The 230,686-nt window shown below is 54.9% G+C and carries 204 protein-coding genes, 3 tRNA genes and 1 riboswitch (2 of these 208 only partly in view); of the genes, 83 read left to right on the top strand and 124 right to left on the bottom strand.

The window, feature by feature from the left end:
- Nucleotides 1–227: the beginning of a ComF family protein gene (locus tag AC6I6N_RS16310; RefSeq protein WP_094197875.1), read on the bottom strand. Its footprint begins 523 nt before the window's first position; the window shows 227 of its 750 coding nt (coding positions 1–227); its start codon is at nucleotides 225–227; its stop codon lies off the left edge, out of view.
- A gap of 81 nt (nucleotides 228–308) precedes the next feature.
- Between AC6I6N_RS16310 and AC6I6N_RS16305 the strand changes: the two genes are divergently transcribed.
- Both AC6I6N_RS16305 and AC6I6N_RS16300 read left to right on the top strand, forming a co-directional pair.
- Nucleotides 309–1,223 carry a methyltransferase domain-containing protein gene (locus AC6I6N_RS16305; protein ID WP_094197876.1) on the top strand — a complete coding sequence of 305 codons (915 nt, stop codon included), beginning with the start codon at nucleotides 309–311 and terminating at the stop codon, nucleotides 1,221–1,223.
- Nucleotides 1,224–1,327: 104 nt separating this feature from the next.
- A riboswitch (FMN riboswitch) is annotated at nucleotides 1,328–1,470 on the top strand.
- 98 nt (nucleotides 1,471–1,568) lie between these two features.
- Nucleotides 1,569–2,060: a 6,7-dimethyl-8-ribityllumazine synthase gene (locus tag AC6I6N_RS16300; RefSeq protein WP_497943661.1), complete on the top strand. Its 492-nt coding sequence runs from the start codon at nucleotides 1,569–1,571 to the stop codon at nucleotides 2,058–2,060.
- Between the two features lie 112 nt (nucleotides 2,061–2,172).
- Here the strand turns inward: AC6I6N_RS16300 and AC6I6N_RS16295 are convergent, their stop codons facing one another.
- The 4 genes from AC6I6N_RS16295 to rsmB are packed head-to-tail and all read right to left on the bottom strand — an operon-like array spanning nucleotide 2,173 to nucleotide 7,163.
- Nucleotides 2,173–2,868: a response regulator gene (locus AC6I6N_RS16295; RefSeq protein ID WP_094197878.1), complete on the bottom strand. Its 696-nt coding sequence runs from the start codon at nucleotides 2,866–2,868 to the stop codon at nucleotides 2,173–2,175.
- A gap of 21 nt (nucleotides 2,869–2,889) precedes the next feature.
- A complete protein-coding gene (locus AC6I6N_RS16290) occupies nucleotides 2,890–5,226 on the bottom strand; it encodes a sensor histidine kinase (protein ID WP_199827936.1) in 2,337 nt (778 codons plus the stop codon).
- Nucleotides 5,226–5,810, bottom strand: a complete 585-nt coding sequence (locus AC6I6N_RS16285) for a DUF4390 domain-containing protein (protein WP_108728474.1) — start codon at nucleotides 5,808–5,810, stop codon at nucleotides 5,226–5,228. The genes AC6I6N_RS16290 and AC6I6N_RS16285 overlap by 1 nt, the downstream gene beginning before the upstream one ends.
- 48 nt (nucleotides 5,811–5,858) lie before the next feature.
- Nucleotides 5,859–7,163: a 16S rRNA (cytosine(967)-C(5))-methyltransferase RsmB gene (gene rsmB, locus AC6I6N_RS16280; RefSeq protein ID WP_230019463.1), complete on the bottom strand. Its 1,305-nt coding sequence runs from the start codon at nucleotides 7,161–7,163 to the stop codon at nucleotides 5,859–5,861.
- A gap of 204 nt (nucleotides 7,164–7,367) precedes the next feature.
- On the opposite strand from rsmB, the gene rimO reads away from it, so the two are divergent.
- The 5 genes from rimO to AC6I6N_RS16255 all read left to right on the top strand — a co-directional run bounded on the left by rimO (nucleotide 7,368) and on the right by AC6I6N_RS16255 (nucleotide 12,482).
- Nucleotides 7,368–8,687 carry a 30S ribosomal protein S12 methylthiotransferase RimO gene (gene rimO / locus AC6I6N_RS16275; RefSeq protein ID WP_121739718.1) on the top strand — a complete coding sequence of 440 codons (1,320 nt, stop codon included), beginning with the start codon at nucleotides 7,368–7,370 and terminating at the stop codon, nucleotides 8,685–8,687.
- A gap of 159 nt (nucleotides 8,688–8,846) precedes the next feature.
- Nucleotides 8,847–9,371, top strand: a complete 525-nt coding sequence (locus tag AC6I6N_RS16270; RefSeq protein ID WP_121739719.1) for a gamma carbonic anhydrase family protein — start codon at nucleotides 8,847–8,849, stop codon at nucleotides 9,369–9,371.
- Nucleotides 9,372–9,408: 37 nt separating this feature from the next.
- The gene (gene galE / locus AC6I6N_RS16265; RefSeq protein WP_108728472.1) at nucleotides 9,409–10,416 is read left to right on the top strand and encodes a UDP-glucose 4-epimerase GalE; all 1,008 of its coding nucleotides are present in this window, start codon (nucleotides 9,409–9,411) and stop codon (nucleotides 10,414–10,416) included.
- Nucleotides 10,417–10,539: 123 nt separating this feature from the next.
- The gene (locus AC6I6N_RS16260) at nucleotides 10,540–11,301 is read left to right on the top strand and encodes a maleate cis-trans isomerase family protein (RefSeq protein WP_042486802.1); all 762 of its coding nucleotides are present in this window, start codon (nucleotides 10,540–10,542) and stop codon (nucleotides 11,299–11,301) included.
- A 293-nt stretch (nucleotides 11,302–11,594) separates the two neighbouring features.
- The gene (locus AC6I6N_RS16255; RefSeq protein WP_497943660.1) at nucleotides 11,595–12,482 is read left to right on the top strand and encodes a LysR family transcriptional regulator; all 888 of its coding nucleotides are present in this window, start codon (nucleotides 11,595–11,597) and stop codon (nucleotides 12,480–12,482) included.
- A gap of 106 nt (nucleotides 12,483–12,588) precedes the next feature.
- Here the strand turns inward: AC6I6N_RS16255 and hpaI are convergent, their stop codons facing one another.
- The 5 genes from hpaI to AC6I6N_RS16230 all read right to left on the bottom strand — a co-directional run bounded on the left by hpaI (nucleotide 12,589) and on the right by AC6I6N_RS16230 (nucleotide 18,174).
- Nucleotides 12,589–13,395, bottom strand: a complete 807-nt coding sequence (gene hpaI / locus AC6I6N_RS16250; protein WP_125277964.1) for a 4-hydroxy-2-oxoheptanedioate aldolase — start codon at nucleotides 13,393–13,395, stop codon at nucleotides 12,589–12,591.
- A gap of 181 nt (nucleotides 13,396–13,576) precedes the next feature.
- Nucleotides 13,577–14,320, bottom strand: a complete 744-nt coding sequence (locus AC6I6N_RS16245) for an ABC transporter ATP-binding protein (protein ID WP_238988610.1) — start codon at nucleotides 14,318–14,320, stop codon at nucleotides 13,577–13,579.
- A complete protein-coding gene (locus AC6I6N_RS16240) occupies nucleotides 14,296–15,123 on the bottom strand; it encodes an ABC transporter permease (protein WP_203226725.1) in 828 nt (275 codons plus the stop codon). The genes AC6I6N_RS16245 and AC6I6N_RS16240 overlap by 25 nt, the downstream gene beginning before the upstream one ends.
- On the bottom strand, nucleotides 15,123–16,136 hold the full coding sequence (locus AC6I6N_RS16235) for an ABC transporter substrate-binding protein (RefSeq protein WP_108728469.1): 1,014 nt from the start codon (nucleotides 16,134–16,136) through the stop codon (nucleotides 15,123–15,125). Before AC6I6N_RS16235 ends, AC6I6N_RS16240 begins: the two co-directional genes overlap by 1 nt.
- 145 nt (nucleotides 16,137–16,281) lie before the next feature.
- Nucleotides 16,282–18,174 carry an acyltransferase family protein gene (locus tag AC6I6N_RS16230; RefSeq protein WP_249460296.1) on the bottom strand — a complete coding sequence of 631 codons (1,893 nt, stop codon included), beginning with the start codon at nucleotides 18,172–18,174 and terminating at the stop codon, nucleotides 16,282–16,284.
- Nucleotides 18,175–18,743: 569 nt separating this feature from the next.
- Between AC6I6N_RS16230 and AC6I6N_RS16225 the strand changes: the two genes are divergently transcribed.
- Nucleotides 18,744–19,790, top strand: coding sequence for an LPS O-antigen chain length determinant protein WzzB (locus AC6I6N_RS16225; protein WP_249460298.1), 1,047 nt, complete (start codon nucleotides 18,744–18,746; stop codon nucleotides 19,788–19,790).
- A gap of 61 nt (nucleotides 19,791–19,851) precedes the next feature.
- The gene (locus AC6I6N_RS16220) at nucleotides 19,852–21,123 is read left to right on the top strand and encodes a sugar transferase (RefSeq protein WP_249460300.1); all 1,272 of its coding nucleotides are present in this window, start codon (nucleotides 19,852–19,854) and stop codon (nucleotides 21,121–21,123) included.
- Nucleotides 21,124–21,129: 6 nt separating this feature from the next.
- Here the strand turns inward: AC6I6N_RS16220 and AC6I6N_RS16215 are convergent, their stop codons facing one another.
- The 11 genes from AC6I6N_RS16215 to AC6I6N_RS16165 form a co-directional block, all read right to left on the bottom strand.
- On the bottom strand, nucleotides 21,130–21,936 hold the full coding sequence (locus AC6I6N_RS16215) for a glycosyltransferase (RefSeq protein WP_249460302.1): 807 nt from the start codon (nucleotides 21,934–21,936) through the stop codon (nucleotides 21,130–21,132).
- Nucleotides 21,936–23,126, bottom strand: a complete 1,191-nt coding sequence (locus AC6I6N_RS16210; protein WP_376912639.1) for an O-antigen ligase family protein — start codon at nucleotides 23,124–23,126, stop codon at nucleotides 21,936–21,938. Before AC6I6N_RS16210 ends, AC6I6N_RS16215 begins: the two co-directional genes overlap by 1 nt.
- Nucleotides 23,123–24,226, bottom strand: coding sequence for a glycosyltransferase family protein (locus tag AC6I6N_RS16205; RefSeq protein WP_406611566.1), 1,104 nt, complete (start codon nucleotides 24,224–24,226; stop codon nucleotides 23,123–23,125). The genes AC6I6N_RS16210 and AC6I6N_RS16205 overlap by 4 nt, the downstream gene beginning before the upstream one ends.
- A 43-nt stretch (nucleotides 24,227–24,269) precedes the next feature.
- Nucleotides 24,270–25,394, bottom strand: a complete 1,125-nt coding sequence (locus AC6I6N_RS16200) for an N-acetyl sugar amidotransferase (protein ID WP_497943659.1) — start codon at nucleotides 25,392–25,394, stop codon at nucleotides 24,270–24,272.
- Nucleotides 25,391–26,152 carry an AglZ/HisF2 family acetamidino modification protein gene (locus AC6I6N_RS16195; protein WP_249460310.1) on the bottom strand — a complete coding sequence of 254 codons (762 nt, stop codon included), beginning with the start codon at nucleotides 26,150–26,152 and terminating at the stop codon, nucleotides 25,391–25,393. The genes AC6I6N_RS16200 and AC6I6N_RS16195 overlap by 4 nt, the downstream gene beginning before the upstream one ends.
- Nucleotides 26,149–26,766: an imidazole glycerol phosphate synthase subunit HisH gene (gene hisH, locus AC6I6N_RS16190; RefSeq protein ID WP_249460312.1), complete on the bottom strand. Its 618-nt coding sequence runs from the start codon at nucleotides 26,764–26,766 to the stop codon at nucleotides 26,149–26,151. Before hisH (AC6I6N_RS16190) ends, AC6I6N_RS16195 begins: the two co-directional genes overlap by 4 nt.
- Nucleotides 26,763–28,010 carry a lipopolysaccharide biosynthesis protein gene (locus tag AC6I6N_RS16185; RefSeq protein WP_249460316.1) on the bottom strand — a complete coding sequence of 416 codons (1,248 nt, stop codon included), beginning with the start codon at nucleotides 28,008–28,010 and terminating at the stop codon, nucleotides 26,763–26,765. Before AC6I6N_RS16185 ends, hisH (AC6I6N_RS16190) begins: the two co-directional genes overlap by 4 nt.
- A 39-nt stretch (nucleotides 28,011–28,049) precedes the next feature.
- Nucleotides 28,050–29,144: a DegT/DnrJ/EryC1/StrS family aminotransferase gene (locus AC6I6N_RS16180; protein WP_497943658.1), complete on the bottom strand. Its 1,095-nt coding sequence runs from the start codon at nucleotides 29,142–29,144 to the stop codon at nucleotides 28,050–28,052.
- Nucleotides 29,141–29,731 (bottom strand): UDP-2-acetamido-3-amino-2,3-dideoxy-D-glucuronate N-acetyltransferase, encoded by a 591-nt coding sequence (gene wbpD / locus AC6I6N_RS16175; protein WP_249460321.1) that lies wholly within the window; start codon nucleotides 29,729–29,731, stop codon nucleotides 29,141–29,143. The genes AC6I6N_RS16180 and wbpD overlap by 4 nt, the downstream gene beginning before the upstream one ends.
- Nucleotides 29,728–30,675 (bottom strand): Gfo/Idh/MocA family protein, encoded by a 948-nt coding sequence (locus tag AC6I6N_RS16170; RefSeq protein WP_376912633.1) that lies wholly within the window; start codon nucleotides 30,673–30,675, stop codon nucleotides 29,728–29,730. Before AC6I6N_RS16170 ends, wbpD begins: the two co-directional genes overlap by 4 nt.
- Nucleotides 30,676–30,904: 229 nt before the next feature.
- Nucleotides 30,905–31,699: an O-antigen ligase family protein gene (locus AC6I6N_RS16165; protein WP_497943657.1), complete on the bottom strand. Its 795-nt coding sequence runs from the start codon at nucleotides 31,697–31,699 to the stop codon at nucleotides 30,905–30,907.
- Between the two features lie 817 nt (nucleotides 31,700–32,516).
- Between AC6I6N_RS16165 and rfbB the strand changes: the two genes are divergently transcribed.
- From rfbB to rfbD, 4 genes are read left to right on the top strand one after another with little or no spacing between them, the layout of a single operon-like run.
- Nucleotides 32,517–33,623 (top strand): dTDP-glucose 4,6-dehydratase, encoded by a 1,107-nt coding sequence (gene rfbB, locus AC6I6N_RS16160; RefSeq protein WP_346731733.1) that lies wholly within the window; start codon nucleotides 32,517–32,519, stop codon nucleotides 33,621–33,623.
- Nucleotides 33,620–34,486 carry a glucose-1-phosphate thymidylyltransferase RfbA gene (gene rfbA, locus AC6I6N_RS16155; protein ID WP_125277959.1) on the top strand — a complete coding sequence of 289 codons (867 nt, stop codon included), beginning with the start codon at nucleotides 33,620–33,622 and terminating at the stop codon, nucleotides 34,484–34,486. The genes rfbB and rfbA overlap by 4 nt, the downstream gene beginning before the upstream one ends.
- A gap of 1 nt (nucleotide 34,487) precedes the next feature.
- Nucleotides 34,488–35,027 carry a dTDP-4-dehydrorhamnose 3,5-epimerase gene (gene rfbC, locus AC6I6N_RS16150; protein ID WP_094197895.1) on the top strand — a complete coding sequence of 180 codons (540 nt, stop codon included), beginning with the start codon at nucleotides 34,488–34,490 and terminating at the stop codon, nucleotides 35,025–35,027.
- Complete coding sequence (gene rfbD, locus AC6I6N_RS16145) at nucleotides 35,024–36,016, top strand: dTDP-4-dehydrorhamnose reductase (protein WP_497943656.1); 993 nt, start codon at nucleotides 35,024–35,026, stop codon at nucleotides 36,014–36,016. The genes rfbC and rfbD overlap by 4 nt, the downstream gene beginning before the upstream one ends.
- A gap of 284 nt (nucleotides 36,017–36,300) precedes the next feature.
- Here the strand turns inward: rfbD and AC6I6N_RS16140 are convergent, their stop codons facing one another.
- The 10 genes from AC6I6N_RS16140 to AC6I6N_RS16095 form a co-directional block, all read right to left on the bottom strand.
- Nucleotides 36,301–36,723, bottom strand: coding sequence for a F0F1 ATP synthase subunit epsilon (locus AC6I6N_RS16140; protein ID WP_094197897.1), 423 nt, complete (start codon nucleotides 36,721–36,723; stop codon nucleotides 36,301–36,303).
- A gap of 12 nt (nucleotides 36,724–36,735) precedes the next feature.
- On the bottom strand, nucleotides 36,736–38,157 hold the full coding sequence (gene atpD / locus AC6I6N_RS16135) for a F0F1 ATP synthase subunit beta (RefSeq protein WP_094197898.1): 1,422 nt from the start codon (nucleotides 38,155–38,157) through the stop codon (nucleotides 36,736–36,738).
- Nucleotides 38,158–38,201: 44 nt separating this feature from the next.
- Nucleotides 38,202–39,110 (bottom strand): F0F1 ATP synthase subunit gamma, encoded by a 909-nt coding sequence (atpG, locus tag AC6I6N_RS16130; RefSeq protein WP_094197899.1) that lies wholly within the window; start codon nucleotides 39,108–39,110, stop codon nucleotides 38,202–38,204.
- Between the two features lie 94 nt (nucleotides 39,111–39,204).
- Nucleotides 39,205–40,746, bottom strand: coding sequence for a F0F1 ATP synthase subunit alpha (gene atpA, locus AC6I6N_RS16125; protein ID WP_094197900.1), 1,542 nt, complete (start codon nucleotides 40,744–40,746; stop codon nucleotides 39,205–39,207).
- Between the two features lie 35 nt (nucleotides 40,747–40,781).
- Nucleotides 40,782–41,321, bottom strand: a complete 540-nt coding sequence (locus AC6I6N_RS16120; RefSeq protein WP_094197901.1) for a F0F1 ATP synthase subunit delta — start codon at nucleotides 41,319–41,321, stop codon at nucleotides 40,782–40,784.
- A 14-nt stretch (nucleotides 41,322–41,335) separates the two neighbouring features.
- Nucleotides 41,336–41,806, bottom strand: coding sequence for a F0F1 ATP synthase subunit B (locus AC6I6N_RS16115; RefSeq protein ID WP_009464119.1), 471 nt, complete (start codon nucleotides 41,804–41,806; stop codon nucleotides 41,336–41,338).
- 154 nt (nucleotides 41,807–41,960) lie between these two features.
- Nucleotides 41,961–42,203, bottom strand: coding sequence for a F0F1 ATP synthase subunit C (gene atpE / locus AC6I6N_RS16110; RefSeq protein ID WP_003805001.1), 243 nt, complete (start codon nucleotides 42,201–42,203; stop codon nucleotides 41,961–41,963).
- A 104-nt stretch (nucleotides 42,204–42,307) separates the two neighbouring features.
- Nucleotides 42,308–43,189, bottom strand: coding sequence for a F0F1 ATP synthase subunit A (gene atpB / locus AC6I6N_RS16105; RefSeq protein WP_094197903.1), 882 nt, complete (start codon nucleotides 43,187–43,189; stop codon nucleotides 42,308–42,310).
- A 55-nt stretch (nucleotides 43,190–43,244) separates the two neighbouring features.
- Complete coding sequence (locus AC6I6N_RS16100; RefSeq protein ID WP_249460336.1) at nucleotides 43,245–43,730, bottom strand: ATP synthase subunit I; 486 nt, start codon at nucleotides 43,728–43,730, stop codon at nucleotides 43,245–43,247.
- 283 nt (nucleotides 43,731–44,013) lie between these two features.
- Nucleotides 44,014–44,790 (bottom strand): enoyl-CoA hydratase, encoded by a 777-nt coding sequence (locus AC6I6N_RS16095; RefSeq protein ID WP_094197904.1) that lies wholly within the window; start codon nucleotides 44,788–44,790, stop codon nucleotides 44,014–44,016.
- A 34-nt stretch (nucleotides 44,791–44,824) separates the two neighbouring features.
- On the opposite strand from AC6I6N_RS16095, the gene AC6I6N_RS16090 reads away from it, so the two are divergent.
- From AC6I6N_RS16090 to ttcA, 3 genes are read left to right on the top strand one after another with little or no spacing between them, the layout of a single operon-like run.
- Nucleotides 44,825–46,600, top strand: coding sequence for a M61 family metallopeptidase (locus AC6I6N_RS16090; protein WP_497943655.1), 1,776 nt, complete (start codon nucleotides 44,825–44,827; stop codon nucleotides 46,598–46,600).
- A gap of 50 nt (nucleotides 46,601–46,650) precedes the next feature.
- Nucleotides 46,651–47,010 carry a dihydroneopterin aldolase gene (gene folB, locus AC6I6N_RS16085; RefSeq protein WP_123050396.1) on the top strand — a complete coding sequence of 120 codons (360 nt, stop codon included), beginning with the start codon at nucleotides 46,651–46,653 and terminating at the stop codon, nucleotides 47,008–47,010.
- A 56-nt stretch (nucleotides 47,011–47,066) separates the two neighbouring features.
- Nucleotides 47,067–48,122 (top strand): tRNA 2-thiocytidine(32) synthetase TtcA, encoded by a 1,056-nt coding sequence (gene ttcA, locus AC6I6N_RS16080; protein WP_125277956.1) that lies wholly within the window; start codon nucleotides 47,067–47,069, stop codon nucleotides 48,120–48,122.
- 364 nt (nucleotides 48,123–48,486) lie between these two features.
- On the opposite strand, the gene AC6I6N_RS16075 is transcribed toward ttcA, so the two are convergent.
- From AC6I6N_RS16075 to hemA, 5 genes are all read right to left on the bottom strand, one after another.
- On the bottom strand, nucleotides 48,487–49,068 hold the full coding sequence (locus AC6I6N_RS16075) for a UbiX family flavin prenyltransferase (RefSeq protein ID WP_094197908.1): 582 nt from the start codon (nucleotides 49,066–49,068) through the stop codon (nucleotides 48,487–48,489).
- Entirely contained in the window at nucleotides 49,065–49,391 is a 327-nt protein-coding gene (gene grxD / locus AC6I6N_RS16070; protein WP_094197909.1) for a Grx4 family monothiol glutaredoxin, read from the bottom strand. The genes AC6I6N_RS16075 and grxD overlap by 4 nt, the downstream gene beginning before the upstream one ends.
- A gap of 21 nt (nucleotides 49,392–49,412) precedes the next feature.
- A complete protein-coding gene (gene prmC, locus AC6I6N_RS16065) occupies nucleotides 49,413–50,279 on the bottom strand; it encodes a peptide chain release factor N(5)-glutamine methyltransferase (RefSeq protein WP_264672102.1) in 867 nt (288 codons plus the stop codon).
- A gap of 2 nt (nucleotides 50,280–50,281) precedes the next feature.
- Entirely contained in the window at nucleotides 50,282–51,361 is a 1,080-nt protein-coding gene (gene prfA / locus AC6I6N_RS16060; protein ID WP_094197911.1) for a peptide chain release factor 1, read from the bottom strand.
- A 98-nt stretch (nucleotides 51,362–51,459) separates the two neighbouring features.
- Entirely contained in the window at nucleotides 51,460–52,734 is a 1,275-nt protein-coding gene (gene hemA / locus AC6I6N_RS16055) for a glutamyl-tRNA reductase (RefSeq protein WP_094197912.1), read from the bottom strand.
- Between the two features lie 296 nt (nucleotides 52,735–53,030).
- Between hemA and AC6I6N_RS16050 the strand changes: the two genes are divergently transcribed.
- Nucleotides 53,031–53,106, top strand: a tRNA-Phe gene (locus AC6I6N_RS16050).
- A 160-nt stretch (nucleotides 53,107–53,266) separates the two neighbouring features.
- On the opposite strand, the gene AC6I6N_RS16045 is transcribed toward AC6I6N_RS16050, so the two are convergent.
- Both AC6I6N_RS16045 and AC6I6N_RS16040 read right to left on the bottom strand, forming a co-directional pair.
- Nucleotides 53,267–54,715 (bottom strand): sensor domain-containing diguanylate cyclase, encoded by a 1,449-nt coding sequence (locus AC6I6N_RS16045; protein ID WP_406611571.1) that lies wholly within the window; start codon nucleotides 54,713–54,715, stop codon nucleotides 53,267–53,269.
- Nucleotides 54,716–54,981: 266 nt separating this feature from the next.
- The gene (locus tag AC6I6N_RS16040; RefSeq protein ID WP_094198447.1) at nucleotides 54,982–55,725 is read right to left on the bottom strand and encodes a class I SAM-dependent methyltransferase; all 744 of its coding nucleotides are present in this window, start codon (nucleotides 55,723–55,725) and stop codon (nucleotides 54,982–54,984) included.
- Between the two features lie 120 nt (nucleotides 55,726–55,845).
- Between AC6I6N_RS16040 and AC6I6N_RS16035 the strand changes: the two genes are divergently transcribed.
- The 3 genes from AC6I6N_RS16035 (at nucleotide 55,846) to AC6I6N_RS16025 (ending at nucleotide 57,882) form a co-directional block, all read left to right on the top strand.
- On the top strand, nucleotides 55,846–56,610 hold the full coding sequence (locus AC6I6N_RS16035) for a class I SAM-dependent methyltransferase (protein ID WP_108728444.1): 765 nt from the start codon (nucleotides 55,846–55,848) through the stop codon (nucleotides 56,608–56,610).
- A gap of 147 nt (nucleotides 56,611–56,757) precedes the next feature.
- Nucleotides 56,758–57,306: a superoxide dismutase family protein gene (sodC, locus tag AC6I6N_RS16030; RefSeq protein ID WP_108728443.1), complete on the top strand. Its 549-nt coding sequence runs from the start codon at nucleotides 56,758–56,760 to the stop codon at nucleotides 57,304–57,306.
- 36 nt (nucleotides 57,307–57,342) lie between these two features.
- Nucleotides 57,343–57,882 carry a pyridoxamine 5'-phosphate oxidase family protein gene (locus AC6I6N_RS16025; protein ID WP_264672139.1) on the top strand — a complete coding sequence of 180 codons (540 nt, stop codon included), beginning with the start codon at nucleotides 57,343–57,345 and terminating at the stop codon, nucleotides 57,880–57,882.
- Nucleotides 57,883–57,971: 89 nt separating this feature from the next.
- Here AC6I6N_RS16025 and AC6I6N_RS16020 read toward each other — a convergent pair whose 3' ends face one another.
- The 7 genes from AC6I6N_RS16020 to AC6I6N_RS15990 form a co-directional block, all read right to left on the bottom strand.
- Entirely contained in the window at nucleotides 57,972–59,012 is a 1,041-nt protein-coding gene (locus AC6I6N_RS16020) for an AbrB family transcriptional regulator (RefSeq protein WP_497943654.1), read from the bottom strand.
- A 77-nt stretch (nucleotides 59,013–59,089) separates the two neighbouring features.
- Nucleotides 59,090–60,613, bottom strand: coding sequence for a tripartite tricarboxylate transporter permease (locus tag AC6I6N_RS16015; protein ID WP_108728442.1), 1,524 nt, complete (start codon nucleotides 60,611–60,613; stop codon nucleotides 59,090–59,092).
- Nucleotides 60,610–61,053: a tripartite tricarboxylate transporter TctB family protein gene (locus AC6I6N_RS16010; RefSeq protein ID WP_094197922.1), complete on the bottom strand. Its 444-nt coding sequence runs from the start codon at nucleotides 61,051–61,053 to the stop codon at nucleotides 60,610–60,612. Before AC6I6N_RS16010 ends, AC6I6N_RS16015 begins: the two co-directional genes overlap by 4 nt.
- Nucleotides 61,054–61,139: 86 nt before the next feature.
- Nucleotides 61,140–62,132: a Bug family tripartite tricarboxylate transporter substrate binding protein gene (locus AC6I6N_RS16005; protein ID WP_094197923.1), complete on the bottom strand. Its 993-nt coding sequence runs from the start codon at nucleotides 62,130–62,132 to the stop codon at nucleotides 61,140–61,142.
- Nucleotides 62,133–62,256: 124 nt separating this feature from the next.
- On the bottom strand, nucleotides 62,257–63,663 hold the full coding sequence (locus AC6I6N_RS16000; RefSeq protein ID WP_497943653.1) for a sensor histidine kinase: 1,407 nt from the start codon (nucleotides 63,661–63,663) through the stop codon (nucleotides 62,257–62,259).
- 24 nt (nucleotides 63,664–63,687) lie between these two features.
- Nucleotides 63,688–64,371: a response regulator gene (locus AC6I6N_RS15995; RefSeq protein WP_094197925.1), complete on the bottom strand. Its 684-nt coding sequence runs from the start codon at nucleotides 64,369–64,371 to the stop codon at nucleotides 63,688–63,690.
- 66 nt (nucleotides 64,372–64,437) lie between these two features.
- Complete coding sequence (locus AC6I6N_RS15990; protein WP_094197926.1) at nucleotides 64,438–65,370, bottom strand: LysR family transcriptional regulator; 933 nt, start codon at nucleotides 65,368–65,370, stop codon at nucleotides 64,438–64,440.
- A gap of 103 nt (nucleotides 65,371–65,473) precedes the next feature.
- Here AC6I6N_RS15990 and AC6I6N_RS15985 point away from each other — a divergent pair, with 103 nt between their 5' ends.
- Nucleotides 65,474–66,796, top strand: coding sequence for an MFS transporter (locus tag AC6I6N_RS15985; protein ID WP_497943652.1), 1,323 nt, complete (start codon nucleotides 65,474–65,476; stop codon nucleotides 66,794–66,796).
- Nucleotides 66,797–66,816: 20 nt separating this feature from the next.
- Nucleotides 66,817–67,767 (top strand): carbon-nitrogen hydrolase family protein, encoded by a 951-nt coding sequence (locus tag AC6I6N_RS15980; protein ID WP_094197927.1) that lies wholly within the window; start codon nucleotides 66,817–66,819, stop codon nucleotides 67,765–67,767.
- A 142-nt stretch (nucleotides 67,768–67,909) separates the two neighbouring features.
- On the opposite strand, the gene AC6I6N_RS15975 is transcribed toward AC6I6N_RS15980, so the two are convergent.
- The 7 genes from AC6I6N_RS15975 to AC6I6N_RS15945 all read right to left on the bottom strand — a co-directional run bounded on the left by AC6I6N_RS15975 (nucleotide 67,910) and on the right by AC6I6N_RS15945 (nucleotide 74,239).
- Nucleotides 67,910–68,329, bottom strand: a complete 420-nt coding sequence (locus tag AC6I6N_RS15975; protein WP_159063959.1) for a helix-turn-helix domain-containing protein — start codon at nucleotides 68,327–68,329, stop codon at nucleotides 67,910–67,912.
- A gap of 69 nt (nucleotides 68,330–68,398) precedes the next feature.
- Nucleotides 68,399–68,611 (bottom strand): hypothetical protein, encoded by a 213-nt coding sequence (locus tag AC6I6N_RS15970; protein WP_497943651.1) that lies wholly within the window; start codon nucleotides 68,609–68,611, stop codon nucleotides 68,399–68,401.
- A gap of 473 nt (nucleotides 68,612–69,084) precedes the next feature.
- Nucleotides 69,085–71,193: a TonB-dependent receptor family protein gene (locus tag AC6I6N_RS15965; protein WP_497943650.1), complete on the bottom strand. Its 2,109-nt coding sequence runs from the start codon at nucleotides 71,191–71,193 to the stop codon at nucleotides 69,085–69,087.
- A gap of 23 nt (nucleotides 71,194–71,216) precedes the next feature.
- A complete protein-coding gene (locus AC6I6N_RS15960) occupies nucleotides 71,217–71,660 on the bottom strand; it encodes a CopD family copper resistance protein (RefSeq protein ID WP_094197930.1) in 444 nt (147 codons plus the stop codon).
- Entirely contained in the window at nucleotides 71,657–72,358 is a 702-nt protein-coding gene (locus AC6I6N_RS15955; protein ID WP_249460367.1) for an ABC transporter ATP-binding protein, read from the bottom strand. The genes AC6I6N_RS15960 and AC6I6N_RS15955 overlap by 4 nt, the downstream gene beginning before the upstream one ends.
- Nucleotides 72,351–73,130 carry an ABC transporter permease gene (locus AC6I6N_RS15950; protein ID WP_094197932.1) on the bottom strand — a complete coding sequence of 260 codons (780 nt, stop codon included), beginning with the start codon at nucleotides 73,128–73,130 and terminating at the stop codon, nucleotides 72,351–72,353. Before AC6I6N_RS15950 ends, AC6I6N_RS15955 begins: the two co-directional genes overlap by 8 nt.
- On the bottom strand, nucleotides 73,127–74,239 hold the full coding sequence (locus AC6I6N_RS15945) for an ABC transporter substrate-binding protein (protein ID WP_497943649.1): 1,113 nt from the start codon (nucleotides 74,237–74,239) through the stop codon (nucleotides 73,127–73,129). Before AC6I6N_RS15945 ends, AC6I6N_RS15950 begins: the two co-directional genes overlap by 4 nt.
- A gap of 229 nt (nucleotides 74,240–74,468) precedes the next feature.
- On the opposite strand from AC6I6N_RS15945, the gene AC6I6N_RS15940 reads away from it, so the two are divergent.
- The 9 genes from AC6I6N_RS15940 (at nucleotide 74,469) to AC6I6N_RS15900 (ending at nucleotide 85,565) form a co-directional block, all read left to right on the top strand.
- Entirely contained in the window at nucleotides 74,469–75,182 is a 714-nt protein-coding gene (locus AC6I6N_RS15940) for a Crp/Fnr family transcriptional regulator (protein WP_108728434.1), read from the top strand.
- 231 nt (nucleotides 75,183–75,413) lie between these two features.
- The gene (locus AC6I6N_RS15935; protein WP_497943648.1) at nucleotides 75,414–76,088 is read left to right on the top strand and encodes a TehB-like domain-containing protein; all 675 of its coding nucleotides are present in this window, start codon (nucleotides 75,414–75,416) and stop codon (nucleotides 76,086–76,088) included.
- Between the two features lie 234 nt (nucleotides 76,089–76,322).
- Nucleotides 76,323–79,397, top strand: a complete 3,075-nt coding sequence (gene fdnG, locus AC6I6N_RS15930; protein WP_497943647.1) for a formate dehydrogenase-N subunit alpha — start codon at nucleotides 76,323–76,325, stop codon at nucleotides 79,395–79,397.
- A 3-nt stretch (nucleotides 79,398–79,400) separates the two neighbouring features.
- Nucleotides 79,401–80,318 (top strand): formate dehydrogenase subunit beta, encoded by a 918-nt coding sequence (fdxH, locus tag AC6I6N_RS15925; RefSeq protein ID WP_021447214.1) that lies wholly within the window; start codon nucleotides 79,401–79,403, stop codon nucleotides 80,316–80,318.
- Entirely contained in the window at nucleotides 80,311–80,964 is a 654-nt protein-coding gene (locus tag AC6I6N_RS15920; protein ID WP_497943646.1) for a formate dehydrogenase subunit gamma, read from the top strand. The genes fdxH and AC6I6N_RS15920 overlap by 8 nt, the downstream gene beginning before the upstream one ends.
- 77 nt (nucleotides 80,965–81,041) lie before the next feature.
- A complete protein-coding gene (gene fdhE, locus AC6I6N_RS15915; protein WP_108728431.1) occupies nucleotides 81,042–81,968 on the top strand; it encodes a formate dehydrogenase accessory protein FdhE in 927 nt (308 codons plus the stop codon).
- Nucleotides 81,969–82,047: 79 nt separating this feature from the next.
- Nucleotides 82,048–83,466 carry an L-seryl-tRNA(Sec) selenium transferase gene (selA, locus tag AC6I6N_RS15910; RefSeq protein WP_497943667.1) on the top strand — a complete coding sequence of 473 codons (1,419 nt, stop codon included), beginning with the start codon at nucleotides 82,048–82,050 and terminating at the stop codon, nucleotides 83,464–83,466.
- Nucleotides 83,463–85,382: a selenocysteine-specific translation elongation factor gene (gene selB, locus AC6I6N_RS15905; RefSeq protein ID WP_497943645.1), complete on the top strand. Its 1,920-nt coding sequence runs from the start codon at nucleotides 83,463–83,465 to the stop codon at nucleotides 85,380–85,382. The genes selA and selB overlap by 4 nt, the downstream gene beginning before the upstream one ends.
- Nucleotides 85,383–85,469: 87 nt before the next feature.
- Nucleotides 85,470–85,565 (top strand) — tRNA-Sec (locus AC6I6N_RS15900).
- A gap of 48 nt (nucleotides 85,566–85,613) precedes the next feature.
- On the opposite strand, the gene AC6I6N_RS15895 is transcribed toward AC6I6N_RS15900, so the two are convergent.
- From AC6I6N_RS15895 to AC6I6N_RS15880, 4 genes are all read right to left on the bottom strand, one after another.
- Entirely contained in the window at nucleotides 85,614–86,237 is a 624-nt protein-coding gene (locus AC6I6N_RS15895; protein ID WP_094197942.1) for a helix-turn-helix domain-containing protein, read from the bottom strand.
- Between the two features lie 68 nt (nucleotides 86,238–86,305).
- Entirely contained in the window at nucleotides 86,306–87,088 is a 783-nt protein-coding gene (locus AC6I6N_RS15890) for an aldolase (RefSeq protein ID WP_094197943.1), read from the bottom strand.
- A 30-nt stretch (nucleotides 87,089–87,118) separates the two neighbouring features.
- Entirely contained in the window at nucleotides 87,119–87,730 is a 612-nt protein-coding gene (locus AC6I6N_RS15885; RefSeq protein ID WP_497943644.1) for a glutathione S-transferase family protein, read from the bottom strand.
- A 10-nt stretch (nucleotides 87,731–87,740) separates the two neighbouring features.
- Nucleotides 87,741–88,712, bottom strand: a complete 972-nt coding sequence (locus AC6I6N_RS15880) for a Bug family tripartite tricarboxylate transporter substrate binding protein (RefSeq protein ID WP_264672151.1) — start codon at nucleotides 88,710–88,712, stop codon at nucleotides 87,741–87,743.
- A gap of 359 nt (nucleotides 88,713–89,071) precedes the next feature.
- Here AC6I6N_RS15880 and AC6I6N_RS15875 point away from each other — a divergent pair, with 359 nt between their 5' ends.
- Nucleotides 89,072–91,330, top strand: coding sequence for a FepA family TonB-dependent siderophore receptor (locus AC6I6N_RS15875; protein WP_230019363.1), 2,259 nt, complete (start codon nucleotides 89,072–89,074; stop codon nucleotides 91,328–91,330).
- Nucleotides 91,331–91,538: 208 nt separating this feature from the next.
- Entirely contained in the window at nucleotides 91,539–92,627 is a 1,089-nt protein-coding gene (locus AC6I6N_RS15870) for a hypothetical protein (RefSeq protein ID WP_406611584.1), read from the top strand.
- Nucleotides 92,628–92,660: 33 nt separating this feature from the next.
- Here the strand turns inward: AC6I6N_RS15870 and AC6I6N_RS15865 are convergent, their stop codons facing one another.
- Entirely contained in the window at nucleotides 92,661–94,781 is a 2,121-nt protein-coding gene (locus tag AC6I6N_RS15865; protein ID WP_497943643.1) for a TonB-dependent siderophore receptor, read from the bottom strand.
- A 241-nt stretch (nucleotides 94,782–95,022) separates the two neighbouring features.
- Here AC6I6N_RS15865 and selD point away from each other — a divergent pair, with 241 nt between their 5' ends.
- The 10 genes from selD to pgi all read left to right on the top strand — a co-directional run bounded on the left by selD (nucleotide 95,023) and on the right by pgi (nucleotide 107,838).
- Nucleotides 95,023–96,057 (top strand): selenide, water dikinase SelD, encoded by a 1,035-nt coding sequence (gene selD / locus AC6I6N_RS15860; RefSeq protein WP_094197948.1) that lies wholly within the window; start codon nucleotides 95,023–95,025, stop codon nucleotides 96,055–96,057.
- Complete coding sequence (gene mnmH / locus AC6I6N_RS15855; protein WP_497943642.1) at nucleotides 96,057–97,151, top strand: tRNA 2-selenouridine(34) synthase MnmH; 1,095 nt, start codon at nucleotides 96,057–96,059, stop codon at nucleotides 97,149–97,151. Before selD ends, mnmH begins: the two co-directional genes overlap by 1 nt.
- Before the next feature lie 171 nt (nucleotides 97,152–97,322).
- On the top strand, nucleotides 97,323–99,578 hold the full coding sequence (locus AC6I6N_RS15850) for a 4Fe-4S binding protein (protein ID WP_497943641.1): 2,256 nt from the start codon (nucleotides 97,323–97,325) through the stop codon (nucleotides 99,576–99,578).
- A gap of 62 nt (nucleotides 99,579–99,640) precedes the next feature.
- Complete coding sequence (nosZ, locus tag AC6I6N_RS15845) at nucleotides 99,641–101,545, top strand: TAT-dependent nitrous-oxide reductase (RefSeq protein ID WP_094197951.1); 1,905 nt, start codon at nucleotides 99,641–99,643, stop codon at nucleotides 101,543–101,545.
- A 7-nt stretch (nucleotides 101,546–101,552) separates the two neighbouring features.
- Nucleotides 101,553–102,896, top strand: coding sequence for a nitrous oxide reductase family maturation protein NosD (locus AC6I6N_RS15840; protein WP_497943640.1), 1,344 nt, complete (start codon nucleotides 101,553–101,555; stop codon nucleotides 102,894–102,896).
- Entirely contained in the window at nucleotides 102,880–103,791 is a 912-nt protein-coding gene (locus tag AC6I6N_RS15835) for an ABC transporter ATP-binding protein (RefSeq protein ID WP_108728423.1), read from the top strand. The genes AC6I6N_RS15840 and AC6I6N_RS15835 overlap by 17 nt, the downstream gene beginning before the upstream one ends.
- Nucleotides 103,792–103,794: 3 nt before the next feature.
- Nucleotides 103,795–104,625: an ABC transporter permease gene (locus tag AC6I6N_RS15830; protein ID WP_346548901.1), complete on the top strand. Its 831-nt coding sequence runs from the start codon at nucleotides 103,795–103,797 to the stop codon at nucleotides 104,623–104,625.
- On the top strand, nucleotides 104,622–105,137 hold the full coding sequence (locus AC6I6N_RS15825) for a nitrous oxide reductase accessory protein NosL (protein ID WP_230019369.1): 516 nt from the start codon (nucleotides 104,622–104,624) through the stop codon (nucleotides 105,135–105,137). The genes AC6I6N_RS15830 and AC6I6N_RS15825 overlap by 4 nt, the downstream gene beginning before the upstream one ends.
- 32 nt (nucleotides 105,138–105,169) lie before the next feature.
- Nucleotides 105,170–106,177 carry an FAD:protein FMN transferase gene (locus AC6I6N_RS15820; RefSeq protein WP_497943639.1) on the top strand — a complete coding sequence of 336 codons (1,008 nt, stop codon included), beginning with the start codon at nucleotides 105,170–105,172 and terminating at the stop codon, nucleotides 106,175–106,177.
- Between the two features lie 89 nt (nucleotides 106,178–106,266).
- Nucleotides 106,267–107,838, top strand: coding sequence for a glucose-6-phosphate isomerase (gene pgi / locus AC6I6N_RS15815; RefSeq protein WP_108728419.1), 1,572 nt, complete (start codon nucleotides 106,267–106,269; stop codon nucleotides 107,836–107,838).
- A gap of 14 nt (nucleotides 107,839–107,852) precedes the next feature.
- Here the strand turns inward: pgi and AC6I6N_RS15810 are convergent, their stop codons facing one another.
- The 24 genes from AC6I6N_RS15810 to AC6I6N_RS15695 form a co-directional block, all read right to left on the bottom strand.
- On the bottom strand, nucleotides 107,853–109,409 hold the full coding sequence (locus AC6I6N_RS15810) for an LTA synthase family protein (RefSeq protein WP_497943638.1): 1,557 nt from the start codon (nucleotides 109,407–109,409) through the stop codon (nucleotides 107,853–107,855).
- Complete coding sequence (locus AC6I6N_RS15805) at nucleotides 109,399–110,172, bottom strand: SDR family NAD(P)-dependent oxidoreductase (protein WP_497943637.1); 774 nt, start codon at nucleotides 110,170–110,172, stop codon at nucleotides 109,399–109,401. Before AC6I6N_RS15805 ends, AC6I6N_RS15810 begins: the two co-directional genes overlap by 11 nt.
- A complete protein-coding gene (locus tag AC6I6N_RS15800) occupies nucleotides 110,159–111,637 on the bottom strand; it encodes a glycosyltransferase (RefSeq protein ID WP_108728416.1) in 1,479 nt (492 codons plus the stop codon). Before AC6I6N_RS15800 ends, AC6I6N_RS15805 begins: the two co-directional genes overlap by 14 nt.
- Nucleotides 111,638–111,652: 15 nt before the next feature.
- A complete protein-coding gene (locus AC6I6N_RS15795; RefSeq protein WP_108728415.1) occupies nucleotides 111,653–112,738 on the bottom strand; it encodes a CgeB family protein in 1,086 nt (361 codons plus the stop codon).
- A complete protein-coding gene (locus AC6I6N_RS15790; protein WP_497943636.1) occupies nucleotides 112,735–114,051 on the bottom strand; it encodes a glycosyltransferase family 4 protein in 1,317 nt (438 codons plus the stop codon). The genes AC6I6N_RS15795 and AC6I6N_RS15790 overlap by 4 nt, the downstream gene beginning before the upstream one ends.
- 5 nt (nucleotides 114,052–114,056) lie before the next feature.
- Nucleotides 114,057–115,037: a polysaccharide deacetylase family protein gene (locus AC6I6N_RS15785; protein WP_497943635.1), complete on the bottom strand. Its 981-nt coding sequence runs from the start codon at nucleotides 115,035–115,037 to the stop codon at nucleotides 114,057–114,059.
- Nucleotides 115,034–115,864, bottom strand: coding sequence for a polysaccharide deacetylase family protein (locus AC6I6N_RS15780; RefSeq protein WP_497943634.1), 831 nt, complete (start codon nucleotides 115,862–115,864; stop codon nucleotides 115,034–115,036). The genes AC6I6N_RS15785 and AC6I6N_RS15780 overlap by 4 nt, the downstream gene beginning before the upstream one ends.
- A 156-nt stretch (nucleotides 115,865–116,020) precedes the next feature.
- The gene (locus AC6I6N_RS15775) at nucleotides 116,021–118,108 is read right to left on the bottom strand and encodes a heparinase II/III domain-containing protein (protein WP_497943633.1); all 2,088 of its coding nucleotides are present in this window, start codon (nucleotides 118,106–118,108) and stop codon (nucleotides 116,021–116,023) included.
- A 303-nt stretch (nucleotides 118,109–118,411) separates the two neighbouring features.
- Nucleotides 118,412–119,140, bottom strand: coding sequence for a 3-deoxy-manno-octulosonate cytidylyltransferase (gene kdsB / locus AC6I6N_RS15770; protein ID WP_497943632.1), 729 nt, complete (start codon nucleotides 119,138–119,140; stop codon nucleotides 118,412–118,414).
- A 16-nt stretch (nucleotides 119,141–119,156) separates the two neighbouring features.
- Nucleotides 119,157–120,674, bottom strand: coding sequence for an N-acetylneuraminate synthase family protein (locus AC6I6N_RS15765; RefSeq protein WP_497943631.1), 1,518 nt, complete (start codon nucleotides 120,672–120,674; stop codon nucleotides 119,157–119,159).
- Nucleotides 120,616–121,302: an inositol monophosphatase family protein gene (locus AC6I6N_RS15760; protein ID WP_497943630.1), complete on the bottom strand. Its 687-nt coding sequence runs from the start codon at nucleotides 121,300–121,302 to the stop codon at nucleotides 120,616–120,618. The genes AC6I6N_RS15765 and AC6I6N_RS15760 overlap by 59 nt, the downstream gene beginning before the upstream one ends.
- Before the next feature lie 50 nt (nucleotides 121,303–121,352).
- Complete coding sequence (locus AC6I6N_RS15755) at nucleotides 121,353–123,149, bottom strand: hypothetical protein (RefSeq protein WP_497943629.1); 1,797 nt, start codon at nucleotides 123,147–123,149, stop codon at nucleotides 121,353–121,355.
- 150 nt (nucleotides 123,150–123,299) lie between these two features.
- Nucleotides 123,300–124,046, bottom strand: coding sequence for a DUF6270 domain-containing protein (locus tag AC6I6N_RS15750; RefSeq protein ID WP_497943628.1), 747 nt, complete (start codon nucleotides 124,044–124,046; stop codon nucleotides 123,300–123,302).
- A 34-nt stretch (nucleotides 124,047–124,080) separates the two neighbouring features.
- On the bottom strand, nucleotides 124,081–125,694 hold the full coding sequence (locus tag AC6I6N_RS15745; protein WP_497943627.1) for a heparinase II/III family protein: 1,614 nt from the start codon (nucleotides 125,692–125,694) through the stop codon (nucleotides 124,081–124,083).
- A 117-nt stretch (nucleotides 125,695–125,811) separates the two neighbouring features.
- The gene (locus AC6I6N_RS15740; RefSeq protein WP_497943626.1) at nucleotides 125,812–129,180 is read right to left on the bottom strand and encodes a glycosyltransferase; all 3,369 of its coding nucleotides are present in this window, start codon (nucleotides 129,178–129,180) and stop codon (nucleotides 125,812–125,814) included.
- Between the two features lie 26 nt (nucleotides 129,181–129,206).
- Nucleotides 129,207–130,472, bottom strand: a complete 1,266-nt coding sequence (wecC, locus tag AC6I6N_RS15735; protein WP_230019382.1) for a UDP-N-acetyl-D-mannosamine dehydrogenase — start codon at nucleotides 130,470–130,472, stop codon at nucleotides 129,207–129,209.
- A gap of 14 nt (nucleotides 130,473–130,486) precedes the next feature.
- On the bottom strand, nucleotides 130,487–131,608 hold the full coding sequence (wecB, locus tag AC6I6N_RS15730) for a non-hydrolyzing UDP-N-acetylglucosamine 2-epimerase (protein WP_108728408.1): 1,122 nt from the start codon (nucleotides 131,606–131,608) through the stop codon (nucleotides 130,487–130,489).
- Nucleotides 131,609–131,612: 4 nt separating this feature from the next.
- Nucleotides 131,613–134,330, bottom strand: coding sequence for a hypothetical protein (locus AC6I6N_RS15725; RefSeq protein ID WP_497943625.1), 2,718 nt, complete (start codon nucleotides 134,328–134,330; stop codon nucleotides 131,613–131,615).
- A 25-nt stretch (nucleotides 134,331–134,355) separates the two neighbouring features.
- On the bottom strand, nucleotides 134,356–135,546 hold the full coding sequence (locus AC6I6N_RS15720; RefSeq protein ID WP_203226723.1) for a KpsE/RkpR family capsule polysaccharide export protein: 1,191 nt from the start codon (nucleotides 135,544–135,546) through the stop codon (nucleotides 134,356–134,358).
- Nucleotides 135,543–136,205 carry an ABC transporter ATP-binding protein gene (locus AC6I6N_RS15715; RefSeq protein ID WP_108728406.1) on the bottom strand — a complete coding sequence of 221 codons (663 nt, stop codon included), beginning with the start codon at nucleotides 136,203–136,205 and terminating at the stop codon, nucleotides 135,543–135,545. The genes AC6I6N_RS15720 and AC6I6N_RS15715 overlap by 4 nt, the downstream gene beginning before the upstream one ends.
- Nucleotides 136,202–136,990: an ABC transporter permease gene (locus AC6I6N_RS15710; RefSeq protein WP_497943624.1), complete on the bottom strand. Its 789-nt coding sequence runs from the start codon at nucleotides 136,988–136,990 to the stop codon at nucleotides 136,202–136,204. Before AC6I6N_RS15710 ends, AC6I6N_RS15715 begins: the two co-directional genes overlap by 4 nt.
- 42 nt (nucleotides 136,991–137,032) lie before the next feature.
- On the bottom strand, nucleotides 137,033–138,232 hold the full coding sequence (locus tag AC6I6N_RS15705; protein ID WP_230019385.1) for a polysaccharide biosynthesis/export family protein: 1,200 nt from the start codon (nucleotides 138,230–138,232) through the stop codon (nucleotides 137,033–137,035).
- Between the two features lie 2 nt (nucleotides 138,233–138,234).
- On the bottom strand, nucleotides 138,235–139,575 hold the full coding sequence (locus AC6I6N_RS15700) for an aminotransferase class I/II-fold pyridoxal phosphate-dependent enzyme (protein ID WP_346548884.1): 1,341 nt from the start codon (nucleotides 139,573–139,575) through the stop codon (nucleotides 138,235–138,237).
- Nucleotides 139,568–147,142 carry an SDR family NAD(P)-dependent oxidoreductase gene (locus AC6I6N_RS15695; RefSeq protein WP_497943623.1) on the bottom strand — a complete coding sequence of 2,525 codons (7,575 nt, stop codon included), beginning with the start codon at nucleotides 147,140–147,142 and terminating at the stop codon, nucleotides 139,568–139,570. The genes AC6I6N_RS15700 and AC6I6N_RS15695 overlap by 8 nt, the downstream gene beginning before the upstream one ends.
- Nucleotides 147,143–148,142: 1,000 nt before the next feature.
- Between AC6I6N_RS15695 and AC6I6N_RS15690 the strand changes: the two genes are divergently transcribed.
- Nucleotides 148,143–149,633: a nucleobase:cation symporter-2 family protein gene (locus AC6I6N_RS15690; RefSeq protein WP_094197974.1), complete on the top strand. Its 1,491-nt coding sequence runs from the start codon at nucleotides 148,143–148,145 to the stop codon at nucleotides 149,631–149,633.
- A 216-nt stretch (nucleotides 149,634–149,849) separates the two neighbouring features.
- On the opposite strand, the gene AC6I6N_RS15685 is transcribed toward AC6I6N_RS15690, so the two are convergent.
- Complete coding sequence (locus tag AC6I6N_RS15685) at nucleotides 149,850–150,713, bottom strand: DMT family transporter (RefSeq protein ID WP_094197975.1); 864 nt, start codon at nucleotides 150,711–150,713, stop codon at nucleotides 149,850–149,852.
- 126 nt (nucleotides 150,714–150,839) lie between these two features.
- Between AC6I6N_RS15685 and AC6I6N_RS15680 the strand changes: the two genes are divergently transcribed.
- Both AC6I6N_RS15680 and AC6I6N_RS15675 read left to right on the top strand, forming a co-directional pair.
- Entirely contained in the window at nucleotides 150,840–152,231 is a 1,392-nt protein-coding gene (locus tag AC6I6N_RS15680) for an aminotransferase-like domain-containing protein (protein ID WP_108728403.1), read from the top strand.
- Nucleotides 152,232–152,353: 122 nt separating this feature from the next.
- A complete protein-coding gene (locus tag AC6I6N_RS15675; protein ID WP_497943622.1) occupies nucleotides 152,354–153,229 on the top strand; it encodes a DMT family transporter in 876 nt (291 codons plus the stop codon).
- Between the two features lie 68 nt (nucleotides 153,230–153,297).
- Here AC6I6N_RS15675 and AC6I6N_RS15670 read toward each other — a convergent pair whose 3' ends face one another.
- The 3 genes from AC6I6N_RS15670 to AC6I6N_RS15660 form a co-directional block, all read right to left on the bottom strand.
- The gene (locus AC6I6N_RS15670) at nucleotides 153,298–153,750 is read right to left on the bottom strand and encodes a DUF7832 domain-containing protein (RefSeq protein ID WP_497943621.1); all 453 of its coding nucleotides are present in this window, start codon (nucleotides 153,748–153,750) and stop codon (nucleotides 153,298–153,300) included.
- A 179-nt stretch (nucleotides 153,751–153,929) separates the two neighbouring features.
- Nucleotides 153,930–155,123, bottom strand: a complete 1,194-nt coding sequence (locus AC6I6N_RS15665) for an acetyl-CoA C-acyltransferase (RefSeq protein ID WP_094197979.1) — start codon at nucleotides 155,121–155,123, stop codon at nucleotides 153,930–153,932.
- A 19-nt stretch (nucleotides 155,124–155,142) separates the two neighbouring features.
- Nucleotides 155,143–157,575 (bottom strand): 3-hydroxyacyl-CoA dehydrogenase/enoyl-CoA hydratase family protein, encoded by a 2,433-nt coding sequence (locus AC6I6N_RS15660; RefSeq protein ID WP_497943620.1) that lies wholly within the window; start codon nucleotides 157,573–157,575, stop codon nucleotides 155,143–155,145.
- Between the two features lie 645 nt (nucleotides 157,576–158,220).
- Between AC6I6N_RS15660 and AC6I6N_RS15655 the strand changes: the two genes are divergently transcribed.
- The 23 genes from AC6I6N_RS15655 (at nucleotide 158,221) to tatC (ending at nucleotide 174,201) form a co-directional block, all read left to right on the top strand.
- Nucleotides 158,221–158,796, top strand: coding sequence for a chromate transporter (locus AC6I6N_RS15655; protein ID WP_094197981.1), 576 nt, complete (start codon nucleotides 158,221–158,223; stop codon nucleotides 158,794–158,796).
- Nucleotides 158,793–159,323 carry a chromate transporter gene (locus AC6I6N_RS15650; protein WP_094197982.1) on the top strand — a complete coding sequence of 177 codons (531 nt, stop codon included), beginning with the start codon at nucleotides 158,793–158,795 and terminating at the stop codon, nucleotides 159,321–159,323. Before AC6I6N_RS15655 ends, AC6I6N_RS15650 begins: the two co-directional genes overlap by 4 nt.
- A gap of 188 nt (nucleotides 159,324–159,511) precedes the next feature.
- Complete coding sequence (locus AC6I6N_RS15645; RefSeq protein WP_094197983.1) at nucleotides 159,512–160,336, top strand: ABC transporter ATP-binding protein; 825 nt, start codon at nucleotides 159,512–159,514, stop codon at nucleotides 160,334–160,336.
- Nucleotides 160,333–161,118, top strand: a complete 786-nt coding sequence (mlaE, locus tag AC6I6N_RS15640; protein WP_162496915.1) for a lipid asymmetry maintenance ABC transporter permease subunit MlaE — start codon at nucleotides 160,333–160,335, stop codon at nucleotides 161,116–161,118. The genes AC6I6N_RS15645 and mlaE overlap by 4 nt, the downstream gene beginning before the upstream one ends.
- A gap of 21 nt (nucleotides 161,119–161,139) precedes the next feature.
- Nucleotides 161,140–161,616 (top strand): outer membrane lipid asymmetry maintenance protein MlaD, encoded by a 477-nt coding sequence (gene mlaD, locus AC6I6N_RS15635; RefSeq protein WP_094197984.1) that lies wholly within the window; start codon nucleotides 161,140–161,142, stop codon nucleotides 161,614–161,616.
- A gap of 38 nt (nucleotides 161,617–161,654) precedes the next feature.
- Nucleotides 161,655–162,434: an MlaA family lipoprotein gene (locus AC6I6N_RS15630; protein ID WP_108728782.1), complete on the top strand. Its 780-nt coding sequence runs from the start codon at nucleotides 161,655–161,657 to the stop codon at nucleotides 162,432–162,434.
- A gap of 39 nt (nucleotides 162,435–162,473) precedes the next feature.
- Nucleotides 162,474–163,145 (top strand): MlaC/ttg2D family ABC transporter substrate-binding protein, encoded by a 672-nt coding sequence (locus tag AC6I6N_RS15625; RefSeq protein WP_094197985.1) that lies wholly within the window; start codon nucleotides 162,474–162,476, stop codon nucleotides 163,143–163,145.
- A 185-nt stretch (nucleotides 163,146–163,330) separates the two neighbouring features.
- The gene (locus AC6I6N_RS15620; RefSeq protein ID WP_108728398.1) at nucleotides 163,331–164,122 is read left to right on the top strand and encodes an ABC transporter ATP-binding protein; all 792 of its coding nucleotides are present in this window, start codon (nucleotides 163,331–163,333) and stop codon (nucleotides 164,120–164,122) included.
- 95 nt (nucleotides 164,123–164,217) lie between these two features.
- Nucleotides 164,218–164,976: an ABC transporter permease gene (locus AC6I6N_RS15615; protein WP_094198456.1), complete on the top strand. Its 759-nt coding sequence runs from the start codon at nucleotides 164,218–164,220 to the stop codon at nucleotides 164,974–164,976.
- 4 nt (nucleotides 164,977–164,980) lie between these two features.
- Complete coding sequence (locus AC6I6N_RS15610) at nucleotides 164,981–165,229, top strand: BolA family protein (RefSeq protein WP_009455487.1); 249 nt, start codon at nucleotides 164,981–164,983, stop codon at nucleotides 165,227–165,229.
- Nucleotides 165,222–166,481 carry a UDP-N-acetylglucosamine 1-carboxyvinyltransferase gene (gene murA, locus AC6I6N_RS15605; RefSeq protein ID WP_094197987.1) on the top strand — a complete coding sequence of 420 codons (1,260 nt, stop codon included), beginning with the start codon at nucleotides 165,222–165,224 and terminating at the stop codon, nucleotides 166,479–166,481. Before AC6I6N_RS15610 ends, murA begins: the two co-directional genes overlap by 8 nt.
- Nucleotides 166,481–167,155, top strand: a complete 675-nt coding sequence (gene hisG / locus AC6I6N_RS15600; protein WP_094197988.1) for an ATP phosphoribosyltransferase — start codon at nucleotides 166,481–166,483, stop codon at nucleotides 167,153–167,155. Before murA ends, hisG begins: the two co-directional genes overlap by 1 nt.
- Before the next feature lie 129 nt (nucleotides 167,156–167,284).
- On the top strand, nucleotides 167,285–168,589 hold the full coding sequence (hisD, locus tag AC6I6N_RS15595; RefSeq protein WP_094197989.1) for a histidinol dehydrogenase: 1,305 nt from the start codon (nucleotides 167,285–167,287) through the stop codon (nucleotides 168,587–168,589).
- 25 nt (nucleotides 168,590–168,614) lie between these two features.
- The gene (gene hisB, locus AC6I6N_RS15590) at nucleotides 168,615–169,202 is read left to right on the top strand and encodes an imidazoleglycerol-phosphate dehydratase HisB (RefSeq protein WP_094197990.1); all 588 of its coding nucleotides are present in this window, start codon (nucleotides 168,615–168,617) and stop codon (nucleotides 169,200–169,202) included.
- Nucleotides 169,203–169,222: 20 nt separating this feature from the next.
- Nucleotides 169,223–169,870, top strand: a complete 648-nt coding sequence (gene hisH / locus AC6I6N_RS15585; protein WP_094197991.1) for an imidazole glycerol phosphate synthase subunit HisH — start codon at nucleotides 169,223–169,225, stop codon at nucleotides 169,868–169,870.
- A 77-nt stretch (nucleotides 169,871–169,947) separates the two neighbouring features.
- Nucleotides 169,948–170,688 (top strand): 1-(5-phosphoribosyl)-5-[(5-phosphoribosylamino)methylideneamino]imidazole-4-carboxamide isomerase, encoded by a 741-nt coding sequence (gene hisA / locus AC6I6N_RS15580; RefSeq protein ID WP_094197992.1) that lies wholly within the window; start codon nucleotides 169,948–169,950, stop codon nucleotides 170,686–170,688.
- Nucleotides 170,685–171,476 carry an imidazole glycerol phosphate synthase subunit HisF gene (hisF, locus tag AC6I6N_RS15575; protein ID WP_094197993.1) on the top strand — a complete coding sequence of 264 codons (792 nt, stop codon included), beginning with the start codon at nucleotides 170,685–170,687 and terminating at the stop codon, nucleotides 171,474–171,476. The genes hisA and hisF overlap by 4 nt, the downstream gene beginning before the upstream one ends.
- A complete protein-coding gene (gene hisI / locus AC6I6N_RS15570) occupies nucleotides 171,476–171,880 on the top strand; it encodes a phosphoribosyl-AMP cyclohydrolase (protein WP_108728395.1) in 405 nt (134 codons plus the stop codon). Before hisF ends, hisI begins: the two co-directional genes overlap by 1 nt.
- Nucleotides 171,877–172,230 (top strand): phosphoribosyl-ATP diphosphatase, encoded by a 354-nt coding sequence (locus tag AC6I6N_RS15565; RefSeq protein WP_094197995.1) that lies wholly within the window; start codon nucleotides 171,877–171,879, stop codon nucleotides 172,228–172,230. Before hisI ends, AC6I6N_RS15565 begins: the two co-directional genes overlap by 4 nt.
- An 83-nt stretch (nucleotides 172,231–172,313) precedes the next feature.
- Nucleotides 172,314–172,682, top strand: a complete 369-nt coding sequence (locus AC6I6N_RS15560; protein ID WP_094197996.1) for a histidine triad nucleotide-binding protein — start codon at nucleotides 172,314–172,316, stop codon at nucleotides 172,680–172,682.
- 12 nt (nucleotides 172,683–172,694) lie between these two features.
- On the top strand, nucleotides 172,695–172,928 hold the full coding sequence (gene tatA, locus AC6I6N_RS15555) for a Sec-independent protein translocase subunit TatA (protein ID WP_094197997.1): 234 nt from the start codon (nucleotides 172,695–172,697) through the stop codon (nucleotides 172,926–172,928).
- A 17-nt stretch (nucleotides 172,929–172,945) separates the two neighbouring features.
- Nucleotides 172,946–173,437, top strand: a complete 492-nt coding sequence (gene tatB, locus AC6I6N_RS15550; protein ID WP_125277144.1) for a Sec-independent protein translocase protein TatB — start codon at nucleotides 172,946–172,948, stop codon at nucleotides 173,435–173,437.
- The gene (gene tatC / locus AC6I6N_RS15545) at nucleotides 173,434–174,201 is read left to right on the top strand and encodes a twin-arginine translocase subunit TatC (RefSeq protein WP_094197999.1); all 768 of its coding nucleotides are present in this window, start codon (nucleotides 173,434–173,436) and stop codon (nucleotides 174,199–174,201) included. Before tatB ends, tatC begins: the two co-directional genes overlap by 4 nt.
- A 244-nt stretch (nucleotides 174,202–174,445) precedes the next feature.
- On the opposite strand, the gene AC6I6N_RS15540 is transcribed toward tatC, so the two are convergent.
- On the bottom strand, nucleotides 174,446–175,612 hold the full coding sequence (locus AC6I6N_RS15540) for a S1C family serine protease (RefSeq protein WP_497943619.1): 1,167 nt from the start codon (nucleotides 175,610–175,612) through the stop codon (nucleotides 174,446–174,448).
- A 25-nt stretch (nucleotides 175,613–175,637) separates the two neighbouring features.
- On the opposite strand from AC6I6N_RS15540, the gene AC6I6N_RS15535 reads away from it, so the two are divergent.
- The gene (locus AC6I6N_RS15535; RefSeq protein ID WP_094198001.1) at nucleotides 175,638–176,414 is read left to right on the top strand and encodes a Nif3-like dinuclear metal center hexameric protein; all 777 of its coding nucleotides are present in this window, start codon (nucleotides 175,638–175,640) and stop codon (nucleotides 176,412–176,414) included.
- Nucleotides 176,415–176,595: 181 nt separating this feature from the next.
- Here AC6I6N_RS15535 and mscL read toward each other — a convergent pair whose 3' ends face one another.
- Nucleotides 176,596–177,051: a large conductance mechanosensitive channel protein MscL gene (gene mscL / locus AC6I6N_RS15530; RefSeq protein WP_094198457.1), complete on the bottom strand. Its 456-nt coding sequence runs from the start codon at nucleotides 177,049–177,051 to the stop codon at nucleotides 176,596–176,598.
- A 126-nt stretch (nucleotides 177,052–177,177) separates the two neighbouring features.
- Here mscL and petA point away from each other — a divergent pair, with 126 nt between their 5' ends.
- The 5 genes from petA to AC6I6N_RS15505 all read left to right on the top strand — a co-directional run bounded on the left by petA (nucleotide 177,178) and on the right by AC6I6N_RS15505 (nucleotide 181,301).
- Complete coding sequence (petA, locus tag AC6I6N_RS15525; protein WP_094198002.1) at nucleotides 177,178–177,822, top strand: ubiquinol-cytochrome c reductase iron-sulfur subunit; 645 nt, start codon at nucleotides 177,178–177,180, stop codon at nucleotides 177,820–177,822.
- Nucleotides 177,823–177,871: 49 nt separating this feature from the next.
- Nucleotides 177,872–179,260, top strand: coding sequence for a cytochrome b (locus AC6I6N_RS15520; RefSeq protein WP_094198003.1), 1,389 nt, complete (start codon nucleotides 177,872–177,874; stop codon nucleotides 179,258–179,260).
- A 19-nt stretch (nucleotides 179,261–179,279) separates the two neighbouring features.
- Complete coding sequence (locus AC6I6N_RS15515) at nucleotides 179,280–180,134, top strand: cytochrome c1 (protein ID WP_497943618.1); 855 nt, start codon at nucleotides 179,280–179,282, stop codon at nucleotides 180,132–180,134.
- 126 nt (nucleotides 180,135–180,260) lie between these two features.
- Entirely contained in the window at nucleotides 180,261–180,869 is a 609-nt protein-coding gene (locus AC6I6N_RS15510; RefSeq protein ID WP_094198005.1) for a glutathione S-transferase N-terminal domain-containing protein, read from the top strand.
- A 6-nt stretch (nucleotides 180,870–180,875) separates the two neighbouring features.
- Nucleotides 180,876–181,301 carry a ClpXP protease specificity-enhancing factor gene (locus AC6I6N_RS15505; RefSeq protein ID WP_094198006.1) on the top strand — a complete coding sequence of 142 codons (426 nt, stop codon included), beginning with the start codon at nucleotides 180,876–180,878 and terminating at the stop codon, nucleotides 181,299–181,301.
- Nucleotides 181,302–181,466: 165 nt separating this feature from the next.
- On the opposite strand, the gene cysW is transcribed toward AC6I6N_RS15505, so the two are convergent.
- The 3 genes from cysW to cysP are packed head-to-tail and all read right to left on the bottom strand — an operon-like array spanning nucleotide 181,467 to nucleotide 184,204.
- The gene (cysW, locus tag AC6I6N_RS15500) at nucleotides 181,467–182,309 is read right to left on the bottom strand and encodes a sulfate ABC transporter permease subunit CysW (RefSeq protein ID WP_094198007.1); all 843 of its coding nucleotides are present in this window, start codon (nucleotides 182,307–182,309) and stop codon (nucleotides 181,467–181,469) included.
- Complete coding sequence (gene cysT, locus AC6I6N_RS15495) at nucleotides 182,306–183,196, bottom strand: sulfate ABC transporter permease subunit CysT (protein WP_121739843.1); 891 nt, start codon at nucleotides 183,194–183,196, stop codon at nucleotides 182,306–182,308. The genes cysW and cysT overlap by 4 nt, the downstream gene beginning before the upstream one ends.
- Nucleotides 183,197–183,199: 3 nt before the next feature.
- Nucleotides 183,200–184,204, bottom strand: coding sequence for a thiosulfate ABC transporter substrate-binding protein CysP (cysP, locus tag AC6I6N_RS15490; RefSeq protein ID WP_094198009.1), 1,005 nt, complete (start codon nucleotides 184,202–184,204; stop codon nucleotides 183,200–183,202).
- 247 nt (nucleotides 184,205–184,451) lie between these two features.
- On the opposite strand from cysP, the gene AC6I6N_RS15485 reads away from it, so the two are divergent.
- Nucleotides 184,452–184,527 (top strand) — tRNA-Thr (locus AC6I6N_RS15485).
- A gap of 68 nt (nucleotides 184,528–184,595) precedes the next feature.
- On the opposite strand, the gene AC6I6N_RS15480 is transcribed toward AC6I6N_RS15485, so the two are convergent.
- The 13 genes from AC6I6N_RS15480 to AC6I6N_RS15420 all read right to left on the bottom strand — a co-directional run bounded on the left by AC6I6N_RS15480 (nucleotide 184,596) and on the right by AC6I6N_RS15420 (nucleotide 196,687).
- Entirely contained in the window at nucleotides 184,596–184,994 is a 399-nt protein-coding gene (locus tag AC6I6N_RS15480) for a GFA family protein (RefSeq protein WP_108728391.1), read from the bottom strand.
- A gap of 58 nt (nucleotides 184,995–185,052) precedes the next feature.
- Complete coding sequence (locus tag AC6I6N_RS15475) at nucleotides 185,053–186,186, bottom strand: alpha-hydroxy acid oxidase (protein WP_497943617.1); 1,134 nt, start codon at nucleotides 186,184–186,186, stop codon at nucleotides 185,053–185,055.
- Nucleotides 186,187–186,652: 466 nt separating this feature from the next.
- Complete coding sequence (locus AC6I6N_RS15470; protein ID WP_125277158.1) at nucleotides 186,653–187,603, bottom strand: 2-hydroxyacid dehydrogenase; 951 nt, start codon at nucleotides 187,601–187,603, stop codon at nucleotides 186,653–186,655.
- Entirely contained in the window at nucleotides 187,600–187,929 is a 330-nt protein-coding gene (locus AC6I6N_RS15465; protein ID WP_094198015.1) for an NIPSNAP family protein, read from the bottom strand. The genes AC6I6N_RS15470 and AC6I6N_RS15465 overlap by 4 nt, the downstream gene beginning before the upstream one ends.
- Before the next feature lie 15 nt (nucleotides 187,930–187,944).
- Entirely contained in the window at nucleotides 187,945–189,237 is a 1,293-nt protein-coding gene (locus AC6I6N_RS15460; RefSeq protein WP_094198016.1) for a TRAP transporter large permease, read from the bottom strand.
- On the bottom strand, nucleotides 189,230–189,733 hold the full coding sequence (locus AC6I6N_RS15455; protein ID WP_234354354.1) for a TRAP transporter small permease: 504 nt from the start codon (nucleotides 189,731–189,733) through the stop codon (nucleotides 189,230–189,232). The genes AC6I6N_RS15460 and AC6I6N_RS15455 overlap by 8 nt, the downstream gene beginning before the upstream one ends.
- Before the next feature lie 68 nt (nucleotides 189,734–189,801).
- Nucleotides 189,802–190,842: a TRAP transporter substrate-binding protein gene (locus AC6I6N_RS15450; RefSeq protein ID WP_094198018.1), complete on the bottom strand. Its 1,041-nt coding sequence runs from the start codon at nucleotides 190,840–190,842 to the stop codon at nucleotides 189,802–189,804.
- A 51-nt stretch (nucleotides 190,843–190,893) separates the two neighbouring features.
- Nucleotides 190,894–191,841: an NAD-dependent epimerase/dehydratase family protein gene (locus AC6I6N_RS15445; RefSeq protein ID WP_094198019.1), complete on the bottom strand. Its 948-nt coding sequence runs from the start codon at nucleotides 191,839–191,841 to the stop codon at nucleotides 190,894–190,896.
- A gap of 3 nt (nucleotides 191,842–191,844) precedes the next feature.
- Nucleotides 191,845–192,675 carry a hydroxypyruvate isomerase family protein gene (locus AC6I6N_RS15440; protein WP_249460480.1) on the bottom strand — a complete coding sequence of 277 codons (831 nt, stop codon included), beginning with the start codon at nucleotides 192,673–192,675 and terminating at the stop codon, nucleotides 191,845–191,847.
- Between the two features lie 13 nt (nucleotides 192,676–192,688).
- On the bottom strand, nucleotides 192,689–193,585 hold the full coding sequence (locus AC6I6N_RS15435) for an NAD(P)-dependent oxidoreductase (RefSeq protein WP_125277160.1): 897 nt from the start codon (nucleotides 193,583–193,585) through the stop codon (nucleotides 192,689–192,691).
- A gap of 1 nt (nucleotide 193,586) precedes the next feature.
- Nucleotides 193,587–195,299 carry a dihydroxy-acid dehydratase gene (gene ilvD, locus AC6I6N_RS15430; protein WP_094198022.1) on the bottom strand — a complete coding sequence of 571 codons (1,713 nt, stop codon included), beginning with the start codon at nucleotides 195,297–195,299 and terminating at the stop codon, nucleotides 193,587–193,589.
- A 36-nt stretch (nucleotides 195,300–195,335) separates the two neighbouring features.
- On the bottom strand, nucleotides 195,336–196,028 hold the full coding sequence (locus AC6I6N_RS15425) for a GntR family transcriptional regulator (protein ID WP_094198023.1): 693 nt from the start codon (nucleotides 196,026–196,028) through the stop codon (nucleotides 195,336–195,338).
- Between the two features lie 170 nt (nucleotides 196,029–196,198).
- Nucleotides 196,199–196,687: an Lrp/AsnC family transcriptional regulator gene (locus tag AC6I6N_RS15420; RefSeq protein ID WP_094198024.1), complete on the bottom strand. Its 489-nt coding sequence runs from the start codon at nucleotides 196,685–196,687 to the stop codon at nucleotides 196,199–196,201.
- 313 nt (nucleotides 196,688–197,000) lie between these two features.
- Here AC6I6N_RS15420 and kynA point away from each other — a divergent pair, with 313 nt between their 5' ends.
- From kynA to AC6I6N_RS15405, 3 genes are read left to right on the top strand one after another with little or no spacing between them, the layout of a single operon-like run.
- Nucleotides 197,001–197,873, top strand: coding sequence for a tryptophan 2,3-dioxygenase (gene kynA / locus AC6I6N_RS15415; protein WP_094198458.1), 873 nt, complete (start codon nucleotides 197,001–197,003; stop codon nucleotides 197,871–197,873).
- Complete coding sequence (locus tag AC6I6N_RS15410; protein ID WP_094198025.1) at nucleotides 197,873–198,778, top strand: alpha/beta hydrolase; 906 nt, start codon at nucleotides 197,873–197,875, stop codon at nucleotides 198,776–198,778. The genes kynA and AC6I6N_RS15410 overlap by 1 nt, the downstream gene beginning before the upstream one ends.
- Complete coding sequence (locus tag AC6I6N_RS15405) at nucleotides 198,778–199,155, top strand: RidA family protein (protein WP_094198026.1); 378 nt, start codon at nucleotides 198,778–198,780, stop codon at nucleotides 199,153–199,155. The genes AC6I6N_RS15410 and AC6I6N_RS15405 overlap by 1 nt, the downstream gene beginning before the upstream one ends.
- 39 nt (nucleotides 199,156–199,194) lie before the next feature.
- Here the strand turns inward: AC6I6N_RS15405 and AC6I6N_RS15400 are convergent, their stop codons facing one another.
- Nucleotides 199,195–200,160: a LysR family transcriptional regulator gene (locus tag AC6I6N_RS15400; RefSeq protein WP_094198027.1), complete on the bottom strand. Its 966-nt coding sequence runs from the start codon at nucleotides 200,158–200,160 to the stop codon at nucleotides 199,195–199,197.
- Between the two features lie 64 nt (nucleotides 200,161–200,224).
- On the bottom strand, nucleotides 200,225–201,046 hold the full coding sequence (gene panB / locus AC6I6N_RS15395; RefSeq protein WP_094198028.1) for a 3-methyl-2-oxobutanoate hydroxymethyltransferase: 822 nt from the start codon (nucleotides 201,044–201,046) through the stop codon (nucleotides 200,225–200,227).
- 344 nt (nucleotides 201,047–201,390) lie between these two features.
- On the opposite strand from panB, the gene AC6I6N_RS15390 reads away from it, so the two are divergent.
- A complete protein-coding gene (locus AC6I6N_RS15390; protein ID WP_094198029.1) occupies nucleotides 201,391–202,239 on the top strand; it encodes an aldo/keto reductase in 849 nt (282 codons plus the stop codon).
- Nucleotides 202,240–202,241: 2 nt separating this feature from the next.
- Here the strand turns inward: AC6I6N_RS15390 and AC6I6N_RS15385 are convergent, their stop codons facing one another.
- Both AC6I6N_RS15385 and acnA read right to left on the bottom strand, forming a co-directional pair.
- A complete protein-coding gene (locus tag AC6I6N_RS15385; protein WP_346548872.1) occupies nucleotides 202,242–203,657 on the bottom strand; it encodes an MFS transporter in 1,416 nt (471 codons plus the stop codon).
- Nucleotides 203,658–203,781: 124 nt separating this feature from the next.
- Nucleotides 203,782–206,535, bottom strand: coding sequence for an aconitate hydratase AcnA (acnA, locus tag AC6I6N_RS15380; protein WP_094198031.1), 2,754 nt, complete (start codon nucleotides 206,533–206,535; stop codon nucleotides 203,782–203,784).
- 263 nt (nucleotides 206,536–206,798) lie between these two features.
- On the opposite strand from acnA, the gene AC6I6N_RS15375 reads away from it, so the two are divergent.
- Entirely contained in the window at nucleotides 206,799–208,388 is a 1,590-nt protein-coding gene (locus AC6I6N_RS15375) for a sensor domain-containing diguanylate cyclase (protein ID WP_230019399.1), read from the top strand.
- Between the two features lie 22 nt (nucleotides 208,389–208,410).
- On the opposite strand, the gene AC6I6N_RS15370 is transcribed toward AC6I6N_RS15375, so the two are convergent.
- From AC6I6N_RS15370 to AC6I6N_RS15345, 6 genes are all read right to left on the bottom strand, one after another.
- A complete protein-coding gene (locus tag AC6I6N_RS15370) occupies nucleotides 208,411–209,259 on the bottom strand; it encodes a putative RNA methyltransferase (protein ID WP_395028945.1) in 849 nt (282 codons plus the stop codon).
- A gap of 80 nt (nucleotides 209,260–209,339) precedes the next feature.
- Nucleotides 209,340–210,143 (bottom strand): N-formylglutamate deformylase, encoded by an 804-nt coding sequence (gene hutG / locus AC6I6N_RS15365; protein WP_108728380.1) that lies wholly within the window; start codon nucleotides 210,141–210,143, stop codon nucleotides 209,340–209,342.
- A 29-nt stretch (nucleotides 210,144–210,172) separates the two neighbouring features.
- Complete coding sequence (locus AC6I6N_RS15360) at nucleotides 210,173–210,997, bottom strand: carbon-nitrogen hydrolase family protein (protein ID WP_094198035.1); 825 nt, start codon at nucleotides 210,995–210,997, stop codon at nucleotides 210,173–210,175.
- Nucleotides 210,998–211,019: 22 nt separating this feature from the next.
- Nucleotides 211,020–211,865: a serine hydrolase gene (locus tag AC6I6N_RS15355; protein WP_094198036.1), complete on the bottom strand. Its 846-nt coding sequence runs from the start codon at nucleotides 211,863–211,865 to the stop codon at nucleotides 211,020–211,022.
- A gap of 19 nt (nucleotides 211,866–211,884) precedes the next feature.
- Nucleotides 211,885–213,297, bottom strand: coding sequence for a gluconate:proton symporter (locus AC6I6N_RS15350; protein ID WP_094198037.1), 1,413 nt, complete (start codon nucleotides 213,295–213,297; stop codon nucleotides 211,885–211,887).
- A gap of 121 nt (nucleotides 213,298–213,418) precedes the next feature.
- Nucleotides 213,419–214,903, bottom strand: coding sequence for an N-acyl-D-amino-acid deacylase family protein (locus AC6I6N_RS15345; RefSeq protein ID WP_497943616.1), 1,485 nt, complete (start codon nucleotides 214,901–214,903; stop codon nucleotides 213,419–213,421).
- A gap of 106 nt (nucleotides 214,904–215,009) precedes the next feature.
- Between AC6I6N_RS15345 and AC6I6N_RS15340 the strand changes: the two genes are divergently transcribed.
- Nucleotides 215,010–215,954 (top strand): LysR family transcriptional regulator, encoded by a 945-nt coding sequence (locus tag AC6I6N_RS15340; RefSeq protein WP_094198039.1) that lies wholly within the window; start codon nucleotides 215,010–215,012, stop codon nucleotides 215,952–215,954.
- 314 nt (nucleotides 215,955–216,268) lie between these two features.
- On the opposite strand, the gene fabG is transcribed toward AC6I6N_RS15340, so the two are convergent.
- The 3 genes from fabG to AC6I6N_RS15325 form a co-directional block, all read right to left on the bottom strand.
- Complete coding sequence (fabG, locus tag AC6I6N_RS15335; RefSeq protein WP_094198040.1) at nucleotides 216,269–217,009, bottom strand: 3-oxoacyl-ACP reductase FabG; 741 nt, start codon at nucleotides 217,007–217,009, stop codon at nucleotides 216,269–216,271.
- A gap of 199 nt (nucleotides 217,010–217,208) precedes the next feature.
- Nucleotides 217,209–217,835 carry an isochorismate family cysteine hydrolase YcaC gene (ycaC, locus tag AC6I6N_RS15330; protein WP_121739868.1) on the bottom strand — a complete coding sequence of 209 codons (627 nt, stop codon included), beginning with the start codon at nucleotides 217,833–217,835 and terminating at the stop codon, nucleotides 217,209–217,211.
- 153 nt (nucleotides 217,836–217,988) lie between these two features.
- Entirely contained in the window at nucleotides 217,989–218,870 is an 882-nt protein-coding gene (locus AC6I6N_RS15325) for a pirin family protein (RefSeq protein ID WP_094198042.1), read from the bottom strand.
- A gap of 108 nt (nucleotides 218,871–218,978) precedes the next feature.
- On the opposite strand from AC6I6N_RS15325, the gene AC6I6N_RS15320 reads away from it, so the two are divergent.
- Nucleotides 218,979–219,884, top strand: coding sequence for a LysR family transcriptional regulator (locus tag AC6I6N_RS15320; protein WP_497943615.1), 906 nt, complete (start codon nucleotides 218,979–218,981; stop codon nucleotides 219,882–219,884).
- A 142-nt stretch (nucleotides 219,885–220,026) separates the two neighbouring features.
- Here the strand turns inward: AC6I6N_RS15320 and AC6I6N_RS15315 are convergent, their stop codons facing one another.
- The 8 genes from AC6I6N_RS15315 to AC6I6N_RS15280 all read right to left on the bottom strand — a co-directional run.
- The gene (locus AC6I6N_RS15315) at nucleotides 220,027–220,224 is read right to left on the bottom strand and encodes a CsbD family protein (RefSeq protein ID WP_094198044.1); all 198 of its coding nucleotides are present in this window, start codon (nucleotides 220,222–220,224) and stop codon (nucleotides 220,027–220,029) included.
- A gap of 53 nt (nucleotides 220,225–220,277) precedes the next feature.
- Complete coding sequence (locus tag AC6I6N_RS15310) at nucleotides 220,278–220,622, bottom strand: BON domain-containing protein (RefSeq protein ID WP_094198045.1); 345 nt, start codon at nucleotides 220,620–220,622, stop codon at nucleotides 220,278–220,280.
- Nucleotides 220,623–221,223: 601 nt separating this feature from the next.
- Complete coding sequence (locus AC6I6N_RS15305) at nucleotides 221,224–223,041, bottom strand: NAD(P)/FAD-dependent oxidoreductase (RefSeq protein WP_249460497.1); 1,818 nt, start codon at nucleotides 223,039–223,041, stop codon at nucleotides 221,224–221,226.
- Between the two features lie 191 nt (nucleotides 223,042–223,232).
- Nucleotides 223,233–225,152, bottom strand: coding sequence for a sigma-54-dependent Fis family transcriptional regulator (locus AC6I6N_RS15300; RefSeq protein ID WP_094198047.1), 1,920 nt, complete (start codon nucleotides 225,150–225,152; stop codon nucleotides 223,233–223,235).
- Nucleotides 225,153–225,286: 134 nt separating this feature from the next.
- A complete protein-coding gene (locus AC6I6N_RS15295; protein WP_234354355.1) occupies nucleotides 225,287–226,546 on the bottom strand; it encodes a type II toxin-antitoxin system HipA family toxin in 1,260 nt (419 codons plus the stop codon).
- Nucleotides 226,547–226,950: 404 nt separating this feature from the next.
- A complete protein-coding gene (locus AC6I6N_RS15290; protein ID WP_094198048.1) occupies nucleotides 226,951–227,301 on the bottom strand; it encodes a DUF6616 family protein in 351 nt (116 codons plus the stop codon).
- A 199-nt stretch (nucleotides 227,302–227,500) separates the two neighbouring features.
- The gene (locus AC6I6N_RS15285) at nucleotides 227,501–228,742 is read right to left on the bottom strand and encodes a YncE family protein (protein ID WP_230019407.1); all 1,242 of its coding nucleotides are present in this window, start codon (nucleotides 228,740–228,742) and stop codon (nucleotides 227,501–227,503) included.
- Between the two features lie 32 nt (nucleotides 228,743–228,774).
- Nucleotides 228,775–230,686: the 3' portion of a TonB-dependent siderophore receptor gene (locus AC6I6N_RS15280; RefSeq protein WP_497943614.1), read on the bottom strand. It continues 623 nt past the right edge of the window; only the last 1,912 of its 2,535 coding nucleotides appear in the window; its start codon lies beyond the right edge, outside the window — the gene reads right to left on this strand; it ends in the stop codon at nucleotides 228,775–228,777.

The raw sequence follows: 230,686 nt of genomic DNA, 5'->3' as shown, positions 1-230,686 counted from the left end.
AATTGCCCTGCTCCGCAATCCGGACAGGCCAACAAGGCCAAGGGTGGCAACGCCAAGGCGCAACGCGGACAGCGTAAATCCTGGGCTGGTGTTGCCAGCGCATGTCGGCAAAAACGGCACAGCGCGCCGCTTTGTGAACGTAATCCACACAACACACACGGTCGTGCCAGCAGTGGAATCCCTACAAGGCGATGGGGCGACTCGCGCCGAAACAGGGGATGCGCCATAATAGATCATTACCTTTGAGAGTCAGGCTGATCCGATCACAGCACATCCCGCTGAGCCAGGCCAGCAACGTCCGCGCAACTATGTCCCAGTTACCATCTTTACCAATCAACTCCGCCCACGTAGAGCAGCAATTCAATCGCCGCGCTCCTCTGGATCACGCTCAGTTTCTTTATGGTGAAGTCGCGCAACGGATGTTGTCACGGCTGGCCTTGGTACGCTTGCAACCCACTCATATTCTGGATGCTGGCTGTGGCGCCAGCCACGCACTGGAGCCCCTGCGCTCTCGCTACCCGGACATGAGCTATACCGGTCTGGATCGCAGCGCCAAGCTACTAGAGGTCGCCCGGGAGCGTTACCAATCCAAACCCAGCCTGTGGCAAAAACTGCGTAATCAGCCCACACCGGCAGCTAACTGGGTTCAGGCCGATATGGCCCATAGTGGCCTGCCCGCAGAAAGCCAGGAGCTGGTCTGGTCAAATATGGCGTTGCACTGGCATCCGGAACCGCATCGGGTTCTGGCCGAATGGAACCGTCTGCTAAAACCCGAAACGCTGGTCATGTTCTCCTGCCTGGGCCCCGGCTCTTTTGCCGAGCTGCGCAGCGCCATGGAACAAGCCGATTTAGGCACCAAAACGCTGGAATTCGTGGACATGCACGACTTTGGCGACCTGCTTCTGGAAAACGGCTTTGCTGACCCTGTGATGGATCAAGAAGTCGTGACCCTGACCTATCGCAGCGCTGAAAAACTGCTGGATGATTTGCGTCTGTTGGGCGGCAATCCACATCCTCAACGTAAGGCCAGCCTGAGCACGCTGCCCTGGCGTCAACGCCTGCTCAATGCGCTGGAAAAACAGCGCCATATGGATGGCACCTTGCATCTAAGCCTGGAAATTGCCTACGGGCACGCCTGGCGCGCCCGCAGCCGTCGCAGCACCTTGGGCGAGGTCAGCGTGCCAATCTCCACAATCAGCCGCCGCCCCAAACCCCAGGAATAAATTCCGCTACCAGGCATATTCCAGTAGCACCCCATCTATTTCAGACCTTCTCTGACAAAGAAAAGGTTTAGGGGTACACTTTTGCGGTTGGCCAAGCTGGCTAACTATGTTCTCAGGGCGGGGTGCAAGTCCCCACCGGCGGTAATGGCACTAGCCTAGCCCGCGAGCGCCTGACCTGTGGTCAGGGACAGCAGACCCGGTGTGATTCCGGGGCCGACGGTATAGTCCGGATAAAGAGAGAACGGGATATCCTCAACGACCTGTACAGGACTCATCCTGCTATGGGCTTGAGCTATCCTGCTTCCTGCATGCCCTGTTTTTGTTGTCATAAAACAGGAAACCAACATGAACAGCATTACCCCAGCCAATCTTCTGGCTCCCCGTATCGCCTTTATTCAAGCTTGCTGGCACAAGGACATTGTGGATCAGGCCCGCCTGGGTTTTATCGACGAAGTCAAAGCCATGGGCCACGACAGCAACTTGGTCGACTTCTTTGAAGTGGGCGGCGCCTTTGAAATCCCACTGCATGCACAACGTCTGGCCCAATCAGGTCAGTATGCCGCTGTTGTGGCAGCGGGTCTGGTGGTTGATGGCGGTATCTATCGTCACGACTTTGTGGCTACCGCTGTGATCCAAGGCTTGATGCAAGTCCAGCTCAGCACCAACGTGCCTGTGTTTTCAGTCGTGCTGACTCCGCACCATTTCCATGATGGCAAAGAGCACCACGATTACTTCCATCGTCACTTTGTGATCAAGGGCCAGGAAGCAGCCCGTACGTGCCTGGATACCGTGAGCAAGTTGCAGGTGCTGCCTGCGGCATCCGTCGCCGCTGTCTAAACGGCAAGGCGGCCTGAAGAGGCCGCCTCAATCCCTAACCCCTTGGGCTGCTTTACCCGCAGCGCCAAGGCTGGCCAGAAGCTTGCTGGCCATGCATTTGGTAACTACTGTATCAAGACTGGTTACGCTTGCGCGACGAGTCTATCCCCAACTGTTTAAGCTTGCGGTATAAGTGGGTACGCTCCAGCCCGGTACGCTCCGATACCCGCGTCATGCTGTGATTCTCGCGGCGCAGATGATATTCAAAATAAATGCGCTCGAATTCGTCACGCGCTTCGCGCAATGGCAAATCCAAGGAGATGCTGCCTAGCTGGGACTCGTCCTGTTCTACTTCAGGCACGGCCATGGCAGGCGCCATGCCAGGAACCATTGTCGCGGCCTCTGGGCGACGATCCCCACCTTGAACCACCGGGCGGGCCGCGGCAGCCAGCGCTTTGGGAGCCACAGTACGCTCCAGACCCGAAGCTACGGTCTTGAGCAAGCGCTGCATGGTGATGGGTTTTTCCAGGAAGTCCACTGCACCAATGCGGGTTGCTTCCACTGCGGTATCCACCGTGGCGTGGCCGCTCATCATGACCACAGGCATATCCAGCAAGCCTTGAGATGCCCACTCCTTGAGCAGGCTGACACCGTCAGTGTCCGGCATCCAGATATCCAGCAAGACCAGATCGGGACGGCCCCGCAAGCGTGCCTCGCGAGCCTGGGCGGCATTTTCTGCCAATTGCACGGTGTGCCCTTCGTCGTAAAGAATTTCCGACAAAAGTTCCCGAATGCCGATTTCGTCATCAACTACCAGAATTCTGGCCATAAAACGTCACCTACGTGATTTTTACGCATTATCGTTTGCTCGCCGCCCAGAGTCCAGACGAATATGCTGGCCAGCAAGCCGGGTAAAGAGGATGGAAATGCGAGCCCCCCCCTCACGACGATTGGAAACATCGATTCTGCCGCCGTGCTCCTCGATGATTTTCTTAACTATAGCAAGTCCCAGACCCGTGCCGGTGGGCTTGGTGGTTACGTATGGCTCAAAAACGCGCACCAGCATCTGAGGATCAAAACCAGGCCCGTTATCTGACACCACAAAACTGACCGCACCAGAAGAATCGGAACCTTCTACGCCCGCAATCATGGTTTTAACAAATACATGCGCCTGGTCAAGTGATTGATCCTGGGCTGCCGCTTCACGCGCATTGGCCAGCAGATTATGAATAACCTGACGCAGCTGCGTGGGATCTCCTTGCACCATCGGCAAATCAGGATCCAGCTCCACATCAATCGCCACACTATAACCATCGTCCCGGACCATGCCTTCTTCCGGGTCCCAACCATATAAGGTCAGCACTTCGGTAATCAGCTCGTTCAGATTCAGCGCTTGCATCTGGGTAGCGGGTTTACGGGCATACTCACGGAAATCTTCCACCATCTTTTTCAGCGAACTGACCTGGTTGACGATGGTATTGGTATAGCGCAGCAACATGGCAGCATGGACTTCGTCCAACTGCGACTCCAGTTTCATGGCCAGACGTTCGGCAGACAACTGAATCGGTGTTAAGGGGTTCTTGATCTCGTGTGCCAGACGTCGAGCCACCTCGCTCCAGGCCACCAGACGGCTGGCGGAAATCACGTCGGTAATATCGTCAAACACCACCAGATATCCGGTTGGCTGACCATCTACACGCAACAAAGTACCACGAGCCAAAACGGTGACGATAGTATCACGCGCTTCATTACCTTCTTTCATTTCCAATTCAAATTGCTGCTGCCAGTAAGGATGGTCTGAACCCATCGCCTGATGCGTGGAAAAAGCCTCACGAATCACGGAAGCAAAAGTCAGCGCCCCTTCCAGCGTTTCCAGCGGACGACCTTTAATAGAGCGCAAGTCCACCTGCAAAATGCGCTGCGCCCCCTGGTTGAACATGGTGACACGGAACATCTCGTCAAAGGCCAGCACACCACTGGACAAGTTACTGAGCACGGACTCCAGGTACATATTGGAGCGTTCCAGCTGCAGACGATTTTTCTCGACCATGCGGCGCGCCTCAGCCAATTGCCGGGTCATGGCATTGAAAGAGCGGGTCAGTTGGCCAACCTCATCCTTGGCAGGTGGCTCTGGCAACGCCCGGTAGTCCCCTACCCCCACCGCTTGCGTCCCGGCGGCCAACGTCAACAGTGGACGGGTCAGGCGACGCGACAAAGCCAAGGCCGCTGCCACAGCCGTAAACACCGCCAGAATCAAGGCCAGCGTCAGCGTAATACCGTAGAGCTTGCGCAAGCCCTGACGAGACAAGGCCAGCTCCTGATAGTCCCGAAACCCTTGCTGTACCTGATTGGCATTGCGTGCAATCTTGTCCGGTACAGGCTGAATCACCTGCAGCCAGCGCGAGTCAGCCGTACCGCTCAAGGTTGCTGCAAAACGGTTGGGATCGGCTAGCGGCAAAACCGTACGCAAACGCAAACCGGTCGATTCTGCCGGCACTCCGCCCTCATCCAGACCATTGTCACGCACTGGAGCATCATCATCCACCTCGGCTGCAGAGTAACGACCCGAAATACGCAACTGATTCATGACGCTGGACGGCGGCATATCCGGCAGCAAGGTGTCATAACGAGCCGACGAAAAGGCAATCAAACGGCCATTGCCGGAGAACACCATCGCCTCAGTGACACCACTGTTCTCGCGCAAGGAAATCAGCAGGCTGCTGTACTGCGCGCTATCTGCCTTGTTCAGCGCCGACACCATTTCATTGGCACGGCCTTCCAGCTCATTGAGCTGCGAATCCAAGGCGGCACGGCCCAGGCTCAAACCCGACTCCAGCGCCGTATCCACCCGCACGTTGAACCAGGACTCGATCGAGCGCGACATGAACTGCACCGAGAGCAGATAAATCAAGGCACCCGGAATAATGCCGATCAAGGTGAAGTAAAAGGCAAAACGCGCCGTCATGCGGGCACCAAACTGACGTCGACGTATTTGCCTGAACAGACGAATCGTCAATAACAGCACCCAGGAAATCAGGGTGGCGGCCAATACGCCATTGAGCACCAGCAGCAAGTCATACTGCTGCGCGTAGCGCGAAGCATTGCCGGTAGACCAGACAAGAAGTGAAAACAGCGCCAACGCACTGACACCCGCTCCAAACAGAGCGGTGCGCAAGATCCAGCGGATCAAGGTTGGGGCTCGTCGACGGAGACGGAAAAGGAAAAGGTTTTCCATGGGGTAGCCAGTGTCCAGGCAGAACTATTGATGGCATCCACTTGAAACGGACGAGCCAGCAAAGAGGTATCCAGGCGCAGACGCACACGACCTTGGTATTCCTGGTCGCGGTCCAGATCCGCCACATACGCCACGGCCCAGCCGCGGATATGCCGCAGCATGGCCAATGCGTCATTCATGGAGGATTCGGGTAAAGACAGGTCACCAGTGCCCACGCGCCACTGGCGGGTCAGGGCGTTGTACACAACCCGCCAAGTCTGTTGTTCTTTAACAACGTTTTTGTCAAACCAATACCAGCGGGGTTGGGCCAGCTCCACTTCAGCCGTGAAATACAGCGGCACCCCTTTCTCGGCAGCAGTGCGCAATTCCTGGCTTAGCTCAAACTCGATATCAGCATCGATATACAGTTTTTCGTCCCGGATATGAGGCTCGACCTTGACGACCCGCTCTCCCGACGTAGCGACCGGCACCATGGTATTGGCCGAGCTTAGTGCGCAGTTGAAAATCAGCAGAAAAGACAGAAAAACGCGCCACATCGTGATTAACCGCAAAAAGGACAAAGTCAGAGCCCTAATTGTGACAAGTCAAACCGGGCGCGTAAACAAGGCGTAGAAAAAACCGTCGCCATCTGCCAGCGATCGTCCCGCAACACCGGGCAAAATCTGGCCAGGAGAATCCAAAAGCTGCGCCTCGGGGTGACGGGCCAAAAACGCCTCCACCTGCTGCTCCCCTTCTGCCGGGAAAATCGAGCAGGTCGAATACAGGAAATGCCCGCCGGGCCGCAATGTGGACCACAAGGCATCCAGTATAGAGCTTTGCAAACGCGCGGTATCGGCAATATCCGACTCGCGGCGCAACCAGCGAATATCGGGGTGACGACGCACAATACCTGAAGCGGTACAAGGCACATCCGCCAAAATGGCATCAAAGGGCTGACCATCCCACCACTGCGCAGGACGGGCAGCATCACCCCGTTTGAGCTGAACCTTATCGCTTTCCAGGCCTAGACGACGCAGGTTGTGGCCGACACGTTCCAGACGCTCGCCATCCGAGTCCAGAGCCAGCAAGGACACGTCCGCCTGTTCCAGCAAATGAGCGGTCTTGCCACCTGGGGCCGCGCACGCATCCAGCACGCGCATGCCATCTTTGACCGGCAAGAGCAAACCCGCTTGCTGAGCCGACCAATCCTGCACCGACCACCAGCCCAGATCAAAACCAGGAATCGCTTGAACCGGCATGGCCTTGTCCAAGGTAACGGCTCCCGCACCTGGGCTGCTGGACGCAATACCTGCTTCGGTCAGCACCGCCTGCAAACGCTCCACCGAGCAACGACGCTGATTCACGCGTAAGGTCAAAGGACCAGGGCGATTCGCAGCTTGTAGCAACGCTTCCCAGTCACGCGGGTAAGCGCGACGCAATTCCTTGACCCACCAGCCAGGATGATTCCAGCGTGCTTCGGGTCGGCTCTCTACCTGAGACAAGATCATCTTGCGCTCACGCGTAAAGCGACGCAGCACCCCGTTCACCAAACCCTTGGACAAACGCAGTGCGGCCTGACTGTCCGCCGCCCGCACGGCCTGATCCACCACCGTATGCACGGCATAGACCGGCACATCCGGGCGCTCTTCAAAGGCCGTGGCATCCTCTTGAACACGCATGGCCGTATCCAGCAAGGCCAGCGACACCATTAACAAGGCGTCCAGCCAGGTATTGCTGGGTTGCCGAGGCACCAGCGTGATACGAATCTGACGGGCATGACCCAGACGGCGCAAAACATGAAAGCTGATCGATTGCACGGCTCCACGGGCAGAAGCTGGCGTGGCCGCCAGACTTTCAGTCAGGGACTTACCTGCCAGCACGCCTTCAATATTGCGCGCGCTCAGCAGCATGACTTCGGACAGGGGCAAAGAGGGGGAAAGAGGGGTGTCGGACACAGAACAACCGCTAGAAAAGAAAAATATGACTGCGACTGTAGCACTATTTACCGCATAAACCGGGCTCAAACGCACAAGATCCGTACGCATCCGGGCATGGGACGGTAAAATCAAGCCTATTTCCCAATTTCGAGCCCTCAAGCTCCAGAAGGACCCTCTATGAGCGCCCCCAAAGTCGGATTCGTGAGCCTGGGTTGTCCCAAGGCCCTGGTCGATTCCGAACGAATTCTTACCCAGCTGCGTACCGACGGCTATCAGATCACCCCCAGCTACGACAATGCGGATGTGGTGGTGGTCAATACCTGTGGCTTTATCGACAGCGCCAAGGCCGAATCGCTGGAAGCGATCGGCGAGGCACTGGCTGAGAATGGCCGCGTCATTGTCACTGGCTGCATGGGTGTGGACGAAGGCCTGATTCGTGATGTGCACCCTTCCGTGCTGTCCGTCAGCGGCCCCCAGCAATACGAGCAGGTACTACGCGCCGTGCGTGAAGCCGCGCCGCCCTCGCTGGATCACAATCCCTATATTGATCTGGTGCCCCCGCAAGGCATTAAGCTGACCCCGCGTCACTACGCTTACTTGAAGATTTCCGAAGGCTGTAACCACAGCTGCAGCTTCTGTATTATTCCGTCCATGCGCGGCAAGCTCGTCAGCCGTCCTGTCGGTGATGTCCTGGGCGAGGCCGAGCGCCTGGTCAAAGCCGGCGTCAAAGAACTGTTGGTGATCTCGCAGGACACCAGCGCCTACGGCGTGGACATCCGCCAGCGTACCGGCTTCTGGAATGGCCGCCCCGTCAAGAGCAGCATGCTGGACTTGAGCGCGGCCCTGTCCGAACTAGGTGCCTGGGTACGCCTACATTACGTCTACCCGTACCCTCATGTGGACAATATCATTCCGCTGATGGCCGAAGGCAAAGTGCTGCCTTACCTGGATATTCCGTTCCAGCACGCCAGCCCTTCCGTGTTGCGCGCCATGAAGCGCCCTGCTTTTGAAGACCGCACCCTGTCGCGCATCAAGCAATGGCGTCAAGACTGCCCGGATCTGACCATCCGCTCCACCTTCATCGTGGGTTTCCCCGGCGAGACCGAGGAAGACTTCCAATACCTGCTGGACTGGATGACCGAAGCCCAACTGGATCGCGTCGGCTGTTTCCAGTACTCCCCCGTGGAAGGCGCTACCGCCAACAAACTCGATGGCATCGTCCCTGATGAAGTCAAACAAGAGCGTTGGGAGCGTTTCATGGAGCATCAACAAGCCATCTCCACCGCTCGTCTGGCCGCCAAAGTGGGACGCGAAATGGACGTGCTGATTGATGAGATCGACGAAGACGGCGATGCCGTTGGCCGCTCCAGCGCCGACGCCCCCGAAATTGACGGCAACGTCTTCATCACCAGCGAACAAAAACTGGAACCCGGCCAAATGGTGCGCGTGCGCATTACGGATTCCAGTGAATATGACTTGTTTGGTGAACAGATCTAAGCACTGGCTAGTCCGGATGGCCTGATCAAGCCAGTGAGGTCACAATGACCACACTGGCTTTTATACGCAAGCCCCTCATTAACTTCCCTGCCCACTTGCTTTCTGCCCATCCGCCTCATCCAGGCATAGGCAGCCCAGCACATTACCCAAGGATCTTTCATGCCTATCTACCAATTAGATCAACACGCCCCACAAATCGACAACAGCAGCTTTGTTGCCGCAGAGGCCACCCTGATTGGCAAGGTTGTATTGAAAGAACACACTAGCGTCTGGCCCGGCGCCGTTATCCGTGGTGATAACGAAACCATTACCGTGGGTGTAGGTTCGAACGTGCAAGAAGGTGCCGTACTGCACACCGACCCGGGCTACCCTCTGGATATTGGCGAGCACGTTACCATCGGCCACCAGGCCATGCTGCACGGCTGTACCATCGGTGAAGGCTCGTTGATCGGCATTCAGGCCGTGGTGCTGAATGGCGCCGTCATCGGTCGCGATAGCCTGGTCGGTGCTGGGGCACTGGTCACTGAAGGCAAAGTCTTCCCCGAGCGCAGCCTGATCATCGGATCACCCGCCAAAGCCGTGCGTACCCTGAGCGACGAAGACATTACCAAGCTGCGCCAAAACGCCAGTGTCTACGCCAAACGCGGTGGCCACTACAAAACGGCCTTGAAACGCATTGATTAACTCCTTCTTTTCAACTTGCTTTTAACTGGAAAGACCAATGGTCAAAACCATTCTTGTCACTGGCGGTACCGGCTTTATCGGCTCTCACACCTGTGTGGAGTTGATTGCACACGGTTATCAGGTTCTGATCCTGGACAACTTGAGCAATAGCCAAAAAAGTGTCTTGGATGCCATCGAGAAAATCACGGGTACTCAAGCCGGTTTCATCGAAGGCGATATTCGGGATCGAACCTTGCTGGACACGATTTTTCAGCAACACAAGATTGCAGCAGTTATCCATTTTGCAGGTTTGAAAGCAGTAGGCGAGTCAGTCGCCCAACCGCTCAAGTACTACGATAACAACATCACCGGCACGCTGACTCTATTGCAAGCCATGCAGCAAGCCCATGTGCGCAACCTCGTGTTTTCGTCCTCTGCCACGGTCTACGGTGACCCTCAGCAGTTGCCTATTCCAGAAACACATCCGCTATCTGCCACCAATACGTATGGCCACACCAAGCTAGTACTGGAACAAGCAATGGGTAATCTCTATCAAAGCGAAGCGGGCTGGCGGATTGGCTTGCTACGTTACTTCAATCCGGTAGGTGCCCACGAGTCCGGACTGATTGGTGAAGCCCCCCAAGGCATTCCCAATAATCTGATGCCCTACATCGCTCAGGTTGCGACTGGGCAACGTGAACAAGTACAAGTGTTCGGCCACGACTACGACACAGCTGACGGCACGGGTGTACGGGACTACATCCATGTCACTGACCTGGCCAAAGGCCATGTTGCCGCCCTGGAATACCTAGAAGCCAAGGACAGCGAACTGCTGACTGTCAACTTGGGTACAGGCCAAGGCTATTCAGTACTTGAGATGATCGCCGCCTTCGCCCGCAGCTGTGGACGCTCTATCCCCTATTCGCTCGTCCCCCGACGTCCTGGCGACATTGCTGCATGCTGGGCCGATACCCAAAAAGCCCGCGAAACCCTGGGTTGGGAAGCAAAAAAAGGAATCCAGGAAATGTGCGACGATGCTTGGCGCTGGCAATCCGGCCAGTCCTGATCTCTGCCACTCCTGCCATCGCCGTTGGCGATGGCACGTTGACAGATGATTGATTTGCAAGGAAGAAAACGGGTCCTAGAATGAAGGCGTCAATCTAAAAACCACCTTCAGAGACAGATTCTTATGAAAACCTACCGCATCGGCCAGATCGTTCCCAGCTCCAACACCACCATGGAAACCGAGATTCCTGCCATGTTGCAGGCTCGTTACGCTGAGTTTCCTGAAGAGCGCTTCACCTTCCACTCCTCGCGCATGCGCATGATGCACGTGAACCCCGAAGAGTTGAAAGCCATGGATATCGCCAGCGACCGCTGCGCGGTTGAACTGAGCGACGCCCGCATGAGCGTGATGGCCTACGCTTGCCTGGTTGCCATCATGGCCCAAGGCGACGGCTACCACCGCGTCTCACAAGCCCGTCTGCAAAACACCGTTAAAGAAAACGGCGTGGAAATTCCTGTGCTGAGCTCGGCCGGTGCCCTGGTCGATACGCTGAAAGAATTCGGCTACAAGAAAGTCTCCATCATCACCCCTTACATGAAACCGCTGACCAAGCGCGTGGCCGACTACATCGAAGCTGAAGGCATCGAAGTTCAGGACTCCATTAGCCTGGAAGTGTCGGACAACCTGGAAGTGGGTCTGTTGAACCCGGAAAACCTGCTGGAGCACGTCAAGCGCCTGAACCACGACGGCGTGGACGCAGTCATTCTGTCCGCTTGCGTACAGATGCCTTCCCTGCCTGCTATCCAGCGCGCCCAAGACCAGATCGGCAAACCCGTTCTGTCTGCTGCTGTTTGCACCGTGTACCAAATGCTCAAGACCCTGGGTCTGGAAACCCGCGTTCCTAACGCTGGCCACATCCTGTCGGGTGCCAAGCCACAAGCCTAATCAAACCGGCTTAGCAGTACACAGCCCTGCCAACCTTGCGTTGGCAGGGCTTTTTTATGCTTAGACGTCATCAAAGCGTGCGGTAAAAAATGCAGTTATGTCGAATCATAAACAAATACCAAACCACAAATGGCTGTTCGTTCTCGATGCAGGCTGATAACACCCTTTGCCACGACATCCATATGGGCATAGATGTAGACGCGAAGTAGCCATATAGCCTAGGGCGATGATTCTCTACGCTGTCACAGTGACCTCATGTGCAGACAAGCAAAAAAAAACGATATGATGCCTGCATGAGACTGGACCTGCTGACCCTCAAACTGTTTGTCCGAATACTGGAAGAAGGCACGATCAGCCAAGCGGCAGAGCGTGAGCATATTGCTGCTGCCGCAGTCAGCCGCCGGATTGCGGATCTGGAACAATCTCTGAATACAACACTGCTGCTACGCACCAACAAAGGCGTCAGCCCGACCGCAGCAGGCCTGGAACTGCTGTACCGTTCACGTGCCTTGCTCAATAGCGCGCAAGAGATCGAAACACGTCTGCAAGCCTATTCACAGGGTCAACAAGGCCTGGTGCATATCCTGGCCAACACATCGGCTATCTCTCAGTTTCTGGCCGAGCCGCTAGGTGAGTTTGGCCGCCTGCACCCTGCTATCCCCCTGCAACTGGAAGAACAAACCAGCCTGGACATTATCCGGGCCCTTGCTGAAGGCAAAGCCGACCTGGGCGTGTTTACCCGTCTGCCCTACGCAGCCGACATAGAAGCCTACCCGTTTCGCAGTGACAAACTGGTGGTGCTGGTGCCTATCCAACACCCCTTGGCTCAGCATGAGAAAATCCGCTTCGAGCAAACGCTGGAGCATGAGCAAATCACGCTGCTGACCGGCACGCAGTTGCATTACCAGATCACCAAAATCGCCATGGAGGCCAACCGCTCCGTACGCATTCGCACCGAAGTGTCGGGCTACGACGCCATGTGTCTGTTGATTAATGCAGGCATGGGTATCGGCATCTTGCCGCGCAAGAGCGCCAGCATTTATCAGATCCCTAATACGCGCGTGATTGAACTGGACGAAGCATGGAGCCAGCGAGAAATTCTGATCGGTGTGCGCCGCCGCAGTGACCTGCAACCCAGCGCCGAAACCTTACTGAGTTTTCTACTGGAAAGCGCTGCTTAACGACAAACCTCGCTGCGACAGCCACAATCAACTACAAGGCAGGCATGCCAAGCGGTTCCCAAGCCAAAGACGTTTGGCATTTGGTTCTTGGCATGCCAGTTGCTACTCAATACGCCGCACCCGGCTGGGCCACAGGCACCGCTACCTCATCCTTGAACTGAGCCAGCAAAGCCGTTGCCGCCTGTCGCAACAACACCGCATCCACGCCTACGGCCACAAACAAGGCCCCCAAGGACAGATAGTGATGCGCTGCCTCGACATTCGCCTGCAAGATTCCGGGGGCCTTACCCGCCTTGCTGATACGCACAATCGCATCCTCGATCGCTGACAAGACTTCTGGATGTCCTGGTTCAGTCAAATACCCCATGCTGGCCGCCAAATCTGCCGGGCCAATAAACACACCGTCCACGCCCTCCACCGCCAGGATTTCGTCCAGGTTATCCAGCGCCTCACGCGTTTCCACCTGGCAAATAACGCACATTTCCTGGTTAGCTCGCGCTACATAGTCCGTGGTCGCCCCCCAGCGAGCAGCTCGCGCCAAGGCCGCCCCCACTCCTCGAATACCATGAGGCGGATAACGTGTCGCAGCAACAGCCGCTTTGGCCTGTTCAGCGTTTTGCACCATGGGAATCAACAGATTCTGAGCCCCCATATCCAGCAGCAGCTTGATCTGCACGGGGTCATTCCAACTAGGGCGAACAATCGGCGCGATGGGATGAGCCGAGACCGCCTGCAACTGCGCCAGTAAAGTCTGCACTGTATTGGGAACGTGCTCGCCATCTAACAAGATCCAGTCATAGCCCAGACCCGCACAAAGGTCTGCCACATAAGGGCTGGCCAAACCATGCCACAAACCGATCTGGGACCTGCCCTGTCGCAAAGCCTGCTTGAATGCGTTTACCGGGTGCTTCATGTCCTCTCCTTGTCATGTGCTTAGGCGTCAAACAAGCAGTGTAAAGCGCACAAAGCAGAAGTGAACATGAGTGCTGACTATTTTGAGCAAGGGCATCATCATGCATCGCCCTCAGACACGAACAGGCAAAAGAAACGGCCCACTGCATGGGCCGTATGTCTTATTGCATTGGCTAACGAGATTACAAGGCCTGACCGACCTCTTTCACCAGTTCCCCAAATCGAGGTGTCGTCCGATCTCGCGGACGCGGCAGGTCTACCTCTATCCGGGCGCTGACACCGGCCGGGCTGCCACCCAGAACGATAATGGTATCGGCCAAAAAGACAGCCTCATCAATATCGTGCGTCACGAACAGAACCGCTGCCGAACTGCGCTGCCACACCTGAACCAGTTCGTCCTGCAAGGCTTGACGGGTCAGGGCATCGACCGCAGAAAAAGGCTCGTCCATCAAGAGCAAATCCGGCTGCACCGCCAAGGCACGGGCGATACCGACTCGCTGCACCTGACCACCCGAGAGCTGATGCGGCCAACGGTCTTTCAAATGCACCAAACCTACCTGATTCAAAGCTGCGTCAACGCGCTGATCGCGCTCTTCACGCGACAGGCCCAAACCTTCCAGACCATACGCCACATTCGAGGCAATACGCCGCCAAGGCAAGAGACGGCTGTCCTGAAAGACAAAAGCATTGGCTCGGCGACCGGGGCTATCGTGCAGATTGGAGCGCAAATGCCCAAAGCTGGGCCGACTCAAACCAGCAGCCGCGCGTAACAAAGTGCTTTTGCCGACACCGGAGCCACCCACAATCGCCACAAAGTGTCCTGCCTGAACGTCCAGATTCACATCGCGGATTACAGGAGCAGACGCACCGGGATACTGAAAACCAAACCCCTGGAACTGAATCAAGGCTGCCACTGAAGTACCCATTTGTTGAAAGCCAGAAAAAGCATGTCGCACACGGTGTAGACCACCGAGATAATCAGCATGTAGACCACAACCGCATCGTAAGCCCCCACCCCTGCAGCGGCATTCATTTCCTGACCCATGCCAGGCACACCCAGCAATTCAGCCGCAATCAGCGTCATCCATGCCTGGCCAATACCGGCACGCACACCGCTTAACAAGCCGGGGCTGATCGCTGGCAAAACCACCGTCCAGGCACGAGCAAAATAGGAGTTATGCCCAAAAGCTGCAGCCAGCTCGTAATAGCGAGGATCGACCGAGCGCACCGCACTGTAAGTGGCAAAGTAATTCAGCCAGAACACACCGATTGCAATCACAAAGGCTGCGCCAGTATGGCTGACCTTGAACCAGGCAATGGCAAACACCACCCACGCCAAGGGCGGAATAGGACGCAGCAAACGAACCAAATAAGCTTGCAGCAAATCAAAGCGATGAATAGTTGCCGCCGCCAGCCCGAACGCAATGCCCAAGAAAGTGCCTACGCCCAAGCCCCAGAAATAGTGCACCAGACTGGACTGAGCAGCAGGCCAGAGACGACCGGATTCAATCTCCTGGAACAAGGCCGAGGGCAGACTCAAGGGATCAGGTAAGGTGCCGCGCGGAGCCCAGCCATAGACATAAGCCAGGCGCCACACCACGATGAACAAGGCCAAACCGGCGACCCCGTAGACAACCCGCTCCAGACCACGACGCCACAAAGCATCACCCCAGGCAAGCGCAGGTGCTGGTGTCGCGGCGGGCAAACTGGCTTGTTTTGCAACGCTCATTACGGTGCTGCCTTCTCATAAAAGCGAACGTCAAACAGGCTTTGAACATCATCCAGCTTGGTCGCCAGTGTGCCTAAAGAAACCTGGAAATCCTGCAGTTGAACCGTGCCGTCAATAATCTTGTGAGGGTCTGGCTGGAATTGATCGCGCGAACGCTCGATAGCGGCCTGCACAATGTCTTTAGGCAAGCGGCCACCGCCTACATACTTCTGAACATAAGGCGTTGCCTTGGCAGGTTCGTCGCGCAGCATGGCTGTGGCACGCAGGTGAGCATTCACCAAGTGCTGAACCAGATCAGGATGAGACTTGATCAAACCCTCACGCACCAACAGCACCGAGCCAGGCTCATTGGGAAACAACTGACTGCCGTGGGCCACGATTTTGGCATCAGGCTGACGCTGTAGAATCTGGCTGACCGTAGGCTCCAGGATGGCTGCGGCATCAACAGCATGATTGCTGAGCGCCTGCTGAATCTGGGCCTCACCTTGGTAAATAACCTCGACCACATCCGGGTCGACTTTCAGCATATTGCGCAGCCAATATTGCAACGCAGCCTCTGGCACCGCCCCTTTGGGATAACTGGCAACCTTGGGCTTGTGTCCCTTCTCCTGAGTGAACTTGGCTACCGCCGCTGCAAAATCCGGCTTGTCGGCATCCAGGTAAGCAGCCAAATCGCCAATAGCCACCACACTGACCTGCTCCACGATATTGGAGGCGACCACTTTGACGTCGGCCTCTTTAGCCCTGGCCACCAAAGCGGGGCCAATCCCCACATAGGCTACGTCCAACTGACCAGCGATCAGAGCTTGAGTCAGCGCAGGACCGCTTTGAAACTGGACCAGCTTGGGCTCCGGTTGTCCCTGCGGCAATAAGTCGCCAGACCCTAAGCCCACGAACAGTTGAGCCGCAGGCATGATAGGCAAATAGCCAATCTCCAGCGCTTGCTCGGCAGCCTGTGCGGAGAAGGAGACGGAAAGAGCAAGAAGGCTGGGGGCTAAATAACGGAAAAACATAAAGATCTCGTGAAACAGGCGAAAACTGAAGCTTAAACCTGTTGGGGAGACGCATCTTTATTTGCTAATAACCAAAAGGCATTAAAATTAGTTTCTTTACGCCCTCTACTCCGATGTCTACCTGACAGATCTAGCAGTCGATCGCTCACTCTTGTCTGGAAGCAAACAAACGGTGCCCCTCCTGAGTAAACAGTTGCCCCAGCGCGGCAGAGCCATAAACATTCAAATGGTTATTATCGAAATAAGCCATGCGCCCAGCGTACCGGCCCTGCTCGGCAAACGGACGAGCCACCGCCCCCACGTCAACCCAGTACACATTGGGAATACGATCAACGATCTGCTTGATAACCGCATTGGCGACCTGTGCCTTTTCTCCTGGCGCACGGTCAATATGTATTCCCAAACGGCTAAAAAGCTCTTGGCGAATGGGGGAAACCGCAAGCTCGGGGACATCCGACAACACATAAACCGGTGTGGTCGCCGCCATGCTTCGCAAAGTATGTTCGAGTTTTGACAGGTAATCGGGGTCGGCTGCCTCAGGCTCTTTGCCCAACTGATAAGACCAGAAAGAAGTAAAAACGACTGCCTCATAGTGCCGATAGGCTGTCGCGACATATTCCTTAAGATTCGTGCAAGGTTCACGCGAAGATTCGGGCAAAACATTCTCATTAAAACCAAAAACTGGAGAACAGGAGCTGCCTGTTACCACGTACGCCTGCCAACCTTCATTACGCCCGACCTCGTCCACAAACGAGTTCAAGGCCGCCGCATGAGAATCACCCGTCACCAATATACGCGGGGTTTGCTTCGGATCGCCACGCAAACAGCGCTTGTCAAACGTGCCATGACAAACATCAGTGCCATAACTCAGCAATGCAGAGTCAAGACCCAAAGAAGGCTTGATCGCCTTCAAGCCTAGCCCCAAGCCGGCCAAAGCAAAGGCGGGGAGTAAAAACAAAGCCAGAAAAGCCATCATAAACCCGATATTCAAGCGTTTGCAGCGCTGCTCCACCAGTCTGTAAGTCACATAAGCCAGAATAAACATACAAGGCACTGCCACAAGCAACCAGCTGACAGGCAAGACATAGGTGCCATAGACATAGCGCAAATACGCCAAAACAGGCCAATGCCATAGATACAAGGAGTAGGAGATCAAGCCTACCGCGACCAAATAGGGCCTCTGAAAGACCCGCATAAGCCAGCCGTCGGCCGCCTGTTCCGAGCGTCCGCCATAAATGAAGAGTCCAGCTCCAATACAAGGAATAAGGGCATTGAGCCCGGGAAAAACAGACTGCTTGTCTAAGATCAACAGCCCCCCCACGATCAGCACGATCCCCACTAGCTGGAACAAATGGCAACCCCGCCGGGGACTGTACACGGGCAGAAAAGCAAATAAAGCGCCTATCAGCAACTCACTGAAACGCAAACGCAGTAAAAAATAAACAGAGTCACCGGCATGGGTAGACAGCAAATAATACTGACTATAAATAAACCCCAGCGCCACAGCACACGCCACAAAGACAGTCAAGGAAAGATCCAGCGCTTTCTTGCCAAATCTGGAAAAAAATCTGAAAGCCAGAAAAAAAACAAGAGGCCAGATAAAATAAAACTGTTCCTCTACAGACAAGGACCAAATATGCAACAAAGGTTTTTCATCGGAAGCAATATCAAAATACCCTCCATCTTTGGAAAAAAATTGGTTAGCCAAAAAAGCGGAAGAGTAAAGAATAGAATAAAAAAGCCGATCAAAATCCTCAGGCAGAAAAAGAAAAAAAGCCGCTAACAATGAAAAAAACAAAACAATATAAAGGGGTGGCAATATTCTTCTAATTCTTCTCTTATAAAAACTCAAGAAAGAAAATCGCCCCTCCGTTACTTCACTTTTTATGATTTGACTTATTAAGAAACCTGAAATCACAAAAAAAACGTCTACTCCGATAAACCCCCCGGGCAACCAATCAGAGTTCAGGTGAAAAGTCAGGACTGATAGCACAGCCAGGGCGCGTAGCCCATCTATGTCACTTCTATATTTCATCATCTTATTCTTGCGACCAAGACCGCATCAGTCCTGTATAAAATCCATCAGACCACTGTTATATTGAGTGCACTAGGATAGATTTGCCAAAGCACTCTTTTGCTTTAAACCAGCCTCAGCACCCTGTCCAGAACACCCCACATCGGTCAATCACACTGTCACTTCAATACAACAGATGCAGTGACAAAAACCACCCAGACACGCTCTTACAACCCGCAACAAACACTATCATTGCAGTTCGTCTTTACTTGCTAAGTTTCTCTGATAAGTTAGCGCCAAACGTCCGTCTTCCGCAGATGGGACATCATTATTGCTCAAGCACTCCCGCACTGAGTCATTCACTTAGTTTGTCATGTCACTCTGCCCTGACGGTTTCGGCCAATTTGTAACACATTGGGTTTTCTAATTGATATGCCTGAGCAACGATCAGGTACTACCGTTTTATAAGGCCCCAACTTCACAAAAAAGCTCGATAAAAAATTTCGAAAACAAACGTTTTAAACCCATTGAGATTAGAATTGAAGTTTAAGTTCTTCAGTTCAGCAGAACGTTGACTACAATCCGGAGAGTGCGTGAACACTGTTAGCCAAAACCCTGAAGCCAATACAAGAAACATTAGCCTGAGCGATATAATAAAGCTGTTTTGGAAATCAAAAAAATTAATTCTAACCATCACCTTGCTCTGCACCTGTCTTTCAATTGGCTATTTAGTAGTAGTACAACCGACCTATCAAGCCACCACAAGGATTTTACCCCCTCAGGCAAGCGATTTAGCCGAGTATGTGGAGAGCCTATATACCATCGATAATGGAATTTCTGAAAAAAATATTCCGCGTGAACTGGACTCAACGCATGTTTACGAGATCTTCTACACTAATCTCAAATCAGTTTCAATAAAGAATCAATTTTTATCGCAATACTACCTGCCTCATTTTTCCCCGAAAGATGAGCTCGAAGCCGAGCAGGTTGCAAAGCGTTTGGAAAAATCATTAAGTATTACAGGCTCTGCAACAGAAGGCAGCAGTCTGAATGTATCCATTAAAGCGAAAGATCCAAAACTGGCTGCCCAGTGGGCCAATGACTATACAAACCTTGCCGTTCAAGCCACCCATACCGAACTACTCAAAAACCTGCAAAGTGAGATAATCGCAAAAAAACAAAGCACCGAAAACCGGATAACAACGCTGCGCAAACTGGAAAAGGACCTTCAGGATCTGAAAATAGGCCGCCTCCAGGACGCCTTGGCCGTGGCCAAAGCCATGGAGCTTGAAGCTCCTATGCTAGGCACGACCGTTATCACGCTGGACAACAGTCCCAGTAATGAAAGCAGTTTTATGCGTGGTACACGGTCGCTACAAGCCGAGATCGACGTGCTGAGCAAACGCAAGGACCAGGACGTTTACATTGCCGGCTTGCCCAAGCTGCTAACACAGCAGGCCGTGCTGCAAACACTCAATAGCACTCCCGATTTCACGGTAGCCCGGATCGATATGCTTGCGCAGCCGCCTTATGAACCGGTCAAGCCAATCAAACCATTGGTCTTGCTGATAGGGATTATTTTCGGTCTATTTCTGGGGATGTTTGTTGTACTGATTATCAGTGCAATCAGAAATGATTGAAAGCTGCTGTTTGCCATCGCGCTTACATGTAGCCTTTCACCACCATATACGACCGCAGGATATGAATACCTTACCTAACCGCCGCTTTCAGAAAAAACACGAGCAAATCCTGCTCTCCTCGCCCTTCCTGCTGTTTGTAGGCTGGCTGGTTTCCGTTGTTTTGCCTACCGCCCTGCATTGGGGCTGGAAAGGCTTGCTGACTCCCGATCTGGGCCAAAAAACGGCCCTGATCGTGGCCTCCATCGCTTTTGTCATTTGCCACTTTGTTGTACGCAAAATCAACACTTCCTATCCCGGCGGGCAATCGAGCATGTTCATTGCACCGCAGGTCATCACCATTTACGTGCTGGTCGCGCTAGTCTCCTTGCTCTTAACGCTGAACCTGTCCCGCTTTATCTTGCTCACTAGCGGTGCCTGTGCCTTGCTCTGGTTTTACCTAGAACATTTCAGCACACAAAAATATCGTCGGCTAAAGCTAGCCGTTATCAAAGGGGGAATGAGCGATCATCTATTTGAGTTAGACAATGTTGACGCCCGAGAACTGACGACGCTGGATTTACAAAATGTCCGTTACGATGCGGTCGTGGCGGACTTTAACGACCTGAGCAAAGATGATGAACGCTTTCTAACACAATGTGCGCTCAGGCGCATTCCTGTCTATGACGCCAGCTTGGTCTATGAGTCGCTTTCAGGGCGTGTACGAATCAACCGTATGTCCGAAAACAACCTAGGAGCCTTGTTACCCACTAAAGTCTACGAGACCACCAAGTTGCTGATGGACCTGGGGATCGTTCTGCTGTCTTTGCCTATCGTGTTACCCATCGGTCTGCTCACCGCCCTGCTGATCAAGCTGGAAAGTCCTGGGCCAGTCATTTATACCCAGCAACGCATTGGGCTGGGAAATAAAGAATTTACTATTTATAAATTCCGAAGCATGCGCTTTGATCGCGAGCAACCCGAGCAGTTCGCCGGTGAAGACGACCCTCGCATTACCCGTGTAGGCAAAATCATTCGCAAACTACGTATTGATGAACTTCCGCAGTTTCTAAATATCATCAAAGGCGAAATGAGCTTGATAGGTCCCCGTCCCGAACAACCCAACTTTGTCAGGGCGTTTGACGAGCAGATACCGTTTTACAACTATCGCCATGTAGTCAAGCCTGGGATCACAGGGTGGGCACAAGTGCGACAAGGTTATACAGACGATGCGGACGCCACCCGCATCAAGATCGAACATGACTTCTATTACATCAAGAATTGCTCAACCTATCTGGATCTGCATATTGTCTTTCTGACCATCAAAACCATGCTCACCGGTTTTGGCGCCCGCTAGGCAAGCTTAGCGCAGCAATTTCAGATAAATGCGCTCCCGCACGAAGGGCGGCAACAAACGGGCTGGGGTACGTTGTAAACAATTAAGCAAAAAACGCCCCAGACCAATAAAGCCTAAAGAATAAAACGTATACTGCGCGGCAATTTCCTGCCGCGCGTAGCGCCATCCGCCCCGACGGCGATACATGGACAGATCGGTACGGGCACGCACCAACGGTTGCTGAATATTCATCCCCTTTGCTCCCGAGAGCAAAAGACGCACCCACAAAGCGTAATCCTCGTAAAAATATTCATTCCCATAACTGCCGCAACGCAACACCGCATCTTTCCGGTACATCACCGTCATGTGGTTGAACGGGTTTCGTCGCTGCCCATACTTCATGATTTCCTCATGACTTTCGGGAGCTGCCCGATAACTGCGAATACGCTGCGGATCCTCGGCAAACTCAGCAATCGATGAGCCGATAATATCGAGTTGCGGATCGCGTTCCAACTGCTCGAGTTGACGTGCAAATCGCTCCGGCTCATTAATGTCATCTGTATCGAAACGGGCTACCCAGGGATGAGTGCAATGCTGCAAACCTATATTTAACGCTTTGCCCAAACCCACGTTCTTTTCCAGCGGTACAAGCACTATCGGCAAACTCGTGCGATAGCGCTCCACCAGTTCGCTCAGCTCTGGACGTACAGGGCCATCCAGAACCAGCACCACCTCATCGGGCTGGCGGGTGGAGCTCACAACACTGTCCATCGCCTGCTCGAAATTGGAGGCCTTTTCACCGTTGTACAAGGAAAGAAGCAAAGAAAACTGCATTAGGAAGCCTTAGAGTGAGTAGCAGGCAAAGGCAAGGAAGCCAATGCCGCCAAAGCAAACCAGATATAGGGATACAGATAGCTGCGGGCAGCCACAATGCCGAACAAGCAGAAAAACAAGACCGCCAGCACGGTTTGAACATGATGCTGCCGTATGGCGCTAAACACCCCACTCATGAGCCCAGCCACGATAATGCCAATCAGCCCCAGCGCAGGGCCAACTCCGTAAGCACTCAGGAACGAGAGATAATTATGCGCATAGTTTCCCGTCACCCCCGTGGCCACGACATCATACATATAGCGTCCCAAGACCCAATTACTGCTTAAAAAGTCCAGCTCCTGTCGCATCAGCTCCAGGCGGCCAGACAAGGACGAGTCGTTCTCAAAAAGAAAGAGCCTGACCATGCGGTGATCCGGTCCGAGCCAGTCAACGAGCCAGGGTCCCAAGGCGACCAGTAACAGCGCCGACAACAAAAACACAAAGATGGCAGCCACTTTGTTCCTGACAAACATCACAGCCACACAGGCCAGCACAAACGCCAGAAAAGAAAAGCGGGAATTCAGAAAAAACAGCACCCAGAAGCTGATGACGAACAAAACAATTAAATGGCTACGCTGCCTGACAGAGACTACTGTCAGCAAGGCCACAATCGCATAGCAGTCGGACAAGGTCAGATAAATACTGGCTTCAACAATATTTTTGTGAAAATCCTGCCCGATATACACATAGCTAAAGATATAAACCACACTAGAAAATATCCAGCTGAACTTCACCGCAGCAGCGACTCCCGGAGACTGTTCGGCATACCATTTCCCCAACAGCACCAATAGCAAAGGCGCTACCCCGGTATTGGAAAAGTACCTAGACAGAGTCCACACATCGACATGCTGCAGCAAGCTGGAAAACTGCACAGCCTGAATCAGCAACACCCACATCAACAAGATTGAGACCGCGGCAAACAGCGGTTTTCCCCTGACATCACGCGCATGGAACGCAACCTTGCTGACCAGAAGGGACAGCAACAAGCCCACGCACAGCAAATAAAGAACACTGACATTGATCCTAGGGAAACCAAACATCGTTTCCAAAAACTTCCACACGGGGCCAAACGCAAAGAAAGCAAAGAAGGAGACCTGCGCCACCAGACGGTAAAGCACATCAATTTCAGTGCGTAATGGTTCCGAATTCATGAATGCCTTGCCTTTTCCTGTTCGGTCAGCGCCCCGGTCAAGCCCTCCAGCAAACTAGTCTTGGCAATATAAGCCTGGGCCACCTGGCTGACTTGCGCCCGGTCTGCCAAACGCACGGCGTGTGCGTAGTCCAATAGTGCAGCCACGTCCACAGGCCCCTGGCAATAAAAGGGAAAAGCCCGTTCAAAGACATCCTGATGCCCCGAATACACCGGCAAACCGAGCATAAGATACTCCCGCACCTTCAAGGTACAGGCTTGCAACATACCTTTCCGATCCAAAGCGAAAGAGCTCAGCCCGACCCAACAGCGCTGCGCCAGAGCAGAAATCTCATCCGCACTCAAGGTTCCATGCAACACAATGCGTGGATCTTTCTGGCAACGTACCAGATCCGCCTCAAACACAACGCCCACAATGTGCAAACAAAAATCGGCCTGACTGCGCCCCAGCGCGTCCAACACAAGATCCAAGCCGTGCCAGTCATAAAAATGGCTGGCCACAAACAAGAACTCGGGCCGATCCTGACGGTGATCCGCCATAATCTGGCCGGTGTACATCACCCCGTTAGGATAGGTATAGGTATATTTCCCCGCTTGCCCGGCACGCTCAGACTCGTAGGCACTGAGCTCAGGCGTCACACCTATTACCCCCGCAGCGCGGCGAATTGACCACCGCCCCAACACCGATTCAGCATAGGAGCGTAATTTGCCCAGCACCCCGCCCCCGGCCAGCTCATCCAGCTCTTTAGTGTGATGTACCAGATAAACAGGCTTGGGACAGGTTCGGATAAACAGATACTGAAAGGGGTCATGCACACTATGGCGCAAGACAAACACATCAATATCGTCCTGCGCGCGCAGCCAACGGAGATAACTGAGACGAAATGCCACCCAGGCCCAGGCGAGCCGCCACTTGCTGTGACCATCGACCTGCACTCCCGAATCCACTCGGATCAAGTCGGGAATTCTGGCATCAGGCGCAGAAAATGCACGCGTGCGCCAGGACAAGCCCAATTGGTCTGCGGCCTGTTGCTCCCAGGTCATCTGAGCAACAATGCCATTGACCGGACGCAATAGCATCGCAGAGTGTAAAAACCGCATATTCCAACCTTTATCTCAAGCCTTGCGCCCACACACTACTAGATCAGGAACGACCAAGCACACGTTTATACAGCTTGGCCATCCATTTCCAACGCGCCAGGTCACTGGGGTAATAGTCATGAGCCACCGCAGGAGCTTTGATATAAGCGTCCAGCTGAGCGGGAGTCCAGCCCATTTTCTTCAGAAAATACTGCTTGTCCTCATCGAGTTCCCTCTGGCTGTGGTAGGGGATTTTTGCCAGATCGGCCAAGGCTTCATCCCGGCTCATTTGCCCTGTTACGATCAAGGTACTCATGTGCACGCGACGTTTATCAACCCCAAATTTCTCGGGCAGGATATAGCCCTGATAAAAGCGAGTGAAAATCGACTCGTAATGCTTGTAAGGATACGGCTTATAGGAATAACGCTCATGCAATTGCTGCATGGCAGAGAACTTGTTGAACTCCATTAAGTCCAGAATCGAAACCCAGCGTATTTTCTGTATGACGGCATAGCGTATGTACTCGCCAATGCCAAACAAGGGAAAGGTCTCGATTTTCACATCACTAAAACGTTTGGCGATGCTGCGAAGATTTTTCTTGTCGAACTTGAACCAGTTCCAGCTCTCGGGAATCTGCATCCCCTCCGTGGCCTCATTGGTCCCGGCCAGCAAATGCTTCAAGCCATATTTGGCCGCCTGCTGGTAATTCACTGCCGTCATCGCGTTATCGTATAAAAGCTCGATATCGACAACATTGGCGTCAAAAAATGCCTGCATCAGCTTGCGGTATTCATGCCAGTCAATCACATGGGTATACAGATCCACGCCCAGACCATTGATCAGATTCTCAATATTGTTCTGCGCAAGCTCGGAATTCCAGCCGTTATCCATATGCACAGCCAGGGGACGCAAGCCCAGCTCAACAGCCTTGACCAGTACCCAGGAGCTGTCTACCCCACCTGAAACCCCGACAATGCAGTCATAAGGCTTACCTTTGCCCTGTGCCTTGACCTCGGTCACCAAGGCCTGCAAGCGACGTTCTTTTTCTTCCGGTGCCAGCCCCAAGGTGTTCTTGGTGCCTGCCTCCAGGTCCGTGCAGTAGTTGCAGACGCCGTCACTGTTGAAAACAATGTCGCGTGCGCTGGTGTCCATCACACAGCGCGAACACACCTGGTAATGTTGATTCATTCAATATCATCCAAAGAGTCAAACTCGGCCCGTTTCGGGTAATTGATCAATACCGCACGGTGTGGGCCTTTGAATACAAACATGGCGCCGGCCGCAACGGCTGAAGCGCCGGCCTTCAACGCCAGGTTGAAATCGTCCATCGAACGAGCTCCGCCCAAGGCCACTACGGGCACCGGCAAGCGGCTGGCGACCGAATGGATCAAATCCAGATCGTAGCCGTCCATCATGCCGTCATGGTCTACTGCACTCAAGAGGACTTCCCCTACTCCTGCATCAACCCGTTCAGCCAAATAATCGTAAATAGGGCGGTTCAGCAATTTACCCGACTGCGAACTATACAGCTTGGGCTGCTTGAGCCAATTTTTTTTAATATCAACACCCAACACCACACTTTGCTGGCCGTACACCCGGGCAATATCCTGTATCAAGCGGGTATCATTCAGCACAGCCGACTGCAAACTGACCTTCTCAATGCCCAGATCAAAAATCCGCTCGACCTGCTGCATATTCTGGATACCGCCTCCGTACGTCAAAGGCATAAAGCACTCTTCGGCAAACAAACGCACTACATCTAGATCGGGGGTTGTACCTGCGCTGGAGGCGCCGATATCCAAAACGACCAGTTCATCGACCTCCTTCTCGTTGAAGATACGAATCGCATTGGTCGGGTCGCCCACGTATTTAGAGTCCTGATAGCGGCGAGTTTTGACCAATCCTCCATTTTTCAAAGAGAGAACGGGGATAACGCGAGGCTTCATACGGTCTCAGCCATAAAGTTCTTCATCAATCCAAAACCAAACTGGTGGCTTTTCTCAGGGTGGAACTGCACTCCCATTACATTCTCACGTTGAAAGGCAGCTACAAAGGTGCCGCCATAGTCGGCCGTAGCCAAAACATCCTGAGCGCAAGCGGTCTCGACCTTGTAGGCATGAACAAAATAAAAGCGATGCCGGCGCTCACCTTCTTGTAACAAGGGGTTCGGCTTGGCGATATCCACTTCCGACCACCCCATGTGAGGAATCTTCAAGGGACGTTCGGGCGTGCTTTGAAAGCGCCGTACATGAGCGTCAATCCAGCCAAGGCCGGGCAAAGTGCCCTCCTCGCTGGCACGGCACATCAGCTGCATGCCCAGGCATATGCCCAATACTGGTTTTTTATCCTGCAGGGCATATTGTTCCAGAACAGGCAAAAGCCCCCGATCATGCAATTGCTGCATACCGTGGTCAAAGGCCCCCACGCCCGGAATAATCAAACGCTCAACAGCCATGACCTCCTGCGGGGCAGAAACCTTGCAGGCCTCTCCTCCCAGCTTTTGAATCATTCGGATGACCGAGTTAATGTTGCCACAACCATAGTCCAGGATGCCGATCATAAATTTGCTCGCTGTTTGTGCGATTCACCACAACTATATCGATACGAGATGGCCAGATACACCATATACAACAAGGCGTAAGACACCGAGTAAATGAGGATCGCCGCAGATTCCGTACCTACGTAACTCAATACACCGTAGGTCATGGCCAGCAGACATATCTGCCATATCAGATCGACTTGTTGTTTGTTAAAAATATATATTACGTAACTTAGCGGGCTGGCGATGAAACGCAAGGTAAACATAGGGATCAGCAACACGCTCATCAAGCCCGCGGGACGCCACTCTTCACCAAAGGCAATGGCAAAAACGGGTTCCGACAAGAAATAGGCTCCTATTGCAAAAATGACGGATCCGGCGCCTAAAACCCAAAACGTGCGCACGTACTCATGGCGACACTCGCCTCGCTCACGAAACGCCATGGATGCCTGGCGTTTGAACACATCCAAAACGGCTTTGCCAAGAAAGGACAAAGGCAGCCCCAAAACGCGTATGACCAGCGCCAAGTACCCAGCACTCTCTGCCCCAAAACGATGGGCAACAATCATAATAGGCAACTGAATTGCCAGAGCATTGATAAAATCAGCGGGTAAGGAATATGCCAGAAACTTCCGATGACGTCTGGCATACGCCAGCATCAAAGGCCGCCAGCGTCGCATCCAGCGCATGGACACTGGCAATAACCACATGCAATACGCTTGCGCCAACAGCAAACCTAGCGCATACGACATCGCCAGTGCAGTAGCAGTAGGCCAAAAGACACCGGCTACAATCTGCAAAACCACCACAAAAATCGACTGAGCCACCCGCATCATATTCAACTGACGAAAGCGCCCTTCTGCTGCAGCCCAGGATTGCCAAGCCTGGTTCAATGCGAACAAGGTGGCACAAGGCACCAACACAAGCAACAGCATCAAGGTGTCAAAGTAGTTGTAGCCGGTCAACACATGCAGCGAGCCCAACACAAGCAGCACAGCAATAGCTGTCAGCAGTGTCGTAACCAGAACGGCAAAAGCAGCGACGTTACGAAAACGCCCGTCCCGCTCCAAGGCCAATGACACTTCCAGACGCCCCGTCACGGCTGTCGATAAAATAATGACAATACCCAACCAAGCAGAGAACAGACCAAACTGGCCTGGGCCGAACTGACGGGCAATCAGCAACGCACCCAGCACAGGAATTACCTGAGCGATCGCCGATCCTGTAAAGACGGAGAGTACAGTTTTCCAGTAACTATTTTGCATAAAAATGGCTGCGAAATTAAGCCGCAGCCTTAAACGAGATTAAAGCGGTACGCATGCCTGTAGCGCTTGGACGATATGATCCATATCGTCGTCTTTCAGGTAGGGCCCCATGGGCAGACTCAGGACCTCAGTCGCGATCAGGTCACCCACCGGCAACACCGCATCCAGATCCTGCACAGCGGGCTGTCGGTTCAAGGGAATGGGATAATGCACAGCAGTGGGAACACCCGCTTTAAGCAAGCTTTCCTGCACCTGATCACGCTGTTGAACCCGAATCGTGTACTGAGCATACACGTGCCGGTTATGAGGTTCCGCAAACGGCGTACTCTGAATGCCAATTGCCTGCAAGCTGGTCTGATAACGTTGGGCCACGCGCTGCCGCATTTCCAACTCTTCGGACAAGATCGCCAGTTTGGGCAGCAAAATAGCCGCCTGCAAGGTATCAAGACGACTATTGATACCGATACGGATATGATGATAGCGTCGATCCTGTCCATGACGGGCAATCTGGCGCATCACCTTTGCTAGACCTTCATCATTGGTAAAAATCGCTCCACCGTCCCCGTATCCCCCCAAGGGTTTGCTAGGAAAAAAACTGGTACAAGCGACCGTCGTCAGGTTACAGGAATAACGCCCTTTGTAGGTTGCACCGAAACTCTGGGCCGCATCCTCAATGACGGCTAGGCCATGCTTGGAAGCAATCGCATTGATGGTGTCAAAGTCTGCGCACTGACCATACATGGACACCGGAATAATCGCTTTCGTACGAGGCGTGATCGCCGCTTCCAGCAAGACGGGGTCCAGATTGTAGGTCAACGGCTCCACATCCACATAAATTGGTTTGGCACCCAACACAGCCACCGTCTCGGCAGTAGCCACATAGGTAAAGCCGGGAGTGATCACCTCATCACCTGGCCCTACACCCAAAGCCATCAACGCAATTTGCAAGGCATCAGTGCCATTGGCACAGCTGATGCAATACCTGGCTTGCACATAATCAGCCAACTTTTCTTCCAACTCTGCCACTTCAGGGCCAAGAATATAGCGACCATGCTGTAAAACCTGTGCAATACCCGCATCAATCTCCGACTTGATACGCGTTTGCTGAGCATGTAGATCCGTAAATTCAATCATTGCTGATGGACTTCCCGTTTAATCAAACGATCATTGTGCAACTCATAGATAGCTCCTGAATGCGGGCAGACGCACTGTCCCGTCCCTTTCAAAGGCAAATCCAGTTGCTCTCCAAATTCACTCATCCAGCCTTTGTGACGAGCAGGTACACCCACCATCAGAGCGTAGTCCGGCACATCCCTATTGATCACAGCCCCGGCCCCCACAAAAGCAAATTTGCCTACGGTTACACCACAGACAATCGTGCAGTTCGCGCCCAATGTCGCCCCAATACGCACCAGTGTGTCGCGATACTGATCCTTGCGCTCAATTAAGGATCGTGGGTTGTAGACGTTGGTAAAGACCATGCTGGGGCCACAGAATACGCCCTCTTCCAAAGTGACATTGTCGTAGACGGAGACATTGTTTTGAATCTTGCAGTTGTCCCCTATCTGCACCTTGTTGCCCACAAAGACATTCTGGCCTAGCGATACCCCCGCCCCGATCCTGGCCCCTGCACAGACATGCACAAAATGCCAGACGCGTGAACCCGGCCCTATCTGTGCGCCTTCATCAACAATGGCTGACTCGTGTTTGTAATAGCTCATTTTTTCAAGAAGGGGTGGTAATCACCCTGCAAAGGCAAGATGTCAGCAGTGCGGATAAACTGCACAGTCGAGATTGCCGTGCGGTTTTCTTCCAAGCCAAAGCCACGGCCAGCCAGAATTTCTTCGTAACTACGTGTGTGCAGATCGGTAAAGCCACCCGAAAACTCGATTTCCTCGCCATCTACCGTAATGGAACGGAATGTGCGCATGCCTTTTTCCTGGGCCGATTCAGGCACGTCTTCTACATCAATAGACAGGAACCACCGCACACGTGCGTTTTCATATTCCAGAAAACCCGCCGCTTTGCTGTCCGTACGAGTATGCACCACGTTACGCTGCAAATCACCAAAAATAAAATGCAGCATATCAAAAAAATGTACCCCAATATTGGTGGCAATACCGCCCGATTTTTTAACATCACCTTTCCACGACTGGTGATACCAGTTGCCACGAGAGGTAATATAGGTTAAATCAACATCGTATTTATCTTTTTTATCTTTATTATTTAAAACTTTTTCCCGCAGTTCGATAATTGCGGGATGAACACGCAATTGTAAAATCGTATTTACTTTACGCCCCGTATCGCGCTCAATATCCAATAGGCCATCAATATTCCAGGAATTGAGCACCAGTGGTTTTTCACAAATTGCATCCGCACCAGAGCGCAGAGCAAACCTCATATGAGAGTCATGCAGATAATTGGGCGAACAGATAGACATATAATCGACCGCCTCACCCGTTTTCGCACGGCTGAGCTTGTCGATATAACGGTCAAAGCGTTCGAATTCTGTAAAAAAATGAGCATCGGGAAAGTGGCTATCGATAATGCCTACCGAATCATTCGGATCCATAGCAGCAACCAGCAAATTACCGGTCGCCTTGATCGCCTGCATATGACGAGGTGCGATGTATCCACTTGCACCAATGAGAGCAAATTTCTTCATTTTTCCTAGTGTTTCTTAAAAAATTTAAAAGCTGATGTTTTGACTTTAGCTAACAATATGGAACGTCATACTCTACCGAAAAATTCTTGAGTTTTTAAAAATTGCGCTTAAAAACACCATCAAAAAATAGAACCTTTTAATTACCATCAGTTCCAAAAGGCAATATTTGATATAAAAATCTGCTTATAAAGAGCCGTTTACCCTCAGATAAAATCTTACCTAAAAACGTTCAAGCATTTCCAACATGCAAAGCAGCACGACGACGCTGATGAGTCAAACTTATCAGAACCGCCAAAGACATCAAAAAGAACAATAAGGTGTTATTGCGAATCAACATTATTTGCGTTTGCCCGTAAATAATGTAGCCGCCTATCAAGCATAAACCGCCTAAGGCATAACTGCGTAATACAGAATCAGCGTGACGAATAAAAGACAGAAAATACCATGCCGCGCTGAACATCAGAAGCAGCAGAAACAACAAGGCAACGCCCCCATACAACATCCAGACTTCAAGAAAAGTATTGTGGGTATTGGCCAAGCCCGCAGGCACTGATCCGATCAATCCTGCTTCATTCTTTTCTTTCAACATCTGGCGGAATTGAACCTCTCCAATACCCATTACGGGGCTATCTTCAATGGCGTCCCATGCGGCTTCCCAAATCGCAAACCGGGCTCCCAAAGAACTGTAGCTACTGGCCCCGTTGGCTTGGTACTCAGACAAGTCCGTATAAACCTGTTCCATACGGGTTTTGACAAGGGGCGATTGAAACACCAGAGCACCGGCAACCGTGCCGAGCACGGCCACAGCGATTGCACAGGCCATCACATTGCTGCGGCGCAAATAAGCCAGCAAAAACAGAATGATGAACAAAGGAATGGCCACCCAACCGCCACGCGTACCCGAGTAGTAAGAACCCAGCAAGCCACAGAGCATCCCGATGGCCAGGAGCACAAACCACAGGCGCCGATGAGCGTGAGGATTACCGATCACCCAACACAAGGCCACGCCCAACAGTATCGCCATACTCAACGACAGATTCCCAAACTGAATTGCCCCAGTAAACCCAAAAGCCTTGAACTCACCGACTTGCCACATTTTCCAAAAAGCCACTACCAATCCACTGATGGCCCCCAACAACAAGCCAGCCCATAAAGCCCCCGGCTTAGGCGGAAAATGACACAAACATAAAATCAACAAGGCTCCAAAAGCAAATTTGACAGGAACCTCAAAGCTGCGAGCATAACTGCCATGCCAGACTGTCACCCCTATACTGATGCCTGCAAAAAGCAGCATGCACACCACTATGAGCTTTTCCTGCCTCTCCAGAGAAATCGCTGACAGAGCCGGGATTTTCCACAGCGAAAAAAGGACCAGTGCTCCCATCACGTACGAGTACATGTCCTTGGTGGACAACAGGCTTGCATAGAATAAGAGCACAAGCCCAGATGTCAAACGATTGCCTGGACCAGTCAAAAGAGAAGGGAGAGTCATATGCGACGAGACGAAAAAGGCCTAAAACGACGGTAAACGATACTCGTACTGACTGGGACTAGAACAGCTTCGGGGTCTCAAGGACTGCGACAGGGTCTGTCTAACCAAGCAAATAAAAGCGGCGTAACAAATTATAATCGCCGCAACACCCAGTGAGCCGTTCAAAGATAGCAACTAAACGTGTAACTTGCATGCCTAGCATCGACTTGTACACGTCCGATCAATAGCCCCTGACCGAAAACTCAAAAAATGCAGACTGACGCTCCAGACCGGAATGTCTGCTATCTTGCGAACTGGGTTAAAGCAAACACTTGGCCGCCTCCCCGCCCCCCCGAGGGTTTACCATATCATGACCGTTGCGCAGCTCACCTCCTACGCGCTCACTAAAACTATGCGTATTCTTGTGACAGGCGGAGCCGGCTTTATTGGCTCCGCGCTTATCCGGCACGTGCTCCAAACCAGCGACCACCATATCCTGAATGTCGATGTCTTAAGCTATGCCGGAAATTTGGGGTCACTGGCTCAGGTGCAAGGACACCCAAACTACACGTTCAGTCAAACCAATATTTGCGACGCTACACAGATAGCCATGCATTTACAGCAATTTCGACCGGACATCATCATACATCTAGCCGCAGAGTCACATGTTGACCGCTCCATCGATGGCCCTGCCCAGTTTATTCAAACCAATATCGTTGGTACATACACATTGCTTGAACAAAGCCGCCAGTACTGGGAAGGACTGAGTTCACAAAACAAGCAAAATTTTCGCTTTCATCATGTCTCTACTGATGAAGTCTATGGCGATCTAGGCAGAACCGATGCACTCTTTACCGAAATGACCGCCTACAATCCCAGCTCCCCCTATTCGGCCAGCAAAGCCAGCTCAGACCATCTAGTGCGAGCCTGGCATCGCAGCTATGGTCTGCCTGTTGTTCTTAGTAACTGCTCGAACAACTACGGCCCCTATCAATTTCCGGAAAAACTGATCCCACACATGCTGCTTAGCGCACTGAAGGGACAACCCCTACCCGTTTACGGGGCAGGCGATCAAGTCAGAGACTGGCTTTATGTTGATGATCACGTCCGGGCTCTTATTGCCGTCGCAACCCGAGGAAGAATAGGTGAAACCTACAATATTGGCGGCAAGCAGGAGAAGAAAAACCTGGATGTTGTCCAAGCCATCTGTTCTATTCTTGAGGAGTTACACCTCGGCAAACCAGCCGGACTGGCTCGTTACTCTGACCTGATTACCTTTGTAGAAGATCGTCCCGGTCACGATCAACGCTATGCGATCGATGCCAGTAAAATCACGACGGAGCTTGGCTGGCAGGCTCAAGAAAGTTTTGAGACAGGCCTGCGCAAGACTGTACTTTGGTACCTTGAAAACACCTCTTGGTGGGAACGCATCTTGAACGGCGCCTACCGTCTGGATCGTCTGGGAAAACAAGCTTGAAAGGAATTGTATTGGCAGGTGGCTCGGGCACGCGCCTGCACCCTATCACTATGGGTGTGTCCAAGCATCTACTTCCGATCTACGACAAACCTATGATCTACTATCCCTTATCCGTGCTGATGCTGGCGGATATCAGGGAGATTCTGATCATCTGTACCCCAGATGATTTACCAAACTTCCGAAACTTGCTGGGTGACGGCTCACGCTTTGGTATTGAACTCTCCTATGCGGAGCAAGCCTCACCAGACGGCCTGGCCCAGGCCTTTGTAATTGGCGCCAATTTTATCGGCTCAGATTCTGTGTGCCTGATCCTAGGGGACAATATTTTCTACGGCTATGGTTTTAGCCAGATGCTGCGTTCGGCTCGTACTCGCCCTCATGGCGCCACAATTTTTGGCTATCCCGTCAATAATCCCGAAAGCTTTGGCGTAGTCGAAATGGATGCTGCGGGCAAAGCAATCTCCATTGAAGAAAAGCCAGCCAAACCAAAATCGAACCTTGCAGTGACAGGTCTATATTTTTACGATAATCGCGTTGTGGATATCGCCCGCCAAGTCACCCCATCTACTCGTGGTGAACTGGAAATTACCGACATCAATAATGCCTACCTGCACCTGGATGATCTGCATGTTTCCATCCTGGGGCGAGGCTTTGCCTGGCTGGACTCCGGCACTCACGAGAGCCTGATGGAAGCGGGCTCTTTTATTCGCACCATTGAACATCGTCAAGGTTTGAAAGTCGCCTGTCTGGAAGAAATCGCATTCAATCAAGGTTGGCTATCCCGACAAGCCCTGACAACACAGGCCCTGGCCTTGGAGAAAACGGGCTACGGCCAATACTTGGCCCGCTTGCTACAACAGTAATATGCGCACGCACACTACCCATTTACCCGGCGTTCTGATTATTGAGCCTCGCGTATTCAACGATGAACGGGGCTTTTTTAAAGAAAGCTTTAATGCGGCACGCTATCAAGCGGTAGCCGGGATAGAAAGTGCCTTTGTCCAAGACAATCAGTCCTACTCCAAAGGCTCCGTGTTGCGAGGCCTGCACTTCCAGAGGACCAAGCCTCAAGGCAAGCTGATCAGCGTCACGAGGGGAGCCATCTTTGATGTTGTCGTAGACATAAACCCTGGCTCCAGCACCTTCGGGCAGTATGTGGGGCTGGAGCTTAGCCAGGATAATCATAAACAGCTCTGGGTTGCCCCCGGATACGCACACGGTTTTTGTGTACTAAGCGACAAAGCCGACATCAACTATAAATGCACAGACTACTATCAGCCAGACGACGAGGGTGGACTCGCGTGGGATTGCCCACGTTTGGCCATCAACTGGCCAATTCAGAACCCTGTGCTCTCGGCCAAAGATAGGTCACACCCCGGACTTGAGCAGTTCCTGCTGCCATGATACGCATCTTGATAGCCGGAGGGTATGGGCAAATAGGCCATGCATTTGCTGGCTACCAAACACGGCCCTGGCCCTCTGCATGTGGCAAGCACATAACTGACCTTGATCATACGCCTTCCCTGCCCCCGCTGGCCGTATCAACATCAGCGCTGAAACTTATTCCGCTAAGTCATCAGGAGCTGGACATTACTCAAGCTGGCTCCATTGCTTTGGCATTGAAACAGCATCGTCCTGATGTCGTCATCAACACAGCTGCCTACACCGCTGTCGACAAGGCAGAGTCCGAACCAGAGACAGCACATCTGATCAACGGTATAGCTCCCGGCCTTCTGGCCGCTGCCTGCGCCGAACGCGGCATAGCACTTATTCATGTCTCCACTGACTATGTGTTTGACGGCCTGGCAAGCCAGCCCTATGCCGAAGATGCTCCTACCTGCCCTGCCAGCGTCTATGGACAAAGTAAGTTGGCGGGCGAGCAAGCAGTCCTGACCGCCCTGCCCTCGTCCATCATTTTGCGCACCAGTTGGGTATTCAGCCAGTTTGGAAACAACTTTCTGAAGACCATGCTACGCCTGGGGCGGGAACGCACTGAACTGAGCATTGTTGATGACCAGATTGGTGGCCCTAGCTACGCGCCACATATTGCTCAAGTGTTACTTCAACTGGCAGAACGGCTGTGTGAGTCCAAACAGGGCACCGGCAAGCAGCAGTCCCCATCAGGCATCTACCATTTCGCAGGCCAACCCTCTGTAAGCTGGCATGGCTTTGCTCAAGAAATCTTTGACCAGGCAGTCAAACTTGATCTGCTGGCACAAGCACCAACGTTGACCGCTATCTCTACTAACCAGTACCCAACACCTGCCAAGCGGCCGGCACAATCTAGTTTGCAACAAGGCAGGCTGGATGCTTTGCTAGGGGCACAAGCTATCGAAAGAGACTGGCGGCGCGGCATCAAGCAAAGCCTGCTTGCCCTGAAACAGATGCGGTGAATCATGCCGCATGACTGCAACAGGCCAAACTGATGGTGTGCTTATTCTGTGCTGCGATAGCTGGGTCCAATAAATCAGGCACACCAACTGCCACTTGGTATCCCCGCCCATATCTCTGACATAGTCGCCGCTGAGGCGGGCGGGCGCAGTTGCAGTTGCAGTTGCAGTTGCAGTTGCAGTTGCAGTCAGAAAAAGTAGATATTCAACCCCACCCTTCTGTCTACACCAAACACAAAAAAACCACCCCTAAGGGTGGCTTTTTTGCGGATGCTACCGACTTGAGATCAGTGCTTGCGCACGTCACGCAGGCGTCGTGCTGCGGCAGCTTGAGCGGCCAGCATGGCCAGCTCGGCTTCCACAACAGCGATGTCGGCCTTGTCCTTGGTGTTGCGCAGGGCCTCTTCCGCATGTTTGCGGGCTTCCAGGGCCTTTGCTTCATCCAAGTCGTGTGCGCGAATCGCGGTATCCGACAATACAGTGACTTTCCCAGGCTGAACCTCGAGTATGCCGCCAGCGACAAAGATATGCTCTTCGCTGCCATCGTCCATAACGATCTTCAGCGTGCCGGGACGAATCCGCGAGATCAGTGGAGTGTGTCCGGGCAAAATACCCAGCTCTCCAGCCTCGCCGGGCAGCGCCACGAACTTTGCCTCACCGGAAAAGATCGATTCTTCGGCACTGACCACGTCAACATGAAGCTTAGCCATGAGTAATCCTTATTACTGAATAGTCTTGGCTTTTTCGAAAGCCTCGTCGATGGAACCGACCATGTAGAATGCCTGTTCTGGCAGAGCATCACACTCGCCGTCGACGATCATCTTGAAGCCGCGCAGGGTTTCAGCCAGTGGAACGTACTTACCAGGCGAGCCGGTAAACACTTCTGCCACGTGGAAAGGCTGAGACAGGAAGCGCTGGATCTTACGAGCGCGGGCAACAGCCTGCTTGTCTTCTGGAGACAGCTCGTCCATACCCAGAATGGCGATAATATCGCGCAGTTCCTTGTAGCGCTGCAGCGTTTGCTGAACACCGCGAGCCACTGCGTAGTGCTCTTCACCCACAACTTGTGGGTCCAGCTGACGGCTGGTGGAGTCCAGAGGATCCACAGCGGGGTAAATACCCAGAGCAGCAATGTCACGAGACAACACAACGGTGGAGTCCAAGTGCAAGAAGGTCGTAGCAGGCGATGGGTCAGTCAAGTCATCGGCTGGAACGTAAACGGCCTGGATGGACGTAATCGAACCGGTCTTGGTGGAGGTAATACGCTCTTGCAGCTTACCCATTTCCTCGGCCAGCGTAGGCTGGTAACCCACTGCGGAAGGCATACGACCCAGCAGAGCGGACACTTCGGTACCGGCCAGCGTGTAGCGGTAGATGTTGTCCACAAAGAACAGGATGTCACGGCCTTCGTCACGGAACTTCTCGGCCATGGACAGACCGGACAGTGCCACGCGCAGACGGTTGCCTGGAGGTTCGTTCATCTGACCGAACACCATGGCCACTTTGGACTCGCTCAGGTTGTCCATCTGGATAACGCCGGCATCAGCCATTTCGTGGTAGAAGTCGTTACCTTCACGGGTACGCTCACCCACACCAGCAAACACGGACAAACCGCTGTGTGCCTTGGCGATGTTGTTGATCAGCTCCAGCATGTTCACGGTCTTGCCCACACCGGCACCACCGAACAAACCAACCTTACCACCCTTGGCGAACGGGCAAACCAGGTCAATCACTTTAATACCGGTTTCCAGCAGTTCCACCGAAGGCGACAGTTCGTCGAACTTGGGGGCTGCCTGGTGAATGGCGCGACGCTCGTCAGACTGGATAGGACCAGCTTCGTCGATCGGGCGACCCAGAACGTCCATGATGCGACCCAGGGTGCCAACACCCACAGGTACGGAGATAGGAGCGCCCGAACCGGCCACTTCCATACCGCGACGCAGGCCGTCGCTGGAGCCCATGGCGATGGTGCGAACTACACCGTCACCCAATTGTTGCTGTACTTCAAAAGTCAGGCCTTTTTCTGCGAAAGCCGAACTTTCGTCAACGAGAGTCAATGCTTCGTAGACTTTAGGGATGCTGTCGCGGGGGAACTGAATATCCACCACGGCGCCGATGCACTGAACGATGGTACCGTTGCTCATGTTGAGTCCTTGCAATATAACTTTGATGGTGTGCCTTGCCGTGATTACACAGCGGCGGCACCCCCCACGATTTCAGAGATTTCTTTCGTAATCGCTGCCTGGCGAGTCTTGTTATAGACCAGCTGAAGATCACCGATAACGGTCTTGGCATTGTCCGACGCGGCTTTCATGGCCACCATACGGGCAGACTGCTCAGAGGCCATGTTCTCGGCAACGGCCTGATACACCAGACCCTCTACGTAACGCATCAGCAAATCGTCAATAACCGACTTGGCATCGGGTTCGTAGATGTAATCCCAACCGTACTCGGAAGCGTTAACACTTTCTTGAGCGTCTACCTGATCGCCAGCCTGGAAAGGATCTTTCAGACCGGAAGGCAAAGGCAACAAACGAATAAATGTTGGGTCCTGCTTCATCGTATTGACAAAGCGGCTGGTAGCCAGATAAACAGCATCAATACGGCCTTCCACGAAGTCATCGATCTGCACTTTAATAGCGCCAATCAGACGTTCCAGGTTAGGCGCATCGCCCAAGCCTACTTCCTGAGAAACCAGATTGGCACCAACACGCGCCAATGTTCCAGCAGCTTTACCACCCAGAGCCGTTGTCTGAACGCTAATACCTTTGTCCTCAAACTCGCGAACACGCGCAAGTACCAGACGCAGAATATTGGTGTTCAGGCCGCCACACAGACCTTTGTCCGTGCTGACAACCACGATACCTACCGATTTGACTTCGGCGGGCTCAACCATGTAGGGGTGAGTGTAGTCGGGGTGCGCCTGCATCAGATGCGAAGCAATCTCGCGCACCTTGTCTGCATAGGGACGGCCAGCACGCATCCGCTCTTGCGCCTTGCGCATCTTGGATGCTGCCACCATCTCCATGGCTTTGGTGATCTTGGACGTGTTTTGCACGCTCTTGATCTTAGTACGAATTTCCTTGATTCCGGCCATCACACTTTCCTGTAAGGGCATTATCGGGAGCCCAACTAGGCTGTCGACTCCCGCTAATCATGACGCCGGGGTTTCCGGCGCCTGCCAACAATGATTAGAAAGCGCCGTGCTTTTTGAAGTCCTGGATGGCTGCAACCAACTCAGCCTCGTCTTCTTTACCCAGTTCCTTCTTGCTTTCGATACGCTCAACCAGAGCAGCGAACTTGCTGCGCAGGTGATCTTTCAGGCCTTTTTCGAAAGGCAGAACCTGAGCGACTTCCAGATCGTCGAAGTAACCGTTGTTCACAGCGTACAGGCTCACGGCCAGTTCCCACACAGCCAAAGGCTGGTACTGAGGCTGCTTGAGCAGTTCGACCACGCGCTTACCACGCTCCAACTGACGACGGGTTGCGTCATCCAGGTCGGAAGCAAACTGAGCAAACGCGGCCAATTCACGGTACTGAGCCAAGTCGGTACGAATACCGCCGGACAGCTTCTTGATGACCTTGGTCTGAGCAGCGCCACCCACACGGGACACCGAAATACCGGCGTTAATAGCAGGACGAACACCCGCGTTGAACAGGTCGGATTCCAGGAAGATCTGACCGTCAGTAATCGAAATCACGTTGGTTGGAACGAAAGCGGAAACGTCACCGGCTTGCGTTTCAATGATAGGCAGTGCGGTCAATGAACCGGTCTTGCCCTTCACTTCACCGTTAGTGAATTTTTCTACGTACTCGGCGTTCACACGAGCAGCGCGCTCGAGCAGACGGGAGTGCAGGTAGAACACGTCGCCAGGGTAGGCTTCACGGCCTGGTGGGCGACGCAGCAACAGGGATACTTGACGGTAGGCCCAAGCTTGCTTGGTCAAGTCGTCATAAATGATCAGGGCGTCTTCGCCACGATCACGGAAGTATTCACCCATGGTGCAACCGGAGTAAGGAGCCAGGTATTGCATGGCGGCGGACTCGGAAGCCGAGGCGGCCACAACAATTGTGTACTCCAGAGCACCGTGCTCTTCGAGCTTGCGCACCACGTTGTTGATCGTGGAGGCTTTTTGGCCAACGGCAACGTAGATACATTTAACGCCATTGCCCTTTTGAGCAATGATGGTGTCCACAGCCACGGCAGTTTTACCGGTCTGACGGTCACCAATGATCAGTTCGCGCTGACCACGGCCAATTGGCACCATGGAGTCCACGGCTTTCGTGCCGGTCTGCATGGGCTGGGAGACGGACTCACGGGCAATAACGCCAGGAGCCACTTTCTCGATGACGTCTGTCATCTTGGCGTTGATCGGGCCCTTGCCGTCGATAGGCATACCCAAAGTATCAACCACACGACCCAGCAGTTCGGGGCCAACGGGTACTTCCAGAATGCGGCCAGTTGTTTTAACTGCGTCGCCTTCGGAAACACCGGTGTATTCACCCAGAATCACGGCGCCGACAGAGTCGCGCTCGAGGTTAAGGGCCAGACCGAACGTGTTGTTCGGAAATTCGAGCATTTCGCCCTGCATCACATCGGACAAACCGTGGATGCGCGTAATACCGTCGGTCACGGATACGACCGTACCTTGTGTACGAACGTCAGTCGACGCGCCCAGGCCTTCGATGCGGCTCTTGAGCAGTTCGCTGATCTCGGACGGATTAAGTTGCATGTTCAGACTCCTGAAATCCTGTTTACTGACTCGCGCTATGCGGTCAGCGTATCGCGCATGCTGGCCAGCCGGGCCTGCACGGAAGTGTCGAGCACCTGGTCACCAACAATCACCCGAATACCGCCGATAAGGTCAGTGTCGACGGTCACAGTCGGTTTTAGCTTCAGGCCAAACTTTTTCTCCAGCCCAGCGGTCAGCTCAGCAACCTGAGCCTCAGCCATCGGGAAAGCACTGATGATCTGTGCCTGCGCCGTGCCTTCGAGTTGGTGTTTCAATAGATCAAACTGTTCTGCAATTTGTGGCAGCAGCAAGATGCGCTGGTTATCCACCAACAATTGAAGAAAGTTGCGAGCCTTTTCGGTGACCTGTGACTTAACCAGGCCCGTAAAGAGTTCGAGTCGCTGCCCGTTATTCAGGCGCGGATCGTTCAGTGCCTCGCGCACATCGTGGAGACCGGCCACCTGAGCCATTTCGGACAACAGGGCCGACCACGATTCGAGGCCCTGGCTGTCGTCGCGTACGGCGGCGAACAGGGCTTCGGCGTAAGGTCTGGCAATAGTCGATAGTTCAGCCATGGCCTGCCTTGATGTTAAAGTTCTGCCTTGAGCTGCTCGAGCAGCTGGGCGTGCGCATTCGCGTCAACTTCGCGTCGCAAGATTTGCTCGGCACCCTTGACAGCCAAGGCAGCCACTTCGCTACGCAAACCTTCACGTACGCGTTGCACTTCTTGGTTAGCGTCTTGCTGGGCCTGCGCAATAATGCGGGCTTTCTCGGCTTCGGCTTCACGACGAGCTTGCTCTAAAAGAGCAGTCGCTTGTTTTTCAGCGTCGACAATGCGTTGATGGTTCTCGGATTTAGCCGAAGCATCCATCAGGCTGATACGCGCTTGGGCCTGTGCCAGATCGGCCTTGCCTTTATCGGCAGCAGCCAAACCATCAGCGATTTTCTGACGACGATCATCGATTGCTTTCGTCAGTGGCGGCCATACGAATTTCATCGTAAACCAGGCCAAAACGAAAAACACGATCATCTGAAAAAAGAGAGTCGCGTTTAAATTCACGGTCGTATCCCTTCAATACCACGTGTGTAGGAAGCGGTATGCGTCCTGACACATGTATGTTCAAGTCGACAAGCGGTGCATGATCAAACCGAGCAACACACCGCTAACGACGACTGCCTGTCCATCTGCCAAAAGCGGCAACGGACTCGCCTTTTTACCCAACAAATGGGTTGGCGAATGCAAACAACATGGCGATACCGACACCGATCAGGAAAGCAGCATCGATCAGACCGGCCAACAAGAACATCTTGGTTTGCAGAGCGTTCATCAGTTCTGGCTGACGAGCGGATGCTTCCAGATATTTACCACCCATCAGGGCGATACCAATGCAAGCGCCAAAAGCGCCCAGACCGATGATGATACCGCAAGCAAGAGCAACGAAAGCTACGTTGGTCATGACAACTCCTTGGTTAAAAATCAGGTGTAATTCAAAAAAATCAAAGCGTTAGCAAGCTAAGCCTGCTCCCCCCAACCAGACACCATTGTCCAGTCGGAATCGGATTAATGGCCTTCGTGTGCTTGTCCGATATAGACAAGGGTGAGCATCATGAAGATGAACGCCTGGAGCAACACAATCAGAATGTGGAAGATTGCCCACACAGAACCGGCCAGAATGTGACCGAGACCCAGTCCCAGGCTGGCGCCATTAAACCCTGTCCATGCGCCACCCAGCAGAGCGATCAACATGAAAACCAATTCACCGGCAAACATATTGCCGAACAACCGCATGCCCAAAGACACAGACTTGGCCGCGTACTCGATGCAGTTCAGCAAGAAGTTGAAAGGTGCGAGCAATACAGCCATCAGGCCAGTCGCGGTGAACGGTGCAGTAAACAGCTCTTTGACGAAACCGCCTGGGTGCTTGATCTTGATGCCGTAGTAGAACATCAGCAGCAGCACGCCCATGGACATGCCCATTGGCACGTTCAAGTCAGCGGTTGGCAAAATACGGTGGTAGTACAGAGGGTCGCCATGTTCGGAGGCCAGACCGGTCTGGATGAAAATCCAACCCAGGCCATCAACCGGCAGCAAGTCCAGCACGTTCATCATGAGGATCCACAGGAACACGGTCAGCGCCAGAGGCGAGACAAACTTCCGGGACTCGGCATTGGGAACAATGGATTTGGCCTGATCTTCAACCCAATCGACCAGCATTTCTACGAAAGACTGCAAGCGGCCTGGTACACCGGCTGTTGCGGCCGAAGCGGCACGCCACAGAAAGAAAACCACAACCAGACCCATCAGCAGGGACCAGAACATGGAGTCGTAGTTAATGACACCGAAGTTGGCCAGAACATCCTGTTTTTCACCCACGTTATTCAAGTGAACTAAGTGATGCTGGATGTACCCTGACTGAGGCGAAATATCACTAGCAGCAGCCATCTGTATTTACCCTGTGATGTATATGTTATGGGACAAGCCCGTGAAACAAAATTCGTTATGGCAGCTTGCGAAAAAACAGCAGCAGCACATATCCCTTCAAGACACATAGCAAGCCAAAGAGCAAGGCAGGCCAAACCAACCAGCCTGTGTTTGCCATGGCAGCCACTGCCAGTGTCAATACCGCAAAGCCAAGCTTGAATGCTTCCCCCCAAAAGAAGGAAAGGGCGCCGGCGTTGCCACCACCCATCAAACCTAGCAAAAGACGCAATGCAAACAATGCGTTAGGCACAAAATAAGCAGCCGCACCGATAAGTGCCGAGGCTGCTGCATATGCGCCGGAAATCCATGCCGACAGGCCAATGGCCAACAGGCCCATAAAAGCCTGGGCAAACAGTGTGCGCACAATTCCTTGCCCTGCCCGGCGAGCCATGCGGCTACGTTGCTCGGGCGTCAATACGACGGGTTCGGGAAATGGTGCTTTGTCCCCTGCTGCCTGCACCGTGGCTGTGGTGCCTGTTTGCTGATAAAACGGCTGATTCATAATAGGAAACTATCAGATAACGTTGTGTGGGTGGATGTACTGCAAAGGCCTTGGCCAATCCATCCGCGCAATATTATCGGCCCCTTTTAAAAAGCCGGTGTCGTCAAACCCATAAAGTATAGCGTCTTTTTTTTGTTGTAAGCAAATTCAGCCTTGCTTGTTTGATACTTAATGCAAGGCTGATATACGCAATCCCAATGGCATCAAGGGGTACGCTTATTTTGTAACATTGCAGCGCAGCAATTTTACAACACACCCCCTGATTTATCAGCGATTGGGAAACTTAGCGATGCTTGAACTCAGGCTTGCGCTTCTCGACAAAAGCACGCATCCCTTCTTTCTGATCGTCAGTGGCAAACAAGCCGTGGAAGTTGCGGCGTTCAAACAGCAAGCCCTCTTCCAAAGACGATTCAAAAGCGCGGTTCACGCACTCTTTGGCCATCAAGACCGACGGCAGCGACATGCTGGAAATAACCGTTGCGGCATCAAGCGCTTCTTCCAACAATTTGTCGGCAGGCACCACGCGCGAGACCAGACCGGAACGCTCAGCCTCTTCGGCATTCATCATGCGTGCAGTCAGAATCAAATCCATGGCTTTGGCCTTGCCCACGGCCCGAGGCAGACGTTGCGTACCACCGAAACCGGGAATCACGCCCAGTTTGATTTCTGGTTGACCAAAACGGGCAGAGTCAGCCGCAATGATGAAGTCGCACAACATGGCCAATTCGCAGCCACCACCCAAAGCATAGCCAGCAACGGCAGCGATGATGGGTTTGCGGAAACGGCGCAGTTCTTCCCACTGGCCACCTAGATAGTCCTGGGAGCTGACATCGTGGTAGTTCCAGTCTTTCATGGCACCAATATCGGCACCGGCCGCAAACGCTTTTTCGTTACCGGTCAGCACGATACAACCGATTTCGTTGTCGGCATCGTATTTCTTTAACAGGGCATACAACTCGGCGATCAGCTCGTTATTGAGCGCATTCAAAGCCTTGGGCCGATTTAATGTCAATAAAGCAACACGACCATGCACCTCTGCTTTGACTAAGGGTTCGTTCATGCTGACTCCCAGAAAAATTAAATAGAATAGGGGAATGGAACCTACACCCGTACTTTACCGTGCCGAGCCGACAGATCTCGCCGGCCACCGCCTGACTGTCCAGATACAGATCACTTCTCCCCAAACCAATGGCCAGGTATTAAGCCTTCCGGCCTGGATTCCTGGCAGCTACCTGATCCGCGACTTCTCGCGTCAGATCGAAAGCATAGCCGCCTTCTGTGGCGAAAAACCGGTTTCCATCCACAAGCTGGATAATCACCGTTGGCAGTGCGAGCCCTGCAAGGGTCCCTTGAACGTGCAGTATCAGGTCTACGCCTGGGACCTGTCCGTGCGCGGCGCGCATATTGATCAGACCCATGCTTTCTTTAATGGCACCAGCGCCCTGCTGGCCGTTGAAGGCCAGACCGAACAGCCATGTCTACTGGAGCTGGTGCCCAACCAGGACATGGAAGATTGGCAGGTTTACACCAGCTTGCCCGAGGCCACTGGCATGCCCGGCGCGGCCGAACGTTATGGTTTTGGCCTGTATCGCGCCCGCAATTACGACGAGCTGATCGACCATCCCATTGAAATGGGCACCCCACAGGTCATCAGCTTCTTTGCGCACGGCGCCGAACACGAGCTGGTTTTTACCGGCGTCATTCCCAATCTGGATTTGCCTCGTATCGCCCGCGATGTAGAGAAAATCTGCGCCGCACAAATCGCTTTTTTTGAACCCGAAACCCGCCGCGCCCCCTTTCTGGACAGCAGCTCGCGCTACGTGTTCATGACCATGGTGACCGATGACGGTTACGGCGGTCTGGAGCATCGCGCCTCAACCGCCCTGATGGCTTCGCGCCGCGACCTCCCTACCCAAGGTCAGGACAAATCGGTGAAAAGCGCAGGCTACCAAACCTTTTTGGGTTTGGTCAGCCATGAATACTTCCACACCTGGAACGTCAAGCGCATCAAGCCTGCCGCATTTGCGCCCTATGACTTGAGCCGCGAAAACCACACCCGATTGCTGTGGGTGTTTGAGGGCTTCACCTCTTACTACGACGATTTGATGCTGCTGCGTTCGGGCGTGCTGAACGAACCTGACTACCTGAAGCTGCTGGCCAAAAACATCAACGCCGTCGAGCGTGGCCCTGGCCGCCTCAAACAGTCCGCCGCGCAAAGCTCTTTTGATGCATGGACACGCTATTACAAGCAGGACGAGAACTCCCCCAACGCACTGGTCAGCTATTACAGCAAGGGCGCCCTGATTGCACTGGGCCTGGACCTGTGCATCCGCAGCCATACCCGGCAAGCCAAGGGCCTGGATGATGTCATACTGCTGATGTGGGAACGCTATGGCCGCGACTTCTATCTAGGCAAGCCACAAGGCATTCCTGAGGACGCCATGCCTGCCCTGATTCTGGAAGCCACCGGCTACGACGCCACAGACTTCATTGCCCGCTATGTTGAAGGTTGCGAGGACCTGCCCTTGAAACCCTGGCTGGCCGAACACGGCCTGAAGCTGGAATGGCAAGCCTCCTCCAAGCTGCCCAGCCTGAACGCCCGCTTGCGCCAAAGCGCGGGCCAATGCCAGTTGGCCACTGTGTTTACCGATGGTGCAGCGCATCAAGCCGGCCTGTCTGCGGGTGACACCCTGGTCGCCATTGACGGTTTACGCGTCAGCGACACCGCCAGCCTGGAACGCCTTCTGGCCGCGTACGAGCCCGGCCAGACCGTTCAGGTCCACGCTTTCCGCCGCGATGAACTACACTGCTTCACGCTGCAACTGGCACGCCCTGCATTGGACGAATGCGTCCTGAGCCGCCAGTCCTGATTGACTTCACAGGCCCGCCCCACCCGGCGGGCCTGCTCCTTTTTTTTGCCATGACGACACGCCGCATATTTATCAACAATCTGGTGGTGCAAGCCTCTATCGGCATGCTGGACCACGAGCTGGTTCAACGCCAGCCCCTGCATATTGACGCCGAATTCGACACCACCATTACGCAAGACGTAGAGGACAGCGATATTGGCACCGTGCTGGACTACCGCCAGTTGCGCGAGGCGCTGATTGAAGTCAGCACCACCGAACACACCAATCTGCTGGAAACGCTGGTGGAACGCCTGGCTGATCGCATCCAGAATGACTTCCCGACCGTGGAACGCGTTAAAATTCGGGCCAGCAAACCCGAGGCCTTTGCCGATTGTGATGCCGTTGGCATCGAGATCGAACGCCACCGCTAAAGCCCCCGCCCCGCTTCCAGCCGGGGCCTCGATGATACTTCTCTCCGCTTTTCCTTATGTCCCAAGACACCAGCCCCTTACCTTCTTCCGAAACCGATACGCCCGTCTTTGCCAGCAAGGCCGAACGCAAGCAGCGTGTTAACGACAACAAGCTGAGCAAACGCATCATGCGTGAAGTAGGCCGCGCGATCGGGGACTTCAACATGATCGAAGAAGGCGACAAGATCATGGTCTGCCTGTCCGGCGGCAAGGATTCCTACGGCCTGCTGGACGTGCTGATGACATTGCAAAAGCGCGCTCCCATCAAGTTCGACATCGTGGCCGTGAACCTGGACCAGAAGCAGCCCGGTTTTCCTGACCACATCCTGCCCGAGTATCTGGAAAAGCTGGGTGTGCCCTATCACATCGAAACCCAGGACACGTACTCGGTGGTCACTCGCGTCATTGCCGAAGGCAAGACCATGTGTTCGCTGTGCTCGCGCCTGCGCCGTGGGATTTTGTACCGTGTCGCCAAGGAGCTAGGCGCCACCAAGATCGCCCTGGGCCATCACCGGGACGACATTCTGGCTACCTTCTTTCTGAATCTGTTTTACGGTGGCCGTATGAAAGGTATGCCGCCCAAACTGATGTCGGATAACGGCGAACATATTGTGATCCGCCCTCTGGCTTATGTGCCCGAGAAAGACCTGATCGCCTACGCCAAGCTGAAAGAATTCCCCATCATCCCCTGTAACTTGTGCGGCTCACAAGAAAACCTGAAACGTCAGGAAATCAACCGCATGATTGCAGACTGGGACAAGAAATTCCCGCACCGCTCCTGGAACGTCTTTGGCGCCCTGACCCGCGTGGTGCCATCGCACCTGATGGATCCCAAGCTGCATAACTTTGCAGATCTGAAGGTGACAGGACAGGCCGACCCCGAAGGAGACAAGGGCTTTGACCAGGATTACTTCGACGATCACCTGCCTGAGAGCCTTTTGGTCACAGGCTTTGAAGAAGAAGCCGATGATGCCGCACCTACTGTGCGCCAGGATGCCTTCACTCCCGCCCAGCCAGCCGCTTCTGGCGAGCAGCAGATTGTATTCATGAGCAAAAGGCGCTCCGGCCAATAAAGCGAGTGGTCGACGCTCCAACGCCGACAGTCCTCTGGGCCATGGAACGGATGGTCTGTGCCCAGAAAAAAACACCACTCCAAGCTGTAGAGCGGATCATCTTTTTCGCTCGTGGCACCAAAAGCCCTCCAAACCTTAACGCCTGCAGATCAGAGATCGCCGCTGCTTGGACTGCTTGGACTGCTTGGACTGCTTGGACTGCTTGGACTGCTTGGACTGCAACTTAGCGTAGCGCTTACCGCCAGCAAACACACCAACGACGGACAACAAAAAGCCCCGATATAAACCTTCAAAACCTGGATTTAACGCCAGATGCCAATGGTTTATATCGGGGCTTTTATACCCACTGAACGGCTATCCAGCCTTAGTTCGGCGTTTGCGAACCATCCCAGCGTTCACCGGGCACCTGAATATCAAACAGTTCCAGCACCCGCATCACCGTGTGATCGACAATATCGTCGATACTTTTGGGACGCAGATAAAACGCGGGCATAGGCGGGAAAATAATCCCGCCCATTTCCGTGACGGCGGTCATATTGCGTAGATGCGCCAAATTGAATGGCGTTTCACGCACCATCATCACCAAACGGCGACGCTCTTTCAAAGTAACGTCTGCTGCCCGGGTAATCAGGTTATCGGACAAGCCATGAGCCACAGCGGCCAGAGTGCGCATCGAACAGGGCACAATCACCATGCCAGCAGTCGGAAAACTGCCACTGGCCAGGGTTGCTCCCACATCGCGAAAGCTATGCACCTGATCGGCCAGAGCCTGGATCCCATGCCTGTCGATATCCAGCTCATACTTGATGTTCAACACCCCGGAGGGCGAGATCACCAAATGGGTTTCCACATCCGGACAGGACTGCAGCACCTGCAGCAAACGCACGGTGTAGACTGCCCCGGTGGCCCCGGTCATGCCAATGACCAGGCGTCGCTTGGTGCTCACTCCAGAGCCCCAGCCTCACGCAACATGGTTTCCAATTCGCCGTTTTCGTACATTTCAGACACGATGTCCGAACCGCCGACGAATTCGCCCTTGATATACAGTTGAGGAATGGTGGGCCAGCTGGAGAAATCCTTGATGCCCTGACGCACTTCGGCGTCGTCCAGCACGTTGACCACAACCACTTGGCTCAGACCAACAGCGCGCAGGATCTGCACGGTACGGGCGGAGAAACCGCACTGAGGAGCTTGAGCTGTGCCCTTCATAAACAGCACAACAGGGTTTTCCGTGACGGTTTCGCGGATGAAATCTTGAACTTCACTCATGATGTTCTCTTAAGAAAAGAATTAACACTGTCCACCTGTGACCCGCCGGATTCCTGCCAGATCTTCATAACTGACGATCTGTTTGAACCCTGCCTGCCGCAGCATATTTTGCACATGGTCGGCCTGATCCCAGCCGTGCTCCATGAGAAGACTAGCACCGGGGCGTAGATACGGCCCGGCTCCCTGAACTATTGTACGCAAATCCGTCAAGCCGTCAGAGCCATCTGTCAGTGCCTGACGCGGCTCGAACCGCACATCGCCCTGCGCCAGATGTTCGTCATCCACTGCAATATATGGAGGGTTGGACACGATCAGGTCAAAAGGTTCCTGGCCTGTCACGGCATCGTACCAACTCCCCAGGCAAAACTCGACTTTCCCACACAAACGCTGAGCATTTAGGCCGGCCTGCGCCAAGACCAGCGTACTGATGTCACTGGCGACCACCTGGGCATCGGGGCGTGCCAACGCCAAAGAAACAGCAATGGCACCGCTGCCACAACCCATATCCAGAATGCGGGGGGCTTTGATGTGCTGCACGCGCTCCAAGGCACGCTCGACCAGGGTTTCCGTATCGGGGCGCGGAATCAGCACCGAAGGCGATACCAGAAACTCATGGCCCATGAATTCGCGGACACCGACGATATAAGCCATAGGCTCACCCGCTACCCGCCGGGCTTCCAGGGCTTGATAGCGTTGAATCTTGTCCAGTGGCAACTCGTCCGTGTCGTGCGCAATCAGCCAGGAACGGCCAACACCCAGCACCTGCATCCACAGCATGTCACGCTCCAGACGCGGCAAGGGGCTGAGCCGCTGCAAAGCTCGCAGAGTACGAGGGGAATCGGCAGGCGTGACCGTTTGAGGCACGGCCTGCTCACCGGATAGGCTCATGCTCACGCCTGCGCCAGATCAGCCAGCAAACCGGCCTGATGTTCGGACAGCAAAGCCTTGATCAGCTCGTCCAGATCGCCGTCCATGATGTAGCCCAACTTGTACAAGGTCAGGTTGATACGGTGATCCGTCATGCGGCCTTGCGGGAAGTTGTAGGTGCGAATGCGCTCGGAGCGGTCACCCGTGCCGACCAGGCTCTTGCGCTCGGCAGCTTCCTTGTCGGATTGCTCACGCTGCTGCTTGTCTTTCAGACGCGCAGCCAGCACCTGCAAGGCTTTCTCACGGTTGCGGTGCTGAGAGCGATCATCCTGACACTCCACTACCAGCCCGGTAGGCAAGTGAGTCAGACGAACGGCAGAGTCCGTCTTGTTCACGTGCTGACCACCGGCACCACTGGCGCGGAAGGTGTCCACACGCAAATCAGCGGGGTTGATGGTGATCTCAGCCAAGCCTTCAGCCTCAGGCAACACGGCCACCGTACATGTAGAGGTGTGAATGCGGCCCTGGGCTTCAGTTTCCGGCACACGCTGCACACGGTGCGCGCCAGACTCGAATTTCAGGCGACCATAGACATCCTGGCCTTCAATACGCACGATGACTTCTTTGTAGCCACCCACCTCCGACTCGCTGGCAGACATGATTTCCGCACGCCAGCCACAGTTTTCGGCGTAACGCATGTACATGCGCAGCAAGTCCCCGGCAAACAGGGCACTTTCATCACCACCGGCACCGGCACGGATCTCAATAAATACGTTGCGGGTATCGTCCGGATCACGGGGCAACAAGAGGATTTGCAGCTCGTCTTCCAATTGAGCAATACGCTCTTTGCCCAGCTTGTATTCTTCCTCGCCCATTTCCTTCAATTCAGGGTCGGACATCATGTCCTGAGCAGCCTGCAAATCGCCCTCGGCCGCTTCATAGCTCTTGAAAGCCGTAACGACAGGGTCCAGCTCGGCACGCTCACGCGACAGTTTGCGAAACTCATCCATATTGCCGGCAATTTCTGGCTCGGCAAGCATGGCATCAACCTCATGCAGACGGCGAGACAATTGCTCAAGCCGACCGCGCATAGAGTCTTTCATAGGGAACAGCCTAAAGGGAAAATCAGAAGGTCTGGGCGCAGTTCAAAGCAAACGGGCTGCACCGCAGAAAAGTCGGTGAACAGACAGCAGCCCAGACGCTAACGTCGACGGGTAGTCGAGGGCAACAGGCGAGGCAACAGATCCAGCAACTGTGCGCGCTCCGCACCTTCGCTGCGCGTCAATTCGGCCATGGGGCCATGCATATACTTTTGAGTCAGGCCATGCGCCAGCATTTCAATGACCTCTGCCGGATCATCACCGCGAGCCAGCATACGACGCGCACGCTCCAACTCGTGTTGGCGTACTTTCTCGACCGACTGCTGCACATTCAAAATAGCGGGCACAATCGCCCGGGTGCCAAGCCAGTGCATATAGTGCTGCACCTGGGTGTCGATAATGGCTTCAGCCTGGACCACCGCAGCCTGACGGGCATCCGCACCGCGCTGTACAAAGCGGCCCAAATCATCGACGGTATACAAGTAAACGTCATCCAGACGGCCTACTTCAGTTTCAATATCGCGTGGCACGGCCAGATCGACCATGACCACAGGGCGGTGACGACGCGAACGCACAGCCCGCTCCACCATGCCCAGACCCAAAATGGGCAAAGTGCTGGCCGTACAGGACACCACCACATCAAAATCTGCCAGACGCTCGGGTACATCCGCCAGCTTCATGGTGCTGGCCATAAAGCGAGACGCCAGGTTTTCAGCACGTTCCTGAGTACGGTTGGCGACCACGATGCTACAGGGGTTCACCGCCGCAAAGTGCGTGGCGCACAGCTCGATCATTTCGCCGGCACCAATAAACAGCACCTTGGCCTGGCCAAGATCACCAAACACGCGCTCGGCCAAACGAACTGCTGCTGCCGCCATGGACACCGAATGCGCACCAATCGCGGTTTGCGTACGTACTTCCTTGGCCACCGAGAAGGTACGCTGGAATAATTGATGCAGCAACGTACCCAGCGAGCCGGCCTCGTTGGCGGCTCGCACGGCATCTTTCATTTGACCCAGAATCTGGGGCTCGCCCAACACCATGGAATCCAGACCGCTGGCAACGCGAAACGCATGGCGCACGGCTTCATTCTGGTTGTAGCGATACAAATGAGGGGTCAGCTCGGCAGAGCGCAGGCTGTTGAAGTCCGCCATCCACTCGGGCAGACGTTCGGCCACATGGGGCTCGGCCGCACAGTAGATCTCGGTGCGATTACAGGTAGACAGGATGGCTGCTTCACGTACACCTGTGCCAAAAGTGGCACGCAAGGTATCAAGCGCAGGCTTTAACACATCGATCGGAAACGAAACGCGCTCGCGCACGGCAACCGGCGCGGACACATGATTCAGACCGAAGGTTAGAACATCTACAGACATGAGCAGTACAGGCTATAGCCTTGAAAAGACCAAGACAGGCAGTTTTTGCAAACGCAAAACGCATGAAATTGGAGTGATTTTACGCCGCAAGCCGCAGTTTTGCCAAAAATGTTACTTGAATTGCCTTTTTGTGATTACAATTGCACTCCTTTATGCAGCCCTCTTTTCGCTGAAAAGGGCCTCCCCCTAGGGGTACGGCAAATTTGAAGTCGAAAAGATGCATAAATTTTTTGTTGTACTATGTGCACAAATAAAAAAACGTGGTATAGTTTTATTTTTACCGAGCAGTACACGTTGGCCTGGTAGCTCAGTCGGTAGAGCAGAGGATTGAAAATCCTTGTGTCGGTGGTTCGATTCCGCCCCAGGCCACCAAGAATTCAAACAAAAAGCCCAGTCAAACGACTGGGCTTTTTGTTTTTCCGGGGCCCGCCCTGAGGGCTCTACCTCTTAAACAAGAGGTGGGCACTCACCAGACACAGTGGATCACACCGTCAGTAATGCCCTTAGACCTGGTGAGGTGCCAAGCAGCCCTTCACTCGACCTGATGAACGCGGTTGCGGCCATCCGCCTTGGCCCGATACAAGGCCGCATCAGCTAGAGCCAGGGCTTCATAAAGATCATTGCCATGTTCTGGGTAACAGGCCACCCCCAAAGACACGGTCACACTCCCAACTGTCTCAAATACCGTCTGCGCTACCGCACGGCGTAAACGCTCTGCAAATTGGCCCGCCGCCTCAAGACCTGTCTCTGGCAACACAACCACAAACTCTTCGCCTCCCAGGCGAGCCACGACGTCTTCCCGACGCGCTTGGGTCATAATCAACTCTGCAATCGCTTTAAGCACCTCGTCCCCAAGCGCATGGCCAAACCGATCATTGACCGCTTTGAAATGATCAACATCAATCATCACCACCGCTACGGACTGCTCGGCATCTGTCATTTCTTCCAAAGCGGCATCCAGACCGCGCCGATTCATCGTCCCAGTCAAGGGATCTGTTGCCCCCTGCTGGTACAGTTTGCGAATTCGACTGCCTATCGCAGAAAAGCTTTGCATCAAGCCCTGTCGAATCAGGGCAGCCTCAACATACCAACCCTTAACAAAGCGAATGCGTCGAAAATCAGCGTGATTATCCAGATTGGCAGCCGCAGTAGCCAACTGGCGCAATGGGCTGGCAATAAGCCCGGACAAATACCAAATTGCCAGCAGACTCAATGCAAATACTGGCAAAGAAAGCAAGAGCGTGCGCAACAACAGCTCACTCGTATTCGCGAACACACGCTCTGTAGGACGCTGTGCAATGACGAGCCAACCAGCGGCCGGAATCGCTGCCACACTGACCAGCTCCTGATCCGGATTGATCTCATCAGGCTCGGGCAAGGACTGTCTGCCGGTGATCTGTGGCTGTTCGGTCACTGTCGCCACGTCCTGGGCCGTAGTTCCTATCTGACTTTGCTCCGGATGATAAATAATCGTCTGCGAGCCATCAACGATGCGAAAGTAAGTTCCTTCCTCATAGCTCAATTTATCAAGCGACTCTTGCAATGCACTGCGGCTTTGCAAGTACATACCCCCACCAATAAACCCCGCGTAGGCTCCATCAGGTGCGAAAACCGGAGTAGCAACCATCGTCATCCACCGCCCTTCCCCTCCCTGAAATGCGCTTGCAACCATTGGCTCTGGCACGGCCTTGCCCTGGAACAGTTCCGGCCACAAGGGCAATGCCACATTCCGAAATACAGCGCCTGGGCTGGCGGCCAGCACTGAGCCTGACACATCAACCAAGACAAGCGCATCGAACGCCTTGGTAACCTCCATCACTTGCTTGAACTCTTCCCGTATAACGGCTACATCGAGTTGTCCTGCCGTGATATCCAAAGCAGCGCTTTTCAGTACCGCAGCCGATGAGCGAAGAAAATCATCACTGGCGTGCGCCAGCCTTTCCGCATAAGCCTGATTGACTCGTACACTTTGCTCGAGCAATAGCCCCTGCTGCACCCGATAAGCGGCATGCAAACTGCTAAACAAAACCAAAAAAACGAAAGACAGGCACAACCACAAGATCAGACTTCGCAAATTAACCGACCTGCGTAGTGTGAACATTCGTCTAAAGCGCGGGATTTTTATCATTGAGAACAGCGGCAGGGCGATGGTGGATATCCATACTATTTTACGTAAGACCATCTGAAACATGCAGATTCCGACGTCAATCCGCATTCACAAGTAACCCAGAACGCTTTACTCAGTGCCTAGCCCCGCTGATACTGCAAGCAGCGCCCCTTGTAAGGCAACTCCTTGCCCTCGGGCGTGAAGATAGGCCGGTCACGCAAACACACTTGCCGTACCAGCTCAAAGCCGTAGTGCTCCATTTCCTGGGTGAACTTATTGCGATGCCCCCGGTCCGGATCCACCAGCCAGACTTCGGCCTGCTCTTTTGCACGTTGATTGACCAGCTCTGCCAATTGAACGGGTGTATTGCCTTCATAAAGCAGGTCGCTACCCACGATCAGATCGTAACGCTGCTTGGCAGGTATCAGGCCCAAGGAAGCCAGCAAATCGGGGCAGGACTGCTCACCCCACTGCGCATGAACATACGGCAAATCGGACAAACCGTTCAACGCCTGATTCAACTTCAAGAAATGAGGCACCATAGGATGACAATCGCTGGCGTGAATGTTTGCGCCACGTTTATGCATCATCAAACTGGTCAGACCCAAACCGCAGCCCAACTCCAGAATGCTTTCACCCTCCCGAACCGGACGGTTTTTCAGTTTGCGCGCCAGTTGAATGCTGGATGGCCATAGCAAACCGAACAAGGGCCAGACAGCCGAGCCTATCCCCAAAGATTGTGCATGTCCCAACGGGTCGGCGTATTGCATGTGATCGGCCAAGGAACGAATACGTAACGATTCTCTGGACGAGATTCGTATATGCTGGATACGGGTTGTTAACTTGGCGGGCGTGGATGAGGTCGAGCCATATGAGTTTGACATAGACTCATAATCGTCCATATTCACGCAAAAAGCGAATTTTTAATTATTTTGTCGTCGTTTAAACTATAGATAGCCGAATTTAAACGAATTTCCGCTTAACGCCGCTGATAAGGACCACTATTGTTCAAAGACCTGATTAACGACCTCAACGACCATTCCATCGTGGAACCTGACATCTTTCTGGACGTCCCCTTCGTCCCCAGCGATGACCAAGTCATCGACACCCTGCTGCAACTGGCTCAGACCGGGCACAAGGACATCTTGTATGACCTGGGCTGTGGCGATGGGCGTATTGTCATTGCCGCCGCCAAAAAATACCGCTGCACCAGCATCGGCATAGAACTGGACCCGCTGCGCGTTGCCGACGCCATGGAGCATGCTGGCCATGCAGGTGTGGAGTATCTGGTGGACTTTGTGGAAGAGGATCTGTTTACCGCAGACTTCAGCCAGGCCACCATCGTGACCTTGTACTTGATGGACACTATCAACGCCATCCTGCGCCCGCGCTTATTGCAAGAGCTGCGGCCCGGTGCGCGCATTGTGTCGCACGCCTTTGATATGGGTGACTGGGAAGCCGATGAGATCCTGCATGTGGGCGGCATCAAAATCTACAAATGGATTGTGCCGGCACAGGTTGCGGGTGAATGGGAGTGGGAAGGTCTGGACGGGACGGACTACCGCTTGCAGCTCAAGCAGCGTTATCAAAATGTCAGCGGGAAAATCTGGATGAATGGCAAGCCCGCGCTGCTGACCGATCTTTATCTGTCCGGCGATTGTCTGGAACTAAGCGCACAGGCCGATGCGGCCTCCCCCGTCATCAGCTCCAACCTGTACTTTGACCATCAGGAACTGCTGTCCGTAGAAGAGGTACAAGAAGAAGCCTGATCCCGCAGACCCCCTGCCGATGGCTCGTCCACTGCCTGCGCAGGCACTCACAGATTACTGACAAAGAGAAACGTCTCTTAACGGCATATCGCGCTGACAATGCTAGGCTGTTCTAACCCTTGTTTATCAAGCAAAGGAATCAGCCTTATGCGTTTTTCTTCCCTCAAAGCGCGATGCGCAATGGCCTTGGCCACCGTCAGCGCCACCCTTGCCTTGTCGGCCCCGTCACTGGCGGACGTCATTATTCCCATGAACCTGGCTACCGAAAGCGGTGCTGGCGAGCAAATCGGCCAAGTCAGCGTTCGGCAGACTGAACACGGCCTGGTTTTCACACCAGATCTGAAGAATCTCAAACCCGGTGTACATGGTTTCCATATACATGAGAACGCCAGCTGCGCGCCCAGCGAGAAAGACGGCAAGGTAACGCCTGCCGGGGCAGCCGGTGGCCATCTGGACCCTAACAAGACCGGCAAGCACGGTTTCCCATGGGGCAATGGACACCTGGGTGATTTGCCCGCCCTGTATGTTCAGGCCGACGGCAGTGCCAGCACTCCCGTTCTGGCTCCGCGCCTGAAGTCCCTGGATCAGATCAAGGGCCGAGCCCTGATGATCCACGAAGGCGGTGACAACCACTCCGATCACCCTGCACCACTGGGCGGCGGTGCCGGACGTTTTGCTTGCGGAGTGATCAAGTAAGCGCCTTCATCCCTTTAACTTTTTCAAGGAGAGACCATGAACGAAACGATTGAATCTTCCTTTGAACAACTGCAAGAGATGATCAAGGACATTCGCTTTGCGATGTTCGTTACCCATTCGGAGGGCGGCCAGCTTCATGCCTGGCCCATGACCACGCAACAGGCCAAGATGGGTTCAAGACAGGAGGACGTTGAGCACGACAAGCTCTGGTTCTTCATGGCCAGATCCAGCCAGGTGGTTCACAACCTGGTGGTCAACCCTCATGTCAACGTCAGCTACGCCGACCCCAAAACTGACACCTATGTGTCGGTTTCGGGCATGGCCAGCGTTGTGGACTCCATGAATCAAAAGGAGCGCTTCTGGAACACGCTGGTCGAGGCCTGGTTTGAAGAAGGCATTACCGATCCGGATGTTGCTTTGGTCTGCGTACAGATAGACAGTGCCGAGTACTGGAGCGTGCGTGAAGGCAAGCTGGCCCAGGCAGGCAAGATGCTCAAAGCAACCCTGATGGGTGAACAACTGACAGAAATGGGGGAGCACGGCAAAATCAGCCCTGCCACCCAACCAGATCGTTGAATGTAGCCTGCTTGTTCACTGAAACCTGACGCCCGGCCTTGCGCCGGGCTTTTGCTGGCAGTCTGGGGGATGCAGGCGTTCCCCCTCGGTCAACGTCCTTCCAGAAGCCGGGCAATGCGCGTGTACAAAGGCCCGGTCAGCACCAGCACACATACCATGCGAGCAACTTGGAAAGAGGTCACCATAGGCGCGCCCAACTGCAGGACTTTGGCGGTGATGGCCATCTCTGCAATGCCGCCAGGGCTGACACCCAGCACCAAAGTCGGGTAGGCAATATCAGACAGCCGATACAGGCCGTAGGCAAAGCCAAATGCCAAGGCCAGGTTGATTATATTGCTGACGGCGGCAACGCCCAGATAACGGGGTGCCCGACGGAAAAAATCCGGGCCGAACTTATCACCCAAAGCCCAGCCAATGCACAACTGCCCCAGGTTGGAAATTTCTACCGGCAAGCCCGACAAAACAATGTCCTTGTACGTCAGGATGGCCACCACCAGCAACGGCCCTAACACCCAGGGATTGGGCAGGCGCAACACTTGAAAGATAAACCCTGCGGCACTGCTCAAGAGCACCAAAAGAGCCAGACCGGGCAAGTTCAGAAAGTCGGGTCTGACCACCACCCCGGCCTGCTCACCCGAAAAACCCAAGGCCTCGAATGCAAAAGGAATAATCACCACCACCATCAACACCCGCAGGCCATGTGCAGAGGCAACCAGATCCGAGCGTGCGCCGTAACGCTCCGCCAGCCCTGTCATCTCGCTGGCCCCCCCTACCGCGCTGGCAAACCAGGCCGTACGCAGGTCCGTACCGGCAAAGCGAGTCAACATGAAGGCACCCATACAGCACAAGATCAGCGCAAACACCATGCCCATCACAATGAACACGGCATTGCTGCCAATCAGGTGAACCATGGCGGGGGTGAAATAAAGCCCTAGAGAGGCCCCAATAACCCACTGCCCTGCGTTACGCGCCAGCGGCATGCAGGCGGCCGGACTACCGGCCATTTTTGTGGCCGCCGTCAGGATCAAGGCACCCAACATCCAGGGCAAGGGCATACTCAGCCAAGCAGCCACCCAGGCCCCTATCAAGGCCACGCCAAAACCTAGGGCAATTCGAAACCAGTTAGCCATAACAAACACGACAAGACCAGGCCGCAGCCTGGCTCTCCCTCCCAATATCCCCCACCCAACCGGTGGGGGCCACCTCATTATATTTTGTCGTGTCCTTGCTTGCGGGCCGTAATACGACGCAACACGATCGGACCTACGCTAACTAAAACAGCAGCGATCCACAAGCCAATGGAAATGTTGCTCTCGAACAGAATACCGATTTCGCCATTCGTAATAGAGAGCGCACGACGCAAATTCTGCTCCATCATATTGCCCAGAACCACGCCCAGCACCATGGGCGCCATAGGCACATTCATCTTACGCAGGAAATAGCCCAGGACACCGATACCGACGACCAACAGCAGATCAAACGTCGTGCCGTTGATGGCATAAACACCGATATAGCTAATCGCCAAAATACCCGGCACCAACAAGCGCGGAGGAATCGCCAGCATGGAAGCAAATACCCGCACCATAGGCACGTTCATCAGAAACAGCATGACGTTGGCGACCATCAAGGAGGCAATCAAGCCCCAGACAATCTGTGGCTGCGACTCAAACAGCGCTGGCCCCGGCGTGATGTTGTAAAGCGTCAAAGCCCCCATCATGACCGCTGTCGTGCCCGAGCCGGGCACACCCAGCGTCAACATGGGAATAAAGGAGCCGGTTGCCGCACTGTTATTGGCCGCTTCGGGCGCAGCCAGGCCTCGCAAATCGCCCTGCCCAAACATGGCATTGGGGTCCTTGCCTTCGATGTATTTTTTCTCGTTAGCATAGGTTACTGCTGAAGCCACACTGGCCCCGGCACCGGGCAAGATACCGATAAAAAAGCCCATCACGCCCCCGCGTATGGTGCTCCACCACGTCATGCGCAACTCTCGCCAATTAAAGAGCTTGCGTTTGCTTTTAGGCACCTCAATCGACACGCCACCCAGCAGGTTCTCCAGCATCTGCAGCATCTCGGCCACAGCAAACAAACCGATCACAACAACGACAAAATCAATACCGTCTGCCAGGTTCGGAATGTCAAAACTGTATCGGTACACCCCCGAGTTCGCATCCACCCCAATCGTAGAGATGAACAGGCCCACCATGGCTGCCAGGATACCTTTGACAGGCTCATCCCCCAACAAGCTGGTCAAGGCGCAAAAGGCAAAGACCATCAGTACAAAATACTCGGCAGGACCGAATGCAACCGCCCAACCCGCCAGCATGGGGGCCAGCAGCACAATCCCGCAAATGGCAATCGTGGAACCGATAAAAGACGCAAAAGCGGACAAGGACAAGGCCACACTGGCCATGCCTTTACGTGCCAGCGGATAACCATCCAATGTCGTCATGACCGCGGCTGCTTCGCCCGGCACATTGATCAAGATGGATGTAATACGTCCACCATATTCAGCACCCACGTACACGGCCGCCAATAGAATCAAGGCAGACTCGGGCGGCAATTTCATTGCAAACGCAATAGGCACCAGCATGGCGACGCCGTTGATAGGCCCCAGCCCCGGCAAAACGCCCACAATGGTGCCAATAAAAGCACCAATAGCGGCCACCAGCAGATTCTGGGCAGAGAACGCAACACCAAAACCGACACTTAAATAGTCAAGAATAGAGCTCATAGCCACTCTCCCAGGATGCCGTACGGCAGAACCACATCCAGGCCCAGGTCAAACAACAGAAACAAGCCCACGCCCATCGCCAGCCCGCCAATAAGGGCCTGCTTCCAGGAGCCGCCAAACAAACGCCCAACCAGTGTCGCCATAATCGTGGTGGCGACAATAAAGCCCAACCATTGAAAGAGCCAGGCATAGGCCGCCAGATACGCCACCATCATCAAAATGCGGCCGTTGGCACCCGGTGGATTGGCAGCCACTTGCCCACCGCCCTTGATCATCAAGCGCAAGCCACACAGGGCGATAATCAGCGCCAGCAGCAAGGGGAAGGCTTTGGGCCCGACGGGCTCATAGGAAAAAGGGGGTTCTAGGTCGTAGCCAAAGGCGGTGATCAAGGCGGCAAGCACCAACGCACCCACGCCTAACACGCGATCATTTAGCGTCATGATGGAATCTCCGGATTCACCCGCCATGGACGGCGGGGCAAAAGGCGGTGTTCCCGATCCAAAAAACTGGGGAACACCGTACAGATTTACTTCTTGATCAGGCCGAAAGAATCAGCCAACTCGCGATACTGAACCACGCGTTGTTTGACATAGGCGTCCAGTTCGGAACCGGTCATGTTGAACGGGAACAAACCTTGCTGTGTTTGCAAGCGGGTAAATTCAGGCGTTTTCATCAGACGATCAAAGGCTTGAACCCACCACTGATACTGCTCGTCAGAGACTTTGGGACCAACGTAAAAACCGCGAATAATCGGCCATTCAATATCAAAGCCTTGCTCTTTGGCAGTAGGAACATCAGCCAAGGCACCGTCCAGTCGCTTGTCATTGAACACGGCCAATACGCGGATGGGAGCCCCCCCTTCCAACATCGTGTGTGCCTCGGCAGCGTCACCCATATAGGCCTGAACGTGACCACCTCGCAACGCTGTGATGGCTTCGCCACCGCCTTCAAACGCTACAAAACGCATTTTGCGAAAATCCACATCGGCGGCACGCGCTGTCAAGGCGGCTTTCATCCAATCCTGGCCGCCAACAGACCCGCCCGCCCCCAACACGATTTTGCTCGGGTCAGCCTTGAAGGCCTCCATCAAGGACTTCAGATCCTGATAGGGTGAGTCATTACGTACGATAGCAACACCGTAATCACTACCTATCGATGCCAGCCAGCGCACATCTTCTACCGAATACTTGCCAAACTTGCCCTGCGCCAGATTAAGCAAGGAGCCGCCGGAGAAGGCAGCAATCGCATTGCCGTCGCCTGGGCGCTGAGCCACGATGTGGTTATACGCGACCGCTCCCACACCACCGGGCATGTAAACGGTGCGCATGGCATTTTCCAGCAACTTGGTTTCCAGAAAACCGTTGACGGCCACGCGGCAGGTCAAATCAAAGCCGCCACCGGGTTGGGCCGGAGCAATACACTCAGGTTTGGACGGTTGCTGGGCATGTACACCGCTCAAACTGCTCAGGCCCAAAATGCTGCTCGCAAGCAGCACCCGTAGTTTCGTGTGAATAGTCATTGGATCGCCTCCTGGATGATCGTCGTCGTTGTAATGGTTGCGACCTTACCGGAGCGAAGCTTTCGCCTAGCTTTCAATTACCCTGAAAACCGCCAATCTCAAGGGTATACCCTAGATTAAAAGATCAATGCTTGAGCATCTCAAACTCCAAACGCACGATCAAGCCGCGCTGCTGTGGCCCAGCCTGCAAGCTCATGCGAGCACCATGAATTTGAGCGATGGCCTGCACAATCGCCAAACCCAGCCCCGAACCCTGCAAAGCCTTGCCCGCCTCTCCCCGCCGAAAGCGATGGCCCGCCTTGGCCATATCGTCTGCACTCATGCCCGGGCCGTCATCCTCCACTTGCAGATAACACATTCCGCCCTCTTGCCTGACAGACACGGTAATGCGAGCACCCCGTGGGCAGTACTTGATGGCATTGCTGACGATATTGCTCAAGGCCTGCTGCAACAGCCAAGCCTCTCCCGCCACTCGCACCGGCTTTGAAGGGACATCCAGCCCCAGATCCTGACGACGCGATCGAGCCAGGCTCCACAGCTCGTCAACCACCAACCCTGCCTGCTGACACAGATCCACTGTTCCCAGGGCAGCACGGCTGCGCAACTGATCAGCCGCATCGCGCACCCGCGACAGGGCCACCATTTGATGCGTCATCTGGGCCGTATTATTCAAACGCGACTGAATCGCCTCCAGCACCTCTTTCATTTCTTCTGTCTTGGCCAGGGTCAGGGCAAAATCCACCTGAGTCAGCAAAACGGCCAAAGGCGTTTTCAACTGGTGAGAAGCATCATCCAGAAATTGCTGCTGCTCGCGTGACTTACGCGCATAGCGATCCATATGCAAATTAATGGTCTGCACCAAGGGACGCACTTCTCGGGGTAGGCTGGCCTCGCTGATGGGCTCCAGATTATCGGGAGAGCGATACCGTACCTCTGCGCTCAGCTTGCGCAAAGGGCGCAACGCCAGCAAGGTCCCCACCAAAATCAGCACAGTAAAAAGGCTGAGAACCGCCACATCCTGAATCAGATTCTGAATAATGACTTTACGGATGAACTCGTCACGCTCGCTCAAATTCTCGCCCGCCTGGATCAAGACACGACTGTCCTGATACGTCTGCAGCCGCCCATCCGACTCCAGCGCCACCGCCGCAATACGTAAAGGCTCTCCCAAATAGTGCGCGTCATAAAAAACAGGCTGATTGCTCACCAGCCTGCCCGGCGGCAAAGGCATGCCGGTAAACCCTATTTCCGACAAACCATCTTCGGTGGCCACCCGGAAATACACCTGACTGCTGATGGTGTATTCCATGAACTCCATCATGTAGTAGGACTGCTCCATGGCCAGCCCACCACTAATCGTCATCAAATTGGCCGACATGGATTTCAACGCCCCCGCCAAGGCCCGATCAAACGCCGCATTGACCTGATCTTTCAGTGTCATGCTGGAAATGAACAGGGACACTGCCGAAGTCAGCAAGGCCGCCGGAATCAGCATGACCAACAAAGTGCGACGCAGACTACTCAAGGCCATAGAGGCTCCTGCAAAGACATGAACTTACGGTTCATCTTCGCTGACCGGCTCCAGGCAATAGCCTATGCCGCGCAAGGTAATGATGTGGACATCCGAGGCCTGCAGCTTTTTGCGCAAACGATGCACCAGCACCTCGATAGCCTCGATATTGATTTCATCTTCATCTTTCTCGTTGAGCCGGTCCAAAATAAACTGCTTGTTCACGGGCTCACCACTACGCTGCACCAGAATGCGCAATACCTCGGCCTCACGCGGTGACACGGACAAGAGCGCACCGTCCAGCGTAAAACGCTGTGTGGACAAGTCATAGACCAGGCTGGCACACGCCATACGGGGCTTGTCCTTGCCACGGCTACGACGAATCAAGGCGTTGACGCGGGCCACCAGCTCTTCAATACGAAACGGCTTGGGCAGAAAATCGTCGGCACCACACTCCAGCGCTTCTACCCGCTCCTGCAAAGAATCACGCGCCGTGAGAATCAACACAGGAGTGCGGTTATCCTCCGAGCGCAAGCGGGCCAGCAAGGCGCGCCCATCCATGCCCGGCAAACCCAAGTCCAGAACCAGCGCATCAAATTCCTCGACCTGCAGACGGTGATAGGCCACCATCCCGTCGTTGGACCACTCAACCGAAAACCCTTTCTTTTGCAAGCTGCGGGTCAGCCACAGGGCCAAGTCAGGCTCGTCTTCAATCAATAAAATTCGCATGGCGGATAGTAAAAAAGAAAACAGAACAGAAGCAATAGTACGCCGCTGGACCTTATTGACCGCGCTTTACGCGCTAATGGGTTCGGTCAGCTCCAGTACAAAACGACGTAACCAGCGACTTTGCTCATCGTGCTCTTTGTTGATATCCCAAATCATGGACACCACAAACGACGGGACACGCAACGGGACGGGAGAGACAGCCAGGCGGCTATTGCACTCGGCAAAAGAGCGGGCGGCGTAATCAGGCATGGTCAGCACCAAAGGGCTGCCAATAATCGCGTTGATCGCGCCGGAAAAATGAGTGAACGAGGCCTTGACCTTACGCTGCAGACGCTCGGCATCAAATAGCTCATCCACAAAACCCCGCAAGCCATCAAAAGACACACGTCCATGATGGGCATGCAGATACTCCTGCTTGCTAATAGGCGTCGAAAACTGGATGGACTCCTTATCGTATATGCAGATATATGAGGCAGGAAACAGCACTTGAGACTTGTGCATGGTGCTCAGGAATTTGGGGCTGGAACAGATCGCCAGATCCGCCCCATGCTCTTGCATGCTTTGCGGCCATAAATAGCTGTTGGTTTGATAGAAAGAAAAGCCGATCGTCCAGCCCTGCTCGTCAGCCATGCGAATCATGCGTTTGGCCAGCATATTTTCCAGATCGTCAGACAAGGCAATACGAAAAACCCGACTGGAGCGTCGTGGATCAAACTCTTGATCGGAGGTGACCAGCGCCGAAATGCTTTTCAAGGCTTCGGATATCTGCGGGGCAATCTCCAAGGCACGATGCGTAGGCGTCATTCCGTGCGAGCCACGCGTGAACAACTCGTCGTTAAAGACCACCCGCAACTTGCGCAAGGACGCACTGACCGCACCCTGGGTCAGAAACAAGGCATTGGCGGCTTTGGTGACGCTGCGCTCGTTCATCAAGCACTGAAACACCAGCAGCAGGTTCAAATCCACGCGCCTGATATTAGCAATATTAATTGAAGCCATTTTTCTAATTAGTTTGAATAATTATTTGGCTTGATTAGACTAAAAATCACCCACAACCACAATAAGGGTCAGGTATTTATCTGCCCCGCTCGAGGAGACCTCTATGGGCACTGCTACCATCGCCCCTTCACATGCCAATTCGGCCCCCCCAGGCCAGCCGGCCCTAAGTCGAAAACAAGTGCTTGCCGTGGGTATCGGCAACTTTATGGAATGGTTTGATTTCGCAATTTACGGCTACTTTGCAGCCGTTATCGGCAGCATTTACTTTCCCTCTGACGCCACGGGCGTTTCCCTCTTATCGTCCTTGGCCGTGTTCGCGGTGGGCTTTGTCTCGCGTCCCTTTGGCGCCCTGATTCTGGGGCCCATTGGCGACCGTTTTGGCCGCAAGACCGTGCTGATGATTACCGTTTTTGGCATGGGCGTCTTTACCACCTTGATTGGTCTGCTGCCCGGCTATGCCACCATCGGCATTGCCGCTCCCATCCTGTTGATCATTCTGCGCTTTCTACAAGGGATGATGGTGGGCGGTGAGTGGTCGGCCGCCGGTATTTTCCTGGTGGAAAGCGCCCCCTCCAATCGTCGCGCCAGCGCCGCCAGCGTGGTGACCTTCACGGCCGGTATCGCCTTTCTGGTGGGGACTGCCACGGCCGCCGCCATCAACGCCAACCTGAGCCAAGAACAGGTCTACAACTGGGGCTGGCGTGTACCTTTCGTGTTGTCCATTGTGATGACCTTCATTGCGGTGTTTATTCGTCGCAAACTGAACGACACCCCCATCTACCACGAGCTGCAGGAAAAGAAAGCCAACAACACCCTGGAGCGCGTCTCGCCCAAGGACAAGTTCAACGCCTTTGTACTGTCCTTTGCTTTCTCCGCGCTGTTTCTGGTGTCGCTGTACTACTTCATCACCTACGCCAATAACCACCTGGTTTCCGTTCTGGGCATGGGCAAGACAAACGCTCTGTGGCTATGTAGCGCCGCGTTGGTGGTGTATTGCATTTTGCACCCGCTGGTTGGCCGTTTCTCGGACCACTACGGTCGTCGCAAACTGGCCTTGTTCGCCGCCGCTGGCCTGACCATCATGGCCTACCCGATTTTTCTCATGATGAATACCGGCAAACCGGCTCTGATCCTGTTGAGCCTGACTATCCTGGCTTTTCTAGTCGCCATTTCCGCCGTCATGAACGTGGTGCTTCTGGTAGAGGTATTTCCGGCCTCGATCCGCTCCACCGGCGCTGCCCTGGGTCACAACGTCTCGTCGGCACTGCTGGCCGGCCCAGGCCCCTTCATTGCCGCTGCCCTGATCCAGTACACCGGTAACCCGAACGTACCGGCCTGGTACCTGGCTGCCGTATCCCTGGTGTGCTTCCTGATCCTGTATACCCGCCTGCCCGAAACCAAAAACGTGGACTTGTCCGCAGGCTGACTTTTAAAGGAGAGCTAGTTATGAGCAAAGTTGCTGTTATACAAGCGGCGTCCATCCCGTTTGACTCTGTCAGCAGTGTCGAAAAAGCCGCTGCCATCTTGCAGCGCGTGGCTGCCAACGGCGCCACCCTGGCTGTCTTTCCTGAAGCCTTTCTGGGGGGATACCCCAAAGGCATCAGCTTTGGCAGCGTCATCGGCAACCGTCGTCCCGAGGGCCGGGCCCTCTACCAGATGTATGTAGAAGGCGCCGTCACCCTGGGCGGCCCTGAGCTGGAAGCACTGGCCGATGCCGTCACTCAAACCGGTGTGTACACCGTGATGGGTGTGATCGAAAAAATGGGCCGTACCCTGTACTGCACCGCGCTGACACTGGCTCCCGGCCAAGGCGTGGTGGGTATCCACCGCAAACTGATGCCGACAGGCCAGGAGCGTCTGGTCTGGGGCTTTGGCGATGGCTCCACCCTGGGTACCGTCGATACTCCCATGGGTCGCATCGGCAAGGTGATCTGCTGGGAAAACTACATGCCGGCCCTGCGTCAGACCATGTACGCCCAAGGCACCGAGCTGTACTGCACTCCCACGGCAGACGACCGTCCCACCTGGGCCTCATCCATGATTCACATCGCCGTTGAAGGCCGTGTATTTGTGCTGTCCGCCTGCCAGGCTATCCGCCTGAACAACTACCCCGAATCCTTCCAGAAAGAGTTTGCTCTACCCGGCGAATTTGCGCCAGACAGCTACGTCATGCACGGCGGCAGCATGATCGTCAGCCCCACCGGCGAAGTGCTGGCCGGCCCGGTGTTTGACGAAGAAACCGAACTGTACGCCGAGCTGGATATGGACCTACTCAAACAGGCCAATCTGGACTTTGACGTCTACGGCCACTACTCGCGCCCTGACATCTTCTCCCTGCATGTCGACACCCGCGCCAAACAGGTTGTGAAACTGCAAACCGAAGACTCGGGCGAATAAAACCACTGCATCTCGCCCCTCAAAAAAACCGGCCCCATCGCGCTTTTGACGTGATGGGGCCAGACCTGCTTCAGAGCCAAGTACAGCCTGCTCTCTGTGCCTGCTCTTTCCTGTGACAGCTTTCTTCTTTATCCCGTTGGCTCTAGCTCAAGGCCAACGGGTCCAGCACGGGCTGATACGTAGACACCTGCAACTGCGTCTCGTCCAGACCCATTCCCTGCGCCAGAAGAGCCAACATAGCCTGGCTCAACGGAACAAGACCTTTCTCGATCACGTTATATTCCGCCACACTGATCCCCAGCCGGCCGGCCAGGCGTTCGCGCTTGATCTCCAGATACTCGCGCCAGGCTCGAATCAAAGTCCAGCGATGCGTGCGCATATCCTTGAGCACCGCATACGGAATCCCTTTATCCGAACGCACAAAACGCGGTGCGGCCACCAGCTTGCGCACACACTCGTCTTTCATGGCATCGCGTGTCAACAGATGGGCATACAACACAGCCTGCTCGGGCAATGTGCGAGGATCGGTATCTTCAGTGGTCAATAAATACGTGTTCATCATGGCTGACAAATCTAGGGATGTAAGGTGACGGTGAACCATGAACTTACCGACCCGCTCCAGCCCAGTCTGTCAGATAATTCTGAAAGTGCCCCCTGCCCGCCCTCCCGACTGATCCTGATCAAAAAAATACGCCCACACAAACCATAAAAAATGCCCCTGAACACGTTCAGAGGCACTCGTCCAAAACACAGCACGGCGCATATCAACAACAACAACAACAACAACAACAACAACAACAACAACAACAACAACCAAACCACACGACACCACGTCTAGATACATGAAGGCCTAGGGCCACCCAAGCACAGCGCCATAAAGCCGTGAAGTCGTGAAGCCGTGAAGTCGTGAAGTCGTGAAGTCGTGAAGTCGTGAAGTCGTGAAGTCTCCAAAGCATCGCGCAATGAAAGCCCAAATCAAAAGCCCAGAGTCAGCCCTCCTAAGGCATGAATTCCCTGAGAGCCCCTCTGGCCTGCGCCGGGGCCTTGGGGCGATTCAGAGCGCTTGCCGCAGGCGGGAGATCAGGCAGGGGTACAAGCACCCAGTTGTTTGAACCCGACGCTTGTACTTGGTCCGGGGGACCAAGTACCGGGTGAGTTCTGGGTGCGCCCTGCCTGATCTCTGGCCAAGGGGACCGGTGCGCAGCACCGGCAAATGCTCAAGCCCCCAGGCCCCGGCGCAGGCCAGAGGGGCGTCTTCACTGAGACAATTCCTACCTAATCGTTAAGCAATCCCCAAAAACCAAAACATCAAAACGATCAGAAGTTATATTTCACCCCACCAAAGAAACTCCTGCCATTACCCGCCAGATAAGTGGGCATCGCCTCCGAAGCCGAGCGACGAATCACATAACTGCTCGCGTAAGTCTTATCAAAAATGTTATCCGCCATCAGATAAGCACTCCAATGCTTGTCATGCTGATAAGCGACCTTGAAGCCCCAAATGGCATACGCATTTTGATGCGTGCCTTGCACATTCTGATGATTGGTCGGCGTATCCGAAGCCAGCCAACGCAGGTTCGGCCCAAAGCGCCAGCCACCACGGCGATACATCAGCTCTGCCCCCAGCAAATGCTTGGGCACCCCGGCAATGCGATTGCCCTCATACTCGCCCCCACGGAAGCGGAAATCGCTGTAGGTGTAGGACAGACGATAGTCCCAACGCCCCGCAGCCGGCGCAGGCAAGGAACCGCTCAAACCCGCTTCCACCCCCTGGTGCCGTGTGCGATCGCCATAGTTGAACGTCACTGACGACGCCCCCGTCGCATCACTGACAGCCATCAGCTCATCTTTCACATTGCTGCGATACACAGCCAATGACCAGTCCACCGCCGACTCGCCACTACCCAAACGCCCGGCTCCGCCCAACTCAAAAGTCGTGGCCTTTTGCACATTCAATTCCGTCAGCCCCGTCACTGCCGAACGCACATTCATGGGCTGGGGCACTTGCGCACTGATGATCTCCCAATACGTAGGCGCCTCATGACTGCGGCTGACATTGGCAAACACCCGCAAATCCTCGGACGGCTGCCACACCACACCCAGTTTCGGGCTGGCATACGACCATTTCTGATCCAAGGTCTCGCCACCCAAACGATTGCGCGCGTCACGAATCGCCTGGCTGTACTTCACATCCCCCACCACCGTCCACTGGGGTGCCACATTCCAGCTCAAGCCCAAGAGCGCATTGCGGTTTTCAGCACGCAGGCGATAGTCCCCAAAAAACAAGGCGCGGCTGCCATTGGCGGGATTGACCGCGTACAGCTCACGATCCATATCACTGCGCGCCCAGTCCAGCGCAAAGCGATAATCCAGGCTGCCTTCACGGCCCGCTACCTGCCATTGCGCCCCATAGGTATGCCCTTTGGTGGGCGAGGACACCTGCGGATTCGTAAAAGTATCGTCCACGGTCTGCCAGTACAGGCCCACGGTCTGGTTGAACTCCTCCGTTCCCCAATAGCTGCGGTTAGCCAAGCGGAACTGCGTGGCTTTGCGATTCGGGTCACGCTTATAGACATTCGCCGCCCTGTCCTGCGGCGTGTCGTAATCACCCATCACACTGCGCGGATCGCTGTAGAGACGTTCACGCGGGACCACATTGGGAATATCAAACTTCAAATCCACATAAGACAGGTAGGTACGGTTCTCGAACTGCCCGCGCTTGAAGCCAATATTGCCCTGCACATTCGTACGCTCGGAGTCCGAGTGATGGCGATAGCCATCCGCCTTGTCATGGCTGACAGCCAAGCGCCCATCGAATTCGTCCGTCTGAAAACCCTTGGCCGCATACAAACCCAGACGCCCAAAGCTGCCGCCTTCCACGCTGATGGTGTCGCCTTGCGTGCCGCTCATGGAACGGAAATCCAGCTCACCACCCAAGGTGGTCGCACTGGCCGACAAGGCATTTGCACCTCGGCGCACACTGATCAGGGAACTGTTACGCGGTTCCAGAAAACCAATCACAAACGAGCCATCCGCCTCGTTCAAAGGCAGGCCATCTTGCAACAACAAAACACCTCGATTGACCGGATTACTTTGAATGCCCGAACCCCGGATATTGAGCCGTGGCTGATCAATGCCACCAAAAAAATCCTGCACCACCAGACCGGGCTGATAGTCCAGAGCATCGCGCAAAGTCACCAGACGCAGCTCTTCCTGCGGCTGGATCAAATTAGTACCACCGGGCACGGCATCCAGACGGGCTTTCTCTTGTCGCAGATCAGCCTGCAGCACGCTTTGCCCAACAGGCGCCTTGATGACAATGGGAGACAAGGTGGAGGTAGACGGCTCGGCCCAGGCGGCGCCCGACCACAGCCCTCCCAGCGCCAGGCTGACCGTCAGCCGACGCAATACAGGAACGTGTGACATCGTATTCTCGATAGAAAGTGAAATTACCAGTGCAGATAAAACATGGTCTTGGCCAGGATCACGATCCCGACCATGTGACAGAACACGCTTAGGTGAATGCGCTTGAAATGGATGGACTTCATGCGTCCGGTGCGTCGCAAGGTCATCGCGGTCAGAAAGTGAGCAAAAACGCTCAACGCCAACAGAATCTTGATGGTCAGGAACAGACCCAAAGTGTTATCAAAAGGATGGGCCAGCGCCGCGCGGTGATGCCAGGCCAAACCTATCCCGGCGCTGTACAGAACCAACAGAACCCAGGGCATGATGCGGCGGGCACGGTCACCAATCGCAATCTCCAATGTACGCATGGCCTCTCGTGGCACGTGCTTGCGTATGCCTTCCAGCATCAGGACTTCAAAGAACACCGTGCCAATAAAAAACAGGGCGGCAAACAGATGGAACAGCAAAATCACGGGATAGGCAGTCATGGCGTTAAAGCCTCCTGAGACAAGAGTTGGGCATACAAAGAATCGGCCAGATGCTCACGGGCAGCGGCATCGCCAGGGCTGGCAGGCTCAAACAGTTGGCCCTGCCCTTTTTGCAGTAGCAGGCAAGAGTCGGCCACCCGCATCAGTTCGCGAGGTTGATGGCTGACATACAGCAGTGCCGCTCCAGTTTCTTCCAGACAACGCAGGCAGACTTGGGCCAGACTATGGCGCAAGGCCGGGTCCAGGGCACTGAAAGGTTCGTCCAGCAGCAGAAGGTCCGGCTGCAAGGCAAAGGCGCGGGCCAGTGCCACCCGCTGCGCCATGCCACCAGACAACTCCCCCGGCCAGCACTGGGCAACACTGGCCAGCTCTACCTGAGCCAACCAATACATGGCACGCTCTTTGGCTTGAGCAGCCGACAGGCCCTGTGCCCTCAGCGGAATCTGCACGTTATCCAGCACGCTGCGCCAAGGCAGTAAACGAGGCTGCTGAAACACCAGCACGGGGTGACGAAACGGGTTCCAGATCTGGCCGCTATCGGGTTTGATCAGCCCTGCCACCAAACGCAGCAAGGTACTTTTGCCTTCACCACTAGGCCCCAGAACGCCCAGGCGCTGCCCGGCTTTCAAAGTGAAACTTAAATCCTGCAAAACCGGCTTTTGTCCAAACAGGACCTGGACATGGCGTAGCTCAAGCATGGCTGTCCTCCCGCCACTGTCCCAAACGACGCTGCAAGGGTTGCAGCAGAACAAATTCAATCGCGGCCACCAAGCCCAGAATCAACACCACCCAGGCATATAGCTCGGCACTGTCAAAGGTGCTGCGCGCATTGGCCAAGGCATAGCCTGCACCACTTTCTGCGCCCAGCACTTCGGCCATCACCACCAGACGCACACCGCCGCAGCAGGCAATCAACAAGGCAGCCGTCAAGGGAGCCGTTAAAGAAGGCAGATACAGGTGACGCAGACGACGCCACCAGCCAAAGCGATAAACGTGGCTCATCTCGATCAAGTCGCGGTCCACCTGCAACATGCCTTTGACCGTGTTGACGTACATGCCCGGCACCATCATCAGCACCGTCATGAAAATCACCATGCCCGAGCCCAGACCAAACCACAGCATGGCCAGCACAACGACCACCACAGGCGGGATCGCCATCAGCAGCCAGCGCAAAGGCTCCAGCAGGCCACGCAGGCGCGGGCTATGTGCCGCCAGAATCCCCAGCGTAAAACCGATGGAGCAACCCACACTGACGCCGACTGCCACGCGCAAGAGGCTGGCTCCAGCGTCATTCAGAAAGTGGCCGGACATCATCAAACGCGGAATCGCGCGGGCGGTTTCTATAGGCGAGGCCATCAACAAAGGCCCCAGAAACAGGGCGCTGATCTGCCAGCACAGCAAGATCAGCAACACACCCACAACACCCCAGACGCGTGAGCTACGGGCCGTCAAATGAGGCTTAACCTTCATGGCCCATAAAACCCGGCAGCAGGCAGACCACCCCCCAAGGCTTGGGGGTGCTGATCCGCCAGCAATTGATACAGCGCTTCCAGTTGAGGGCGGATTTCACTGGCTGGACGACTATCCAGACGGGTCTTTTCAATCGCAGTTTGAATTGCCGGAACAGGGAACTGAGGCAAATAGCCATGAACCATTTGGGCGCACGCTTGCCGTTGCTGACTGCACCAACGGGCCGACTCGGCATACGCCCGCTCCACAGCCTGATTCAGCTCGGTGTCCTGAGCCACGGTGACGTTAGCCATGACACCGGCTTGGGGCAGTGCCTGTTGCGAAGGGAAAACCTCCGCCCAGGCTTGCTCCAGGCTTTGGCCGCGATGCAGATCTACCTTCTTCTGCTCTGCCTGCCACAAGAGCAAAGAAGCGGTAGGCTCCACCAGCAAGGCCTGATCCCCCTGCCCGGTCAGCATCAAAGCAATGGCATCCTGAGCATCGCGGGTACGGCGCAAGCGCACGGCATCCTTGCCCGGCTCGGCTTGCTTGGCCAGCAAGGTATCCAGCAGAACAGCAGGCAGATCACGCTGGAATGGCACCAGCAGTTCTTTACCAGCCAGATCGCTAAAGTCCTTGACCGCCGGATCTCGGCTGACCAGCCACAAAATCCCCCAGACCGAGATATTCAATTGCTTGACGGCTTGCCCCTTGTTGAACATCAAGGCGGACAAATTGCTGGGTGCGGCGCTGTAATCCACTTCTTTTTTGGCCAGCAAAACACGCAACTGATCCGGGTTTTGCCACAGACGAAATTCCAGCTTGTCCGTGTATTGGCTCAAGGCCTGGGTTTGCGCCATATGCATCAAGGGATAGGACACCACCGCAGCGGGGCCAGCCAGAGTCAGGGACTCGTAGCGGGGCGCGGCCTGGGCACCTGCGACACACAAGGCCAAGAGCAAACCAGCCCAAACACGCCCCGAGATGCGGCGGATGACTATGCCACGGCCATCTCTTTTGGAAATACCCAGCACCGTAGCGCTAAACCGCGCCAAAACCCGCTCCTTAACTGCATCAAAAACGTGAAGCTGTGCCCCGGTTTTTAAATCAGGTTCATCCAGACGGGGCATAGCAGCATGCTTACCCGATACGCCAGCATCGATTGCCCTGGGAACAGCCTGGTTTAAAGTGAGCCCACGCGCGTGGCAGGCTATCGCCTGCTGCCCTCTGTCTGAACGGGCATTTTTTGCCTGAGGAGCAGCCCAGCGGCAAAACCCTTGATAGCTATATGGCATGAAGATTCGTATAATGAGAACTATTATCAAATGGAAATTCTCCCATCTTCATCTCAGCGCCCAAATGACAAAAGTCAACATGCCCGGCCTGTGCCCCGCTTTGTTTGAATTACTGGCCCGCCACCGCCTCCTTCAAGGTTTGCCCATCGAGGCCATCGAGCATTTGTGCCGTGACGCCTTAGCTCAACACGCCTATCCGGGACAGATCCTGTTCGATGAAGGAGACGAGGCCCGCTATTGCTTGCTGGTCGATAGCGGCCAGGTAGAAATCCTGCGCTATAGCCAAAATGGCGACGAACGTGTTTTTCACGTGTTCGATCCCGGTCAACTGGTGGCGGAAGCGGCCATGTTCATGCCCCACGGCCGCTACCCCATGTGCGCACGAGCAAGGGGGCCCGTGCATGTTTACAAGCTCTCACGCAGCAGTTTGCAAGAAGCCTGCCGTCGCTGGCCCGACCTGGCCATGAACATGATGGCCGGCCTGAGCAGTGCCTTATATGCACAGGTCAATAAAGTGGACTGGATTTCCGCCAGCTCAGCGGCCGAGCGCCTAGCCAACTACTTGCTGAATCTGCAAGCCCGCCAAGGGGAAAATATCCAGCTTCCCTTGAACCAGCGGCAACTGGCCTCCCATTTGGGCATACGGGCAGAAACCTTGAGCCGTTTGTTTACCGACTGGCAGGCGCGCGGCTATGTCAGTGGCAAACGCAGCGACTGGCAAGTACGCGACCAGGCGCATCTACGACGTTTAGCCAGCCCTGCACAACGCTCCTTTTAAGTAGCCTCAGGCCTATCAACGCAACATCGTCCAACTGAATCCATCAGCCCCTGACGCAGGGCCACAGGCCCCCTCTTTTTTAGTCGCTGCCTTAAAAACGGAGCAAGTGTTCATCGCTGCCTCAAACCAGAAGCAAATTCGCGCCGCCGCCATACCGTCATGACTTTTGTCATTGGAGGACCTTTCAAGCAGACCGAGAATGCCGGCTTTTAGCCCCTTTGCTTGATATCCATGACACACGCGCTGCCGCAGGCCGATTACACCGAAGCCGACATCCGCCAATTGGTGACCCAGTTCTACGCCCAGGTACGGCAAGATGCACAGCTAGGCCCGATTTTTGAACACACGGTGAAAAATTGGGACGAGCACCTGGATATGCTGTGCGATTTCTGGTCAGCCATTTTGCTGGGCACACGCCGCTTCAAGGGCGCCCCCATTGCGCGCCATGCGGCCCTGCCCGCCTTATCCTGGCCCTTGTTTGAGCGCTGGCTGGCAATTTTCCACCAAACCACAGCAACGCTGGGCAAACCCGCCCTGCAAGAAAAGGCAGACGCCATGGCAGACCGCATTGCCGCTAAACTTTGGCAAACCTATCAGGCGCAAAGCAATCAAACGCGCCTGCCCGACACCCTGCCCGAAGGGCTGGAACGCTACAGCCAATCCCCCGTTTTCACGCCAGACAATTTGCCCGAGGCCCTACGCCGCGCTCACAACACCAAAGTCGGCACCTGGGGGCTATTGCGGGTCCAAACCGGCGTGCTGCGTTTTGCGCTGGACCAGGAGCCCTTTACCGAAGTGGTCCTGACCGCCGGGCAATGCGTGGCGATTGAGCCCCAGGTCCTGCATCACGTGGAGTTCGAGCTGCCCGGCAGCTTCCAGATCGAGTTCTTCAAACAAGCCCGCTGAATTGAAAAAATCCCTTACAAATAGTAGGTGAATACCCGCATCACCGACTACACTTGCGGCTCTGGCGTGAAAACCTCAATAGAATCAAGATTATTCTCGGTCAATTAGACACGCCCATCAGGCCGGACCCTTACGTTCAACGCTTATACTGTTCAACTATAAACCAGGGGCACCGCTCACAAGGCGCCCCCTTCAGATTTCAAACACGAAAACACAATCCTATTGGAGAGCCGCATGGTGAACATGAATCGGCGTCAGTTCTTCAAAGTGACGGGGGCCTCGCTGGCCAGTTCCAGCATGGTTTTGCTGGGCGCTGCGCCCACCCCCGCCATGGCGGAAGTCAGGCAGTACAAACTGACCCGCATGACAGAGACGCGAAATACCTGTCCTTACTGTTCTGTAGCCTGTGGGGTGCTGCTGTACTCCCGTGGTGACGGTGCCATGAATGCCGAGCCCAGTGTGGTTCACATCGAAGGCGACGCGGATCACCCGGTCAACCGCGGCACACTCTGTCCCAAGGGCGCAGGCTTGGTGGATTTCATCAAGAGCCCTAACCGACTCAAATACCCCGAATACCGCGCCGCTGGCTCGGGCAAATGGGAACGCATCTCCTGGGAAGACGCTTTCACGCGTATTGCCAAGCTGATGAAAGAAGACCGCGACGCCAACTTCCAGACCACGGCTGAAGACGGCACCGTCGTCAACCGTTGGCTGACTACGGGCATGCTAGCGGCGTCGGCAAGCAGTAACGAAGTGGGCTATATCACCCATAAAGTCATCCGCAGCATGGGTGTACTGGCGTTCGATAACCAAGCACGTGTCTGACACGGCCCGACGGTGGCAGGTCTTGCCCCGACGTTTGGCCGTGGAGCGATGACGAACCATTGGGTCGACATCAAAAACGCGGATATTGTGCTGATTATGGGCGGCAACGCAGCCGAGGCGCACCCCTGTGGGTTCAAATGGGTGACCGAGGCCAAAGCACACAACAATGCAAAACTGATCGTTGTGGATCCACGCTTTACGCGTTCGGCATCCGTGGCGGACTATTACGCACCGATACGTACCGGTAGTGACATCACCTTTCTGGGTGGCGTCATCAAATACCTGCTGGATAACGACAAGATCCAGCACGAATACGTGCGCAACTACACCGATATGCCCTTTATCGTGCGCGAAGACTTTGACTTCGAGCAGGGGCTGTATTCGGGCTACAACGAAGAAAAACGCAGCTACGACCGATCCTCCTGGGACTACGAGCTGGGCGAGGACGGCTATGTCAAAACCGACCCGACCTTGCAACACCCACGCTCGGTGTACCAACTGCTGCGCAAGCACTACGAGCGCTACACGCCCGAGATGGTGGAACGCGTCTGTGGCACGCCCAAGGACAAATTCCTGAAAGTCTGTGAAATGCTGGCCTCGACCGCTGAACCGGGTCGCGCGGGCACCATTTTGTATGCACTGGGCTGGACGCAACACACGATTGGCTCGCAGATCATCCGTACCGGCGCTATGGTGCAGTTGCTGCTGGGCAATATTGGTATTGCCGGCGGTGGCATGAACGCGCTGCGCGGACACTCCAATATTCAGGGTCTGACTGACCTGGGTTTGATGTCCAACCTGCTGCCCGGCTATCTGACCTTGCCCAACCAGGCCGAGCAAGAGTTTGACGGCTACATTGGCGCACGTGCCCTTCAACCGCTACGCCCTAACCAGCTGAGCTACTGGCGCAACTACAAGAAGTTCCACGTCAGCCTGATGAAGGCCTGGTTCGGTGATGCCGCCCAGGCCGAGAACAACTGGGCCTATCACTACCTGCCCAAGCTGGACAAGCTCTACGACATGCTGCAAGTGTTCGAGCTGATGGACGAAGGCAAGATGACGGGCTACATCTGTCAGGGCTTTAACCCCCTGGCGGCAGCACCGTACAAGGCCAAGCTGCTGCGTGGTTTCTCCAAGCTCAAGTACATGGTCATCATGGACCCGCTGGTCACGGAAACGTCAGAGTTCTGGAAGAACTATGGCGAACACAATGATGTCGATTCCGCTTCCATCCAGACCGAAGTGTTCCGTCTGCCCACCACCTGTTTCGCCGAGGAAGAAGGCGCACTGGTGAACTCGGGCCGCTGGTTGCAATGGCACTGGAAGGCCGCCAACCCTCCGGGCGAGGCCAAGAGCGACATTGAGATCATGAGTACGCTGTTCACGCATATTCGTTCGCTGTATCAGAAAGAAGGCGGCGCCTTCCCTGACCCGATCCTGAACCTGTCCTGGCCGTACTCCAACCCGGATGATCCAACCGCCGCTGAACTGGCCAAGGAGTACTCGGGACGAGCACTGGTTGACCTGGTCGACCCCAAAGATCCGACCAAGATCATACGTAAAGCAGGCGAACAGCTCGATGGCTTTGCCCAATTGCGCGACGACGGCACCACGCTCAGTGGTTGCTGGATCTATGCCGGCGCCTGGACACAGCAAGGCAATATGATGGCTCGCCGAGACAATAGCGATCCAACCGGCATCGGCCAGACGCTGAACTGGGCCTGGGCCTGGCCAGCGAACCGTCGCGTGCTCTACAACCGTGCCTCCTGTGACCTGAACGGCAAACCCTTTGACCCACGCCGCAACCTGGTTCACTGGGACGGCAAGCGCTGGGGGGGTGCAGATGTCCCTGACTACAAGGCCGATGAAAACCCGGCCGATGGCATGGGACCGTTCATCATGAACCCCGAAGGGGTAGCCCGCTTCTTTGCCCGAAAAGGCATGGCAGAAGGCCCCTTCCCCGAGCACTACGAGCCCTTTGAAAGCCCGCTCAGCTACAACCCGCTCAGTCCTGACGAGCCCCGTGCCATTACCAACCCGGCCGCACGTATCTTCAAGGACGACCTGGCCGCCATGGGTACGGTAGACAAGTTCCCTTATGTGGGCACAACCTACCGCCTGACCGAGCACTTCCACTACTGGACCAAACACGTGGAGCTGAACGCCATCGTGCAGCCTGAACAGTTTGTGGAAATTGGCGAGGAACTGGCCAAGGAAGTGGGCATCGTGCACGGTGACCGCGTCAAGGTGTCCTCCAACCGGGGCTATATCAAAGCCGTGGCGGTGGTGACCAAGCGCATCAAGGCCCTGAACGTGGATGGCAAAGTTGTCCACCAAGTGGGGATCCCGCTGCACTGGGGTTTTGTGGGTCTGGCCCGACCCGGTTTCCTGATCAATGCGCTGACACCGCCCGTCGGGGACGGCAACTCGCAAACGCCGGAAACCAAGGCCTTTCTGGTTCAACTTGAAAAGGTTAAGGAGTAAGCCATGGCCTTGCAATCACTCGATATCAAACGGCGCTCCGCAACCACCACCCCATCGCCCAGCGTGCGCGAGCCCGTGGGCGGGGAGGTGGCCAAGCTGATCGACACCAGTAAGTGCATTGGCTGTAAGGCCTGTCAGGTCGCCTGCATGGAATGGAACGATACGCGCGACGAAATCGGCCACAACGTCGGGGTGTATGACAACCCGGCCGACCTGACCGACAAGTCCTGGACCATCATGCGCTTTGCGGAGTATGAAAACCCCGCTGGCGATCTGGAATGGCTGATTCGCAAAGACGGCTGTATGCACTGCGAGGATCCGGGCTGTCTGAAGGCCTGTCCCTCGCCGGGCGCCATCGTGCAGTACACCAACGGCATTGTGGATTTCCACGAGGAAAACTGCATTGGCTGCGGCTACTGCGTGACCGGTTGTCCTTTCGATGTGCCCCGCATTTCGGAAAAGGACAAGAAAGCCTACAAGTGCACCTTGTGTTCAGACCGTGTCGCGGTCGGACAGGAACCGGCCTGTGCCAAGACCTGTCCGACCGGCGCGATTGTGTTCGGTACGAAAGAAGACATGCAGCACCACGCTGCGGAACGTATTGAAGACCTGAAATCGCGTGGCTTTGAAAACGCCGGTCTGTACGACCCGGCTGGAGTGGGTGGCACCCACGTCATGTATGTGCTGCACCACGCCGACAAGCCCGAGCTGTACAGCGATCTGCCCAAGGACCCGCAAATCAGCCCGATGGTCTCGCTCTGGAAGGGGGTAGCCAAACCGCTGGGGGTTGCGGCTATGGCACTGACCGCCCTGATTGGTTTCTTCCACTACATCCGAACCGGTCCTAACGAGACTGACGAGGAAGACGAGCGCCGCGCCGATGAGGACGCCCGCAAGATCCAGGAGGCTCACCATGACTGATCACAACCGCAAGGGCATGATTCAGCGCTACACCACCAGTCAGCGCATTAATCACTGGATCATTGCCATGAGCTTTGTGCTGCTGGCCTTGTCCGGGCTGGCGCTGTTTCATCCGTCAATGTACTGGCTGACCAATCTGTTTGGTGGCGGCCCGTGGACACGCATTCTTCACCCGTTTATTGGCGTGGCGATGTTTGTGTGCTTTTTCCTGTTTGCAGCGCGCATGGTACGGCACAATATGTTCTCCAAGGGTGACGCGGCCTGGCTGCGTCACTTCAAGGACGTACTGAACGCCAAGGACGAGCGCATCCCCGAAGTAGGCCGTTACAACGCCGGGCAAAAGATCCTGTTTTTTGCCCTGGTGATCTTCATGATCGGCCTGCTGGCAACCGGTGTGGTGATGTGGCGCGAATACTTTTCCGCCTTCTTCCCCATCTGGGCTATCCGCCTGGCCTCCGTGCTGCATGCGGTCTGCGCCCTGCTGATGATTTGCGCGATTATCGTGCACATCTACGCCGGTATCTGGGTAAAGGGTTCGGTCAAAGCCATGACCCGTGGCACGGTCACCCGTGCCTGGGCCTGGAAACACCACCGCGCCTGGTTCCGTGAAGAAATGGAAAAAGGTCCCAGCCGTCCTGCCGAATAAGCGGGGCTCTGTTTTATCAGCAACCCGGCTGCCATGCACCATTTCGGGCATGGCAGCCTTGTTTTCAGGAGTCTGTCTTGCAACGCATCCTTCCGCGCGGCGAAATCGAAAGTCTGGACCACACTTCCATCCCCCGACTGCGCCTGCCTGTGCGAGCCAGCGTCTTTGCAGACCGGGCAGCGCGTCTGCGTCAATTGTCTGCTGACAATCCCGTCGGTGCCTACCTGCTCTTGCTGGCGCATCTGGTGGACGGGCAGCACAAGCAGCTCACTGCGCTTGCCCCTGCCGAACTGCCTGCTGATGTGCTGGAAACGGCACAACGCCACGGCATGCCGCCCTTGCTGGCCTCGGGCTGGAAGCGCGATCCGCAGTGGCTCAGTATTCTGAGCAGCCTGCTCAATCACATGATCCAGACCTCGGATGTGCCTGCTGCTGCCCAAGAAGTTTGCCAGGGTCTGCTTGAAAAGGCCCAGTCCGACCCGCAAAAGCTGGAAGATCTGGCTGACGCGATTCTGGCCGAGCAATTGACTGAACAAGACGGTGCCGCCGCACCTTTTGTCATGGCCGCCTTGCAGGTCTACTGGACGCATCTGGCCTGCTCGCTGACCGAAGGCCAACTGTCGGTGACCAGCCCCTTTGGCGTATGTCCGTCCTGCGGCAGCCTGCCCGTATCCAGCGTGGTACGTGTGGGTGGTCGTGAAGATGGTTGCCGCTATATGTGCTGCCCACGCTGCAGCGTGGAATGGCATCTGGTACGTGTGACCTGCTCGCACTGCGAAAGCACGAAAAGCGTGGCTTACCACGCCATTGAAGATGGCCCGGAAGGCATCAAGGCCGAGTCCTGCGACAACTGCCATACCTACCGCAAAATCTTCTACCAGGAAAAGCAGTTGGGCATAGACCCGGTGGCGGACGACCTGGCCAGTCTGGCTCTGGACGTTTTGATGGGCGAAGAAGGCTATTCCCGCGCCAGCGGCAATCCGCTTCTTTGGCAGCAGTCTTAAGCTAAGATTCCCCTACGCCTTGTACGCAAGGCGTAGCTGACGGACCCTGCCCATAGACTCAAATGCCTGCCTTTGAATGATGAGCCCTACTCCTGAACTCTCCCCCGCCCATATCCCTTCCCTGGATCGCTTACTGCGCTCGCCAGAGTTCGAGCCTTTACTAAGCCAGTTCGGTCACACACGCCTCAGTCAAAGCACTCGCGCCCATTTGCAAGTACTGCGGGATGCGTTGTTCAAGGGAGCACTACGTCCTCAGGACCTGGAGCCCGCCCAGCTCGCCCAAGCACTGCAGGCCAAGCTACAAGAAGAATCCCGACTGCAGCTGCGCCCGGTTTTCAATCTGACCGGCACCGTGCTGCACACCAATCTTGGGCGTGCGATGCTACCGGATGAAGCCATCCAGGCTGTCGTCCAGGCCATGCGTTCACCCGCCAATCTGGAATTTGACCTGCAAACCGGTGGCCGAGGCGACCGGGATGACCTGATCAACCCCTTGCTTTGCGAACTGACCGGTGCTGAAGCCGCCACGGTGGTCAACAATAACGCCGCCGCCGTGCTGCTGATGCTCAGCACCCTGAGCCCCCGGCGCGAAACCGTGGTGTCGCGCGGCGAACTGGTAGAAATTGGCGGTGCCTTCCGTATCCCTGACATCATGAAGCGCGCCGGTGCCCGCCTGCATGAAGTGGGCACCACCAACCGTACCCACGCAGCCGACTACGAAAACGCCATCAACGAGCGCAGCGCCATGTTGATGAAGGTGCATTGCAGCAACTACGCCGTCAAAGGTTTCACCAAAAGCGTTTCTGTCCAGGAAGTGGCACAGATCGCCAGGAAACACGGCCTGCCCACCAGCGTGGATCTGGGCAGCGGCACCTTGGTGGATCTCAGCCAATGGGGTCTGCCGCCCGAACCCACCGTGCGTGAAACCATCGAAGCCGGGGCCGATATCGTGACCTTCAGCGGCGACAAGTTGCTGGGTGGCCCCCAGGCCGGTCTGATCGTAGGCCGCGCAGACCTGATCGCCAAGATCAAGAAAAACCCGCTCAAACGCGCTTTGCGTGTAGGCAAAATCACACTGGCCGCGCTGGAACCGGTACTGGCCTTGTACCGTTCGCCCGAGCGCCTACCCGAACACCTGACCACCCTTCGTTTGCTGACCCGGCCATCGGCGCAGATGCGCGCCCAGGCGCTGCGTCTGGCACCTGTTCTGCAGCAATGGGTAGGAACACAATTTGCTGTCGAACCCACTGCCATGTTGAGCCAGATTGGCAGCGGTGCTCTGCCCGAGGATGTGCTGCCCAGCTTTGGATTGCGCTTCGCCTACAAAGGCACGGGCCGTGCTGGCCGCCATCTGACAGAGCTGGAAAAACGCCTACGCACTTTGCCCCAGCCCGTCATCGGGCACATTGCGCAAGATGCCTTTTGGCTGGACCTGCGCTGTTTGGAAGAACAATTTGAAGCTGACTTCAGCGCACAACTGATCTGCGAGCAAGCATGATTGTTGGTACTGCAGGACATATTGATCACGGCAAAACCACCTTGATCCGCGCCTTGACGGGTGTGGATACCGACCGTCTGGAAGAGGAAAAAAAGCGCGGTATCTCCATCCAGTTGGGCTATGCCTATACGCCTTTACCCGACGGGCAGATTCTGGGATTTATTGATGTTCCCGGCCACGAGCGTCTGGTACACACCATGGTCGCAGGTGCAACCGGCATTGATTTTGGCCTGCTGATCGTGGCCGTAGATGATGGCGTCATGCCGCAAACCCGCGAGCATTTGGCGGTGCTGCAACTACTGGGTTTAGACGCCGGAGCCATCGTGCTGAGCAAGGCGGATCGCGCCGATGCCGCTCGGATTGAAACCGTCAAAGCCCAGCTGCAAACACTTGTCCAAGGAAGTTTTCTGGACAATGCGCCCGTCTTCGTTGTCGATGCCCTGTCCGAGGACAAACCCGGTCTGGAAGCGTTACGTCAGCATCTGCACACACAGGCCATGCAATCCACCACACAGGATGGCCAAGGCTATTTCCGTCTGGCCATTGACCGTGTTTTCACCCTGCAAGGCCACGGCACGGTCGTGACCGGCACGGTGCACGATGGCGTACTGGATCTGGATGGCCCGGCGATGGACTTGCGCCTGATGCCACGCGGCACGCCGGTACGTGTGCGCAGTATTCATGCCCAGAACCAGGCTTCGCGCCAGGCCCGCGCCGGCCAGCGTTGTGCCCTGAACCTGGGTGGAATTGATGTACAGGATATCGAGCGTGGTGACTGGCTGGCCGACGCTCGCTGCTTCATCCCCTCCACACGTATCGATGTGGAGCTGAGCCTGCTGGATAAAGATATTCCCGCCCTACGCACCTGGTCGCCCTGGCATGTCCACATGGGGGCCGCTCACCTGACGGCCCATGCCGTGCCTTTGGATGGCGAATCCTTGCAGCCCGGCCAGACCGGCAAAGTCCAACTGGTCTTTGACCGTCCCATCTGCACCGTAACGGGCGAGCGCTTTATCGTGCGTAATGCCCAGGCCAGCGAAACAGTCGGCGGCGGGATTGTGCTGGACCCGAATGCTCCGGACCGCAAACGACGCTCTACGACACGTCTTGCCTGGCTGGACGCCTTGGCACAATGGACGCGCGGCGGACCATTGGAGGGCCTGCTGGCCCACGCGCCTTACGGTCTGGACGAAGCAACACTGCTGCGTCTGTCAGGAGGATCTCAACACGGCTTGAGCGCCCCTGCCAATGCCCGCTGGCGCACCGGATCTCGCCCACAAAGTCAGCCTATCTTGCTAAGTGATGCGCGCCTGGAAACGCTGTGTCAGCACATAGAAAGCGTGATGCTGCAGTATCACGAGCGCAACCCCGACGAACCGGGCCTGTCCATCAGCCGCTTGCGACGCATGGCCGCCCCCACCATGCCCGACGCCATCTGGCAACTGCTGACCGAGCACCTGCTGGCGGAACAGCGCTTGGCCCGCCAAGGGGCCTGGCTACATACGCCGGGACACCGCGTCACCCTGAGTCCAGAAGATGAAACCCTGGCTGCCGCCCTGCTGCCCTTGATCGAGGCAGGCCGCTTCGATCCTCCGTGGACACGCGATCTGGCCAAAGCAACCGAGTACCCGGAAGGCCAGACTCGCAACGTGCTGCGCCGACTGGTGCGCCAAGGCGAACTATTTCAGATCGTGCACGACCTGTTCTACCACCGTCGCCAAATCGCAGTCTTGGCCCATATCGTCAAGGAGCTGCATAGCGGCCAAGGCGTCAGCGCCGCGCAGTTCCGGGACGCAACGGGGTTAGGCCGCAAACGGGCCATTCAGATTCTGGAATTTTTTGATCGCGTCGGCTATACACGACGTGTACGTGATCGCCACGTCTTACGCGGCGAAGCCTGGGCGGCAGCGGATTGAAACAAGGGTGCGTTGCGAGTGCTAAAACAGGCAGCGCACTGATCGTTGAAGCGTAATCGGCCCTAACGTATGATAGGGCCTCTTGAAGGAAAGCATCCGTGCCCGGTGGCACGGCCGGGCTTCAAACCCGGTTGGGGGCGTCAGACGTTCCCAGGTAGGTTCGACTCCTGCTGCTTTCCGCCAATTTCTGCAGCGGCCTCCAGCACACTGGCACGCCCCGCAGGCCCTGAACTACGGTAACGTCTGTGTGGGCTCAGCCTGCGTCTCAGGCGTTGAACGACGCCCTGCTGTTGGCCCCGAGTCAGAGCACGTCACCGCCAGTACCTGCGCTTGTTGATCCCCCAAGCTAAGCACACTGTGGGGAAGCTCCGAGTCAAAGTAAACGGAATCGCCCGTCTCCAAGGTCATGCTGTGCTCTGCAATGGTCACTTGCACTTGCCCTTGAATCACAAACAAAAACTCTTCTCCCCCATGCGGGAAGGTTGGCGCAGGCTGCTGGTGATCATGCGGAGGGTAAATGACAAAGGGATCCATCAAACGAAAGCGTCGCCGCCCGGCCATGCTCTCGTAACGGTAAACGCTATGGCCGGCTACGCTGGGCAAGGGCATACGATCGTGCCGCCGCACGACACACACACTTTCGTCTTGATCCAGATCCGCCTCTCCGATCAACTGCGACACCCCCATGCCATACGCCTGAGCCAACTTGACCACAGTCGAGATGGACGGCGCACTGACGGCCCGCTCCAGCTTGGACAAATAACTTTTAGTCAGACCAGTACGCTGAGCCAATTGCTCCAGCGACAAGCCATGTTGGCGACGCAGAGCGCGCAAGCGAAAGGGAAGATGGGTCATGTGGGCTAAAAAGAGGTGTGGCGCCCGAGGCCAGCCTCAGGGCGCGTAGAAAAAAGCAGCCTCTTATTCTACTCAAAAACATCCGTATGGCGTTTCAGCGCTTTACGGGCATAGTATTCAAAGCCGATCTCGGAGCGACGCGGCCTCAAAATCCAGTCATGAGCCTCCCGACCCAATTCCGGCGCAATAGGCTGAATCTTTCCGGCGGACATCGCCAACAGTTGCATGCGCGCAGTACGCTCAAATTGCAAAGCCAGAACACAAGCCTCTTCTACTGAGGCCGCTGCCACCAACATGCCATGGTGTGACAACAAAATGGCGCGTTTATCGCCTAAGGCCTCAGCAATGATCTGCCCTTCTTCATTGCCCACGGGCACACCAGGCCAATCTTTCAGGAATGCACAGTCCTCATACAAGGGGCAGTTGTCCATATGAGAGACCTCTAGCGGCACCTCCAGCATGGACAGGGCGGCCACATGCAGGGGGTGCGTATGAATGATGCAGTTCACATCGGGTCGAGCACGATACACCCAGGAGTGAAAGCGGTTTGCCGGATTAGGCATGCCGTACCCTTTCAACACGGTCAGGTCCTCGTCCACCAACAAAACATTCGTCGAGGTGATCTCATCAAACCCCAGGCCCAACTGCTGGGTAAAGTACGTACCCTCCTGTTCCCCGCGTGCGGTGATCTGGCCAGCCAGCCCGGAGTCATGGCCACCATCAAAAAGAATACGGCAAGTCAGCGCGAGCTTTTCGGGGACACTGCGTTCAGGGATTTCAAAAATTGCCTGCATCTGACTTTGTGCCTGTTCAATCAGCACAGATTTAGACAAGCTCATGGTGTCACTCATAACCACTCCTTTTGTAAATGACAATCCTGCTCACAACAACGGGACATAGCCCGCCAGGGCCTGCATACGTTCAAGCCAACGTCGGACCGATGGATAGCAGCGCAGCTCATAACCACCTTGCTGTGCCATACAGGTATAGGGAAACAAGGCAACATCCGCGATGCTGGGCCTGTCTCCAACAAAATGGCGATGTCGCTGCAAATGCGCCTCCATATGAGCCAGAGCCTTGTTGCCCTGTTCACGCCACGCCAACACCGCAGGAGCATCCACCGCCATCGTGCCGCGCAATGTCACCCACAGTCTTGGCTGGGCAAGGTTGACCATATGCTGCGTCTGCTCAAAAGACAGCCACTGCAAAACCTGTGCCTGGGCCAGTGCATCGGCGGGCAAGAACGCCGTGCCCTGTGCCAAATACCACAAGATGGCGGCCGACTCCGCCAGCCAGGGCCCCTCCCGAGTCCGCAATACCGGCACCTGTCCCCAAGGGTTGATACGCCGAAACGCCTCGGTATCCAGATCCCCCTCCACGATGGACAGGCTGCGCCGCTGTAGCGCTATACCCAAATAGCCGCACAGCAGTCGTACCTTCCAGCCATTGCCGGTATAGATCGTGTCGATAAGCTCCAGTGCCGGTTGGTTCATCGTCTGCTCCTTACTCCAGACTGATGTCTGCGGTCTGCACAATACGCTGCCACTTGCTGCGCTCGGCCGCGATAAAGTGTTGGTACTCGTCCTGGGTTCCGGTGTAGACCTGACTGCCTTGCTGCTCCAGATGAGCTTTGAACTGCGGGTCAGCCAGTGTCTTTTGCAATGCCGTCTCCAACACTGCAACGATCTGCGGTGGCGTACCGGGTGGAGCCAGCAACACGTTCCAGGAACTGATGCGCAGCTCAGGTGCACCCAACTCCGCGCTGGAAGGGACATCAGGAGCAGCCGGGGAACGCTGGCTATCAGCCAAGACCAGGGCGTGGAGCTTGCCCGCCTTCACTTGCGGCATGATCACTGGAATGGCATCCATCACCATGTCAGCATGGCGGCCCACCACCGCGCTGACCGCTTCCCCCCCACTCTTGAAGGGAATATGCCGCACATCAAGCTTCTCCGTTAGCTTGAACAGTTCAATCCCTAAATGTGGAGAACTCCCGACTCCTGCTGACCCAAAGTTCAGCAGACCCGGCTCCTGCCGGGCATGGCTGACCAGTTGGGCGTAGGTCTCTGTACCCAGATCCGAACGAACTGCCAGCACATACGGAGACCCCGTCACCATACCGATAGGCACAAAAGCGTGTGGGTCGTAGTTGATCTTGGAGGCCAGCAAGGGATTGACCACCTGTGTGCCTACGGTCCCCATGAACACGGTGTACCCGTCCGCCTTGGCATTTTGCGCGGCCTGAGCGGCGATCATGCCGCCAGCACCGGCCCTATTTTCAACAATCACGGTCTGATCCAACTCCTTACCCAACTGCTGGGCAAGAAGGCGTGCCACCAGGTCTGTAATGCCTCCTGCGCCAAAGGGCACGATCAAACGCAACGGCTGGGCGGGAAACGTCGTTGCCTGCGCCGACCCCGCAATCATCATCAAGGCCGCCCACCCGGCCATCGCTAAACCAAAAATCTTTTTCATGAAGTGTCTCCTGAACTTTTTAAGTTTGAATTGTTCAGGACACATTCTCATCAAAAATGACCCGCCGTGTCAAATAAAGAAATTAATGTCCTTCAAGACTTCTATCAGGACCAAGAAAAGAGGCGGCATGGGTATTTTCAGGACTCATACCGCTTTCCTAGGCATGACACCTTTCTGAAAAAAAACAGAATTTTTCCTATAGAACAACGATTGTCCAGAACACCATCGAAGGCTCGTCCGTGCAGCCCGTGTTTCTGACACCACAAATTCGTCAGCTTTCTCGACAAGCAACACATTTTTAAACAAAATTCTGATTGCGAACAATTCTCATTATATTTATCGTTATCAGGGAAGAGATTATGAATGTATTGACGCTCCCGGCTCGCCGCCCGATCTTTGCATTAGGCCTGCTCGCCACGGCCTTGGCAGCCAGTTTCAATGCGCAGGCACAAACCTCCAACGTGCGTGGTGGGGTCACCTCACTAGAAGAAATCCGTGTCTTGCCATCGGCAGAAGAAGCCGTCAAACAGGCTCCTGGCGTGTCCACTATCACCGCCGACGATATTGAAAAACGTCCTCCCGCCAACGATCTGTCCGAACTGATCCGCACCATGCCCGGTGTGAACCTGACCGGGAACAGCCCATCGGGCTCCTACGGCAATAGCCGCCAGATCGACTTACGCGGCATGGGTCCGGAAAACACCTTGATCCTGATTGACGGCAAGCCCGTGAGCTCTCGGGACTCCATTCGCATGGGGCGTAACGGGGAACGTAATACCCGTGGCGACAGTAACTGGGTCCCTGTCAACGCCATCGAACGCATTGAAGTGTTGCGTGGGCCGGCAGCCGCGCGCTACGGCTCCGGTGCCGCCGGTGGTGTGGTGAACATCATCACAAAAGCGCCTACCGACACCTTTTCCGGCTCGGTAACCGCCTATGGCTTAATCCCCGAGGACAGCGATTACGGCTCCACACGTCGCACCGGCTTTAACCTGTCTGGCCCCATCGCCGACAAACTGTCTTTCCGCGTCTACGGCAATATCGCCAAAACCGATGCAGACAAACCTGCCTTGAACGCTAAATCCTCCGGCATTAATGTCAGCGAAACAAACGTGCCTCCAGCAGGCCGCGAAGGTGTGCGTAACAAAGACATCAACGGCCTGGTCCGCCTGGATATCAACCGCGACCATCGCCTGGAACTGGAAGGCTCATTTAGTCGCCAAGGCAATATTTTTGCTGGCGAGCGTCTGTTCACCAACGGCAATGCCACCATCGCTTCATTGGCCGATGACGGGGCCGAAACCAACATCATGTATCGCCGCGCTGGATCGTTGAGCCACTATGGGGACTATGGCCAAGGCCGTCGTTCGCGGCTTACCTTTGCCTATGAAGGCACCACCAACTCCCGCTTGAATGAAGGGCTGGCCGGAGGTGGCGAAGGCAGTATCTCCAACCCTGGCGCAGGTTCCGTATCAGAGTTGCGTTCGTTGAACCTGTCCGGCGAATACAACACGCCCTTACAGATCGCCAACAAGCACGTGCTGATGACCGTGGGCTTTGAACACCGTGACCAACGCCTGGATGATGACTACGCCACCCGCTCTGGCCAGACCATCAACAAGAACGCTGACTCCAAAAGCAAGGCTCGCACCACTGCCGCCTATGTGGAAGGCAATATCGAGCTGACTGAAGCACTGACCGTCACCCCCGGTGTCCGCTTTGATCACCACAGCAAGTTTGGCGACAACTGGAGCCCCAGTCTGAACGCCTCCTACTTCCTGACCGACCATCTGACCCTGAAAGGCGGTATTGCCCGCGCTTTCAAAGCACCTAACCTGTACCAGTCCAACCCCAACTACCTGTACCAGACGCGCGGTAACGGTTGCCCGTACGACCCCGTAACAGGCCAACGCGTGAGCGGCCCTTGCTACATCTTCGGTAACGACGATCTGTCACCCGAGCGCAGCATCAACAAGGAAATTGGTCTGGCCTACGACAAGGCCGGCTGGGCAGCAGGGCTGACGTACTTTCAGAACGACTACAGCAACAAAATTGTGGCCGATATGGGCGACCAGACTATTCCGGATGCGGTGAACATCGGCGGCTCGCTGGTGCGTCCCTTCCAGTGGGTGAACTCCGGCAAGGCCGTGATCCGTGGCCTGGAAGGCAATCTGACCATCCCGATCCTGGGCGAGAACGGCGAGACACTGAGCCTGAGCAATAACCTGACTTACATGATCACCAACAAGTCCAAGGAAACGAATCAGCCTTTGACTGTCATTCCACGCTACACCCTGAACAGCACGCTGGATTGGCGCGTGAACGACAAGCTGTCCATGCTGGCAACCGCCACCCTGTATGGCAAGCAAAAGCCACGCTCACAGAACCTGTCCAATAACTCGACCGTAACAGGCGATGGTCTGCGTGAACGTGGTTCGTATGCCATCTTCGGCCTGAGCGGTGCTTATCAAGTGACCAAGTCCACCCATATCCGCCTGGGCGTCAACAACCTGTTCGACAAGCGCTTGTACCGTGAAGACTCCGGTAGCGGCCAAGGAGCCAACACCTATAACGAGCCTGGCCGTCAATACTACGCAACCTTGACGGCCAGCTTCTAAGGCGTCTGGCTGTACCCCGGACGCTTTCGGGGGTCCGGATGACTTCTTGTTGTATCAGCCCCTGCCCTTCCCAACGGGAGCAGCGGGGGCTGCTTCTTGCCCCGCGTTAACCCAAGTCAGCTCTCCCCGGCCCGGCCCCAACAACGCTAGACTAAAGCCTTGTTGGCCATCCGTCCGGCTACAGAACCATCACATTCGGGAGCTGATCTTGTCATACATTGAACCGGATCTGGCGATCTACGCCGGGCCTCGTGCCTATCGTCACATTCAAAACCAGGGTTTGCATGCCAAAGATATCAGCACACTAATTGGCAGCGCGGGCGGGCCCAAGGCGTTGGCCTTGACCGGGCTGGATCAGTATCTGTTTGGGGACTGGCTCAACACACATGACGAACCGCTATGGTTGTTTGGCAGCTCAGTGGCCTCCTGGCGTTTTGCCTGCGCGGCTCAACACGATCCGTACAAAGCTTTTGCGGACTTTGCCCAGCTCTATATACACAGTCCCTTTTTACCCAACTCCACGGTCGCGGACATTACCCGGTCTACCCAGACTATGCTGAAAACGTTCCTCGGGGACGCCGACTCACAAGCAGCAATCCTGAACCACCCGCGCTATCGCTTCGCCATTACCGTGGCACGCAGCAAAGGCTGGGCAGGCTCCCGCAATCAAAAACAGCTTGGCGCAGCCCTGCTCGGCTGCATGGTCGGCAACTATGTGCACCCGGCCATCCCACGCCTGTTCTTTGAGCGGGTCATCGTACATGACACCCGCAGCCCCTTGCCCATCCACGGCAAGCATCACGATCAGGCTCGCTACGCGGCACTGGATCAGCACAATCTGTTCCAAACCTTGGCCGCCAGCACCGCCATTCCAATGGTCATCGATGGTGTTGATGCCGCTCATAACTGGCCCGCCGGGCTCTACCGGGATGGGGGGCTGGTGGACTACAACTTTTGTGCACTGGATCTGGACAGCCCTGGCCTGACCTTGTTTCCCCATTTCACGCAAAAAATCAGTGCCAGTTGGTTCGACAAATACCTGCCACGCTGGCAGAAGGCCCGTCGTCCCCACAGCCTGGATAATCTGATTTTGTTATGCCCTACGCCCCACTTTTATCAGCGTCTGCAAGACCACAAAATCCCCGATCGTTCCGACTACAAGCGTCTGTCTGATGCAGATCGACGTCTGGCCTGGCAACACGCCGTTGAACAAAGCCAGCGCCTGGGCGAGCAGTTTGCACAGTGGGTCGCTGCGGACCAGCTTGCCCAGGTGGTGCGTCCCCTGCCCTTCCCATAACTGGCGCTTGCCAAGCCAAAAGGACAAGTCAGCTCAAAACTGATAGCGCAAGGACGCCATCACATTACGCGGGGCGCCGTAGGTATGACTGCTGTACGCCAGGCGATAGGTTTTGTCGAAAATATTATTGAAATTGACGGTCAGATCCGCCCGAGGCGTAATGGCATATCGCGCCATCAGATCCACCACCGCATAGGCTTTCTGTGTGTTGGTTTCACGGGCTACGCCGGTCAGTTGATTATCAAAGATCTTGCTTTGCCATTGCACAGAGCCTCCTACCGTCAACTTATGCCACGCACCGGGCAAGCGATAAGTCGTAAACAACTTGACCTGATCAGCCGGGATATCCGTCTTGATCTTCTCGCCATCAGCACCACGGAAGCGGTAATGGGTGTAGCCGGCGCCCATTTGCCAGCCAGGGGCAAGCTCGCCATTGATCTCGAACTCAATCCCCTCAGAACGCGTATTGCTGGCAGCGGTGTACGCCTGGGCACCGCTAGGCGTCAGTTCTTTGCCATCGACTATAGCCAGATTGTCCTTGCGAGTCTGAAACACCGCCAACGATGCGGACGCCGCCTCCCCAGGGAACAAATACTTAACCCCTACCTCGTAGTTAGTACCTTGTTCAGGATCCAGATAATTACCGTCTCTGTCCTGGCTGGACTGAGGATTGAAGATTTTCGTATAGCTGGCATAGCTGGCCCACTGCTCATTCCAGTCGTAGACCAGACCGGCATACGGAGTAAACACACCATTCTCTTTGCGTAATCTCGCATTGGAGTGGTCCTTCCAGTTGGTGACTCGTCCACCCGCAATCAAGGCCAATTTGTCCGTCAAGCGCAGGCGCGTTGCGGCATAAGCCCCCCACTGTCGCGCACGCTGATTATCCGGTCCGGTAATTTTCAAGTCCGGGCGCGGCACGTTACGGTCAAAGTCTTTGATCTGCGCAATAGGGATACGCTGACGCGCATAAGCCGTGTCATGCCGGGAAAGCTCGTAGTAATTGGCGCCCAGCATAACGTCATGCCCTTGTCCCCACGCCTGAAACCGCCCTGTAATGGTTATGTCGGCCGTATCTTGAGTCGGTGTTTTTTCGTTGAAACCCGCCGTCATGGAACCGCGTCCCTGCGGGGTCGGTGCCGGAGCAGCCACACCATACAACTGCTCGTTATTCAGCCAAGAACGCCCCATCGCCATTTGAATGGACCAGTCGTCGTTGAATTCGTGTTCAAGTTGAGCAAACGCCATCGTTCGGCGCTGTTTGCTGTACGCCCATGCTGCCGTCGCAGAATCGCTGCGATCCCACTGCACCAGATTTCCGGCCGTATCCGAGACACTGAATGCGTGCATGCTGGATCCATCGTAACGATTATCCATGTGCTCAATGCCTAATCTGGCTACCGTTCGCGCCCCCAGATCCGCTTCGATCACACCATAGAAAACATCCCGTTTACCCTTGTAGCCTTCCTTCCAGGAACGAGACTGATCATAGGCTGCAACCAGGCGCCCCCGCACAGAACCACTCTCGTTGAGCGGACCTGAAAGATCCGCCATGCCCCGATACCGGTCCCAGGTCCCCACCCCTGCTGAAACCTGTCCTTGAAACTCGGCTGTTGGCCGTTTGCGCTGCATCATGATGGATGCCGACGGCTCTCCGGCCCCACTGAGCAGGCCGGTCGCACCACGCACAATGACGACATTGTCATAAATGGCAGTGTCCATGACACTGACCCCGCCATAACCTTGCAAGGCGGCAGCCGTCGTAGGCACCCCATCAATCACGTAATTCGTGATGTTGAAGCCACGCGCCTGAAACGAGGTGTAGCCTGCGCCGTCATCACCATATTGCTGGCGACTGACACCGGGACTTTGCTCCATGACCTGCCCCAAGGTATCCAAACCTTGGTCTTCGATACGTTGTCGCGTAATAACCGTTGCAGACTGAGGCAGCTCCTGTAGTGTCATTGGCAGCTTCAGAATCTGAGGAACGGCCTGCTGCTGATAGCTGCCTGTCCCCTCTGACTTCTCATTTTGAGCCCGCACTTTGATGGATGACAGGGTGGATACCTCTTGAGGCGTTTCCTGAGCCTGCGCCGCGCTCATCAAAAGCCCCAAAACCATAGAGTACCCGCCAGCCCAAACCACTACTTTCATGACTTCCCCTATTAATTAAATACGAATTATTCTCATTATTGTAATGCGAACAAATTATTTTTAAACACGGACATTCGTAAAAAAACAGGAAGGTACTCAGACACGAAGCCACCTCGTTCTCAAGACACAACCACTCTCAGGAGACAAACCCGTCGGTCGGTCCATGACGTCCAGACCTCGCTTAAGTGCATTTATCGATTTACCATGGCAAGTTCCGATCACAACCTCCCCCCCGAGCACTATGGATACTCCTATTCGTCTGACCCAATACAGTCATGGAGCCGGTTGCGGCTGCAAGATCTCTCCCAAGGTACTGGACATTATCCTGGCCGGCAGTGGTGCCCAAAACGTAGACCCGAATCTGTGGGTAGGCAATACCTCGCGTGATGACGCAGCTGTCTACGGTTTGAATGAGGAAACGGGCGTTGTCTCGACCACCGACTTTTTCATGCCCATCGTGGACGATCCCTATGACTTTGGCCGCATTGCCGCGACCAACGCCATCAGCGACATTTACGCTATGGGCGGCAAGCCCATTATGGCGATTGCCATTCTGGGCTGGCCCATCAATGTGCTGTCTCCCGAAGTTGCCCGTGAAGTGGTGCGTGGCGGTCGTGCTGCTTGCGATGCCGCTGGCATCACCCTGGCCGGTGGCCACTCCATTGACGCACCCGAGCCTATTTTTGGTCTGGCTGTAACCGGCGTGGTCAATAAAGGCCAGTTAAAGCGTAACGACACGGCCACCGAAGGGTGCCAGCTCTATTTGACCAAGCCGTTGGGCATTGGCGTGCTGACCACCGCCGAGAAAAAGGCCAAACTGCGTCCCGAAGATCAAAACCTGGCGCGCGACTGGATGTGTACGCTGAACAAACCTGGCAGCCGCTTTGCACAACTGTCTGGCGTCAAAGCCATGACGGATGTAACCGGCTTTGGTCTGCTGGGCCACCTGATCGAAATGGCAGACGGCAGTGGCCTGACGGCCCGCTTGAACCTGGACCGTGTGCCACTGCTGCCCGGCATCGAATACTACCTGGAGCAAGGCTGCGTCCCCGGCGGCACACAACGTAACTTTGACAGCTACGGCCACCGCATCGCCCCCATTAGCCAGGAACAAATCAATATCCTGTGCGACCCGCAAACCAGCGGCGGTTTGCTGGTCGCGGTAGAACCTTCTGCCACCGCCGAATTTATAGCCACGGCTGCCGAGCTAGGCCTGCAACTGCAAGCCATCGGGGAGTTCATCCCTGCCAAAACCCACGCCGTCGAAATCGCTTGATGCGCCCTGATACCCACCACTACCGCGAGCTGTTCCTGAATAATGCGCCTTTGATGGACGCTCGCGCTCCCATCGAGTTCAGTAAAGGGGCCTTTCCTGGCGCATTGAACCTGCCACTAATGAACGATGAAGAACGTCATCAAGTAGGAATCTGCTACAAGCAACATGGTCAGGAAGCGGCTATTGCACTGGGCAACAAGCTGGTCAGCGGCCAGATCAAGGAAGAACGCCTGCAAGCCTGGGCGCAGTTCACGCAAGCCCATCCCGACGGCTACTTGTATTGTTTTCGGGGTGGTCTACGCAGCCAGATCACACAAACTTGGCTACGCGAAGAAGCAGGCATTCGATACCCCCGTGTCGTAGGTGGCTACAAGGCCATGCGCGGCTTTTTGCTGAACAATCTGGAGCAGACTGTCAGCAGCGCCCGCTTTCAGATTCTGGGGGGCATGACAGGCACCGGCAAAACCGATGTGTTGCAGCAGCTTGATCACAGCCTGGACTTGGAAGGCTACGCCCACCATCGCGGCTCCAGCTTTGGTAAACATGCCACTGCTCAACCCAGTCAGATCAACTTTGAACACCGCCTGTCCATTGCCATGCTCAAGAAAACAGCGCAAGGGCATCAAGGCTTTGTGCTGGAAGATGAAAGCCAGACCATAGGTCGCTGCAGCCTGCCGCTGAACCTGTACCGAGGGATGCAGCAGTGGCCCCTTATCTGGCTGGAAGACAGTCTGGAAAACCGCATTACCCGCATTGTGCGCGACTACGTCCAGAATCTGCACGCGGAATTCACACAGCAGTCCAACCCGCAAACCGGCTTTGCCCTGTTTGCCGAGCAACTGCGACAAAGCCTGTCCCGCATCACCAAGCGATTGGGTCATCAACGCTACCAGCAGTTGGCAGCCATCATGGATGCCGCCTTACAAGAACAGGAACGCAGTGGTGCGCTGGACGGCCACCGGGAGTGGATTGGAGACTTGCTGACGCAATACTACGACCCCATGTACAGCTACCAACGTGAACAAAAAGCCGATCGGGTCATTTTTCAAGGTGATGCCGACGCAGTCCTGAATTATTTGCGTCGCCACGGCTAAATCACACCTTAGGCCCAGCCCACCAGGCTTGCCATCATTTATCGCAGATCAGCGACAGACTGACACTGGCCCGCACCCACTCTTGTCAGAATCTGTCCTTGCTCTGACACAAAGAGCAAACAAAGGGTAACCCCTACCATCTCGCAAGAATCTTGTTGCAGGTGGTAAGAAATGACGTCCCTCAATCGCTTGGCCCGGCATGTCCAGTTGCGTACTATCTGGCTCCTGCTTTTCCTGCTGGCAGCCTGTCTAAGCAGCACTTCCGCACATTCCAGTTCGCGCATTGCCCACTTCCTCCCGGACATTGCCCTCAACGAGATCTTCCCCACTGCCACCCACACCAGCGAGCCCGCAGGCACGCTGCCTGTTGCCAAGGTGTTCAAGGATCAAGAACAGCTAGGGTATGTGTATGTAACGACCGATATCGTCAACACGCGCGGTTACTCCAGCTTCCCCATCGACACTCTGGTCGCCATGAGCATGGATGGCAGCATCGTCGCCGCCAAGCTGCTGGAACACCATGAACCCATTGTGTTGATCGGTATCCCGGAATCCCGGGTCGAAGCCTTTATTCAAGGCTATATCGGCCAGAACTACATCAAGAACCGTCCCAAGCCCGGCGCACCACCACCCGTCGATATCATCAGCGGTGCCACGGTGACCTTGATGGTGGTGGGCGACAGCATCATGCGCTCCTCCCAATTGGTGGCCCGGCAAGAGGGCATAGGCCAGCCTGCCGCCCCCGCCACAGCACCCGTGGCAATCAAACGCAGCATCGATACCAGCAATCACACGATTTCCAGCTGGGACGAGCTGCTCCAAAGCGGAGCCATCAAACGTCTGCACGTCAGCGTGGCCGACATCAATCAGGCCTTTATTGATAATGGCCGTACAGAAGCTGCCGCCCATCCGCAGGAAGGCGATCCGCAAGACACCTTTATTGATCTGTACGCCGCCTTGGTCAGCGTGCCTAGTATTGGACAAAGCCTGTTAGGCGAGGCCGACTACAACTATCTGCAGCAAGAGCTAAAACCCGGCCAGCAAGCGATGCTGGTGTTGGGCAATGGGCTGTATTCCTTCAAGGGATCGGGCTATGTGCGCGGCGGGATTTTTGATCGCATCGAAATCATCCAGGATCTGGACAGCTTTCACTTCACTGACCTGGACCACCAACGCCTGCCCGGCGTAAAAGCAGCCAACGCGCCGGATTTCAAAGAAGCCGCCCTGTTCAAGATCCCGGCTACCGCCACCTTTGATCCCGTCCTGCCCTGGCGACTGCAACTGCTGGTACAACGCGTCCTGAGCGTCAAAGACAAAGCCTTTGTCACGCTGAGCCTGAACTACCAGCTTCCTGATGCCTATTTGACGGCGCCCCCTCCCGCTGCAGTTGCCCCGGAAGCCGCAGAGCACGATGAGCTGGAAACCGCCAACCAGCCTTTGTACAAGCAAATCTGGGCCGGCAAGAAAGTACAGATTGCCGTGCTACTACTGTCCTTGCTGACCCTGGGTGGCGTCTTTTTCTTCCAGGACACGCTGACCAAACACGAAGTGTTCTACCAGCGCTTTCGCATCGGTTTTCTGCTGTTCTCCCTGGTATGGATTGGCTGGTACGCCTCGGCCCAGCTATCGGTAGTGAACGTACTGACGTTCTCCCACGCCCTGCGCACCGATTTCCGCTGGGAATACTTCCTGATGGATCCACTGGTCTTCATCCTATGGATTGCCACCGCCATCTCTCTGATTTTCTGGAATCGGGGCGCTTTCTGTGGCTGGCTCTGTCCCTTTGGGGCGCTACAAGAACTGGCCAACAAGCTGGCCCGCTTCCTGCGTATTCCCCAGATCAAGGTAGCTTACAGCGCCCATAAACGCTTGGTTTCCATCAAGTACGTGATTTTCATTGTGCTGTTTGGCGTTGCCCTGTACGACATGGCCGTGGCCGAAAAGATGGCCGAAGTCGAACCCTTCAAGACCGCCATCATCCTGAAATTCATCCGCGACTGGCCCTTCACGATCTTTGCCGTACTGCTGCTGATTGCCAGCCTGTTTATCGAGCGTTTTTACTGCCGCTATCTCTGTGCCCTGGGCGCTGCCCTGGCCATCCCCGCCCGCCTGCGCATTTTTGACTGGCTGCGTCGCTACCCCATGTGTGGCAATCCCTGCCAGCGTTGCGCGACCGACTGCCCCGTACAAGCCATCGAACCCGAAGGCCCGATCAATCCCAATGAGTGCATCCAATGTCTGAACTGCCAGATGCTGTATCACCACGAGAAAAAATGCCCGCACCTGATTCAAAAGATCGCCAAACGCAAGCGAGATAAACCGGCTCCCGTCGCCGTTGCCAGCTCGCTGCAAGACGATGCTGCTGCCCGCCCTACCGTGCGTCCACGCAGCGTAGACAGTACTGATTCCACCCCCGCCACGCCGTGAGACGTCTGGGCGCGTCCCAGCGCCAAGTCGGTCACGTCATCACACACAAGGAAAATCACACCATGTCCGAGAACAAGCAGGATAAACAAGGTTTGAGCCGCCGCGCCTTTCTGGGCACCGCCGCCTTATCCGGCGCTGCTGTGGTCAGCGCCACCCACATTGGCAACGCCTTGGCCGATACCAAAAAAGCGCCGAACGGGCAAAATGCTCACATCGAGCCAGGCGAGCTGGACCAGTACTACGCCTTTAACTCCGGCGGCCAGTCTGGCGAGATCCGCATCATGGGGCTGCCCTCCATGCGCGAGCTGATGCGCATCCCAATCTTCAATATTTGTAGCGCCACCGGCTGGGGGATTACCAACGAAAGCCGCCAGATCATGCGCGCCAACCTGACGCCTGAAACCCTGGCGTTTGCCGATACCTTGGGCGGCATTCTGCCTAACGGCGATGCTCACCATCCCCATATGTCCTTTACCGACGGGACCTACGACGGGCGCTTCATCTTCATCAATGACAAGGCCAATAACCGCGTGGCTCGCGTGCGCTGCGATGTCATGAAGTGCGACAAAATTATTGAAATTCCCAATGCCGACGGTGTACACGGCCTGCGTCCCCAACGCTACCCCCGCACCGGCTATGTATTCTGCAATGGCGAGCACATCGTCCCTCTGCCCAATAACGGCACGATCTTTGGCAACCCCAAGGAAAACTACTTTTCTGTCTTTACCGCCATTGATGGCGACACCATGGAAATCGCCTGGCAGGTGATCGTAGACGGCAACCTGGACAACTGCGACGCCGACTATCAAGGCAAGTACGCCTTCTCCACCTGCTACAACTCCGAAAAGGGAGTGGATGTCGGCGAGATGAGTGCCAACGAGCAAGACTGGGCCGTGGTGTTCAACCTCAAGGCCATTGAAGACGGCGTCAAGAAAGGCGATTTCAAGGAGATCCAGGGCGTCAAAGTGCTGGATGGCCGCAAAGGCTCACGCTACACCCGCTATATCCCCGTGCCCAACTCCCCGCACGGTTGCAATGCCAGCCCCGACGGCATCCATGTAGTCTTTAACGGCAAACTCTCGCCCACTGTCACCATGATTGATGTGCGCCGCCTGGACGACCTGTTTGCCGACAAGATCAAGGCACGCGACTGCGTCGTGGCAGAACCTCAACTGGGCCTGGGCCCGTTGCACACCGCCTATGATGGCCGTGGCAATGCCTACACCACCTTATTCATCGACAGCCAGATCGTAAAGTGGAACATTGCCAAGGCGATTGAAGCCTACCAGGGCAAGGACGTCGATCCCATCATCCAGAAGCTGGACGTTCATTATCAGCCAGGACACAACCACACCACCATGGGCGAGACCAAAGAGGCCGATGGCAAGTGGCTGGTGTCACTGAACAAGTTCTCCAAAGACCGCTTCCTGAACGTAGGTCCACTCAAACCAGAAAACGATCAACTGATCGATATTTCGGGCGACGAGATGAAGCTGGTTCACGACGGCCCAAGCTTTGCCGAACCGCACGACATGCTGCTGGTTGCCGCCGAGAAGGTACGACCCAAGCGCGTCTGGACCCGCGACGACCCCTGGTGGGACGGAGCGCGGAAAATGGCCGAGAAAGATGGTGTCACCCTGGAAGGTGCTTCCAAAGTCATCCGTGATGGCAACAAGGTACGGGTCTACATGACCGCCGTAGCGCCCGTGTTCTCCGTGCCCAGCTTCGAGGTCAATCAGGGCGATGAAGTCACTGTTGTCGTCACCAATATGGAAATGATCGAGGACTTGACCCACGGCTTCACCTTGTCCGGCTACGGCGTAGCCATGGAAATTGGACCACAGCAAACTAGCTCGGTCACCTTCACGGCCTCCCGCCCCGGTGTGCATTGGTACTACTGCCAGTGGTTCTGCCACGCCTTGCACATGGAAATGTCCGGTCAGATGAATGTGAAACCCAAAGCCTGACGGTGACATGACGTCTTTTCACCTGCTCCCCACCCGTGCACGGTGCCTGCGCCCAGCCTCTGGGCGCAAGCTGGCCTTCAAGCGGTTGACGGTCCTGGCCCTGGCGGCCAGTGCCCTGGCTGCCGCTCAAGCGGCCACCATTGAAGTGCCTGCCGATACCGCGCTGCAAACCGCCATCGATGCTGCCCAGCCCGGCGACATCCTGGTGCTGGCCCCCGGCACGTATCAGGGCAATATCATCGTGAACAAACCTTTAACGCTTCAAGGCCCCAGCAACCGGCAAGCCGTGTTGATGGGCGAACGTGAAGGCCGCACGGTGTGGGTGCAGGCGGAAGATGTGCAGATACGTCAGATTACCGTGCGTAATTCCGGCTTGAGCCTGCCCGACATGGATGCGGGCATCTTCCTGGATAAACCCGCCCATAACGCCCTGATCGAACACAACGACATTCTCGACAATCTGGTGGGGGTTTACGTTTGGGGGCCCCATAACGCACTGGTGCAACACAACACCATCGTGGGCAATAAAGAGCTGCGTTTGAACGAGCGCGGCAATGGCGTGACGGTCTGGAACTCCCCCGGTTCACGCATTTTGCACAACGATATCTCCTGGGGTCGCGACGGGATTTTTTCCAATGCCAGCCGCGACAATGTCTTTAGCCATAACCGCTTTACCCAACTGCGCTATGCGGTGCACTACATGTACACCAATAACAGCGAAGTCAGCAGCAATGTCTCCATCGGCAATGACATTGCTTATGCCCTGATGTTTTCGCAGTTTCTGGCGGTACGTGAAAACATCAGCATCAATAGCACGCATCAGGGCTTGATGCTCAACGCCGCCCAGCAATCGACCATTACCGACAATATCGTGGACGGGGCCGAGAAAGGCGTTTTTCTCTACAACGCCAACTTCAACAAAATCTCCGGCAACCTGGTTCAGAACACCCAGATCGGGGTGCATTACACCGCCGGTTCCGAAGGCAATGAAATCACGGAAAACGCCTTCATCCAGAATCAGAACCAGGTGAAGTATGTCGGCACCCGCTACCTGGAATGGTCCAGCAAGGACCGGGGTAATTACTGGAGCGATCACAGCGCCTTTGACCTGAACGGTGACGGCATCGGTGACACCGCTTATCGCCCCAATGGCCTTGTTGAACAACTGGTCTGGCGAGCTCCTTCGGCCCGCGTGCTTTTGAACAGCCCTGCCGTCTCTATTGTGCGCTGGGCGCAAACCCAATTTCCCGCCATTTTGCCCGGCGGCATCATCGATAGCGCACCACTGATGCGTGCACCCGACAATCCCGTCTGGGAGCGTTACAAGGCCAATCATGACTCCATCCAATAACGGTCCCGCTCCGGTCGCGCTGGCCAATGTCAGCAAGCTGTACGGCCAGCAGCGCGCCGCCAACGCGGTGAACTTCGAGCTTTATCCCGGCCAATGCACCGTGCTGGCTGGCCACAATGGTGCGGGCAAAAGTACCGTCATCAAGTTGATTCTGGGCCTGATCCGCGCCGATGAAGGCAAGGTCACTTTGCTGAACCACGACGCCAGCTCGTCCCAAGCTGCCCGGCTGCGAACCCATATCGGCTACTTGCCCGAAACCGTCGCCCTGCACCCTGCCTTGACCGGCACCGAAACCCTGGCGTTTTACGCCCGCCTGAAAGGGCTACCTACCCGTGACAACCAGGCTTTACTGGCCCGTGTCGGCATTGCCCAGGCTGCTCACAAGCGCGTGGGCACCTATTCCAAAGGCATGCGCCAACGACTGGCACTGGCCCAGACCTTGCTGGGCAAACCCCGTGTGCTCTTACTGGACGAACCTACAACAGGCCTGGACCCAGCCTCCCGCCTGCTGTTCTACGAAATCGTGCAAGAACTGCGCGATGCCGGTGCCACCATCCTGCTCAGCACTCACGCCCTAGCCGAAATGGAGCGTCTGGCAGACCGCATCATCGTGATGCAGCAGGGGAGCAAGATTGCCGATGGCACCTTGTCCGAACTGCGCCAACACGCGGGCTTGCCGGTACGTATTCGCCTGACTGTGGAACAAATCCCCGATCCTGTTCCGCAACACTGGGATGTCATCGGTTCCCAGCGCCTGGAGCGTCACTGCACCGAAGCCGAAAAAATCCAGATCCTGCGCCAGGCCCATGCCATTGCAGGATTGACCGACCTGGAGCTGGAGTCCCCCGGTCTGGACGAGCTGTATGCGCACTTTTTAAAGCGCGAGGATTACTAAGCCATGAACCCTGTCCTGATCATCATCCAAAAGGAAGTGCGCGACGGACTGCGCAATCGTTGGGTGCTAGCGGTCACCCTCTTGTTGGCGGCACTGGCTTTGTCTCTGGGCTTTCTGGGCAGTGCCCCCACGGGCAGCGTCAAGGTAGACCCGCTTACGGTTACCGTGGTCAGCCTGTCCAGCCTGTCCATTTTCCTGATCCCGCTGATTGCCATGCTGCTGTCCTACGACGCCATTGTGGGCGAAATCGAACGCGGCACCATGTCCTTGTTGCTGAGCTACCCCGTCCATCGCTGGCAGGTTCTGGTCGGTAAATTTCTGGGCCATGTCCTGATCCTGAGCCTGTCTACCGTCGTGGGCTACGGTCTGGCAGGGGTCACGTTGCAGGTGGCGCATGGCGGCCTGGACTTCAGCGTCTGGACGCCCTTTCTAGCCATGATGGGCGCCAGCATTCTGCTTGGTGCCAGCTTCTTGTCCTTGGGGTATTTCATCAGCACCTTGGTCAGAGAGCGTGCCACTGCGGCCGGGCTGGCCATCGGTATCTGGCTGTTTTTTGTGGTGATTTATGACATGGCGCTACTGGGTATTCTGGTCGCTGACCAAGGTGCCATGATCACCGCCTCCTGGCTGAACATCATCCTGCTGTTCAACCCTACGGACGTGTACCGCTTGCTGAATCTGACCGGCTACGAAAATGTTGCCATGTTTGCCGGCATGGCCGGTTTAAGCGAACAGGCTCGCCTACCTGCCAGCGTCTTGATGAGCGTTCTGCTGCTGTGGATCGCCCTGCCTTTTGGTCTGGCCAGCCTGGCCTTCAACAAAAAAGCATTATGAAAAAACTGCACACCCTACTCTTGCTGTGTCTGGGCCTGATACTGGCTGCCTGCGGTCAGCCCGAACCCATACAAGCCCCACCGCCACCCGTCGTCCAGATTCCCCAAACCGCCGTGGGCCACTACTGCGGCATGTACTTGTTCGAGCATCAAGGCCCCAAAGGGCAGATTCTTCTGCGCGAACGCGAAGCACCACTCTGGTTCACCACCATACGCGAGGTTTTCGCCTACACCTTATTGCCCGAAGAATCCAAAGCGATTGCCGCCACCTATGTCCAGGACATGGCCCAGCGCGATCAGGACGGCCTGTTTCCCGAACAAGCCTGGATACCGGCACAAGAGGCCTGGTATCTGATCTACAGCCGCTATACCGGCGGCATGGGCACTATCGATGCCCTGCCCTTTAGCCAGGAGCAGGCCGCCAAGGACTTCCAACAACAACATGGCGGCCAACTGGTTCGCTTTGCCGACATGCCGGAGAACTACATCTTTGGTGCGGTCGCACTGCCCTGAAACGCTTATCTTCCTGATCCCAGGTACTTGCCATGACTTCTACTCCTGTTTCCCGTCGTCGTTTTATCGGCATTGTGGCCGCGACCAGCGCCCTGACTGGTGTGCCATGGGCCGCCAAAGCGATGCAAGCGGCCACTACCCCGCTCAGTTCCTGGCAAGGTGTGGCTTTGGGTGCGGACGCACAACTTCATATCCATCACCCCGACCCCGCGTTTGCACAGTTGCTGATAGACCAGGCCCTATCCGAAGTACAACGTCTGGAGCGAATCTTCAGCCTGTATCAAAAGGACAGCGCCTTGCGCCGCTTGAACCGCGACGGCTATCTGAAGCACGCTCCCGGTGATCTGACACGACTGCTGCTGGAGTCAAAGCGCATTAGTGAACTCACGGATGGGGCCTTTGACCCGACCGTGCAGGTGCTTTGGGATCTGTATAGCCAAGCGGCTCAACGCAGCGACACGGCTTCCATTCCCGACGCTGCCCAGATCAAGCAAACGCTGCAGCAGGTTGACCACCAAGCCATTCACATTCAAGACGACACTATTGAACTACAACGTCCTGGCATGGCCTTGACGCTGAACGGGATTGCCCAAGGCTACATTACCGATCGCATCACCGAGCAGTTGAAGCAGGCAGGCCTGGAACACGCCCTGGTTGATATGGGCGAGATACGTGGCCTGGGTATGGCTCCGGGTAATCGTCCCTGGCGTGTCGGCCTGGCAGGCGATCAAACAGAGCCTGTCAGCTTGTTGCGACTGGATGTGCACAATCAGGCGGTCAGCACCTCGTCTGGATCAGGCACGGCACTTAGCCGCGATGGCACTGTTACTCATCTGCTCAACCCTGCCAATGGTCAGGCCCGACCTTTGTATCGCAGTGTCTCTGTCGTAGCGGGAAATGCCACCATTGCCGACGCCTTGTCCACGGCGTTCTCATGGATGTCGCCACAAGAGATTACGCGGGTTCTGGCAAGCGACCCCAGTTTACGGGCATGGGTACTGCCCTACGATGGGAATCAACTGGTCGCCCTGCACTCGTAAACACCAAGACAAACCCGCTTACCGGCAGACGCTCAAGCCCGATAAAGCCTCGTACAATGGCGGTTTCGTCTACTGCAGGCTAAATCTCCATGTCCGTGAACTCTCCAAACCTTCCCTGTGCTGCCCCTTTACCCGGTCTGCCAGAATGGGCCGGTTTTTGCGAGGCAGCACGCCGGTCCGACCATTACGCGCTGGACCTGCATTGCCTGAAGGCCGCGGGCCTGCAAGTGGACTTGAGTGGACAGCGGCATTCACCAGAATTACAGACGGCAGGAGCCGCCCTTTTGGCGGCTCGCCACTTCGACACGGCACGTCAACAACTGCTTAACGGCGGCATCGTCAACAGTACAGAACAACGTGCCGCCTGGCACAGCGCCCTGCGTGCGCCCGCCCCCACGGCGGAAGTCGCCAAGGAACGCGAGCGCATGAACGAATTCGTGCGCGTAGCGGATTCCGAGCGCCGCTGGCGCAACATCATTCATATTGGTATTGGTGGCAGCGACTGGGGCGTGCGCCTGTCCCTGGCAGCCTTTGGCTATCGCCACAGCTGGCGCAATGTACGCTTTCTGGCCAACATCGACGGCCATGCGCTGGAGCATGCCTTGTCCGGCATGGACCCTCACGACACCTTGATCGTGATCGCCTCCAAATCCTTCACCACAACCGAAACCCTCAAAAACGGCCAGCGCGCCCTGGAATGGCTGCAAGCCGCTGGCGTTGCCAACCCCTACGAGCAAATCGTTGCCGTCACCGCCCGCCCTGACACTGCCTCCAACTGGGGCGTGCCACAAAAACAAATCTTCCAGTTCTGGGATTGGGTCGGTGGCCGCTTTTCCCTATGGTCTGCCGTCAGCCTGACCACTGCCCTGGCCGTCAGCAGTGATGTCGTCGCTGGCATGCTGTCCGGCGCTGCCGCGATGGACCAACACTTTCAGGAAACCCCCATCGCCACCAACGTGCCCGTACAAATGGCACTGGCCGGCGTGGTCAATCGAAGTGTGCTGGGCTATGGCTCATTGAATATCTCGCCCTACGATTTCCGCCTGGGCAATTTGGTCCCCTATATACAGCAACTGGATATGGAGTCCCTGGGCAAGTCCGTCACCACCAGTGGCGAACCCGTTGGCTTAGCCACCGGCGCCGCCGTCTGGGGGCTGGCTGGAACAGACGCACAACACACCTTCTACCAATGGCTGCACCAAGGCAGCGATGGCGCTCCAGTGGACTTTATTGTGTGCCAGCAGGCGGATCACAATCAGGCCGAGCACCATAATCTGCTGCTGGCGAACTGCCTGGCCCAACGCGAAGCCCTGATGCGCGGCAAGACCTACGAGCAAGCCCTGGCCGAATGCGAAAAGCAAGGTCTGGGCGAACAGGCATCCAAACTGGCCCACCACCGCGTGCACTCGGGCGGACGCCCCAACACGCTGATCGTATTGCCCCGCCTGAATCCCTTCTCGCTAGGCGCCCTGCTGGCCTTGTATGAGCACAAGATTTTTGTGCAGGCCTTGATCTGGGGGATCAACCCCTTCGATCAATGGGGGGTGGAGTACGGGAAAGTATTGGCGAACGGGATTTTGCAGGAACTGTCGGGAGAGAAAGAAACCTCTGCTGAGCATGATGCGTCTACTCGGCATTGGATAGACGTTTTCAAAGCTTGAATCCAGGCCGGCGCTTACAACGCTTGCCTAAACATCACCCCACTTGAGCACATCCACTCCCGTGCCAGATCATGAATCGCCGCATCCCGATGCGGCGTTTTTGTCTGACCTCCGGTGGAGTTCCAGATAAAGTAATCCACATCCCCACACGGCGTCCCCAAGGCCGCGTAGACCGAGGGCATGATGGGCACATGATCGCCATACCAGCACAGGCTGGCTGGCCTATCTGAAGAGCTCAAGGCCCCGCGCAGACGGGTCAGCATGGCATCAGCATTACGGATATGACGCAAGTAAATCGTCAGATCCTCGCAGCCTGGCGGGGGGGCTTGCTGATACAAGGCCTCGATATCCCCCGCTGCAACTTTTTCCAAGTGCAAAGGCCCGTGGTTCTCCATCGTAATCACGTGAATGAATACCGGCCCTGTGGCCTGCTCCAGCACACTGGCAACTTTCTCCGCCACTGCCAGATCGCCGATATAAGGGCCTGTACGCTCTACATCGGCAAAGGCCTTGATGTCCAGAAACTCGTCAAAGCCAAATAGTGGAAACACGCGATGGCGTTGGTAAAAGCTGGCGGGATAAGGGTGAATGCAGATCGTACGGTAACCCTGCTGCTTCAACCAGGAAGCCAAAGTCGCCACGGACCATCCCGCGCATACTGCGCGATAAGGATTAAAGCGGTGCACACCCAACGCACGGTTTTCTATACCGCTTAAGAAGGAAAACTCCGAGCGCACCGTGTTGGCTCCCCAGGCGGGAACCTGCAGATATCCGCTGGCAACTGCTTCGGATTTGAAGCGATCAAACTCTGCCAGAATCTCTGGCCGAATCCTGTCAGAAATTCGCCGGGCATCAAAGAAAGACTCGCTTTGCACGGAAACCAGATGAGGCAGATCGGCCAAGGAATCCGCAGCGCTCAAAACAGACGAGGTCTTCGGAGCTGCATTTTCAAAAGGGGAAGACAAACTTGGACGTTCTCGGCCTTGCTGCCAATAACGCCAGAAGCTGGCTAACAGCCCCAGGGCTTGCACGTCCTGCTCCGGTGCAATCTGCACCATCAAACGCGCCCTATTGCCCCACAGCAACAAACCCAGGCTAAGCGCAGCAAGCAACGCCAAGGCGCCCCATTGCCCGGTCCAGGCCGCCCGCAAGGCGGGCACGGCTTCCAGCCATAAACCAATCGTCAGGGCAGCAATAAAACCCGCTGCCGCCAAAAAGAATTTGCCCCATCCCAGAAAAGGAATATAAAGCCGAGGGTGACGGATCGCATCCGTAAAATATTCGTAATCCTGAAACACAAAGGCTTCACGCAACGCCTTGAACTTGGCATTGCTGACCACAACCAGCAGCAGGAAAAACGCGCACAGCAAGGCCGTGGCAAAGATAGGCCGCCCCAGCACAAAAACCAGCACGACATACGCCAGGCCATACAGCCCCATATGCAAAGCCCAGGCCGCTGCAGGACGACGCCAGCGGGCTGCCGTTTGCAAAAAACGCTCCAGCCCCACTGTCAGAGCCAGCCCCGACAACGCAGCCAGGATTGCAGTCCAGAATCCCGGCTCAAGCGTCATAACCGATCTTGCTCAGAATAAAGACGGACACCCGGGCGGGCAGCACGGCCAGAAACCAGCAACCAAGATTCAATGGAAACGGAAAGCTGATGCGCGCTTTATTGGCTTTCAGGTCACGGGCAATACGCTTGGCTGCTCGTTGCGGGGTCCACAAGAACGGTTTAGGGCCCGGCATGGCATCGCACATGGGCGAGCTGACGTAGCCTGGCATCACCACATTGACCTTGATTCCCTCCGGTGCCAACCAGCCACGCAGGCCTTCGCCATAGGCTTTGACAGCCGCCTTGCTGGCGCTATAGGACGGTGTCGTTGGCAAACCAAAATAGGCCGCCAAGGAACTCATCAAGGCGATCTGTCCGCGCCCTCTCGCCCGCATGGCAGGCAGCACCGATTGCACCACTCGCAGCGAAGCCTTCACATTGATATCCAGCAGCAGCTCGGTATCTTCCCAGGCCTCCGGCTCGCCATTGGGGCCAACATGAATATTCATGCCCGCATTCACGATGACAAGATCAAACGCAGCACATTGCGACAAGCAGGCATGCAAGGCATCCAGATCACGCAAATCCAACTGATACGTCTTTACCTGCGCGCCCGCTAGCCGGCAGCGCTCGGCCAAAGGCTCCAGAATCGCAGCATTGCGACCATGCAAAGTCAGCTCTGTACCGGGCTTGGCATAGTGAAGCGCCAGCTCGCCACCAATAGCACTGGTAGCTCCGGTAATCAGAATTCGCTCCTGCCCTGCGGGTTCAGCTACGCCCACGCGCTCTCCTTTCTTGAAAGGACCAGTACAAAACCATGCCAAAACCGACACACACCGTCGCATTCAAGGGAACCAACAAGTAGTTGCCCATACGTATGGCCACATACAGAGCCAATGCGGAATACAGGAAGGTGAACACTTCACCAATCAGCAAATACAGATTGATGCGGGGCTGTCTTGCTGCCTTCTCGCCCTCGCCTTTGGGCGTGCGGTTAAATTCCCCGTAGACCTTGAAGGCGGCTCGGACGCCACCGACAAAATAATACCAAGCCATGGGCGGGAACATGGCGACATACAAGTAGGTATGCCACAGAGTGCCCAAGACACCCGGCCTGTCATCGAAACGCGCGCCCTTGCGAGCCCCAAAGGCATTATTCAAGGCCCAGACAGCGACCAGCAAGAAGAACAGCGGTGCGCCCCACAGCAAGACCACATGGTCGAAATCCAGCAAATAATTCAGCGGCAGGCTTAACAAAATCAAGGCGTAAATAGACGCCAGCATGACCGATGAAAACATCATGGAGAAGGCATGCATGCGCTTCATCAAGGGCATATCCTGCTGCCACATCTGGCCCAGGTGCTTGAAGGCGCTGTGTATCAGCCCTCGCCCCCAACGCTCCCGCTGCACACGGAAGGCGCTGATGTTCTCGGGCAAGGTGGACATGGACACCACATCGCGCAGATAGGCGTACTTCCAATCCCCAAACTGGGCCCGATAACCCAGGTCCACGTCCTCGGTAATGGTGGAGGCATTCCAGCCGCCCAGTGCCTCCACGCAAGCGCGCCGCCAGACACAGGAGCTGCCACTTAAAGAGGCCATATCCCCGTCTTCACTCAGGCCTACCGTCACATATTGCTGGTGGCCCATTTCCATGGCCTGAAAGCGGGTCAGAAAAGAATGGTCGCGGTTTTCATAACCAATACCTGTCTGCAAAAAACCCAGCTTCGCGTCCTTGAAAGGCGGAATGGTTCTTTGCAAAAAATCAGCGGGCGGCAAAAAATCCGCATCGAAGATCGCAAAAAACTCGCCCTGGGAATGCTGAATGCCATGCACCAGATTCCCGGCCTTATAGCCCGTACGATCAGCACGCTGAATGCGGCGAATCGGCACACCCTGACTGGCCAGTTGATTCACCTTGTTTTGGGCCAACAGCGCCGTCTTATCTGTTGAGTCGTCCAGCACCAGAATTTCCAGCGCAGATACCGGGTAATCCAGACGACAAGCCGCATCGATCAGACGCTCGACAACGGCAGCCTCGTTATAAATCGGTAGTAGAACACTGACCTTGGGATACCAGTCTTGCTGCACGGACGCAGACGTTTGCACCAGCTCACTTAGCTTGCGTCGTTCCACCCGGCGCGAGATCAACAGTACCCGTAGCTCCAAGACTACGTACAGGGCAAAGGCCCCGACAACCAACAAGAACAGCGCCTGAATCAGGTACGCAAAAATGCTCACAATCATGGAAACAAGCGCACCCTAGAAGCCGACCACATCAGCCAACTCCTGGAGGCGATGCTCCCAAGTGTGGAACTGGCGTACATAAGCCGCCCCCGCCGCCGCACGCTCGCAGTCCTGTGCAGAGGGGCCTTGGCGCAGACGAGAAAACAATTCACTGGCCTGCTCACGGGAATGCACCACGTGGCAGAAATCACGAAAATAACGATCCACCGCCCGACCGGGGTTAGTCACTGCAATACCTCCGCTGGCCAGAATTTCCAGCAAGCGGCGTGAGCACATGGTGTCGGAGTCCGTGACCGAATTCACGTTCAGACACATTACATGCTCTTTGTAGATACGCCCGGTCTCACGGTGCGGCACCTGGCTATGCACCTGTAAATGCGTCGAGCGAGGAAAACGGAACTCAAGATGCCGAGACAGCCTGTCGTGATTTCTGTCATAGGCATTCAGATGCATTTGAGCATCCTCACAGGCCCCGAAAATCATGTCCAGAAAACGGCGACGTTCACTCAGGATACGGCGGTAATAACTGCCCGTAAAACACCCTTCCTTGCGCGTAAACCCAAAGCCCGTGAAATGATGAAACGCAGGCTGATACGGCATGCTCAAGGTGTTCACGGGCACATCAGGATTCAGGCGGGCGCGATAGCGCGGCAAGCAATCGCTATCGGTGGTGAACACATAATCAAAAGCCTTGGCTACATCAATGAAGTGTTCAAAATACGCCCCGTCGTCCTTGTTCCAGAACACCGTGGGCACGCCCTGATCTTTAGCAAACTGCACCAGCTTGTAAATCGTGCGAGGCGTACGCAAACGAATCAGTCGCGACTGCTTGGCCAGCTCGTAACGCCACGCGCCACCCAAGCCATGAAACACGGACTCCACAAAGAGCAGATCCGGCTTCCAGGAGGAGATGACCTCCTCATAATTGCGCGGGTTCAGAATACGGATAGAGCATTCGGCTGACAGGCAATCTGCCGTGAAGTAGTCCGAGACCAAGGCCACTTTCAGTCGCCCAAACTGCCCTGTAGGCTTGCCGTCTTCGCTGACGGTGGGGTGCGTATAAATACGAGCACCCAAAGCCCGGATTGCGCGGCCAATCATGAGTGAGTCCCGGCCGGCAAAGCATGCACCACAAAGTCCGCCCAACTACGACGCTGCGAGGCTTCTTCACGTGCCAAAGCACCGTCCTGCGCCAAGACCTCCGGCCCCGCCTGAAACGCCTCATCCAGCACACGGGCCAAGTCCTGCACATCACCTGCTTTAAAAAAGCGTACCGAACGGCACGACCCAACCTCATCCTTGAACACCGGCAAATCCGGCACCAGAACAGGTTTGCCCATCGCCATCGCCTCGACCAACTTGATGGGCGGCACAATGCGACACACTTCAAAAGGACGACGAGGAATACATACCAATGCAGCCTTGGCCTGCAAAGCACGGGCCTCTTCAGGCGAGACCCGACCAGCAAACAGCACGTGCTGTTCCATACCCAGACTTTGTACCTGGGCCTGCAACTGCGCGCGCGCCTCCCCATCTCCAATAATGGTCAGGGTTACATCCTTGCCACGGCCCACCAGGTCCGCCACAGCGTCGATCAAAACATCCAGCCCCTCATAAACAATCAGGGAACCAGCGTAGACAATGGTATTGGGCTGCACATCCTGGGCCGCACCAGGAATAAAACGCGAAGGGTCCACGCAATTGGGCATCAACCCCATACGTGCGGGATCCACGTTCCAGTGCTCGCAAGCGTATTGGCCCAACTGCTCGGAAATCACAAACAAACGGTCTGCTTGGCTGGCAACCAGACCTTCCAGCTCCAGCCCCTGCTTGAAACCTTGAGAGTCCCGGAACTCCGGCATACGGGAGGCCCGGCTCAACTCCCATAAGCCACGCATTTCATATTGAAACGGAATGCCCAACTGACGCGCAGCAATCAAGGCCGGCAAGGCATTGACGTGGTTGGAAGCAGCATGGATGACGGCGACGCGCTGCTTGATGGCTTCCTGGGCGATGGAGGCGGCAGCTTCGATGGCGAACTGCATCACGGGGCGCTTGTTGGAAGGATTGCGAGCATGCGCATATCGCACCCCATCCACCAGGGTTTCATCTTGCTCGGCATCCACCAATCTGTCTTTACGATCCCATGGATAACCTGGGCGTGTCAGCACACAGATATCCCCACCTGCCGCCTGCATGGCGCGGATAATCTCGTGGGTACGGGTGGTGTAGCCGCTGATGTGATACGGCAAGGCACTAGCCGGCACATACAGCACACGTCCTGGCACAGGCTCATAAGGTGTCTCACGGCGCTGACCGCGCCGGGTTTGCCGACGCACCGTAAACAAGGTCAAACGCCGGCTCAGAGCCATCCAAGGCTCACGCAACAGCCCACGCCATAACTTAAAGAGCATTTCCCTCAAGCCTTTTTCTGAATTTTATTATCCGGTTCTGCTTGAAGCTCTGCCAGCGACAAGTCCACCGTATCAGGCACAACAATTTTTCCGCGAGCCTTCAAGTCCAGAAACTCTGCCGTCGTAATCACGTCATAATCTTTAGTCAGACGGGCCAGCAGCTTGCGATAGCCTTCCATGCGGCTATCATCACGATATTCTCCCAAGCCGTTCTCGTCCCAGAACAGCAAGGACCAGGAGTGCAGCAGAAAGACAGCAAAGGAAGGGTTGCCGCTAAGGGTATTCAACAGCAACTGCCCCCACCAGGGACGGAAGCGGAAATAGCTGGACTCTGGGTAAGTAAGGCGAGCCCACCACTCCGGCTTGCCTACCTTACCTAGAATCCGTTTCTCGGTCATAGGCACCTCAATCACGCCATTGGACCAAGTAAAAGGCTTGTTCGTGGGTTTGCTATAAATGCACTGATTGTTATGCACGGCGCATACAGAATTGTTGAAGGACAAAGGAATACCCACTGCCTTCAGAGCACGAATCGTATCCGCATTCCAGCGGAATGAACCCGCACGATGCGCCAGAACCGGCTTGCCTGTTACCTCGGACATCAAACCCGCAAAGTACTTGAACACGAACTCGGCACGAGCCTGCTCGGTGTACTGGTTCATGTACTGTGGACGGTTCGACAAACCATGCTCTTTCCAGAAGCTGTCGGGCAAGTACTCCGGGTGCGTGTGCAGTTGCACATCCTGGCCTTGTTCATCCAGCCAGCGCACAACCTCTTTCAGCTCATCCAGACGCGAGTAAGCCCCGCACAAGTCCGTAAAGAACACATGCTTGACGCCGAACTCGTCACCGATCTTGCACATCTCGGCCACCCCGGCCGTACCTCTTGGAAATCGCCCCCAGATCAGACGATTAACGTGATCGTCAGAGGCGCGCTTGGGCAGTGCCTCTGTATCGACCGTAATCATTGCGTAGCGATCCCTCATACCTGTGTTTCTACCTGCTCTAAGTTAACTGTTCGCGAAAGACGGATTTTACCCCGCGCCTGCAGATCCAAAAAATCTGCTGTGGTGATCACGTCGTAGTCCTTAACAACTCGTTGCAAGAACAGGCGGTAGCCCTCCAGCAGACGGTCGTTGGTGTACTGGAAATGGCCATTTTCATCCAAATCCAGCAAAGACCAAGAATGCATCAACACCACCGAGACTTTGGGTAAAGACCACAGAGGATCCTTCCAGAAAGTCGTAGGCCGTGAACCATATTGAAAATAAGAAGACTCCGGGTAGGTCAGACTGGACCAGCGGTCCGGTTTGGCATCCAACACACCAGGGCTAAAGCGCTCTGTTACCGGGACTTCAATCGTGCCGTTGGACCAGGCGTAAGGCAAGCAATCAGGCTGGCCTGTTGGACAGCGCTTCAACAAGGCGGCCCGCATGGACTGGTTGAACGACAAGGGAATACCGACTGCCTGCAAAGCATGGATTGTGAGGGCATTCCAGCGGAAAGAACCGGCGCGATGGGCAAGGATGGGTTTGCCAGTGACGTCAGAGATCAGCTTGCCGAAGTGTCGGAAGACGAATTCGGCGCGGGCTTGGTCTTTGAATTGGTTCATCAAACCGGGACTGGGAGGCAAACGGTGTTTGGCCCAGAAAGACTTGGGCAAGGTTTCAGGATGGGCATGCAGTTGCACATCCTGACCTTGTTGATCCAGCCAGCGAACCGCTTCCAACATCTCAGATTGCTGTGTAAGCGTGGCGCATAAGTCCACAAAGAACACATGCTTGGCGCCGAACTCATCGCCAATAGCGCTCATCTCGCGGATGCCGGCAGTTCCCGTAGGGTGTTCGCCCCAGACCAAGCGTTGGACGTGCTTGTCCGACGCCCTGCGCTGAAGTGCTTCGGTGTCAACTGTCAGTAAAGCGAAACGATTTCTTGTACCCAAATCAACCACCCTGATTGAATGGCCTCATCAGAGCACCTGTACAGCTTTCATAAGTTTTCGTGTGTGATCCGATTTACTCCGTACAAACCCATGTACTTTCAACGTATTTATATCAACGCTATCAGGCACTTGCAGCTCTACCTGAGCACTAGGGCTGTACCACTGGACCTGGAGTTTCGACTCCCCGGACATGAGATAAAACGCGAATTCCACATCTCCCGGAAAACGATTTTTATTCACATGACATACTGCAGTCACGATTCTACCCTTGCGCACTGCAGTCACTTGTAACGAAGGTGCTTCAGTTGGCAAAAGAGATAACGTCTCAGCCACTCCACCCAGCCTGTCTCCCAAAGGGATAGGATGCCCGTCAACTACAAACACATTTTTCTGCAAGTCACACACAGGCAGTGCTTCGGTACGTGAGAACACCCACCAGACCGCCACGCGCTCCGTTGCAAACACAGACGACACAAGAGTCTTCTGTCCTCGTGAACCCGGTAAGCGCTGAATACTGGCCGCTGTCGTTATTAGTTGGGGGGACGTGATATGAAGCACATCGCCCATTTCACCGTCCACCAATGAAACACCTGTTTTATTCAAGGCCCAATACAACTCGGAATGCCCATGCCAATGCCAAGTCAACTGAGCAGGCGCAACCGTGTCGACTACATCGCAAATCACGACATGGCTCCCTGTAGGTAGCATCCAAACAGTTCGCTCCAGCTCCCTCACACCACTCTGCGGCTCATAACAAGCAGTCAGATCCAGCGTCAGCTTCATCGTCCTGCCCTCATCAACCGTAACATCAGGCTCTGACAGAATCACTGCCCGCTTAAAAACCTGGCCTTGGCCATTAATCACAGGGGTGTTATGAGCTGTAGGCCCAACGGTAAAATCGCGTTCCCTTGTTTGGGCATACTGTTGATAACCAGGATCATCAATCCACCAACGCTTACGCATCCCCAACACGACACTGCCACTATCCGTCTGAATATGGCCCATGGGTGAAACACTTGTAGCTATGACTGCAGCAAATTGATCGTCTGCAGGTCCTGAACGCATCACGGCAGCATGAGGAGTCCGCACCCACTCACCGCTACCCGCGCTCTCCCTTGTCTCCGCCCCATTCCCCATTTTGCGCCAAACGCGTAATGCGTCAGCACGTAAGCGCGATACATCCAGCTGGGCCAATACACTGTTCAGTCCTCCAACCAAGTCTTGTAGCTTAGACAACGCGGACCAAACAAATGGCATTTCAATAGGCTCTACATCCCCCAGGGGAGCTGTGCCCATCACATCACCCGGAACACCTAAATCAATAACTTGTTTACACCAAGCTCCGAAACACCTATGCCCAACGATACGTTCCTGAACTGACGATGGTTGCTCAAGCACCCAGTCCGCCACAAAGTCCAGGACATAGCCGTCGTAGGACACGCCCTCTGTCACTCCGCAAGCCCTCAACTCCAGAATAGCCATCACAATCAGATTCACTCTGATATCCAGCCGATCAGCAGACGCATGACCCGCCGCCCTGGCAGCCAGAGCCAGCATGCAGGTACCTATTACAGAAATATTATGCAAGCGCTGCAATGCAGACTCGTCCTGCAAAAGTTGTTGCACTGAGTCGAACTGAGCAAAACTAATATCTGAAAACCGCTGTACGTCATTAACGATGCGGTTCAAAGTCTGCCGCAGTAACTCCCGCAAAGGAGTGGTCACCCAACGCCACTGCGTCAACGCAGTCCAAAGAATACGCATGACATGCGAGCAAGGCAGGTCAATACGCGCTCCACAACGGAAAACTCGCCATTGCATTAAGGCGAGCAACTCACGCTCCACTTCGCTTCGGGCTTGAGGGTCATCCGTGGCCTCGACGTGCTCACCCAATGCGAGCAAGCGATCCTCCAAACTCCACAACAGCCAGATACTCCAAGGATATACAGCTGTAAATCCACGCACTGGGACACCGCTATCCATCAATCCAGTAACAGGCAATTGCACTGCCACCTTGCTACGAATACGGTAATACTCAATAGGCAAAAACTTATGGCTTAGTAGGCACCTTGCACGTATAGCGAGTTCTGTTGTTGCTCGGACCTTATAATTCATAGACGTATACCAAAAAAACCGATCAGCTATGACTGTCTGTAATTAATGAGCAAGAGCAATCGCCACACTCAAAAAAGGGGCAATTTACACTTAAATCAGTCAAGCATAGTTGTGCCCCCAGATTAATTAGTATCTTACTAAATAGCGCTCCATCCTAAATCCCGGAACAGAGGACCAGAACATCGTCTGGAACTCGAACCCCATAAGCAAGTCCGCATTTATAAAATTCACGTAGATTTTATAAAAAAGGCACAAACCCTCATAGACACAAGAAAAAAACAATAGTGAAAAATATTATGAAAATCATTCACCTTGACTTAATCTTAAAACAACCCGCTCAAGATCTTTAGGAGTATCAACAGATAATGATTCTGATTTTTTAACCCGTACCATTCTTATTTTCACACCTGCCTCGATAAATCTAAGCTCGTTTATATCTTCAATTTTCTCATTAACACCTTTCTCCGTCTCCGAGAAAAACTTTAAAGCATTTTTATTGTAAGACAGCACACCTACATGTTTATAATACCTATATTCTAAAGATGACTTGGGATATGGTATTGGACTACGAGAGAAAAACAAAGCATCATCAAACTTATCAACAACAACTTTGATATTAGAAGAGTCCAATAACTCAACCGGATCGCTAATTTCACACATCAAATTTGAAACAAAAACATTCTTATCAATAACCTCGGGAACAACTGAGTCTATATAATCTGGAGAAATTAATGGCTCATCTCCATTAATACATACATAAACATCAGCATTGATTTTCTGAGAGACCTCATACAACCTTTCGGTACTAGTGCCATGACTACTATTCGTCATAACGCAAGAAATATCATACTCTCTGCACACTTTTTCAATGCGCTCATCATCGGTGGCCACATATACTTCAGCTAATTTTTTTGCTTTTTTTGCTTGGGAATATACCCACCAAATCATTGGCTTTCCAGAAATCATTGCCAAAGGCTTTCCTGGAAATCTGCTCGAATTATAGCGAGCCGGTATTAATCCTATGGATATCATACTATTTTCCTAGTAATTATTTTTTATATTTATGGTGCTCACTTTCATTAACCTTCTTAGCCCCTGACCCCATTATCACTTCAGCCTCACGAATATTATCCACATATTCTTTAAAATCCGTAGTAGTAAGGTCTACTGCGACTGCATCAAAATGCGCCCACTCAGTATTTCCGAGCTTAACGTGTTTTTCTACCATTTTTGCTCCAGCAGCGACTGCCAATACTGAAGCCTTCCAACCAAAATCGTGGCTAGAGTAACCTGGAATAATTCTCGGGTTGTTTTTAGCAAGCTCAGCATAATGCCCAACGACAGCCACATTGCAATCTTCAATCGGTGTTGGGTAAGCAGAATTACATTGCAGAAGAAAGAGCTCTTTAGAATTCTTAAAGTTATTTAAAATGAATTCCTCATATTTCTTATCGGTCATCCCCGTGGATAAAACCAATGAACCCTTATAATTTTTACCAACAAATTCCAAATAATCTTTATGCTCAGAAATAGTAGATGGAAGCTTAACCATAGAAGCACCAACATCCATCATAAAATGGAACGACGGTTTATCCAAAACAGATGCAAACCAATTTAATCCTATTTCTTTACATAGTTTATCAACAAACGCAAAATCATCTTGCGACAATTCAAGTTGATATCGATAATCAGAAAACTTATCTCCATATGGAGAAACGTAAGGTGAATTCAGTTGATCTTTTGTATAAAAAGTATCAACATCTCTTTTTTGCAATTTAATAAAGTCTGCGCCTGCAGCCTTACTAGCCCTAATCATCCTTTCGAGACGAAGCCTATCACCAAAGTGATTTGTTGTTAACTCCGCAACTACTGAGACATTATAAGATATTCCTGTAGAAATCTTTCTTTCTATGCTGCTATTTAACTCAATCGGGGATAATGCACTAAATGTTTTATATCCCACATGATGAACATCTATATTCGCATTTCGCAAAAAATAAAGCGCATTTATATAATAAAATTCCTGGACAGAAATTTTGAATGATTTCTCCTCAGAGCGATGAGGAGAATAATCTTTCTCAATAAACTTGCTATACCCTGCGGATGGATCAAAATCAAAACCCACCATATATACATTTTGCTTCTTCCCTTTTATATCAGCCACCAGCATAGCAACTTTCAAAGCAGTCAAAAATAGCAGTTCCTCGATTGCTATATCAGAGCTCAAAAAGCGCTGCATCAACAGTTCAGAAGAAGCTTGAGTCAGGGGTATATAAGGCAAATATGCGACAGCTCTATCAGGGGGAGAAAACTCCTGACGAGATGTAATATAAAGCCTAGACCTATAACCTCCTAAACTTAGCCCTTTTTCGACCCATTCCTCATAAAATATAGAAATATCGGCAGGCGCAATTCTTTCTGAATCGTTTACTGCAATAACTAACGAACCCGCGTAAATTTCTGGCCTTACTTGATCAGCAGAAGCCCCTTTTCCAAGTATAAAAATATTATCGGTTGCGTATGTCGACGCGATATTTTCTATTTGGCTGCAAAAATCTTCCATCATAGAGCTCATCATTAACATATACCTCACAATTTTGTTCTAACGCAATCATTAAACCAGGCAACAAATCCCAGGCGTAAGCGCCTTTTGGATTAACAAATCTGGCGAATACACCAGTAGCAACATTATATAAATTATAAACAGCGCATCCCGTTATTCTAGATTCACTAGATTTTTGTATTTCTTTTAATATATCCTCATGAAACGATGATGACAGCCCTACAATTCTAGACTTCTTTTTCTCAATTTTCTGTCCGGTACAAAGCTTCTCATTTAACTCCGGCAAAAAGAGGAGACTACCCTGATGCTTTCCATCCTTCCACAGTCCAAGAGAAACTCCCCATTCTTTCAATCCAGAACAAAAATTCTCTGTGCCATCGATAGGATCCAACAATGCAATAGTGGCATTTGGATCGACATCTTCTAATGAATATGTTTCCTCCCCAATAAAAACCAGGTTCGGAATACTATCTTTCAAATAACCAGAAATCTCTTTCTCTATTAAGCAATCTGCTTCAGTAACGGGGCTATCATCCGCTTTATAGCTTATTTGATATCTTTTTTTATTTATCTCTGGCATTAATTTGAAAACCAAATCAATGACATCCTGAAAAATAACATCCACATTCATAATAGAAAATCACCTTTCAAACATGACGCTCAGTCTTACAAACAGAAAGCTCATTCAACAGTAAACCAGGCACTTGACGAACTTTTTCGAGTCACCCAGAAAACATTATAAAACACCAACTCTTCATTCATAGGGAGCCGCAAAAGCAAACGAAAATGGCTTACACCGTCTTGAAAAACTATATCTTTTGAATTCCCAGATTTAACACGATCAGTCGAGAATCTCTCACCATCCTTATATCCAATCACATATAAAATAGCACCTTCTTTTGATACCGATTCAAACCTAAATCGATACCGCTCTCCAATCTCCACCAAATGTGATTTTTCCGTTCGCTTCGCAGCAGATGCGTATTTTTCATTTAAACAAACGTACACATGACTATCTACATTTGTTTTTAGGATACAAGAACCATCTTTATTATCAAAAAAATCAAATCCTTTACCAGAAAAAATAGACCCATCAACTCTAATTGACTTTTGTAGATTTTCTATTTTTTTACTGAAAATAATAAGATCATTCGGTTCAATATGAAATCCTTGTCGCGTCCAGTTTTCTTCCTTACCTGACTCTTGAACATACTTACCTGGAAGCATAAATGTTCTCGGATGGCTTTGAAGGGAATAATCAGCAGAATTTGCACCATATCCAACACCTGGTTTTCTAGCAAATCTAGCAACGTACATAGAGTCCGTTAGAAAATTGGTTATAAAAAAATCTGTCTTTATTGCCAGTGAAATTTTTTCCTTTGCATTAAACCCAACGGTATTAATTATTTTAATATCGGGAAACAATAACTTTATTTTTTCTGCAAACTCATAATCTATCAACCCAAAATTCTTTATATAGGATTCTCTATCAACTTCTTCCCAGCTAGTTATTCCATCTAAAATCACACACAGCGGTCCCTTTTCTTCTTTATAGGATTTTATTATCTTCTTTACCCCCTCCTCCATCTCAACCCAAGATCTTTTTTCTACGCAAATACTTAGCCAAATAACATAACAGTCCTCTGGTAACTCCTTGCTTAACAATCCATATTTTTCACATGACTGCTCAGCGATCCATTCTTCATACTCTCGATCAAGCCTTGGGTCCAAAAACACAGCAAAAGGAGAAAAAAAAGAAAAACCGGAAAGAAGTGAATTTAAATTTAAATCATTTTTATCGCGAAAAATATTCTCTTTCGAGTTATTTATTATAAAGAAGCTTCCTTCCTTAAGAAACACAGTCTCATTTTCTAGGCAGTCATCTAGCTTTATTGTTGAATAATAAGCCCTCACTAAGTCAACAAAAAAATGATGAGGCCTATTATAAGAAAGTAGAAAGGTAATTTTTTTCTTTGAGAAGCTTATTTTTTCAATATTCTTACAAACAACATTAAAAAACTCTATCGCCAAAGACTTCAAAACCCTTTTATAAGGATTAGAATCTATTTGGGAAAACCATACAATCTTAGCCTCACAAGGGAACCAAATCCCCAGCGTAGTAGAGTGTCTTTGAATCAGCCAAAAACTTTTATTGTTATTTTCAAAAAAATTGAATACAAAATTATCAGACGCCAAAGACAACATCACTCTATAAGTGTTATCACCCACAGGCAAAATCAAATTTTTAAATAAAAATAAAAGCTTTTCTTTGTCGCCAAGAGCTTCAACAACCAACTCAATAAAATCTCTAGAAATATATTTAAAATTCGCAGGATCAATAGCCCTAGCATCCACAAAATTGGAGCTTAAACACCAGGACACCAACTCGTCTTCATTGCAAAGAGTTTTTTTTATTTTTTCCAGCGGGCTATCTTCTTCAATTCCTAAACAACTGTATATCTCTTTTTGATACATCATCACCGCACCTTATATTCTCTTATTTGAAAAACACAGCGCTTTATCAACAATAAATATTTAGCTATAGACACTGCAAGCCACTTCATCAAAGTCATATAGCAATCACAAAAAATATCTCTATTTACCAAATAGACAGGCTACAGTCCTTTATCACATGCAGGTATCACTAAATTTTGAAATAGAAGAGAGAGCATTTATATAATAATCATCCACATAATGGAATGGTGCGGGTCCCCATTTATGAGTCAAATTACCTACCAAATACTTAGAATCAGCATACATTACCTGAGAGGACTCAAGATCCACAGCCGCCCTTGAATAAAGTTTATCCAAATACAAATTAGCAGCAGCCGTCTGTTCCGGAGTAGCCCCCCAATCTGGCTGAGTTCCGTCTGAGGCCACTTCTGCCCATCTAACGCCATTAAGCAAAACACTTTTCCTTTTGCCCAGGCTATCCAATAACTCAATAAATCTCATCCATCCATACACCCACAGCTCATAATGCTCATCGCTGCCCGTCTGAATACCACGTGCACGAGCCTCTTTACGATCAAAGCCCGATTTGCGCAACTCATTTGATAGAGTACATACCCCCCCATTTGAAAACTTTCCTAAATTAAATCGCTCGTCTATAAAGTCTACTAAAAGGATATCGAATTTTGTATCACGTACAATATCCGGCCATTTTTTATTTAAATCAGCATTAACAAGACGGGATTGAAATTTAGAAGGATTATTCCCAGACCATTTATCTTGAACTTTCACGGTTCCGAATGCACTCGCAAAAGAAGAACGGCCATAGTATCCAGCTAATTGATATTTCTCATTTTCCATCACCCGAAAAATATCCCTACTGACACAACTACCTAAAATTAAGACCCGTATACATTGATCCATATCTCTTCACCCTTAGAAACTCATAACCAAGAATCTATTTGAACTGAAAATTAAACTGCATTACATCACCTTGAAATGGCCCAAAAACTAGTGATTGAGAATCCTCGATCTTATTCATGCTCACACTCGTCACGCTGGGGAATTTTTGCTTGAAGCCTTGATAAGAAGTAACAGGGATCCCAGTGCTTAGCAGAGAAATGACCATTTTTTTTCGTTTTCCAAGAATGTGCACCTCTCTATTCTGTATTTCCAAAAGCTTGTCCTTCGGAAAGTGAAAAATCCAATACCGTGGCATACCCGCATACCCCGTAAACCTATCTCGAATAGAAAAGGAATCCTGGTCTCTGACCATAAGCTCCCGCTCTACTGAACCCGATTGATACATTGCCGTCTTAGCTTTCACGGCGTAAGGATAGCCAGGTACATCAATTTTTTTCATGGATGCAAACTCGGGGCCAAAGTTGGTCCGATCAATCTTTGCTCCAGAAATAAAAGGAACGTTATGCGCCCGAGCAGAGCGCATATAAACCCGTATGGGGTCAAGCCTGTTATGGCTGTATAGTCCGGAGTCGATCAACCAATCCTCGCCATAAGCATGGACGAGAACATTCAAATCATCATCCTGCCGATGATAAGGGCTCAAAAACCCGCTTTTCATCACAATATGAGTATGGCCAGGCCAAGCTCTCCAAGAAGACCGATAGGCAGCGTAGCCAGACTCTTCATACACAGCGAAATTACCCATCGGTTCGACGCCTTCTCTCCCTCCCGTCGACACCCACTCCACCAACGGAGCGCTGGGCATATCTGCCAATTCAGGATGAACGCTTGGTCGATAGCCAGCGCTATCGCCCATATACGCCAAGAAACGATCCGGTCTAGTAATCCAGATCAAAAACCTAAGGGCTTTGTCAAAATGTTTATCGAAGTCTGCGCTAACTTGGCCAGATGCATGCAATAACCGTCGTGCTCGAAGCATATTGCCAATCATGCCAAAGTGGTAAGACGGGCTATTTTCAACATGAACGCCCTCATCCGTGAAAGCGAAATGAATTTCGTCAGCGAGACGAGCTAACCCTAATTTGCTCCAAGAGTTTGCTGATTCGGCTTTAGGAAAAGCCATGGCTGCAAGGATGAGAGAAAGCGCTTGATCAAAGCCATGATTTGTATGTTTCGAGTAAAAATCATCTCGCATCAATACATCTGCATGTTGTGTCGCAAGCTCGATGTAGTCAGACTGAGGAAACTGTAGCGCCATCCTCGACAAGCGATCAAGACGTAATGCTGTGGCATGATCATGCCAAGGGAAGTCGTCGTAGACGGAAAACTCAGAAAACTGTTCTTCCCACGACTTCACCAAGCCTAATAAGGCATCATATTTACCAGTACAAAGCAAAGGATCCAGAAATAAAAATGAATGGAGAGTCCATCTCCATGTTCTATTTTCCTGAGGCCCGCAGCTCCAAACATCCGAGCCAATAGAAATATCCCCAAAGGTTTTATTTTCTATTATCCCATCCTCGATAAACCTCTGAGCCAGATAATCATCTCGATCTGTTTTTTCAGGAAAAAATTTATTTAGCATATCATCCAACAAAAAACACAAAAATAGCGAAACAAGCCATTTTTTAAACGAAAGCAAACTCAATCAGTTTATCGAAAATTCGCTTTAACCTAAAATCATAAAATTAGATCAATAAAATAAATAATTCTATTTCACTTTACGAACCTAGAACTTTATTGAAAAAATAGAAATAGAAAAAAATCAATGTTTACCAATAGGAGAAAATAAGGAAATTTCTTGTTTAGCAATTAAATCGGCTGCACACTGCCTCCTGACTCGTTTTGCTGCTTCGATTGATTTCTCACAAAACTCATCCGGATACTGATATAAGCGAATTATTGCGTCGGCTAATCCAATTGCACTGTCTGGTTTAACCAAAAACCCACTACGCTCATCAACAAACTCCGGAATTGCAGTTATTGCAGTTGTCACGGGCACCAAACCAGATGACATCGCCTCATCCCTCGATACTCCTTGAGAGTCCATACGAGTGGGAGTCAGAAAGACTCCATATTCTTTATGTATTTGAGCAATTTCATGATGCGTAATAAATTTACGCTCAATACTTACATTAGAAAACTGACGAAGCGGCTCAACTGTCTCTTCAAACAACACCCCATCCCCAATAAGCTTAAACTCAAGCTCATCAAAAAAAGGCTGCTTAGACAACTCAAAAATAGCTTGAACACTGAGATCATTTGCATATTTTTTTGATGCATAAGGCCGAATAGATAGAATCTTCTTTCGTTGCTCTACATTCTTTTCTTTATAATCAAATAACTCAGCATCAATTGGATTATGAACAATACTGTACTTCTCTTTTGGAAGCCTTACCTTCAAATCCTCAAATACCTCTTCAGCGAAATAAGAAGACACAAAAACCACGTGAAGATTATCAGGTGGGTTACTGAACAACCTCTTCCAAAAACCAACCCTATTATCACTAAGCTTCTTCTGACGAGTTATTTCAGAATCATCCATTAACTCAAACTCAAACTCTCGCCGCCACCAAGCCTGAATTTCTGACCCATGCGCCCACACAGTAACTTGAATTTTATCTACGTACTTCTCTAAAACCTTCCACATGTTCTGATCCATGATATGGACTAAAACATGCTTCACCTGTCCGGTAGCAAGTGTTGCCTCCAACAAACGCGCATCACCTGTTGCAACATCAACATTCGCGAACTCTCTGTATTCCGCCGGCCCGTTGTGAATCTTATACATATCCACCAACTGCCCTGCCTCTTTATAAGCACGGATACGGCTATGCACAAATCCATAACGATATAGATCGTCATATGCTGGGTACTGTTTAGCAAGCACTAAATAAGGTGATTTCGTAATAACTGCGGCAGGTCTTTCCGCTGTACTACCTAGCACCAACTTTTCTATTGTTATTTCACCAGGCCCCTCAATGCGAAGACCAAAGCGAACCTTTGTACAATGCGCAGGTATCGCAAGTGCATGTTTATCCCCTGCCGGATTCATTTGGTAGGAGATTTTTTTTCCCCGTTTGTCCTGAAACTCAAAGACGGTTTTTATATTTATTAATTGCTCACAATGTAGATGAAACTGGCTATTAAGCACCAAATTCAGATCCTGACGAACTCGTGCATTTCTAGAGTACAGATAAAGGTGCTGACCGGGTTCAAGTGTAGACACTAACCGTATCTGTCCATCAACAATAGAAAGCGTCACACCCTCCTTAGACGGGATCCACTCCAGTAGCTCTTGCGCGCCCAGCTGTGGCAGGCTACTGCTATCGTCTGCATCCTCCTGCGAAAATGCTGGCAACCCCTCCGCAACAGCTGCCAGATGATTGCAGAAAGACACACCTTGATCTAGTAGCATTAGATCCATGGCTACTGCCCTGCTTTGATCAGACAGGGCTGACCCATGAGCGATGTAATTGAACTCGTCAATCGCCAGCATTCCAGGAACCTGGATATTGGCCTGCCCTGGATTCAGCCAGGAACGTGCCACTTGGTGATGTTTCCACGCTGAACCTCGCACCAGTGCAGCACGTAAAGGCAATATGTCTACTTCTCGGTACTGATGCGAATCCCCTAGCAGAACGGGGACACCATCACGGGCACAATAATGAGCTGATTTCCCGAAAGCCGAGGCTGTAGTATAGGTACTTGCCAAGGCTAAATCCGTCAGATAGTGCTCTCCATAATAGTCATCAGCATGCATTTCACCTATCAAATCATCTTTCGACAATGACATAGTGGCTTGGAAGGCATCCTCGAGAACGGAGTAACAAGTAACACCCTCAACATTCGCCACACCCTCTGGTGTAACGAGGTACAACTGCTTGTTCTTATAATTTTGGCGCTGAAAAGAATCCAGAATCCGCTGCTGTTCCGACCCATTTTTTACTTCAGCAAGTAGAACAACTAAAGGCTGATGAACAGCAAATTTCTTTCCCGTCAGTTTAGCTTGGATATAGGCTAAACGCTGAGCATAAGTATGCTCAGTCATCACCTTGCGTAAACCTAGAAGACGCAGCTTACGATAATGCAGCTCATCACTAATGATTGGCCGCATACGTTCAGCAATTTGCTCTTGATTATCTGAAGATACAACGAGATCCCCAAAAAGCAGGCGAGTGCCACGGGAGAAATTTGAAACAACAACAGTATTGGAAGCCAACAACTCAAATACCCGTCGAGCAAACATCGTCTGCGACTGCTTAATGGTATTCATGTTAATACCGTATCGATAGCCCTTATATGCTCGATCAATTTCCGAAAACGGCAATTTGCCCAGAATCATCGGCTTATATTCATCGGGGAATGTGTAATGCGGATGTGGATTATCAGCGTTACGATCATAAATATCGACAGGCCGCAGGTCCTTAACAGCACCGATCAATGCGGCAAAATCACGCTGACGCTCTGGGTAGCGAAGGTAGTAGGAGCCGGCAAAGTTAAAAGCATCTTTACGATCAAAGATTTCAAGAGGATTATGCGTTTTCGGTTGGGCAGCAAAAGGTAGGAAATAGACACGATCGTGGCCTACTCTTGCCTTATATTTAGGCACACAATCGATGTCTGTTGTAAACACATAATCCACTTGCTTGGCCAAAGGGATAAATGTGCCAAAGTGCACAGGATCCTCTTTATTCCAAAACAAGGTAGGCACGCCATTACGCTTGCACCAATCAATACAAGCATTAATTTCCGGGCCATTTGTACTGATCTTCAGTTTCCAGAGCTGTTCAAATCCCTGCCAGGCTGACTCAATAAAAAGTATATGGGGTTTGAACTTTTCTAGCTGCTCAATACAGTGCTCGGGGTGCAACTGCAACAGCTCACACTCCGGGTCATAGGAGTGAAAAGTAAACTCATCCATCACCCCCGCCACACGCAGCTGCTTGACGGGTAAGCTAGCCAGCTCACCATAGCCTGCGGACGCACCTAAACGAGACTGGCATAAAGCCAGGTTCGCAGCAAAGAACTGATGCCCCAACTGCTCACCCAGCTCTTTGTACAGGGCCATCGCCTGTGCAAACTCTCCATCGCGAAATGCCCGCGCAGCACTACTTACTTTTGATTGCAACATATCAGCCTTTTCTGCCTTCCTAACGCTTATTCCGCAAACAAACCTACAACATCAATACACTGAGCATGCTTGCGGATTTCAGCAACTTGCTCAATGAATGGACGGTGTTTGACAAGAACGCAGACGACGTCAGCATCAGCCAGCGCGCTACCCAGAGCGGACAGCTCAATTCCAGTGCCTTGTAGCTTGGCGGGCAATTCTTTGATGTTGGGTTCTACGGCGTGTACTTTGCATCCCAGGCTGGCAATCTTCTTGGCAACACCAACAGCAGGGCTTTCGCGCAAGTCATCAATATCGGGTTTAAAGGCCAAGCCCAGGCATGCCACTTTAATGTCTGCCATGCGTGCGTCAGGACGCAGCGACAGCACTCCGGCAATAGCGGCTTTGACTTTCTCCACAACCCACTCAGGTTTGTAGTCGTTGATCTCGCGAGCCAAGCGAACAATGCGGGCCTCTTCAGGTGTTTTGTCCACGATGAACCAAGGGTCCACAGCGATGCAATGACCACCCACCCCGGCACCAGGCTGCAAAATATTAACGCGTGGGTGACGGTTAGCCAGGCTGATCAGTTCCCACACATTAATATTCAAGCGATCACAAATCAGGGACAGCTCGTTGGCAAATGCGATATTGACATCGCGGAAGCTGTTCTCGGTCAGTTTGCACATTTCAGCGGTACGGGCATTGGTTGGCACCAAAGCACCTTCCACAAAGATCCGGTACAGCTCGGTAGCCATCTCGGTGGCTTTTTGTGTCATGCCACCAATGACGCGGTCATTACTCACCAATTCATGAACAACACGACCTGGCAAAACACGCTCTGGGCAGTAGGCAACCTGAATGTCAGCTTCCTCGCCTGCTTGCTGAGGGAAACTCAAATCAGGACGGGCCTCGGCCAGCCACTGGGCCAACTGCTCAGTCGTACCCACCGGGGAAGTGGACTCCAGAATGACCAGATTGCCTTTGGCCAACACGGGCGCAATGGCTTTGGCTGCATCGGCGATATAGCTCAGGTCAGGTTTGTTGCCTTCCAGGAACGGAGTGGGGACAGCAATCAAAAACGCGTCAGCGGGTTCTGGCGTCAGCGTAGCGCGCAAATAGCCACCGTGCACAGCAGCCTGCACCAGCATATCCAGTTCAGGTTCAACAATATGAATCCGGCCCTGATTAATCGTATCGACCGCGTAAGCATTCACATCAACGCCAATGACCTTCTTGCGGCGGGAGGCAAATAATGTGGCAGTAGGCAGGCCAATATAGCCCAGGCCGATCATGGAGAGAGTTTCAAACATGCTGGTTTTCCGAATCAAGAGATCAAGGTTTTTAGAATTTCGCTAATACGGGTGGCGGCCTTGCCGTCCCCATAGGGGTTGTGCGCCCGCGCCATACGCTCATATTCCGCAGCGTCATCCAGCAACTGCGTGGCAGCGCTAACAATGGCGTGTGTTTCTGTTCCCACCAAACGCACCGTTCCTGCATCCACGGCTTCCGGGCGCTCGGTTGTGTCTCGCATCACCAATACCGGTTTGCCCAAAGAAGGCGCTTCTTCTTGAATGCCCCCGGAGTCAGTGACCAAAAGATCACAACGATCCATTAGGTAAACAAAGGGCAAATAATCCAATGGTTCGATCAAATGAACGTCGGAAACGTCGGATAAGATACGACGTACTGGTTCCTGAACATTTGGATTCAAGTGCACGGGATACACCACCTGCACATCGCCACGAGAGGCAATCTGGCGCAAAGCCAGGCAGATGTTTTCAAAACCAGAGCCAAAGTTCTCGCGACGATGCCCCGTCACCAGAACCAAGCGTTTAGCTGGATTGATAAAAGAGAACTGAGCCTCAAAACGGCTACGCAGTTCCGAGTCCTGACGTACGCGCGCTGCTACATCCAACAGCGCATCAATGACGGTATTGCCTGTAATATGCACCGTCTTGGGATCGACACCCTCATGCAATAAATGAGACTGCGATTGCTCGGTTGGAGCAAAGTGCACATCAGCCAATACGCCCGCTTGGCGACGGTTCATTTCCTCTGGCCAAGGCGAGTACTTATTATGAGTACGCAGGCCAGCCTCTACGTGACCGACCTTGATCTTGGCGTAATAAGCTGACAACGCTGCAGCCATCGTAGTGGTCGTATCACCATGCACCAAAATCATGTCTGGTTGCCATTGCTTGTACACATCACGCATACCCAACAACACATTACTGGTGATGTCATACAGGTCCTGACCTGGCTTCATCAGGTTCAAGTCAAAATCAGGTTTGATAGAAAAAATATCCAGAACCTGATCCAGCATCTGGCGGTGCTGACCCGTGACGCAAACACGTGCTTCAAATGCAGAGTCGGCAGCCAAAGCCTTAACCACCGGAGCCATTTTGATGGCCTCCGGTCGTGTGCCAAATACAGTCAAAATCTTCATAAATTTACGTTGAGCCTTTAGGATAAACAGTTAATAAACAGGCGTCTTTCTCAAACTTGTATGCAGTGGATGTGCCCGCAAGCCCTTGAGCTTCTATATCTGCCAACCAACGTTGAGCGACTTGCTTTTCATCTTCGCGGATATAGTCATCCATCAAAAAATCAATATGGGCATTGGGGAAATGCTCCATTAACAAAGGACCTGCGGGGTATCGAGCTTGAGGGCCCGTAGCAGCCGGAGGTCCGTCCACAATCACTAAAATACGCTTTCGAGCAACTTGGCTTTGCTTGGCAAGTTTGGCCAAGGTACTTTGGCAGCTGTAATACGAATAGACTTGGCCATCAGCCGACTGCCAATCCTTGAGTGGTGCCAGTGTCAACTGCGCTGCCTGCTCCAACCCTGCTTGTTGGAGGTGCGCTAAGGTTTGCTCGTAATACGAATCCAAATGCTCGAAGGACACGAACTGGGTCTGTCGGGTATCACCACGTTCCGCCATCAACACCAATGTCTTAGCCACAATAACGGTGGACATGCCTGACCCAAACTCAATCACAAGGTCGTAGGGCTTAAGCACCAATTGCCGCATCAAACATAATGCAAAGTCAGCAGAGATTGGCCAACTGTGGGCCTCACTGTTAAATGCAGGTAGCACTCCAGTGGCAAAATACTCTTGCATCCCAACAAAGGACTGGAGCTGACGTACCGCATTAGCACTATTATTCTTAACCGCTGTTTCAATATGGCGACGAACACGGAGCAGCTCTTCAGATTGTTTTTTAAATAATTCCTCTTGTATTCCTGGAACTGCCGCGTCACGAGCGGCCAAGGACTGCACTTGGGCACTCAAGCGCTCTAGCAGATCTGTTTCACGCGCAGTCTGCGCCGACAATGATTGCTGTAACTCCAGTTGGCGTGCCTCCAGTGCGGCTTTACTCTTTTCCAAGCTCAGTTGCTCTTTAGCTTGCTGCAACAACTCCCCCTGACGCTGTGCGGCTAAAGCTATGTACTCATCACGAACTTGAAAGGCTTGACTCAATTGAGCCTGCAAAGACTTATGGTCTGTTCGCTCCACATTGATTTGCTGCCTTGCCTCATCTCGTTCCTGCGTTATTGCCTGAACTTGAGATTGCAACGCATGCACTTCATCCAAGCGCTGAGCAGCAAGCACAACCAATCCATCACGGGCCTCCCTTAACTCCTGCACTTGCACAAGCAAAGAGTCCTTTTCTTCCTGAGCATCCCGCAGTTGCACCCGAAATTCCTCACACTCTGCGACTGATTCCTCTAACTGCACCAGCAGGGACTCAACCTCCTCCAAACGTTGCTCTGCAATTACAAGTGACTCATCATGAGCGATACGCAAAACTTGAAGCTGCGACAAGGCTTCCTCTTTCTCGCGGTGGTGCATCTGCAGCTCATCCTTAAGCTGCTCACATTGCTGGGCCATATCCGCCAAGCCACCTTGCACAGTGACACATTGTTCAAACCATTGCCCTGCTTGTGCCTCTTTGTCCTCCAGAGCTTGCCTGATCCGTTTCAGATCAGCTTGCAAACCCACGCACTCACGTTGCGTCTGTAACTTCAACTGTTCTTCTTGCTCCAGCTCACGCTTCAAATCCGCTACTTGTTTGAGTGCAGCCTGCGTATTGTCCTGCTCCTGACGTATGAACTGTCGCTGTTGATCTTCTTGCTGGCTTCGCTCTTGAAGGGTTTTCTGATGATCCTGCTGTAATCGCTGGATCTGTGCTCGCAATGCTTCAACTACTACAAGTTGCTCTTGTTTTTCTTGATTCAGACGCTGCACCTCATCGCGCACGCTAGACAGCTGTATTTCTTGCTGTTTAAGAGTACTGACCATTGCGTTGCGTGATTCAGCCAGCTCCGCCCACTGACGCTGCACCGCCACATGCTGCGCCTCAACATCAGATACAGAGCGGACTTGATCTAAACGAAACTCTTTCGCCTGCTTCAACAAACGATCGCGTTGACGCGCCTCAGAGTCAGTAAAAGACACATCCTCGGGTAAGAGCGCCAAGAGTGCTTCTGCCTCAAGCAAATCACCAGACTCATGCAATCGAAACGCCAACCATTTTTGACGGAACCCACGTGGCTCCAACGCAAAGGCCCGGCGCGCCATCGCCGCAACCAAGGTTGGTTCAGCCGTCATATAAGTCCGGGCTACAGCTGTCCACGCACTGGCTTGCACACTTTTTGAAACTGAAGCCTGACTCAGCAAGGATTCGACTTGAGAGTCCCCCCCTTGCTGATACGCCTGAATAACTTTGTCGAAAGATTTCCCACCCAGCGCAGCAGGAGGCTGGGTGCGACGATTTTGACGCCAAGCCTGACGCAAACGCCCCGGCACCGAGATCAACGAGCCTGTAGACTGCACACCCTCAATCAAAATGTCGCCAAGCTGTTTAGCTAAAGCATATTGAGTCTTTAAGTCATGTAGCTGGGTTTGCACCCTAAGCAGGCACTCCAAGCGAACACTTTCCGCCTGAATCTCGATAAGCCGCACGTCCACAGGTGCCACATTAATAACTGTCGGCTTCAAATCACGCCCAGCTGCTTGGGGGTGGTCATACAAACGCCCTAACTCCTCCTGCACGACTTGCAGTTGATCAAACAACAGCCGGTTCTCCTCTTCCAAACATTGTGCATGCGTGGATACCGGTTTCTCATGACCTAATTCAGAAGGCACAACAGGTGAAATAGACATTTAAATGGGCTTCCTATCTTTCTTATTAATCCACATGGTCCAAGACAATGCTCTTGAGCAGCTTCAAAATCCCGGCCAGGATCAGCGCCAACAGCAAAGTCACCAAGGTGTTGTACAGACGACGCGGCTCCATCGGATACTCGGGCAAGGTGGCGGACTGCAGCACAGACACTTTCTCCAACATGCGAGTGGCATCAATCCTGCCTTTCTCCAAAGCAGTTAAAGAGGATTTGTAGAGCTCTTGTGTGAACTTCACATTCATATCCAAGCGATAAAACTCTTCTACATAGGCATTCAACGTGCCGCCGGACGGCGTCGCCAACTTCAGCTTTTCTTGCTTAATTTGCTCGTCCACTGCTTTCAAAGACTGTTTAAGCATCAGAATATTGGGATGGTCACGATCCAATGACTTGGGCAAAGAGGCCAATTGGGTCTGCAACTGAGCCCGCTGCCCTTCCAAGGCAGCCACAATCGCATTAATACTTTCTGCTGTGGCTTGAGGGGACAATAAACCAGCTTCATTCTGGTAGTTCAGCAAGTCCTGGCTCGCTTGTTGAAAACGCTCCTGAGCCTGGTCAACCTGAGTAACCAAGAAATCGACCTGAACCTGGGCCATTTCATGGCCCAAGACGTTCATATAACGCTCGCCTTCCTTAACCAGCAGCTCCGTAATCGCCTGAGCCATCTCGGGGCTATAAGCTTGGACCTTGATGCGCAACACGCCAGAGAAATCATCAAACTCCACTTCGACACGACGCAGGTAATGACGGTGAAACCACTCTAGCGACGCATCCTGGAACCACATCCGCGACACCAGATCATGATCCGAGGAGCTGTAATGCGTACGTAAATCCAAAGACTGATCGAGCTTTTTAAGCATGTCCACGGACAACAAGTAATCACGCAACAACAACTGGTTCGCGCGATCAACAGTAGCCACACCCGATACCAACATCCCTAAGTCAAAAGAGGGGGCTCCTACCGAGTCTGTCTTTCGGATAATGACGTTAGCCTCGGACACATAGCGGTTCGAGGCAAAGATCAACCAGTACGCCGACGTCAAAACAGCCAGGATCAGAATCACACGTACGGCATAATCAAATAAGCGCAATGAAAACCACGAACGCAGGCGAGCTCCAAAGGTAGGTTTCTTTGAAACGGCTTGATTAGAAGCGGTGCTAGCCGCCTGCGTAGTGACTTGAGGTGTATCTGTCATTTTGGAAGCGAATCCTTGTAGGCATTGAGCGCATCGTCAATCTGGTCAAACCAGTGCGCTCGTCCTTGATGCAGCCAGACACCCGCCTGGCAAAATTGTTTTAAGGTTTTATTGTCGTGAGCCACCATGATCAAGCCCGCGCGATTGGTCATGGTTTTAAAGGCGTCCGCGGCTTTTTTACGGAATGCCGCATCACCCGCTGCCGTCACCTCGTCCGAGATGTACACATCGAAATTAAAGGCAAACGACAACGCAAACTGAAGGCGGGAGCGCATTCCAGAGGAGTAGGTATAGACCGGCTCCTCAAAAGCTCGACCCAGTTCAGAAAAATCTTTAATAAAAGCCAGCCGATCTGCCAGATCTTCTTGATGACCATGTACTCTGCACACAAACTTGGCGTTTTGGCGGCCGGTCAAGGTGCCCTCCAACCCCCCGTTACCCATGGGCCACGACACCCTGCACATACGCTGCACCGTTCCCTTATTGGGGTGATCCACCCCACCGATCAAGCGCAACAACGTAGATTTCCCAGCACCGTTAGAGCCAATCAAACCCACATTTACCTTGGGTGGGATTGTCAGGTTGACCCCTTCCAACACCCAACGGCCCACACCATGGGCGGTCTTGTAGCGCTTATAAACATCCTTGACGACGATCATTTCATCACCAACTGCTGTGTAAAGCGTCTATACAAAACCAGGCCCAGAAACAAGCTGACCACCCCCCATAGGTACAGGTATCCCATGCTGACGCCAGGCACCATGTGGTAGTAATTCGCAAACCCTTTACGCACCAACTCCAGTCCATGCACCAAAGGATTGAACAAGAGCAGATCCCGATAAGGCTGGGGAACAGCAGAAATCGGCATGATGACCCCAGAGATCAAGTACAACGGCATCATCATGAGTTTCAATATGTGCTCTGTCTCACGAACCAAGGCCATCAAGACAGAGGCCACCAAGCCATAGCCCACACCAAAAAGCCATAACCCAAACATCGCCATCAAAACCTGCAAGGGGTCATCAGGCCGTACGTCATGCCCAAGCAAGGCTGCTCCCGCTAAGATAATGGCGGACACCAAGGTCATCAAAAATGCTTCCAAAACACCTCGTGCGACATACGTGTCAAAGGGATGAACCTGCCTGTAAGCAAACAACGGCTTATTACTATCGGCAGCGTGCATCACCTGCATCGCCGTACGACGAAACATAAAAAACGCCAACATCCCCACCACAATCCAGACGGTCACATCAATACCACCAACCGTACGCAAGCGAATCACCGTAAAGATGAATGTGACGAAACTGATATGCAGCACCGGCTCCATCAACAACCAGAACCAGGCAGCCCGCATATCAAACAGACGGTCCAAGGATTCGCGCAAAAGCAGCGCCCGCCAGACCGACCAGGTGACGGCCATGGGGCTGCGCACCTGATTACTCATCTCGACCTCTACTAAAAATTTTGCGTTCAACCATGAGGCTCATCACTTCATCATGTTGTTCAAGGTCGTACTAGGCACGGCCACCGACACCACAAGACGCAGGAACTTCTGGAATTCAGCCGCTGGCGAATTGGAGACATAAATCACGTCCTTGTCCTGAACCGGGAAGTTCTGGGTGACAAAGAAAGAAGCCGGGTCACGCAGGTCGATCTCGTACACCACGGGTACGAGGCCCTGCTTGTCCAGCAGGGTCGACTCTGGCGCACCGTCCACCAGCGCAGCATCTTCAAAGCGAAAGACAAACACACCGCGAGCATCAGCACGTGAGGTATCCAGGCCGCCGGAACGGGCCAGGGCCTGCACCAGGGAGATACCTTGGGCTTCAAACGGAATCTCTTCGTTCTTGCCTGTGGCGCCCAAAATAGAGAAGCTTTGGTTCTGATACAGCGCCGTGATCACATCGCCCGGCTTTAACATGATGTTCTGGCTCGGATTACGGATGATCGTATCCAAGGCCATCGTCGATGTGTTCTGCTCGCGCGAGAGCTGAATGGCGATACTGTTTACCGCTTGTTTAACGCCACCTCCGGCGGCCAAGGCATCCAGCAGGCGCTCGCCTTTCGGTGTCAAGGGCATCAAGGTGCTTTGATTGACTTCGCCCACCACCGTTACGTTGGAAGAGTTGTTCTGGGTGACACGCACCAGTACTTGGGGGTTATTGGCCTTGCCTTGCAAACGCTTGGCAATGCTTTCTTCAATCTGTTGGGTGTTGTGGCCCTGAACAGCAATACGGCCTGCAAAAGGCATGCTGATCATGCCATCTGAGGTCACCATTTGTGACGGGAAGGCAACGGCATTCGTCGTCGCTGCCGTCGCCTTGGGATCCAAGGAAATACTGCCAAACAGCATGGCAGGCGGCGCTTCCCATACCGACACTTCCAGCACATCGCCGGGGCCAATCAGGTAGTTGTTCGAGCCCGTGCTAGGGAACTGGGCAGCAAAGTCACCCATGCGCTTCTTAGCGGCCAGTTTCTTGGTCAGGGAGTCAGTCACATTGACCAGAGTGATGCCTTCGATACGGCCATCACGTCGTTCCTGCACTTGCTGGCGGCTGGGGCCATCGGCTGGCATCCAGTCGGGCATCGTGGCACATCCGGCCAGTACGGCGACCAGGGTACTGGCCAGTACGGGCCGTCCTATTGCGGCGATCTTGCTAACTGCTGTATGTAGTAATTGAGACATGCTTATTTCTTCATGAGCGTATGAACGGTTTCACACGCCAGGTCTATGTCATCCTGGCTATGCGTGGAAGACAGGAAAAAGCGCAAACGTGCTGCTTTTTCTTCTACCGCAGGATGGATAATGGGTTGCACATTCAGACCGGCATCAAACAACTGGCCGGACAATTTGACTGCTTTCAGAGAGCTGCCGGTAATCGCAGGAATAACGGCGTAGCCTTGGGCAAAACCGGTATTGATCCCCAGCGAGCGCATCGAATTCAGAAACTGACTGCCACGCTCTTGCAGGTTTTGCACACGCTCGGGCTCCCGACGCATGATCTGCAAGGCTTTGAGCGAAGCGGCCGCCAACACGGGAGAGATTCCCACGCTGTACACAAAACCGGAGGCGGCGTATTTAAGCAGTTCCACCAGCGCACGATCACCAGCGATGTAGCCGCCGCAACTTGCCAGGGTCTTGCTCAAGGTGCCCATCCAGATATCGACATCTCGACCCACCACACCAAAATGCTCGTGCGAGCCACGGCCCGTTTTGCCAAGCACACCCAGAGCGTGAGCTTCATCGACCATCAAAAACGCTTTATAGCGCCGTTTTATGTCAATAAATGCGGGCAGATTCGGGATGTCTCCATCCATGCTGTACAAGCCTTCAATCACAATCAGCACACGCTCGAACTGGCCACGAATATCGGCCAGAATGCGCTCCAGGGCGGCACTATCGTTGTGAGGAAATGAACGGCGGGCGGCACCCGATAACTGGATGCCTTGCAAAATACTGTTGTGGATCAGGCTATCGTGAATCACCAGATCCTTGGGGCCAAACAAGTAACCAATGGTGCTGACGTTGGTGGCGTGTCCACTGACGAAAACCACGCAATCATCCACCTCATAGTTCTGGGCCAGTTCCTCTTCCAGCTCGCGCTGAACACGGCGCTCGCCCGCAACCAAACGGCTGGCCGAGGCCGATGTGCCGTACTGGTCCATCGCGGCTTTAGCGGCTGCATTGACTTCAGGGTGTGCTGACAGACCCAGATAGTTGTAATTGGCAAAGTTCAGATAGTCGCGCCCGTTGATCCGGGTATGCGCAGCCGCTACACCGTCGTGGCTGCGGAAAAAAGGGTTGCGCACGCCCATACGATCGGCCATGGCCTTGGGCACCAGCATTTTCTCGTAACCAGGGTGGCGGTCAAAGCGGGTGAAGGCATCCGGAATATGGCTGGCCGCGCCCTGACGGCTGGCAGACTGATCGGCCATGCGACCATCGCCGGTCGCTTGCCCAGTTTTACGTCCCAAAATGCGCTGAATCAGTTGTGCTTTACTACCCGGCGCCAGATCGTTCTTACTCATGAATCAGTGATGTCCCTGTTTCTGCCAATCGCTGTACATCCTTGGCCAGTCCTTGCAAGTCCGTATCGGACATCTCATCCCCGTGCTGACGTACGACATCGGCGACCAGATGCCCTGCATCGTGCTCTGCCGAGTCCTCGCCACCAGCCGTCAACTTATCGACAATGCGGGCGGCGACGTTCCAGACGGTGGGGGAATCGTTCAGCACCATGGCGGGCAACTGCACGCCAAAGCGTTGCTCCAAGCCCAAGGCCAACTCCACGGCCATCAAGGAGTCCATGCCCAGATCATGCAAGGAACGTTGAGTTTCGATACGGTCTACTTCAGTACGCAAAATGTTGGCGACTTCCTGCGCCACCCACTCGGCCACCAAAGCGTGAATTTGCTCGGGCGTTTTACCAGCGATCAGGGCGTGAATATCCTGGCCGTCGCTACCGGAGTCCTGATCTTTGCGAGCACGGTTCAAGATGGCAAAGCGTTCGCTTTGGGCCGAGGCCAGCAAACGGGCCAGGGCATTCCAATCGAAGTTAGCCACAATGGACACTTCACCGTTAACAGCCAGCACGCGATCCAGTTGATCCAATGCCTGATCGGATTGCAGAGACGCTTTGCCCAGGCGTTTGCCCAAGCTGTCCTTCACGGTTTCATTGCGGGTCAGGTAACCTGCGTCGCCAATCGGCCCCCAAGCAATGCAAGAAGCCGCCAGACCCAGGTTCTGACGCAGGCGCGTCAGCCCTTCCAGGCCCGCGTTGGCGGCCACATAGTTCGCCTGTCCGGGGTTACCAATAGAAGTCGTCACCGAGGAATACAGCACGAAGTGGGACAAACTCACATCCTGAGTGGCCAGGTGCAGATTCCATGCCCCCACCAACTTGGTTTGCAGCACCTTATCCAGACTGTCCTGATCCATATTCGCGATCAGGCGATCATCAAATACAGCGGCAGCATGCAGCACACCCGTTAACGGACTATCACTTGCCTGAATCTGGGCGACGACGGCTTGTACCGCTGCACAATCCGTGACATCACACGCTACGATTTGCACACGACAGCCTTGTGTCTGGAACTGTTCTAGCAGCGCTTGTGCACCCGGGGTATCGGCACCACGGCGTCCCGCCAAAACCAAAGAGCGCACGCCACGCTTGACCAGCCATTGGGCTGAAGCCAAACCGAAGCCAGACAAACCGCCCGTTACCAACCACGTGCCCTGTGTGGACAAGTCGATAGGGGCCGCTATTTGTTTTGCGGGTAGGCCAGGCTGAGCATCCTTCAAGGACACCACCAGCTTGCCGATGTGACGAGCCTGTTGCATGGCGCGGAATGCATCGACCACATGCTCGGCACCGAAACTACGGTAAGGCAGTGGGAACAGCGCGCCGTCATGAAACAGCTCCATGACTTCTTTGAACAAACGTCCTGCCAGGGCTGGACGTCCTGTCAGCAACTGGTCGGCATCAATACCGAAGTAACTGATATTGCTCTTGAAGGGACGCAGACCAATCGGTGTGTTCTCGAAAAAGTCACGCTTGCCCAGTTCCAGGAAACGGCCAAATGGGCTCAAGACATCCAGGCTGCGGCGCATGGCTTCACCTGCCAGGGAGTTCAGCACCACATCCACGCCCTCACCGCCAGTGGCATCCATCACATCCTGAGCAAAGCTCAGGCTGCGCGAATCGAACACATGGTCAGCGCCCAGCAAGGAGGCGAACACTCGCTTCTCGTCCGTGCCAGCGGTGGCATAAATCTCTGCGCCCAAATGGCGGGCGAGCTGGATTGCAGCAATTCCCACGCCGCCTGCAGCACCATGGATCAGCACTTTCTCGCCGGGCTGGATATGGGCCAGGTGCGTCAGCGCGTAGTACACGGTGAAGAACACGGTGGGAACGGTGGCGGCGGCTTCAAAATCCCAACCTTTAGGCATGGGAGCGATAGCATCCGCACGTGTCACCACATGGCTGGCAAAGCAGGAGGAACCAAAACCCATCACCGGCTGGCCGACCGACAGGTTAGTGACATCGGCCCCAAGGCGTGTGACCACACCCGAGAACTCCAGGCCCAGGCTCGCACCGGCGAACCCGTTTTCTACGGCTTCGTCCGGCAACAAGCCCATCAAGTACATCACGTCACGGAAGTTCAGGCCCGCTGCCATGGTGCGGACTTCGACCTGATCCGCAGCCAGAGTGGGCGCTTGAACAGCTTGCCATTCCAGATTGCGCAATTGCCCAGGCACCTGGAAGTCCAGCTTGAAGCGGGCATCCTGGCCTAATTGAGCACTTACAAGCTGAGTGGCCTCTTGCAACACCAAGGTATGGCGTGCGTCTTGAGACAAGACAATTTCTGTCGCACCATCTGGCCACAGCAGCTCGCACTCCAGGCGCTGAGCGATGCTGCCGGCATTCAGATCGCCGGCCAGATCGATCAGAGTGCAGGACAAGGTAGGCAGCTCGTTCATGACGACGCGGCCAAAGCCCCACAAGGCCGACTGGGCAGGATTCACCGCCCAATCCAATTCTTCTGCCATCGCAGGCAGTGCTCCGCCGTGCGTCACCAGGAACAAACGGCTTGCAGCAGCACGGGCGGACAAGCTTTGAGTCAGATTCAGCAGTTGCGTACTGGTCTGGCTGACAGCAGCAACGGTATCAGCCCAACCCAGCATCGGCACCACATTCAGCGTGTGCTCATCAGCCAAAGCGTCGGCACTGGGTGGCCAGGCTTGGGCGCAAACCGTCTGTCCGACTGCCTCCAAACGAGCTTGCAAAGAATGGGCATGCGTTTGGGAAGCCTCGTCAAACAACAGTAGCCACTGGGCTGTAGCGACGATCTCCGGATTCTGACCTGTCTGCTTTGTCGCGGCGCTGGCCAAAAGCAAATAAGCACCTTCGCTCAACGCCTGAGCGGCAGGCTCTGGTGCTGTTTGTACCTGCTCAAAACCCGCTTGCTCCAAAGCCCTGTGCCAGCCTTCAGGCGACAGCAAGGAAGAGGATTGCGACTCAGCGGCTGTATGCCACCAGCTTGGGTCCAGACCGGACAGAAAATCCGCATGCCAATCAGGGTGACACTCGGCCAGCAGCAAAACACCACCTGTAGCCAGCCACTGCTTGCTACGCAGCAAAGCAGGTGGAACATGCACGGTACGGTGCAGGCTGTGACGCAAAATCACGACATCAAACTGTGTGTCGTTGGACTGATCCAACTGCCACTCTTGCAAATCAAAACCGACAACTTGCACATTGGCTAGCGCATGATGTTGCGTCGCCTGACGTGCCTGCAAATCGACATCCGGCAAGGCCAACACATACTCAAACTGATCTTCAGACAAACAAGCCGCCAGCGTCTTGGGCAAATCGCTAGGGCCAACAGCGACTTCCAGCACACGCAGCCGCTGGGAAACCGGCAAGTTCGCAGCCAGCTCTCGCAACTGGGCTTCCAGTGCCTGACGCACACCCAGATACATGGGGTCATCGTCATACAGCACTTCAACCACCGGGGAACGGCGCAAGGAAGCCAGCAGTTTTTCGCCTGAAAGATCACCACGTAACAAGGCGGGCAGTTGGCGGCCCACCGAACCAATCTGGGTCAACTGCGGCAGGCTGCTCGGGGAGTCCTGCAAAATCGTGCGCCACAAGTCCTGGGCAGAAGGCATATCCGCCTGCTCCACCACTCGATAGCTTTCCCCATCTTGCAGCAGCGCTTCACTGCGCAACAGCTCACTCATCCAGCGGCCATACGGACTATTCAATACCTCGGCACTGAGCTCGGCTGGTTTAACGTCCTGGAAGGCTTCATAAATAAAGGACAGACTCAAGGCATCCAGCAAAGGCAAAGTCTGCTGGAACCAGGTTTCGCGTTCTTGCTGCTGATCGACCAGTGCAGCCCAACCGCTTTGGACCAGTTGTTCAGGCGAGAGCGTAACGGCGACTCGTTCATCATGAGGATGAGGACGCAGATACGGGGTAATTTGCCAGTTGGAGACCGCGTGTCGGTCCTGACGCAAGAAATGTGCCGCGCGGAAACGACAAGCCTGGGCGCTGGCCAGCAAGCGGCCATCAGCACCATACAGCTCAAAGTCCGCCAGTACCGAACGGGCACTGCTGCGACGCAGATGCGCACGGAAATGCGTCACTTGCCCTTCGGTGGACAAGGTAAAGCGGCCTACTTTCACAGGCAATAAGGCAACGCCTTGGCCTGCTTCAATATCTTGTGCGAAGAAATCCACCAGAGACTGGTAGCACACGTCCATCAAGGCCGGGTGCAGCAGATAACCGTCTTGCTCCAGGCTGACGGGCATTTCCAGTTCCGCATGCAGGTACGTATCTTGCACCTGTGAGACCTTCAAACCCTGGAAGGCTGGACCGTAGTCCAAGCCCAAGGAATGCGCCAGACGATAGTGGCGATCACGATCAATCTGCCGTTCCGCCAAGCTTAGGGGCGAAAGCTCTGGCTTGGGCATGCGCTCATCCGAAGCCAGAATGCGGCCACTAGCGTGTACCACCCACTCGTCCTGGCTCAGGCGTTGGCGGCTCTTGATATAGAAACTGCCATCGCGCGGGCTCAGCACAAAGCGCAGGCTGCGGGCATGCTCACCGTCAAAGACCAGCGGAGCCAGGATATCCAGCTCGTCCACCTGGATCAGTGCTTCGCCCAACCACTCACGGGCTGCGGCCAAGGCCATCTCCAAATAAGCAGCGCCGGGGTACACCATGGCCCCACCCACTTTGTGATCAGCCAGCCAAGACAAAATCACCGGGTCTAGTACGTTTTCCCAACTGATATCGCTATCGGGCAGGCGCCAACCCAGCAAATCATGTACTCGTCGGCGCTCAATGGAGCGCATCCCTTCTGTGCTGGTCTTGTACCAATGACGCTCGCGCTGCCACGGATACACAGGCAGATCCACCGGATTGCCAGCCACGGGGAAACGGGCCTTCAGCTGAGACGGCAGCAGAGCCAGGGTATGCAGGGCCGTATCGACCAGACGCTGTGGGCCATCGTCATGCTTGCGCAAGCTGGACAGCACAACACCCTGAACATCGGCCTGAGTCAGGGTTTCACGGATGTAGCGCTGCAAAATGGCGTGCGGGCCAATTTCCAGAAAAACACGGCAGCCCTGCTTGGCCAGACAAGCAATGGCCTGCTCAAACTGCACGGGCTCGCGAATATTGCGCCACCAGTACTCCACATCCAGCTCGTATGGGGGCAACTCTTGACCGGTAACGGTCGAAACAAAACGCGCCTGTGGTTCCTGCTGGCCGGGCTGCAAGTCGCCCAGGCTCTTTTCCAGATGCGGCAACAAACCATCCATATAGGGGCTGTGAAAGGCGTAATCCAGATCCAGCAAGCGGAAGAAAACACTTTGGTCTTCCAGGGCAGACTGAATGCGTTGCAAGCCTTCCAGGCTACCGGACAAGGTGATATTGGAAGGGCTGTTCACACCCGCCACATTCACGCCCAAGTCCGCACCCTGGCTTTCCAGCAAGGTGTTTACCGCTTCCAGCGATAGACCAATAACGGCCATCCGGCCTTGACCACGAGTCAGGCCTTGGGCCTGGCTACGGGCACAAATCACACGTATGGCTTGTTCCAGATCCAGAGCACCAGCGGCCCAGGCTGCAGCAATTTCGCCTACGCTATGTCCCGTGACGGCATCAGGCTGAACGCCATCTTCGCGCAGCATGCGTGTCACAATAACCTGCAGGGCAAACAACAGGGGCTGGGCAACGGTCGTGTCGTCCATACGGGAGGCAGCAGGCTCGGCCTGCAATTGCTCCAGTAACGAGAAACCCGCCAAGGGCTGCATCAAGGTGTCCAGCTCGGACAGCAGTGCGGCAAAACGAGGGGACTCGCGCAACAAGGTCACGCCCATCCCCAACCACTGCGCTCCGTTACCCGCATACACGAAGGCCAGTTGAGCTTCTTTATCCAGGGCATCTACCGTTTGCAGACCCTGCGGGTCTTGCCCTTGCGCGTAAGCACGCAATTGCGCCACGCCTTCTTCAACCGTTTCGGGATGAATGATCAAAGCACGAGCCAAAGTCTGCCGACCGTGCGCTACCGCGTAGCTGACATCGTAAAACGCTTGTGCCGTCTTGCCATCGAGCAAATCCGCATAATTACCTGCCTGTTCGCGCAGAGCGGCTTCTGTTTTGGCCGACAAGACTAAAGGCGGCAAAACCGAGTTCGGCGCAACAGTCGATTGACCAGCGGGTGCGACAGGGGCCTGTAGCAAAACGTGTGCGTTGGCACCACCAAAGCCAAAAGAATTAAGGCCCGCCACCAAAGGCTTGCCGTCGGTACGATGCAATTGACGGCCTTGCGGTAACAATTCCAGATTCAAGCCGTCAAAATCAATCGCGGAATTGGGGGTGTTCAAATGCAAAGCAGGTGGCAGGGCTTGATGCTGCAAAGCCAGCACCGTTTTGACCAAACCGGCCATGCCGGAGGCTGACTCCATATGCCCCAAATTCGCTTTGACTGAACTAATAGGCAAACGCTGTTGGCGCGTTTTTCCATACACCGCACTGATTGCGGTAGTTTCAATAGGGTCGCCTACTGCCGTACCGGTACCGTGGGCCTCGACAAAGTCCACATCACCCGCAGTCAGGCCGCTGCGCTCTAAAACGGAGCGCATCAACTCAATTTGTCCCTGGCAGCTAGGGATGGTGATGCCGGTCTTGCGAGCACCATCGGCATTCACGCCCGTAGCCAAAATGACAGCCTGTACCTGATCACCATCGGCTAGTGCTTGCTCCAAAGGCTTGAGCATCAGTACCGCACCGCCCTCGGAACGGACATAGCCATTGCCGGCCTCATCAAACGCCTTGCAGCGTCCGTCTGCCGACAACATCGACGCTTTGGTAAAGCCGACAAAGGGATAGGGGTGCAGCAACAGATTGACGCCACCGACCAAAGCGGTCGAGGCCTCGCCATTACGCAGGCTTGAGCATGCTTGATGCAAAGCCACCAAGGAAGACGAGCAGGCGGTATCCACCGCTATGGACGGTCCGTGCAAGTCGTAGATATAAGACAGACGGTTGGCCGCAATACTCATGGTATTGCCGGTCATCATATGGGCAGTCAGGCTGGCCAAATCATCCAGGCCGCGCATGCCGTAATCCAAACCGGAGATACCGACATAAACCGCACAGTCACTACCAGCCATGGCGGACGGCACAACGCCCGCGTTTTCCATGGCTTCCCAGGACAGCTCCAGCAACAGACGCTGTTGCGGGTCTAGCCAGGCGGCTTCGCGTGGGGAGATACCAAAAAAATCCGCATCAAACTGGTCGATACGCGACAGAACGCCAGCCGAAAACGTGATGCTGCGACCCGGCTCGGACCTTTTGTCGTGTTGCAATTCGGCAGTCGCCCAGCGATCAGCGGGAATTTCCGTGACCAGATCGCGCTTTTCAATTAAAGCATTCCAAAACTGGTCGGGCTGCGATAAATCGCCCGGGAAGCGAAACGCCATACCAATAATAGCGATTGCCCCAGACGCAGTATTGCTTTTATTAATATCCGTACGGGATGCTTTTAACTCCTTAGCACCCTTGCCTGTATTTTGAGACACGCACCCTACCCTTTCGATCTTTACTGACTTGCCCTGTCATCGCGGAGCACGGAATAGTCATGTTTGATAAAACGCTATTTCGGACAACGACTCCTGACATAGCCGTGTCGCAGACAGCACACCAGTAAACAATGGCGAAAATTACACCTAGTTACTATGACTTACAAACTCCAATTACATGTAAATTACACAAACTCAATGCAATCAGATAATATTTATTTTCGATTTTTATTTAAGCAATGACGCAAAAATAAAAGATCCAAATTAAATACCCACTATTAATATTGTTCTATTTATTGTTTACAACAAAAAATGTGTGTTTGAAAAATGACAAAACCTTGGTCATATTCACCAAGGAAGTCCAATCAAGCCACTAGGCAAAACATCAACGCTGCTTTCATTTCGCTGCCACCTTGAGAAAAATGAAACTATTAACGTGATATTAAGCAAAGTCTTTTTCTCACCAAAAAACTTTTCCTACTGGTGCTAACCTGCTGCACTGCAAAAAGATTAGCAGCTCGGAATGTTACCATTACGCAGTTGTTCTAATCCATAAAGAATTGAAATGAGACACAGGCGCACTGTAACAATCCGCTGCTGCGCGAATGCCTTTAAACAAGCTTCTTCAAGACTATCAGGCCACTTACAGGTCAGTCATAATTGACAATCACGTGCGTTACAACAAGAGAAAAAAACCAGGTAATCGCATCTAAACTCTCATTTTTGATACAAACAAGACAGACGCACGACCAGCGCAAAACCGTTACTGGTGCCGGTATACGATGCCCCCCTTCTGGCCTACGCCCCCAGTACTACCAAAGCAGCGTTTTCCCTTAGCCGCATCAAAAACACCCGAATCAGGGCAGTTTTTTTGGGGGTTATCCCTCATCTATAGCTAGGCACACCTAGGCTCTATACGAATTGCCTTATGGCCTGGCTGTCGCACGCCGTTACATTGAAGTGGCTTGATCTAATAATTAATCCACTCTGGAGACATTTCATGGGTACGAACGCGACCACCGCACCCGTCGACGAACGATTACCAAACGGCCGACTGGCGGCGCTGGGCTTGCAGCACGTTTTGGTAATGTACGCCGGTGCTGTCGCGGTTCCACTAATTGTGGGCCGGGCATTGAACCTGACGTCTGAAGAAGTATCTATCTTGATTGCCGCTGACCTGTTTGTCTGCGGCATCGTGTCCATCATTCAATCGATGGGCTTCACGCAGTACTTTGGCATCAAACTGCCCGTCATGATGGGCGTAACCTTTGCCGCTGTGGGCCCCATGGTGTCCATGGCACAGGCCAACCCAGGTCAGGAAGGGGCCCAATTGCTTTTTGGCACCGTGATTGGGGCGGGGATCATCACCATGATCATCGCCCCTGCCGTTAGCCGCATGCTGCGCTTTTTCCCGCCTGTGGTGACCGGCACCATTATTGCCATGATCGGCATTACGCTGATGCGCGTAGGGATCAACTGGATTTTCGGTAACCCTGTCGGCCCTACCGCCCCCACGGTCATTAACCCCGACCACCTGGCCTGGATTCAACACGCACAATCGGCTGCGGCCATGCCCGGCTCTGCCTTGCCCCCACCCCCAGAAGGTCTGGCCTTGAAAGCAACGGTACCCAACCCGCGCTATGCCAACCTGACCGGTCTGGGCATTGCCGCCATCGTGCTGACCTCGATTCTGCTGATCGCTAAATTTGCAAAAGGCTTTCTGGCTAACGTGGCCGTATTGCTGGGTATTGTCATTGGCGCGGTTGTGGCGTCGGCCATGGGCATCATGACTTACGAAAAAGTGGCCAACGCTGCCTGGGTGGATCTGGTCTTGCCATTCCACTTCGGGATGCCTCGATTCAACCTCCTTCACATTGCCACCATGACGCTGGTCATGATTGTGGTGCTGATCGAATCGACCGGCATGTTCCTGGCGTTGAGCGATATGACAGGCAAGAAAGTAGATCAGAAAGATCTGGCACGCGGCCTACGTACCGACGGTCTGGGCACCTTGCTGGGCGGTATTTTCAATACCTTCCCCTACTCCAGCTTCTCGCAAAACGTGGGTCTGGTTGCCGTTACTGGCGTACGCAGCCGCTTTGTCTGCGTGGCCGGTGGCGTGATTCTGATTATTCTGGGCCTGCTGCCCAAGATGGCGGCCCTGGTTGAGTCCCTGCCTACCGTGGTTCTGGGCGGCGCCGGGATTGTGATGTTCGGTATGGTGACGGCCACTGGTATCCGCATTCTGTCCGGCGTGGACTACAAGACCAACCGCAATAACTCCATGATTGTGGCCATCTCCATTGGCGTGGGCATGATTCCTCTGGTGGCCCCCAACTACATGCAGTGGATGCCTCACGCCATTCACCCGCTGATCGAGTCGGGCATCTTGCTGACCTCGATTGCTGCCGTTCTGCTGAACTTGTTCTTTAATGGTGCTAAAGAAGATACGCATGCAGCGGTAGAAGCCGCCAAGCACGCTGAAGCCTGAAACGCTTGCCAAGCTTGTCGTGAAACCGGCCTGTCGAATCCATGACAGGCCGGTTTTTTATCGTCCGATACACCAAGCGAAAACGCCCCCTTCAGGAACTGCCAACTGAAAACGGCGTACAAGTTACTTGTCGCTGGGCTGTCCAAAGAGAAAGATCGCCTCCTTGCTGGGCATCAAACCAAAGGCGCAGCGCGTGGCTGCTCCCCTTTTCTGACATCACGAAGCAAAACGCCGTGCGCCAGCCACACACAAGGCAGCGCCTAAAGTGACCCAGATCATGCTGGCATTGACGGACTCGCCCAATAAAGCGGCAGCCAGTCCCAAGCCCATAAAAGGTTGCAGCAACTGTAATTGCCCCACCGCAGCGATCCCGCCGTGTGCCAACCCTCGATACCAGAACACAAAACCCAGGAACATGCTGAATACTGATACATAGCCGAAACCTAACCAGGCGGCAGTGTTCACATGACTGAAGCTCTGGGGCCAGAACCACAGCATCATGACGAACATGAAAGGCAAGGAAAGCACCAAGGCCCAGCAAATCACTTGCCAGCCGCCCAGACGACGTGACAGGCGTCCGCCTTCGGCATAACCCAGGCCACACACCACCACGGCGGCCAACATGTACAGATCCCCTTGCCAGGCCGCATCCAGACCTTCTCGCGCGGCATAGGCCATCACGAGCAAGCAGCCTAAAACAGAGCACACCCAGAACACGGGTTTATGCCGTTCACCAGCCAAGACCACCCCAAAGAGCGCTGTGCACAAAGGCAACAAGGCGACGTACACAATGGAATGCGCTGAAGTGATGTACTGCAGGGCCAGCGCCGTCAGCAAAGGGAATCCCAGCACAACACCAAAACCAACCACGGCCAGGGGTAAGAGGTCCGATCGTTGTGGCCGTGCCACGCGCCCAATCACTAACCAGGCAGCCGCCAGCAAAGCGGCGACCACCGCTCGCGCTCCGGTCAGGAAAAAAGGATCCATACCCAGCACAGCAACACGCGTCGCCGGTAAAGAACCGGCAAAGATTGCGACGCCCATAAAGCCGTTTAGCCAACTGACTGCCTTGCTATCCATCATTCGCTCCGACAAAGATGCTTGTCAGTACAACACAGCTATGCCAGCATACCTAGGCACAGTCCAGTACAGTTTTAAAAAACTGTACTGCCCACCAGACCCATACACCGTGCCCAAGCCCGCCCCATGTCTGCCGTTACCCGTATAGACCACATCATGCAATCCGTGCGTGAACACATCGCGGCACGGACATATCCGCCCGGCACCCGCCTGCCTTCGATACGTGCCCAAGCCCAGGCAGCGGGGGTTTCCGTGTCCACCATTGTGGAAGCCTATGACAGGTTGGCGGCTGAAGGCCTGATCCAAGCTCGTGCAGGGTCCGGCTTTTACGTGACGGCTCCGTTGGCCCCGCTGAACTTGGCCGCCCTGGATCCGGCTTTGGAGCGGGATATTGACCCGTTATGGATCTCGCGCCAATCCTTGGAAGCAAATGCAGATGTCTTAATGCCGGGCTGTGGCTGGTTACCCTCGGACTGGATGTACGACCAGGGAGTGCGTCGGGGCCTGCGCAAGGCAGCGCGTAGCCACAGCTCAGACTTAACGGACTACGGTTCGCCACTCGGTCTGGAGGCGTTGCGACAACGACTGGCCCGCCGTCTGGTGCTGTCCGAAATTGATGCGGCGCCTCATCAAATCATGCTGACCGACTCGGGCACACAGGCCATTGATCTGCTCTGTCGCTTTTTCCTGGAGCCTGGCGATACCGTCCTGGTCGATGACCCGTGCTACTTCAATTTCCACGCCTTATTGCGAGCGCACCGAGCCAAGGTCGTCGGTGTGCCCTACACGCATCAAGGCCCCGACCTGGCGGCTTTTGAGGCGGCATTGCAAGAGCACAAACCCCGCCTCTACATCACCAACTCCGGCATACACAACCCAACCGGCGCACGCCTGTCGGCCATGACGGCGCATAGCGTACTGGCCATGGCACAACGTGCTGACCTCTATATTATTGAAGACGATATTTTCGGAGATCTGGAAACCCGCCCCGCAACCCGGCTAGCTGCACTGGATGGCCTGTCCCGCGTGGTGCAAATAGGCAGTTTCTCCAAAACACTATCGGCCTCGCTGCGTTGCGGATACATTGCTGCCCAGACTGCCTGGATCGAAAGCTTGGTGGATTTGCGCACCGCAACCAGCTTTAGCAGCAACCGCCTATCCGCTCAGATTTTGAATAGCGCACTTAGCGACAGCGGCTATCGCAAGCATCTGGAGCGCGTTCGATACCGGCTCTCCAAAGCAATGGATCACAGCCTGACCCAGCTGGAGCGGCTCGGCCTGACACCCTGGCTGCACCCCCGCGAGGGCATGTTTCTATGGTCACGGCTGCCCGCTGGACATGACGCCTTGAGTCTGGCCCGTGCGTGCCTGCCGCAGGGAGTGGTACTGGCTCCAGGCCCTGTGTTTAGCCAAGCTCCTGATGCCAAGCAGTTCCTGCGTTTCAACGCCGCACAATGCACGGACAAACGCGTCTTTAGCGTACTGAAACGCGCACTGGACAAAGAGCTGTCTGCCTAAAGCGCCCAGAGGTTTCAGGCCTCCTGCCGCCACACCCATATCAGTGTCCCGGTCGCGGCCAGGGGATTACAATCTGCCCTGTTATGCGGCCCATGTGGACCGCCACCACTGCCCCCATTCCCATGTCCCCAAAAGACTTACGCGATTTATTCCTGCTGGCCGCCATCTGGGGCGGCTCGTTTTTATTTACGCTGCAAGCTGTCCCCGACTTTGGTCCCTTCCCGCTGACCGCCGTGCGTGTCGGTTTCAGCGCCTTGGCCTTAATGAGCTACATCACCGTCACCGGACGTTTACCCTCCTTTCTGGCGAACTGGCAACCCATCTTTGCACTGGGTATTCTGAATGCCGCCGTACCCTTTTCCTTATATGCCTTTGCCGCCTTGCGGCTGGAATCGGGGCTGCTGGCCGTCTTGAACGCCATGGCTCCCTTGTTTGGTGCGCTTGTCGCCCGAGTCTGGCTGAAAGAGCGCCTGACACCCAGCCGCATTTTGGGGCTTTGTCTGGGTTTTCTGGGCATTCTGATTCTGGTGTACGACAAACTTAGCTTCAATAAAGGCGCCGAGGGCTGGGCCGTACTGGCTTCTTTGCTGGCTACCGTGTTCTACGGTATTGCCGCCAACTTTACCGCCCGCTACCTGCGTGGTGTACAGCCACAGGCCGTCGCCGCAGGCAGCATGGTCAGCGCAACATTGGTGCTGTTGCCAGCGGCTATTTACTGGTGGCCCGCACAGTTTCCGGGTCTGCATGCCTGGGGCGCTGCGCTGTCCTTATCCTTGCTGTGTACAGCGGTCGCCTACCTGATTTTTTACCGCCTGCTGTCCAATGTCGGCCCCTCCAAAACCATTACGGTGACCTTTCTGGTGCCGCCGTTTGGGGTGCTGTGGGGTGCCTTGCTCTTGGACGAAGCGCTGACCGCGCAGATGCTGATCGGCATGAGCACCGTACTATTTGGCACCTTGCTGGCCACAGGACTGATCGGCAAACGCAAGGCAGCGTAGGTCAGCTACGCCGCCTTGCGCGCCCAGCTCTACACGTGGGCCGCAATGATGGAAACAGATAAGCAAGACTAGCCGTCCAGCCCCTGCTCCTGCCGCCAATGCCGGTAACGTTGCTCCAGCACCAGGCGCAAGGTTTCATAGCTGTTCCAATCGTCGGGCACGTGATAAATCGATGGCAAGGCCGCGTCGTCCAGCGTATCCACGTAATCGTCCAGAAACAGCTCGTCGTAATAAAAATCACTGAAAGCCTTACCCAGCTCGGACAAGTACTCGCTGACCAGCACATCATCGCAACACTCTTGCAGCAGTTGCGAGCCTTTGAGCATGTGATCACGGCACTGGCGAACCTCATTAGGGTAGCGATCTACGAAAGCACTCGCCAACAGGTCTTTTTCCACCAACCAGGCCAAATACATACCTATGTGTGTACGGCCGCCTTGCGGACCCAGATCGGCGGGATAATCTCCCCCAACATGCCAGTCTACGGCGTCATATTTAACGGGATCAGTGTGCGTTTTCAATGTCGAACCTCCGTAGGGATGCGTATGTCCTGAATCAGTATATCGATCACACAGCGGGTTTTAAGAAAACAATCTTAATAGTATCAATCCATTAGACACTCACACAGGGGACAGCCCAATAAAAAGCCGCCCGAAGGCGGCTTTGTCCAGCAACGATAGAAACAGCAGCAGATCGGAAATTATGTTCGCTCGAAAATCCCGGCGGCTCCCATGCCAGTACCGATACACATGGTGAGCATGCCGTATTTCAACTGACGACGCTGCAAGGCATGAACCACGGTCGCGGCACGCATGGCACCCGTTGCACCCAGAGGGTGGCCCATGGCAATAGCACCGCCCAGCGGATTAACGCGCTCGGGGTCCAGGCCCAGATCACGGATCACCGCCAGAGATTGAGCAGCAAAGGCTTCGTTCAGCTCGATCCAGTCCATCTGGTCTTGCTTCAGGCCAGCCAAGGCCAGCGCATGAGGCACAGCTTCTTTAGGGCCGATACCCATAATCTGCGGCGGCACACCACGGACCGAGAAGGTCACGAAACGGGCCAGCGGCGTCAGGTTGTGCTCACGCAAGGCACGCTCGGAAACAACCAACAAGGCGCCTGCCCCATCTGAGGTCTGCGAGCTGTTGCCCGCCGTGACCGAGCCACGCGCAGCAAACACGGGACGCAGTTTGCCCAGCACTTCCAGGCTGGTATCAGGACGTGGACCTTCGTCACGATCAACCACTTGGGTCTTGACGGAGATTTCCTGAGTGCTCAGGTTCGGCTGACGACGTGTGACCGTCACAGGCAGAACTTCGCCCGTGAACTCGCCGGACTCCCACGCCTTGACGGCTTTCTGGTGCGACGCCAAGGCAAATGCGTCCTGATCCTCACGGGACACTTTCCACTGACGCGCCACTTCTTCGGCAGTCAGACCCATGCCGTAGGCAATACCGTAGTTCTCATCCGAGGTAAAAATCTCGGGGCTGAACGAGGTGTTTACACCCATCACCGGCACCTGGCTCATGGACTCCACACCCGACGCCACGATGATGTCCGCCTGGCCCGTACGGATACGGTCGGCAGCAATCGCAATGGCGCTCAAGCCCGAGGCGCAGAATCGGTTGACGGTCATCCCGGCCACGGTGTGCGGCAGGCCTGCCAGCAGGGCAGAAATACGCGCAACGTTAAAGCCTTGCGGGCCTTCAGGCAGAGCGCAACCGGCTACCACCTCTTCAATGGCCGCAGGGTCCAGTTTGGGAACATCGGCCAGCATGCCGCGAATGGCCTCAGCCAGCAACTCGTCAGGGCGGTAGGACGAAAACACACCACGAGGCGCTTTTCCGATGGGCGTCCGCTTGGCAGCGACGATATAAGCTTGTTGTACAGTCATGTCTACTCCTTGATCCGCTCTAGTTACGCACTGGCTTGCCAGTGCTCAACATCCCAGTGATACGTTCCTGGGTCTTGGGGGAATTGAGCAGCTCCAGGAAAGCCTGCCGCTCTTGCGCCATCATCCAGGCTTCATCCACCAGCGAGCCGGGATCCACATCGCCCCCGCAGATCACGGTTACGACTTTCTCGGCAATATGGAAGTCATATTCCGAGATAAAACCACCTTCTTTCATGTTCACCAACTGTGCTTTCAGCGTGGCGATGCCATCGCGACCGGCAACCGGGAAGCGACGTGGCAATGGCGCACGCCAACCAGCGCTGGCCAGAGCCTGTGCCTGACGTACGGCCACGTAAACCAGTTCCTGGCGGTTCATGACGATGGTGTCAGACTCTTTCAGGAAACCAAGCTGACGGGCGTCCAGAGCGGAGCGCGACACCTGGGCGCTGGCGATAGCCAGAGCAAAACGCTTCAGATAGGCCAGCAGCGGGGCATCGGGTGCACCCATGGCTTGCAGTTCAGCAGAGCGACGAGCCGAGTAAGCCAGACCACCTGCGCCTGGAACCAGACCCACACCCACTTCAACCAGACCAATGTAGGACTCGAAGTGAGCGACGCGGTGCGCGCAATGCACAGCCAGTTCGCAACCGCCACCCAGTGCCAGACCGGCCACAGCAGCCACCACCGGCACTTGGGCGTAACGGATACGCAAAACCATGTCCTGCATGGCACGTTCCACAGGCTCAACGCCGGCCACACCTTCTTTCTCGAACACGGGCAAAATGGCTTTCAGGTCCGCGCCTGCGGAGAATGGATCACCCTCCTGGGCCACCACCAGCGCCTGATACGAAGCTTCGGCCAATTCAATGGCCTTGAACATGCCATTGACCACACCGGGGCTTAGCGTGTGCATCTTGGTCTTGAAGGACACGATCAGCACATCTTGTGGGTGCGGCGCGGGCAGTGTCCAGCAACGCACCGACTCATCTTCAAAAACGGTGGTGGTTTCCAGAGATTCGACCTCGCCAACCAGCAAAGGTGTGCCAATGTGACGCTGGTAAACAGGCAGATGGCTACGGCCTTCAAAACGGCTTTGCGAAGGATTCCAGGAGCCAGCGGCGGTGTGTACACCTTGCGCTTCCCACACAGGACCACGAGTCGCCCAGTCTGGCAGCGCCTGGCTGCTCAGCGTCTTGCCCTCTTGAATGTCCTGGTTGATCCACTCCGTCACCTGACGCCATCCGGCAGCCTGCCAGATCTCGAACGGGCCTTGCTTGTGGCCAAAGCCCCATTTCAAGGCCAGATCCAGCTGACGTGCGTTGTCGGCAATGTCTTGCAGATGAATGGCGCTGTAGTGGAAGGTATCACGCAGCACCGCCCACACGAATTGAGCCTGAGGCTTGTCGGACTCGCGCAGCTGACGCAGGCGCTCAGCCGGGTCACGTACGGCCAAAATGGCGGCCACATCGGGATCAATTTTCTGGTCAGCGGCCACGTAATCACGCTGCTGGGCATCGAAACGCTGAATCTCGCGACCCTTCTTGCGGAAGAAACCGGCGCCGGTCTTTTGACCCAAGGCGCCCGCATCAATCAGGCCCTGCACTTCTGGCGGCAGGCCAAAGTGTGCTTTGAAGCTGTCATCGGGCAGTTGATCCTGCATGGTGCGGATCACGTGTGCCAGCGTATCCAGACCAACCACGTCGGCGGTACGGTAAGTACCCGATTTGGCGCGGCCCAGGCGCGTGCCCGTCAATTCATCAACCTGCTCGTAGGTCAGGGAGAAACGGCGAGCCTGCTCGAACACGGACAGAATGCCAAAAACACCGATGCGGTTACCGATAAAGTTGGGGGTATCTTTGGCGCGAACCACGCCCTTGCCCAACTGCGATACCAGGAAAGTTTCCAGAACATCCAGCAGCTCGGGCTGGGTGTATTTCGTGGGGATCAGCTCCACCAGGCTCATGTAGCGCGGTGGGTTGAAAAAGTGCACGCCGCAAAAACGTGGGCGCAGCGCTTCAGGCAGAACGTCCGCCAAGGACGTGATGGACAAACCGGACGTGTTGCTGGCAATGATGGCACTAGGGTTCAGTGCTGGCCCGATTTTGCGATACAAATCCTGCTTCCAGTCCAGACGCTCGGCAATGGCTTCGATCACTAGATCGCAATCGGCCAGACGATCCAGATTGTCTTCGTAGTTGGCGGGTTCGATCAGGTCGGCCAAGTCTGGCGTACCTAAAGGAGCGGGATTCATTTTGCGCAGATTGGCAATGGCACGAATGGCAATGCCATTTTTTGGACCCTCGCGGGCGGGCAGATCAAACAGAACTACTGGTATGCCTGCATTGACGCAATGAGCGGCAATTTGCGCGCCCATGACGCCGGCACCGCACACGGCGACCCGACGCAAGGTACGGGCACTGCCCGTCACTGCACTGGCTGAACTAGATGTCATAGGTTTGTCTCCAGGAAACTGAAACCCCACGCAGCATAAGGCCCCAAAAGGACGCTCTACGATGCGAGGCAATCGAATAATCGTACACGCACAACCGGCTTTAAGACCATAAAGTCTTTTTTATTTTCAATCAAAGATGAGCATAGATCAAATCCGTCTTCATAAAACGGTCCATGTTCTGATCCTGGCCGGCCTGTCCATTCACTTAGACTTCTTTGCATAAAATTCAAACGGTCGTTTCAATGTCTTTTATTTCAATAGATTGAACCCATAAAAAGCCTATTTCCCCCTTCATTACCAGCAATTGCTTCATACCCTACCAAGCTGGCACCACACATGGTTTCAAGTTGTTTATTTAATTCTTTTCTTATTTATTTCAATTCATTTTTATTTAATTTTTTGATTTACTTTAATTAATTTTTTTCTTTAAATATTTCAAACAAATAAGGAACACTTGGGGATGGCAAGAGCTTGGAGCCATCCCTGCCCAGCAGCCATGCTCTTACTGATAAAGGCACCGCAGCACCTTTGGCAAGGAGGATCAGCCCCCTACCCGAGCCCACAAGAGGGCAAAAACGGCTTAATTTGTATGCCAGAATGCTCAAACTTCCACTTTTGACGAGCCCTATCCGCCTTCATTGCCCTATGACCCGGTCTCAAGAAGCTCCCCCTTTATCCTTAAGCGCTCTGTTTCTGATCTTTGCCCGAATTGGCCTGACCAGCTTTGGCGGGGGCTTGAGTGGCTGGCTAATGCGCGAGTTTGTCGTCCAGCGACGCCTGATGAGCCAGGCAGACTTTCTGAGCGGTCTGGCCCTATCCCAGGCACTACCCGGCATCAATGTGGTGAATCTCTCTATTTGGATTGGTTACCGTCTACTGGCCGGACCTGGAGCTTTGCTTGCCACGCTGGGCATGGTACTTCCCCCGCTGCTCCTGGCCATTTTCATGCTGATTGGTCTAGAACAACTGACAGGCTCTACCCTGGTGCCTCAGGCCATGGCCGGGATTGCCGCAGCCGCCATCGGTCTGTCGCTTGAAATGGGCGTACGCTCGGCGCGCAGCGCAGCTACCGGAATTGTGCCAATTGCGATCATGTTGGCGGTTTTTCTCGGCATTTTCGTCATGGAATGGAGCCTGATCCCCGTTATTCTGATCTGTGCGCCGCTGTCCGTCTGGTACGCCTGGCTACAGCTTGGGGATTCATCGGCAGCACAATCATGATCACGGTCCTGTTCCAGCTCATGCGCGTGTTCGCGCCTCTGTCTTTTCTGACTATAGGCGGCGGGCAGAGCATCATCCCGGAAATTCACCGGCAATCGGTAGAAATCCATGGCTGGCTCAACAATCAGGAGTTTCTGGACCTGTTCGCCCTGTCGCGCCTGACACCCGGCCCGAAATCCTTGCTTGTGACTCTGGTGGGTTGGAAGGCAGCAGGCTGGGCCGGTGCCCTGGCCGCATCCGTAGCCATTTTTCTACCATCGGCCTTACTGATCTACTACTTGGCGACCATCTGGAAACGCCATGAAGGCACGCGCATCATCCGCGCTATTGAAATCGGGCTACTACCCATTGCCGCAGGCATGATCCTGGCCGCCAGCGGCACAATCCTAAAAGCGGCTCAAGGCGGATTGTGGGCCTGGGGCACAGCTCTGGCCTGTACGGCCATTCTGCTGCTAAGTCGCATCAACCCTTTATGGTTACTGGCAGGTGGCGGATTGCTATTTGCCTTGATGCAACCCGCCACCTAAGATAAATTCGCCCCGTAAACATGAGGACTTCATCGCTAGCCCCGACTTTAAGTAAGTGGCTGTATCAAGCGCCACAAAATAGGTCATAAAAGCGTCACGATCCTGTGTTCAGAAAGCGCAAGACATTGAGCCGCCAGAGCTGCAAGCAGTACAATGGCAGGTCCTTTTACCTCCCTTTTGCCCGCGACATGGCTGTAAATACTGACCAAGCCGTACTAAATCTGGATTCTGCCTCGCTGGGTTATGGTGCTTTTACCGTACTGGCGGACGTGTCCATGACCGTCCAGAAAGGCCAGGTCGTTGCCATGATGGGGGGATCGGGTTCCGGAAAAACAACACTTCTGCGTGCTGCTACTGGGCAAATTCGCGCCCAAAAAGGCACGGTCACGGTTTTTGGCCAGGACCTGGCCAAGCTGGACGGCGAGGCCCTGCGCCAGACGCGTCAACGCATGGGTGTACTGTTTCAGCAGGGTGCCCTGTTTACCGACCTGAACGTATTTGAAAACGTGGCTTTCCCTTTGCGGGAGCTAACAAACGATTCTGAACCCGCCATTGAAGATCGTGTGCTGGACAAGCTGGACGCCGTTGGCCTGCGTGCCGCCGCCCATTTGGGCATCAATGAAATCTCTGGCGGTATGGCCCGCCGGGTTGCCTTGGCTCGCGCCATTGTGCTGGAGCCCGAGCTGATTCTGTACGACGAACCCTTTGCCGGCCTGGATCCTATTTCTATGGGCATTACCGCACAACTGATTCGAGACCTGACGGATCGCCTGAACTGCGCTTCGGTACTGATTACGCACGATGTGGCCGAATCTTTTGCCATTGCTGATCAAGTCTATATGGTTGGCCAGGGACGTTTGCTAACCCAAGGCACGCCCACCGAGCTGCGCGCCTCCAAAGATCCCTACGTGCAACAGTTCCTGCGTGGCGAACCCGATGGCCCCATCGCCTTTAACTATCCCGTCACCCCGGCTTTTGAAGCCTGGCTCCAAAATCGGACGACGCGCTCATGAACTTCATTACCGCCCCGATTAGCGCGCTAGGCACTGCGATACGCAACAGCATTTACGGGCTGGGCGCATTCAGCCGCCTTTTTGCTGCCTTGCTAGCACGTTCATCGCTGCTGTGGCGCCGCCCCCGTCTGGTTTCCCAGCAAATTCACTTTATCGGCAACTATTCGCTGCTGATCATTGCCGTTTCCGGCCTGTTCGTCGGTTTTGTGCTGGGCTTGCAAGGCTATTACACACTGAATCGTTATGGTTCCGAAGAGGCGCTGGGTCTGCTGGTCGCCCTGTCTTTGGTACGAGAACTGGGCCCCGTTGTGACCGCTTTGCTGTTCGCTGGTCGGGCCGGTACGTCGCTCACTGCCGAGATCGGTTTGATGAAAGCCGGTGAACAGATTGCTGCCATGGAAGTCATGGCAGTCGACCCCTTGCGACGCCTGCTGGTGCCGCGTTTTTGGGGTGGCATTATTGCCATGCCTATTCTGGCCGCCGTCTTTTCCATGGTCGGTATTTTGGGCGGCTATATCGTCGGCGTACAAATGATCGGCATTGATGCCGGCGCCTTTTGGTCACAGATGCAAAATGGCGTCGATGTGATTGATGACGTACTCAACGGTGTGATCAAGAGCCTGGTATTTGGCCTGATCGTGACCTTGATTGCGCTGTATATGGGCTGGCATGCCAAGGCCACGCCCGAAGGCGTTTCTCGCGCGACCACACGCACCGTTGTCAGCGGCGCTTTGGCGGTATTGGGCACGGACTTCCTGCTCACCGCCCTTATGTTCAGTTAACTATTTAGGAATTGCTCAGCTATGAATCGCGAGAAAACCGATTTCTGGGTTGGCCTGTTTGTTTTGCTGGGGCTGGTCGCACTGGCATTCCTGGCTCTGCGGGCGGGTAACCTCAGTTCTTTTTCCTTTGCCAAAACCTACCAAGTCTCTGCCAAGTTCGATAATCTAGGTGGCCTGAAACCACGTGCGCCCATCAAGGCCAGCGGTGTGGTCGTTGGTCGAGTCAGCTCCATTGGTTTTGACAATCAGGACTTCAAAGCCGTGGTCACACTGGATATGGACGAACACTACAAGTTCCCCGTAGACACGTCGGCCTCCATTCTGACCTCGGGCCTGTTGGGTGAACAATACATAGGTCTGACTGCCGGCGGCGACGACAAGAATTTGCAAAGCGGTAGCACCATTACCTATACCCAAAGCGCGGTTGTGCTGGAGGAACTGATCAGCAAGTTCCTTTACAACACGGCCTCCAATGACGGCGGCTCCAAATCGGAGTAGTAAACCGCTGACTCATGCTCATTACAGACGACACAACCATGAATACAACAACTCGCCGCTCTTACTCCCTGCCTCGTGGAGTCCGTTTGAGCCTGGTCGGTGCCAGTGCTGCCCTTGTGGCCGGTTGCGCCAATGTGCCCAACCCCAACCCCCAGGACCCATGGGAGAGCATGAACCGTGGCATCTACGCTTTTAACGAAACCGTGGACGGCGCGCTGATCAAACCCATTGCAGAAGGCTATACCGCCCTGACACCGCAGCCCGCACGCACCTGCATTAGTAACATTTTCAACAACCTGGGCGATGCCTGGTCGGCCGTCAACAGCTTCCTGCAAGGCGAGCATGTTGACTTCTTCAACACCCTGGGCCGTGTCCTGTTCAACTCCACCATGGGCCTGGGTGGTTGTATCGACGTTGCCACCATGAACGGCTCTGAGCGCATCCCCAACGACTTTGGCGTAACGCTGGGCGTATGGGGCATCAAGCCTGGACCTTACGTGGTTCTGCCCTTCTTTGGCCCAAGCACGGTTCGTGACGGTTTGGCACGCGGCACCAGCTTCCTGGAAGGCTTTTCCTCCACGGGCCCGATCATGGCGATCAAGGATGTACCGGTACGCAACAGCATCATGGGTCTGTGGGCGCTGGATGCCCGCGCCGGCGTGCTGGATACAGAAAAACTTGTTAACGACATCGCCCTTGACCGCTACAGCTTCATACGCGACGCTTACCTGCAACGACGCCATGCGATGGTTCAAGACCGTCGCACCGGTGGCGACTCTAGCCAGGACCTGCCTGACTACTCGGACGCAGACGAATAAAAACGCCCTGCCCGCAGAACATTATTCCGGAGTTTTTTTATGATTTCCCGTCCCGCCTTGGGCGGGACTGCTTTGCAGTCCTCTCCCTCTCGCCTGATTTCCTGGGTTCTGACCACCTGTGCCGCGCTGGCCCTGTGTTTGTATGCTGTCGCCGCGCACGCCCAAGCCGCCGACCCTAAAGGCGAGCCCAACAAGTTTGTTGAAACGGTTGGCAATCAGGCATTGCAAGTTGTCAAGGCAAGCGAGGCCATCCGCAAGGGTGATCGTGCTGCCATCACGGCCGCTGTGAACGAAAACATCATGCCGTACGTGAACCTGGAAAAGACCACTCGCCTGTCCGCTGGCCGCTACTGGCGCCAAGCCAGCGCAGATCAACGCCAAAGACTGGTCGAGGCTTTCAAGGGCACCTTGGTTCGCACCTACAGCGGCGCCTTGTCCCGTGTGGATGACAAGACCCAGCTGACCATTCTGCCTTTCCGTGGTGATGCCAATGCGGACGACGTGGTTGTGCGCTCCTCGCTGACCCAGTCCAACGGTGGCCCGGTTGGCGTAGATTACCGCCTGGAGAAAACACCTGAAGGCTGGAGAATCTACGACTTGAACGTGGAAGGTATCTGGCTGATCCAAAACTACCGCAACCAATTTGCCCAGCAAATTGAACAAAGTGGCATTGATGGCCTGATTCAGGCGCTGAACAAGCAAAACAGCTAAGACAGGCCGTGGCAAGCTCGGGCGCTTTGGTCGAGCTTTCTTAAGCAGACCAGAGTCGTACTCTATAATAAAGAGCCTGATCACCCCCAAACAGGTCTACGCCCATGCGTAGGCCTGTTTAGTTAACAAAGACGCTACCGCGACGACTTGTACCGCCACACTCGCGTCAGGCCAACCAAATTGCCATGTCCGCCTTCAAACTCGATAACGTCAGCAAACGCTTCGCCCCCCAAAGCCGGGGACTCAAAAGCCTGTTTTCCCCTCCCCGCTCCGATGCCGGTTTTCTGGCCGTCGATCAGGTCAGCCTGACTATCGAACATGGTGAGTTTTTTGGCTTGCTCGGCCCCAACGGCGCCGGCAAAACAACCCTGATTTCCATGTTGGCGGGCCTGACCCGTCCCACCAGCGGCCAGGTCAGTGTCTGTGGTTACGATGTGCGCACCCAGTACCAAAAAGCCCGCCAATCGCTGGGCGTGGTGCCACAGGAAATTGTTTATGATCCCTTTTTCACTGTTCGTGAAACCTTGCGTCTGCAATCGGGCTATTTTGGCCTGAAACACAATGATGACTGGATCGACGAGATCCTGGCCAATCTGGCCTTGAGCGACAAGGCCGACACCAATATGCGTGCCTTGTCCGGTGGCATGAAGCGCCGCGTGCTGGTTGCCCAGGCACTGGTCCATCGCCCCCCTGTCATTATTCTGGATGAACCCACTGCCGGTGTGGACGTGGACCTGCGCCGCACGCTGTGGGAATTCATCATTCGTCTGAATCAACAAGGCCACACCATCTTGCTGACCACCCACTATCTGGAAGAAGCCCAGGCCCTCTGTGGCCGACTGGCCATGCTCAAGAGTGGCAAGATTGTCGCCCTGGATACCACACAAGCCATTATGGAACGCGCGGGTGGCCACGATCTGGAGGATGCATTTGTGCGCATCATGCACAACGAAGGAAAAATGGGAGTCGCACTGTGAACCAGAACCCCTCTCCCAAACACTGGGGTGTGCCACAAAACACGGACGCACCCGCAAGCAAGATCGGCACCCTGAGCCTGCCCCCTCAGCCCAAGATGGGCTCGGGCTTCCCGACACTGCTGCGCAAAGAGCTGATGCGTTTCTGGAAAGTGGGCTTTCAGACCATTGCCGCTCCGGTGCTGACAGCGCTGATGTATTTGCTGATTTTCGCCCACGTACTGGAAGGTCGCGTCACGGTGTACGACTCCGTGCCCTACACCGCCTTCCTGATTCCGGGCCTGATGATGATGAGCATGTTGCAAAACGCCTTTGCAAACCCCTCGTCATCATTGATTCAAAGCCGCATCACAGGCAATCTGGTCTTTATCCTGTTGCCGCCACTGTCGCACCGCGAAATTTTCGCTGCTTATCTGCTGGCGTCCATCGCCCGTGGCATCTGTGTGGGCCTCTGTGTCTGGTTGGTGTCCCTGTTCTTTGTCTCCTTGCCCCTGGCCAAGCCTTTGTGGGTATTGGTCTTTGCCGTCCTGTCTTGCGGCATCATGGGCACCTTAGGCTTGATCGCCGGCCTGTGGTCTGAAAAATTCGACCAGTTGGCCGCGTTCCAGAACTTTCTGATCATGCCCGCCACCTTTTTGTCAGGTGTGTTCTATTCAATTCATAGCCTGCCGCCGTTTTGGCAGACTGTTTCACACTGGAATCCGTTGCTCTATACCATTGACGGATTCCGCTACGGTTTTTTTGCCGCCTCGGATATTTCTCCCTGGTTCAGCCTGACCGTTGTCGCCAGCGTCTTTGTTGCGCTGTGTCTGATTTCGCTACGCCTGCTTGCCTCAGGCTATAAATTACGGAATTGATCTCATGTTGCCGACTCCCGAACAAGTTCACCAATACATTGCCGACAACCTGCCCTGTGAACACTTGCAAGTGCAAGGCGATGGTTCGCACTTTGAGGCCCTGATCGTCAGCACCGCCTTTGAAGGCAAACGCCTGATTGCGCGTCACCAACTGGTCTACAAGGCCCTGGGTGACCGGATGAAAGCTGAAATCCACGCCCTGTCCATGCGCACGCTGACCCCCGACGAATACAAGGCCAATCCGAATGGATAAATTACGCATCACAGGCGGACAACGCCTCAATGGCGAGATCACCGTCTCTGGCGCCAAAAACGCTGCTCTGCCTATTCTGTGCGCCAGTTTGCTGACTGCCGATACGGTGTACCTGGACAATGTCCCGCGTCTGCGCGATATCGACACCACCCTGAAGCTCTTGGGCCAGTTGGGTGTCACCCAGGAGCGCAATGGCACGCTGGAGCTCAATGCAGGCAACATCACCAATCTGGAAGCGCCCTACGAGCTGGTGAAAACCATGCGCGCCTCCATTCTGGTGCTGGGCCCCCTGCTGGCCCGCTTTGGCCAGGCCCGCGTCAGCCTGCCCGGTGGTTGCGCCATTGGCCAACGCCCGGTAGATCAGCACATCAAGGGTCTGGCTGCCATGGGTGCAGAAATCCATGTCGAGCACGGCTTTGTGAATGCCCGCGCCAAACGCTTGCGTGGTGCAGTGGTGCGCACGGACATGGTGACAGTCACCGGCACCGAAAACCTGATGATGGCCGCTGTCCTGGCAGAAGGCCAAACCATTCTGGAGAACGCGGCCCGCGAACCAGAAATTATTGATCTGGCCGAGCTGCTGATCAAGATGGGCGCCAAGATCCAGGGCCACGGCACCGACCGCATCGTCATTGACGGTGTCGAACGCCTGCACGGTGCCAAGCACACCATCTGCCCCGACCGTATTGAAGCCGGCACCTTCCTGTGTGCTGTTGCCGCTACCGGTGGCGAACTGACCTTGCGCAATACCGATGCTGACGCCATGGGCGCCACGCTGGACAAGCTGCGCGAAGCCGGTCTGCACATTGAAACCGGTCCGGACTGGATCAAGGCCAGCATGAATGGTCGCCCTAAGGCCGTTAGCTTTCGCACCAGCGAATATCCCGGTTTCCCTACCGACATGCAAGCTCAACTGATGGCCTTGAACACCATTGCCGACGGCACCGCCTCGGTTGTGGAAACCATCTTTGAAAATCGCTACATGCACGTGCAGGAATTGAACCGTCTGGGTGCACAGATTGATATCGAAGGCCATATGGCCGTGGTTACCGGCGCCCCCTACCTGACGGGCGCTACCGTCATGGCAACCGACCTGCGTGCTTCGGCCAGTTTGGTCATTGCGGGTCTGGCTGCTCGGGGTGACACCACCGTCGAACGCATCTACCATCTGGACCGTGGCTACGACCGTATGGAAGCCAAGCTTCAAGCCGTAGGCGCCAACATCGAGCGAATCAGCAGCAAGGAAACCTAATGAGCCCCGCCGGTTTAAATCAACCTCTGACGCTGGCCTTGTCCAAAGGCCGGATTTTTGACGAAACCCTGCCTTTGCTGGAAGAGGCGGGCATCAAAGTGCTGGAAAGCCCGGAAACGTCGCGCAAACTGATCCTGCCCACCAATAATCCGGACCTGCGTCTGATTATTGTGCGTGCCACGGACGTGCCGACCTACGTGCAATACGGTGCCGCCCATATCGGGATTGCCGGCAAGGACGTGTTGTACGAGCACATGGAACAGCACCCCGGCGGTCTATACCAGCCCGTGGATCTGAACATTGCCCGTTGCCGTCTGTGCGTAGCCGTGGCGGAGGGCTTTGACTACCATTCGGCTGTCAAACAAGGTTCGCGCTTGCGTATCGCAACCAAATACACGCGCGCGGCTCGCGAACACTTCGCCAGCAAAGGCGTGTACGTGGACCTGATCAAGCTATATGGCTCCATGGAGCTGGCCCCGCTGGTCGGTCTGGCTGACGCCATTGTGGATCTGGTCTCCAGCGGCGGCACCCTGCGTGCCAACAAGCTAGTGGAAGTGGAAGACATCACCCCCATCTCCTCGCGTTTGATCGTCAATCAAGCTGCCATGAAAAACCGTGGTACCCAGCTACAACCCCTGATCGACGCTTTCTCTCGCGCCTCGGTGGACGAGTAAAATCTCCCCTGCTTCTTGCAGGGGACAAACAGCCGAACAATCCTGCTTGCGCAAAAGACGCAGACCGCCTTTTGCGCAAGCGAAATGTTATACACTGGCCCTTGATCCTTAGCTTTTTCCTATAGCGACATGTCACTGATCCATCGCCTGAACTCTCAATCCGCCCAGTTCGATGCCGAACTGCGCACGCTACTGGCTTACGAAGCGTCTGAAGACGCGTCTATCGAGCACGCTTGTGCCGAGATTCTGCATCGTATCCAGCATGAGGGAGACACGGCCTTGTTGGATTACACCCAGCGCTTTGACCGACTGGCCGTTGAACAGGCTTCGGCACTGGAAATTTCTAAAGAAGAGCTGTTTGCAGCCCTGGACAGCCTGCCCGCCGATCAGCGCAAGGCACTGGAGCAGGCCGCCGAGCGCGTGCGCCGTTATCACGAACATCAACGTGCCCAAACCTGGACCTACACAGAAGCCGACGGCACCGTGCTGGGCCAGCAAGTCACCCCCTTGGACCGTGTGGGACTGTATGTTCCCGGTGGCAAGGCCGCTTACCCCTCCTCGGTTCTGATGAACGCCATTCCCGCCAAAGTGGCGGGTGTTCCTGAACTGATCATGGTCACGCCTACACCCGATGGCGTGCGCAACCCTATCGTGCTGGCCGCCGCCGCCATAGGTGGTGTCGATCGCGTGTTCACCATTGGTGGCGCACAAGCCGTGGGCGCCTTGGCTTACGGCACGGATACCATTCCTGCGGTGGACAAGATTGTCGGCCCCGGCAACGCCTATGTAGCCGCTGCCAAACGCCGCGTCTTTGGTGTGGTGGGTATCGACATGATTGCCGGCCCCTCCGAAATCCTGATCATCAGCGACGGCAGTGCTCCGGCCGACTGGGTGGCCATGGACCTGTTCTCCCAGGCCGAACACGACGAGCTGGCCCAGGCCATCTTGCTGTGCCCCGATGCCGACTTTCTGGATCAGGTTGAAGCCGCTATCGAACGCTTGTTACCCACCATGCCACGCGAGGACATCATCCGTCGCAGCCTGTCTGGCCGGGGAGCCCTGATCCACGTCCGCGATCTGGACGAGGCCTGTCAGATCAGCAACCATATCGCGCCGGAACACCTGGAAGTCTCTACCCGGAACGCCCAGGACTTGTTGGGCAAAATCCGCCATGCTGGCGCCATTTTCCTAGGCCCCTACAGCTCCGAATCGCTGGGCGATTACTGTGCCGGGCCTAACCATGTCCTGCCGACGGCACGCACTGCGCGTTTCTCGTCACCGTTGGGCGTCTACGATTTCCAGAAACGCAGCAGCATTATTCAGGTTTCAGAATCAGGCGCCCAGACACTGGGACCCATAGCCGCTACGCTGGCACAAGGCGAGGGCCTGTACGCCCACGCTGCCAGCGCGCAATTCCGATTGAACCAATCCTGATACCGGCCTTGCCGCCGGCTCTGATATGCGTACCGCCGAGATTACCCGCAATACCAATGAAACCCGCATCCGCGTGGCCGTTAACCTGGACGGCACCGGCCGTCACTCGCTCAACAGCGGTGTGCCTTTTCTGGACCACATGCTGGACCAGATTGCCCGCCACGGTCTGATCGACTTGGATGTGCACTGTGAGGGCGATACCCACATCGACGACCACCATACCGTCGAAGATATCGGCATTGCGCTGGGCCAGGCATTTGCCAAGGCTGTCGGTAGCAAAGCCGGTCTGCGCCGCTATGGCCACTCCTACGTGCCGCTGGACGAAGCCCTGTCGCGCGTCGTCGTGGACTTCTCCGGTCGCCCTGGTCTGTTTTATTTTGTGCCCTTTACCCGCGCACGAATCGGTCAGTTCGATGTAGACTTGGCACGCGAGTTTTTCCAGGGTTTTGTCAACCACGCCCTGGTTTCTATGCACATCGATAACCTGCGCGGCGAAAACGCACATCATCAGTGCGAAACCGTGTTTAAAGCCTTTGGTCGAGCATTGCGTATGGCTCTGGAGCTGGACCCACGTAGCGAAGGCGTGGTGCCTTCGACCAAAGGGGTTCTGTAAACGTCCTTTGGACACACATCGTGACCACTATCGCTATTGTCGATTACGGTTCGGGCAACATCTTCTCGGTTGCCCGGGCACTGCATGCCGCTGCACCTGATGCGCGCATTGTTCTTGCTCAAACTCCTCAAGCCATTCTGGATGCGGACCGGGTTGTATTACCCGGCCAGGGAGCCATGCCCGATTGCATGGCCCACCTGGACCAATCCGGTTTGCGCGATGCCTTGCTGACTGCAGCCCGCAGCAAACCTTTATTAGGTATCTGCGTAGGCGAACAAATGCTGTTCGACTCCAGTCAGGAAGGCAATGTCCCCTGTTTAGGTCTGATTCCCGGCCAAGTGCGCCGTTTTGAGGGCCCAAACTACAAAAGCAGCGACCACGCCTCCGGCACCGGGCTGAAAGTGCCCCATATTGGCTGGAACCGCGTACACCAGACTCAAGACCACCCCTTATGGGCTGGCATTGAAGATGGCGCGTTCTTTTACTTTGTGCATAGCTACTTTGTCGATCCGCTGCATATAGATCAAACTTGTGGTTCGACGCACTATGGCCAACGCTTTACCTCGGCGATCGCAAACGCTAATATTTTTGCGTTGCAATGCCATCCTGAGAAAAGTGCGGACAACGGCCTGCAACTGTTCCGGAATTTCGCCAACTGGAAGCCATGATTTTTCAATAAAGCTTCCTGGCGTCTTTTCGACTTTTTCCGACCCAGTATTTCTTACGTTTTTTACGGCTAAAGACCATGCTTTTGATTCCCGCCATCGACCTTAAAGACGGGCGTTGTGTGCGCCTTCGCCAGGGTGACCTGGACGACGCCACTATTTTCTCGGATGATCCGGCCAAAATAGCAACACAGTGGCTCGAGCAAGGGGCCCGGCGCCTGCATCTGGTGGACTTGAACGGCGCTTTTGCCGGCAAGCCCAAGAACAGCGAAGCCATCAAATCCATTATTGCGGCCATTGACGGTGAGATTCCCGTACAGATCGGGGGCGGTATCCGCGATCTGGACACCATCGAACGCTACTTGGACGCCGGAATGAGCTATGTCATTGTTGGCACAGCCGCCGTCAAAAGCCCAGGTTTCCTGCAGGACGCTTGCAGCGCTTTTCCTGGCAGCATCATTGTTGGCCTGGACGCCCGTGACGGCAAAATCGCCACCGATGGCTGGAGCAAGCTGACACGCCACGACGTACTGGACCTGGCCAAGAAATTTGAAGACTACGGCTGCGAATCCATTATCTATACGGATATTGGCCGCGACGGCATGTTGACAGGCGTCAATATCGAAGCCACCGTCAAACTGTCTCAGCACGTCAAGATTCCTGTGATCGCCTCGGGCGGCGTCACCAACCTGAAAGACATCGAAGACCTGTGTGCTGTCGAGCACGAAGGGATTGAAGGTGTCATTTTGGGGCGCAGCATTTATGAAGGCACCCTGGATTTTGCCGAGGCACAAACGTTTGCTGACGAGTACCCGGCATGAGCCAGGTTGCTGCCAACGAATTAGCCTGCCGCATTATCCCCTGTCTGGATGTCACCGCCGGTCGCGTGGTCAAAGGGATCAACTTTGTGGATCTGGTCGATGCCGGAGACCCGGTAGAGATCGCCCGCAAATACAACGACCAGGGTGCCGATGAGCTGACCTTCCTGGACATTACCGCCACCTCGGACAACCGGGATCTGATCTTGCCGATCATCGAACAGGTGGCCAGCCAGATTTTCATTCCGCTGACAGTCGGTGGCGGTGTCCGTGAAGTCACGGACATCCAGCGCCTGCTCAATGCCGGTGCGGACAAGGTGTCCATTAACAGCGCCGCCATCAGCAACCCTGATCTGGTGCGTGCTGCCAGCGATCACCACGGCACGCAGTGCATGGTTGTCGCCATTGATGCTCGCCGTGTCAGTGCCGAAAACGAAGCTCCCCGCTGGGAAGTCTTTACTCACGGCGGCCGTCGTGGAACGGGTCTGGATGTCGTGGAATGGGCAGCCCGCATGGCCGACTATGGCGCAGGCGAGCTGCTGCTGACCAGCATGGACCGCGACGGCACCAAATCCGGCTTTGATCTGGAACTGACCCGTGCCGTATCCGATGCGGTCTCCGTGCCCGTTATCGCCTCTGGCGGCGTGGGTGGCCTGCAAGACCTGGCTGACGGCGTGATCAAAGGTGGTGCTAGTGCCGTGCTGGCCGCCAGCATCTTCCACTATGGTCAACACACTATTGCCGAAGCCAAGGATTTCATGGCTGCGCAAGGTATTCAGGTGCGACGCTAATGGCAGACTTACCGGCTTGGCTGGCTGAAATCCGCTTTGATGAACAAGGTCTGATCCCTGCGATTGCACAGGACCAGGCCACGGGCAAAATCCTGATGGTCGCCTGGATGAACCAGGAGTCCCTGCAAGAAACCGTCAGTACTGGCCGTGCCGTGTACTGGTCGCGTTCCCGCCAGCGCCTGTGGCGCAAAGGCGAGGAATCCGGCCATGTGCAGCATGTCAGCGACTTGCGCCTGGACTGCGACGGCGATGTTATTTTGCTCAGCGTGGAACAGCTTGGTCAGATTGCCTGTCATACGGGACGTGAAAGCTGCTTTTATCGCCAGTTGCAAGGCCAGAGCGATCAAGCACAATGGGTGGTGGTTGATCCCGTCCTGAAAGACCCGGAGCATATTTACCGATGAACGAACAACCTACTGTCGAGACTATTCTCGATCATCTTGGCCGCACTCTGAAGTCCCGTTTGCCGGCACAAGGCGGGGACCCTTCCTCGTCCTATGCCGCCAAGCTTCTGGCCAAAGGGCCGGATGCGTTCTTGAAGAAGATCGGCGAGGAGGCAACCGAGCTGGTCATGGCGGCTAAGGATCAGGAACGCGAACGCATTGTCTGCGAAACCGCAGACCTGTGGTTTCATAGCCTGGTGGCCCTGACCTATTATGGTCTGGAGCCTCGTGATGTCCTGACAGAGCTGCTGCGCCGTGAAGGCACATCGGGATTGGAAGAAAAAGCTTCGCGACCTAAGGATCAAGCGTAATCCTGTCATCTAGTCGCGCTACACTGTCCTAATACCTAGATTTTCAGCATTCGCCCAGCGAGTGCTTCGCTACCGAGGTTGCTATGAGCGAGAACTGTCTTTTCTGTAAAATTGCTGCCGGTCAGATCCCGTCCAAAAAGGTATACGAGGACGAGGATTTTCTGGCATTTCACGATATCAACCCAGCGGCTCCTATTCATATTCTGGTCATTCCCAAAAAACACGTCGTCTCCATGCAGGACGTATCGGACCAGGATAGCGAATGGTTGGGTAAAATGATGGCTTTGGCTCCTTCCCTGGCCGCAAAGGCTGGTTGTCGCCCCGGCCCAGAAGGCGGTTTCCGCATTGTCATCAACAACGGTTTGGATGGCGGGCAGGAAATCAACCATTTACACATGCACATCTTGGGCGGTGAGCGCCCATGGCAACAACGCGCAGCCATGGCTGCTTAAGGGAGATACATTATGGGTAGCTTTAGCATTTGGCACTGGTTGATCGTTCTGGTCATCGTCGCCCTGGTTTTCGGCACCAAAAAACTGCGTAACATCGGCTCGGATCTGGGCGGTGCAGTCAAAGGTTTTAAAGAAGGCATGAAAGAAGTTGGCGACGACGAGAAAAATCCCGAGTCTGTCAGCCAGCGTACGGCAGATCCCCAAACAATCGATGTGCAGGCAAAGGAAAAGTCCGATCGCACCTGACTTTTACGTGAGTCTCCATGTTTGATATCAGCTTTACTGAGCTACTCCTGATTGGTGTAGTTGCTTTGATCGTTATCGGTCCGGAGCGCCTTCCCAAAGTGGCTCGCACAGCCGGGCATCTGCTTGGCCGCGCTCAGCGTTACGTCACCGAGGTCAAATCCGATATCCAACGTGAAATCAATCTGGATGAGGTCAATAAGCTCAAAGACCAGATGGAAGACGCTGCGCGTTCGGTACGCAGCTCGGTCCAGGACACAGGCAAAAGCCTGAGCCAGCCTCTGACCGAAGCGCGCGACACGCTACAAAATGCGTCGGAGTCCGCACGTAAGGCCTTTTCAGATACCGCTGACAGCGCGACTACAACGCCCGACGCCGCTTTAACAGAACCGGCTGCCAGCCAGCCAAGCACGGATGCAGCCGCCCCACCAGCGCCTAGCGCGCCTGCCAGTGACGACGCTCCCCGTCCTACGGATGCTCCCGCCCACCCCGCTAAAGGACCTACGGCATGAGCACCGACGCGCCTCAAGAAGACACCTTTATCTCTCACCTGGTAGAGCTGCGCACACGCCTGTTACGCGCCGTTATTGCCGTGGTGGGAATTTTTATCGTGTTGTTTACCTATCCGGGTGCCTCGGCCATTTACGATGTGTTGGCACAGCCCATGATGAGCTCGCTGCCCGAGGGCACACGCATGATCGCCACGGGGGTAATTACCCCTTTCATGGTGCCGGTCAAAGTCACCCTGATGGCAGCCTTCGTGTTGGCCTTGCCGATTGTGCTTTATCAGGCATGGGCCTTTATTGCGCCTGGCTTGTATAACCACGAGAAGAAACTGGCGTTGCCCCTGATCATGACCAGCACCTTGCTGTTCATCGCTGGCATGGCATTTTGTTATTTCGTGGTGTTCCGCACCGTTTTCCATTTCATCGCCACGTTTGCCCCACAATCGATTACGCCAGCTCCGGACATCGAAGCCTACCTGGGTTTTGTCATGACCATGTTCCTGGCATTTGGCATTACATTTGAAGTGCCGATCGCAGTGATCTTGCTGGTAAAAACAGGCGTTGTGACGGTAGCCAAGCTGCGTGAAATCCGTGGCTATGTCATTGTGGGTGCCTTTGTCATCGCTGCTATTGTTACTCCACCGGACGTGGTCAGCCAGCTTCTGTTAGCAACGCCGCTATGCCTGCTCTATGAGTTAGGGATTCTGGCCGCCAGCCTGATCAAAAAACGAGAAACGGAAAGCAGCGAAGGCCGTGAGCTGGACCTGTAAAACGATCAAAGCAACATCGGTCTGTACACGCTAGGTTTTTGTCAGTGCAGGCCCAAAAATGGCTCTCTTGCCCTGCTCCAAAAAGAGCAGTCCTAGAGAGCCATTCTTTTATAGACGCGTTGCAAAGCCCTTGTGCCGCTACGATCTGTAAAACAGCCAAGAACCGGTACAGCCCTCAAGGCCATGGCCCTTCAACCCTTCTTCGAGGGGCCCCCCACCAGGACAGGCAGGGAAGCTACTGACCTTACTTGCGCACCTGAGGCCGCATACCAACCTTGACAGGAACATCCAGCTCCTTGCCATCGCGCAGCACACGTAACGTCACGGTCTGCCCCGGTTGCACGGGGCCAATCTGGTTGAGCAGATCAATTGAATCGGTCACTGGCTGACCATTCAACCCCAACACGATATCCCCAACCAGCAAATGGGCCTCGGCAGCCGGGCCATGACGCTGCACGCTGGCAATAATCACACCCGCATCACTTTTCAGCTTGAAGCTCTTGACCAAGTCTGGCGTGATGTCCTGCGGCTCCAGCCCCAGCCAACCCCGCGTCACTTCTCCATTACGAATGATCTCGTCCATAATGGCCAGCGCTGTCGAAGCAGGAATGGCAAAGCCGATTCCCAGCGACCCACCGGTTTCAGAATAAATAGCGGTATTGATCCCCACCAGTCGGCCCGTCACATCCACCAAGGCACCACCAGAATTGCCCGGATTGATTGCCGCATCTGTCTGGATAAAGTTCTCGTAAATATTGATACCCAGGCGATTGCGCCCCAGCCCCGACACAATACCCATTGTGGTGGTTTGCCCCACTCCGAAAGGGTTGCCGATAGCCAGTACGACATCTCCCACCTGCAACTGATCCTGGGACTGTGTCCGGATCACCACCAGTTTGGGCAGATCGATCTTGAGCACAGCCAGATCGCTTTCCGGGTCCGAACCAATCAAGCGAGCCTTGGCCTGACGCCCATCCGACAAGGCCACCTCAATGGAGTCGGCCGCCTCGATCACATGGTAATTGGTCAGGATATAGCCTTGTTCGTGTACGATCACGCCCGAGCCCAGGTTGATTGTGGAGCGACGCCCCATCAGATCAGGCAGTTCACGGAACAGACGTTGCAAATCGGGGTCTTCCAGCAAGGGAGAATTGCCTTCCAAATGCTTGCTGGTGTACACATTAACGACAGCCGGCGCGGCCTGGGTGACCGCCGAGGCATAAGACAAGGGGCTCTCCTGGGCGACAGGGGCCAGTAAAGAAGGAACCGGTGCCGGCATGACCACCGCATCAGTTGTGCGCACGGGTAACTGGGGTGCTCCCAACCACTGAGGCCTGAATGTCACCACAATAAAAAAACCCGCTAAGCAGATCGTCACCGCTTGAGCAAATACTAGCCACAATCGACGCATAGCACTCTTTCAGATAAGGATTTCCATGACTCAGGTTTCAACGGCAGAACTGGCCAACTGGCTCAATAGCACCTTGGATATCACCCGTTTCAAGGACTACTGTCCCAATGGGCTCCAGGTCGAAGGCAAGCCCTATATTGGCAAACTTGTCACCGGCGTAACGGCCTCGCTGGCGCTGATTGATGCCGCTATTGCCCGCCAGGCGGACGCAATTTTGGTACACCACGGCTGGTTCTGGAAAAACGAGAACCCATGTATTGTTGGCACCCGAAAAACTCGTATCGAACGCGTCCTGTCGCATCAGCTTAACCTCTTGGGCTATCACCTGCCCCTGGATGCGCATCCCGAGTTTGGCAACAACGCTCAACTGGCTCGGCAATTAGGCATTGAGGTGCTCCGTGATGCAAACGGCTTGGCACAAACCTGTGGCCCGGACGGACTGGTCTGGCTGGGTGAACTGCCTGCCCCCGTTTCACTGGAAACATTCGGCCTGACAGTTTGCAATAACTTACACCGCAAACCACTAATTGTTGGTGATTTACAACGAAAAGTCCGCCGAATCGCCTGGTGCACGGGAGGCGCACAGGGTTTTATTGATAGTGCCGTTGCCGCCCAAGCCGATCTTTATATCAGCGGTGAGGCCTCAGAACAGACCTTTCACAGCGCACAGGAAAACAATATTGCCTTCATGGCTGCCGGTCACCATGCCACCGAACGCTACGGTGCCAAAGCTCTGGGTGAGGAAATTGCGCGTCAATTTGGTATTGAGGTGGAGTTCATCGACATGGACAACCCGATCTGATTTCACCAAAAACCAGCACATATGACCTTGAACAAGCTTTAAAGCCCCGCATGGCTAGACAAGCCCAGGCCAGGAAAGGCTAAAATCAGGCATCCGGCGCGGGCAAACTTGGCCCTGCCGGTGGGTTTACATAAACAAAAGGTGCCGAAAGGCACCTTAAAGCTTTGATACGTTTGGGCTTTTATTTTTTCAGCGAATCCCTGATCTCACGCAGCAACAGCACGTCTTCAGGGGTTGGCGCGGGAACGACTTCCGCTGCTTCTTCCTTGGCCACCGTGGCGCGCATACGGTTAATCATCTTGACCATGCAAAACACCACGAAGGCCAGCAAGATGAAGTTGATCAAAATGGTCAGGAAGCTACCCCACGAAAGAACAACAGCCCCTGCCGACCTCAAAGCTTCCAGGGTTTCTGGGCCGGTAAAGCCCTCTGGTCTACGCAAGACTGTGAACTGATTGGTAAAATTCACCTCGCCGCCAAGGATGAAACTGATGACGGGCATGATGATGTCTTTTACCAGCGAGTCGATAATCTTGCCGAAAGCAGCGCCAATAATGACACCGACCGCAAGGTCCATCATGTTGCCTTTAACGGCGAACTCCCGGAATTCGTTCAGGAAACCTCGAGCCTTGTTCATATGTTCACCTTTGATCAAGTTATGCTGCGCTGGGTAACGCGTATAATGTGCGGTTGAATAATATACCCAGGCCCAAATCCGTAAATTGTGGTATTGCCCGAGTCGGGCAGGAATAAGGATACTAGAATGAGTCAGAACACGACACAGCCCGATGCCAGAGGCGCGGTTGATTTCAATCTTCCGCCCGATCCTTCGCGCCGCACCTGGGTCGCCACCGCCTGTGCATTAGGTGGTGTTGCTGGTGTGGCAACAGCTGTTCCCTTTGTCAGCTCCTTTGCTCCTTCGGAGAAAGCAAAAGCGGCCGGCGCTCCCGTAGAGGTTGATATTTCCAATATCGCCCCCGGTCAGATGCGCACCGTTGAATGGCGCGGGAAACCGGTCTGGATTCTGCACCGCACCCAAGAGCAACTGGACGCCCTGCCCAAGCTCGATAGCCAACTGGCCGACCCTGACTCGGACCGTCCCGGCTACACCCCCGCGTACGCCAAGAACGAATACCGTTCGCGTCGCCCTGAAATCTTTATCTGTATCGGTATTTGCACCCACCTGGGTTGCTCCCCTACCCCGCATCTGGCCGCTGGCGCTGGCGCCGGTCTGCCCGGTGGTTGGGAAGGCGGCTTTCTGTGCCCCTGCCACGGCTCCACGTTTGACCTGGCCGGCCGGGTCTACAGCAACAAGCCTGCTCCGGACAATCTGGAAATCCCGCCCTACGAGTTCTCGGCCGACGGCACGATGGTTACCATCGGCGTAGACGAAAACAACAAGGCCTAAGGCGGCTGTAACCCAATACGTACTATTTAAAAGATAAAGGAGCCGTTTCATGGCTGGCGAGAAAACCGTCGAAACGACAGGACTCTTGGGATGGATTGACAGGCGCTTCCCCCTGACATCCATGTACAAAGAGCACATGTCAGAATATTACGCGCCGAAGAACTTCAACTTCTGGTACTTCTTTGGTTCCCTGGCACTGCTGGTGCTGGTCATCCAGATTGTGACTGGTATTTTTCTGGTCATGAACTACAAGCCTGATGCCAAACTGGCCTTTGAGTCGGTTGAGTACATCATGCGCGAAGTGCCCGGTGGCTGGATCATCCGCTACATGCACTCCACAGGCGCTTCCATGTTCTTCGTGGTGGTGTACCTGCACATGCTGCGCGGCTTGTTCTACGGTTCTTACCGCAAGCCTCGTGAACTGGTGTGGATCTTTGGCGTTGCCATTTTCCTCTGTCTGATGGCTGAAGCCTTCATGGGCTACCTGCTGCCATGGGGCCAGATGTCCTACTGGGGCGCCCAGGTGATTGTTAACCTGTTCTCGGCCATTCCTTTCATTGGTCCTGACCTGGCTATTTTCATCCGTGGTGACTACGTGGTGTCCGACGCCACCCTGAACCGCTTCTTTGCGCTGCACGTCATTGCTGTGCCTCTGGTCCTGCTTGGCCTGGTTGTGGCTCACCTGATCGCGCTGCACGAAGTCGGTTCCAACAACCCTGACGGTATCGAAATCAAGAACGGCCCCAAAGACGCGCAAGGTCGTCCTTTGGATGGCATTCCCTTCCACCCCTACTACTCGGTACACGACATCCTGGGTGTGGCTGGCTTCCTGATTGTATTTGCCGCGATTGTCTTCTTTGCTCCTGAAATGGGCGGCTACTTTCTGGAGTTCAACAACTTCAGCCCAGCCGATGCGCTAAAGACTCCTCCACACATTGCGCCTGTCTGGTACTTCACGCCTTTCTACTCCATGCTGCGTGCCACAACCGCTGACTTTACCTGGGTTCTGGCCGGTGCTTCCGTGCTGGGCGCGCTGGTGCTGTTCGTCAAAGGCAAGCTGCCCGGTATCTGGCGTCTGGCTGTTCCAGCCATCCTGATCGCTGTTGCTGTGTTGCTGCGTGTTATCGACGCCAAGTTCTGGGGCGTGGTGGCCATGGGTGGTACGGTCGTGATCCTGTTCTTCCTGCCTTGGCTGGACAAATCGCCTGTGAAGTCGATTCGTTACCGTCCTACCTGGCACAAAGTGCTGTACGCGATTTTCATCATCAACTTCCTGATCTTGGGTTACCTGGGCACGCAGGCCCCGAACGACTTGTTCAACCTGCTGAGCCAGATCGGTACGGTGATCTACCTGGCATTCTTCCTGTTGATGCCAGTATGGAGCCGCATGGGTACATTCAAACCCGAACCTGATCGCGTGACTTTCCGCCCTCACTAGGCCCCCAACACGAAACGGAATGACCATGATTAAAAAACTGCTTGGCGCTCTGGCCTTGTCCCTTACCTGCACGGTGGCTGTGGCCGCCGAAGGTGGCTATGCCCTGGAGCGCGCGCCCGACCGCATGAATGACATGGCGGCTTTGCAAAATGGCGCAAAACTGTTTGTGAACTACTGTCTGAACTGTCATAGCGCCAACTCCATGCGCTACAACAAGCTGAAAGATATCGGCCTGACCGAAGAAGACATCAAGAAAAACTTGCTGTTCTCCTCGGACAAGGTGGGTGATCTGATGAAGATCGCCATGACCCCGGAAATGGGCAAGAAATGGTTTGGTGCTGCTCCTCCTGACCTGTCCGTGATTGCACGTGCCAAGTCCACCAACCTGGGCCCTAGCGGCGCAGACTACATCTACACCTACCTGCGCACTTTCTACCGTGACGCATCCCGTCCTACAGGCTGGGATAACCTGGTTTTCCCAAGCGTGGGTATGCCTCACGCCATGTGGGAGCGCCAAGGTGGTGTGACTTTGCACCGTACGACCGTGGCTGAAACCGCCAAAGACGATGGCAGCAAAGAGTGGGTCAAGACAGTCGCCAGCTACGATCCCGCCGGCTTCTCGTCCGTCAAAACAGAAGTATTGGACAATTACACTGGCCATGCCTCCGACTCGGTCAAGCTCGAGCCTGTCAATGCCAAGATGGCTGCCAAGTACGACAGCGATGTCGCCGACCTGGCCAACTTCATGGACTGGATGGCAGAACCTGTGCAACTGGAGCGCAAGAAAATTGGTGTGGGCGTAATCCTGTTCCTGCTCTTGTTCTTTGCCGTTGCATGGCGCCTGAACAGCGTTTTCTGGAAAGACATCAAGTAAAACGCTATGCTAGACGGGCAGGCCTAACTAGCCTGCCCGGCTTTTTATTGTTAAAACCCTCTGCAGGGTTTTAAGTTCTGAGCCGTGAGGCTCTTGTTTTTATTTCTACGACTGGAATCTCCTACCATGATGGTGCTCTACTCTGGAACAACTTGCCCATTCTCACAGCGCTGCCGTTTTGTGTTGTTTGAAAAAGGCATGGATTTCGAGATCCGCGACATCGACTTGTACAACAAGCCTGAAGATATCGCCGTCATGAACCCCTACGGACAGGTGCCCATCCTGGTAGAACGTGACCTGATCTTGTACGAATCGAACATCATCAATGAATACATTGATGAGCGTTTCCCGCATCCTCAGCTGATGCCTGCGGACCCTACCATGCGCGCCCGTACTCGCCTGTTCCTGTACAACTTCGAGAAGGAACTGTTTGTACACGTGGCTGCCCTGGAAGACCGCCGCAACACGGATGCCAAGGCACAAGAACTGGCCCGTCAGCAAATCCGCAACCACTTGTCGCAGTTGGCTCCGATCCTGCTCAAGAACAAATACATGCTGGGTGAAGAATTCTCCATGCTGGACGTGGCGATCGCTCCCCTGCTCTGGCGCCTAGACCACTACGGTATCGAACTGCCCAAGAGCGCTGCTCCTGTGCAAAAGTACGCCGAGCGCGTGTTCTCGCGTCCTGCTTACATTGAAGCGCTGACGCCTTCCGAAAAAGTCATGCGTCGCTAATTCATTATGCAAGAGACCTCTACCAAACCCTACCTGTTGCGCGCTCTACACGAATGGTGTTCCGATCACGGATACACACCACACATTGTGGTCACAGTAGACGCCAACACTGTTGTTCCACGCGGCCATATTCAGGATGGTCAAATCACCCTGAATATTGGGCATCTGGCCACCAATGGTCTGATCCTAGGTAACGATTACATTGAATTCCAGGCCCGCTTCGGCGGTGTCACGGAAGACATTTTCGTGCCCGTAGCGGCCGTATCGGCCATCTACGCACGCGAAACAGGCGCTGGCATGGGTTTTGAGGTCGTCGAATCCGAGCCTTACGCGGAAGGCGAAGCACCAGAGGCAGCCCCTGAAGCGACACCGGAAGCGCCCGTTGCCAAAAAAGACGCTGACAAGGTCTCGCACCTGAAAATCGTCAAATAAGGCGCGTTCGACGCAGACAAAAAAGGCTCCGTAAGGAGCCTTTTTTACCTCTTGAATAACCAGTTCTACTACAGATATCAAATAGTAGAACCGGTCACCCAAGCACTTGCATTGTCACTGAGCGAAGGCACTGCACCACTATCTAACACACGCTAAGTTCTACCCCTACTGCACCGCCTCAGCCTGATTGCGACGACGCCCAGCCGCCACACGCCACTCCAACAAGCTCTTGAGCATCACGGACACGATGGCGAATAGAGCCAGTAGCGCAGCCGCTGTAAAGGCCGCAGCCGCCTTGTTATCGTTGTTCAACTGATCCACCAGCAGGGACAAGGTCAAGGTCTGATTCATGATGGTGCCAGACACCACGGACACCGCGCCGAACTCGCCAATCGCACGAGCATTGGTCAGCACCACGCCATACAGCAAGGCCCATTTAATATCCGGCAGCGTGACGTGCCAGAAGATCTGCCAACCATTGGCACCCAGACTTAACGCCGCCGCCTGCGCGTCCGAACCTTGAGCCTGCATGATAGGAATCAGGATACGGGCCACATAAGGCGTGGTCACAAAGATCGTGACCATCAGGATTCCCGGCCAGGCGAACATCAACTGGATATCACGTGCGCTTAACCACTGTCCCAGAGACGACTCCACACCGTAGACCACCAGATAACACAGGCCAGCTACCACCGGAGAAACCGCGTAAGGCAAATCCACCAAGGTACTGAGCAAACGGCGGCCACGAAACTCGTAATGCGTCAGACACCAGGCCAGCAGAATGCCAAAGACCATGTTCAGGGGCACCGTCAGCACCGCCACAAACAGGGTAAGCCCAATGGCGTGCAGCATGTAGTCCTCTTGCAGATTGCTCCATAAAGCTGGCAAACCATCGCCCAAGGCTTTGGAGAAGATCAGTATCAGGGGGACCACCAGCAGACCCAGCACCAAGGCAATGCCCAAGGCCAGAATCAGGCGATCAGCCGTGCTTTTAGGTGTTTTTCTCATGACGCCCTCCGCTGCCAGCCCAACAAGCGATTCTGCACTAGTTGCAAGGTGAACAGCAGCAGCAAGGAGGCGATCAAGATCACCGAGGCAATCGCCGCCGCCGCCGGATAGTTGAATTCTTGTAGGCGCACAAAAATCATCAGGGACGATACTTCGGTTTTGTAGGGAATGTTGCCAGCAATCATGATGACTGCGCCGAACTCACCCAAACTGCGGATAAAAGCCTGGGAGGCTCCCGTGACCAGCGCAGGAATCAGCGGAGGAAACACCACTTTGCTGAACGTCTGCCAGCCACTGGCACCCAGTGTGTGGGCAACCTCTTCGTACTCGGCCCCCAGCTCTTCAATCACGGGCTGCACAATACGCACCACAAAGGGCAAACTGGTGAAGGTCATAGCCAGAACAATGCCGGGGTATTGATAGGCGATCTTCCAGCCTTCCGGCAGAAACTGACCAAACCAGCCGCCGGGCACAAACAGCGTCGCCAAGGTCAAACCCGCTACCGAAGTCGGTAAGGCAAACGGCAGGTCTACCAAAGCATCGATCAGGCGACGCCCCGGAAACTCAAAGCGCGTGATGATCCAGGCAATAATGAACCCCACCACGCTAGCAGTCAGGGTGGAATAAAGGGCAGCGCTGATCGTAACCTGATAGCTGCTGACGACGCGCTTATCCGTGACCGCACGCCAATAATCGGCCAGACTCATGTCACTGACGTACATGAACAAGGCCGACAAAGGCAGCAGCACAATAATGGACAGGTACAGGACGCTAAAGCCAAAGCTCAGCCCAAAACCCGGCATGACGGGGCGACGCAGAAAAAAGAGTGGCTTTAGCGCAGTCTTCGCCCCGGAATCCTGCGCCCCGCCCACAAGAGTACGACTCATGAATTACTTGGCCAGCAACTGGTCCAACACGCCATTCGCGGCAAAGTGGCGGCTTTGAATATCAGTCCAGGAACCCAGGAGGTCGGTGGGGTTGATCAACTTGACCGGTGCGTATTTGGACTCAAACTCCTTGGCAACAGCAGGATCCGTCACACGGTAGTTGAAACCAGCCAACAGACGCTGAATCTCCGGGGTGTACTGGAACTTCAGGTATTCGGTCGCCTCCTTGCGGGTGCCCTTCTGGTCAACCACACGATCCACCACGGCTACGGGGAACTCAGCCAATACGCTGACGGGGGGCACCACCACTTCCAACTCACTGCCCTTGAATTCATCGCTGGCGGCAATATTAAGCACTTCGGATTCAAAAGTCAGCAACACATCACCCTGACCATTCTGGGCAAAAGCCACAGTCGCGCCACGGCCACCAGTGGGGAAGCTCTCGACATTAGCCAGCACCTTACCGACAAACTCTTTGATCTTGGCTTCATCGCCGCCAAAGGCTTCATTGGCATACAGCCAGGACGCCAAATAGGTGTAGCGAGCATTGCCCGAGGTCTTGGGGTTCGGGAACACCAGTTTCACATCGTCACGCACCAGATCATCCCAGGACTTGATGTTCTTGGGATTGCCCTTGCGCACCAGGAAAGCGATAGTGCTGTAGTAAGGCGAGCTGTTGTTCGGGAATTTAGTGGCCCAGTCCTTGGCCACCGCGCCGCGCTCGGCCAGGAACTCAATATCGGTGACCTGGTTGAAGGTCACGGTATCGACTTTCTTGCCCTGAATAATGTCCTGGGCCTGACGGGAAGTTCCGGCAAAAGACTGATCAATCTTGATGTCTTCGCCCGTAGTGGCTTTCCAGTGCTCAACAAACTTGGGGTTGATTGCCGCAAAGGTCTCACGGGCCACATCAAACGAGGCATTCAGCAAAGAAACCTGGGCGCTGACGTTACCACCCAGCAAAGACGTCAACAACAAGGCAGAGCCAACAACAGACTTCAATTTCATGGTGTTCCCCAACGTTCCCGGACGCGGCCTTCGGAGCCCGTCACTAATGTTCAATTGCGCGCTTTCTATATAAGCACAGCTTGGATAGATCAGATTATGGGTAGGGAGAAAGGCATTTAAAACGACATTTTCATCATGCGCTTATAACCAGAACCTACTTACTGGCTGAGCCTGTGAGTCTTGGACCACATCAATATTTTTCTGGTGATTGCTTCTTATCAAAAATTCCGGCTATAATCGTCAATTCGCCGGCTTAGCTCAGTTGGTAGAGCAGCGCACTTGTAATGCGAAGGTCGAGGGTTCAACTCCTTTAGCCGGCACCACGAATAAAACAAAACGCCAAGCTTTCAAAAGCTTGGCGTTTTGTTTTTCTGCTGTCCGAGTCTTGCTGCTAGCCAGGTGGGAACCCCTCGTACTGAATAAGCCCATCAGCAATCTCATGCCACGCGGCTTTTGAGCCCACGAAAACGTGACAAGTGGGACGCAGACCAGGGTCATCGTCCAACACCCCTAACGCCAAGCCCAGCTCTTCTGGTTTTTGATCGAATTTAGTCAAAATATTTGACCCGCACCTGGAGCAAAAACCCCGGTGCTCTCCTGGCGATGACTCATAAAACCGCAGCAGTTCCTGACCGCGACGCCAATGAAATTCCTTGGTCTTGACCTTGCCCCGCGCCCTGAATGCAGAACCATGCGACTTGCGACACATGCTGCAATGGCAATAGAGCAGGTTCGTAATAGCGCCGGTAATCTCAAAGACCACGCCTTGGCAAAGACAGCTTCCTTTCACACGCCATACCTCCAAAGAGTAAGTTTCCCGCCGCAGATTTCAGCGGGCGTCGGACACCTTACTCGATAGAGGATACAAGACATTGGGTCAAATCTGCCGGGCATGAAGCCCCCAATAAAATCATCGTCCGTTCCAGCTCCTGAGCGACCAGGCCCAACACGTCAGAGACGCCCTGCTCGCCGCCTTGAGCCAAACCGTAGGCGACGGCACGTCCCAGGAATGCGCCCGTCGCTCCACAAGCGATGGCCTTGGCGACATCTGCACCACGCCGAAAGCCGCTATCGATAAACACCGGCATCTGCGTTTTGACGATATCCATGATTTGCGGGAGAACGCTGATTGTTGAAGGCGCACAATCCAGTTGTCGGCCACCGTGATTGGACACAATCAGTCCATCTACACCGTAATGCAAGGCCTGACGTGCATCTTCAGGATGGAGCACACCTTTGATCAGCAACGGGCCGTCCCACTTGGAACGCAGCCAGGAGACATCATCCCAAATCAAGCGGCGGTCCATGCTTCGCGCCAGCAGTGCTGCCTGTGCCTGAGCAGAAGTGGCTCCTTGCGTGGGCATCAGGTTGACAAACTGGGGTTGGCCGGCCAAAGCCTGACGCCACAGCCAGCGGGGCTGCAAAGCCATATCCAGCAATAAGCGGGGGCCTGGACGAAACGGCAATTTGAAGCCGTGGCGTATGTCCTTTTCTCTATAACCACCTACAGGCACATCGACGGTCAAAACCAAGGCTTCGAACCCGGCTTGGCGGGCGCGATCCAGAATGGAATTGGCCATGCCCCTGTCTTGCATCACATACAACTGCATCCAGCATGGGCCTTCGCAGACCTCACGCACCTGCTCCAAAGGGCTATTGGAGGCAGTGGACAAAATGTACGGCAAGCCCGCCTTGCCTGCGGCACGCGCTGCGTGCAGATCCCCACGTGGACGCACGACATCGATCAAGCCAACGGGAGCGACACCAAAAGGCGCAGCCCATCGGCGTCCAAAGACCTCTATTTCTGTTGATACCGCCGACGTATCACGCAAACTGCGTGGCGACAAAGTCAGCGTCTGCAAATCTGCCTGATTACGAGCCAGACAGAGTTCGTCTTCTGCCCCACCAGCAACATAGTCATAGACAAAGCGTGGCAGGCTGCTTTGGGCCGCTACCTGAAAATCCTGAATATTGAGCCGCATGATGCAAGCTGCCTCCCACCTGATGCCGGGCGTACAAGGCCCGATTCAATTTAATTGTTTAAGCATCAAGTATATAGTTGAAAGCACCGCTCCATGCAAAGAAAACACGTCTGTTTCTGCTCAGCCAAAGGAGAACGTGTTGGCAAGAACAGGCGACCAAGCTGACGACGGGCAGACGGAGGATCGTATAAGGGGCGACCAAGCAGATACGCCGGCACCTTGGCTAGCTAACTCCTGCTCGTCACGGACTTCCCACTAATACGACCCATCTCCAGATTCGGTATTTGGTCATTAGTCGAAAGCAGAGCGATTACTCCAACCCTGTAAATAGGGCAACTTCGTGACCTGGTGCTTAACAGGTACTCAAAACTTTGCAAACCAAGCAATACTGGCTAACACTGGCTCAGAAAGAAGCAGCAGTTCAAGCCAGAAGCTTGAAACCGCTGCGTTATTCCTGAGGCAGTCTTTACAATCTAACCGGCGTCACAAGACTGCCTTGCGTAAGGTAACTCTCAACATTCTTTAACACCAGCTCGCACATGGCGGCACGGGTTTCACGGGTTGCGCTCCCTACATGAGGCAGCACGACTACCCGCTCGTTACTTAACAACTCGGCAGGCACATCGGGTTCGTTCTCGAACACATCCAATCCGGCGCCGCCTAATTGGCCATTATCAAGAGCCGCCACCAAGGCTTTTTCATCCACCACAGAGCCGCGAGCGACATTGACCAGGTAGCCGTTGGGCCCCAAGGCTCTCAAGACCTCGGCAGACACCAGATGGTAAGTTTGCGGGCTGCCGGGGCAAGCCACGATGAGGAAATCGCACCATTGCGCCAAAGCCAGCAATGAAGGCTCGTGCTGCCAAGGCAATTCGGGTTTGGCGCTACGTGTGTGATAGCGGATCTCCATATCAAAGCCGATAGCGCGACGCGCAATAACCTGCCCGACTCGTCCCATACCCAGCATGCCCAGGCGCTTGCCACTGACCCGAGTGCTGGGCATGGTCGGGCCGACACGAGGCCAGTCACCACGCCGGACATGTCGGTCGGAAGCCGAAATGCCACGCACCACATCGATCAACAAACCAATCGCCAAGTCGGCCACGCAGTCGTTAAGAACGTCTGGAGTATTGCTCAGCATCACCCCACGCGCACGGACTGCATCCAGGTCGATGGCATCGTAGCCCACGCCCAGGCTACAAATAGCCTTCAAATTAGGCAGTGCCTCAATCAGCCCCTTGTCTGCGCCCTGCGTTCCTGTGGTGACCAGCACCGTAAACTCGCCGCCACGCTCACGCAAGAACAGCGCTTGATCGGGCGCATCACTCAGGGTTTCAACCGGACACAAGGCAGGCAGTTTGCCCGCCAGAGGAGGCGGCAAGGGGCAGGCTTGAAGAATCTTCGGGTTCATGGTCATGCTTCGCTTGTAAAGACGTCGAAATCAACTTGTTTAAGCAGGGCATTGCTCTGGCGTATGACATGACCGGCAGCACAGGCCTTGCGACGATAAGCCAACCAGCGCGGGTCAGCCTCCAGTGCGTTACGACGGGCTTCCCGGTCAGCCATATCCTTGTATGCCCACAGATGCACCACCTGATTCAGTTCACCTACTTCCGTGGTGTAGTAGCCGTGACAAGCGCCCAGATGTTCGATTTGTACGGCACGCCCTTGCGTTGCATACAGGGACAGGAAGTCGCGCAGCAGGCCGGTAGGGATGGTATAGGTTCTTTGGTCGATAATCATGTTGCGAATCCGTTTTTATCCAAGGTATTTGGGCAAGAGCAGCGAAATAACTGGAAAAGCCAAGAGCACCGCCAGGCGGAAAATATCCGCTACCACAAAAGGCAAGACTCCCCGATACAGCGTGCCCATCTTCACGTCGGGCAACAGGCTTTTCAGCACCATGACGTTCATGCCCACGGGCGGGGTGATGAAACTGATTTCCGTAACCACCACTACAATGATGCCGAACCAGACCAGGTCAAAGCCCAGGTGCTGCACCAGCGGGTAGAAAATAGGCACGGTCAGCAAGACCATGGACATGCTCTCCAACACACTGCCCAGCACGATATAAATTGCGCAAATCAGCAAAATCACCACGATCGGGCTCATCTCGAACTGCTGCACCCAGTCCTGCAAGTCGCTGGGCATGGAGGTGAAATTGATAAAGCTGGAAAACAGCAAGGCGCCGATCAGCACCAAGAACAACATGCCCGTCGTACGCGCCGACTCAACCAGCACATTGGACAGTGTCTGCCAGGTCAAACGGCCACGCAGCAGCGCGAACAGAAAGGCACCGCAAGCACCAATCCCAGCCGCTTCAGTAGAGCTAAATACCCCGCCATAAATGCCGCCCATCACGATAATGAACAACACCAGCACCCCCCAGACATCGCGCAGCGCACTCAAACGCTCTTTCCAACTCATGCGTTCACCGGGAGGCCCGGCATTAGGGTCGCGCCAGATCGTCCATCTGACCGCCAAGAGGTAGAGACCCACAGCCAACAGGCCGGGCAGAACACCGGCGGCAAACATCTTGCCTATGCTTTGTTCGGTCAAGATGGCGTAGACCACCATCACAATTGAGGGTGGAATCAAAATGCCCAGCGTGCCACCCGCAGCGATCGAACCAGAAGCCAAGGCACGGCTGTAACCGAGCCTACGCATTTGCGGGTAGGCCACTTTGGACATGGTGGCCGCCGTCGCCAGACTGGAGCCACACACCGCGCCAAAACCACCACAGGCCACTACCGTAGACATGGCCAGCCCACCCTTTCTATGCCCCAAAAACGCATAGGCGGCAGCGTAAAGCTCTTTGGACAATTTGGCTTGAGTAATGAAGTTACCCATCAAGATGAACAGCGGCAGCACCGACAGCAAATATTGAAAACCGCTTTCACGCACCACTGCGCCGGTCATGGCGTAGGCCGAAGGCCAGTTGCGCATGATGCCAACACCGATAAAACCCACCAGGGCCATGGAAAACGCTACGGGCACCCGCAGGAAGATCAAAAGGAGCATGGCGGCAAAGCCAATCAGCGCTTCAGTCATTCTGTGCCTCTTGTTCCAGATGGGCCGTCTTTGCGTTCCTGCTCCGGCCAAGCTGCCCCAACTCCACCAGTGTGTTGACGAACAGCATGATGCTCATGAAGTAAACAACCGGAGCCAATGGCAGCCCCAGCAAGGTGGTCTGATCAGCGTACTCGGCCGCCGACTCGGCTTGTGTCCAGCTGACCATAGCCAGCAAGGCACTGATCCCCGCTGCCAGCAAGTGGCTGGAGATATGAACGACTCGCGCGCCCCTGTCCCCACCGGGAACGGGCACCAGGTCGACCACAATGTGTTCACGCGCCATGGTGGCAAAGACAATACCGCAGAAGATCACCCCCACCATGAGTATTTCCGTCAGTTCTACCGCACCCATCACCGACACGTTGAAAATGTAGCGTCCTAGTACATCGGCCAAAGTCAGCAAGGCCAGCGAGACCATGCATAACTCAGTCAGACGCCGAAGACCCGCTCTTAATAAAGAGAGAATGGAGTTCATGCTTTGTAGCTCCGGGACTGCTGGCGCACGCGGCGTCCAGCAGGTTCAAGACAGTCTGAATACGCTGATCACTGGCCGCTTTCCCGCGCTTTCAGATCGGCACGAAACTCGGCCAGCACGGCAGGCCCGTCTATGCCCTTGGCCTTTGCAGCAGCAAGCCAGGTTTGCTCGAACGAAGCTGTGCGCTCTTTGACGGCGGCAATCAGCTCTTTACTGGCAGGGTGAAACTGCACATGACTTGCCTGCAGGGTTTTCAGGGCGGCCACATCCGCATCACCCCAGGCCTTGCCCCCCATGCGCGCGATATGCTCACCCGAAAGCCCCATCACGATCTCGCGGTCTTTTTCAGACAAGCGATCAAAGGCACCCGGATTCATGATGATGCCGTGCAAATCGGCATAAAGACCGCCGGGAAAAACCGTCGCATGTTTGACGACGCTGTCCAGACGAAACGAAACAACCGATTCAGGCGGGAAAAGAACCCCATCCACCACGCCGGTGCTAAGCAGTTCGTACGATTCGGAAGCAGGCTTTACCACCGCATTCACATTCAGCGCCTTGGACAGATCGGCCTGCATGCCACCGCCAATACGCAGCTTCAGGCCATCGAAGTCGGCAATGTTTTGTACCTGTTTTTCTGTGGTGTAAACACTGCCCGGGCCGTGACCATAAATGCCCAGCAACTTGATACCGCGATGCTCTTTGGCATCTTGCAGATACTTGCTATAGATATCCCACGCTGCCAGCGAGGTGGACTCGGCGCTATTGCCCGAAAACGGCAGCATGGCAAATTTCATCAAATCGAAATTGCCGGGGTAATAGGAGTAGGAAATAAAGGCCAGATCAACCAGACCATTGCGTACCGCATCCAGATGCCCAACCGGGTTAGTGGCCGCCTTGGTCAGGAAGTTGATCTTGACGCGCCCTTCGGTGGCCTGCTCCACCTCTTTGGCCCAGGGCTTCATGAAATTAGCGACCAGAACATGTGTCTGCGGAATCCAGGCCGAAAAAGTCAGCTCCACCGGTTTGTCCGCTTTTGCGGGACCTGCCGCCACACCCAGGCTCGTTAAGGCAATACCCAACAGGCGAGAAATCCATCGGTTCTTCATGGGGAATCCTTTTTAGTGGTAGATCGTTATAGGTATAGTTAGCCAGGCCCTTCAGGAAACAAGAGCCTGTTCAATCAAGGTTTTGACGTCGCCGTCATGCTGCATACCCAACTGCGTGGCGATTGCCGTTGTCAACGGTGGCCACTGGGCAAACTGCCGATCAAACTGGGGGTTGGACTGAAAACGCAAACCCGCATCGGCCCCCCGGCCATAGCGGGATTTCGCAGCCTGTACCAGGTCTGCAACTTGAAGACGCTGGGCGGGCAGATTCCATACTCGCCCCTCCGGCAAGCGAACCGTTTCGATGCTCGCCGTTGTCAAAAGATGTTGTACGCAGATCGGCAAGGAAAGCAGCCATATCCACCCCTGCGGGCCGATGGGACACTCGTAAGTGCTACCAGCGGCAAGAGCATGAATCAAGGAACTGGCAAATGAAGACAGCGCCGTTTCGGCCGTCATGGGTCTGGCAACCACGGTAGGCAAGCGAACCGAGCGACCATCCAGAAAGCCACGGCGGCTGTAATCGGCCAACAGCAACTCCACCATCCGCTTCTGCGTCCCGTAACTTAAGGTGGGTGCCACTGGGGTGTTGTCATCTACCTGTAGGGGCAGCGGCGTACCGAAGACACCAATACTGCTGGCATACACCACAACGGGACACTGTTCTTGTTGTCGCAAGTGCTCGAACAAGCTCACCGTGCCGGCGATATTGACGCGCAGGCCCAGCGCGAAATTCTCCTCAGCAAGCCGACTGGTCACCGAGGCCAGATGGAAAACCGTATCAGGAGCAGGGGTCAAAGCGGCCTGCAGCACGGTTTCATCGGACAAGTCACCGCTAATGCAGCGCAGGCCAGGCTCGTGGTGATAGCTTTGCTCTTCAAAAGCCAGATCCACCAAGGTCAGGCTTTGAATTTCTTTGGCTGCCAGACGTTTGGCTACCGCACGGGCCAGCGCTTGACCGATGTAGCCGTTGGCGCCGGTAATCAAGACATGCTTCATGGCTTATCTCCCAGCAGCCTGCGGGCAAGCGACAGCATGGCGATGGGGCACAGCCAGCACACTGCGATCACGCAAGGGCTGACACCAGGCCAAACCTTCTGACGGCAGTGCGCGAGGCTGATACTCGCAGCCCAGCCAAGCGTCGTAGCCCAAAGTGGGCAAGGCAGCCACGCCTTCCAGCAAATCATGTTGTGCAAGATCCGGCTCGTAGCGCCCATCGGCACCCGCGATCTGCACATAGCCGATCCAGGGCGCACAGGCCGCAACGCTGGAACGGACGTCCAAACTTTCTTTGACGCAGTGGTAGTAATCAAATTGCAGGCGCAGGCGCGGGGAATTGAAATGCTGGAGCACCTCTATGACCTGTTCGGGCAAATAATAAAAATACCCGGCCATATCACTGCGATTGAGCGCTTCCAGCGTCAGGACCAAATCATCCGCTTCAGCCAAGGCTAAAGCATGTTCCAGATTACTGATCAGTGCGGCCCGACCGTCTTCCTGCGCAAAGGGGCTGACATCGCCCGCCATCACGTGGATACGACGGCACCCGGTCGCCTGTGCAACCGCACGGGCACGATCAAAGGCTTGCCGGAACTGGGTCTGTGCGCCGGGAATCGCCGCCCAGCCCAGCCTGCCCTGCCCCTCGCCTATTGGCGTATTGATGAGCGTCAGCTCCAGCTTTGTGGTTTGCAGTTGCTGGGCGTACCACGCCGGAGCGTAGTCATAGGGCAGCAAAATCTCAACACCCTTAAAACCATCGGCCGCCGCAGCCTCAAAGCGTTCGCTCCAGTCCAGGTGCCGATACAACCAACTGAGATTAGCGGATAGTTGCATGGGGCCGCCCGCCTTATGCGCTTATCTGGCGAAGGAAGGCGTCACGCTGCTCTGGCAGAACGACACTGACCAAGGCAGACACTTCGGCCTGACCTAAACCCATGGCGCTAGCCACACGCAACATTTGCTGCACGCTGGCCGCCACCGGCATAGGCGCACCACTTTGTTGAGCATTGGCGATCAGGGTGTCGATATCCTTGAGCATGGTGGACAGCGCACCGATGCTTTTTGCCTGTGCTTCTATCATGCGCGGGGCAAAGATCTGCAAGGGCTTGGAGTCCGCCCAGCCGCCCGCCAGTGCGGGTGCCAGTTTGTCCACATTGATGTTATTGCGTCGGGCAAAGCCAATGGCTTCGGCCAGTGCCGCGATCGAGGTCGCCACGATAGCCTGGTTGCACAGCTTGGTCGCCTGCCCGGTCCCAGAAGGCCCCATATGCGTGATATTGCCGGCATAGGCGCGCATGGCAGCCTCGGCCTCGGGCATATGGGTTTCGCTACCACCTGTCATGATGGCCAGCGTACCGGCCTCCACGCCTGGAATACCGCCAGACACTGGGGCATCAATCCAGTCAGCCCCGCAACTTTGCGCCAAACGAGCGGCCAAGTTGCGCGTGGCTTCCGGGTCGATGCTGGAGTGATCCACCAGCCAATTAAGACCTGCTGCCTGAGCAATGCCGTCCGCACCGAACACCACGGCCTCGGCAGCCTTGGCGTCAAACAGGCATAGCAAGACACCGTCGGTGCCTTCAGCCGCTTCGCATGGCGTGCTCACAATCTGCGCACCGAGCGCCGCCAAGGGCTCGGCCTTTTCCCTGGAACGGTTCCAGACTTTGACCTCGTGGCCCGCTTTCAGCAGGCGCTGCACCATAGCAGCACCCATCAATCCTAAACCGCAAAAACCGAGTTTCATCTTATACGTCCTCAAGCTGTTCTTGCGGCCACTGGGCAGCACCCGAATGGGTCACTGCCCCTTCATTGGTCGGCCCAACCAGACGTGCGTACTTCTCCAACGCGCCCGCCAAACGATCTCGTACATAGGGTTTCCATTGCGCCCGGCGTACGGCCAGTTCCTCATCGGACACATGCAACTGCATGCTGCTTTGCGTAGCGTCGATGGTGATACGGTCACCGTCACGCACCAAGCCGATGTTCCCACCGGCTGCCGCTTCAGGGCTGGCATAGCCGATGCACATGCCGCGTGTCGCACCCGAGAAACGGCCATCGGTCAGCAGTGCCACTTTCTCGCCATTGCCATGGCCGTAAATGGCGGCGGTAACGCTTAGCATCTCGCGCATGCCGGGGCCGCCTTTGGGGCCTTCATTGCGAATGATCAGCACATCGCCAGTCTCGTAGGCCTGCCTGGACACCACGGCCATACAATCTTCCTCGGTTTCAAAGACACGGGCGCGGCCTTCAAAAACCAGAGACTTCAAACCGGCAATCTTCAGCAAGGCCCCATCCGGACACAGATTGCCCTTGAGCACAACCAGACCGCCTGACGCATGAATAGGCTGATCACTGCTACGCACGATACGACCATCAACATCGGGGAAACTTTCCAAGGCCTCCGCCAAGGTTTCACCGGTAATGGTCAACACATCGCCGTGCAGGTGCCCGCTCTTCAAGAGAGCCTTGAGCACGACGGGCACCCCACCGATCACGTCCAGATCGCGTGCCAGATAACGGCCACCGGGCTGCAAGTCGGCGATAAGAGGTGTGCGGTTAAAGACCTCAGCCAGATCATCCATGGTGAAGCGGATACCCACCTCGTGCGCTATAGCAGGGATATGCAAGGCCACGTTGGTTGAGCCGCCCGTCGCAGCCACAGCCGCAGCGGCATTTTCCAGGCTCTTGCGTGTGATGAGATCACGCGGCAGTGGACCACCATTTTCCAGAATTTCCATCACCCGACGACCGGCACGGCGAGCCAGTGCGTGTCGTTGGCTGTAGACCGCTGGTGTGGTCGAAGACCCCAGGAAGGACATGCCCAAAGCCTCGGCCACCATACCCATGGTATTGGCAGTGAACTGGCCCGGACAGGAGCCGACAGTCATGGCACAGTTGCGCTCGATGCCGTGCAATTGCTCCAGGGAAATCGCCCCGGTCTGGTAGCGGCCCACCCCTTCAATGGCGGTCAGCACGGTATTTTCAGTGCCATCGGGCGAGTAGCCCGGCAACATGGAACCGCCATAAATGAACACCGAGGGAACATTAAGCCGTGCCATGGCCATCAAGGTGCCGGGCAAGGTCTTGTCGCAACCACCCAAACCGACCAAAGCATCATAAGCGTGACCACGCACGGCTATTTCCATACTGTCGGCAATCATCTCGCGCGAGACCAGACTCATGCGCATGCCAGCGTGGTTCATGGAGGTGCCGTCAGACACGGAAATCGTGTTCATCATGACGGGTACACCACCACCCTGTGCTACACCCAGGCGCACGCTGTCTGCTTGCGGGCCCAGCGATTTGGAACAGGGTGTGTTGTCTCCGGCGGTTCCGATGATGGCGACCATCGAGCGGTCCAGGTCATCATCATCCAGGCCCGTTGCACGCAGAAAGGCTCGGTGTGGGGTGCGGGTTACGCCCTCGGTCACTGCTTTTGATCTATGTTTTTTTAGCATGGTCTTTGGTGGGGAATGAGTAGTTGAAAGATCGATTCAATCGGGCAGATCCAAGCGGTCAAATATCCAGGAGACATCTTCCTGAATGTATTGACGTGCCTGGGCGAAATTGCCGTTACGCAGCGCGATTACGGCGGACTCGTGCAATTGGTCCGAGGAGTCCTCGTTGTGGAGTAATTCGCGGGTTTCGCGCAGATAAGCACCTGACTGCAGCCACAGGCTCTCGATCATGGCGAGCATGACCGGAGACTGGGCGGCGGCGTAAATCGTGAAATGAAAGATCCGATTTTTTTCCAAGCTGCTGGCCACGCCTTTGGGCGTACGACGCTCTTGTGTAATTTCTTGCGCCAACTGTTCCAACTGATCCAGCACAGAGGATGTCAGCAAGGGGCCGGCCCACTCGGTGACGGTGCCTTCGATCAGAACGCGTGCACGACGAATATCGCTCAAGCAGGCTTTGGTGATCAGCGGAACACGCGTGGTGCCGTTGGGCAACGGCTCTAGCCCCTGTTGTGCGACCAGGCGGCGTAATGCTTCACGCACGGGCATGGTGCTGGTGCCCAGCGCGTCGGCCAGGTATTGAATACCCAGCACTTGGCCGGCACGGTATTCCCCGTGCATCAGCTTGTTTCGCAGGGCTTGATAGACCGCTTCGTTAACGGATTGCCGAACGATAGGTTGAAAAGCTTCGAGCGGAGCACTGGCGCTTGCAGCATCTGAATGTTTCATTAGATTCCGTCACAAAGTTAGTTCGAGCAATGATTTGTGATTTTTGATCAATTCTAAGGACGGACTTCTTTGACAATAAATCAGAGCTAACCCTTAGCTGCCTAACTCATCATGGGTAACGCGGCAAAACGTAGGATCACGTCGCATATCAAGGTTTACAGCGTAGTGAATCAGGGTGCAGGCTTGACCATTACCGGGATTGGCAGCTCGTTAAGCCCCTTGAACTCCTGCAAGGAAAAGCTGGTTTGCGCTTGCCGGACACCCGGCAAACGGTGCAGTTTCCGTTGCAACAACTCCGAATAGCTGTCCAGGTCCTTGGCCACCACCATGAGCAAAAAGTCGGCCGGGCCTGCAATGCCATGACACATCACTACCTCCGGAATATCGCGTACCGCTTCTACAAACTGCACCGAACGCGCTTCGTTCTGAAAGTCCACACTGATGCTGACGAAGGCCACCACACCGTAGCCCAGGCCGCGACGATCCAGCCGGGCGTGGTAGCCTGAAATAAGCCCGGCTTCTTCCATGCGACGGATCCGGCGCCAGCAAGGCGACTGCGATATACCCACTTTTTGCGCCAGCTCGCTTGTGGTGAGCCTGGCGTTTCGTTGCAGCTCGGCCAGTAAACTGCAATCCACCTCATCCAAATCTATTTGCATAAAAAAACCTGTTTTTAAAGTTTTCTAGAAAAAATTATGCTTCTATAAAAAACAGCTTGGCGCAAGACCCTTAAATCCCTAAGATCAACGCATAAATTTAAGTGGGATTGAATAATGAAACCACAGACAACATTCAGCTTTACCCCTGTGCCCGCCTGCTCGGGTGACTGCACCGCGCCACTGATGGAAACCTTCGGGCACGATGCATGGCACACTCCCCTTGGCGCGCAACGCGACTTTGGTTTTCCAGCGACCCACGCGACCTGCTCTACAGGCCGCACAGGTCATGATTAATGTACCGGGAACAGAACAAATGAATGCTTCCAAGGCATCGGCTGACAAGGGAATCAGCGAGACAGAGCGCATTGTTTCGGAAGAAAAAGCGCAGTTGGATTTCAGCCAATCCATGAGCTATGGCGATTACCTGCACCTGGACGAGGTGCTGGGCGCTCAGCACCCGCTCTCGCCTGCCCACGACGAAATGCTGTTTATCATCCAGCACCAGACCAGTGAACTCTGGATGAAACTAATGCTGCACGAACTGAACGCGGCCACTGAATCGGTCGCTGCTGACCGATACGCCGACAGCTTCAAGATGCTGGCGCGTGTCTCGCGCATCATGGAACAACTGGTCAGCGCCTGGACGGTGCTCTCGACCATGACCCCGCCGGAATACACTGCCATGCGGCCTTATCTGGCCAGCTCCAGCGGCTTTCAAAGCGCACAATATCGCTGTATTGAGTTTGCTTTGGGCAACAAGAATGCCGCCATGCTCAAGCCACATGCACACCGCCCTGAGCTACTCCGCCAGGTTGAGGCCGCTTACCGTGCCCCCTCGCTGTACGATGAGTCGCTGCGTCTGTTGGCCCGCCAGGGTTTTGACATTCCCGCAGACTATCTGGAGCGTGACTGGACGCAGCCCTACGTGGCCAGCCCCGAAGTCGAAGCTGCCTGGTTGCAGGTTTACCGTGACCCACATGCACACTGGGACCTGTACCAGTTGGGTGAGAAACTGACCGACATTGAGGACGCCTTCCGTCTTTGGCGTTTCCGCCATGTCACGACGGTTGAACGCGTCATCGGCTTCAAGCGCGGCACCGGTGGCACAGGCGGCGTCAGCTACCTGCGCAAGATGCTGGACGTGGTGCTGTTCCCTGAAATCTGGACGGTTCGGACCGCGCTGTAATGCCAGCCTCACACGACTTACTCTCCGCGCAGGAGCGCGAGCGCGAATACTCGCCCAGCTCCTGTATAGGCGGAAACTACGCGCCTTACATCGAGGACTACGCCACGCTTAGCGCAGCGGCCTTGCAAAGCGGATCACGTCATACCGAGCTGGCCTATGGCAGTGCCGCCGCACATAAGCTCGACCTCTTTTTGCCTGCGCCGCGCGACTCGGAATCCCTCCCACCGCTGCTGCTGTTTATTCACGGCGGCTACTGGCAGGAGCTCTCCAAGGCGTCCTCTTTGTTCTCGGCCCCGGATTGCACCAACGCGGGCATCGCCTTTGCGGCCATCGATTACACCTTGGCACCGCAAGCCTCTGTCCATGACATGGTGCTGGAATGCCGCCAGGCACTGCGCTGGCTGTATGAGCACGGTAAAGAACTGGGTTTTGATCCGCAACGTATTGTCGTTTCCGGCAGTTCTGCCGGTGCGCATCTGGCAGCCATGTGCTGCCTGCGCGGATGGAAAGACGACCCTGATTTGCCTGTCGGCGCACCTGCAGCCGCGGTGCTGGTATCGGGCATTTACGATCTACAGCCCCTGATTGGCACCAGCATCAATGAGGCACTGTCTCTGGACGTGGACAGTGCACGAGCGATTAGCCCTCAACTGCTTGATCTGAACGGATTTCCTCCCACCATCATTAGCTGGGGAGAAATCGAAACCTCGGCGTTCAAACGCCAGAGTCAGGCTTTTGCCGACGCGCTGAACGCACTGGGCGCCCAATATCTGCCCCCCATCGAAATGCCCGCACGCAACCACTTCGATGTCATTGTTGACCAGGCTCGCCCCAACACCCGTTTGGGCGATGCAACGCAGGCGCTCTTTGCGTCTTTGCCGGTCATCTCTACTCGGAGCAAGTGATGAAACAAGTTGTCGACGTCGGGCTTCCTCCCCTCAAGCAAGCGTTCTCCTGGGCTGTCAAAGCCAAAGGGGAAATGCTGTTCATGGTGGCCGGGCCTGTGCGGCCGGACGGCAGCATCGATACGGGAAGCATCGAGCAACAGGCTCGCCTGACCTTTGCCAATATGCAACGGGCCACTCAAGCAGCGGGAGCTAGCCTGGAAAACGTCACCCAAGTGCTGATTTACATGACTGATATCGCCGATATGGACGTCATCGACAAGGTCTACAGGGAGTCTTTCTCCGCGCCCTTTCCCAACCGAGCCAGCGTGGGCGTGGCCGCTTTAGTGGAGCCGGGCATGAAGCTGGAGGTTGTGGCTTACGCCATGATTCCTTGAGGCTGACAAAGGCGGGGCGCCGCAGCAGCCCCCATCTGTTTACAGCGAGTCAAACGGATCCTGCGTGCTGGGCAAGCCCGTATCATCTCCCAGTACAAAGCGCGGGATGAACTGCAGCACATACTGTCGCATGGCCTCGACCAGACGCTGTGCATCGGGACGTAGTTCGCGTGATCGCAGCGACACCACGCCGACCATATAAGGCACGTGGATATCAATGGGGCGCAACACCACATTCGGCAGTGGCAGGCCGTGGGCAGTGAAGGGGTCGATCAAGGACACGCCTACCCCTTGGCTGGCCAGAACCAGCCCTTCCAAAGACGATGCAACCTCGATATGACGAATATCTTCCGGTGCTTCCGGACTGGCGCGCAACAGAGCGGTTGCCAGGGTATGACGCAGGCGATGGCGGTTCTGAATGGAAATCAGGGGCGTGCCTTGAATATCACTCAAACGCACCAGTTCGTGCTCGGACAGGGGATGATCCAATGCCATACCCAACAGACACGGACTTTGTCCTGACCAGTGCAAGGTGCAACCATCAATATCGAGCGGCAAACTGGTAACAGCCAGATCTGCCCGCCCTTCGTCGATGGCTTGCACCACCTCTTCCGGCTTTACCGTATCAATAATCAGCTTTTGCTTGAAGGCGGGATCGTGATGCTCCATGATGCCCAGCGCTTGGGGCAGCAACCCAATAGCCAGCGCATGAGTGGCCACGATACGCAGGGGCCGCAGGCCGCCACGGGCGATTTCCAGAGCGCGACTTTGCAGCACCTCCAGATTCATCAGCACCGGCCTGGCTTCCAGATAAAACTCGCGCCCTTGATCGGTCAGGGTGACCTGCGGACGGGTACGAGTAAAAAGCCTGAAGCCCAGTTCCTGCTCCAGCTCCTGAATCTGGCGGCTGACCACAGGCTGAGAGCGGTCCAGCAAACGGCCGGCAGCGGTCACACTGCCTGCGGACATCACAGCTGCAAAAGCTTCTAATTGGCGAATTTCCATGTCGGTCTATGTGAATGCCGCATTTATCAACATGGAATATTCTAATGCGGAATAGTTAGCCGGACTAGCGTTTCACGCCGAAACACTGCTCCAACGTGGGGAAAGAACCATCACGCACCTCCGCCGCGTACTGCGCTGCCGCTTGCGAGATCAAGGCACCCACATCCGCGTAAGGTTTGGCAAATTTGGGAATCTTGCCGTTTGTCAGGCCCAGGATATCTTCAGTTACCAACACCTGGCCATCACACGCAGGCGATGCACCGATACCGATCGTAGGAATGGCGATGGTTTCGGTAATCCGGCGGCCCACACTTTCCGCCACCCCTTCCAACACCACACCCCAGGCACCGGCCTGGGCATGTGCGACGGCATCGTCCAACACGCGCTGGGCGGCAGCATCGGTCATGCCTTGAGCCTTGTAGCCACCCATGGTGTTGACGTACTGAGGCATCAAACCCACGTGGGCCAACACAGGCACGCCGCGCTCGACCAGAAAGCGGGTCGTTTCAGCCATGGCTTGACCGCCTTCCATCTTCACTGCCTGGGCACCACTGGCCGCGAGCATACGCGATGCGTTGGCAAATGCCTGCTGGGGTGATTCCTGATAGCTGCCAAAGGGCATATCCACGACAATACAAGCGTGCTTAGTAGCACGCACCACGGCCGCAGCATGGGCAGCCAACATATCCACCGTAATGCTCAGGGTGTCAGGCATGGCATACCCTACCATCGCGGTCGAATCGCCCACCAGGATCATATCCATGTGCTCGTCCAGCATTCGTGCGATAGGCGCGATATAGGCTGTTAACGACGCAATTTTTTGTTTGCCCTTATAGGCGGTCAGAGCGGGAACGCTAATGCGAACCTGCGTGGTATGTACGCTCATACTTACTCCAGCTGGAACCCCATAGGACAACGCTTATATGGGATTATGAATGATGCAGATTGCAACATCTTAATAAAAAATCCAGTCGACGCCTCTATAATCGCCGCAGGACAAAAAACAATAAGCCAATTTCCTGCCTACGTACAAGCTTCACGTGTCCATCCCGTGTGGATTCAGGTCCCTTTAAGGACTTTTGCCTTGACACCGCCTGTACTCTAGGACCTGTTAACACGATGTAAGGAGATTGCGTTAACAGGCCCTAGGCCCCGATCGTTCCCCATGCGCGGTGGTTTCATCAGCCAGACCCTGGCTGTTTTGCCGTGCACTCTACCGAGGAGAGACTTATGTCGACTACCCCCCCAACAATCACCTTCCACGACGATAACCGCGCGCCACAACTGGGCCTGGGTGTCTGGCAGGTGCCTGCCGAGCAAACGGCCGATGTGGTGTGCAGTGGCATCGAGGTAGGCTACCGCCTGATCGACACTGCTGCCATCTACGGCAACGAGGCCGAAGTCGGTCAAGGGATTCGTCAGTCCAAGGTGCCACGCGAGGAGCTGTTTGTGACCACCAAGCTGTGGAATGACATGCATGGCCACGACAACACCCGTGCAGGCTTTGAAGAAAGCATGGACAAACTGCAGCTCGAATATGTGGATCTGTACCTGATTCACTGGCCTGTGCCCAAGAACCGCCAGTACATCCAGACCTGGGAAACACTGATCAATCTGCGCAATGAAGGCCGCGTCAAATCCATTGGTGTGTGCAACTTCCTGCCCCAGCACCTGCAAACCTTGCTGGACAAGACCGGCGTGTTGCCTGTGCTCAATCAGATTGAGCTGCACCCCGGCTTTCAGCAGGCAGAGTCTCGCCATTACCATGAAGACCACGCTATCCAGACGCAAGCCTGGAGCCCACTGGGACTGGGTACGCTGTGGGACAATCCGGTACTGAACAAGATTGCCAAGGAACATGGCCGCTCTGTGGCGCAAGTCATGCTGCGCTGGCAGATTCAACTGGGCAATATGGTGATTACCAAGTCCACCTCCCCCGAACGCCAGCGTGACAATATGGACATTTTCAGCTTCGAGCTCAGCGAGCAGGACATGGCAGACATTGCCGGTCTGGACCAGGCCGAAGGTCGTCTTGGCCCGGATCCAGAATTGTTCCGCTTGCCCAAAAGCACCGTCTAAGGCTAAGCCTTGGGGCGCACCCGTCTTGCAGGCCCGGACAGGAAGGCGGCAAGAAGAGGCGCCAGAGCAAACAGCCACAGCAGAGCCTGCGCTGACTGGCGCGCGCCCTGCACCCCACCGGGGTCTGCAAAGCCCGAGGCCGTGGTGATGATCCCGGCCAATGCAGCCCCCAGGGCCATCGTAAACAGCTGCAAGGTCGTAATGGCAGCCGAGGCAATATTCTCCTGGCCCTTGGGCGCGGAATGAAAGACCCGTGTCAGCAGGTGCGGCCAGGCCAGACCAATCCCTATTCCAACGCCCAGTAAGGACAGGTACAAGGCCCAGGAATAATCCCTGCCTTCGCTCAAACCCTCCCACGGGATAAACACGCCCAGGGCAGCCAGCGACAAGCCCGAGAGCACAGGCCCGGCAATAATCAATCTGTCCCCGGTTTTCAGCCCACGGCTGGAACTGGCAATCGAACCCAAGGTCCAGCCACCGGACATCAAGGCAGTCAGGTAGCCGGCTTTCAGCGGGCTCATGTGATGGATGATCTGCAGGAAATACGGAATGAAGATTTCCGTTGCCACCGCCACACTGACCAAGCCAATACCAGCGTACAAACTACCCAAGGCGGTGTTGATGGAATAGGTGCCCTGCGGAAACAGGCGGCTGGTGGACTTGCTGTCGGCACGCGCCATCAGATACACCAGCATCGCGCCACCCACGACACCGGCCAGATTGATCATCCACGACGTGGACAGGCTACCTGCCGACATGACCAGTACCGAGGCGGTCAGCAACAAGACCTTGCCCAAGGTCGAACCGGATTGACGCGTTTCAGGGGCACGCGCATCACGCAACTGGGTCCAGACCAGAATCGCCAGCAAAGCAGCACACGGCAGGACACTCCAAAAGGCCAGACGCCATTGGCCCATCTGGGCAAACACCCCGCCAATCGCCGGTCCCGACAAGGTCGCCACGCCCCACATACTAGACACCAGGGCCATCACGCGCGGCCAAAGCCGCTCTTCAAACACCAACCGGATAGAGGAGTAGCTCAGACCCAATAGCAAGCCACCCCCCAATCCTTGAACCGTGCGGGCAACAAGCAGGAAAGGCATGGAAGGCGCCGCCGCGCACAAGGTCGTGCCAATCGCAAAGAACAGCAGCGACACCAGAAAGCTGTGTCGCAGGCCCCATTTTTCCAGGACTTGGGGTGACAGGGCCGAGCCCAGAATCGATGCCACCACAAAGAGCGTGGTATTCCACGCGTAGTACTCCAACCCGCCTATATCTTCCACCACAGAAGGCAAAATCGTGGTCGCCACGTACACATTGATCGCGTGAACAGCCACGCCTCCGGCCAAGGCCAGCGAGCGCAAGCCATTACGGCCAGACAACAACTCAGACCAAGATGCTTCTTGGGTATTCGCCATTTTTCTTTATCCACACAAAAGGCCGGCAAAAGAGCCGGCCCCTAAACACACAAATGCGCCAGAGGCATGACACCACTGGCGCACCTGCTGGCGTGTCAAATCACGCCGTGGCCTGCTGCCGAGCTTACGCTTTCAACAAGCCCCGCAACACGTACTGCATGATACCGCCATGACGGTAATAATGCGCTTCGCTAGGCGTATCAATTCGGACCAGGGCCTCGAACTCAATATCGCCAGCACGCACTTTGACCTTCTCGGGGATCTTGTCCTGATTCAAGGCGGTAATGCCTTCGATGTCGAAGACTTCATCGCCCGTCAGACCCAGGGTTTGTGCGTTTTGGCCAGCCGGGAACTGCAAAGGCATCACACCCATGCCCAGCAAATTGCTGCGGTGAATACGCTCGTAAGATTCGGCAATGACTGCCCGTACACCGAGCAGCACCGTACCTTTGGCCGCCCAGTCACGCGAAGAACCCGAACCGTATTCCTTGCCCGCCAAAATGACCAGCGGGACATCGGCACTCAAGTAATTGCGCGAGGCATCGTAAATCGTTGCCACGGGCGCGCCGTCTTGCGTGAAGTCGCGTGTGTAGCCCCCTTCCGTACCCGGAGCCAGTTGGTTACGCAAGCGCACGTTAGCAAAGGTGCCGCGAATCATGACTTCATGGTTACCGCGACGCGAGCCGTACGAGTTGAAGTCCTGCGGCTGTACGCCGTGGTCCATCAAATAGGTGGCCGCTGGCGACATGCGTGCAATCGACCCAGCCGGACTGATGTGGTCGGTCGTCACCGAGTCACCCAGCTTGGCCAGCACGCGTGCGCCACGAATATCCGAGACAGGGCTGGGGTCACGCTTCAGGTCAATGAAATATGGGGGTTTGCGCACGTAGGTAGAGGAATCCTGCCATTCGAAACGATCCCCTTCGGGTGTAGGCAGAGAGCGCCAACGCTCATCACCGGCAAACACATCGGCATAACCATCGCGGTACATATCCGAGGCAATCGCCTTGCTGATCACGTCCTGCACTTCAGCAGCAGAGGGCCAGATGTCTTTCAGATACACATCCTTGCCATCGCTACCCTGCCCCAAAGGCTCCTTGTACAGGTCGATATCCATCGTGCCCGCCAAAGCGTAGGCCACCACCAGCGGTGGCGACATCAAGTAGTTCATTTTCACTTCGGGGTGAATACGGCCCTCGAAGTTACGGTTACCCGACAAGGTGGACACCACGGCCAGATCGTTTTGATTAATCGCCTGGCTGACTTCTGGAATCAGTGGGCCGGAGTTACCGATACACGTGGTGCAGCCGTAACCCACTAGGTCAAAACCCAGCTTGTCCAGATAGGAGGTCAGGCCGGCACGGTCGTAATAGTCGGTAACCACGCGCGAGCCTGGGGCCAGACTGGTTTTCACCCAAGGCTTGCGGCTCAAGCCTTTTTCCACCGCTTTCTTGGCCAGCAGACCCGCGGCCATCATCACACTTGGGTTGGAGGTATTGGTACACGAGGTAATGGCGGCAATCACCACCGAGCCGTGATCCAGCTCGCACTGGCTACCGTCGGCCAACGTGAACGTCACCGCCGCTTTACGAGGTGCGGGTGGCTTGTGCGAAGGCACGTCCGACGCAGGGAAACTCTCTTCCACGGCCTCGTCATAGGTCGCTACATCGTCGCCCAGCAGATCACGTACCGAGGTACGGAATGCGGATTGGGACGAGGACAGGGCAATGCGGTCTTGCGGGCGCTTGGGGCCGGCAATCGAGGGAACGACCGTGGACAAATCCAGCTCCAGACGCTCCGAGTAGCGAGGCTCGTGCTGCGGGTCATGCCACAGACCCTGGGCCTGGGCATACTCGCGCACCAGATCGATCTGCTCTTTGGAGCGACCCGTCAGCTCCATGTAGCGCAGGGTTTCCTCGTCAATCGGGAACATGGAAATGGTGGAGCCGTATTCGGGGCTCATATTGCCGATCGTGGCACGGTTGGCCAAAGGCACAGCGCTGACACCAGGGCCATAGAACTCCACAAACTTGCCCACGACACCGTGCTTGCGCAGCATATCGGTAATCGTCAGCACCAAGTCTGTCGCCGTGGTGCCTTCAGGCATTTGACCTGTCAGCTTGAAACCCACAACACGGGGAATCAGCATGGAAATGGGCTGGCCCAGCATAGCGGCTTCGGCCTCGATACCGCCTACGCCCCAGGCCACCACGCCCAGACCGTTCACCATAGGCGTGTGCGAGTCCGTACCCACACAGGTATCGGGATAGGCCAGTTGACGGCCTTGTTCGTCGCGCGTAAAGACCACGCGGGCCAAGTGCTCCAGGTTCACCTGGTGAACAATACCCGTGCCCGGTGGCACGACCTTGAAGTTATCGAATGCACTTTGGCCCCAGCGCAGAAACTGGTAGCGCTCCATATTGCGCTCGTACTCGATCTGTACGTTGCGCTCAAAAGAACTGGGTTTGCCAAAATCGTCCACGATCACCGAGTGGTCAATAACCAGCTCTACCGGTGCCAGGGGGTTAATTTTTTGCGGGTCGCCACCCAGCGCCTGCATGGCTTCACGCATGGCGGCCAAGTCCACAACGGCTGGCACACCGGTAAAGTCCTGCAGCACAACACGTGCGGGGGTAAAGGCGATTTCACGATCGGGCTCGGCAGCAGGATCCCAGGCGGCCAGGGCGCGAATATCATCCGCGGTCACATCGGCGCCATCCTCGGTGCGCAGCAAGTTTTCCAGCAGGATCTTCAAACCATACGGCAGGCTGGCAACATCCAGGCCATCTCCACGAACCGCATCCAACCGATAGTAGTCGTAGGACTGCCCGCCGACATCCAACTGGTGCAAAGCCTTAAAACTATCTACGCTTTTCATATCGGGATCTCCATGGAAAGGTGCCGGCCGATACCATTCAACTTACCCAGCCAGCGATACTCATGTGGTAATTGTCTATTGGTCTAGACCATTTCACATCTTACACGTTGCTGTTGCCCCCTGCCGGGCGGACTGTCCTTGCCGTGGTCTCCAGCCGCATTTAAACGACCCTAAAAAAATTCTTTACGTATAATGAATTGGGGCAGTTCTTGCCTTCTCCAGCTCCTTCCAGCCCTTTTTCATCCTAGCACTCGCCCATCCTCATGTTTTTTGTCGATCTGCGCCGGCTGATTTTGCTGCTGGCTACTGCCAGCAGCCTGCTGACCATGGGTTACACCTTATATGGAGCCTACTGGGCAGAACGTACCCTGTTAATGGACCAGGCCCTGGAAAAGAACCGGGCCTATGCGCTGAAACTGGCAAGCAGCACAGATGCCTTTATTGCCAATTTGCAGCAGCAACTTCGTTACAGCGCCAATCTGCTCTCGGGCCCCGCCCCAAAAACTGAGCAGCAGCTCAATGCGGAGGTCAACCGCCTGCACGAGCAAAACAATAGCTTCAACTCGGTGCTGATTCTGGATGCCAAAGGCCAGGTCCTGGCCAATGCCCCGTACAACCTCGGCCTACTGGGAACCGTATTGCAGGGCGAGGGCACCCGACATGCTCTGAACAGCAAAATCCCCCTGGTCAGTTCCCCGTACATGTCGGCCACTGACCGGCTGCTGATCTTTCTGTCGTACCCCATTCTTGACGTTGATGGTAACTATCAGGGCCTGGTAGGTGGCTCCATCTATCTGCATGAACCCAATAGCCTGAATGCGCTGCTAGGCGAGCACTTTCATCGCGACGGCTCCTACATCTATGTCGTCGACAAAAACAAACGTCTGATTTATCACCAGGATACAAGTCGCATCGGCGAGATTATCAGCGACAACCCTGCCATTGATGCCGTCAACCAAGGCAGGATTGACGCCTTGGCCTTGGAGAACTCTCAAGGCACAGACATGCTGACCGGCTTTGCCCCCAGCAAGGATGTGCAATGGGGCCTGGTCGTACAAAGCCCCACCGACACCGTTTTGAAAGAACTTAGCGGCCTGCTGGGTAAAGTGTTGCGCAACTCCATCCCATTTTTTGTCGCTGTCCAGATCCTTATCTGGATGCTGGCCATGCTTATTGCCAAGCCTTTGCGTCAGTTAGCCCGCCAGGCTCCCCACTTGGACACAGACTTGGCCGGCTCCCGCATCAGCCAGGTTCATGCCTGGTACTTTGAGTCCCGCCAGATCAAACTAGCCATGCTGCTGGGCCTGAAACGCGTCAATCGCAAGATGGGCGTCATGGATATCGAGCGCAATACTGACCCACTCACCAGCCTGACCAATCGTCGTGGCATGAATGCCATGCTCCAGCAGTGGAGAGACACGGACACCCCCTTTTCCGTTCTGGCGGTCGATATCGACCACTTTAAACGTGTCAACGATACCTACGGCCACGACGTGGGCGACCTAGTGCTGTGCTTTTTGGCCAACACCATGCGAGCCTGCACCCGTGACACGGACCTGGTCTGCCGCGTCGGGGGAGAAGAATTCAGTATCTTCCTGCCTGAGCAGGATATCGACCAAGCCGTACAGCTAGCCGAGCGTCTGCGCATATTGATCAGTAAAACCAACAGCCCCACAGGCTCGCCCATTACCATCTCCATCGGAGTGGCAAATTGGCCCATCCATGCTCGTGAACACAGCACTGTCTTGAAATTGGCCGACGAGGCGCTCTACACAGCCAAACGCAATGGCCGCAACCGTGTTGAAATCAGCTCTCAGAACGATCAGGTGAGAGAAATGCCCCCTCCCCTCTGAACAAGAGGAGGGCTGGGCCAACTTAAAGACGACGCAGCACCTTGATCTGCACATCTACCTGCAGGTCAAGGCGCGTCAACTGACGCACTCGCTCCAGACCCGGCATACTGGCACGAAACATATGAGGGGTCATCAACAACAAATCTGCAATTTGTTCCTGCGTGTGTAGCGATACCTCAAAACGGATACGCTCGCTGTGCTCCAAGCAAAAGCCGGCTGCCACGGTTTGTTCCTGGCTCTTGTCGACCTTCAGACTGCTGTAAATGATACGGCGCAGCTCCAACAAATGGTCTGCACCTGTCTCCACCTGCACCCAAATGCCGCCGGGTTTCAGCGCCCGTAAAAACTCATCGGGAACGGCAAAACCAAACAGGCACAGCACGGCATCCAAGGCACCGTCAGGCACGGGCAAATGTGCGTTGCTCCCTACCAGCCAACGTATGTCTGGTGAGCTGCGTGCTGCTGCCATGACAGCCCATTTGGAAATATCCAGACCGATCAGGGCCAGTTGCCCCTGTTGATCCTGCTGACGCAAATAACGCGGATAATAGCCTTCCCCACAGCCTGCATCCAGACAAGCGTAGGGCGCCTCCCCTTCCAATCCATCCATCAAAGCACGCCACACACCTGCGGCAATAGGTTCGTATACCCCCGACTCCAGATAACGGCGACGCGCCGCCACCATCTCCTTGCTATCTCCTGGATCACGTGAGCGCTTGTTTTGTACAGGAAGCAGATTGATATAGCCCTGGCTGGCCGTATCGAAACAATGGCCCGACGGGCAGCGCCAGCTAGGAGCCTCGAACGAGAGCGGCAAGCCGTCCAAGGGACAGCACAGTTGCTCAAATAGGGGCGGGGAAAAGTCAGACATGAATGAATCGCTCTACGGCCACCGTGGCCAAGGCGATAGTGTAGCGCCCCGGCTTGCCTGTACCGGGGGTCACGACAAAGTTACGACTCGGACGCAAAGGCCAGCGCGTCGCGCAACAAGGCCTCGATCAAGGGCTGAATGTTGTGGGCAGCCGCTTCGTTGTAATCAAAGGGCCACTGCTCTTGCATATAGCAGCACTGTGCCATCTCCAACTGCACAGCATGAATGTTCTGCTGAGGACGTCCGTAATGGCGGGTAATGTAGCCACCTTTGAAACGACCATTCAGCACACTACTGTAGTCTTTGTTGGCCAAGGCCGTTTTCATCAGACGATCGCTCAAGGCAGGATCACAGCTCTGACCATTGGCCGTCCCAAAATTCAGATCCGGCAGACGGCCTTCAAAAAAGCGCGGAACCACCGAACGAATCGAGTGCGCATCCCACAGAACTACACGACCATGCAAGGTCAGCAGACGCATCAGCTCTTCTTCCAGCTTCTGGTGATACGGTAGCCAGATGCTCTCGCGGCGCTGGGCAATCTCACGTTCGTCCGGCTCTTGTCCAGGCTGGTAGATAGGCTCATCGTCAAAGGTATCCAAAGGACAGAGACCGGTCACACTTTGCCCTGGGTACAGGCTGGCATTGTCCGGCGGGCGGTTCTGATCGACAACAAAACGCGAGTACGTCGCCACCAGCACAGACGCGCCCAATTGCTGAGCGCACTCGTATAGACGGGGAATATGCCAATCAGTATCCGGCACCTGACGCGCTGACTCCGTAAAACGCGCCAGCAAGGCCGATGGCACATAGGTGCCCGAATGGGGCATGGAAATCAACAAGGGGGCAGTGCCCGGATAAAACTCAAAGGCCGCAGGAACGGTCATGGCAGACTCCAGTCTGTTTCAGCACACAATCAAGAAGAAATAGGATACAAATCACCCCGGCGGTGCAGCCAGGCCGGGAGCGACTCTCGCATGCGCTGCACGCGCGCGGGATCCAGATCGGCACAGATATAGCCAGGGTGATCGGGCATGCAGGCCAATACCGTACCCCAAGGGTCAATAATCATGCTGCGGCCCAGACAAGGCATAGCGGGGCCAGGGCCACCGATCTGCGCGGCGGCCAGTACGTAGCACTGATTCTCAATGGCACGGGCACGCAACAGGACCTCCCAGTGATCACGGCCAGTATGCACATTAAAGGCTGCCGGCACCACCAGCACATTCGCGCCACGGGCACGCAAGGTACGGAACAGCTCGGCAAAGCGCATGTCGTAGCAAATGCTCAGGCCCAGATTCAGCTCCCCAACCTGCACATTTTGCAAATGCTGACCATGGCAGAAATCGTCGGACTCACGATATTCCAGACCATTTACCACGGCGTCGTACAAGTGCACCTTGCGGTATTGCGCCACGATTTCACCGTCTGGCGAAAACGTCACGCTGGTATTGCCCAGGCGATGATCATCAGGACGGCGCTCGTGCATGGAACCCAGATGAATCCAGGCACCGGTGCGGCGCGCCAGGCTGGCCATGTGATCGGTCACCAGACCCGGAATGGGTGTGGCGTTTTGCTGCAACCATTGCGTATCACCACGCACATCGCTGTACTCGGGAGTCACAATCAACTGTGCCCCGTCTTTGGCGGCGGCCAGCACCCAATGTTCTAGCTGATCCAAATTGGTTTGGCGGTCGCGGCCGCTATCCAATTGCACCAGGGCAACACGTGTCGTAGACATACTTTTATCCTTTCGGACCGGCTCAGTACTGCAAGGCGCGGGCCGTTTCCAAGGCCAGACGGGACAAGACACCCGCCCCCTGGCCACCGTATAAAGAGGTGCTGGTGCGGCCATCGGTAAAGCCATCGGCCATCACGGCCAGCACCACACTGCGTTCGCCCATCGTCAAGATACCGGCATCGTGACGCAAACCGGGCAAGGAGCCGGTCTTGTGAGCCAGTTGAGCGATAGAAGGCAGCATTGCCGCAAAGTGACCGCGTTCGCGCTGGTCCGCCAGCATATCCAGCCCCTGCTGACGCAGGTTTTCCGGCAAAGCAGGCGAATGCAACAGGTACAGCAAGGCCGAGCAAGCATCCTGGGCCGTGGTCCAGTTGTCCTTGCCGGCCTCGCGCGCCTTCATGTCCATCATGTGACGCTGCAAGTCCGTATGCTGCAAACCAGCCTGGGCGCTCCAGGCATTGATGTTATCCATGCCCAGCAAATCGATCAGGGCATTGGTGGCGACGTTATCGCTCAGGATAATCATCAGCAAGGCCAGCTCGCGCAGGCTCAGGCTGGGTACGCCGGGCAACTGACTCAAAATGCCGGTGCCGGGTGTGCGGTCGCCCTCGGGCAGAGGGTAAACCGACTCCAGCGACAGCTTGCCCTGGGCCACCTGCTCCAGCAAACACAAGAGCATGGGCGTCTTGATCAGGCTGGCCGACGGCATGACGCGCTGCGCATGCCAGTCAAACAGGGAAGTGCCATCGGTAGCGTAGACCGCCATCGAAATACGGGCGGACTCCTGGGTCAGCAAAGGCTCCAGTCGCTCTTGCAAGCGCTCACGAACCAGCGGCGCATCCAACAACTCGCTTCCCACGGTAAACATACACTCTCTCCTTCAGTACTCAGACCAGAATCATGAACAGGCCAGCGAACATCAACAGATTGATGATCATGACCGCCCAGCCGTTATACAGCATGTACTTAAGTTGAGTGGAGCGTGCCAGGCCCATCTGGCCGAACATATCTGAAGAAGGGAAAGGGCCAAACCAATCAATCTGCGAACTGCCCAAAATGACGGCAGCGGTTGCAGCAGGACCCACCCCAGCAGCAGCCAGAACCGGGCCAAAAATCTTGGCGGTAAAGGTCATCTGCGCCACAGCAGCACCCGGGATATGGCCCACCACGTTAAAGGCCACAATCAGCATGCACAGCACCGCGCCACTGATACCGATCAGGTACGGCTGCACCGAATCGAGCAAGGCGTGATAGGCGTTCAGTTGGTCCACCAGTACCAGCACCGGGTTGAACAGCCAGAACAGGAAGAAGATCCAGATCAGCTTACCCGCACCAGCATACATGGCCTGCAGGATTTCGCGTGGGTTCATGCCACCGGCCAGACCTGTCGCTGCCCCCAGGGACACCATCACAATAATGGCGTAAGCAAAGCCAGCTTTAGAGGCGATACCCACAGCAGCCAGACCCACAATGGTGATGCAAAACGCCCAGGCAGCACGCACCGCCTTGGGTGAAGCCTTGGCATTCACGTCAAACGCAGCCGCACCTTGAGCGGCCTCTTCGTACTGAAACTGGTCTTTGGTGATCTTCTGAATGCGACCGGACATGAACCAGCCCGTCAGCAAGGTTGCAGCCGCCATAGGCAGACCGGCCACCAGCAGGTAGTCGGTGTAGCTCAAACCCGTCAGACCCGTTACCGTCACCACGTTAGGGGTGAATGGACCCAGCACCAGACCGGCTGAACCAGCGCTTTGGAACAGGGCCGCCACAGCGGGGGGAGACAGACGCACGGCAGCAGCAATCGGGATCACCACCGCCGCAATAATGGCGTTACCGCCCGCCAAGGTACCCAGAGCGCCACAGATCAGGGTGGACGCCACCATGATGCCCAGACGCACACGCACCGGATTGGACAAGCCAATACGCTTGACAATCGCTCGTACCAATTGCTCGGCAGCACCAGTACGGGCGGCCACTTCACCCACCCCGGCGCCCAGCACAATAATCAAACCCACCACCGCAATGAACGAGCCCAGGGACTCGGCCAGCAGTTTACCCATGGCAATCGGCGTAGTACTGGTCATGATGGCGCCCAATACAATCGCACCAATCGTGGCCAGAACAATATCCACACCCAACAGGGCGATAAGCGCAAACACCACCACCGGCGTCAAGCCCCATAGGGAGCTTTCACCCGGCATGTAAAAGTGGGTGTACAAGGCAATCGCCATGCCAATTAAAAACACCACCATGGCTGCATTGCGCTTGCCCGTTGGCATTTGTTGCTGAATGACACTCATGTCGTCTCCTTAACGATCCTTCCTGACCAGTGTTCAATAACCGGCCTGCATGTGATGCAATCGCACCGCTCTGGTTGACTACCCCAGATCCTGGCGACTGCTTTCTTGTCCAATGCGCCGCTTATAGCGGGATAATCGGCGCATCCAGGCTTTGCGCCTGAGCGGCAAAGGCGCGGTTAAGCACCTGTCCGGGCCGCTGCTCCGGGGCGGCAGGATGAACCTGAACGCCATTCACAAACACGGTCTGCACACCTTGAGACGGTAAGGTGGGCTGCTCCCAGGTGGCGCAATCTTGCACCGTTTCGGGATTAAACACCACCAAATCCGCCCAGGCGCCGACTTGCAACACGCCGCGGTTTTCCAGCCCGAAAACCGAAGCAGGCAGGGCCGTCATTTTGGCGACCGCCTGCTCCAGGGACATCAGGCCATCTTCGCGTACGTACCGCCCTAAAATGCGCGTAAAACTGCCCCACAACCGAGGGTGGGGATGCGCATCCGCAGGCAATCCGTCCGAGCCCACCATGCAACATGGGTGGCTGAAAATGCGCTGGACTTCTTTGTCGTCCATCGCAAAGTAAATCGCGCCAGCAGGCAGTAAACGCCGTGCGGCCGTTTCCCGGTCACAGCCCCACTGCTCGGCAATCTCGGCCAGATACAGGCCATTGCACTCGGGATGAGGCTCGGACCAGGTAATACGAATCTGGTCTATGGTGTGGGCACGCTCAGGGATCAGGATCGTGGAGCTGCCCGAATAGGGATAAATGTCCAGGGTGGCCTGCACGCCATCGGCGCGGGCCCGATCAATATTGGCCAAGGTATGGCTGCTGCGGCCCCAATTGGCCGGCATCATGCACTTGTGGTGCGACACCAAGGTGGCACACTGCGTCTGACGGCCTACCGCCAGCACTTCTTCGACGGACTCCTGCACCGTGTCGCCCTCATTGCGAATATGGCTGGTGTGCAGGGAACCTTTGGAAGCGGCAACACGGGCCAAGCCTTCCAGTTCGGCCGGTTCGGCCATGCAGCCGGGCTCGTAAGCCAGGCCGGTACTAAAGCCCACGGCGCCTTCTTCCAAGGCCTGGGCCAACAAGGCTTCCATGGCCTTTTGCTCGTCGGCGTCAGGCTGGGACAAGGGGTCCTGCATCACGGCCATGCGCAAATTCGCGTGCCCGACCAACGCTGCCACGTTGATCATGGGCTTGAGATGGCGCACCGCTTGCACGTACTGCGCCATGTCGTCAAACAAGGGCGAATCGCCCAGCAAGGCCAAAGCCGCTGCCGAGTTGCCCGGCAAAGGAGCGGGGAAGGCGCTGACACCACAATTGCCGACCACAACCGTCGTAATGCCCTGGCTGGTTTTCCAGTCCAGAACGGGCCGTTCGATGAACATCAAATCATCATGGCCGTGAGTATCGATAAAACCAGGAGCCACCACATGGCCGCTGGCGTCCACCGATTGCTCGGCGTGCCAGGCACTCAAGTCGCCAACCGCGACAATACGCCCCTCTCGAATACCCACATCACCACGCCAACGCGGGGTGGCCAAGCCATCAATAATCCAGCCATTGCTGATCTTGACGTCCAAGCTGCGGTCGTCTGTCTGCATTTACGTCTCCACTTACCCTCCCACAAAAAGGGGAGTTGACCGCATTATCCAAAGGTATTATTAATATGAAAAATTGTTTAAGTTAATTGATTAATCAGAAAATGAAATGGACAGACTTCCCAAGCACATCACGCTCAAGCACCTGAATGCCTTTGTTGCCGTCGCTCAGGAGGCCAGTTTCACCCATGCCGCGCGTCGTCTTTTTCAAACACAATCCTCGGTCACGGGCCTGATTCAGCAACTGGAAGTTGCCCTGAATACCACCTTGTTCAACCGCACCAGCCGCCGCGTATCCCTGACGCCTATTGGTCTGGAGTTCCTGCCGCGCATCACCCGCCTGCTGGCGGATTTTGATGGCGCCATCAGCGATGTCATGCGGTATGGGGAATTGAAAAGTGGGCGGGTCAGCGTGGCTGCCGCCCCATCGGCCATTACGGATCTGATAGCACCGGCTGCCGCGAATTTCTCGCAACAGCACCCCGCCGTGCGGCTGTACTTACGGGATGACAACTCAGGCCGCATTCAGCGTCAGATCGTGGCCGGGGAAATCGACTTTGGTCTGACCAGCCCCTGGGCAGATGTCCAAGGACTGGACAGTCAGCCCTTGCTGGAAGACCAGTTTGGCGTGCTCTATCGCAGCGACGACAAGCTAATCAAACCAGACGCCAATAACACGGTCAGTTGGTCTGCCCTGAATGAGCGCAAGCTGGTGGGCGTCGTAGACGAGACAGGCATCATGGCGGTGCTGCAATCACGGCCCGATCTGCCTATAGAAGCGTCAGCCCCGTTTTATGAGGCCTCCAGTACCACCTCTCAAGCGGCACTGGTGCAAAGTGGTCTGGCCATTGCCCTGCTGCCAGCCTTGGCCGCACAACGAGTCTTGATGCCCGGCCTGAGCTTTTCCTTGCTGCAGGCACCTACACTGGTCCGTACTCTCTGTTTGATGTTCCATCTGGAACATGATCTAACCCCCGCTGCTGCTGCCCTGGTAGAGGAAGTTCGAGCCTACGTGAAAAAAGCTCCTTTACCGCCTGGGTGCCGTGCTCTGTGAGAGACGCACCGCGAAGCCGGACATAGAATCGCCCCACGCCTGGCCTGATCAGAATGCCGTCATACGAGGACTCCGTTCGGTGCCCTTTTTGGTAAGGCCTGTCGGCGCGGCGTGCTCTTTTCGTCCTATCTGGCCGTCGACCTCTGAAATCATGGCCTCTCCCCTGCCCGCCTCCTCTCCTTTAACTCTCCACCTATATACCAGCACATTAAAAACGGGCCTGAGCAAAACGCTCAGACCCGTTTTTTCTTGCTGCCAGTATCCATCACTACTAAATAGAAACCACCAGCGATTCAGTCTTTATCTACACGGCATTAAACCGTCAAACCACCCGACACTTCCAGCGTGGTGCCATTGATGAAACTGGCTTCATCCGAGGCCAAAAATGCATACACATTGGCGATTTCCTCGGGTTTGCCCATGCGACGCAGCCAACAATGGTCACGAAAGCCTTGCAGCACTTTTTCCGGGATAGTTTTCAAAATGTCTGTCTCGATAAAACCGGGACAGACGGCATTGACGCGTATCCCTTTGGGGCCCAATTCCCTGGCCCAGGTTTTGGTAAAGCCAATCACCCCGAACTTGCTGGCTGCGTAATTGGTTTGGCCATAATTGCCGTACAAACCCACCACGCTGGAAGCGTTCAGAATGCAACCGCTTTCCTGCTCCAGCATCACTGCCGCTACCGCCTGGGTGAAGTTGAAAACCGCTTTCAGGTTGACATCAATGACATCGTCAAACTGCTGCTCGGTCATGCGTACCAACTTGGCATCTTTGGTGATCCCGGCATTGTTCACCAACACATCAATGCGGCCAAACTTTTGCTTCACATCCGCCACCATGGCATCAATCTGCGCACGGTCTGTCACGTCCACGGTATAGCCCACAGCAGTAACGCCATTGCCACTTAAAGACTGCGCTGCTTGACTGACGGCATCCGCATTACGATCGCACAACACCACAACCGCTCCTTCCTGGGCAAACTTCCTGGCTGTTGCCAAACCAATACCTGCTGCCGACCCAGTCACAACCGCCACTTTATCTTTCAATCGCATTCCAGCTACCTTTTAAAAATCGCTCCACGCTGTCATGCAAACACAGGTTTTTACAGCACCCAAACAGACCATTGCCTGCAAACTCGTTCACACCAGCACACTGTTTTGTACTCCGATCACTTCCAGATCGCCAGTCAAAGTGAGCAAATTTTGTCCCAAAGGCAATGGCCCCAAAATGAACCACACTGCACGCCGACGCTTACTGGCCGGACGTAAACTTGGTGTGGCTGTTGATCAAATTGCGGTAGTCGGGGATATGGTTGGAGAACAAGGCGCCCAGACCTTCCACGTCATTACGCCAGTCGCGGTGCAGTTCGCACGCCACGCCGAACCAGGTCATCAACTGAGCACCGGCGGCAGACATGCGATCCCAGGCGGAATGGCGCGTCAGCTCGTTAAAGGTGCCCGACGCATCGGTGACCACAAACACATCAAAGCCTTCCTCCAGAGCCGATAAGGCCGGGAACGCCACGCACACCTCGGTGACCACACCGGCAATAATCAGTTGCTTCTTGCCAGTAGCCTTGATCGCTTTCACGAAATCTGCGTTATCCCAAGCATTGATCTGCCCAGGCCGGGCAATATACGGCGCATCAGGAAAGGCTTCTTTCAGCTCGGGGACCAAAGGACCGTTCGGGCCTTCTTCAAAGCTGGTGGTCAAGATGGTGGGCAAGTTGAAGTACTTGGCCAGATCAGCCAGAGCCAGCACATTGTTCTTGAACTTGTCGGGATCAATATCACGCACCAGAGACAGCAGCCCGGTTTGGTGGTCTACCAGTAGGACAGCGGCTTGATCTTTATCCAGTCGTTTGTAAGGCGTCGTCATCTCAGTTTTCCTTAACGGTGATTGAAAGGGGTGGATGCAAAAACTGCACCCGGTACTGCCACAGCGCTTGGGGTAATCGCGCTGCAAATCAAATCGGTGAAACCGGCCAGCATGGGCGGTGAAGGCGGACCAGGCCGCCCTCACCCACTTGCCTTACGAGGCCGCCGTAGTGGGTGCCATCGCACCGAAGCGACCGCTATTGAAGTCATCCATCGCCTGCAAGATTTCCTGCTTGCTATTCATGACAAAAGGGCCATGCCCCACAATGGGCTCATCAATGGGCTGACCACTGATCATCAAGACGACGGCGTCGTTGTTGGCTTCGATGCTGAACTGGCTACCTGCCCGATCCAGCACCACCAGTTGCCCTTCACGTGCCACGCTTTGGCCATTGACCAGCACCGTTCCATGCAGAACCACCAAGGCAGCCGTCCAGCCTTCTGGACTTTCCAGCTCGGCAATTCCACCCTGATTCAGACGCAGATCCCATACATTCATGGGAGTGAAGGTCTTGGCAGGGCCTGCGGCACCGTCCTTTTCTCCAGCAATCACCCGCACTATGCCGGCGGCATCCGGCAATGCGAGCACAGGAATCTGCTGGTCGGTAATGGCCTGATAGCCAGCGGGAGCACCTTTGTCTTTGGCAGGCAAATTGACCCAAAGCTGCACCATTTCCAAGGTGCCACCCGAGCGGGCAAAGGCGTCGGAGTGGTACTCCTCGTGCAAAATGCCCGAGCCAGCCGTCATCCACTGCACATCACCGGGACCAATCGTGCCGCCCTGGCCGGTGGAGTCGTGGTGCGACACCTCGCCCTTGTAGACGATGGTGACGGTTTCAAAACCACGGTGTGGGTGCTGGCCAACGCCGCGTTTGTGATTGCTAGGGGCAAACTCGGCAGGGCCGGCATAGTCCAGCAGCAGGAAAGGGCTCAACTGTTTTGCGTGTGTGTGGTACGAAAACAGGGAGCGAACGGGGAAGCCGTCGCCCACCCAGTGAGGACGGGGAGCGCTATAGATACCAAGAATTTTCTTCATGTCCATCTCCTTGTTTCAACATAAGAGACAGCATAAACTCGGGACAACGAAGCCAGTAGCCCCCTAAATCGGCCATCTATGTTCCATTTATGGAACGATAAAACTGCCATGCAAGATTTAAACGACTTGTACTTCTACGTTCAGATTGTGGATCACGGGGGCTTTGCCCCGGCCGGTCGCGCACTAGGTTTGCCCAAATCCACCCTTAGCCGCAGGCTGGCGGCTTTGGAAGAGCGCTTGGGGGTACGGCTGATTCAGCGCTCCACCCGCCGCTTTACCGTGACCGAGATCGGCCAGACCTATTACGAACACTGCAAGGCCATGCTGGTGGAGGCTGAGGCGGCACAGGCAGCCATCGAACTGACACGTGCCGAACCACGTGGTGTGGTGCGCATCAGTTGCCCGATCACCTTGCTGAACGCTCATGTCAGTAATATGTTGGCCGACTTCATGGTCAGCTACCCGCATGTCACCGTCCAATTGGATGCGACCAACCGGCGTGTCGACCTGATCGGGGAAGCGCTGGATATTGCCATTCGCGTCCGCCCCCCTCCATTACAAGACAGCGATCTGGTAATGCGTGCGCTGTCCGACCGTAGCCAATGTTTGGTCGCCAGTCCGGAGCTGATCGCCCGACACGGCTTGCCCGGTTCGCCGGCCGATCTAGCGGACTATCCCAGCCTGGCCTTGGGTCTGCCGCAGCAAAACCATACCTGGACCTTGTTCGGCCCCGACGGGGCACAGGCTGTGCTGCATCACAGCCCTCGCCTGATCACCACCGACATGACAGCCCTGCGCTGTGCCGCCTTGAAAGGCGTCGGTGTAGTTCAACTGCCAACCCTGGTAGTTTGTGATCAATTGGCCGACGGCTCTTTGGTGAAACTGATTTCGGAATGGGCTCCCCGACGCGAGATCATTCACGCGGTGTTCTCATCCCGTCGCGGGCAAATGCCTGCTGTGCGGGCATTGCTGGATTACCTGGCCGAGCGCTATCAGCAGATGGATGAGGACTGACTGGACGGCACGAACCAGTTGGAAACAAGAGGGGTAAGCATTCCTGAATGCCCCCACCATGACACCGCCCAGTCCTGCCGCACACACAAAAACGCCCTGCTTATGCAGGGCGTTTTGTATGCCTGGCAATCAAACCTGAGGATCAGACGCCGCCATTGAAGTCGCGGACTTGCTTTTCAGCTTCTTCACGCGCAATGCCATAGCGTTCCTGAATTTTCCCAACCAGATATTCGGTATTGCCTTCAGCAACATCAATATCGTCATTGGTCAACTTGCCCCATTTTGCCTGAATCTTACCGGACAACTGTTTCCATTTACCTTTAATCGTATCTTCATTCATAGTCGTTCTCCTATTTCAAAAGGAATTCACAATAAGGATTGATGGCGAAATAATTATTCCGGCTTGACTTTCAATCCCGACGAATCGACTTTCACAACGCCTTTTACACTCTCCGTTGCAGCAACGGCTTTCTTGTGCTCAATTTCGCTGGGCACGGTACCGGTCAATGTTGCAACACCATTATTGGTCTCAACAGAGATATCCGTGCTTTTCAAATCCTTGGTGCTGGCCAGATCAGCCTTGATTTTGGTGGTGATCCAGGTATCGCTGACGGCTTCGCCCGCAGTTGCGGAATGGTCCTGATTAACGGCAGGCTCATTAGCCATTGCGCCGCCTTGCAGGCCAAGACTCAGGGCCGAGGCCATTAAAAAACTGGATAGGATGGCGGATTTTTTCATAGATTTTCTCCAATATCAGAAAGAGTATTTTTAGAATTAAAAATTCCCTTAACCCTGCTATTAAAAGGAGTCCAATGCAATCAAAAAAAATTCCTTGTTTGCAATGGATGGTTCTACCGTAACATTTCCAATCCACCCGTAAACTACGAAATGCTACAAGCATTTTCCTTATAAAAATTTAATCTATTTTTAATTCAACCCTATTCATCCAAGCTATAGCAACCCGTTTTTAGCCATCAGATTCAGATCATCATGCTGACTCGACTCAATCTGCCCTAACACGCTCCACGACTGCTGTTCACACGTTTTCAACCAAGCCACTATGGCCTCTTGAAACAGGGAGGAGCCGGGGCAAGAACAGAGCCCTTAAGCCAGGCTTTGTTGTCTGAAGGAGGCACTCAGACCAGATACATAAGGTAAAAGATTTAGCAGAGCGGCTAACAAAACCACCGCCTTGGCAACCTTGCTTGCGATGCAAACACGGCTACCCCGCCTAAGACACGCAAAAAAAAGAGCCAGATCATCATGTCGATAATCTGGCCGAAATCAGAACAGGGTGCAGACCTACACGCCCCGCCTCGAACAACAAGGCAAATATCAATCAACGCAGATGATGCACCTCCTGCATTCCATACACCTGCACCGGCAGGCCCGCCTGACGCGCTTTAAGCTGCAAGGCCAGATACTGGGAGTAATGACGCGACTGGTGCAAGTTGCCGCCGTGGAACCACAGATTTGGCTGCTGCGTCGGCTTCCACATATTGCGCTGCTCGCCTTCCCACGGCCCGGGGTCTTTGGTGGTTTCCGAACCCAGACCCCAGCACTTGCCCACCCGGTCCGCCATTTCCTGGCCTGCCAAATCAGCCACCCAGCCATTCATGGAACCGTAGCCCGTGGCATACACCACCAGGTCCGCTGGTAATTCCGTACCGTCGCTCAACACCACGGCGTTCTCGGTCAAATGACTGATGTCAGTCCGCGACTTCAGCTTGATGCTGCCATCGATAATCAGCTCGCAAGCACCCACGTCGATGTAGTAACCCGACGCGCGACGCAGATACTTCATGAACAGGCCGGAACCATCATCGCCCCAATCCAGCATGAAGCCTGCCGCCTCCAGCTTCTGGTAGAACTGTGCATCACGCTCGCGGATCTTGTCGTACACAGGAATCTGGAAGTCCGCCATGATGCGGTACGGCAGGGAGGCAAAGAGCAAGTCTGCCTTGCGCGTGGTGACTCCCGATGCCAGTGCCCGTTCGGAATACAGATCGCCCAAACCGATCTCCATCAGGGAGTCGGATCGCACAATGTGGGTGGACGAACGCTGCACCATGGTGACGTCCGCCCCCGCCTCCCACAATGCCGCGCAAATATCGTGCGCCGAGTTATTGGCCCCGATCACCACTACTTTCTTGCCCGCATACGCTTCCGGCCCGGGGTGCTGCGAGGAATGTTGCTGCTCACCCTTGAACACATCCTGCCCCTGTATGTTGGGCACATTCGCCTTGCCGGACATACCTGTGGCAAAGACCAACTGCTGGGGCCGCAGGGTCATGGGTTTGCCGTCACGTTCGATCTCCACTTCCCAGGTCTGGTTGACTTCGTCATAGCGCACCTTCTTGCACACGGTGCTGCTCCAGTAATTCAGCTCCATCACCTTGACGTACATTTCCAACCAATCGCCAATCTTGTCCTTGGGCGCAAAGACAGGCCAGTTGTCGGGGAAAGGCATGTAAGGCAGGTGGTCGTACCAGACGGGGTCGTGCAGGCACAGCGACTTATAACGCTTGCGCCAGCTATCACCAGGGCGAGCATGCTGATCAATGATGAGCGCAGGCACATTCAATTGCCGCAGACGCGCACCCAGCGCAATACCACCCTGCCCGCCGCCGATCACCAACACATAGGGCTGCTCCGTGGTGCCCAGCTCCGCCTGCTCTTGCTGACGGCGCTCCTGCCAGGTCTGGCGACCCCGCCGGATGCCATGCTCGGCCCCCATGGGACGGCGCACACCCAGCGGCTCCTCGTGACCTTTCAGTTCAGACATGGTGGTCAGCAAGGTCCAGATCTTGCCATGCTTGACGCGAATATGGCCGTAGCCACGCGCCACATCGGTTTCCACACGAAACCAGCCTTCCACCAGACCTTGACCATCATCACTGACCGGCTCGGCACTGTCGCGCTCAAACCGGGCTGACATGGCGCCTTGTTGCTGCTGCGTCAGCATGTCGCGGATCTGCTCGCGCCCTTCCATGGTTCGGATATTCCAGGTGAACATGACCAGATCACGCCAAAAGCATTCTTGGGCAAACAGGGCTGCCGCATCGTCTGGTGCATTGCTGGCAAGCGCATGGGTCAACTGTTCAAGAACCGTGTCCAACTGTCGCGCAGACGGCTGCAGTTGCTGCTGTGTTTGCATGATTTGTCTCCATATCGTTTTAGTGTTGCGCCGGGCTTTTGCTGCCCAGCTATGGAGTACATAGCAAACGTCGTGCCAAACCGGGAACGGCTTGTTTTAAAGGAGTGTCGCTTGTTTTAAGGCGATGAAACTGTGCCAGTTGTGGCACAGGTGGTGCATCAGGTGTCGCAGCCTGTGTCTCAGGTCGAGTCTTAGTGAGTCAGACCTGCCCGTTTGATATAACGATGCAAGGTGGACCGGCTGATTCCAAGCTGCCGAGCCGCTGCGCTGACATTGCCACCACAGGCCTGTAAGACCTGCTGCCAGGACGATGCCCCGGCCGAATGCACCGTTGTCGGGCTGCCTGTAGAGGTGGCAAGGCGCCGCTCTCGCAAAGCCTCTGGCAAATCCTGCACCTCAATGCAGGAGCCTTCTGCCAAGGCCAAGGCCAGCACCAAGGCATTGTCCAGTTCGCGCAAATTACCCGGCCACTCGTAAGCTTGCAGCGCTTGCCAGGCCTCGGGAGACAAACCGGGCACATCGCCCTTATTACGCCGATGCAATATCTGCTGCACCAACCACTCCAGATCACTGCGCTGACGCAAGGCAGGCAAGGTCAGAACCGCCGCATTCAGGCGATACAGCAAATCCGCACGGAAGCGGCCTTGCTCTACCAGGACACTTAAATCATGGTGGCTGGCTGAAATCACGCGCAGGTCCACGCGCTTGCTTGTGCGTGCGCCCAAAGGCATTACCTCGGACTCGGCCAATACGCGCAGCAAACGACTTTGCAGGGCCAGCGGCATATCGCCAATCTCGTCCAGGAAGAGAGTGCCGCCATCAGCCGCCTCAATCAAACCCGTGCGACCTCGTGCAGCGCCGCCGGTATACGTGCCGGCCAGATAGCCAAACAATTCGCTTTCAATCAGGCTCTCGGGCAAGGCTGCACAATTGACGGCCACAAAATTCCCGCGACGGCCGCTAGCCGTGTGAATCGCACGCGCCAGATATTCTTTGCCCGAACCCGTCTCGCCCTGCAACAGCACCGGCATCTCCCGCGTTGCCAAACGCGCGGCTTTCAACAGCATGGATTGCATGGCCGCATCCGTGCCCGCCAAGCCGCGCAGAGCCTCTGGCAAAGCGGCATCCACGGCCGCCCCATCCATCCCCACAGATCGATTGCTCAATACACGCCGAGGCTCAATGGCATGAGCAAACAACACGCTGCCATCCCGCGCCATGATGACCCGTTCCTGCGTAGGGCGATAGCGCATCAAGGTCGGTAACTGATCCACTTCCAGATGCACAAAGCGCACCAAGCTCTGCCCCAGCAAGCCCGCAGGATTGCGCCAGTCCACCCCCGCAGCCCGCGCCAGAATCCGGGCACCCGTATGGGTCATGCCCTTGATACGGCCAGAGCCATCAATCGCAATCGCCGCTTCCGGATCAATGTCCAAAAACTCTGGCGACTGCGACAAACATAAAATCCATTCCTGCCGATGGCAGGCCATCAAATTGGCCAGTTCAATACGGCGGGTCGCCGCGTTGGCAAGGTGTAGCGCCAAACCCTGGCTGGCCTTGGCCTGTGGAGACTGCAACAAGGACAAATCCAGCACCGCCGCCAGTTTGCCGTCGTCATGATAGATAGGCGCCGCCGTGCAGGACAGGGGCGCATGCATATGATCGAAATGATCGTTTTGATGAATGGTCAGCGCCTCGCCCGTATGTAAGCAAGTGCCCACCGCGCACGTCCCTGCGCGCTCTTCGGACCATTCCGAGCCCATATACAGACCAGCCTGCCGCAAGGCATCGCGCTGGCCTTCCGACCCCAGAAAATCCACTGTGACGCCCTTGTTATCGGACAGCAGCAACACGTAATTCAGCCCGGAAACCTGCTGATAAAGACGCTCCAGCCCGGAGCGCGCAATATTGATCAGGGCTTCGGACTGCTGACGGTGCTCGCGCAACTGGGAATCGGGCACGATATAGGCCTCGCAGGCCTGGGCCGGGTCCAGCCTGTGATGCTCGATGCATCGCCGCCAGCTATGGACCACAGCCTGATCGCGCCGGGACAGGCTTCCCTGCCAAACAGCCGTAATCTCCTGAACATGTGCCACATGTGAAGACTGCATATCTGCGCTCATCCCGAAAACAGGCCACCCCCGGACGGGCGCGGCCTATCTTCCAGTGTGCCGCCATGCTTAGCTACCGTACATGGAGGTTTTCCTTGAGATGCGGTGCAGCATCAAGCACCGGGACTATCTGATCAGGTCGGAATACGATAACTACGCATGCGCCGCAGTCCTTCAGACAACCGCTCCTGCATGAGCGATTCCAGACGAGATCCAAGCAGGAGGCGCACCTGATCAAACTGCCCTTCTATCCTGTCCAGCAGCCGGTCAAGCAGCTCCACCGCCTCTTCATCGCCTGACAAGCCAAAGGCTTTGGCATCGTGTAACGCATTGGCTCGGCTGATCTGGCGGCTTCCATGACTCAACTCCATCGCCAGATACTGAGGGATGAAATCTGGATTAGGAACGACATCAAAAGCGGGCGTCAAACGCCATCGGCCCTGATCATGAAGATAATGGATTGCATGGTTACGGGGATGATCATCGTCATTGCCAATAACCGCATTGAAAATCATGCGACAGAACAATTCAATGGCGTCCTCCTGAGGAGCGCCTATCATCGTCAACGTTCTGGCCAAGTTGGGATAACTCCAGGCCGATGAGCCTGAATGACCGGGATACTCCGTCTGCAGCAAGGATGCCGCACTCAATGTCATGACCCTAAGGCCATGTTGGCGATCAAACCTCAATGAGCGCATCACACTCAGTGCGGAGTCCTCACCAAAACCCGTGTACGCGGTTTGTGCAAAGTTCAAGCCCACTGCCCGGCCCCACTCTTGAGCTGCATGTTCAAGACGCGGAATATCCTCGGTATCAGATGGCAGGATCGGTTTCACAAGCCAGAACTGATCACCATCACGAACGGTTGCTTTCGGTCTTGCTCCGCCCATACTGGGTGTGGCCATCAGCCGGCGACGCAAATGCGGATCCACCGGAGGGCGGCGCAGCTGCATGGCTTGCAGCTCTGCGCTCAGCTTTTCAATTTCTGCGATGGGCGGTGCGGACAATTCTGCGATTGAGGGCTTAGGCGAAGAGCCGACCGCCAGTGCTCCCCAACGCTCGGCATTACCAGCCTTCAGAAGATAAGCATGGTTTGGAGAGCTATCACTTAATCCGTGTTGCCTTTGAATAAGTAACCGGCCCCATGCGTCGGGACAAGCATCACGTAGCGCATCATGCAGGCCACCATAGCGACTCGCCTGAATTGGAACAGAGCCACTCAGCGGTAAATTAACCGGATCAATTGACCATGGTAGACCTGCATCCTGATAGCTAGGCGCATACATAAACTGGCCAAGCTTGGCTGACGAGTCGTGGATATACCGGCCAACGGTCACCCATTGACCCGTGTCAGGCCGCTGCAAATAAACGTATAAGGGCTTAGAAATACTCATCGTCATCTCTGCCCAGTCTTGCACGCCCCTTCGTATCGCCGCTACTCCAATGAGCATCGGGCATTGGCACGATGGATTCGAGCAGACCGAGTGCTGCCAGAGCAGTCAAATAGCTCCCCATCGTCACAGCCGGATCGCCTCGCTCCATTCGGCGTAATGTACTTTCCGAGACCTCGACTCTTGAACTAAAGACTCGAGCTGTAATTTTCTGAGCAACACGTTGAGTACGAATGCAGCGCCCCCAAACCAGGGCCCGTGACTCAACGGCTGGCAAGTAAAAAGGGGTAGGGGCAAGTTTTTTGGGCATGGCACAGACAACAAATATCGTTCATAGATAACCGTTTATATCACATAAACTATAATCTATGAACGCTTTTTGACGGATCCTCCTGGCTTTCTGACCCTCACACAAGCTGAGAATCCTTAGCCAGCTCCGCCAAGTGTTGAGCAAAACCCCCTTCTGCACCCGCTGCATTCACATGGTCGAAATACTCGTACCAGCCGCTGGCTTTGATACCGGCCAGCAATGCTTGGCATGCCTGTTGATTTGGAAAACGCCAAATGCCCATAAAGCGGTGGTCGCTGGCGTGATCAATATCGTGTTCAGTCGCAGCCAGAGACAATACCTCAATACCCAGGCTGGAAAGACCGCCCATTGCTTCCTGCAGACTGGCCAGAAAGTGCTGTCGCTGCTCGGCAGGCAGTGCATTCCACTTGGCATTGGGTGAATAAAGCTCGATCAGATAGTGAGACATAGGCGGGTTTCCTTTCGCTAAAGATACGCACGACGTGCTGAAAATCTCAATTTAGTTAGATATCTAATCTTATAGTTTCGTACTAAATACCGCAAGCAATCCAAACACGTAGAAAAGCCCGAGCTCAGCATGACGCCGAACTCGGGCTTAGATCCACCTTGTCAATCAATCATGCAGCATGGCTGCTGGTGAAACCAGCTTAGAACTGGATACGCACCATCCGTTCTTTGGTCCCTTTTTCCTTGCTGTTACCATCGTTCTTCACCGACACGTACAAGGCTTTTTCAGCGGGAATGTATTCCAGGCTGTTAGGGTGTGGGGCCAGCTCAATGGTTTGCAGCGGCTTGTAGTTCACCGTGTCAAATACGCTGACCGAGCCCTTGCCTTCTTTCTCGCGCACACCACCTCGGTTGGCTACAAACAGACGCTGGGATGCGGCATCAAAACGCAAACCAATCGGCACTTCGCCGGTGGGCATGACCGCCAGGGTTTTGCCGTTAGAAGCGTCCAGCACAAACACTTGGTGGCCTGGGCTGCGACGCTTGTACTCACGCTCCAGGTGCAGGTTACGGGCGTCATCACGGTCAATCCCCTGGTCTACCCCGAAGAGGCGGTTGTGCTCGGGGTCATAGCTCAGGTTCAACAGTTGGTCCGCCTGTGTTTCCCACACTTGGTCAATGTTCAGCGTCTGGCTGTTCACCACCATGATCTGGCCCTGCATATTGGAGACAAACAAGCGGTTATTGGCCTCATCCAGGGTGATGCCCACGACGTTATAGCCAAAGCCGGGCAGCACTTTTTCCAGTTCCATGGTCTGGGTATTCACCACGAACAGCACGCTGTCAAAACCCAGGCCCAGACCAGGTGCAAACACACGGTGGTTTTTCTTGTCCACCACCAATTCACGCATTTTGTATGGGTAGTCCTCGGTGACGTTAAAACGCTCCAGCATCTTTAACAAACCCTCTTTGCGTGCCTGACCAAAATCCGCAGCCGCAATGGCTTCCTGGAAATTGATTTTTTCTTGTACGGCAATACGCTTGATCAGTTCCTTGCGAGCGGTATCAACCACGGCAATACCGCCATTAAAGCCCTGTGTCAGATAAAGTCGGTCGGCCGCATCGTCCAAAGCCACGCCAAAGCTTTTAACGTCCATCGGGATTTCTTGCTGGATCGCCAAGGTCGTGGGATCCAGCACCAAGGTGCGCGACAAGGTTTCATCCTCCCAGTTTGGCGAGGACACGAACAAACTGGATTGCTTGGGGCTGTAGACAATTTCCAGCACCTCAGCGGCCGTGGGTTTTTGCATGATCTGTTCTTGAGTGACGGCTTGATAGGCAACGGGAGCGGGTGTCTTGGCATGAACATAGCTCGTGGATACTCCCATTGCCAAGGCAAGGTAAACCGCAGAAACAAGAGAGCGAGAAGTAAACAAGGTCATAGAATCGGCTCGAAAGAAGATAGGAAAAAGGCTTACCACTGGTAATCAATGGACAGATGCACATTGCGCGGCGCGCCGTAACGTGCCCGGAAGATCACGAAGTTGTCGTAATACCGTTTGTCAAAGAGGTTGTTGACGGTGAGCTTGGCATTCCAGTGCTGGTTCACGCGGTAATTGGCGTGCAGACCCACCAGGGCGTAGCTGCTATGGGTGTCCTCCAGCGCCTTGCCATTGCTGGCGGTATAAGGGCGACCGGCCGTCCACAGATCCCGCTTGCCAAACCAGTTCACGGTGGCACCGGCGCTCAGGCCCTGCAACGCACCAGAGAACTGGTACATGGTGCCCAGACGGAAGGTTTGGCTGGGAATGTAGGTGTGGATACGCTCGCCCTCGCCGTCTTTAGTGCTGGCGTAGCTATAAGAAGCAAACACGTTCCAGTTATTGCTCAGTGCGCCGTTCAGCTCTACTTCAAAACCCTTGGTTTTGTTGCCTGCGCCCGAAGATACATAGGGGCGGCTGCCATCAGGCAAGAGGAAATCATCCGGCACCGAAGGGTCCAGCACGGCCAGATTATTTTGACGGGTCTCGAAAGCAGCCAGGGAGAACTGCAGCGCCTCGTCCATCACGCTGCCTTTCAGACCGATTTCCCGGTTAACCCCGGTGATAGGGTCCAGAAAGTTCTCGTTAATGTCTTTGTAGCTTTGCGGTTGAAACAGGCGGGTATAGCTGGCGTAGGCAGTCAAATTCGGGTTGATGTCATACGTCACCCCAAAGTACGGCGTAATTTCATTGCGGTTGCGCAATTCATTGGACACGCCGGTGAACTGGCCGTCTTTACCGTAGTTGTCGCGGTAGGTTTTGTAGTCCGACAAGCGCATGCCCATGATCACATTCAACGGATCAATAATGTTCAGACGCGTGCCGGCAAAGAAGCCGTATTCGCGTGTGTGGACCCGGTTCCATTCCCCTGTACGGCTGACACTGGGCTCGGGCATATACCCGTCCCAATCGTAAATATTGGGAATGAACCAGTTGCGGGTATCGCTGACCTGCATGGTGTACGTGGTGTCACGCTTGCGAGTGCCGTTAAAACCAAACATCAACTGGTGCTCACGGCCAAACATCTTGAAAGGACCATTGGCCGACAACTCCAGGTTGTCCTGATGGCGATAGCCATTGGCGGCCAGGTTGGCGCGGATACCCATACCGGATCCGTCCGGACGCACCACGGGGTTCACGCCCTGCCCCAGACCGGTAATCAAGGCATCGCCATCGTCACGTTGATGGCTGTAGCTAAGCTTGGCATTCCACTTGTTTTCAAACTCGTGCTCGACCGAGAAGAAGGCGTTTTGATGCTTTTTATCCCAGTAGGTCCAGTCCGGCACCAGCGACATGGAACGCGAAACGTCAATACGGTCACCCTCGCTGGTAAACAAAGGCACGCCCATATTGCCTTCACCACGCAGCTTGGCGGTTTGATAGTCGTAGCCTGCGGTCAGCAAGGTTCGATCAGTCAGGTCAAACTCCAGCATGCCGGACAGCAAGTCGTTCTTGTGATCCTGGTGATCCATGAAGGAGTCCGCCTGCTTGCGCGAACCAATAACGCGCATCCGTAAACGGCCATCCTCGGTCAGCGGGCCAGTCACATCGGCTGTCACACGCTTATCGTTCCAGGAACCATAGTGGGCGCTTAATTTGCCGCCAAACTCAGCCTGAGGGCGTTTGCGAATCAGGTTGATCAAAGCGGAAGGCTCGCCGGTAGGAGACAACAAACCTGTCGCACCGCGCACGACTTCCACGCGGTCGTATAAATCCATATCCAGAGAAATAGGATTGAATGCGCCACGTCCAGCCGCCCGGTAGCTGCTTTGCACGCCATCTACCTGCACATTGCTGATGTCAAAGCCACGAGCCTGAAACTGAAAACCGCCACCCACTGCCGCC

This window comes from Alcaligenes sp. LTN-3 (genome assembly GCF_059735605.1).
The sequence above is the reverse complement of the archived record's forward strand: the minus strand, read 5'-3'. Positions and strand labels throughout refer to the sequence as shown.

What these genes read in the sequence shown, in the direction of transcription:
- AC6I6N_RS15975 (WP_159063959.1), bottom strand. Translation starts at nt 68,329, where the DNA reads ATGATGAACACGTATTTATTGACCACTGAAGATACCGATCCTCGCACA.
- hisD (WP_094197989.1), top strand. Translation starts at nt 167,285, where the DNA reads ATGTCACTGATCCATCGCCTGAACTCTCAATCCGCCCAGTTCGATGCC.
- AC6I6N_RS15620 (WP_108728398.1), top strand. Translation starts at nt 163,331, where the DNA reads ATGTCCGCCTTCAAACTCGATAACGTCAGCAAACGCTTCGCCCCCCAA.
- hpaI (WP_125277964.1), bottom strand. Translation starts at nt 13,395, where the DNA reads ATGAAGCACCCGGTAAACGCATTCAAGCAGGCTTTGCGACAGGGCAGG.
- AC6I6N_RS15920 (WP_497943646.1), top strand. Translation starts at nt 80,311, where the DNA reads ATGACTGATCACAACCGCAAGGGCATGATTCAGCGCTACACCACCAGT.
- AC6I6N_RS15310 (WP_094198045.1), bottom strand. Translation starts at nt 220,622, where the DNA reads ATGAAAAAATCCGCCATCCTATCCAGTTTTTTAATGGCCTCGGCCCTG.
- AC6I6N_RS15340 (WP_094198039.1), top strand. Translation starts at nt 215,010, where the DNA reads ATGGACAGACTTCCCAAGCACATCACGCTCAAGCACCTGAATGCCTTT.
- AC6I6N_RS15780 (WP_497943634.1), bottom strand. Translation starts at nt 115,864, where the DNA reads ATGAGCGCTATTGGCGATGAGTTCGGCGCCAAGCATGTGTTCTTTGTG.
- AC6I6N_RS15755 (WP_497943629.1), bottom strand. Translation starts at nt 123,149, where the DNA reads ATGATGTATCAAAAAGAGATATACAGTTGTTTAGGAATTGAAGAAGAT.
- AC6I6N_RS15875 (WP_230019363.1), top strand. Translation starts at nt 89,072, where the DNA reads ATGAATGTATTGACGCTCCCGGCTCGCCGCCCGATCTTTGCATTAGGC.
- AC6I6N_RS15710 (WP_497943624.1), bottom strand. Translation starts at nt 136,990, where the DNA reads ATGAGTAATCAGGTGCGCAGCCCCATGGCCGTCACCTGGTCGGTCTGG.
- AC6I6N_RS15765 (WP_497943631.1), bottom strand. Translation starts at nt 120,674, where the DNA reads ATGATGGAAGATTTTTGCAGCCAAATAGAAAATATCGCGTCGACATAC.
- AC6I6N_RS15985 (WP_497943652.1), top strand. Translation starts at nt 65,474, where the DNA reads ATGGGCACTGCTACCATCGCCCCTTCACATGCCAATTCGGCCCCCCCA.
- AC6I6N_RS15680 (WP_108728403.1), top strand. Translation starts at nt 150,840, where the DNA reads ATGTCTGCCGTTACCCGTATAGACCACATCATGCAATCCGTGCGTGAA.
- AC6I6N_RS15715 (WP_108728406.1), bottom strand. Translation starts at nt 136,205, where the DNA reads ATGATCGTCGTCAAGGATGTTTATAAGCGCTACAAGACCGCCCATGGT.
- AC6I6N_RS16005 (WP_094197923.1), bottom strand. Translation starts at nt 62,132, where the DNA reads ATGACTATTCACACGAAACTACGGGTGCTGCTTGCGAGCAGCATTTTG.
- AC6I6N_RS15360 (WP_094198035.1), bottom strand. Translation starts at nt 210,997, where the DNA reads ATGTCTACGACACGTGTTGCCCTGGTGCAATTGGATAGCGGCCGCGAC.
- AC6I6N_RS15825 (WP_230019369.1), top strand. Translation starts at nt 104,622, where the DNA reads ATGAAAAAACTGCACACCCTACTCTTGCTGTGTCTGGGCCTGATACTG.
- selD (WP_094197948.1), top strand. Translation starts at nt 95,023, where the DNA reads ATGGATACTCCTATTCGTCTGACCCAATACAGTCATGGAGCCGGTTGC.
- AC6I6N_RS16170 (WP_376912633.1), bottom strand. Translation starts at nt 30,675, where the DNA reads ATGAAGAAATTTGCTCTCATTGGTGCAAGTGGATACATCGCACCTCGT.
- AC6I6N_RS15650 (WP_094197982.1), top strand. Translation starts at nt 158,793, where the DNA reads ATGATCACGGTCCTGTTCCAGCTCATGCGCGTGTTCGCGCCTCTGTCT.
- AC6I6N_RS16200 (WP_497943659.1), bottom strand. Translation starts at nt 25,394, where the DNA reads ATGAATCAACATTACCAGGTGTGTTCGCGCTGTGTGATGGACACCAGC.
- AC6I6N_RS15820 (WP_497943639.1), top strand. Translation starts at nt 105,170, where the DNA reads ATGACTTCTACTCCTGTTTCCCGTCGTCGTTTTATCGGCATTGTGGCC.
- AC6I6N_RS16010 (WP_094197922.1), bottom strand. Translation starts at nt 61,053, where the DNA reads ATGACGCTAAATGATCGCGTGTTAGGCGTGGGTGCGTTGGTGCTTGCC.
- AC6I6N_RS15295 (WP_234354355.1), bottom strand. Translation starts at nt 226,546, where the DNA reads ATGAGTATTTCTAAGCCCTTATACGTTTATTTGCAGCGGCCTGACACG.
- hisA (WP_094197992.1), top strand. Translation starts at nt 169,948, where the DNA reads ATGCTTTTGATTCCCGCCATCGACCTTAAAGACGGGCGTTGTGTGCGC.
- acnA (WP_094198031.1), bottom strand. Translation starts at nt 206,535, where the DNA reads ATGAAAAGCGTAGATAGTTTTAAGGCTTTGCACCAGTTGGATGTCGGC.
- grxD (WP_094197909.1), bottom strand. Translation starts at nt 49,391, where the DNA reads ATGAGTGAAGTTCAAGATTTCATCCGCGAAACCGTCACGGAAAACCCT.
- AC6I6N_RS16210 (WP_376912639.1), bottom strand. Translation starts at nt 23,126, where the DNA reads ATGAATTCGGAACCATTACGCACTGAAATTGATGTGCTTTACCGTCTG.
- AC6I6N_RS16235 (WP_108728469.1), bottom strand. Translation starts at nt 16,136, where the DNA reads ATGTTTTTCCGTTATTTAGCCCCCAGCCTTCTTGCTCTTTCCGTCTCC.
- hisF (WP_094197993.1), top strand. Translation starts at nt 170,685, where the DNA reads ATGAGCCAGGTTGCTGCCAACGAATTAGCCTGCCGCATTATCCCCTGT.
- AC6I6N_RS15895 (WP_094197942.1), bottom strand. Translation starts at nt 86,237, where the DNA reads ATGACCCATCTTCCCTTTCGCTTGCGCGCTCTGCGTCGCCAACATGGC.
- AC6I6N_RS15935 (WP_497943648.1), top strand. Translation starts at nt 75,414, where the DNA reads ATGACACACGCGCTGCCGCAGGCCGATTACACCGAAGCCGACATCCGC.
- AC6I6N_RS16255 (WP_497943660.1), top strand. Translation starts at nt 11,595, where the DNA reads ATGAGACTGGACCTGCTGACCCTCAAACTGTTTGTCCGAATACTGGAA.
- AC6I6N_RS16140 (WP_094197897.1), bottom strand. Translation starts at nt 36,723, where the DNA reads ATGGCTAAGCTTCATGTTGACGTGGTCAGTGCCGAAGAATCGATCTTT.
- AC6I6N_RS15455 (WP_234354354.1), bottom strand. Translation starts at nt 189,733, where the DNA reads ATGAACTCCATTCTCTCTTTATTAAGAGCGGGTCTTCGGCGTCTGACT.
- AC6I6N_RS16040 (WP_094198447.1), bottom strand. Translation starts at nt 55,725, where the DNA reads ATGTCAAACTCATATGGCTCGACCTCATCCACGCCCGCCAAGTTAACA.
- folB (WP_123050396.1), top strand. Translation starts at nt 46,651, where the DNA reads ATGACGACACGCCGCATATTTATCAACAATCTGGTGGTGCAAGCCTCT.
- AC6I6N_RS15800 (WP_108728416.1), bottom strand. Translation starts at nt 111,637, where the DNA reads ATGATTGTGAGCATTTTTGCGTACCTGATTCAGGCGCTGTTCTTGTTG.
- AC6I6N_RS15355 (WP_094198036.1), bottom strand. Translation starts at nt 211,865, where the DNA reads ATGTTTACCGTGGGAAGCGAGTTGTTGGATGCGCCGCTGGTTCGTGAG.
- AC6I6N_RS15320 (WP_497943615.1), top strand. Translation starts at nt 218,979, where the DNA reads ATGCAAGATTTAAACGACTTGTACTTCTACGTTCAGATTGTGGATCAC.
- AC6I6N_RS15970 (WP_497943651.1), bottom strand. Translation starts at nt 68,611, where the DNA reads ATGTATCTAGACGTGGTGTCGTGTGGTTTGGTTGTTGTTGTTGTTGTT.
- AC6I6N_RS15440 (WP_249460480.1), bottom strand. Translation starts at nt 192,675, where the DNA reads ATGCAACTATCCGCTAATCTCAGTTGGTTGTATCGGCACCTGGACTGG.
- AC6I6N_RS16165 (WP_497943657.1), bottom strand. Translation starts at nt 31,699, where the DNA reads ATGGCGATACTGTTGGGCGTGGCCTTGTGTTGGGTGATCGGTAATCCT.
- hisH (WP_249460312.1), bottom strand. Translation starts at nt 26,766, where the DNA reads ATGATCGGCATCCTGGACTATGGTTGTGGCAACATTAACTCGGTCATC.
- AC6I6N_RS16285 (WP_108728474.1), bottom strand. Translation starts at nt 5,810, where the DNA reads ATGTGGCGCGTTTTTCTGTCTTTTCTGCTGATTTTCAACTGCGCACTA.
- sodC (WP_108728443.1), top strand. Translation starts at nt 56,758, where the DNA reads ATGCGTTTTTCTTCCCTCAAAGCGCGATGCGCAATGGCCTTGGCCACC.
- hisI (WP_108728395.1), top strand. Translation starts at nt 171,476, where the DNA reads ATGGCAGACTTACCGGCTTGGCTGGCTGAAATCCGCTTTGATGAACAA.
- AC6I6N_RS15290 (WP_094198048.1), bottom strand. Translation starts at nt 227,301, where the DNA reads ATGTCTCACTATCTGATCGAGCTTTATTCACCCAATGCCAAGTGGAAT.
- AC6I6N_RS15645 (WP_094197983.1), top strand. Translation starts at nt 159,512, where the DNA reads ATGGCTGTAAATACTGACCAAGCCGTACTAAATCTGGATTCTGCCTCG.
- AC6I6N_RS15760 (WP_497943630.1), bottom strand. Translation starts at nt 121,302, where the DNA reads ATGAATGTGGATGTTATTTTTCAGGATGTCATTGATTTGGTTTTCAAA.
- rfbB (WP_346731733.1), top strand. Translation starts at nt 32,517, where the DNA reads ATGACCGTTGCGCAGCTCACCTCCTACGCGCTCACTAAAACTATGCGT.
- ilvD (WP_094198022.1), bottom strand. Translation starts at nt 195,299, where the DNA reads ATGCTAAAAAAACATAGATCAAAAGCAGTGACCGAGGGCGTAACCCGC.
- AC6I6N_RS15865 (WP_497943643.1), bottom strand. Translation starts at nt 94,781, where the DNA reads ATGAAAGTAGTGGTTTGGGCTGGCGGGTACTCTATGGTTTTGGGGCTT.
- mnmH (WP_497943642.1), top strand. Translation starts at nt 96,057, where the DNA reads ATGCGCCCTGATACCCACCACTACCGCGAGCTGTTCCTGAATAATGCG.
- wbpD (WP_249460321.1), bottom strand. Translation starts at nt 29,731, where the DNA reads ATGAGCTATTACAAACACGAGTCAGCCATTGTTGATGAAGGCGCACAG.
- AC6I6N_RS15980 (WP_094197927.1), top strand. Translation starts at nt 66,817, where the DNA reads ATGAGCAAAGTTGCTGTTATACAAGCGGCGTCCATCCCGTTTGACTCT.
- AC6I6N_RS16095 (WP_094197904.1), bottom strand. Translation starts at nt 44,790, where the DNA reads ATGAACGAACCCTTAGTCAAAGCAGAGGTGCATGGTCGTGTTGCTTTA.
- AC6I6N_RS15675 (WP_497943622.1), top strand. Translation starts at nt 152,354, where the DNA reads ATGTCCCCAAAAGACTTACGCGATTTATTCCTGCTGGCCGCCATCTGG.
- tatB (WP_125277144.1), top strand. Translation starts at nt 172,946, where the DNA reads ATGTTTGATATCAGCTTTACTGAGCTACTCCTGATTGGTGTAGTTGCT.
- AC6I6N_RS16090 (WP_497943655.1), top strand. Translation starts at nt 44,825, where the DNA reads ATGGAACCTACACCCGTACTTTACCGTGCCGAGCCGACAGATCTCGCC.
- AC6I6N_RS16215 (WP_249460302.1), bottom strand. Translation starts at nt 21,936, where the DNA reads ATGCAGTTTTCTTTGCTTCTTTCCTTGTACAACGGTGAAAAGGCCTCC.
- AC6I6N_RS15690 (WP_094197974.1), top strand. Translation starts at nt 148,143, where the DNA reads ATGGGTACGAACGCGACCACCGCACCCGTCGACGAACGATTACCAAAC.
- AC6I6N_RS15810 (WP_497943638.1), bottom strand. Translation starts at nt 109,409, where the DNA reads ATGACGCTTGAGCCGGGATTCTGGACTGCAATCCTGGCTGCGTTGTCG.
- galE (WP_108728472.1), top strand. Translation starts at nt 9,409, where the DNA reads ATGGTCAAAACCATTCTTGTCACTGGCGGTACCGGCTTTATCGGCTCT.
- AC6I6N_RS15950 (WP_094197932.1), bottom strand. Translation starts at nt 73,130, where the DNA reads ATGAAGGTTAAGCCTCATTTGACGGCCCGTAGCTCACGCGTCTGGGGT.
- AC6I6N_RS16305 (WP_094197876.1), top strand. Translation starts at nt 309, where the DNA reads ATGTCCCAGTTACCATCTTTACCAATCAACTCCGCCCACGTAGAGCAG.
- AC6I6N_RS15790 (WP_497943636.1), bottom strand. Translation starts at nt 114,051, where the DNA reads ATGCTCTTTAAGTTATGGCGTGGGCTGTTGCGTGAGCCTTGGATGGCT.
- AC6I6N_RS15625 (WP_094197985.1), top strand. Translation starts at nt 162,474, where the DNA reads ATGATTTCCCGTCCCGCCTTGGGCGGGACTGCTTTGCAGTCCTCTCCC.
- kdsB (WP_497943632.1), bottom strand. Translation starts at nt 119,140, where the DNA reads ATGATATCCATAGGATTAATACCGGCTCGCTATAATTCGAGCAGATTT.
- nosZ (WP_094197951.1), top strand. Translation starts at nt 99,641, where the DNA reads ATGTCCGAGAACAAGCAGGATAAACAAGGTTTGAGCCGCCGCGCCTTT.
- atpA (WP_094197900.1), bottom strand. Translation starts at nt 40,746, where the DNA reads ATGCAACTTAATCCGTCCGAGATCAGCGAACTGCTCAAGAGCCGCATC.
- AC6I6N_RS15785 (WP_497943635.1), bottom strand. Translation starts at nt 115,037, where the DNA reads ATGAGGGATCGCTACGCAATGATTACGGTCGATACAGAGGCACTGCCC.
- prmC (WP_264672102.1), bottom strand. Translation starts at nt 50,279, where the DNA reads ATGAGCCTATCCGGTGAGCAGGCCGTGCCTCAAACGGTCACGCCTGCC.
- AC6I6N_RS15285 (WP_230019407.1), bottom strand. Translation starts at nt 228,742, where the DNA reads ATGACCTTGTTTACTTCTCGCTCTCTTGTTTCTGCGGTTTACCTTGCC.
- cysT (WP_121739843.1), bottom strand. Translation starts at nt 183,196, where the DNA reads ATGAGTCGTACTCTTGTGGGCGGGGCGCAGGATTCCGGGGCGAAGACT.
- rfbD (WP_497943656.1), top strand. Translation starts at nt 35,024, where the DNA reads ATGATACGCATCTTGATAGCCGGAGGGTATGGGCAAATAGGCCATGCA.
- AC6I6N_RS16025 (WP_264672139.1), top strand. Translation starts at nt 57,343, where the DNA reads ATGAACGAAACGATTGAATCTTCCTTTGAACAACTGCAAGAGATGATC.
- tatA (WP_094197997.1), top strand. Translation starts at nt 172,695, where the DNA reads ATGGGTAGCTTTAGCATTTGGCACTGGTTGATCGTTCTGGTCATCGTC.
- fdxH (WP_021447214.1), top strand. Translation starts at nt 79,401, where the DNA reads ATGGCCTTGCAATCACTCGATATCAAACGGCGCTCCGCAACCACCACC.
- fabG (WP_094198040.1), bottom strand. Translation starts at nt 217,009, where the DNA reads ATGCGATTGAAAGATAAAGTGGCGGTTGTGACTGGGTCGGCAGCAGGT.
- AC6I6N_RS15370 (WP_395028945.1), bottom strand. Translation starts at nt 209,259, where the DNA reads ATGTCTGACTTTTCCCCGCCCCTATTTGAGCAACTGTGCTGTCCCTTG.
- AC6I6N_RS15390 (WP_094198029.1), top strand. Translation starts at nt 201,391, where the DNA reads ATGTCGACTACCCCCCCAACAATCACCTTCCACGACGATAACCGCGCG.
- AC6I6N_RS15460 (WP_094198016.1), bottom strand. Translation starts at nt 189,237, where the DNA reads ATGACTGAAGCGCTGATTGGCTTTGCCGCCATGCTCCTTTTGATCTTC.
- pgi (WP_108728419.1), top strand. Translation starts at nt 106,267, where the DNA reads ATGTCCGTGAACTCTCCAAACCTTCCCTGTGCTGCCCCTTTACCCGGT.
- hutG (WP_108728380.1), bottom strand. Translation starts at nt 210,143, where the DNA reads ATGACCGTTCCTGCGGCCTTTGAGTTTTATCCGGGCACTGCCCCCTTG.
- AC6I6N_RS15385 (WP_346548872.1), bottom strand. Translation starts at nt 203,657, where the DNA reads ATGGCGAATACCCAAGAAGCATCTTGGTCTGAGTTGTTGTCTGGCCGT.
- AC6I6N_RS15510 (WP_094198005.1), top strand. Translation starts at nt 180,261, where the DNA reads ATGATGGTGCTCTACTCTGGAACAACTTGCCCATTCTCACAGCGCTGC.
- AC6I6N_RS15375 (WP_230019399.1), top strand. Translation starts at nt 206,799, where the DNA reads ATGTTTTTTGTCGATCTGCGCCGGCTGATTTTGCTGCTGGCTACTGCC.
- AC6I6N_RS15890 (WP_094197943.1), bottom strand. Translation starts at nt 87,088, where the DNA reads ATGAGTGACACCATGAGCTTGTCTAAATCTGTGCTGATTGAACAGGCA.
- AC6I6N_RS15965 (WP_497943650.1), bottom strand. Translation starts at nt 71,193, where the DNA reads ATGTCACACGTTCCTGTATTGCGTCGGCTGACGGTCAGCCTGGCGCTG.
- AC6I6N_RS15445 (WP_094198019.1), bottom strand. Translation starts at nt 191,841, where the DNA reads ATGAAGCATGTCTTGATTACCGGCGCCAACGGCTACATCGGTCAAGCG.
- AC6I6N_RS15725 (WP_497943625.1), bottom strand. Translation starts at nt 134,330, where the DNA reads ATGTCTATTTCACCTGTTGTGCCTTCTGAATTAGGTCATGAGAAACCG.
- atpB (WP_094197903.1), bottom strand. Translation starts at nt 43,189, where the DNA reads ATGGCTGCTGCTAGTGATATTTCGCCTCAGTCAGGGTACATCCAGCAT.
- AC6I6N_RS15705 (WP_230019385.1), bottom strand. Translation starts at nt 138,232, where the DNA reads ATGTCTCAATTACTACATACAGCAGTTAGCAAGATCGCCGCAATAGGA.
- rfbC (WP_094197895.1), top strand. Translation starts at nt 34,488, where the DNA reads ATGCGCACGCACACTACCCATTTACCCGGCGTTCTGATTATTGAGCCT.
- AC6I6N_RS15830 (WP_346548901.1), top strand. Translation starts at nt 103,795, where the DNA reads ATGAACCCTGTCCTGATCATCATCCAAAAGGAAGTGCGCGACGGACTG.
- AC6I6N_RS15405 (WP_094198026.1), top strand. Translation starts at nt 198,778, where the DNA reads ATGAAACAAGTTGTCGACGTCGGGCTTCCTCCCCTCAAGCAAGCGTTC.
- AC6I6N_RS16300 (WP_497943661.1), top strand. Translation starts at nt 1,569, where the DNA reads ATGAACAGCATTACCCCAGCCAATCTTCTGGCTCCCCGTATCGCCTTT.
- petA (WP_094198002.1), top strand. Translation starts at nt 177,178, where the DNA reads ATGAGTCAGAACACGACACAGCCCGATGCCAGAGGCGCGGTTGATTTC.
- AC6I6N_RS15655 (WP_094197981.1), top strand. Translation starts at nt 158,221, where the DNA reads ATGACCCGGTCTCAAGAAGCTCCCCCTTTATCCTTAAGCGCTCTGTTT.
- kynA (WP_094198458.1), top strand. Translation starts at nt 197,001, where the DNA reads ATGAATGCTTCCAAGGCATCGGCTGACAAGGGAATCAGCGAGACAGAG.
- AC6I6N_RS15610 (WP_009455487.1), top strand. Translation starts at nt 164,981, where the DNA reads ATGTTGCCGACTCCCGAACAAGTTCACCAATACATTGCCGACAACCTG.
- AC6I6N_RS15475 (WP_497943617.1), bottom strand. Translation starts at nt 186,186, where the DNA reads ATGCGGCTCAATATTCAGGATTTTCAGGTAGCGGCCCAAAGCAGCCTG.
- AC6I6N_RS15410 (WP_094198025.1), top strand. Translation starts at nt 197,873, where the DNA reads ATGCCAGCCTCACACGACTTACTCTCCGCGCAGGAGCGCGAGCGCGAA.
- AC6I6N_RS16180 (WP_497943658.1), bottom strand. Translation starts at nt 29,144, where the DNA reads ATGATTGAATTTACGGATCTACATGCTCAGCAAACGCGTATCAAGTCG.
- AC6I6N_RS16015 (WP_108728442.1), bottom strand. Translation starts at nt 60,613, where the DNA reads ATGAGCTCTATTCTTGACTATTTAAGTGTCGGTTTTGGTGTTGCGTTC.
- AC6I6N_RS15940 (WP_108728434.1), top strand. Translation starts at nt 74,469, where the DNA reads ATGACAAAAGTCAACATGCCCGGCCTGTGCCCCGCTTTGTTTGAATTA.
- AC6I6N_RS16120 (WP_094197901.1), bottom strand. Translation starts at nt 41,321, where the DNA reads ATGGCTGAACTATCGACTATTGCCAGACCTTACGCCGAAGCCCTGTTC.
- AC6I6N_RS16260 (WP_042486802.1), top strand. Translation starts at nt 10,540, where the DNA reads ATGAAAACCTACCGCATCGGCCAGATCGTTCCCAGCTCCAACACCACC.
- AC6I6N_RS16245 (WP_238988610.1), bottom strand. Translation starts at nt 14,320, where the DNA reads ATGGGTACTTCAGTGGCAGCCTTGATTCAGTTCCAGGGGTTTGGTTTT.
- AC6I6N_RS15775 (WP_497943633.1), bottom strand. Translation starts at nt 118,108, where the DNA reads ATGAATTATAAGGTCCGAGCAACAACAGAACTCGCTATACGTGCAAGG.
- wecB (WP_108728408.1), bottom strand. Translation starts at nt 131,608, where the DNA reads ATGAAGATTTTGACTGTATTTGGCACACGACCGGAGGCCATCAAAATG.
- cysW (WP_094198007.1), bottom strand. Translation starts at nt 182,309, where the DNA reads ATGAGAAAAACACCTAAAAGCACGGCTGATCGCCTGATTCTGGCCTTG.
- AC6I6N_RS15885 (WP_497943644.1), bottom strand. Translation starts at nt 87,730, where the DNA reads ATGAACCAACCGGCACTGGAGCTTATCGACACGATCTATACCGGCAAT.
- mlaD (WP_094197984.1), top strand. Translation starts at nt 161,140, where the DNA reads ATGAATCGCGAGAAAACCGATTTCTGGGTTGGCCTGTTTGTTTTGCTG.
- AC6I6N_RS16220 (WP_249460300.1), top strand. Translation starts at nt 19,852, where the DNA reads ATGAATACCTTACCTAACCGCCGCTTTCAGAAAAAACACGAGCAAATC.
- AC6I6N_RS15560 (WP_094197996.1), top strand. Translation starts at nt 172,314, where the DNA reads ATGAGCGAGAACTGTCTTTTCTGTAAAATTGCTGCCGGTCAGATCCCG.
- murA (WP_094197987.1), top strand. Translation starts at nt 165,222, where the DNA reads ATGGATAAATTACGCATCACAGGCGGACAACGCCTCAATGGCGAGATC.
- selB (WP_497943645.1), top strand. Translation starts at nt 83,463, where the DNA reads ATGATTGTTGGTACTGCAGGACATATTGATCACGGCAAAACCACCTTG.
- AC6I6N_RS15465 (WP_094198015.1), bottom strand. Translation starts at nt 187,929, where the DNA reads ATGATTATCGACCAAAGAACCTATACCATCCCTACCGGCCTGCTGCGC.
- tatC (WP_094197999.1), top strand. Translation starts at nt 173,434, where the DNA reads ATGAGCACCGACGCGCCTCAAGAAGACACCTTTATCTCTCACCTGGTA.
- hisG (WP_094197988.1), top strand. Translation starts at nt 166,481, where the DNA reads ATGAGCCCCGCCGGTTTAAATCAACCTCTGACGCTGGCCTTGTCCAAA.
- AC6I6N_RS15400 (WP_094198027.1), bottom strand. Translation starts at nt 200,160, where the DNA reads ATGGAAATTCGCCAATTAGAAGCTTTTGCAGCTGTGATGTCCGCAGGC.
- AC6I6N_RS16000 (WP_497943653.1), bottom strand. Translation starts at nt 63,663, where the DNA reads ATGGCCTTGAGTAGTCTGCGTCGCACTTTGTTGGTCATGCTGATTCCG.
- wecC (WP_230019382.1), bottom strand. Translation starts at nt 130,472, where the DNA reads ATGTTTGAAACTCTCTCCATGATCGGCCTGGGCTATATTGGCCTGCCT.
- AC6I6N_RS15540 (WP_497943619.1), bottom strand. Translation starts at nt 175,612, where the DNA reads ATGCGTCGATTGTGGCTAGTATTTGCTCAAGCGGTGACGATCTGCTTA.
- AC6I6N_RS16020 (WP_497943654.1), bottom strand. Translation starts at nt 59,012, where the DNA reads ATGGCTAACTGGTTTCGAATTGCCCTAGGTTTTGGCGTGGCCTTGATA.
- AC6I6N_RS15630 (WP_108728782.1), top strand. Translation starts at nt 161,655, where the DNA reads ATGAATACAACAACTCGCCGCTCTTACTCCCTGCCTCGTGGAGTCCGT.
- AC6I6N_RS15345 (WP_497943616.1), bottom strand. Translation starts at nt 214,903, where the DNA reads ATGCAGACAGACGACCGCAGCTTGGACGTCAAGATCAGCAATGGCTGG.
- AC6I6N_RS15795 (WP_108728415.1), bottom strand. Translation starts at nt 112,738, where the DNA reads ATGATTGGCCGCGCAATCCGGGCTTTGGGTGCTCGTATTTATACGCAC.
- selA (WP_497943667.1), top strand. Translation starts at nt 82,048, where the DNA reads ATGAGCCCTACTCCTGAACTCTCCCCCGCCCATATCCCTTCCCTGGAT.
- AC6I6N_RS16295 (WP_094197878.1), bottom strand. Translation starts at nt 2,868, where the DNA reads ATGGCCAGAATTCTGGTAGTTGATGACGAAATCGGCATTCGGGAACTT.
- AC6I6N_RS15315 (WP_094198044.1), bottom strand. Translation starts at nt 220,224, where the DNA reads ATGAATGAAGATACGATTAAAGGTAAATGGAAACAGTTGTCCGGTAAG.
- AC6I6N_RS15325 (WP_094198042.1), bottom strand. Translation starts at nt 218,870, where the DNA reads ATGAAGAAAATTCTTGGTATCTATAGCGCTCCCCGTCCTCACTGGGTG.
- atpD (WP_094197898.1), bottom strand. Translation starts at nt 38,157, where the DNA reads ATGAGCAACGGTACCATCGTTCAGTGCATCGGCGCCGTGGTGGATATT.
- AC6I6N_RS15700 (WP_346548884.1), bottom strand. Translation starts at nt 139,575, where the DNA reads ATGAGTAAGAACGATCTGGCGCCGGGTAGTAAAGCACAACTGATTCAG.
- AC6I6N_RS15960 (WP_094197930.1), bottom strand. Translation starts at nt 71,660, where the DNA reads ATGACTGCCTATCCCGTGATTTTGCTGTTCCATCTGTTTGCCGCCCTG.
- rimO (WP_121739718.1), top strand. Translation starts at nt 7,368, where the DNA reads ATGAGCGCCCCCAAAGTCGGATTCGTGAGCCTGGGTTGTCCCAAGGCC.
- hisB (WP_094197990.1), top strand. Translation starts at nt 168,615, where the DNA reads ATGCGTACCGCCGAGATTACCCGCAATACCAATGAAACCCGCATCCGC.
- AC6I6N_RS16240 (WP_203226725.1), bottom strand. Translation starts at nt 15,123, where the DNA reads ATGAGCGTTGCAAAACAAGCCAGTTTGCCCGCCGCGACACCAGCACCT.
- AC6I6N_RS15300 (WP_094198047.1), bottom strand. Translation starts at nt 225,152, where the DNA reads ATGCAGTCTTCACATGTGGCACATGTTCAGGAGATTACGGCTGTTTGG.
- AC6I6N_RS16185 (WP_249460316.1), bottom strand. Translation starts at nt 28,010, where the DNA reads ATGCAAAATAGTTACTGGAAAACTGTACTCTCCGTCTTTACAGGATCG.
- AC6I6N_RS15505 (WP_094198006.1), top strand. Translation starts at nt 180,876, where the DNA reads ATGCAAGAGACCTCTACCAAACCCTACCTGTTGCGCGCTCTACACGAA.
- AC6I6N_RS15470 (WP_125277158.1), bottom strand. Translation starts at nt 187,603, where the DNA reads ATGACCATGAACCCGAAGATTCTTCAAGCCTGCCCCTTGCCGCCTCCT.
- atpE (WP_003805001.1), bottom strand. Translation starts at nt 42,203, where the DNA reads ATGACCAACGTAGCTTTCGTTGCTCTTGCTTGCGGTATCATCATCGGT.
- AC6I6N_RS15750 (WP_497943628.1), bottom strand. Translation starts at nt 124,046, where the DNA reads ATGGATCAATGTATACGGGTCTTAATTTTAGGTAGTTGTGTCAGTAGG.
- hemA (WP_094197912.1), bottom strand. Translation starts at nt 52,734, where the DNA reads ATGTCTGTAGATGTTCTAACCTTCGGTCTGAATCATGTGTCCGCGCCG.
- rsmB (WP_230019463.1), bottom strand. Translation starts at nt 7,163, where the DNA reads ATGCTGCTGAGCGCGCGCAATATTGAAGGCGTGCTGGCAGGTAAGTCC.
- ttcA (WP_125277956.1), top strand. Translation starts at nt 47,067, where the DNA reads ATGTCCCAAGACACCAGCCCCTTACCTTCTTCCGAAACCGATACGCCC.
- AC6I6N_RS15720 (WP_203226723.1), bottom strand. Translation starts at nt 135,546, where the DNA reads ATGACAGATACACCTCAAGTCACTACGCAGGCGGCTAGCACCGCTTCT.
- mlaE (WP_162496915.1), top strand. Translation starts at nt 160,333, where the DNA reads ATGAACTTCATTACCGCCCCGATTAGCGCGCTAGGCACTGCGATACGC.
- AC6I6N_RS15995 (WP_094197925.1), bottom strand. Translation starts at nt 64,371, where the DNA reads ATGCGAATTTTATTGATTGAAGACGAGCCTGACTTGGCCCTGTGGCTG.
- AC6I6N_RS15435 (WP_125277160.1), bottom strand. Translation starts at nt 193,585, where the DNA reads ATGAAACTCGGTTTTTGCGGTTTAGGATTGATGGGTGCTGCTATGGTG.
- AC6I6N_RS15350 (WP_094198037.1), bottom strand. Translation starts at nt 213,297, where the DNA reads ATGAGTGTCATTCAGCAACAAATGCCAACGGGCAAGCGCAATGCAGCC.
- AC6I6N_RS16100 (WP_249460336.1), bottom strand. Translation starts at nt 43,730, where the DNA reads ATGAATCAGCCGTTTTATCAGCAAACAGGCACCACAGCCACGGTGCAG.
- AC6I6N_RS15685 (WP_094197975.1), bottom strand. Translation starts at nt 150,713, where the DNA reads ATGGATAGCAAGGCAGTCAGTTGGCTAAACGGCTTTATGGGCGTCGCA.
- panB (WP_094198028.1), bottom strand. Translation starts at nt 201,046, where the DNA reads ATGAGCGTACATACCACGCAGGTTCGCATTAGCGTTCCCGCTCTGACC.
- prfA (WP_094197911.1), bottom strand. Translation starts at nt 51,361, where the DNA reads ATGAAAGACTCTATGCGCGGTCGGCTTGAGCAATTGTCTCGCCGTCTG.
- AC6I6N_RS15565 (WP_094197995.1), top strand. Translation starts at nt 171,877, where the DNA reads ATGAACGAACAACCTACTGTCGAGACTATTCTCGATCATCTTGGCCGC.
- AC6I6N_RS15305 (WP_249460497.1), bottom strand. Translation starts at nt 223,041, where the DNA reads ATGCAAACACAGCAGCAACTGCAGCCGTCTGCGCGACAGTTGGACACG.
- AC6I6N_RS15535 (WP_094198001.1), top strand. Translation starts at nt 175,638, where the DNA reads ATGACTCAGGTTTCAACGGCAGAACTGGCCAACTGGCTCAATAGCACC.
- AC6I6N_RS16195 (WP_249460310.1), bottom strand. Translation starts at nt 26,152, where the DNA reads ATGAAGCCTCGCGTTATCCCCGTTCTCTCTTTGAAAAATGGAGGATTG.
- AC6I6N_RS15835 (WP_108728423.1), top strand. Translation starts at nt 102,880, where the DNA reads ATGACTCCATCCAATAACGGTCCCGCTCCGGTCGCGCTGGCCAATGTC.
- AC6I6N_RS15665 (WP_094197979.1), bottom strand. Translation starts at nt 155,123, where the DNA reads ATGACTGTACAACAAGCTTATATCGTCGCTGCCAAGCGGACGCCCATC.
- AC6I6N_RS15520 (WP_094198003.1), top strand. Translation starts at nt 177,872, where the DNA reads ATGGCTGGCGAGAAAACCGTCGAAACGACAGGACTCTTGGGATGGATT.
- AC6I6N_RS15880 (WP_264672151.1), bottom strand. Translation starts at nt 88,712, where the DNA reads ATGAAAAAGATTTTTGGTTTAGCGATGGCCGGGTGGGCGGCCTTGATG.
- AC6I6N_RS15740 (WP_497943626.1), bottom strand. Translation starts at nt 129,180, where the DNA reads ATGTTGCAATCAAAAGTAAGTAGTGCTGCGCGGGCATTTCGCGATGGA.
- AC6I6N_RS15660 (WP_497943620.1), bottom strand. Translation starts at nt 157,575, where the DNA reads ATGACATCTAGTTCAGCCAGTGCAGTGACGGGCAGTGCCCGTACCTTG.
- AC6I6N_RS15450 (WP_094198018.1), bottom strand. Translation starts at nt 190,842, where the DNA reads ATGAAGAACCGATGGATTTCTCGCCTGTTGGGTATTGCCTTAACGAGC.
- AC6I6N_RS16205 (WP_406611566.1), bottom strand. Translation starts at nt 24,226, where the DNA reads ATGCGGTTTTTACACTCTGCGATGCTATTGCGTCCGGTCAATGGCATT.
- AC6I6N_RS15955 (WP_249460367.1), bottom strand. Translation starts at nt 72,358, where the DNA reads ATGCTTGAGCTACGCCATGTCCAGGTCCTGTTTGGACAAAAGCCGGTT.
- AC6I6N_RS15990 (WP_094197926.1), bottom strand. Translation starts at nt 65,370, where the DNA reads ATGGCTTCAATTAATATTGCTAATATCAGGCGCGTGGATTTGAACCTG.
- AC6I6N_RS15615 (WP_094198456.1), top strand. Translation starts at nt 164,218, where the DNA reads ATGGGCTCGGGCTTCCCGACACTGCTGCGCAAAGAGCTGATGCGTTTC.
- atpG (WP_094197899.1), bottom strand. Translation starts at nt 39,110, where the DNA reads ATGGCCGGAATCAAGGAAATTCGTACTAAGATCAAGAGCGTGCAAAAC.
- mscL (WP_094198457.1), bottom strand. Translation starts at nt 177,051, where the DNA reads ATGAACAAGGCTCGAGGTTTCCTGAACGAATTCCGGGAGTTCGCCGTT.
- ycaC (WP_121739868.1), bottom strand. Translation starts at nt 217,835, where the DNA reads ATGACGACGCCTTACAAACGACTGGATAAAGATCAAGCCGCTGTCCTA.
- AC6I6N_RS15425 (WP_094198023.1), bottom strand. Translation starts at nt 196,028, where the DNA reads ATGAAACATTCAGATGCTGCAAGCGCCAGTGCTCCGCTCGAAGCTTTT.
- cysP (WP_094198009.1), bottom strand. Translation starts at nt 184,204, where the DNA reads ATGAAATTGAAGTCTGTTGTTGGCTCTGCCTTGTTGTTGACGTCTTTG.
- AC6I6N_RS15840 (WP_497943640.1), top strand. Translation starts at nt 101,553, where the DNA reads ATGACGTCTTTTCACCTGCTCCCCACCCGTGCACGGTGCCTGCGCCCA.
- AC6I6N_RS15515 (WP_497943618.1), top strand. Translation starts at nt 179,280, where the DNA reads ATGACCATGATTAAAAAACTGCTTGGCGCTCTGGCCTTGTCCCTTACC.
- AC6I6N_RS16270 (WP_121739719.1), top strand. Translation starts at nt 8,847, where the DNA reads ATGCCTATCTACCAATTAGATCAACACGCCCCACAAATCGACAACAGC.
- AC6I6N_RS15420 (WP_094198024.1), bottom strand. Translation starts at nt 196,687, where the DNA reads ATGCAAATAGATTTGGATGAGGTGGATTGCAGTTTACTGGCCGAGCTG.
- AC6I6N_RS15850 (WP_497943641.1), top strand. Translation starts at nt 97,323, where the DNA reads ATGACGTCCCTCAATCGCTTGGCCCGGCATGTCCAGTTGCGTACTATC.
- AC6I6N_RS16230 (WP_249460296.1), bottom strand. Translation starts at nt 18,174, where the DNA reads ATGATGAAATATAGAAGTGACATAGATGGGCTACGCGCCCTGGCTGTG.
- AC6I6N_RS15945 (WP_497943649.1), bottom strand. Translation starts at nt 74,239, where the DNA reads ATGCCCCGTCTGGATGAACCTGATTTAAAAACCGGGGCACAGCTTCAC.